Source organism: Neoroseomonas lacus, assembly GCF_014644535.1.
Taxonomy (GTDB): domain Bacteria; phylum Pseudomonadota; class Alphaproteobacteria; order Acetobacterales; family Acetobacteraceae; genus Neoroseomonas; species Neoroseomonas lacus.
Genome location: NZ_BMKW01000007.1, coordinates 171,376 through 379,484, shown reverse-complemented (window position 1 = coordinate 379,484; position 208,109 = coordinate 171,376). Strand labels below are relative to the sequence as shown.

Below are 208,109 nucleotides of genomic sequence, written 5' to 3'. Positions count from 1 at the left end.
GCACCAAAGCCGTCCAACATTACCGTTCCCAGGTCGCTACCACGCCTCCATTACCCGATCAGGCCCGTTTCGCAGGGGTCTCCACCGGAAACGGCTCCATCAACCCCGGCAGAGTCATCCCCTCCGGCTGCCGCCCGTCTCCATCGTGCAACGACGCTAACAAGCTAGGGCAGCCCCAGATACCCTTTCGCGGCACCCTTTGCTGCCTCCGTCGCAACGCCGACGCCCGCGTTCCAGAACGCGCCGCCTGCCTCGCCCGCCTTCTTCGCCATCCATGCCCGCGCACGCGTGCCGAATGGCTTGTCCGCGCTCTCAGGCTTCTCCTCCATCACGATGGTAGCGAGTTCTTTGGCGTCGCTCTCCGGCATGCCCTTGGCCGTGAGCGCGCGCACCAGACCATCCATGTCGCCTTGCGCCACATTCACCGAGACGTCGCCCGAACCGGAGTTGGTGACCTGCGTGTAGCTGCCATAGACGGTTATCTGCGTGATCTGGCCGGCGCGGGTGGCTTCTGCAGCCGGCAGTGCACTGACCGGCTCATTCAGCGTGATGTCCTTGGCCGCCGGGACCTCGCGTTCAAGCTTGACGGTCAGGTCGAGCACTTTCGCGCGGACGGTGCCTTGTACGCTGACCAGTGCGCTGGCGTCGAAGAATCCGTTCACCACGATACAGTGCATCCCACTGAACACCTTATCGTCGAGTAGCAGCACGAGGTCGGCGCAGTTGGTCGAAAACTGAGACCCCGTCTCGGCGCGCGCAATCATGTCATCCACGACTGCCATCCCGAAGCGGAGTTCTTCCGTCAGCCAGCGTTCACCGGCGAGCTTCGAGATTAGGTGGGGAGGGATAGGCGCGTTCTGCATGTTCTGGAAGCCGCCCGCGAAGCTACCCCGGTAGAACACAGCGATCTTCCGATAGTCCGGGACTTGCACCGCTTTCGGGTAGCCTTCCACTTCGTGCTGCACCCAGCCTTCCAGTACATCGCTGCCAATGCGGCTCGCAAGGAAGCGCAGCTTCAGCAGCGCATGCGCGATGCTCGATCCATCCGTGAGCAGCGTTTCTTGAATCTCTTTGAGCAATCCCATGGCCGACTCCGTTCGGCACAGAATACACGGATTCCCGAATGATTACAGAATAGCAATGAAACCCGCCGAGTTGCGCGAACGGAAGTGCTACGCCTTCCGCCGCGCCCCATCACGCAAGAACGCCAAATTCCATTCGCTGACGCCGTGTAGCCGGGGGGGGGAGCCCCGCGACCTGCGCAGCATACCCCACAGTCACGCATGAAGGCGCTCACACTTGAGCGCCAAAGACATCGCGTCTCCCGTGGCGTCGTACGAGGCAACCGGGGGCGATGGTGATCGTAGTCAGGCGCCGTGCTCCTGCGCCAGTATCGAGAGGCGCGCCATTATACGCTCGGCCGTAGGCGGCGATTCCTTCGCGATCTCCTCGATGATGCGCTTGTGGAAGGCCTCCAGCTCGCCGATGTTTCGCATTGTCTCGCTGATCCGAGCGGATGTCTCGAGGCATCGGCGCAGGTGTTCCGAGGCAGCGAGCATCGTTTTCGCCATACGGACGCCGCCGCCAGGCGCCTGGGCGTGCTCGATGACGCGCAGCGCGACGTGGATGCAATGGCGGATGTAGCCAATTGCGTCGATGACGCCGCCATGGCATGCGATGTCGCTTGGCGAGACCAGCACCGGCAGCGCCGCGCGCACATCGTCGGCGAGGGACGCCGCCGGGTCGGGCAGGGCGGCGCGCGTATCGGCCGCTGCCCTGGCCTTCAAGGCAAGGTGCTGTCCGGCGCGGCCGGATTTCAGCACCACGTCGATCCATCGGGTGACGGTCTTTTCGCTCGTGCCCCGCCCCGCGAACCGTCGCGCCAGTCCGCGCACGCTGATCCCGTCCAGGCCGGCGCGCTCGACCTCGGCAAGGACATTGCCCTCCACCTCTCGGCGAAGTGCGTCCCGTTCCGGCGAATTCGGAGTTCGGGCCATATCAGACGAACCTGCGAGTTGGATCTGCGCGCCGGAGCTTGAGCATTCGAGCCGCGGTTGGCTTCCACGTGTAGCTTATCGGGCCGACGCGCCGGCCGATGCCCCTCGCAGCGTGGATTTCGATAGCGCTCATCGGCTCCGCGCCGGTGTCGAGCACCTCGGATTCATGCTGGCTGCTGCAACTGATCGAGCAGCCACTGACCGGCTCGCACAGCGTCTTGCGGGTGCAGGTGCCGCCGCTCTCACAAATTAGCGGGGTCAAGTCGATCTCGCACTCGGGCGCGGCGTAGCGTTTGGACGAGCCCTTGTGCCACTCCATCGTCCTCAATCGCATCACCGCGACCTTGGGCTGATAGACGTTCGCGCGTTCGCTGCCGCCGCTCGGGCCGCCGAGGATCCCGTTCACGACCGCGCTCACGGCGTCAACTCGCCGAGCATGCCGCCTGTGGCGGGTATCGGGTCGACGCTGCGGGGCGGTGGCTCGTGCATGCAGGTGGGCGTCGCGGCCGTCGCGCTGAGCAGGAGGCGGGCGCAGCCGCGATCGAGGTCGGGTAGCGCGGCCAGCAACGCGCGCCGCGCGCCCTCGACATTGCCGCCTGCCCTTGCGACGGACCGGAGGTCTGCCATGGCGCGTTGGACGGCTGCCCGCACGCCAATCAGCGATGCGGCGAAGGCCGCCTCCGACCAAGCCGTGGCTTCGGCGTTCTTCATTGTTCCTATGCCTCCTTCGTGCTGGACGGCACCGGGATAGACAATACGCCTTTGCGATTAAGCAACGTCGCGCCTGAGGAAGCGGCGATGTTGCAGGCAGCGCTATCGAGCGCGCCGTCGCGCTCTGCCTTGCCGCGGGCGAGCACGGCGCGGAGGCTGGCCTGCTGGGCGCGGATCGTGTCGTGCGCGCCTTCCAACTTGGCTCGCGTCCGCGGAGGGAAGGAGTACTCCTCGATCGTCATCGCGAGCAGGAGCCGAACAGCCTCTGCCTTAGCTTCCAATTCGACGAAAGACGCCAGGATCTCGTCGGGGGTCACAGACTCTCGGTTCCGAAACAAACGCCGACCTCTGCGACCAGCCGACTAACTTCCGAAAACATAGCGAATCCCCATTTCACGCCTCGAAGCCCACGGCTCGATCATTGGGCCATCACGACCTTCGCTTTGGGTCAAGATTGTCGCGTGCCGGTCAATTGTCCCCCGCTTGGGGCGCCCGAAGAAGTCCACGGGGATGACGCAGTAGGTGCGGACGTGATGCTCGGGACAGTAAGATCTAGCTACCTGCCGGACGAGCTCGCAGGTTCAATATCGGGACGCGCGAAATTGCCCGATGAGCCAGCAGCAGCGGTGACCGTCGGGAATCACATCACGCACAGTGCCCCGCAGTTCTGGTGGAGGAGTTGCTCGCGCCATTCCTCGGAGCCCGGGTCCAAAAGCGCATGCAGGCGGTGATCCAGGACTCCAATGTATCTCTGTCATGCCGAGACGCGCGCATAGGCCCGGCGGAGGCGATCTGCTTCAGCCGGCGCAGCATGTCGGTGGTGCCCGATTTGGCTACCACCCCGTGGGGGAACCCCAACCGGTGCTGCGCCTACGCTGCAGCGCCAAACAGCTCCCCCTGCCGCTCCTTCGCGAGACGTCGCCGTATGTTGCTCACGGTGGACGGGCTGACGCCGGCGCGGCGGGCCAACTCTCGATTGGGGAGCGCGGCCGTGTCGGGATCGGAAAGCATGACAACCACCGCCTCGCGGCGCTGGGTTGCGGTCTGTCCAAATTGGACAGTCTCGCTAACGCGTTGCCCCCCCGCTTCCGGCTGTTCAGATTGATTCCCCTGGGCGGCGAAGCGCTCGAGGTCGGCCAGCACCGCTGCGTTGATCTTTTCGTCGTGCCAGTCGCGGTCCATGCCATGGCGCTGGCGGTGGATGAGGTCGCGTATATCGGCGGCGGGGATGTCGTATGCCAGTGCGTCATCAATCATGTTCCGGCGGGCATAACAGGCCAGCGACAGGTAGCTGTCTCCGCGCACATCGCCCCAGGCCGCGCCGATCTCCCGGTCTCGATGCTCCCACCACGCCAGCTCATCGGCGGCCTCGGCCAATGTCTTCGGCCAGGGCAATGCGGTTTCCAGCGCCGCGCGAACATGGGCGGGCATCTCGCCTTTACTGAGCCCGAAAGGGTCCCATCCGTCGAGTGTCCAATTTGGAAACGTGCCGTTGGAATAGGTCTTCATCTCCCGACAGACGAAGGGGGCCGCGGCGCTGTCCAGCGCCCTCTCGCGCGCTGTGGGCGCCTTGGCGGATTCCTCCGATCCATACTTGCGGATGACGGTCTGGCGGAACTCCTCGCGCCCGCAGGCCTTCTCGGCGCGCGCGGCTGCGGCCTCGGCCTTGTACCCGGGCTGCTTCGCCTCCATCCAATCGTCGAAGCCATCGAAGATGTCGCGCGGGTGCGCTGGCTCCGTTTCGGCGAGGATGCAGGGCGCGTCGGCCATGCTGAGGCCGGCTGAGGCCAGCATCGCCTCGGCGCGCGCCATGGCGGCATCCCGCTCCCCGGCAGATGGCGATTCCTTCGCGAGGTTCCAAACCTTGCGGAAGCGATCGCGGTTGATGTGCTCGATGCTCATTTCGCAATGTCCAATTTGAACGGCGCCAGTTGACGCCTACCGCGCAATTGCACGATCGGCTCCTGTCTGGGGCGCGCTACTGCATCGGCTTCAGGTGGGCGGTCGGAATCATCCGCGCGTGCTTGTCGGCGCCGCATTCGCGCATGGACGCCATAGCCTCCTCCGGCGTCATGCCGAGGGCGCGGGAGATGGCTTCCAGGTCCATGACCAGCTCGCCAGTGCGGTCGTCCACCATCGGCGTGACGTCGAGTTCGCCGAGGAAGCGGAGTAGGCCGGCGCGGAGGGTGGCACGCACCTCCGGCGGCAGCGCGTCGATATCGTCCAGGGCGGCGGCGAGGATCTTCTGCGTGCGGCTCATTTTGAGGATCTTTCAGATCGGTGCGAAATTCGAAGGCTCGGTATCGCTGTTGGGCAGCGGGTTCGAACGGGCGCTGCCCGCGTCGAAAGCGGGATTGACGTGGGCAGATGGTGGAGGCGCCCGGGCGCGGCCGTGCAGCTTCTTCATGCTGGTCCTCGTTCCCGTTGACGGCCGCGGACGATGCTCGCCAAGTAGGCCGGTGATCTCATCGTCTCGACGCCGCGCCGGCCGATGGCGATGGCCGCACCGTAGATCGCGTCCGGCTCGAAGCCCTCGCGCAGCAGCGCGACGATCGCGCGGGGCAGGTCGGGGAAACGCAGGTCGCCGACGCCGAGGTCGTCCAGCGTGCGGTCGATGACGGCCGCGACGATGAAGCCGTTCACCTCCTTCGGGATGGCTTCGGTCTGCGGCGCTTCTGCGCGGAGGTTATTGCGCAGTGCGGCAAAGAGCCATGGTACCAGGTCCGCGGGGCGGGCTTCCTTTGCCTGCTTGATGGCGGCAAGCACCCTTCGCGCATCGCCACCGGCCGTCTTGCGGAGCTTTGCGATCAGGCTGCGCGCATGCGCGTTGGGTATCCCCGACAGATCGATGAGGTCGGCGACGCCATGTCGGAACAACACCGCATCGGGGTCGGTGTCTTCAACGGAGGCGGCGTTATCGATGACCGGATCAGCGGCGAATGGTTCCTTCCCGGTTTCTTCCTGATTGAGTCCTGCAACCGTTTCAGGGGTCCCCTGCAATGGCTTCAGGGGTCCCCTGCGGGAACTGCACCCCTGCGATACCTGCACCCCTGCAATGGCTTCAGAGGTCATCGTGGTGGAGAGCTGGAAGTTCGAGCGCCGACCGTCGCGACGTTGGATTCCTATGAATCCCATTGAGGCGAGCATCCCGAGCGAGCTGCGGACCGTCCGCTCCGAGAGACCAGTGAGCGTCGCAATTCGGCAGGCGCCGGGATCGCACCGGCCTGTCTCGGCGTTGTGATGCTCGGCCAGCGCCAGCAGCACGAGCTTCAGAGAGGGCGGCAGGCCCACCCGCTCCCACGCCCATTTCAACGCGGCGAAGCTCATGGCTGGCACCAGCCTTCGGCATCGGCGATGTGGCAGCGGGCCGCGTCGAAGCGGAGCTGCAGCGTGCCGGTGGGGCCGCGACGCTGCTTCGCGACGATGAGCTCGGCGCGGCCCTTGGACGCTGCTAGAGCGGCCGCATAGCTGGACTGGCGCTCTGCGAACTTTGCCTCGCTTTCGTCCGGCTTACGCGACGGCGCGTGGTTGCTGAGATGGATGTCGTCGCGGTGGATGAACGCCACCACATCCGCATCCTGCTCGATTGAGCCGGACCAGCGCAGGTCGGCAAGGCCTGGACGCTTCTCCTCACGCCCTTCAAGACCGCGATTCAGCTGCGAGAGCGCAAGGACCGGGATGCGAAGCTCCTTCGCCAACGCCTTCGTCGCTTTCGAGTTCGATTCGGTCCACACCGCCGGCCCGGCCTTCGCCATGCCAGGAGGCGGGGCGAGGAGGCCTATGTGATCGATGACGATCAGCCCGATCGGACGCTTCCGCGACATGGTGCGCGCACGGAGGCGCACCTGCTCCATAGTCAGGGCCACGGCGTCATCGATGCGGATGTCGAGCTGGTGCAGCTCATTCCGCGCCGCGACCAGGTGGTCCCACTGCTTCTGCCCGAGGCGGCCGTCGCGGATCAGCGTCCCGGAGATGCCGGCGATGTTGGCCAGCATGCGCTCGGCGAGCTCGGCCGCGGCCATCTCGAGGGAGAAGATCAGCACGCCGACGCCGCTCTGTGCCGCCGCGAGCGCGATTGAGATGGCGAGCGCGGTCTTGCCGACGCCCGGGCGCGCGCCGATCACGATCATCTGGGAGGCCGAGAGGCCGCCGATCAAACGGTCAAGGCTGGAGATGCCTGTCGGGAGGCCCGGCGCCCGTCCACCGTTCCGCGATGCGTCCTCCGCCGCCTTCAGCGCCGCATCAGCCGCAGTGCCGATATCGGTGGTCCGTTCCTGAGTGCCGGTCTCCGCCAGCGAGAGCATCTCGCTCGCCACGGCGCTCGCGATGGCCGCGGCGGGGTCTTCGCTAGTGACGTATTGTGCGCGGGCAATCGCCTCCTGCGCCTGCACCATGATCTGGCGCCGACGCCAGCGGTCGACGATGGCTTCTGCGTAGCTTTGCAAGGAGAGCGGTGATGCCATCGCTGAGATGAGCTGCGGCAGATAGCTCGGCCCGCCGACCTCGTGCAGCGCGCCATCGGCTTCGTAGGTTCCCCGCAAGGTGATGGCGTCGGCGAGCTGGCCGGACTGGATGCAGCGCGTAGCATCGCTGAAGATGCGTGCCAGGATCGGGTCCGCAAAGTGTTCAGGCCGGAGGATATCTGCCACCAGCTCGTAGTTGCGGTTGTTCGCAAGGATCGAGCCAAGGACTGCCTGCTCGGCCTCGATCACAACCGGCGGATTCGCGGGCAGGCAGAAGCTCACTGGCGGCTCTTCTGCTGGCGAACAACCGCCGCGATGCTGCGCATGGCGTTAGCGGTGCCGTCGGCCTCCAGCTGGAAGAGGTCCGGGGCGAGCAACGCCATGCGCAAGGAGGCGCGCAGCAACTCCTTGCGAGCGCGGTCGAATTCGTCCGCGGCGGCCTTCAGTTGAACTTCATTCGCGATGTGCATGTTGCCCTCGATCTTGCGAGGGCCGAACGCTTAGGAAACGTGGTCTCGGACTCGGGGCGAAGTAGTCGAGAGAACGATATACTCTTCGCTTCTGATTCTTGGGCCGGTCGCTTCCTGTAGGCGGCCGGCCTTATTTCGTGTTGGCGGAGCCGATGGCGGCGGCCTCATGGGCTGCCTCCGCGGCGGCGCTCACCGAACCGGCGGTGCCGGTCTTCAGCAGCGCGCGCAGGCTATCGCCGTCGACCAGCGTGCGCCCGGCGACTTTCACCTTCTTCAGCGCTCCGGACTTGAGCAGCGCGTAGCAGGTCGTGCGGCCGAAGCCGCCGAGGCGACAGGCGTCGTTGACGCGGAAGCCCAGCGCCGTGTTCGGCTGGATGTTCTGGGCGGAGGGGTCGAAGTACATGGGAAATCCTCGCTGGATCGCCGCCGTTCGGCGATGTGCGAGAACCCAATAGGAACAAGCCGGTCGGTCAGTCTGAGGCAGGGTAGTTAGCTTCTAACCACTCTAACTGTCTCAGCCGCACCCTGTTGCGCCGTGTCGTGGCGCGGCAGCCGATTGGCGCCAAGCTATCGGGGCTGCCGTCCGATCTCTTTCAGGCGGGATTGAATCCTCAGCGTCAGCCGGTCCACCTTCGATTCACCCTTGCTGTCGCCTTTTGCCCGGTCGGCAACGGCGCGCGCGGCATTCTGCGCCCCTGTCGCCTTTCCCTGAATGAGTAACGCGACGGCTTCCTCTACAAGAGGAGCATCAGCCTCCGCGTAGCTGCGCCCTCGGCCGCGGCTGGCGGCGCTCTTCAGCTTTCCAGGAGCGCCCTCCATCGCTTCCGGCCTGGGGCTGACGATGATGCCCCGGACCTCGACCCCATGCACTGCGATGACACTTTCCCACCAATCGACGGTGACATCCCGCCAGGCCTCCGGCGGGATCACCTCATACTGGATGCGGCCGTCAGGGATGCCGCGAGCAATCAATTCCCCGCCGCGAAGCCGCCGTGTGATCGACGCGCGAATAGCCTGCTCGCCGGCATCGTGCTCCGCTTGCTCGTCAGGTGAGAGCGGTGCGCAGTCTGATTCGCCGGCCCACCGCTGCCGCACCCCCAGCATGGCTACGCGGTCTGCCAGCGCCGGATCATCCGCGAAGGTCATGCGGGCGGTCCACAGGGGTGAGCCTTCGGCCGGATCAGAGGAAATGTGGAACTCGCGGGCTGGACCCGGGAACTTCACGCTGTTTGCTCCACGGTCTCCCCCGCCGCCGGCATTATCGCCGTGACGGTCGCTGGCCTCTTCGCACAGAAGGCGGCCCAATCATCCATGAGCCGCCGGCGCTTCGTGAAAAGGTCGCCGCGGGCATAGGCTTGCTCGACCTTGTCGCCGGTCCTGTGTGCCAGCGCGGCCTCGACCACTTCGCGGGGATGGGCCGTTGTCTCGCCGGCCCAATCGCGGAAGGCGGAGCGGAAGCCATGCACGGTCAGGTGCCCACGCTCCATGCGGCGCAGGACCATCGCCATGGCCATGATGGATAGCGGCCGGCCATCCTTCTGGCCCGGGAACACCAATGCGTCGGCCGCATCGCGCTCGCGCACCTTCGCCATGCGGTGAAGCACCGCCAGGGAAGGGGACGACAGCGGGACCCGGTGCTCCTTGCCGGCCTTCATGCGCTCCGCTGGGATGGTCCACACCGCGGCGGTCAGGTCGAGCTCGGACCACCGCGCACCGAGCACTTCGCCCGACCGCGCCGCCGTCAGGATGCAGAAGGCGAGAGCATCGACCGACACGCCCTCGCGCTTCGCCAGCAGCGCCATGAAACCGCTCATGTCCTGCCAGGGGAGGGCGGCATGATGCTTCACGGCGCGCACTTTCGTGCGGCGGGGGAACACCTTGTCCAGATGCCCGCGCCACCGCGCAGGATTCGCCCCGTCGCGCCAGCCGTGGACGGCGGCGAAGTCCAGCACCGCCTCGATGCGGCCGCGCAGTCGAGAGGCCGTTTCCGGCTTCGTGGTCCAAATCGGCGTGAGCGCCGCGGTGATGTGCTCGGTGCCGATATTGCCGACCACCAGCTCGCCCATGTGCCGCCCGGCATATTCCGTGAGCGTCATTTTCCATTGCGCTCGGTGCTTCGCATTCCGCCAGCCGACCTCATGCGCGCCGAGGAATAGGTCCGTCACCTCGCTGAAGGTCTTCGCACGCGCCACCGCCGCCTGCTCCGCGGCCTTCGCCGCGGCAGCATCGGCGTCCCGCTTCGCCAGGGGATCGACCCCGGTATCCACCATGCGGCGCAGCTCGCCCACCTTCACGCGGGCGTCAGCAAGGGAAAGGGAGCCGGTGCCCCGCGCCGGGCCCAGCCCCATGTCGCGGCGGGTGCCGTTCACGCTGTAGCGGAACACCCAGGCGGGCGTGCCGCTGGCCTTCACATAGAAGATGAGCCCGCCGCCATCGCTGTAGCGACCTGGGCGCTTCTCCTTAGCAACCTGTGCGGCTGAAAGGCCCGCTGCGCGCTTCGGCACCCAAGATCTCCGCCATTGTGGGAACAGGGGTTGTTCCCTCATCCGTTCCCACATCATATGCCCGAACAAGGGCGAACGGAAGCGAGCATCGCTGGCCGGGATGATGAAAGAAATGGCGTAATTTCCGTTTGTTATCGGGGTGCCTGCACTCAATTTGGACGGCGGTGAACGATAGTATGACGGACATCCCCTCCGCCAGTTTCGCCGTGGCGCGCGCCGCTACGCCGCTTTTCGCATTAGCTCGCGCATCTCCTTCGGGCGCCATCGAGGCGGCACGAAATGCTGCGAGGGACCGTTTGTAACCGGTCGCACCTCTTCCGCCAGTTTCGCTCCGGTTCGCACCGCGACGCTGCTTTTTGCTCTGGCTCGCGCATTCACCCGGCGAAACCATCGACGTCGCGCGAAATCGAGCGGTAAGCGTATCGACGATCCGGCGACATAGGCAACCGCGATGGCATCTGGATGACGCCTGCGTCGCTTATGGTCCCGCGCACCGCAGCGCGGATCTCCTGCAGGATGCCGATGGCATTAGTGACGGCCAGACCGGCCACCAAGCTGTCATCAGCGGCGCACTGATGGTCTTCGACATGGACACTGGCGATGCGCTGCTGAAGGCGATCCGGCGCACCCTGCCGTCCGCGGCGAGCGCGAAAACATCGGCCAGTTCGAGCAGGAAGACGGGCCAAGCCTTAGTTGAGAGCATCTGAAATTTTTGACGGATCCACGCTCTGCGCCTCCGTCATCGTGGTTATCTCTGTGGCTGTCTGCCTTGCCAAAGTTCATGTGCTGTCCCCCGACGCTGAACTGGTTGGGTCACGGTGCTGACCGGCTGCAGTGGTCTGGGGAAGCAAGCCTCCGGACGACCCATTCACCCACAGCGATGGTGAGCAGCCACATGCCGACAACCACAATGTCAGTGGTCAGCCCCGTGGGCGGTTCTCCACTGATCAGGTAGACGGGGAACATCACCAGCGCGACGGTTCCCGATCCCATGCCGATGGCATATGCGCGGATCATCCAAGCGCGGTGTCGAACCATGGCGTGCGCCCGCGCCGCCCACACCCCCAGCACGAGCACTGCGATCAGCGCCAGGCCAAAGACTCCGCGGACGGCGTCCAGAAGCCCGGTTGCGATGCTCCCGACCCGCAGCAGCAGCGCCAGCCCCGACAGCGCCAACCCCATCCCCGCAAGCACAAAAACTCGCCCGCTCAGGCGGTGCAGAGTCCCGAATCGGCGGCGAAGGGCGCGAACAAACTGCAGAGGCCCGAGCACGCCGAACAGCACGCCCGCGAGCGAGTGAAGGAAGTATGCGACAGGAACGGAGGCCAGCCGCAGGCCGTCCTCGGGCAATGCGCCAAGCGGGATCTGCACCACGCGGACAGCGGCCATCATCACTGGAATGAAGGTGCAAAACGCCAGAGCCACAACAAGCGGAATCGGTCGGGTGAAAGCTCGAATCATGGCAACTTCGCTTCAGGGATGACGGATCAGCACCGCCCGGCTGCCCGCAACAACGCATTGCAATTGCTGCCAGCGCTTCGACCACGTTGGCCTGTGGCCGCGGGCCCCCCATTGCCGGTCCCTCTCTGGCCACTCGCCAAGGCGGTGCAGATGGCATCGGAATGCGGCGTCTGCCCAAAGGTCACGGCATTCTGGAGGCCGGTGGCCCCGTAAAGGTAGCAGCGGTAAGCCGCCCCGTCGCGCGTGTTGGCGGTGTAATTGATACGGCCTCCGGCCTCTTCGCTGCGGTCGGTGATGTCGAACTGGCCGATGGTTCGCCCGATGGCCTGAGCGGTGCGTTGCTCCAGGCCGTCCTGACTGATGGTGGCCGCACATCCGGCCAGGAGGGCAAGCGCGGCAGCGAGGGGTGCGATCGGTCGAATGTACATGATTGTCTCTGCTCCGGCGTTATGAAGCTGCTCACCTACCCATGCAGCAGTACGCGTGGAACTGGCGAAATCCGGTCATGACCCATACAAGGATGCATGGATTGGACCGCCTCACAGCTCGATTGGAATCGCATCCGCGCCTTCCTCGCCACCGCCGAGGCGGGTTCGCTCTCCGCCGCGGCGCGGGCACTCGGCCTCACCCAGCCTACGCTCGGCCGCCAGATCGCAGCGCTGGAGCGTGAACTTGGTGTTGCCCTGTTCGAGCGGGCCGGTCGCGGCCTCGTGCTCACACCCACCGCCGGGGCGTTGCTGGACCACGTGCGCACGATGGGCGAGGCCGCCGGCCGCTTGGCCCTGGCCGCCACCGGCCAATCGCAGCGGATCGAAGGCCCGATCCGGATTACCGCCACCGAAGCCTGTGCGGCGCACGTCCTGCCCCCCATCATTGCCAGGCTGCGCGCGGCACATCCGGGCATCACGGTGGAAATCCGCGCGACCAATCGCACGGCTGATCTGCTGCGCCGCGAGGCCGACATCGCTGTCCGCAACTTCGACCCGCGTGAGCCGGAACTCATCGCACGCAAGGTGGGGGAGGACCGGGGCCGTCCCTACGCGACCCCGGGCTATCTCAGCAAGCTGGGCCATCCTCGGGGCTGGGATGATCTGACGCGGGCCGAGTTCGTGGCGTTTGGCGAAACCTCAGACTTCATCGAGGGCATGCGCGCCTTAGGCCTGCAGGTGACGGCGCAGCAAGTGCCGGTTCAGGTGGACAGCCACTTGGTGCATTGGGAACTGGTGAAGCAGGGCGCGGGCATCGGCTTCAACACGGAAGCGGTGGGCGATGCAGAGCCACGGGTTCGCCGTGTGCTGCCCGAGGCGGCGCCCATCGTCTTCCCCATCTGGCTCGTCACACATCGGGAACTACACACCAGCCGGCGCGTGCGGGTGGTCTTTGACCTGCTGGCCGATGCGCTGTCGTTGCAGCGCTGATCCAGTTGCCTGAGGTGGTTTGTATCTGCTTGTACGAAGCCGCCAGTTCCGCCCTGAATCGGCGGGCGAAGCTGCTTTTCGCCTTGGCTCGCGCGGCCCGCTTTAGACGTCATCGAGGCTCTGCGAAAACCTGCGAGAGACCGCCTGTACCGGGTCGCACCTCCTCCGCCAGTTCCCATGCGTGCCATGCTCTCCTCCCGGTCGCTCGCCGCGCTGAGTGGCAGGTTCCCTGGGGTTTCCGGGGAGCACCTGTTGGCTCGCCGGATGCGGACACGGCGGAAATTCGCTCTTCGGAGGCCAATTCTCTCCGGATCTCCTAACCTGGGCATTTTTGTACGGAACACAAAAACACAGCTTGAAGGCCGGTTTCAGCGCGGTAAGCACCTGTCGTGGTTCGAGTACCACTTGCCCGAAATCCGTACGTCGGGAGCGAACACTCAGTACAACGCATCCCCAACGCGGGTTCGGCACCGAGCATCACCGTGATCTGGATGCAGCATTGATGACCTCCTAAACGAGGTCACCCAGCGGGGCACCTCCAGCAACCCAGCGCTTCGGCTGACGCGCCGGCAGTGGGGACGGTTCAGGAGTGACCATGACGAAGCGAACCCGCCGGACGCATTCGAGCCTGGGAGCGGACGCCGGAACAGGCCTGTCTCGACCATCCGCCGCAGCGAAGGGCAGCACGGCATTGCCGTCGGTGCTGCGGTCTCACTCCGTTCGGATTAACCCCGCACTGCGTCAAGCCGCGGCATCAGCAAGACGCGCGTATCAACCGGCGGTGAAGACACTTATCGGGACCGAAACGCTATAGCGAGAAGCCTAACCACCTCTCTTGCCCGTTCTGTGGATCGGCCCGGAAAAGGACCCCTGTTGTGGGGGTGATCAGCGTCTAAACGGGAGCCCTCTGATGGATGGGTTCACGTTGGCTTCTGGTGATGCCCGGGGGCATGATTCGGAAGCTGGTGGCGGAGACGATCGGGAAAATCCGTCGACTGCATCACGTCGATGGACGGTCGATCGGGGCGATCTGCCGTCGGCTTGGCCTGTCGCGGAAGCTGGTGCGGAAGGTCCTGCACTCGGGGACGACGGAATCCCGCTACGAACGTGCCGAGTAGCCAAGGCCGGAGCGTGGCGCGGAGAGCTTGATCGCCTGCTTACGGAGAATGCGTCGCGGGTGAGCAGGGAATGGCTGACGCTGATGCGCGTGTCGGTCGTCGAGGCTGGCCGTCGAATTCTATGTAGTCGAGACAGCCGCCGCACAAGCCAGCCCGGCACCCATGGCGAAACTGCGGCGGTCAGGCACCAGCGCGTGGCGGCCGGGATCGTCGCGGGGCAGCGCACCAGCGCAATCCGCTTTGCGCCAATCGCGGCAAGACGATCGTGAGGCACATCGTCAGGAATGCTACCCATGCATAGGGCCAGAGAAGCGGCATGCCGAGCAGGATGAGGCCGTCATTCCCGCCCGGGACCAGCAGTGCGCCCGAGGCCATGACGGCACCACCGGCGAAGCAGCGCAGCAGTGCAGGCAGCGCGATCCGTGTGCTGCCGCGTCGGCCCGCGATCGAACCGCCGAGGATCGCACCCGCCAGCAGCGCAAGGAACAGCAGCCCCCGCATCACCACGCTGCCCGCCATGCCGCGCGACAACTCCGCCAGCGCATCGGTGTAGCTCCATGCACCGACGAGCAGCAGCGTGACGAAGAAGGTGATGCCGATCACGGTGGTGGCGGCATGCGGTGTCCAACTGCCTCGTGCATGTCGGACAAGCCGCCACGCCATGGCCGCGATGACCGGCAGCGCGACCCATGCCGGTGCCCGCAATATCGGGGACCCTTCCGTGAGTGGCGTCGGCGCGGACTGTACGCCCAGGAGCGTGAAGGCCAGGCACCCTGCAAAATAGCCGATCGGCGTTGCCAGATAGGCCCATTCGCCGTTGCCCAGCCGGGCGATCGAACCGAACGCGCAGGCCCGGTTGAGCCATGCGCCGAGCCCGAGCAGCATGGCTCCCACGATCGTCCAATCGTGCAAGGGATAGCCCACCGGCATCATTCCGAGCACCCCAAGCCCCTGTGCGACGAGGAGTCCGGCGGCAACCCAGGCCGAAGCCTCGACCATCGCAACAAGACGCCGGGCGGAGCCTTTGTCGAGGATCTCGTCCACGGCCGCGACGGTGCAGGTGGCCCCACGCTGGATGGCGAAGCCCATCAGCCCCGCGCAGGCGGCGGCGATCAGGAAGGCGGGGCTGAGCAGGTGCATGTCCATGTCACGCCGCCACGCTCCGTCCGGAAACGTCGCGGTCGGGCTCCGCGGCTCGGGGCACGTCCTCGTGCTCGACGCTGCGCGTGAAGCGGATATGCGTGATGTCGGTCGCGAAGAACATCCCCCACGTCCATTCGACGAAGATGCGCAGCTTCCGCCCTGGTGTTGGCATCTGGGATAGGTAGTAGGCACGCCACAAAAACCAGGCGGGCAGGCCGGTGAGGCGGACGCCGAACACCTCTGCCACGCCGTTCATGTGGCCGATCGCGGCCATCGCCCCGCGCGGCCGATAGTGGAACGGGCGGGCATCCTGCCCGCGCAGCGCGGCAAGCAGGTTGCGGGCGAGTTGCGTCGCCTGGCGCACGGCGAACTGGGCGGTCGGCGGCGAGGCCGCGCCATCGCGCGCATTGACCACGCAGGCACAATCACCGATCGCCCATACGTCGGACCGACCGGCCACCTGCATGCCCGGATCGACCCGGATCCGCCCCCGCTCCATCGGCAGGCCAAGCGCTACGGTCAGCGCATTGGGTTGCGTTCCGATCGTGCCGATCACCGTGGCAGCCTCGATCAGCTCCCCGTCGGAGAGGACGACGCCATCGCCCCGTATGGCCTCGGCCGTGGCGCCGAGCCGGACATCCACCCCGTCGGCAACGAGCATCCGCTGCGCCGCCGCCCCGAGGGAGTCCGGCAGTTCCGGCAGCAGGCGCGGCAAGTTCTGCACGAGGGCAACCTCAAGCGCCTGCGCCGCCGCACCGGGATAGTAGCGGGCGATGCCCTTCAGGCAGTCGGCCAGCGCACCGGCGACCTCGACGCCCGAGAAACCGCCGCCGATCACGACGAAGCGGCCAAGGCGCCGCCGGATCGCGACATCGGTCTCGAGTTCCATCTGTGCGAGGCGCCGCAGCACGAAGTTGCGGATGTGCAGCGCGTCGCCCACGGTCTTCAGCGGCAGGGCATGCTCGGCCATGCCGGGGATGAGGTCGCGCCGCGCACGATTGCCGAGCGCCAGGACCAGATGGTCATAGGCGAAGCTCCGTTCTCCCGCGAGGGTTGCGCAGGTCACCTGCCGATGCGCGAGGTCGATGGCGGAGACGCGCCCCATCACGAACCGCCCGCGCCGCCCGATGCCGAGAACCTGGCGCAGCGGCGCCACCACCTGCTCAGGGAAGATCGAGGCGCCGACCACTTCCGAGAGCATCGGGTTGTAGGTGGTGTAGCTTTCCTCGCTGATCAGCAGGACTTCCCAGCCCGGCGGCAGTCGCCGGGCCAGGATGCTCGCCGTGGTGGAGCCGGCGAAGCCACCGCCGATGATCACGATCCGCTGCATTGGCGTCGTCCTCACCCTTCGCTGATGATGGTGCCGGCTTCCGTCTCGTGCAGGATGAAGCCCTCGATCGGATCGAATTGATGCGTCCAGGGCTGCTGGTCGAGCACCCGGATCGTGTCGGCGTAGCCGGCCTCCCAGCGCTCGCGGATGCCGCGCGCGCTGAAGTCGATGTCCTTGGTCTGGTCCTCTCCCAGCACCGCGGGCGCCTGCAGCCGCACCACATGCATCCGCGTCAGGCAGCCATAAGCGGCAAGGCGCCTGACCTCGGGATTGCGCTGATCCGCCTCCGGCAAGCGGCCGGCCAGCTCGGCGATGATGTGGCGCAGGCGATGGATCTGCTTCTGGCGCTGGATCTGCGAGGCGGCGCGGCTGGCGTACTGCACGTCCTTCTGCCGCGCCATGACCGTGGCCATGTCGTTGGGCTCGGCCCCTTCCGCATGCCAGATGTTGACGGTGAAGACGAGGCCGCTGCGGCGCGGGTTGTCGTCGAACACCGCCTCCACCGGGGTATTCGAGAGGATGCCGCCATCCCAGTAGAGCTCACCGTCGATGCGCACCGCCGGGAAGGCCGGCGGCAGCGCGCCCGATGCCATGATGTGGCGGATCGAGACCGGCGCCTCGCGGCTGTCGAAGTAGCGCATCTCGGCGGTGCGGACGCTGGCCGCGCCGACCGTCAGCCGGGTCGCGCCGGCGGCGAGGACCTCGCCGTCGATGAGGTCCGCCAACGTCTTCTCGAGCGGGGCCGTCGAGTAGTAGCCCGCTGCCTCGGGCGCCAGCTTTAGGCCGAGGGCAGCCAGGGGATTGGGTTTGAAGAACGCCGGCAGGCCACCCAGGACGGTCATCGCATTCGCCGCCATGACGCCCCACCCGGGCACTTGGCAGAACAGCTCGGCGACCGGGTCGCGCTGCATCCGCGACCAGAATTCCCGCAGCCGGGGCAGCCGCTGGCCAGGCCGATTGCCGGCGATGATGCCGGCATTGATGGCGCCGATCGACGTGCCGATCACCCAGTCCGGCTCGATGCCCGCTTCGTCGAGCGCCTGATAGACGCCGGCCTGGTAGGCCCCGAGCGCGCCGCCGCCCTGCAACACCAGGACGATCTGGCCCAGATTGGTGCGATCGATCACCGCATGTGTCGTGGTGCTGGGCGTCGTGAACATGCGCTGAGCATCCTTCGTTCGGGGCGGATCACCACGACCAACGGGTCCGGCGACGTCGCGGAAATTGTGATCATGACGTTCTATTCGACAGCCGCGCCGCGATGGTTTCGCAGGTGTGCCGGATGAGACCAGTCGTGCAGGTGCGTGACTATGCCGCTTCATCAAGCTGCTGGCGCAGCGTGCGCACGCCGCGCCAGCAGGCGACCTTCAGCGAGCCTACCGAGAGGCCCGAAAGCCTGCTCGCCTCTGCCAGCGAAAGCTCCTTGAAGCGCGTCAACGTCAATGCCACGCGCTGCGCGGTGGGCAGGGCGTCGATCAGGGTGCGCAGTTGCACGCTCATCACCCGGTCCGGACCCGCATCGTGCAGGGATGGCGCGGCGATGCACTCCTCCGCGTCCGAGATCGGCAGCTCGCCACGCGCGTGGCGCTGGCGCCAGCGAATACGATCGACGCAGCGGCGCTCGCAGATCACCCGGAGCCAGGGGCGCAGGGGACGGCCCGGCTCATAGGTGTGGCGCAATTCGTGGACCGTCAGGAGTGTGTCCTGCACCGCCTCATCGACATCGGCCGCATTGCTGAGCCGTCGCCGCGCGACGCTGCGCAGCAGCGGCAGCATCTCCCGCAGCAGGCGCTGGTAGGCGCGGGCGTCGCCATTCTGCGCTGCCGCCATCATGGCCTCCCAATCGCCGCACGACGCGTCCCCGAGGCTCTGATGGGCGCTTTCGGACTGATGGCGCATGACACCCTCCTCAACCTGGTCCGGCGCGACGCCGGAACGTGAAGGAAGTCTCGTCGGTGCAGGCCCATCCTGGCCAAGGCCGGTGTGGCATTGGTTCGATGCGGATCACCTATCGTCGTTCATCCACCGGCAGTCGCGTCGGGCGCGTCTTCGATGTCGTCGCTCGTCGGCCAGGAATAGCGGCGGATCGCCTGCACGAAGCTCGCCACCGCAGGCGACCAGCGCCGCCCGGCAACGGTGACGAGGCATATACTGCGCACGACCTCCGGTTCCTCAACGCGACGCAGCACCAGGCCCGGATGCGTTGCCGAGAATTCCGGGATGAAGCAGACCCCCATGCCGGCAGCGATCATGGTCTGGATCCAATCCTCCCGCTCGCTGCGGTACGAGCGGTTGATGTAGGCACCAGCGGATTCGCAGCGTTCGCGCAGCACGTCGCGGAACTCGCAGTTGGCTCGTTGCAGGTAGGTCTGCCCATCCATGTCCTTCATGGTGATGGCGTTGCGGCGCTCGAACGGATGGCCGATCGGACAGGCGACGACGAAGCGTTCGCGATAGAGCGGCTCGGCGCGGAGCCGCTCGTCGAAGTCGTCCGGCTGAGCCATCACGGCAACGTCGATCTCGCCTGCCACCAGTGCGGCCGACAGACGTGAGGCGACCGCCTCGCTCAGCGTCAGCTCGACACCGCCGTGATCGGCGCGGAAGCGGTTGAGGAACCCGACGAAGCGCATCGGCCCGATGGTGCTCATGACGCCGACGCGCAAATGTGCGCTCTCGAGCCGCAGGAAGCGCAGCGCGCTGTCCTTCGCTGCCGCTGTCCGCGCGAGCACCTCCTCGAAATGCGGATGCATCAATCGCCCGAGCTCGGTGAGGTGCGTGTTGCCGCGCTCACGCGAAAAGAGCAGCCCTCCGAGCTCGCCCTCCATTTTCTGGATGGCGCGCGTCAGGGCCGGCTGGCTGACGTTGCAGTTCTCTGCGGCCTTGGTGAAGTTGAGCGTCTGGCAAACCGCCAGGAAATAGCGGATCTCGTGGATCTCCATCGCGGACGCCCTTCAGCCTGTGGCCCCCATCGGCCAGGAGCCGGCGGGCCGCATCGTTCAGACCAGCCACAATAAGCGTGCCGGTACCGGGTCCGCCATAGCGAACGGCCATCGAAACGCTGTCCGGTCGGCATTGGCGTGCGATGGTGGCCGTGACTCATCCTGCGGCCGCCGAAGCAGGCATGTATCCAGGGCGGACCGCCGCGCGAATGACCTGCTGCGAGGAGGATAGCCGATGAGCAGCATGATCATGACGCCGGGCGGCCTGCCCGGGACAGGCGACAGTCCACGTGAGCTGGAAGGTCGCGTCGCGATTGTCACCGGCTCGACGAGCGGCATTGGCCTTGGCATTGCCGAGGCGCTTGCGGCGCGCGGCGCCGCCGTTGTGCTCAATGGCTTCGGCCCCATCGCCGAAGTCGAGGAGACGGCGCGGCGCATCAGCGACGCGCATGCCGTGCCCGTGCGCCATGACGGGGCAGACATGTCTGACGCGGCTCAGGTCGAGGCGCTGGTCGAGCGCACGCGTCGCGCCTTTGGCCCAACGGACATCCTGGTGAACAACGCCGGCATCCAGCATGTCGCGCCGATCGAGGATTTCCCGCCGGAGAAATGGGATGCCATCACGGCGATCAACCTCTCCGCGGCCTTTCACGCGACGCGCGCGGCGCTCGGCGCGATGAAGGAACGTGGTTGGGGGCGCATCTTGAATATCGCCTCGGCGCACGGACTGATCGCCTCGCCCTTCAAGAGTGCCTATGTCGCCGCCAAGCACGGGGTCATTGGGCTGACAAAGGTCACGGCTCTCGAGGCCGCGGAATTTGGCGTCACCTGCAACGCCGTCTGCCCGGGCTATGTCTGGACGCCTCTGGTCGCCGGCCAGGTTGCGGCGCAGGCGCGCGCGCACGGGCTGAGTGAGACAGAGGTGATTCGCACGATATTCCTGGCAGAGCAGCCGACGCGGCGCTTCGCGACCGTTGAGGAGATCGCTGCCACCGTCGCGTTTCTTTGTTCGGATGGGGCGGCGTCGATTACCGGCGTGGCCCTGCCGGTTGACGGTGGCTGGACTGCGCATTGAGGTGGAGCGGGTGGCCTTCTGTCACGGCCTGCCAGACGTTCCCTGTCTGCCGGGGCGCACGATGTCCCGGCGAGGCCAGCGTCCGGGCGCTTGCCTTGCGGGGATTGGGCGGCCCGACATGTTGCGTAGCCCCGAGTCACCAAATTGCGGTTCACTGGGAACGCCCGGCGAATTTGCTTGCTGGTTCCCACCGCTGCAATGGGGGGCTGAGAACGGAGACGGTTCGAATCCGGGCACGGCCCCTCCGCCGGTTCTCCTGCCTCCCGGCAATCGTCGCCACCCATCCGGCCGAAAGCCACGGACCCGGCACTTGGTCCGCCCCACTACTTCCCGGTTGCGCCGCGCCCACTGGCGATCGCGTCCAGCCGCGCCACCCAGCCCGGCCGCGTGCCGCGCCAGGACCCGCTGACCGCCGACCACAGCGTCACCTCTTCCAACTCCTTGAGCAGCACCGCGACATCGGCGGGCGAGCGCGCGCGTTGCGCCTCGGCCAGCCAACTGTCGCGACGGCCGCGCCAACTCCCCTGAACAGCTTCCCAGCCCATGTTGGTCTCCAACTGCACCATCAGCGCGGCGGTCTGCGCGGGTGAGGCCGCGTTCGAGACCTGCTGCACCCAGCCCGGGCGAAGCCGGCGCCAATCGGGCGTCATCGCCTCCCAGGTCAACGCTTCCTCGAATTGCAGCAGCGCTGCGGCGACCGGTCCACGCTGCGCATGCGCCGGCGCCGTCAGGCCCAGGAGGAGTGCGACGGCCAGCAGGCTGCGACGGAAGCTACTCACGGGCGTCCTCCAATGTTTCTGAGCTTCAACAAAGCCTTCCAGGGATATCGGTCGCGGTCAACGTGACGCGATGAGCATGCAGTTTGCCGCCCACCGGCCGGCGCCGAACGGCCGCCCTATGCGTGCGCCACCCGGGCGCCCCGTCGCTGCGGAACTGTGAGGCACGTTACCCGCAACTGCAGGTTCTCGTTCCACCGAAGCACTGAACGCATTATCGTCCCGTAGCCGCAGCGCTTCTCGCTGCGCGTCGAATGAGGGCGCCGTCATGTCCAATGTCGCCGGCAAGGCGTACGGGATGAACGTGGTCACCCCGATGCGGCCGTGGAAGACTTGGATCAACACGTTGATCTTCAAGATCGCCCGCACCCAGCCACAGCAACTCGGCGGGTTGCTGGGCCTGTCGATCATCCATTTCGCCCGATGGGTGATGATCCGGCGCGACCAGTGGCCCGACCTCGGCCAGGGCCGCCCGACGATGCGCAACGACTACATGCTGTTCATCAGCAACTTCAACGGCACCTGGGACCAGTACATCGATGCCTTCTCGGACGGGATCCCGAACGGGCTCGACCTGTTCTGGTACTCGAGCACGAAATACCCTGGCTCGATCCCGATCTCGCCCTTCAAGGCCTATATCCGCGCCAACCAGGTCGACAACGACTACTACTACAACGCCACACCCGGAGCCGCGCAGCGCGACATCAAGGCGGCCCTGCGCGTGTGGGCGGTGATCGACGACCTCACCGACAAACACGCGACGCTGTCGCCCGAGGCGTTCTCGGCCGAATATCGCCGGGCGCTGGCAACCGTGCAGAACGACCTGCCATCCCCCGGCTACGCGCCCGTCGCGAGCAACGACACGCGCAACGCCGACAATCATCGCCGCACCATCGTCCAGGGCACCTGGAGCTGATCCGCCACAGCCGAGCCAAGGGGCCAGACCGATGCCGAATTTCGATGGCGGCCACTATTTCCTTACCGTGCTCATCCCGGTACGGACCGACCCGGTGCAGGACGCGCGCAGCACCTCCAGCGTGACTTCCCACGCCCATGCGCTGCGCGAGGCGCTGGTCGCCCTGCCAACCGCGCTGCAGACGCCTGCCACCGAACATATCGGCCTCAACAGCCCCTTCGCGCGCGATGGGCGCACGCATTTCGCGCGTTTCGCGGTCATCGACGACGCCGCCTACAATGGCCGCGACAAGCGCGACCCGATCCGCGTTGCGCTGGTCGGGCCCGACCCGGTGACGGCCGATCCGGTCGACCACCTGCCGCATCCCTACCTGCTGTTCGCCGCCGACTTCGACGCGGCCAGCGGCGACGCCGCCGAACTCAACGCCTATCTGCGCGGCCTGTGGTCGGTGATGCAGCCGGAATGGCGCAGCATCCTCGAACACTGCCATGGCTATGACCGCGTCGACGGGCCGGACGGCTTCGCCGCGCTGATCACCGCCTGCCAGGTCGAGACGACCATGCCCTTCAACGACTACTGGACCGGCGGGCCGAAGCTGACGGCAATGCCGCTCGGTCCCTTGCTGGCGCCGCTGGCTGTCGCCGCCGGCGCGCTACTGCTGGGTCTGGTCGGCGCCCTGCTGGCCGCGATGATGGGCGGCGGCGCGCGGTTCTGGTTGATCTTGGCGCTGCTCGGGCTGATAGCGCTGCCGATCACCGCGGCCATCGTTCTGCGGCGATTGTCGTCGAAGGCGCGCGAAGCCTTCCCGACCGCACCGCGCTCCGACCTGCCCGGCGTGCTGAAGGCGTTGTACTTGCAACAGGCCTTCACGCGCTTCGCCATCGACCAGCAAGGCAGGGACCCCGCGGCGCTGCACGTCGCCTTCGGCGCCTTCCTGCGCACCCACCGGCCCGAGGACACGACCGCGCCAACCCAGCCGCGCGGCGTGGTCCGGTCATGAAAGGAACGGCGTCATGAGCCCGCAGCTCGAACTCGCCGACATCCAGGGCAATGTCCTGTCGGCCTATGGCCGGCTAGGCTTCCCGAAGGGACGCTTCCTGCTGCTGAACATCGCCGATGCCGATGCGGGGCGGAACGTCATCGAATTGCTGCGCCGTCGCGTCACCACCGCGCTGCGCTGGCCCTCGGACCGCAAGCCCTATCCGGCGGGCACGATCTACCAGAAGCGGCCCGAGGTGACGCTGAACCTTGCCTTCACCTTCCGCGGCCTGCTGGCGCTCGACGTGCCGATCCGCACGCTGCGCGGCATGCCCGACGAGTTCATCGACGGCATGGCCGCCCGCGCCGACATCCTGTGCGACAACTTCCCCAAGGCCATCGGCAAGAGCTGGGACCCGGTCTGGCTGGACGAGAAGGATCCGCAGCGCCGCGTCCATGTGCTGGTCACGCTGAACACCGACATGGACCCGGCGACCGGCGCGCCGTCCGAGCGTCTCGACGAGGTCACGCGCGAGATCGCCGGCCTGTGCAGCGCGACCAAGGGCGGTGTCGCGCTGCTGTCGGGCCATCGCGGCGACAATCCTGATTGGCAGGACCTCTCGGCGATCCTGGCGCGCCAGGAGGACGGCACCTTCACCCCATTGCCGGTCGAGCATTTCGGCTTCGTCGACGCGATCGGCGATCCGCTGTTCGACGGCCAGGTTCCGCCCGACCTGGTGGCCGAGCGCGTCATCGGCCAGGGCAAGCTGCTGCCCGACCAGAGCTGGGCGCCGATCGCCACCGGCGAGTTCCTGCTCGGCTACCCCGATGAATCGCAGGAGATCGCCGGCGCGGCCATGCCGCTCGACTTCAGCCGCAACGGGACCTTCTACGCCTATCGGAAGCTGCACCAGAACGTCGCCGGCTGGCGGCGCTACCTCGCTTCCCAAGCGGATGCCTTCGCCGCAGTGATGGACATCCCGCATGACCACGCGGTGCCGACGCTGATGGCGAAATTCGCCGGCCGCTGGTCCGATGGCGTGCCGCTGATGGTGGCACCGACCTTCGAGGAATGGCAGGCGGTACGACGGCGGCGCGAGACTGCCGAGCGCACCGGCGACAAGGCAACCATCGCCGCGCTCGACCGCGCGCTGGTGGACTTCACCTTCCGCGGCGACCCGACAGGGGCGACATGCCCCTTCTCCTCGCATCTGCGCCGCGCCAATACGCGCGACATGCTCGACCCGCTGTTCGGCGCGACGGACCCCAAGCGCTGGGGCGGGTCCATCCTCAACAACCGCCGGCGCATCCTGCGCCGCGGGCTGCCCTACGGCCGTGGCCCGCAGGGCGAGGACGACAGCGGCGAGCACGGCATCGTCATGCTCGCCTGCTGCGCCAGCCTGTTCCGTCAGTTCGAGTTCGTGCAGCAGCAATGGATGCAGTACGGGCTCGATTTCGGCTCCGGCAACGACACCTGCCCGATCATCGGCAATCACGGGAAGGAGGCGAAATTCGTCATCGCCACCGACCCGGCCTCCGGCAAGCCGCCCTTCATCTGCGACAGCCTGCCGCAATTCATCGAGACGCGCGGCGGCGACTATTTCTTCGTCCCCAGCATGACCGCACTTCGCATGATCGCCTCCGGCACCATCGATCCGACATGACGCCATGCTGAGAAGCCTCTTCGCCGCGCTGCGCATTCGCCTGGTCATGCTGGGCGAAGCCGGGTCGGCGCTGGGCGTGCTCGTGCCGCGCGGCTTGCGGGCGTGGCGCGGCGGCGACCTCGCGGCGCTGTTCGCCACCGCCGAGACGCAGCGGCACGTCTTCGCCCTGCTGCGCGCCATCTGGCCAAACCTCGTGCTCAGCCGCCGCCTGATCGCCGCCTATGACAATACCGGCACGGCGATCGTCACCCGCCAGACCGACGTGACCGAGGTGCTGGAACGCGAGGCGGATTTCGCCGTGGTCTATGAACCGCGCATGCGCGCCATCACCGATGGCGAGAGCTTCTTCCTCGGCATGCAGGACAGCGCGGCCTATGCGCGCGACGTCTCGCTCATGCGCCTCGCTGTGCGGCGCGACGATGTGGCGCAGCGCGTGGTGCCGACCGTCGCGGCGCGCGCCGGCACCATCGTCGTGGCAGCACCTGGCCGGCTCGACGTGCCGGCGGAACTGGCCCTGCCGGTGCTCGCGCATCTCGTCGCCACGTATTTCGGCACGCCCGGCCCGACGCAACGCGACCTCGCCGAGGGCACCACGCTGATGTTCTGGTGGCTCTTCGCCGACCTCGGGGCGGACAAGGCGGTGACGCGGCGTGCGCTCGCGGCCGCCTCGGCGACGCGCAGCTGGCTCGACGCCGCGATCGCCGACCGCAAGGCTACGCCGACCGAGGCCGACGACGTGCTGAACCGCTGCCTTGCCCTGCAACGCGCGGGCACACCGGGGATGGACGACCTCGGCATCCGCAACAACCTGATCGGCCTGCTGATCGGCCTGGTGCCAACGCTGTCCAAGGCGTCGGTGCTCGCCCTGGCGCAATTGCTCGACCGGCCGGAGGCATTGGCCGGCGCCCACGCGGCGGCCCGCAAGGGCGATGACGCGGTGCTCGCCGCCCATCTCTTCGAGGCGCTGCGCTTCGACCCGGTGAACCCGATCATCTATCGCCGCGCGGTGAACGATACCGAGATTGCCCGCGGCACGCTGCGCGCCCGGCGCATCCCGGCCGGCACCATGGTGCTCGCGGCCAACCTGTCCGCCATGTTCGACCCGCTGGCGGTCGAGGCGCCCGAGCGATTCCGCTCAGACCGCCCGTGGCGCGACTACATGCTGTGGGGCTACGGCATGCACGCCTGCTTCGGCGCGCATATCAACCGCGCCGTCATCCCGCAGATGCTCAAGCCGCTGCTCGCGCTGCCCGGCCTGCGACGCGCGGAGGGCGCGGCGGGGCAGGTGGATGGCGGCGGCTCACCCTTCCCGCAGCACTTCACCGTCACCTGGGACGTCTAGCTAGATCGCGCCTGGCCGGAACGTAAGCCGCTCTGAAGGCCCGACGTCTTGAGGGCGGCGCGCAACGCGGCGGCATCGGCCTGATCAACCGGCGGCTGCGGCAGGCGCACCATGGCGTCGGGAATGACGCCCATCGCGCGCGGGCACCATTTCGATCGCGCGGTCAGCGGGCGAGCGCTGTCGGTTGGCGATGCCGAGTTCCATGCGCGAAGGACAGGCAGGGCGCGTGCAGGCGCGGCGCCCGGCCCGGCCTTGGCAAGCCGCCGCGCATCGGTGAACCTCATGACAGGCCCCACCGCGGAATGAGGGCTTCGCGGGGGAGGGCGGCCGGGTTACCGCGACCACCCCCGGCGCTGCCCGCCCATGGCAGCGCCCCCCACGCAGCGATGAAGGCACGACCCCGACCATGAGCAGCCCGAAGCAGATCGCCCTCGGCCTTTCGATGCGCTACCTCGGCTATCACGCGGCGGCTTGGCGGCATCCTTTGGCCAACCCCGATGCGGCGTCGCGCTTCGACCACTACCGCTACCTCGCCCAGACCGCCGAGGCGGCGAAGCTGGACATGGTCTTCCTCGCCGACGGCATCGGGCTCCGCACCAAGGACGAGCCGGCCGGCGCCCTGCGCCGTTCGCACCAGACGCTGGAACTGGAACCGCTCACGCTGCTCTCGGCGCTGGCGGCGGTCACTTCGCGCATCGGCCTCGTGGCGACCGCCTCGACCACCTACAACGAGCCCTTCCACATCGCGCGCAAATGGGCCTCGCTCGACCATCTGAGCCGCGGGCGCGCCGGGTGGAACATCGTCACCTCCTGGTCCGATGCCGAGGCGCGCAACTTCAACCGCGACAAGCACATGGACTATGACGAGCGCTACGAACGCGCGACCGAATTCGTCGAGGTCGTCAAAGGCCTTTGGGACAGCTGGGAAGAAGACGCGCCGCTGTTCGACAAGGCGAGCGGCATCTTCTTCGATCAGTCCAAGCTGCATTGGCTCAACCACGAGGGCAAGCACTTCAAGGTGCAGGGCCCGCTGACCATCAAGCGCACGCCGCAGGGCCGCCCGATCCTGGTGCAGGCTGGCGCCGCGGAGCAGGGCCTCGAGATCGCCGCGCGCAGCGCCGATGTCGTCTATGCCGCGCCGCACGACCTCGGCTCGGCCCAGGTCTACTACGCCAATCTCAAGGGCCGGCTGGCGAAGTACGGCCGCGAGCGCGACAGCCTGAAGATCATGCCCGGCGTGACGCTGTTCGTCGGCCGCACCCGCGCCGAGGCGCAGGAGAAATACGACCTGCTGAACGCGTTGGTCGAACCGGAACTCGGCCTGTCCTACCTCTATGCGCAGATGGGCGACCTGTCCGCATATCCGCTTGACGGGCCGGTGCCCGAGCCGACCAACCCGATGGTGCGCAGCCTGGCCAAGGGCCTGCTCGCCATGTCCCGGCGCGACAACCTGACGATCCGCCAGCTCTATTCCACCATCGCCGCGGGCTTCGGCGGCCGGGTACTGATCGGCACGCCGAAGGACATCGTCGACGACATGCAGGCCTGGGTCGAAGGTGACGCGGCGGACGGCTTCAACCTCTGCCCGCCGGTGCTGCCGTTGGCGCTCGATGAATTCATCGAATTGGTGCTGCCGGAACTGCGCGCGCGCGGGATGTTCCGCACCGAGTATGCCGGGCCGACCCTGCGCGAGAATCTCGGCCTGGTGCCGCCGCGCAACCGCTACGCCGGCTGAGTGGCGCCGATGCAGCGGCAGTGGACAGAGGCGCATAACTCTGAGTAGAAATTAGGCGTAACAAAATACATTAAGGATTGTGCGTGGTCTGGGGCTTTTGGCGTGACCGGCAGCGCGGCGAGAAGGGGCCCAAAGCTCTCCCCGATGTGCCGCCGCATCAGCCCGGCGGCTTCGCCGACAGTCTCGCCGCCGCCCCACTGCCGTTGCCCGGGGCCAGCATGCGCGCCGAGCCGCGGTCCTCCGCCCGCTACGCCTCGCCGACGGAATATGCGCCTGAAGTCCCCTTCGCCTCGACCGGCCCGCACGGCCACCGTTCGCGGATGCGCGAGAAACTGCTGGCGCGCGGCCCGGACTCCCTGGCGGATTACGAACTGCTCGAAATGCTGCTGTTCTTCGCCATGCCAAAGGGCGACACCAAGCCGCTCGCCAAGGCGCTGATCAACCGCTTCGGCAGCTTCGCCAATGTGTTGGCGGCCCCGCAGCAGACGCTGATGGATACGCGAGGCCTCGGCGTGCATTCCGTCTCGGCGCTCAAGCTGGTCCAGGCCTCGGCGCTGCGCCTGGCCCGCGCGGAGGTGATGGAACGCCCCGTCCTCAACAACTGGACGGTGCTGATCGATTACCTCACCGCGGTCATGGCGCGCGAGAAGATCGAACAGTTCCGCGTGCTGTTCCTCGACACCCGCAACCGCCTGCTTGCCGACGAAGCGCAGGCCCGCGGCACCGTCAACCACACCCCGGTCTATCCGCGCGAGGTAGTGAAACGCGCGCTCGACCTGCAGGCCACCGCGCTGATCCTGGTGCACAACCACCCCTCCGGCGACCCGACGCCATCACGCGCCGACATCGAGATGACGCAGGAGGTGAAGGCCGCCGCGCATGTGCTCGGCATCGTGCTGCATGACCACGTCATCATCGGCAACGGCCGGCACTTGTCCTTCCGCCGCGAAGGGCTGCTCTGACCTATTCCGGCAGCCGGTACCGCACGAACACCCCGGCGCGCGCCTCGTTCCAATCCGCCGCGCGGTCGTAACGCAGCATGGCACCGAGGGCGAGGTCGTGCGTCAGCGCGTATTCGAGATCGGCGCGCAGGCTGCCGATCACCCCGCTTTGGCTCTGCGACGGGTTGGTCACGACGAGCAGCGGATTGCTCGCTCCCTGAGCGGCCAACTGCGCCTGAAGGCCCGAGTCATTCGGGAAGACCGGCGACTGGTCCTCCGACCACACCGCATAGCCAATCGACCCGCCGAGCCGCCACGACCAATCCCCCGACCGGGCGCGCCAATCCACCGGAATGTTCAGCGCGGTGTAGCTCTGCGGGCTGAAGTACCCGCCCTGGCCGAGTGTGAAGAAACGCAGGTTCTTGTCATAGGCGAAATAGACCAGGTCGAGCCCGACATTCACCGTCTCATCCGGCCGCCGCACCACCGCATAGGACCCGCCGGCCCCGGCCTCGATGCGCGAATTGTCGGCCACGCCCGTGCCGTCGAACACGGCATAGCCGCCACCGGCATAAAGGCTGCCATTGCCCCGCGCATATTCGACCTGCGCGCGCCCACCGGTGCGCACCACGCCACCCCACGCCTGGCCGGTCAGGGCGTCGCGCTGCCCGGCCCAGGACAACAGGCTGTCCGTCACCGCCCGTCGCTCGCCCGCCACACGCACGCGCCAGCCACCACCCAGCCCGGGCGACACCTCGACCCCGCCCACAACATTGTTGAAGCGGAAGCCGAGCGGCGTGCTGCCGACATCGGCGCGGAACCAGTCGCGCTGATAGGCGAGGTTGAGCGCTACACCACCCGCCGTATCGCTGCTCGGCGGCACCATCCCGCCCGGATAGGCGATCGGGTTGGCGCCGAAGGATTGCAGCGAGACCAGATCCGCCGGCAACGAGCCAGACGTTACCGAAACCGGCGTCACCGTCCCGGTCAGCCGCCCGCCAATGCCCGGTGCCGCGACCGAGGCCTCGATCGGCATCGCCACCTCGTTCAGCCGGTCCAGCCCCGCCGTGCCGGAGCGCGAGCGCACATAGGGCGAGGCAGTGAAGCGCGTCGCCGTCGCTTCCCGCGCGGCGGCCAGTTCGCGCGCGATATCGGCCGAGAGCGGGTCGGTGGCGATCGGCGCGCCCACCGTCACCCCGGTCGTCTGGAACGGGTTCGACCCGCCCATCTCGCCCGGCAGGAAGGCCATCGGCACCACCTCGCCGATCTGCGACCGGCGTTGTTCCTCCGCCAGTCGCGCCGCGCGCAAGGCGCCGCGATTGTCGCCCTGCGCCCGGTACAGCCGCGCCTGCATCAGCGAAACCCGCGCTTCATTGGGCGCCAGCGCGCGGCCTTCATCGACCAGGGTCTGCGCCTGCCGCCAATTGCGCGCCGCGATTGCTGCATCCACCGCACCGGCGCGCGCGGTCATGTTGCGCGGGTCACGCGCCAGCACCGCCTCGGCGATGCGCTGCGCCTCCGCCGGCCGGCTCGCACCTTCATACAGCCGCGCAAGGGCGAGGTTCGCCGCCGGGTCGTCCGGCGAGCGTGCCAGCACCGGCCGCAGCCGGTCGAAACCCGCCGCCTGATTGCCTTCCTCATTCGCCCGGTCGGACGCGCGCACCGCAATGCCCGCCAGCACGGCTTCCGCCTGGCGCCGGTTCTCGGCGGTCAGGCGCGGGTCGCTCTCCAGCCCGCGCACCATCGCCGCGGCCTGCTGCTCCAGCCCGGCGCCGAGCAACGCCCCGCCGATCGCGAGCCGCGCCGTGGCCGAGGGCGAGCGGTTCACCGCCATCGCCACCCGCGCGGCTTCCTCGGCCCCGCGCGCATTGCCCATCTGCCCGAAGGCGCGGATGACGGCGGCGGCGGTCGCACCCGTGGCATCCTGCCGCGCGGCGATCGCCAGCAACCGTTGCCGGCCATCGAAGCCGCCGGTCGCCGCGGCGATCGCCGCATCCTCGACTTCCGCGGCGATACGCGTGCGCTGCGCCAGCCGCGCCATGTCGGGCGATCGCCGCCCCGGCGGTACGCGGGCGATCAGCGCCGCGGCGTCGCTCATCCGCCCCTGTTCCTCGGCGAACAGCGCGGCGGCGAACAGCGCATCCGACCCGGCCTGCGCGCCCGCCAGCGGTGCCTCGATGACGGCGCGCGCCTCCGCCCCATCTCCCTGCCGGGCGAGGGCGCGCGCAAGGTCGAGCCGGATCCACGGATCGTTCGGCGCCTCTGCCAGCGCCGCGCGCAACAACGTGGAGGCGGTGCCCGCATCCGGCGCGCGCGCCGCTTCCGCCCGCAGCCGGGCGGCATTGCCGGAAACGCCACCACCCGTCGCCGGCGAGGCGACGCGGATGCGTCGCGCCAGGTCGTCCGCCTCGGCGGTCCGGCCCTGCTGGCGCAGCGCGCGTTCGAGCCCCTGCATGGCCGGCTGGAAATTCGGCCGCCGCGCCAGCGCGGTGCGGAAGCGCTGTTCGGCCGCCGCCGCATCATTGCGACGTAGTGCGATGTCGCCGAGCAGCGCCTCGGCATCCGTCGGGTCGGTCGGGTTGCGCGCGACCGCACGCCGCAGCGTGGCCTCCGCCGCATCGATCTCGCCACGGCGGAACTGCGCGCGGCCCTCGGCGAGTTCGGCGCTGTAGGAGGCGCCATCCAGCGCCGCCTGCCAATTCGCCGCCCGCGCGGGGTTCGCCGCGATCGCCCGTTCCAGCAAGCCGCGCGCTTCTGCCACGCGGCCCTGGCGCAACCGCACCACGCCAAGGCCGCCGAGCGCGTCCGCGTCGTCAGGATTGCGCGCCAGCGCCGCCTCGAAGGCTTGCGCGGCCGGCAGCAGCTGGTTGGCCTCGAGCCGTTCAAACCCGGACTGGCGCGTCTCGGCGCCAGCCTCGGCGGCGCGGCGCGTCGGGTCGCGCACCTCGGCGAGGCGACGTTCGATCGCCGCATCGCCCGGCCGCACCGCCAGGAAGGCCTCGAGCGGGCCTTCCGCAGATGGCCCGGTACCGAGCCACAGCAGCGCCTGCCGCCAGGCCTGGATCGCCTGCGGCGCTGTGGCCGGGTCGCGCGCAAGCTGCGCCAGTTCGGTGATGCCCTGGGCCCGCGTCGGCTCGCGCCAGGTCAGCACCTGGGCGGCGGCGATGCGCGCGCGGCTGTCATCCGGCCGGCGTGCGGCCAGGGCGGCGAGCTGGCGCCGCCCTTCCTCCCACCCGCCGGGGGTGCCGGCCAGGGTCAGCCAGTATTCGACGGCATAGGCGTCCGGCGGCGGCCCGCCCGCGAAGGCATCGCGGTAGAGCGTCAACGCCTCGGGCACCCGGCCGTCACGCGACAGGCGCCGCGCCTCGGTGATGGTGTCGCGGCTCACCGCCGCGCCGCGCAAGGCCTCCTGGGCATTGGTGATGCCCGCTGATCCCGGCGCGACGGCGCGCAGCCGGGCAAGCAACGCTTCGGCCGCCTGGCGATTGCCCATCGCGGCCTGGGCCTGCGCCGCGCCGGCCAGCGCCTCCGCATTGCGCGGGTCGGCCGCCAGGGCACGGTCGAAGGACAGTAATGCCAGGTCGGGACGGTTCTGTTCCTGCCAGTGGCGCGCCTGCTGCAGCAGCACGGTGAGTGCCCCCGTCGCCGGCGCCTGTGCCAATGCCGGCCCGACCAGCCCGGCGGCAGCGACCGCGCCGAGCAGGCTGGCGCGCAGCCCGCGCCGGGTGCGTGGCGCCATCATCGGGCCAGCCCCCGCAGCCGCCGCACCGACCGTCGTCGCAGCGCCACCAGCACCGGAAATCCGATCAGGACACTCGCGCCGATCATCATCATCAGCAGCATCCATGGCTGCCCCCCCAGGTAATAGTTGGGCCACAGCCAGAACGGCAGCGACCCGACGCCGTAGGACTGCGTGGTGCGGAAGGATTGGATCCCGTCAGGCGTCAGCAGCACGAGGTCGCCCTGGATGCGCGGGATGCGGGCGGGGTCGCGCAGCGCCTCGGCCATCGCTTCCACCGCCGCGGGTGTCGGTGCGGCAATCGCCACCACCGACCGCCCCGCCTGCAGCGGCGACTGCGCGCCGGCGACGAAGCCAAGCCCTTCGGCTGGCGAGGACAGCAGCGCCGCCGCACGAATGCGTTCCTCCGGTGGCGGGCCATCCCAGATCAGCCGCGCGAAACCTTCGAGGCGGTCGGGCAAGGTCATCGAGATCCGCCCCGACTCGTCGATCCGCAGCGGTGCCTCGCTCAGCAACGTGCCGAGCGCGGGCTGGCGCTGCAGCGTGCCGACCACGAGCAGGTCGCGGTCAGCCATCTGCTGCACCTGCCCCGGCCGCACCACTGCGAGCCCCGTCGCCGGCACGCCCACCATGTTCGACAGGCCGCCCACGATGCCAAGGAAGGCGCTGATCTCGACGGAGGAGGGCCGGTCCGGCATCACCACCGTCGTCTCCGAGAGGTCCGCCATCCGGGTGAAGGGAAAGCCCGCCGAGGCGAAATAGGCGAGGTTCGGCAGCATCGCGAACCGATGCGCGCGCGACAGGTCGATGGTGCTGCCCGGGTCTACCGAGGCCTGCACATCGGCGGGCACGGCGACGCAGTCGCCACGGTTCATCGGCCGCATGTCGAAGCGGAGCTGCAGCTCGTTGCGACCGGAGACGAGCCAGGGCGGCACCGCGGCCGAGGCCTCGCGCGGCAACTGGTTGATGCCGACCTGGCTCAGCATCCAGCTCCACGGCCAGCTCTCCCGCTCGCGCAACGGGATGGCGCGCAGGAAGCTGCCGCTGACCGAGACATCGAGCCGCGACACCTCGACATCCAGGATCGGCCCCGGCGGCGCACGGAAGCGCAGGTCGAGCGGGAAGCCATGCTGCCGCCAGGTGGCGAGATCCGGCGCGGTGCGCAGCGGTATGGTGATCGGCCCGGGCGCATAGCCCGAGACCTGCAGCTCGCTGCGTTCGACGAGTTCGCCCAGGCTGACGGGCCGGTCCGTCGGCAGCCACCGCGGCGCGTCATAGGGCCGGCGCTGCGGCGGGCGCGGCGCCGAGACATTAGCGCTGACCCCCGACAGCAGCTGCGGTGCCAGTGACATCGCCATGGCGGCGGTCGCCGCCTCGCCGGGGTTGCGGCCGATCAGCAGCAACAAAAGTCCTGCCGGGTCGCGCGGGTTGGGCACCACCGCGACGGTCGGCCCGTTCATCGCGGGCAGGGTCAGACCCTCCGGCGCATCCTGCGGCGTCGCGACGATCACGGCATTGCCGCTGTCGGGCAGCGTCGCCGAGACCGGGAAGCGGGCGCCGCGATACTCCGCCTGCACCGCGAACCAGGAGGCGGCAACCGCCGCGCCGCGCAGCAATTCGTTGCCCGGGGCCTCGGGCAGGACGAAGGGCAGCACCAGTGTCTGGCGCAACTGGCGTGGATCGAAGAAGGGTTCGGGCAGCCGCGCCAGGTCGGGCGGCAGCGGCAGATGCGCCAGCGTCATCTCCAGGGTGGAACCATCGGCGACGGTCATCCACAGCAGGTCGGAGAGCGGGTCGTTGCACTCGGCCCGGTAGCGGCCGCTGAAGGCGAAGTTCAGCCGGTTCATCTCGGTGAAGAACACCGGGCTGATCGGGTATTCCACCGGGCCGAAGGCTGGCCGCGCCGGGTCGGGCTGCACGGCGCCGAGCAACTGGTCGTTCAGCGTGACCGTGAGCTGGCTCAGCTCCGGCACCAAAGCGGGCGAGGTCGCGCCGGACATCACGAAGCGCGCCTCGGTCACCACCTCGTCGCTGCGGATGCCGAATTGCACGCCCTGCAACGGCGAGACGCCGCGCAGCCGCATCGGCCCGCTCAGGCCGAGCTGGCGCAGCGTGCGCACCACGCGGCGCGAGGGTGGTGGCGCGGGCGCGGCCGCCGGGCGTGGTGCCACCGTGGCCGCGGTGGAGGCGCCCGGGTCGAGGCCCAGTACCGACGGCGGCGGTAACACGAAGGGCGGTGGGTCCTCGGCCGCCGGCGCCGTCGGGGCCGCGGGTGGTGGCGCTGCGTTGCGCGCGGCCGGCCGCTGCGCCCATGCCGGCGCGGCGGCGACCAGCAGGGCGAATACCGCCAAACCGCCACGCGTGGGCAGGCTGCTGCGCGGCGCCAGTACCTCGGTGCGCCGTTCATTGGCGACCGGGGCAACGGGGGTGCGCAGTTCCTCGCGCCGTTGCCGCCGCGCGCGCCACCAGGCGAAGGAGAGCTGCGAGCGGCCGGTGAACACCGCGCCCACCGTCGCCACCACTTCCAGCAAGGAGCGCATCGGCCGGTCGCGCCGGTTGCGGTCCCAGTCGAGCCAGGCATCGGCGCGGCCGAACACGGCACGCACGATGGTCGCTTCCGCCTCTACCGTCTTCGGTTGGAACAACAGCTGCGCCTCGCCCCCGTCCAGGCGGACCACTGTGGCGGGAATGGCCAGTGTCTCGTGGCCCATCGGCAGTTCCAGCACCACGGCGGAATCCGCCGCGAGCTTCGCGCGTTCGGCAAGGATCAGCCCGGCACCGCCGAGCGAGAGGTCCTGCGTGCGCGCATCGATCCGGCTGCCATCCGGCATCAGCAGCACGGCGGGCAGGGCGACATCGACGCGCGCGCGCTGGCGCAGCTGCCGCCGCTCCCGCCCCGCCGCGACGGAGGCGAGCGTTGGCACCAGGCACAGCAGTGCCCAGATGCCGTTCAGCAGGAAGGCCTGCCCTTCGAGGCTGCCCCACGGATTGGTGGCGACGCCATGCGCCCCGGCGGCGACACCGGCCATGAGCAGCCCCGCCAGCACCGCGCTCGGCCACACCGCGCGCCAATCGAAATAGCCTTCCGGCAGCAGGCCGCCCTTTTCAGTCACGTTGAACTTTCCCTTTCTGGGATCAAGTATCGTCGCGACGGTGACCGGCAGCAGCCACAGCGCGAGCACGGTCTCATAGATCTCGCTCCAGAAGGAATGGCGGACGCTGCCGGCGACACGGCTGCCGGTCGCCACCGCATGGAACATGTGCGGCCCGGCATAGGCGACGATGGCCAGTGGCGAGGCGGCGATGACGCTGTGCCCCAGCAGCAGGAAGGCGAGCGGTGCCGAGAGAAAGACCACGCGCGGCAGCGCAAACAGGAAGTGGAACATGGCGCTGAAGTAGCAAAGCCGCTGCGGCAGGCTGAGGCCGGGTCCGAACAGCGGATTGTCCACCCGCATGATCTGCAGCATGCCGCGCGCCCAGCGCATGCGCTGGCCGATATGGATCATCAGCCGTTCGGTCGCGAGGCCGGCGGCCAGCGGCACGCGCAGATAGGCGGTGTTCCAGCCGAGCCGCTGCATGCGCAGCGAGGCGTGGCAATCCTCGGTCACCGTCTCGGTCGGCACGCCGCCGGCCTCGAGGATGGCCGTGCGCCGCAGCACCGCGCAGGAGCCGCAGAAGAAGGTGGCGTTCCACAGGTCATTGCCCGGCTGCACCAGGCCGTAGAACATCAGCCCTTCATTGGGCACGTCGCGCCCGTTCGACAGGTTCCGCTCGAACGGGTCGAGCGAATAGAAGTGATGCGGCGTCTGCAGCATGCCGAGCTTCGGGTCGCGGAGCATCCAGCCCAGGGTCATCTGCAGGAAGGCGCGCGTGGGCACGTGGTCGCAGTCGAAGATGGCGATGAATTCGCCATCGGTGTGGCGCATGGCGTGGTTGAGGTTGCCGGCCTTGGCCCCCTTGTTGTCAGGGCGGATCATGTAGCCGGCGCCGCAGGCCTCGGCGAATTCGCGGAAGGCCGGCCGCCTGCCGTCATCGAGGATCCAGACGCGCATCTTCTCCGGGGGCCAGTCCATCGCCAGCGCGGCGAGCACGGTCGGCCGCACGATCTCCAGATCCTCGTTGTAGGTGGGAATATAGATGTCGACGGTCGGCCAGCTCTCCAACTCGTCCGGCATCGGCACCGGCCGGCGTTGCAGCGGCCACAGCGTCTGGAAATACCCCAGCAGCAATGACAGCACGGCATAGCCCTCGGCGAGCGCCAGGCCGATCATGAAGAAGCCCTGCCAGAAGGTGTCGGGCTCCAGCGTGTCGGCAATGCGCCAATGCAGGTAGCGCAGCGAGACGACGCAGGAGAGCATCGCCAGCACTACCGTCACTCGCCGACTGGTGAAGCGATTCAGCACCATGAAGGCGACGATGCCGCCGATCGCGAGCATCGCCTGGTTGCCGGCATCGAGCGGCGTGACGATGACCACCAGGGCGAGCGTCAGCCCGGCCAGCGCGACCCCGCCGCGGATCATCCCCGACGCCAGGCTCATGACCGCACCCAGGGGAATAGCGGTGAGGAGAGCGGCGCCGGGGCCGGTGCCGCGACGCTGGGCGGCGGCATCTCGCGCAACACCGTCGCCGCGATGTCGGCGACATCCCGCGCGGCGGTGCTCGATGGTGCATGCAGGCCAATCGGCTTCTGGCAGGCCAGCGCCTCGGCGACCTGCTCATCGCGGCAGACCGCGCCGGCGAGACGCGGGCCGAGATGCGCCGCGACGCCCTCGGCGGCCGCGATCGACAGCCGCGAATGGCGGTCCACCTGGTTCAGCACGACGAGCAGCTTGGGCCCCAGCAGGGAACCGAGCGTGCCACGGCCGAGGAAACGCCCGCTCTCGATGTCCGGGATCAGCGCCGTGCTCGCCGCATCGGCCAGCAGCACGGCCAGCACCACGCCAGCCAGCGGAGCGAGCACCGACAGCGCACCGGAGGCACCGGGCGGCGTATCGGCGACGATGATCAGCGACGGGTCCGCCAGCATCGCCCGCAGCGGAGCGGCCAGCAGTTCCGGGTCGCGCTCGAGCTGCGCGGCGGTTGCCAGCGCGCCGCGCATGTCCGTCTCGCCATAAGGCAGCAGCGCGATGCCCGCCGGGGTCTGCCGGATGCCGGCGCGCCAGTCGGGCCGGTCCTGCAGCCGGACAAAGAAGCCGGCGCTGTCGGCGATCGGCAGCCCGAGATGCAGCCGCACGGCGTTCTGGGGATCGCAGTCGAGCACCAGCACCTGCCGACCGGCGCGCTGCAGCGCGTAGGCCAGCCCGGCGGCAAGTGATGTCTTCCCGACGCCGCCCTTGGGGGAGGTGAGGCAAAGCAGGGGCATTGGCGTCAGTACTCGGCCTGGTGCGACGTCTCGGCGATGACGTGGCGCAGGGTCAGGAAGGGTTGGGCGGATCCCGGCGCGTTCGCCTGCGGCGGCGCCGCGCGGTGAGACAGGGCCTGGACCAGGAGCGGGAACTGCATCGGCGGCGCCATGGCGACCATCGGCATCGGCGCTGTGACTATGGGCGGCGCCATGGCGACCATCGGCATCGGTGCTGTGACCATGGGCGGCGGCATGACGGGCTGCGGCGGCCGAACGGGCATGGCCGGTTCCGGTTCCGCGTCCATGATCGCCGCTGGTGGCGCTTCAACAGGGTCGTCCGGGGCGGCCGCGACGGACTCGGGGAACGTGGGACGCTCGAAGGTGCGGTAGTTCAGCTGCCGCAGGCCCAGCCGGGTGGCAAGAACGGCGATATCCGGATCGCGCTCGGTCACTTCTCATCCTCTTGGACCATCCTGGTCCACCATGCTGAACGTTTTGGCTCGAAACCATGTGGGGCCCCGCATCCTTCACCGGGGGCACATCAGGCAATCGGCGTACCAGTCGCGACGCAGCCCACGTGTGTCAGCAGCGTGAGCGACGCCGAATAATAATCATGCGATTCGTTGACGGATGGTATCGTGGCAGCGTTGCCGCGGCCGGCGATGCGTGCGGCGACGAAGCTCGCGATCGCCCGCATGCCGGGCGGCGCAGCGTACTCCGCCGTCTGTCCCGTCACCAGATCGACCCAGGCCGGCGGCACCGCCCAGCGCGGATCGGTCCAGAAGGCATGCGCGCCCAGCAGCGCCGGATGCGTGACCTCGCCGGCCCAGGCGAGGGTCAGCGGCACGCGCACCGCATCGAAGGAGAAACGCGGCGGCCAGGTTGCGGGCATCCGCAGCTCGGTGCCGCCGCGGGGTGGCACCAGCACCCAGTCCGGGCTCAGCCCCCAGGCGCCGAAGCGGGCGCGGCGCAGCAAGGCGAGCCCTTCCTCGGCCAGGAGGGGCCATGTCTCGCCGGGCATGGCCTGGGCCAGCGCCGCATAGGCGGGCAGCACGATGTAGGACGGGTTGAGGACCATGCCCGCCGCCGATTCGAACCCCGCCGCGCCGGGCAGCAGCAGCGGCCTCCCGTCCCACCGGCGTAGCGTGAGGCGCAGCAGGTCGCGCCCGATCGCGATGGCGAGGTCCCGATACGGCGCGTGCTGCCAGCGCGCATGCGCCATCAGCAGTCCCTGGGCGATGTAGAGGTCGCCATCCGTGGCGTTGTTCGGGTCATCGACCGCGACCGGCGCGGCGGGACGAAACCGCCAGGCATGTAGGTGGTCGGTCCGGCGCTTCAGGACGCGCTGCGTCCAGGACAGGATTCGGTCGAAACTTGCACGGTCGTCGAAGGCGGCTGAGAACATCAGCCCCCAGCCCTGGCCCTCGCTGTGCGAAACGCCGTTGTTCCCGGTATCCACCAGGCGACCTTCGGGCGCGACGAATCGGCGACGGAACAAGGACCACTGGTCGGCCGCCGCGGCTTGCGCGCCAAAGGCGGTGAGCACAGCGGGCAACGCGGCCAGCAGGGGCCTGCGTCCCGGTCCTGGCGCCCGGGCGGATGTCGGTTGTCTCAGCCGTATCACAATCGATCCCCACCGGGTGTTCGCGCTCGCTTCTAGACGCCGACACCATCCAGTACGAGCATGAAAGTATCATGCTTCTATTATAACGCGATCAAATGCCTTGTGATTCGCGCGGACCTCGCGCCGCGGTCGAAGCCGGCGATTGTCTGCGCGTCCGCGGAATGCGGGCCGTGCCGACCGGTTGACCGCGCAAACGCTGATGGCCCGCTTTGTTCAACGGCGCGTCGCCATCCGGCAACCACGATCAACACGCGCGGCCACGGTCAATTGCTGTTGCTGATTCGAACCAAAAGAGCTTAACGTTTCGAGTGGATATCAACTTGGGGTTTTCGAGGACCGTAGGGAGAATTCTCGTGAACAAGTCCATTGTTAATGCCCGGCGTGACGAAGCGCCTCTCACAAAGCCCGGGGCCACGACGACGACGCAGGATCGCCTCGGCATGGCGGGTGCGGCGCTGGATGAAGTCATGGCCGAGGCGCATGAAGCCGGCGACTGGTACACGCTGCGCGTCCTGCATTCCCTGACGGCGCTGCTGGCCGCGACCAGGCACTAGGCCGCCTTCCGAGCCGTTGCGGCGCCGTCTGATCCGACCATGCTGCGGGTCATACCAGCGGCACGAGGTTCCGACTCGTGCCCGCGAATTCGGCAGGCCGGCACGACGGCCGCGCCGCACCTCGGATCGTCGCGACTCGCGGCCGGCCGCGGTTCCGGCCAGATCCACCGCCTCAATCGGCATAGGGCACCGGGGTGCAGAAGGCGTCATCCTCGTGGCGGCGCCAGTACAGCTCGGTGATGCGCGCGGTGAGCGGACCGGGCCTGCCATCGCCGACCGGGCGGCCTTCATAGGACGTCACGGGCGTGACGCCACCGGCCGTGCTGGTGACGAAAATCTCGTCGGCCGCGACAACTTCCTCGGCGCGCACCGGGCGGACTTCGCAGCGCAGTTGCAGGTCGGCGGCGATCTCGAAGACGGTGCGACGCGTGATGCCCTCGAACATCCCGCGTTCCGGCGTCGCCAGCGCGCCGTCCTTGACGACGAAGATGTTGAAGCCCGGCCCTTCGGTGATGGTCCCATCGGCCGCCGGCATGGCGCAGACCGTGGCATCGCGGTCATAGGCCTCGAAAATTCCCATGGTCAGGTCGAGCCAGTGGAAATTCTTGATCCGCTGATCGAGCGATTCCGGCGGGATGCGCTGCGTCGTCGACAGGATCATGCGCAGCCCGTCGCGGCGCTGCTGCTCGTCGGCGATCCAGACGAAGGGCTGGGCGAAGACATACAGCCGATTGCGGCACAGCCGCGGGTCGCGCGTGCCCGCCGGCGGCATGCCGCGCGTGCAGGTGACCTGCACATACGCGTCGCGCAGCCCCGATCGGGCGGTGCATTCCACCATGATCCCGGCAATCTGCTCGGCCGAATAGGGCAGGGACATCCGCAGCCCGGCCATCGAGGCCTGGAAGCGTTCGACGTGATCCATCAGCCGGAAGAAGCGCCCCTTCCAGACATGGGCGACGTCATAGGTCGCATCCGAACGGACGAAGCCGCGATCGAGGATTGGCACCGAGGCCTCGGCCAGCGGCATCCACCGCCCATCCATGAAGGCGGTGCCCCTGACGGCCGCCATCTCGTCAACCACATCCATGCCGCATTCTCCCTGTTCCCGAAGCCGGCCGGCGATCACCGGGCGGCCGCCAGCAGCCGGCGGAAATCCGCGTCCAGCCCCCTAAGGGCGCCATCGATGCGCGCCTGCCGCTCATTGATCCACTGCTCCTGCGCGACCATCGCCGCCTGCGCGGCGGCGATCATGCGCGCCATCTCCGCCGGCTGCGGCCCGCCCGCCGTCGCGCGGTTGCGCACGATCGAGACCGGATCGAGCGCCGCGCGAAATGCGGCCTCGCTCATCGGCAGCACGCCATCGGCGACATTCATCTCGTGGCGCAGCGTCTCGGCATAGATCCGCTGCGCCTCGGCATAGGGAAAGTCGCTCGGCGCGATGTCGTGCGCCCGCGCATGACCGACGATCTCCGAGGCGAAGTGATGCCCGACGCGGAAGGGCAGCCGATGCTCGCGCATCAGCACATCGGCCACCTCCTGCGACGCCGTCCAGTCGAGGTTCAATTCCTCCAGCGCGCGCGCGGGGTTGATCACCAGCGCCTTCAGCACGCGGTCGAAGGAGGCCAGCATGCGTGTCGCGCCGACGATGACCTCCGTATTGTCGCCGATGCCCTTCGCGTCGCTCATCCCCGGCGGGATGTTGTGCGCCTGGATCAGCCGCCCGAAACCGAGCGCGATCACGCGCGACGCATCCGCCCGGGTGTTGTTCAGCAGACCCGGATTGCGCTTCTGCGGCATGGCGCTGGAGACATAGGTGTTGCCATCGCCTTCGCGCAGCAGGATCCACGGACGCGGCTGGGCGTACTGCGTCATCACGTCCTCGATGAAGCTGCCGACATGCAGCGCGACGCCGCTGATCACCGCGCCGATCTCGACCGGCATTTCCGTGGCGAGGATCTGTGCCGCGTCATAGGCATTGTCGACCGTGCCCGGGAAGCCGAGGTAATGCGCCATCCGCTCCCGGTTCAGCGGCCAGCTCGTGCCGTTCAGCACGGTCGTGCCCATTGGCGAGAGGTCGAGCCGCGCCATGGTCTGCCGCAGCCGCTCCGCATCGCGCTCGAAGCCGGCGATATGGCCGAGCAGGTAATGGCCATAGCTGTTGGGCTGCGCCGCCACGCCATTGGTGTAGTTCGGCACGATGGTCGCGCTGTGCTGCTCGGCCAGCCGCAGCAGCGTCGCGGTGACGCGCTGCAGCTGCGCCGCCATGCGCAGCAACTCGTCGCGCAATATCGCGGCGCGCACGGTCGCCAGCATGTCCTGGCTCGACCGCCCGGCATGCAGCAGCGTCGCCTCGACGCCAGCCGCCTCGATCAGCAGCGGCTCGAAGGTGATGACCAGGGAAGGTCGCGCCGCGCCGGGCCGGGCCGCCGCCTCCAGCACGCTCTGCAGCCCGGCGGCGATGCGCGGCGCCATGGCGCGGTCGAGCAGCCCCTCATCGGTGTTGATGACCGCGCTGGCCTTGTTGATCTCGCCCAACCAGAAGAACGCGTCGCGGCGGGCGGGGGTCTCGCACAGACCGGGCAGGGCGCAGGCGCACATGAACAACACTCCGAGGCAGAGCCGAATGACCGACATGGTGTCCTCCCGTCCTTCGCACGCCGCCAGGACTCGGCACGAGGCGCCCGCGGATGGCGCCGCCGGGCGGCCATCCAAGGCTGTCGCGGCGCCCGGTTCAAGCCCGGCCCGCTTGCCGCATGGCCACCATGCCGGCGCGGCGGCTGGCCTGATCGGTCAATACCCGGCAAGATCATATCGCATTGTTGCAGGGTGAAATGTCCATGACAGCCGAAGGTTCCGCACAGTCTCGCGCTCCCGTTGCCGCGCAGGCGCTGTCGAAAAAGCGCGCCGCGCCGCCGGTGCCGCCGAACCTTGCCGGCTTCCTGTCGCTGCATGATTTCGAGGCCGCCGCCCAGAAGCATCTGCCGAAGATGCTGCACGGCTACATGGCTGGTGGCGTCGAGACCGACTGGTCGCTCGACGACAATCGCCGCGCCTTCGCCGAATGGGGATTCATCCCGCGCTGCCTGATCGACGCGCGGGCGCGCCACACCAGGGCAACGCTGTTCGGCAAGGAATACGCCGCCCCCTTCGGCATACCGCCGATGGGCTCCTCGGCGTTGATGGCCTATCGCGGCGACCTCGTGCTGACCCAGGCGGCGCGGGCCAAGAACATCCCGATGATCATGTCGGCCTCCTCCCTCATCAAGCTGGAGGAAATCGCCAAGGCCAACCCGGATGCCTGGTACCAGGCCTATCTGCCGGGCGAAGCCGAGCGCATCGAGCCGCTGGTCGACCGCGTCATCGCGGCCGGCTTCAAGACCTTCGTGCTGACCGTGGACGTGCAGGTCTCGTCGAACCGCGAGAACAACATCCGCAATGGCTACACCATCCCGCTGAAGCCGACCTTCAAGCTGTTCTGGCAAGGGGCGACGCATCCGCGCTGGGCCTTCGGCACCTGGTTCAGGACGCTGAAGAACCACGGCATGCCGTATTTCGAGAACATGGATGCCGGCCGCGGCCCGCCCATCCTCTCGCGCGACCTGGAACGTGCCTTCGGCGCGCGCGACGGGCTGTCCTGGCCGCATCTCGAACTGATCCGCAAACGCTTCCCCGGCAAGCTCCTGATCAAGGGCGTGCTGCACCCGGACGACATCGTGCGGGCAAAGGAGATCGGCGTGGACGGCTTCATGGTCTCGAACCATGGCGGCCGGCAGCTCGACGGCGCGGTCTCCGGGCTGCGCATGCTCGAAGCCGCGGTGAAGGTCGCCGGCGGGCTGCCGGTCATCTATGACGGCGGCATCCGGCGTGGCACGGATGTGCTCAAGGCCTATGCGCTCGGCGCCGCCTTCGTCTTCGTCGGGCGGCCGATGCTCTGCGCCGCGGCGGTGCGCGGGCAGCCGGGCGTCGAACGCGCGATCGACCTGCTGCAGGAGGAGATCCACCGCGACCTCGCCCTGATCGGCGCGAACACAATGGCCGAGGTCGGGCCGCAATTCCTGATGCGGGTGTGACGCGGCGGGGCTTCAGCCCCCCGCCTTCAGCGCCACCGCATTGTCCGCCCCGAGCCGCGGTGCGCCACCCCGCATGCGCGGCCGATCCCCGTCGAAGGACAGCGGCATCGCGACGAGGGAGAAATCCTCCCCCGGTACCGGCTGCACCATGCCGAGCGCCTCCACCTGCGGTTCCGCCAGCACTTCCGGGATGGAATTGACCGGCGCGCAGGGCACGCCGATGCGCTGCAGCCGGTCGAGCCATTCGGCGCGTGGCCGGCGGCCCATCACCTCGGCGATCATCGGCAGCAACCGGCCCTGGTTCACCAGCCGCGCCCGGTTCGTCACGAACAGCGGGTCGGCAACCCATTCGGGGTGCCCCAGCTCGCCGGCGAAGCGCGCGAACAGCCGGTCATTGCCGCAGCACACCAGGATCGGCCCGTCCGAGGCCTCGAAGGCTTGGTAGGGCACCAGGTTCGGATGGCCGGAGGCGTGGCGCTCGCCGACCTTGCCGGTATTGACGTAGCCGCTGATCTTCTGCCCCGCCCACAGCAGCGCGGTCTCCAGAAGCGACGTGTTTACCACCCCGCCGCGGCCGGTGCGGTGGCGCTTCTCCAGCATCGCCAGCGCGCCGAGCACCGTCCACAGCCCGGTCCCCTGGTCCACCACCGAGGCCCCCATGCGTACCGGCGGCCCACCCGGTTCCCCGGTGATGGAGGACAGCCCCCCAAAGGCCTGCAACAGCGGCTCATAGCCGGGACGCAAGCTTTCCGGCCCGACATGCCCGAAGGCTGACATGGCGCAATAGATCAGCCGCGGATGCCGCGCCGTCACCTCGGCCGGGCCGATGCCGAGCGTCTCCGCCACGCCTGGGCGGAGATTGTGCAGCATGATATCGGCATCCTCGAGCAGCCCATGCAGCGCGGTGACGCCCTCCGGCGACTTCAGGTCGAGCGTGACCGACCGCTTGCCGCGATTGAACTCGTGGAAGTTCAGCGCGTCGCCATGGCGAAACGCCGGGCCCATCTGCCGCGCATCATCGCCGCCATCGGGCTTCTCGACCTTGATCACCTCGGCGCCCAGGTCGGCGAAGATCGCCCCCGCGAAGGGGCCGGACAGCACTTGGCCCAGTTCGATCACGCGCAGTCCGGCGAGGACGTCCTCGTTCATTGCAACTCGATCCCCGCCGCGGTGACCAGGCGTTTCCATTTCTCGATCTCGGCCGCCTGGAAGGTGGCGAGGTCGTCCGGCGAACCGGGGCGCAGCACCATGCCATTGCCGGTCAAGCGTTCCGCCACCTGCGGGCGGCCCATGATGTCGTTGAACAGGTGGTTCATGCGCAAGACGATCGGCGCCGGTGTCCCGGCCGGGGCATAGACGGCATTCCAGGACAGCATTTCGTAGCCCGGGAACCCCTGTTCCTCGACCGTTGGCACATCGGGCAGCATCGAGACACGCTGGCGGCTGGTGACGCCGATCGCGCGCACCCGCCCCTCGCGCGCATGCGGCGCGGAGGTCGTCGCATCGACGAACATCACCTGCGCGACGCCGCTCATCACATCGGTGATGCCGAGAGGGTTCGACCGGTAGGTCACATTCACCATGTCGAGATTCGCCATGGATTTGAACATCTCCCCCGCCACGCGGGAGGAGGCGGACCCGGATGCGAAGTTCAGCCGCCCCGGATGGGCGCGCGCATAGGCAGCGAGATCCTGCATGGAATGGATCGGCAGATCGTTGTTGACCACCACCAGCAGCACGCCCACGCCGATCAGCGCGACCGGGGCGAAGTCCCCCACCGGGTCATAGGGCAGCCGGCGGAACAGCGCCGGGTTCGACCCATGCGTCGTATTGGCGGTGAACAGGAAGGTGTAGCCATCCGGCCTGGCGCGGGCGACCGCCTCGGTGGCGATGAAGCCGTTGGCGCCGCCGCGATTGTCCACCACCACCGGCTGGCCGAGTTCGGCCGCGAGCGGGTCGGCAAAGAGCCTCGTCGTGATGTCGGTACCGCTGCCCGCGGGAAAGGCGACGATGAAGCGGATCGGGCGGTCCGGCCAGGCGCCTTGGGCCGAGGCGAGCCGGGGCAGGGCAGGGGTGGCGGCGAGAGCGGCTAGGGCCGCGCGCCGACCGATCGGTCGGGTCATGGGGTGGTTCCTCCGGTTCGGCACCCTCTGGCGGGGGCGATTGGGCGATCGCATAGTGCACGCGAAGCAACAGCGTCCATGCAGGCACCGCGCGCGTCAATCGCCGCCGCCCGCATGGCAGGGGAAACGCCATGACGAACCTGCCGAAGCACGTCCATTTCCACGAGGAAGGCCCGCGCGAGGGCTTCCAGATCGAACGCGGCGCCTTCCCGCTCGCCGACCGTGCCGCGCTGGTCGATGCGCTCTCCGAGACAGGGCTCGAGGAAATCCAGGTCTCCTCCTTCGTCTCGCCCAAGGCCGTGCCGCAGATGGCCGATGCCGAGGCATTGTTCGCCACCATCCGGCGCAAGCCGGGCGTGCGCTACGACGCCGTCTGGCTGAATGAGCGCGGCTATGACCGCGCCCGCGCGACGCCTGGCGTGCACATCACCGGCCGCATCGCGCTCTATGCCTCCGACGCCTTCGCCATGCGCAACAACAACTGCACCGCGGCCGAGATGCGTGGCCGGGTGAATGATTGGCTCGACCGCTATGCCGCCGACGGCGTGCCGATGGAGCGCGCCCTGGTCATGGCCGCCTTTGGCTGCAACTTTGAGGGCGAGGTAGCGCCCTCGCGCGCGGTCGGCGAACTCGTCTGGGCCTGGAATACCTGCCAGGCGCGCGGCATGGCGCCGCCGCGGCTCTATCTGGCGGATACCATGGGCTGGGCGAACCCGCAGGCGATCCGCGGCGCCATCGGCATGCTGCGCGACGCGCTGCCGGAAGCCGAGGTTGGCCTGCACCTGCACGACACACGCGGCCTTGGCCCGGCGAATGTCCTGGCGGCGCTGGAGATGGGGGTCTCCCATTTCGACAGTTCAGTCGCCGGCCTCGGTGGCTGCCCCTTCGCCGGCCATGGCGACGCTCGGGGCGCGGGCAACATCTGCACGGAGGACATGGTCTTCCTGTGCCATGAGATGGGGATCGAAACCGGCATCGACCTCGAAGCCCTGATCGAGGCCGCGCGGCTGGCCGAACGCATCATCGGCCGGCCGCTGTCCGGCCGGTTGATGCATGCGGGGTCGCTGAAGGCCTACCGGCAGCGCCGCGCGGCCGCCTGACGTCAGCTCTTCAGCGACCCGAGATAAGCCATCAGGTCGTTGATCTGCGTCTCGTTGCGCAGGCCGGGGAAGGACATGCTGCCGCGCGGCACCACTGCCTTGGGGTTGGCGACATAGGCGCGCAGGCGTTCCTCGGTCCAGACCAGGCCGCCGGTGCCGAGCTCACGCATATTCGCCGAATAGCGAAAGCCTTCGATGCTGGCCGCCGGGCGGCCGACAATGCCGAACAGGTTCGGGCCGACCCCGTTGCGCCCGCCCTGGTCCGCCGTATGGCAGGCGCGGCACTGGTTGAACACGCGCTGGCCCGCGGCCGCGTCGCCTTCCTCCGCCATGGCCACGCCCGACACGGACGCCATTGCAGCGAGGGCCGCCACCACCATCATCCGTCGCATGCGAAACTCCTTCCCACCCGATCGCCCGCGATGTCGTTCGCGCGCCATATCCTGCGTGGAATTAATCCCGTTTGACGATCTGGCAAGCGGGTGGCTTGAGCATCATGTCCAAGGCGCCTAGAGCAGTTCGCCCCTGCTGGGATCGGTCAGGGGCGTGATGAAGCTCAATCAGACCAAGGTCATGGCGATTCGCGTGGGCGCGGTCGAACGCCAATCGCGCTGACGGCGGAGCGGGCGAAGGCCCGCACGGCGTGCGTTTCCGGCCGGCGGCATGATCTGCGTCAAGGCGCCGATCCGCCGCCCATTGCATCTGGCAGGGCACGGCGCCGGCACGATACGATGCGGCGTGCGGTCCTGGGAGGTCAGGGATGGACTACGAGGACTATTTCCGCACCCAGCTCGACGGCCTGCGCCGCGAGGGCCGCTACCGTGTCTTCGCCGATATCGAACGCCAGGCCGGCCAATATCCCCGCGCCATCCGCCACGATGCCGGCACCGCGCGTGACGTCACCGTGTGGTGCTCCAACGACTATCTCGGCATGGGCCAGCACCCCAAGGTGCTCGCCGCGATGCATGCCGCGCTCGACCGCTACGGCGCCGGGGCGGGGGGAACGCGCAACATCTCCGGCACCAACCACGAACACATCCTGCTGGAACGGGCCCTAGCTGCGCTGCACGGCACCGAGGCCGCGCTGCTGTTCAACTCCGGCTACATGTCGAACTGGGCCTCGCTGTCGACGCTCGCCTCCCGCCTGCCAGGTTGCGTGATCGTCTCCGACGAGATGAACCACGCCTCGATGATCGAGGGCATGCGCCACTCCCGCGCCGAGCGTCGCGTGTTCCGCCACAACGACGTCGCCGACCTGCGCCGGGTGCTGGCCGAACTCGACCCCGGCGCGCCGAAGCTGGTCGCCTTCGAGAGCGTCTATTCGATGGACGGCGACATCGCCCCGATCGCCGCGATCTGCGACATCGCAGATGAATTCGGCGCGATGACCTATTGCGACGAGGTCCATGGCGTCGGCCTCTATGGCCCGACAGGCGGCGGCGTGACCGAACGCGACGGCGTCTCGCACCGCCTGACCGTCATCGAGGGCACGCTGGCCAAGGCCTTCGGCGTGATCGGCGGCTATATCGCCGGCTCCCATGCGATGGTCGATTTCGTGCGGTCCTTCGCCTCCGGCTTCATCTTCTCGACCGCCCTGCCGCCGGCCGTCGCCGCCGGCGCCCGCGCGGCGATCGAGCATTTGCGCGCCAGCAGCATCGAACGCGAGCGGCTGCACGAACGCGCCGCGACGCTGCGCCGCCGGCTCGACGCGGTGGGCGTGCCGCACCTGCCCAATGTCAGCCACATCGTGCCGGTGATGGTGCATGACCCGGTGCTGTGCCGGGCCATCAGTGACATCCTGCTCGACGAGCACGGCATCTATGTGCAGCCGATCAACTACCCGACCGTGCCGCGCGGCACGGAGCGCCTGCGCATCACCCCATCCCCGGTCCACAGCGATGCCGATATGGACCGGCTGGTCGCGGCGCTGGAGGATGTCTGGGCGCGCTTCAGCCTGCGGCGCGCCGCCTGATCACGCCGCGAGCGGCGCCCGCCCGCGGATGAAGTCGCTGCCGCGCTCGGCGATCATCATCGTCGTCGCATAGGTATTCGCCGATGTCATCGACGGCATCACCGAGGCATCGATCACCCGCAACGCCTCCAGCCCATGCACCTGCAGCCGGTCGTTGACGACGCTGGTGGTGTCCGTTTCCGGCCCCATCCGGCAGGTACCGATCAGGTGATAGGTTGTCGAGCCGTTCTTGTAGGCGAAATCAAGCAATTCATCGTCGCGCTCGACATTCACGCCCGGCAGCACCTCCTTCTCCAGCAGCTCTTGCATTGAAGGCGTGTTCAGCAATCGGCGGATCAGCCGGATGCCGCCCAGATGCACGCGACGGTCCATCTCGTCGGACAAATAGTTGGGCTGGATCTCGGGGTCGTCGAACACATCCGCGGTCTTCGCGCGCACCCAGCCAGTGCTCTCCGGCCGATGCTGCCAAGCACCCGCGGTACAGCCCGGATAGTCGTCGAGCACATAGACCTTGCCCTCGGCATAGGAGCCGGGAGTGAAGACGCCCTGCAGATCGGGCTCGTCCAGCCCCTCGAAGGACTTCCAGAAGATATGCACATGCGAGGGCGCCGTTGCCAGGATCGACGGCTTGCCCATCGCCCAGCGCGCCACCTGCTTCACGAGGTTGAAGCCCGTCGCCAACTGGTTCAGCGTCTCCACCCCATCCTTCGCCCGCATCACGATGCGCGAGGCGTAATGGTCGCGGAAATTCTCCCCCACCGGCAATTCGTGAAATACCGGCACGCCGATCCGCGCCAGGGTCGAAGCCGGCCCGATCCCCGAGACCTGCAACAGCCGCGCCGTATTCGCCGTGCCGGCCGAGATGATCACCTCGCGCCGCGCCCGCACCTCGGTCCGCGCACCGCCGCGCTCGGTGACGTAGCGGACGCCAACCGCCCGCTTGCCCTCGAAGACGATGCCGCAGGCGCGCGCATTGGTGCGCACCTCCAGCGCCGGCCGTGACATGGCCGGCTTCAGGAAGGCCCGCGCCGCCGAAACCCGCCAGCCTTTGCGGATGCCGCGCTGGAAATACCCGACCCCCGCCTGGTCGCCGCTGTTGTAGTCGGGGTTGCGCGGCAGCCCGGCCTCGACGCACCCCTGCAGGAAGGCTTCCGAGAGCGGGTGGATCCAGTCCATGTCGGTGACCGGCAGCCCGCCCTGCTTGCCGCGCCGATCGTCGCGGCCGAAGCCGATGCGCTGCTCGGTGCGCATGTAGTAGGGCAGGCAGTCCTCATAGCCCCAGCCGCGATTGCCGCGCTGCGCCCAGGAATTCAGATCCCCCGGCTGCCCACGGTTGTAGATCATGCCATTGACCGACGAAGACCCGCCCAGCGTGCGCCCCTGCGTCGTCGATATCTGCCGCCCACCCGTCCGTTCGGTCGGCTCGGTCTTGAACTGCCAGGTGACCGACGGGTCCACCAGCGTCTTGATGAAGCCCGCCGGCAGGTGGATGAAGAAGTTGCGGTCCGGCGGCCCCGCTTCCAGCACACAGACGGTCACGCCCGGATCCTCGGTCAGCCGCGCGGCGAGGATCGACCCGGCGGCGCCGGCGCCGACGATGACATAGTCGAAGGTGTCGGGCGTGCTGGCCATGGCGGGGTGGCGGCTCCTGTGATTTGCTCCCGCCCAGCCTAGGCGGGTGTGTCGCCTGCCGCCAGACTGCCATGCCTGATCCTACGCCTTCGGAGGAAGCCCATGTCAAAGACAGCCCTTGTCGTCAGCGCCCATTCCGCCGATTTCGTCTGGCGCTGCGGCGGCGCCATCGCGCTGCATGCCGAGAAGGGCTTCAAGGTCACGGTGGTTTGCCTGTCCTATGGCGAGCGCGGCGAATCGGCCAAACTGTGGCGCGTGCCCGGCATGACGCTCGACCGCGTGAAGGCGTCGCGCGAGGTCGAGGCGAAGAAGGCGGCCGAGGCGCTCGGCGTGCACGACATCCAGTTCTGGGACCTCGGCGACTACCCGATCACGCTGAGCAATGACTCGCTGTTCCGTCTCGTCGACGTCTACCGCGACATCCACCCCGCCTTCGTGCTGACCCACAGCAAGGAGGACATCTACAACCGCGACCACCCCGCGGTGACCGACTTCGCCCAGCACGCCCGCATCACCGCCCAGGCGCATGGCCACAATCCGGGGCAGAAGGTGCTCGGCGCCCCGCCGGTCTTCCTGTTCGAACCGCATCAGCCGGAACAATGCGGCTGGAAGCCCGATGTGCTGCTCGACATCGGCAGCGTGTGGGAGAAGAAGCGCGCCGCCATCGAATGCATGGAAGGGCAGGAGCACCTGTGGGAATACTACACCCGCGTCGCCCTGCAGCGCGGTGCCCAGGCCGCCCGCAATTCCGACAAGACCATCAAATGGGGCGAGGGCTTCCAATCCGTCTTCCCGCATGTGGTGGAAAGCCTGGCATGAGCTTCACCGCGCCCCCCCGCCGCGCCGGCTGGATCGACCGGCCGGATGCGCGCATCCGCTATGAGGTGACCGGCTCCGGCCCGGCCATCGTCTTCGCCCATGGCCTTGGCGGTTGCCTGTTCTCCTGGTGGCAGCAGGTGGCGCATTTCGCGCCGCGCTACACTTGCGTGGCATTCTCCCATCGCGGCTTCTTCCCCTCCACCGCGCCGGCCGGTGGCCCCGACCCGGCCGAATACGCCGGCGATGTCGCCGCCCTGGTGGACACGCTGAAGCTCGGCGACATCCGCATGGTGTGCCAGTCGATGGGCGGCTGGTCCGGCGTCGAATACGCGTTGCTGCGCCCCGGCCGGGTGAAGGCGCTGGTGCTGGCGGCGACGACCGGCTCGCTCGACCCACGCCAGATGCGCGAGCCGGAACGCTCGAAACTCGCCGCCTGGAGTAAGGCCAGCGCCGAGGCCCGCTCCGACCTGCTGGCGCGCAACATGCTGCCGGCCTCCGGCGCCCGCATGGCCGAGGAACAGCCCGCCCTCGCGCAGATCTACGCGCACATCAATGGCCTCTCGCAGGGCTTCGACCGCGAGACCGTGCGCGCCAGGCTGCACGCCGCGCGCAACCGCCCACCCGAAGCCTTCGCCGCCGCCAACACGCCAGTGATGTTCGTCCCCTGCGAGGAGGACGTGGTGATCCCGCCCTTCGCCCCTTCCGGCATGGCGCCGTCCATCCCCGGCGCCCGCGTCTCGCCGCTGCCCAAGGCAGGGCATTCGGGCCATTTCGAACACGCTGACGCCTTCAACGCCAAGGTCGATGCCTTCTTTGCCGAGGTTGGCGCATGACCCAGCGCGTCCTAACCGCGGCTTTTGGCGATTACCCGCACACCGCCGAGCTGCCGCCCTCCGACCTGCTGCGCTTCGATCGCGCTTCGGTGAAGCCGATCAGCAAGGCCTTCGCGCCGATGGTGCGCGAGCTGCGCTACGACGTCTCCGAAATGGCCATCGCCACCTTCCTGATGGCCAAGGAAGCCGGCGTGCCGATCTCGCTGCTGCCGGTGGTGATGGCGTCGCGCTTCCAGGAAGGCGCGCTGCTGTGCCGCACCGACAGCGCCATCGCCGGCCCGGCGGACCTCGCTGGCAAGCGTGTCGGCGTGCGCGCCTATAGCCAGACCACGGGCATGTGGCTGCGCGGAGTACTGGCCGAACGCCACGGCGTCGCCGCCGACGCCATCGCCTGGACGACCTTCGAGGACGCCCACGTCCCCACCTTCCGCGACCCGCCCTTCTGCACCCGCGCGGCACCCGGCGCCGACATGACGGCAATGCTGCGCGACGGCGCGCTGGACGCGGCGATCTTCGGCGCCGAACTGCCGGACGGCTTCCGCCCTGTCTTCCCCGACGTCGCTGCCGCCGGCCGCGAATTCCAGGCGAGCTTCGGCTTCGAGCCGGTGAACCACCTGGTCGTGGTGAAGTCGGAACTGATGCGCGAACCCGCGCTGGTCGCGGAATTGCAGCGCATCTTCGGTGCGGCGGCAACCACGCGGGCAGCGCTGGCCCCGGCCATAACCCTGGCCGGGCGTTGGTGCGTGGCGCAAGGCCTGCTGTCGCGGCCCCTGACGCCGGATCAGGTCTGGTCCTGACCGCGCCGCAGGAAATCCAATAACACAGGGTTGAATACCTCCGGCCGCTCCACGGTGAAGGCATGCCCGCCTTCCGGCGTCAGCCAGAACACGGCGTCCGGCAAGCCATCGGCCAGAGCCTGAGAGACCGTCCAGGGCACCAGCAGATCGTCGCGCGACGCCGCCACCAGCACCGGCGCGGTGATGCGCGACAAATCCCCCCGCACGTCGAAGGCGCGCAACGCGCCGATGCGCTTCAGCAGGTTCCCGGCACCCTGGAAATGCGCCGTGCCATGCGCGACCTCGGCGAGGATCCTCTCATGATGCGCCGACATATACGGCGCGGTATGCAGGAACAGCGGCTGCGCCGCGACATAGGCCGCTGGCCCCTGCGCGTGCAGGATACCGAGCCGGATGTCGAAGCAACGCTCCGAATGCCGGTCCACCCTCGCCCAGGCATTCACCGCCACCAGGCGGCCGAGCCGTGCTGGATGCCGCCGCGCAATCTCCAGCCCGACCAGCCCGCCCAGCGCATGCCCGAGCAGATGCGCGCTCTCAATGCCGGCGGCATCCAGCACCGCGACCACGTCATCGGCCATATGCCCGATGCTGTAGCCATCTGGCAGCACTTCGGTATTGCGCCCGGTGCCACGTTGATCGAAGGCGACGACGCGGAAGTGCTTTTCCAATGCCGCCCGTTGCGGCGCCCAGAATGCCGCCGCGCCGCCGAGCCCGGCCGACAGCACCACCGCTTCGCGGCCCGTCCCGGTGACCTCGAACTTCATGTCGCGATATGCGCCACGGAGGCGATCTCGACCAGCGCATCCGGCTTCACCAGACCGCATTGGATGCAGTAGCGCGCCGGTTTGTCGCCCGGGAAATACTCGGCATAGACGGCGTTCAGTGGGGCGTAATGCGCCCAATCGGTCAGGAAGATGTGGTTCATCACCACATCGGCCATGGTGCCGCCGGCCGCCTCGACGACGCCCTTGATCGTCTCCAGTACATGGCGCGTCTGCGCGCCGGCATCGCCGACATGCACGACATGGTTCTGCGCATCGAGCGGCAGCGTGCCCGATACATACAGCACGCCATCGGCAACCGCGCCGGGCGAGTAGGGGGCAAGCGGTTTGCCGGACCCGGCGGGGATGACAGGGGTGAAGGGCATGGCGGCGTCCTTTTCAACGCCGCCAGCCAAGCAAACCCCAGGCCAGGGCGTTACCGGGCCCCGCGCACGAGCCGCCCCGGCAACGCCCCGGTCGCCTCGCCCTCGCGATAGGTGACGACGCCGGACAGCACCGTCGCGACATACCCCTCCGCCCGCTGCACCAGCCGCTTGCCGCCGGCAGGCAAGTCGTAGTGCATCTCCGGCGCGCGCATCTGCAGCCGCGCGAAGTCGATGACGTTCAGGTCCGCCTTGCGCCCCGCCGCCACCACGCCGCGATCCGCCAGCCCCATCGCCGCCGCATTGTCGCGGCTGATCCGCTTCACCGCCTGTTCGACCGGCAGCTTCGGCCCGCGCACGCGGTCGCGCGCCCAATGCACCAGCATATGCGTCATGCAGGAGGCATCGCAGATATACCCCACATGCGCCCCGCCATCGCCGAGCCCCATCAGCGTATGCGGATGCGTCATCATCTCGCGGATCGCGGCGAGGTCCCCATCCGCATAATTCAGCAGCGGCCGGTTCAGGATCGCGCGGCCGTCGCGTTCCAGCATCAGGTCGTAGCATAGCGCCTCGGCCGTCATGCCGCGCGCGGCGGCCATGGCGGCGACGGAACGCTCGGGCGGCGGCTCGTATTCCGGCGGGTCGCCGAGCGGGAAGATCTTATCCCAATTGTTCAGCCGCACCTTTAGCGCCGCATCATCCGTCTGTTCGGACAGGATGCGCGCCCGCCGCGCCGGGTCGCGCAACGCGGCGATCCGATCGGCAAACGTCAGCCCCGCGACCTCGACATAGGAAGGTCGCGTCAGGAACGGATGCTGCGACAATTCGAAGCCGAACATCAGCCCAACCGGCCGCCCCATCACCTGGCCGAACATCGGCACGCCGGCCTCATTCGCCTCGGTGGTGCGCTCAAGGAGCCAGCGCCAGAAGCCCGGCTTCGACTCCCGCTGCAACAGAGAGAAGGTAAGGGGCCGTCCAGCCACCGCCGCCACGCGCCGCAGCCGCGCGAATTCCTCCTCGGCCGGGTCATCGAAGTCGGAGATCACCTGCAACCACCCGCTGCCATGCGCGCGCAGCGCACCCGCCAGCGCCTCCAACTCCGCCTCCGGCGCGCCGAGCGTCGGGATGTGCCGCCCATCCAACGTGCGATGCGCCAGCGCCCGCGACGTCGAAATCCCCACCGCACCCGCCGCCAGCCCTTCCGCCGCCAGCCGCGCCATCTCGGCACATTCGGCCGGCGTCGCCTCGGCATGAGCTTCGGCGCGTTCGCCCATCACATGCACGCGCAGCGGCGCATGGGTGACCATCGCCGCGATGTCGGTGTCGTAGCGGCGGCCGGCGAGGAAATCCATGTAGTCGGGGAAGGATTCCCAACTCCACGGCAGTCCCTCCGTCAGCACGACTTCGGGCAGGTCCTCCACGCCTTCCATCAGCTTGACCAGCATTTCGCGCCGCTCCGGCCGGCACGGCGCGAAACCCACGCCGCAATTGCCGATCAGCGCCGTGGTGACACCGTTGATGGAGGACGAGATCAGCCGCTCGGACCAGGATGCCTGCGCATCGTAATGCGTGTGGATATCGACGAAGCCAGGCGTGACCAGCAACCCCTTGGCGTCGATCTCCTCCGCGCCACGCCCGGCGACGCGCCCAACCTCGACGATGCGCCCCGCCTGCACGGCAACATCGGCCTCAAACGGCGCGGCCCCGGTGCCGTCCACCACCGTGCCGCCACGGATCACCAAGTCATGCATGGCCGTTCTCCCGTTCAAACCGACAGCACGATCTTGCCGAAATGCTTGTTGGCTTTCATGTGGGCCAGCGCCTCCACCACCTCGTCGAGCGGAAACACCTTGTCGATCGGAATGCTGAACCGCCCCTGCTCGACGGCGTCCCAGAGATCGCGCCGCATCGCCGCATACTCGGCGCGGATTTCCTCGCGCGACCGCGTCCGGTGCGTCACGCCGATATAGGCAATGCGCCGCGTCGCATGCAGGTCGAAGTCGAACTCCCCCTTGCTGCCGCCCAGCCGCCCGACATTGACGATGCGCCCCAGCACCGCCGTGCAGCGCATCGCCGCATTGATCGTCGCCGCACTCACCTGGTCCACCACGAGATCGACACCCCGCCCACCCGTCGCGGCGAGCACCTGCTCGGCCCAATCCGCATCGCGCGTGTTCACCGCGACATCGGCGCCGAATTCGGTCAGCCGGGCGCGCCGCGCCGCATCGGTCGAGGTGCCGATGACCAGCCCCGCGCCCATGAACTTCGCGATCTGCATCCCCATGATGCCGACACCAGACGACGCGCCGAGGATCATCACGCTCTCGCCGCGGGCGAGCCGCCCATTCACCACGACTGCGTCATGCATCGTTGCCAGCGCCACCGGCAGCGTCGCCGCTTCCTCCCAGGAAAGGTTGCGGTCCGGCACCTTCTGGACGCGGTGGCTGTCGGCGATGGCGTATTCCGCATAGCCGCCGGCACCCGAGCAGGTGACGCGATCGCCCCGCTTCACCCCCGTCACCGCGCTGCCGACCGCGGCAACCTCGCCGGCGAAATCGAGGCCGAGGATCGTCCCGGCCCCGCCCATCGACCCATGCGACCCGCCCGCCGCCACGCCGAGATCAGCCCGGTTCAGCGTCGCCGCGCGCACGCGCACCAACACTTCCTCCGGCCCCGGGGTCGGGCGGGGCACGTCCTGCACCCGCACGCCCTCCGGCGTGACGACAGCCGCGCGCATGGTTTCCGTCATGGTCGTTTCATCCCCTGGTGTTCTGCAAACCTTGCACCCGGATGATGCCGTCCGCCACCGGGCGCAAGCCCTGGATCGTCGCGCCCACGCCATGCAGCGTCAGCGGCTGCCACAGATTGATGTAGGGACGGTCGGCGAGGTACTGCCGCGCCGCCCGGTCATAGGCCGCCGCCCGCACCGCCGGGTCCACGCTGCGCCGCGCCTCGACCAGCGCCGCCTCGACAGCGCGGTTGCAATACTGCCCGCCATTCAGCGGCACGCCGCAGGCATAGAAGGCGAACAGATTGCCATCGAGATCGACGCGCCCCGACCATTGGATGATCAGCGCCTCGAAATCCCCGGCCGACCATTGCCGCAACAGCGTCGCCGTCTCGATCACCTGGATCTGGATGTCGATGCCGGCCTCGGCCGCCATCGCCTGGATCACCTCGGACGCCTGCAGGTAATCCGTGGTGTTCGGCACCGAGAGCTTCACCGTCAACCGCTCATGCCCCGCCGCGCGCAGCAATGCCCGGGCCCGCGCCACGTCGCGCTGCGGCATCGGCACCGAGCGCGCATAGAAAGGATGGTCCGGCGGCACCGCCTGGTTGGCCGGCACCCACAGCCCCTCGAAGGCGACATTCACCAGCGCCTGGCGGTCGATGGCGAGTTCCAGCGCCTCGCGCACCCGTGGGTCCTGGCCGAGCGGCGTCCGCGACCGCGCGCCATTCGCCACATTGATCGCGAGATAGAAGGTCGCCAGCGAGGGCGCCTGCACCACGCGCACCCGCTGGTCGCGCCGCATCTCCGGCACGTCGGAGGGGCTGACGCGCTCGATGACGTCGAGCGCCCCGGCGCGCAGATTGGCCAGCCGGACCGTCGCATCCGGGATCGGGCGATAGGTGACGCGGTCGAAGTGGATCGCCGCACGGTCCCAATAGCTGTCGAAGCGTTCCAGCTCCATGCGGTCCTGGGCGATGCGCTGCGTCAGGCGAAATGGCCCCGCGCAGGCGGGGGCGCGCTGAAAATCGGCGCCGGTGACGGTTGCCTGGCGCGGCGAGACCAGCATCCCGGCGCGATCCGACAGCGCCGCCAGCAGCGGGGCAAAGGGCTCCGAGAGGTGGATGGTCACTTCCAGCGGCCCGGTCGCGACCACCTCGGTCACCGGCCCCATCTCCGCCTTGCGGGTGGAACCGGGGGTTTCCAGATGGCGGCGCAGCCCGATCGCCGCGGCCTCGCCGGTCAGCGGCTCGCCATCATGGAAGCGGACGCCATCGCGCAGGGTGAAGACCAGCGTCTTGCCATCATCCGCCCAGCGCCAGGCGGTGGCGAGCTGCGGGACGATCTCCAGCCTCTCGTTGATGTCCACCAGCTTGTCGCACATCGCCGCGAAGACCTGGCGGCCCGCCACGGTACGCGACAGCGTCGGATCAAGTACATCCGGATCGGAGTTTAACCCGATCCGCAGTTGTTGCGCGGCGGCAGGCTGCGCGAGGCTTGTGAGCAGCATCAAAGCGGCGAGGCGACGCATGGTGCAGGATCCCGTTCATCGTTTCCGGGGCTTCGAGCGTGGTGCGTTCACCTTCGTTCACGCATCGCGCTCTAACCTCATGGTTGATCGCGTGATTCAGACCTCCGGTGCATTCGCACCTGCGGCCATCACACCGAGTGTCACCCTGGGGACTGGAAGCGCGCAATGGAGCTTGGCTGATACGCGAGATCCGTACCGGACCGCGGTTGTTGACGATGCTTGCCGTGTCGCTGGTCTCGGCCTGTGCGTCGCGGCCGCCACCGGCACCGCTCGACGCGGCGGGGCGGGAGGCGCTGCGCCTGCGCACCGCCATGCTGGCCGAGGTCCCCGGCGCCGCGGTACCGGCGACGCCCTTGGCGGTGCAATGGGTGGCGCTGGCGCGCGACGCGATAGCCCAGGCCGGCCGGCGGCCGGAGGGCGCGGAACTCGCCGTGCTGACCGATCGTACGCCCTCGGTGCAGCGGGTCGCCTTGCTGCTGATGCGCGCCGATGGCCCGTGGGAGGTGGTGGCGAGTGCGCCGGCCTCCACCGGTATCAGCGGTGTGCCCGACCACTTCATCACCCCGCTCGGCGTCTATGCGCAGGATGGCGGCATCCGCGGCTATCGCGCGCTGGGCACCTATAACCGCGAGGGCATCAGGGGCCTGGGCGAACGCGGCATGCGCGTATGGGATTTCGGCTGGTATCAGGCGCCGCGTGGCTGGCCGATGATGGCAGCGAGGCACGCATCCGCTTCGCCATGCATGCGACCGACCCCGATCTGTTCGAACCCATGCTGGGCGAACCTTCCTCGGAGGGCTGCGTGCGCGTCGGCGGCACGATGAACCGCTTCCTCGACGTGAATGGCGTGCTCGATGCCGATGTCGCGCGCCTGGCCGAGACGGATCGTCGCTTTGCCTCGCTGCTGCTGGCCGAGCGCGAGGTCACCTCCCTCGCTGGCCGCCTGTTGATCGTGGTGGACAGTTCAGAGCAACCCCCGGCGTCAACACGCCCGCCCAACGGATAAAGAAACGGACGGGGTACGGACGCATGCTCACTGGTGCCGAATATGCCTCGATCCGTCGGACTCGCGGACCCTCCTCGGCGTGACGGCCGTCCGATCGCTGGTTCACACTGGGGGACACGCAATCAAGCATTCCGATGCGGGACGGTCTCAATCTGAACGTCGCCACATGCGCGGCGCGCATGCGTACCGGGGAGTCAAGAATACGGACCCTCCATGCGATTTCAGTGGCAGCAGGACCAACAGATCTTGTGGGCGAGGGCCGCGGGTCAATCTGCGCCGCTCAGCGCGCCGCGGCCGCAGCGCCGCAGAGCTACCAGTCGAGGTCCGTTACCGGGGCCGCGACTTATGCCAAAGGGCCGGCGCCGAGTCATCGTTTCCCTGGCCGGCTGCATTCTCTAAGGTTCCGGCCACGGAAGGCTCACACGCGGCTTCCGGGGAGGCACGGTGCGACAGGACCGATGGCCGGGCCGGCGACGGCTCCTCGCGACGGCATCATGTCTCGCGGGAAGCACTCCCCTGCGCGCGCGTGCGGATGCTCCGGCAATCCGCTTCGGGCTCACGCCGGTCTTTCTCGATTCCGATCTCGAATTGCTGCGCGACCTCGAGGAATACCTGAGCACGTCGACCGGGGCGCAGGTTCAACTGCTCAAGCGCCGGACCTATCAGGAGGTCACCTCACTATTGCTCTCCGGCCAGATCGATGCGGCCTGGATCTGTGGTTATCCTTACGTTCAGAATCTCGGGCGCCTTGCGCTGCTCTCCGTGCCACTCCACCACGGGCGACCCCTCTACCAGAGCTACGTCATCACCGAGGCCGCGGCACCGGCGGCGTCGCTGTCAGAGCTTCGTGGCATGACGCACGCATTCTCGGATCCGGACAGCAATTCAGGCTTTCTGGTGACGCGCTGGCTGCTGGCACGCCAGGGGGAACGGCCGGAGACGTTCTTCGCCCGCAGCTTCTTCGCCTATGGCCACCGCAACGTGATCCGCGCCGTCGGTTCCGGGCTCGCGCAATCCGGCAGCGTGGATGGCTATGTCTGGGAAGTGATGGCGCAGCGCGAGCCGCAACTGACGCGCGAGACCCGCATCCTGAACAGGTCGGATTGGCATGGCTTCCCGCCCGTCTGCTGCCTCAGCGCAGCGCGGGGTAGTCCGGCGGTGCGCGCACTTGCCACCGCGCTGGAGGCGATGCCGAGCACACCGCCCGGCCGGCGCATCCTCGCGACGCTGCAACTCGACGGCTGGGTGCCCGGGGATCCGGCCTGGTTCGACGGCATAGCGCGGATGAGCGCCGAGGTCGGCGGGAGTGCATCATGAACCGTGACGCGTCTCCGTTTCGACCGGGCCGCTGGCCGCTCGCCCTTCGGGTGCCCGTTCTCGTCTCCCTCCTCATGATCGCCGCCGCGGCCGTGCTCAGCCATGGCGTGCTGCAGCGCCTCTCTCGCGATCAGGAGCGGCATCTCGGCGAGCTTTCCGCGGCCTATCTGGACGGCCTCGCCACGGCGCTGCAGCCCGCCGCTATCCGCCGCGACGTGTGGGAGACGTTCGACGCCCTTGACCGCGCGCAAGGCCGCTACACCGCCTTGCACCCGGGGGTCGCCATGCTGGTACTGCCGGATGGCAGCATCCTGGCGTCGTCCGAGCCGCGGCGCTTCGTCCTGGGAACCGCGCTTCCCGAGGGTCTCGCCACCCGCTCCGCGGAGGCGGCGGGCCGCGGCGCGCCGGTGATGGACGAGGCCACCGCGCGCGCAACGCTCGGCCGAGACCTCGCCGAGGGCGGCATGGGGCTCGGCCGCATCGTCGCCGAGGTGGACATCGCGCCGCTGCTCGCCGAGCGTGCGGCGGTGCGCCGGACCTTGCTGCTGGCGAATGGCGCGCTGACGCTGCTGTTCGCCATACTAGGCTTCGTGCTGGTGCGCCGGCTGCTGCAGCCGCTCGAGATACTGCGCGCGCAGGTCGCGGCGGGCGGCGAGACGGGCCGCGTGAAGCCGCTTCCCGCGGCGGCGATCGCGCGCGCCGGTCCCGAATTCGCCGCGCTGTTCGGCGCCTGGAACCGCACCGCAGCGGCGATCGGGGAGCGCGAGGCGATGGCCGCGCGGCTCGCCGAGGAGGAACGCTATGCTCAGCTCGGCAAGCTCGCGTCCGGTATGGCGCACGAGGTCAACAACCCGCTCGGCGGATTGTTGACCGCCGTTGATACCATTGCGACGCATGGCGACGACCAGCAGGTGCGCGAGGCCTCGGTCGCCTTCCTGCGACGCGGCCTGGACGACATCCGGAACGTCGTCCGCGCCAGCCTCGTGACCTACAAGGGACGACCGGGAGACGGACCGCTGCATCGCGAGGACCTGGACGACCTGCGCGTCCTGGTGCGCCACGAGGTCGAACGCCGCGGCCTGCACCTGCAGTGGGAGAACGCCCTGTCCGCGGAGAGTCCGGCCGACCGGACGCTGACTCGCCAGATCGTGCTGAACCTCCTGCTGAATGCCTGCGCCGCGTCACCGGACGGCGCCACGGTGCGTGTGGTCGCTATTACCGGTCCGGATGGTGGTGTCGTGATCGACGTGTCTGACGAGGGACCAGGCCTGCCGGCGCCAGCCCTCGCGCTGCTGGCCGACCCGGAGGCCTCGCCTCCCGAAGGCGGCGGCCTTGGACTCTGGATCGCGGTTCGTCTGGCGCACCGGCTCGGCGGCCGCATCAGCTTGTGCGCGGCGGCGCAGGGGACGCGGATCCGTCTCGAGGTGCCAGGAGTCGGTCGCGTCGCAGGCCCAAGGGAGGCGCTTGCCCATGTTGCATGAGACGCGGGGCGCCATAGTCCTCATCGAAGACGACCAGACCCTTGGCGCCGCCCTCGCGCATCGCCTTGGCATTGAAGGCTATGCCGTGTCCTGGGCGCGCACGGCGGCGGCGGGCGAGGCGCTGCTCCAACGCACCCCGCCGGCCGACCTGCTGCTCTGCGACATCCGCTTGCCGGATGGTTCCGGCGAGGAGCTGTTCCTGCGTCTGCGTGCCCGGATTGGCGACCTGCCGGTCCTGTTCATGACCGCCTTCGGCGAAATCGACCAGGCGGTGCGGCTGGTGCGCGCCGGCGCCGACGATTTCCTGGCCAAGCCTTTCGAGGTGCCGGACCTACTTGCCCGCATCGAACGCCTGGTCGCCCGCCGGCTTCCTTCGGCGGAGGACGCGGTCCTTGGGCGCTCGGCCGCGATGCGTCGCGTGGAGGCGACGCTGCGGCGGGCGGCCTTGGTGGACAGTTCCGTCCTGCTGTTGGGCGAGAGCGGCGTCGGTAAGGAGGTCGCGGCGCGGTTGCTGCATACGCTCTCGCCGGCTGCGGATGGACCCTTCATCGCCGTGAATTGCGCCGCCATCCCGGCCGAGCTGATGGAGAGCGAGATCTTCGGCCATGAGCGCGGCGCCTTCACCGGCGCCCAGGCGCGGCATGCGGGTTACGCGGAACGCGCGCTCGGCGGAGTGCTGCTGCTGGACGAGATCGCCGAGCTTCCCCCGGCGCTGCAGCCAAAGCTGCTGCGGCTGCTGGAGGCGCGCGAGTTCACCCGCATCGGCGGGAAGGAAGCGCTACCCTTCGCGGCCCGCATCGTCGCCGCGACCAATGCCGACCTCGTCACGCTGGTCCGGGAGCGGCGGTTCCGTGAGGATCTGCTCTATCGCCTGGACGTCATCCGGGTGGAAATCCCGCCGCTGCGCGCGCGATCCGAGGACATCATGCCCTTGGCCCGCCGCTTCCTGGCAGACTGCGCGGAGCGCTTCGGCCGGGCGCTGCGCGGCTTCGACGAGGAGGCAGAGGCAGCTCTCCTCGCGCATCCCTGGCCGGGCAATGCGCGCGAGCTGCGCAATCGTGTCGAGCGCGCCGCCGCACTGGCCGACGGACCACGGGTCGAGGCGACCGACATCTTCCCGGAGCTTGCCGCCCCGCCCGGCACCGCCATGCAGGCCACGCTGGCGCAAGCAGTCGCGGCGACGGAACGGCGAACCATCCAGGCCGCGCTGGAGGCCACCGCCGGGGACGTCTCGATGGCGGCGGAGCGGCTCGGGGTCGGGCGGTCCACCTTGTTCGAGAAGATCCGCCGGCTGGGCCTCGGCCGGTCGGTGGTCCAGAAGGCCGGACCGTAGGCGCACGACGAATCTGGATGTCTGGACTCCGGCGCGGTCGGCATAGGCCGATCCGCGCCTGCAAGGCGTTGCGCTGCATCGCGATCCACGTCGCAGCGCCCGGCCGCGTCGTGCCGGCCAGGGCTGGCATGTGCTTCGCAATGCGAGCGCTCACCTTAAGCAGGTGGGGAGGGTTCAAGATGTCACACTGTGATCGACTGGCCGATGGCGGCCGTCGCTTCTTCCTGATGCGCGGTGCGGTTGCCGCCGCGGGCGCCGCCGCTGTCGCAGGCGTGGCGAGCGCGCCGGCCGAAGCAGCACCTTCGCTTGCCCGCGTCACCTACCCGGTAACCCGCCTCGCGAACCTGCGCGACCTCAAGGTCAACGAGCCGGTTCAGGTCGCTTATCCCGATGCCGATAGTCCCGGTGTCATCGTCAAGCTCGGCACGCGCGTCGAGGGCGGCGCCGGGCCGGATGGCGACGTCGTCGCCTTCTCCACCCTTTGCCCGCACAAGGGCTTCCCGCTTTTCTACCGGACCGACGACCGCTCGCTGAACTGCCCGGGCCATTACAGCCGCTTTGACTGCGAGAAAGGTGGCCTGCAGATCTGGGGCCAGGCGACGGCGAACCTCGCGCAGTTCCGCCTGCGTGTGGACCGGAACGGCGACATCCAGGCTGAGGGCGTGGACGAGCTGATCTACGGCCGTCTGTCCAACGTGCTCAGTTGAGGGAGGACGCAGCGATGGCCTACAAGCGCAACATCGACCGCCTGCCGATCCCGCCGCGGGACGCCAGGGTCCAGAACGTCACCTGCCACTTCTGCATCGTCGGCTGCGGCTACAAGGCCTATTCCTGGCCAGTGGACCGCCAGGGCGGCAACGCCGCGGCGCAGAACGCCTTCAACGCCAACCTCGCCGAACAGCAGCCTGCCGAGACGGCCAACTGGTACAGCCCGGCGATGTACAACATCGTGCGGCAGAACGGGAAGGACGTGCATCTGGTGATCAAGCCGGATGTTGAATGCTCGGTGAATGCCGGCCTCGGCTCGATCCGCGGCGCGCGGATGGCCGAGATGTCCTATTCTCGGACAACGGGGACGCAGGCGCAGCGCCTGACCGACCCGCTCGTCTGGCGCTATGGCGGGATGTCGCCGACCTCCTGGGACGATGCCGTCGCGCTGGTGGCCGAGGTGACGCGCCGCGTTGTCGAGGAGCAGGGCGAGGACGGCCTCATCGTCTCCGCCTTCGATCATGGCGGCGCCGGGGGCGGCTACGAGAACACCTGGGCGACCGGCAAGCTCTACTTCGAGAGCATGAAGGTCAAGAACATCCGCATCCACAACCGCCCAGCCTACAACAGCGAAGTCCATGGCTCTCGCGACATGGGCGTCGGCGAGCTGAACAACTGCTACGAGGACGCGGAACTCGCCGATACCATCATGGTGGTCGGCGCCAATCCGCTCGAGACCCAGACCAATTACTTTCTGAACCACTGGGTGCCCAATCTGCGTGGCACCTCGCTCGACAAGAAGCGGCGCGAGATGCCGAATGAGCCACACGCGGCCGGTCGCATCATTATCGTCGATCCACGACGTACCGTGACGGTCGCCGCCTGCGAGACGGAGGCGGGCAAGGAGAACGTCCTGCACCTCGCGATCAACTCGGGCACAGATCTCGCATTGTTCAACGCGCTGCTCACCGAGGTCGCGGCACGCGGCTGGGTGGATCGGCCCTTCATCGCCGCGTCCACCAGCGGCTATGACGCCGCGGCTGCGGCGAACCGCACGACGATCGAGGAAGCGGCGCGCATCACCGGCCTGTCGGCCGACGACATTCGCAAAGCCGCCGCATGGATTGCCGAACCGAAGCAGGGCGGCGCCCGGCGGCGAACCATGTTCGCGTATGAGAAGGGCCTGATCTGGGGCAATGACAATTATCGCACCAACCAGTCCCTGGTGAATCTGGCGCTCGCCACCGGCAATGTCGGCCGTCCCGGCGGCGGTTGCGTGCGCCTCGGCGGCCATCAGGAAGGCTATTCGCGCCCATCCGACGCGCATGTCGGGCGGCCGGCGGCCTATGTGGACCAGTTGCTGATCGGCGGCCGCGGCGGTGTCCACCACATCTGGGCCTGTGACCACTTCAAGACGACACTGAACGCCAGTGAGTTCAAGCGCGCCTACAAGCGGCGGACGGATCTGGTGAAAGCGGCGATGGATGGCGTACCGGCGGGTGACCGCGCGGCGCAGGTGGACGCCATCATGGGTGCCATCCGCCAGGGCGGGCTGTTCAGCGTCGACATGGACATCGTGCCAACGCAAATCGGCACCTGCGCGCATGTCGTGCTGCCGGCGGCGACGGCGGGGGAGATGAACCTCACCTCGATGAACGGCGAACGACGGATGCGCCTGACCGAGCGCTACATGGACCCGCCCGGCCAATCACTGCCGGACTGCCTGATCGTGGTGAAGCTGGCCCAGGCGCTCGAACGCTCCTGGCGCGCAGCGGGCAAGGGCGACATCGCCGACAAGTTCAAGGGCTATGACTGGATCAGCGAAGAGGACGCCTTCAACGACGGCTACCGCAAGCACGAGCGCGGCGGAGAGCACGTCACCTACGCCCGGCTGCGCGCCATGGGCACCAACGGCTTCCAGGAACCCGCCACGGGCTACCAGGAGGCCGGCGGCCAGGGCGGCCGCGGCAACCTGCCGGCGGGCAGCACAGCGGCTCCGGGCGTGATCGTCGGCACCAAACGGCTATATTCCGACGGACGCTTCGGCAAGCCGGACGGCAAGGCGACCTTCGCCAGCACCCAGTGGCGTGGCTTCCAGGCAGAAGGCAAGCAGGCCGAGAAGGACAAGTTCCGCTTCCTGGTGAACAACGGCCGTGCCAACCACATCTGGCAGTCCGCCTATCTGGACCAGCAGAACGACTTCGTGCGCGACCGCTTCCCGCTGCCCTATATCGAGATGAACCCCGCCGACATGGCCGAACTCCGGCTCACCCAGGGCGACCTCGTCGAAGTGTTCAACGACAATGGCGCGACGCAGGCGATGGCTTGGCCGACACCCTCCGCGCGCCGCGGCGAGACCTTCATGCTCTTCGCCTACCCAACGGGCGTGCAGGGCAACGTGGTATCCAAGGGGGTGAACGAGTTCATCATCCCCAACTACAAGCAGACCTGGGGCAACATCCGGAAGATCGCCGATGCGCCAGAGAGCGTACGGCATCTCACCTTCAAGCCGCAGGAATATCGTCAGGCCTGAGGCCGGACGGGGGAAGCCGGATGCGCGCCGGCTTCCCTCGGCGGTAGCGTGTGTCGCCGCCGTATCAGGCGGTCGTGGCGGACTCTCGCTGCATCGGCAGGCGAAGCGTGATCGCCCGGCACAGCGCCGGCGCAGCGGATGCCCTGCGCAGGCTGCGGTGCGCAACAGCCAGCGGCTGTGGCAGCGGAGCGATCAGTCGACCAGGCACTGATGTCCGGCAGCGCCAGGACGATGCCGGGCATCTCATCACGCATGTCGGTTCGGATCCGTGTGGTCGCCCGCGCCGAGCGACCGTTGCAGCAGGACGGTGTCAAGCCACCGGCCATGCTTGTGCCCGACCGAGCGCAGCGTCCCGGCCAGGCGAAACCCGAAGGCCTCGTGCAGCCGCACCGAGGCCAGGTTAGCGCTGTCGCCGACGACCGCTATCATCTGACGATATCCGAGCGCCTCGCAACGCTCGATCAACGCCTGCAGGAGAGCGCGGCCAATACCCAGCCCCATGCAGTCGTGCCGGACATAGACAGAGTTCTCGACCGTGTTCACATAGGCGATGCGGGGGCGGTACGCGCCGGCATAGGCGTAGCCGAGCACCGCGCCGTGGGCATCCGCCGCGACGAGATAGGGCAGACCGCGCTCGATGATCACGGCTCGCCGCTGCCGCATCTCATCGACGCTAGGCGCTTCCGTCTCGAAGGATCCCGTTCCGTGCAGGACGTGATGTCCGTAAATCGCCGCGATGGCGACCATGTCGTCGTCGCCCGATGGCCGGATGTGGAAGTGCGGATGCCGCGTGGCGGCATCGGTGGCGTGCTGCGTGTCCATGTCCGCGAAGGTGCGGCACGGCGGCCCGCGCCAAAAGGAATTCTTTCTAATATGCACCATAAGTATAAGTTTTATGCATGCGCGAACCGACCCTCCGCCAGCTGCGGACCTTCCTCTCCGTCGTCGAGACGGGCGGTGTCACGACCGCCGCGCAATCGCTCGGCCTGACGCAACCGGCGGCCAGCCAACAGCTGAGGGAACTCGAGCGCGCCATGGGCGTCCGGCTGCTCGAACGCGTGTCCGGCCGGGCGGTGCCGACCGCCGCCGGTCGGGCACTCATGGAGCCGGCGCGCCGTGCCCGCGCGGCTGTGGACGATGCCAGGTCGGTTACAGCGGCATACAGGTCGGGTGACGCGGGGCGGGTCCGTGTCGGCACCGGGGCGACGGCCTCCATCCATCTGCTGCCGCCGGTGCTGGCGGAATTGAATGAACGGATGCCGGGGCTGGAGGTGATCGTTGCCACCGGCAACACGCCCGATATGCTCAGGCGCGTCGAAGAGGGCGACCTCGACGCCGCGTTGGTGACCCTGCCCGCAGCCTTGGGTTCTTCACTGACGGCACTGCCGGTCGTAACCGATCCGTTGGTCGCGTTCCTGCCGGAGGCGATGCTGCCCGGCCGGCGCCGCGCCCTCTCAGCCGCCGATCTGGAGCGGCTTCCGCTGATCCTGTACGAGGCGGGGGCAAATACGCGCACCATCATCGACGCCTGGTTCCGCCGGGCCGGGCGGGTTCCGCGGCCGATCATGGAACTCGGCAGCGTCGAGGCGATCAAGGTGCTCGTGACGGGCGGCCGCGGATGCTCGGTGCTGCCGGCGTTGGCGCTTGGCGGTGACGCCCAAGGGGCCGTGATACGCCCACTGCGCCCGCCATTGTCGCGGCAGCTCGCGGTGGTCTTGCGCAAGGAGAAGGTCATCGACCGCGGCCTCGGGCGACTGCTCGACGCCCTGAATGCGCGCAAAGGCCGAAAAACCTGAGGGAAGCAGGCGATGGCAGAGGGCGAACCTTGCCCCGCCGACCAGAACCACCGCCCCTCCGTCAACGCGCATCCGCAGCAGCTTCGCGAGTTACGTGCCGCGCGATGCCGAGGACGCGCGCGCCTGTCCTGATTCGGTCATGCAGGGCACGCGTGGCGGCGCGTGAGCCGAGGCAGTGCCGCACCAGTTCCGCGCCTGCCGGATAGGCATCGGCATCGGGTGGACTCCGTCCTTCGGCATCCGGCGGCGCATGCGATCCACGCTTAGCCGATCTCAGGAAGGCGCGGACCGCGATGAAGCACGACCAAGCAAGCCGGCCGCAGACAATCTGCGGCTGATCCACAGCAAGGCGCGGCGTGCTTGGTCGGCGTATCTATCCACAGGATTGGGGAGCGTGATGCGTGCAATCCTACACGATGACTGCGACCAGGCTGGACGGCTATGGCACGCGCATGCACTGCAAGGCTGCGGAACTGCTGGCAGACACCGACCCCGCCGGCCGCGCCGATGCGTTCAACCCGGCCGAACTCCTGCTGGCCTCAATTGCGGCCTGCATGATGAAGGGCATCGAACGGGTGACGCCGATGCTGGGCTTCTCGCTCCGCGGCGTGACCATCCACCTGACCGGGGAACGCCAGGACGCCCCGCCGCGCATGACGCGCATCGACTACGAGATCCTGGTGGACACCGATGAGACCGACCGGCGGCTGGAGTTGTTGCACCAGAACGTCCGGAAGTACGGCACGATTTCCAACACCATCGCCCTTGCCGTGCCCCTGAACGGCACGCTGATGCGTTTACCATCCCCGGTAGCCTGACCGCCCGCCGGCGAACCGATTAAGGAAAACCCCATGGCCCAGCGCGACATCGTTCTCTGCACCCCGGCTCGTACCGCCATCGGCACCTTCAACGGCGCGCTGAAGGACGTGCCTGCCGTCGACCTCGGCGCCACGGTGGTCCGCGCCGCGATGGAGCGCGCCGGCCTCGATCCGGCACGGGTTGATGGCGTGGTGATGGGCAACGTCATCCAGGCCGGCAACAAGATGAATCCGGCCCGCCAGGCGGCGATCGCCGGTGGCGTGCCGGTCTCCGCGCCTGCCATGACGGTCAACCGCGTCTGCGGCTCCGGCGCCCAGGCCATCGCCTCGGCGGCGCAGGAAATCCGCCTCGGCGAGGCCGACGTGATGATCGCCGGCGGCATGGAGAACATGGATCGCGCGCCCTACCTGCTGCCCAACGGCCGTTGGGGCATGCGAATGGGCGATGGGCAGATCCTCGACAGCATGCTGCTGGACGGGCTGAACGATGCCTTCTCCGGCGAGCATTCGGGCTGGCACACCGAGGACCTGGTCACCAAGCTGCAGATCTCCCGCGCGGATCAGGACGCATGGGCATTGCGGTCGCAGACCCGGTTCTCGGCGGCCCAGGCCGCCGGGCTGTTCGACGCCGAGATCACGCCGGTGCAGGTGCCGGGCCGCAAGGGACCGGTGTCCTTTGCCCGAGACGAGCACAACCGCCCCGACACCACGGCCGAGACGCTGGCCAAGTTGCGCCCGGCCTTCCGTAAGGACGGCAGCATCACGGCCGGCAACGCGCCGGGGCTCAACACCGGCGCGGCGGCCATGGTGGTCGCCGAGCGGGGCGCGGCCGAGCGACTGGGCCTGAAGCCCGTGGCGCGGCTGGTGTCGGCCGGCCTCGGCGCGGTGGAGCCCGGGATGTTCGGCCTGGGCCCGGTGCCCGCCGTGAAGCGCGCGTTGGAGCGGGCGGGGTGGACGGCCGCCGAGATCGAGCGCGCCGAGATCAACGAGGCCTTCGCCGCCATCGCCCTTGCGGTGATGCGCGAGACGGGGCTGCGCGAGGAAGCGGTGAACCCCGAGGGCGGCGCCATCGCCCATGGCCACCCGATCGGTGCCTCCGGCGCGGTGCTGACCACGCGGCTGTTGCACGGCATGGCCCGCGCAGGCCAGACGCGCGGCCTGGTTACGCTATGCATCGGTGGCGGCCAGGGCATCGCGCTGTGTCTTGAGCGGCTGCACTAGGCGCGACCGGAAGGACACCCGCCACGAGTAAGGATCTTGTGGCTCTGGCCGACGCGGTGGCGCAGGGTGTGGGCCTGTTTCGCGAGGCCACCCTTTAGGCCCTGAAGGGAGTGGCAGTCTCAGCATGGATCTGATGTGAGCCATGGCCGCGGAGGTGCCGGCCGCATCTTTCCTGCACCTCAACCTCGCCCAGGGCTATGCCGATCGGGTGGCGGAAGTGCGCCGCGTAGACGCGATGCCGATGACGGTGTCGAGGCGCTGGGAGCCGTCCGCGGCCTGATCGACACGGTTGTCGTCTCGCCGCCCGGCGATCCGCCGAAGATCGACCTGACCGGCAACGTCATCGCCATGCTGAATGCCGGCGGGGCCAACCGAACCGTGGATGACGCCACGATGGGCGCGTGCCTTACCGCCTTGCTCTCACCTTCGGAAGACGGAGGAGTGCGGGAGAGTTTGCTCCCCCGCCCAATCCTTCTTCACGCCCCCCGATGAATCGGATCGACCCACAACACCGATTCAGGCTTCTCGACCGGCTCGATATCGAGATTGATCGCGATGGCCTCGTTGTCGGACCGTACCAGCACGCATTCCAGCGTCTCGTCGGCCGAGGCGTTGATCTCCTGATGCGGCACGTAGGGCGGCACGTAGATGAAGTCGCCCGGCCCGGCCTCGGCGACGAATTCCAGCTTCTCGCCCCAGCGCATCCGGGCACGCCCTTTCACTACATAGATCACGCTCTCCAGATGCCCATGGTGATGGGCGCCGGTCTTGGCGTCGGCATGGATATGGACGGTGCCGGCCCAGATGCGCTGCGCACCCACGCGGGCGGCGTTGATCGCCGCGGCGCGGTTCATGCCGGGGGTCTGGGCGGTGTTGGCGTCGAGACTGTCGGCCGGGATGACGCGGACGCCGCTGTGCTTCCAGCCGTCATCGGGGATGGAGGGGTGGTCGTGGCCGTCATGCGGCATGGCGAGGCTCCTTGCGTTTTGCGCAGGGGAACGCCATCGCGTCCGGTGCCGCAAGTACCTGAAACAAATAACGAATACAGCCTCCGGCGAGCACCGGATGGAGGATGGGATCGCGGCCGCGTAAGCAACGCTGGAAGGGTTTTCCCCGCGCCGTCAGGCGGCGGAATGCCCCGCCAGCCAAAGCCGCGTGCGGTGGCAGCCCCACAGCAACAGCGCCTGGCCGGCAAACCAGATGCCTGGCCCGGGCATGGTCCCGTGCAGCACGATCATCCCCAAAACGCCGGCGGCGGTCAGCACCAGCGCCAGATGTACCACATGGTCGAAGACCGAGAGCGCAGCATCCTTCACGATGCCCGAAAGGGGCATCATCGGCGTGGCGACGGCGACGCCCACCAGCAGCGCCATCAGCACCATCAGCAGGGCCAACCCTCCGAGGCACCCCCACAGCGTGACCAGTCGGGCGACCTCCTGCGGCAGCGCGCTGCCCGGTAGGGTCCATCGCAGCAGCAGAAACAGCACCGCGAGCCCCGAGACGGCGGCGAAGGCAGCCTGGGCCGGTTCGTCGGCCGGCCGATCACCGCCCCCGCTGGATGCGCGAGGCAGCAGCGGCCAAGCATCGAAACGCGCATTCGGGCGGGCCATCGGGATCTCCGGTCTGGGGCAGAACCATAACCACTGTCACCCCAGCCCGGTTTCCTAGAGCCTAACGTGAACCGTCCGCGTCAGAGGCTGTCTGGAAGGTCCGCCCGGTGCCGGACCCGGAAACACGCCGGTGGCGTGTTTCCAAACGGACTCTCAGCCCTGGCGCGGCAGCAGCCGCTCGGCCAGCGACGCCCACCACGACGCACCGACCGGCAGGATCTCGTCATTGAAGTCGTATTTCGGATGATGGACCATGGCGTCGGTCGGGCTGCGCCCGCCACCCAGCATCAGATAGGCGCCGTCCTTCGCATTCAGCATGAAGGAGAAATCCTCCCCGCCCATGGTCGGCTTGGCCATCGGGACCACGCGCGCCTCGCCCTGCACCGCGCGGGCGGCGTCGGCGGCGAGGCCCGTGCTGACCGGCTCATTGATCGTGGCCGGGTACAGGCGGATGAACTTCGCCTCCGCGCTCGCGCCGAAGGCCGCGGCGATGCCGGTGACAGTCTCGATGAAGCGCTTCTCCAGCAGGTCGCCGACCTCGGGGGCAAACCAGCGCGCGGTGCCGAGCATCGTCACCTGTTCCGGGATCACATTGTAGGTGTGCCCGCCATTGATGTGGCCGATGGTGATGACGCTGCCTTCCACCGGCTCGACATTGCGGCTGACGATGGATTGCAGCGCCTGCACGATGGCCGCCGCGATCACGATCGGGTCGTTGCCGTTCTGTGGAATGGCGCCATGCGCACCCTTGCCCGTGATGGTGACTTCAAGATTGCCGACAGCGGCCATTACCGGGCCTTCGCGCCAAGCGAAGGTGCCGGCCGGGAGGGACGGCCAATTGTGCAACCCGAACACGCGCTCCATCGGGAAACGCTCGAACAGGCCCTCCTTCACCATCACCTCGCCGCCGCCGAAATTCTCCTCGGCCGGCTGGAAAATCACATAGACGGTGCCGTCGAAGTTGCGCGTCTCGGCCAGGTACTTCGCCGCCCCCAGCAGCATGGTGGTGTGCCCGTCATGGCCGCAAGCATGCATCTTCCCCGGCGTCTTGGAGGCATAGGCGAGGCCGGTGTCCTCCAGGATCGGCAGCGCATCCATGTCCGCCCGCAGCCCGATGGCGCGGCCATTGCCGGAATTGCGGCCGCGAATCACGCCGACCACGCCGGTCTTGGCGATGCCCGTCACCACCTCGTCGCAGCCGAATTCATGCAGCTTGTCGGCAACGATGCCGGCGGTGCGCACTTCCTCGAAGGCGAGTTCGGGATGTTCATGCAGGTCGCGCCGCCAGGCGGTCATCTCGGCATGGAAATCGGCGATGCGGTTGTTCACGGGCATGGGTCGGCTCCGGTCAGGTCAAGCGGAGATGTGCGGCGCGGCGAAGGTGAGGGCAAGCCCCCGGTCGAGCGGCATGGGATCGACGCCCAGAACGTTCCGCATCGCACCAATGTCGAAGGCCTTGTCCTCGGTCAGGCGACGCACCTCATCGCCGCCGATGCGCGGCAGCCCCGGAACGATGCGCGTCAGCGGCGCCAGAAGACGCAACAGCAGCGCGGAGATCGGCAGGATCGGCGGCGTGCGCAGCCCGGCCGCGCCGGCCACCGCGCGCAGGAAGTCACGATAAGGCAGGGGCTTCGGCCCGGCGATGACGATGGTCTCGGCCGCATGCCAATCCCGCATCGCCGCCGCCATCAGGCACCGCGTGACGTCGTCCTGATGGATCGGCTGCACCAAGGCGCGCCCGCCACCGGGCAGCGGTGCCACCGGCAGCCGCGCGACCAGCGCCGCCAGCCGCCGCACATTGTCCTCCCCCTGCGCACCATAGATCATCGTCGGATGCAGCATGACGCCCGGCCGTCCGGAGGCGCGGAAGGCGGCCTCGCCGGCACGCACGCCGTCGCCATGCGCATCCGGCCATTGCGAAAACCGCCGCGTCGAGCCCATCAGCACGAAGGAAGCACCCGGTTCGGCCGCGGCCAATAGCGCCGGTGCCCAGCGGGCATGAACGGTGCTGACGACCCGATCCGCCCCCGCCAGGGCCCGCTTCAACGCCGCCGGATCGCGCAGATCAGCGACCCGCAACGCCCCTGGCAGGCCGAGCGCCGCCCACGCCGCCGCATTCCGCGCGACCGGGATGAACGCGACCCCGGCCGCCGCCAGGGCACGGGCCAGGGCGGCGCCCGACCGCCCCGTCGCGCCGACCAGTGCAATCAAGGATTGGCGCGCAGGAAGGCGAGGTCCGCCCCAAGTGGCGCCTGCGTCACCTGCTCATGCACCAGCCGGTCCCAGCCGCGCTTCGGTGCCGGCTCCGGCGCCCAGGCGGCGCGGCGCTTGGCCAGCACCGCCTCATCCACCAGCAGGTCGAGCGACCGGTTCTTCACCGAAAGCCGGATGCGGTCGCCCGTCTCCACCAGCGCCAGCGGCCCACCGACGGACGCCTCCGGCGCGATATGCAGCACGATGGTGCCGAAGGCGGTGCCGGACATGCGGCAATCGCTCATCCGCACCATGTCCTTCACCCCCTGGCGCGCGAGCTTCTTCGGGATCGGCAGATACCCCGCCTCCGGCATGCCGGCCGGCGAGCGCGGCCCCGCATTCTTCAGCACCAGGATATCCTGCGGCGTCACGTCCAGCTCTGGGTCGTCGATCCGGTTCGACAGATCGGCCAGCCCATCGAACACCAGGCAGCGCGCCTCGGTCTCGAACAGGGAAGGGGTGGCCGCGCTGCGCTTCAGGATCGCCCCATCGGGCGCCAGCGAACCGAACAGCGCCACCAGCCCGCCGACCGGCGAGACCGGCTCGCCCCGCGCACGGATGATGCGGCGATCGACGAAATGCGTGCCGTGGCCGATGCGGTCCGCCAGCGAGACGCCATCGAGATCCTTCGTGCTCAGATCAAGCAGATCACGCAATTCCCACAACAGCGCGCGCATGCCACCCGCACTGTGGAAGTCCTCCATGTACCCCTCGCCGGTCGGCTTGAGGTCCACCAGCACCGGCGTCGTCTCGGACAGCGCATCGAGCCGCTTCAGGTCCAGATCCAACCCCGACCGCCCGGCGATCGCCGCCAGGTGCACGATGGCATTGGTCGACCCTCCGAGCGACAGCAACACCCGCACGGCATTGTCCAGATTGCCCTGTGTCATCAGCGACAGCGGGGAGACGGGGTTGCGGATCAGCCGCACTGCCTGCGCACCCGCTTCCTCGGCAATCCGCAGCCGGTCAGCATGAACGGCGGGCGCCGACGCCGCGTCCAGGGGCATGAAGCCGAGCGTGGACGCCAGACAGGCCATGGTGGACGCCGTGCCCATCACGCCGCAAGTCCCTGCCGTGGTGGCGAGCTTGCCCTCCAAGGTCGCGATCTTCTCGTCCGTCACCTCGCCGGCCCGATAGCGCGCCCAATACCGCCGGCAATCGGTGCAGGCGGAAAGCCGCTCGCCTTCGAAGGACTGCGCCAGCATCGGCCCGACCACGAGCATGACCGACGGCGTGCCGGAGCTGATCGCGCCCATCAGTTGCGCCGGCACCGTTTTGTCGCAGCCACCCACCAGCACCGCGGCATCCATCGGCTGGTTCGCCAGCATGGTCTCGGTGTCGAGCGCCATCAGGTTGCGGTAATGCATCGAGCACGGCGAGAGCGACGGCTCGCAGATGCTGATGGTCGGGAAGGCCAACGGCAGCCCGCCCGCGGCGAGCACGCCGCGCTTCACCGCCTCGATCAGCTCGGGGATGGTGCGGTGGCAGTTGTTGTAGTCGCTGGCGGTATCCGCGATGCCGACCACCGGCTTGTCGAGCATCGCCTGCGAATAGCCCATGGACTTGGCGAAGGACCGCCGCAGATACAGCGCGAAGGCCGGGTCGCCGTAATTGGAGGCGTTGCGGCCAAGGCCATGGGGCTTATCGTTCATGCGCGTCCTCTCCGCCCCGCTGGCGGCGCCACGCCCGCTACGCGGGGCGGTGGCAGACGCAGCAGAGCTTGTTGCCGTCCGGGTCGCGCAGATAAGCACCGTAATAGTCGGCGTGGTAGTGAGGGCGCAGGCCCGGCGCGCCCTCATCCGTCCCGCCCTGGGCGAGGGCGGTGGCGTGGAAACGGTCCACGCTGGCGCGGTCCGGCGCCTCGAAGGCGATGGTCACGCCATTGCCGATGCTGGCGGCCTGCCCGTTAATCGGTAGCAGGATCCAGAATTGCGGCGTCGTCTCCGGCGCGGCGGCATAGCCGGCATAGCCCTTCTCCAGGTCGGCTTCCTGTCGCTTGATGCCGAGCCCGGCCAGGATCGGGTCATAGAAGGCGACGGCCCGGCGGATATCCGCGGTGCCGAGCGTGACGTGGCTGTACATGGCGTTTCATCCCTGTGCTGCGGCACGGCCCTGGCGAGGCCGTGCGGCGGCAGGTTGCCCCAGCGGGCCGCGGGCATCAATTCGCGTTTTGTTCTTATTTGGCGGCACGTGCCGGCGCCCGTGACCATTCGCCGTGGGGGCGGCGCCGTTGCGCCGGTTGTTCGCGCGTGGCAGCAAGCCCCGGACGTGCAGAAGGGGTTCGGTATCATGTTACCGCATGGCAAAACCCCGCTTCCCGCTTGACTTTGCCGCCCCCGACGGCGATAAGCCGCGCCACTTCCTTCGTCAGACCTCTGGAACACCGATGCTCACGAGACAGACCACCTCGCTGAAGCCGGCGGATGTGAACAAGGCCTGGGTGTTGATCGATGCGGACGGGCTCGTGCTCGGCCGTCTCGCCACCCTCGTCGCCAATCACCTCCGCGGCAAGCACAAGGCGCAGTTCACCCCGCATGTCGATTGCGGTGACCACGTCGTCATCATCAATGCCGAGAAGATCCGCGTGACCGGCGCCAAGGCCGAGCAGAAGGTGTTCTACTGGCACACCGGCTACGCCGGCGGCATCAAGCAGCGCACCGTGCGGGAGCGCCTCGAGAGCAAGTATCCCGAGCGCGTCATCGAAAAGGCCGTCGAGCGCATGATCACGCGCGGCCCGCTCGGTCGCGAGCAGATGCGCAACCTGCATGTCTATGCCGGTGCCGAGCATCCGCATGCCGGCCAGCAGCCCGCCAAGCTCGACGTGGCCGCGCTGAACCGCAAGAACTCCGTCCTCGTGAAGAAGGTTGCCTGAGGTCATGAGCGAGACCCGTACCCTCGCGGACCTCAAGGACATCGTCGCCGGTACCCCGGCGGCGCCTGAGGCCGCGATCAAGCGTGAACCCAAGCGTGACGCGCAGGGCCGCGCCTATGCCACCGGCCGCCGCAAGGACGCCGTGGCCCGCGTGTGGGTGAAGCCCGGCAAGGGCCAGATCCTGATCAACGACAAGCCGGCGGCGCGCTACTTCGCCCGTCCCGTGCTGCGCATGCTGATCACCCAGCCCTTCCTGGTCGCCGACCGCTACCAGCAGTTCGACGTGAACTGCACGGTCGTCGGCGGCGGGCTGTCGGGCCAGGCCGGCGCGGTGCGCCACGGCATCTCCCGCGCGCTCACCAACTACGAGCCGGAACTGCGCGCCATCCTGAAGAAGGCCGGCTTCCTGACCCGCGACCCCCGCGTCGTGGAGCGCAAGAAGTACGGCAAGGCGAAGGCGCGACGCTCCTTCCAGTTCAGCAAGCGCTGACGCCGGCGGATCGGCGCGCAGCGCCGGTCCTTCGACGCAGGACTGTCATGCAAATGGGGGTGGATCCGCGAGGATCTGCCCCTATTGCATTTCAGGCCGTACATCACGGCAAACTACCCACGAAACGGAGGTCCATTCCCATGGCCAAGACCCCCTCGGTATTCATCGACGGCGAAGCTGGCACGACCGGCCTGCAGATCCGCGAGCGGCTGGCGGCGAACCCGCATGTCGCCCTGCGTTCGATCGCCCCCGACCGCCGAAAGGATGCCGGGGCGCGCCGTGAGATGATGGAGGAGGTGGACCTCGTCATCCTCTGCCTGCCGGATGACGCCGCGAAGGAAAGCGCGGCCCTCGCCGCCTCCCTCGGCGACAAGGCGCCGAAGGTGCTCGACGCCTCCACCGCGCATCGCGTCGACTCCGCCTGGGCCTATGGCCTGCCGGAGCTGACGCCGGCCCAGCCGGCGCTGATCGCCGACGCGCAGCAGGTCTCGAATCCCGGCTGCTACCCGACCGGGGCGATTCTGATGCTGCGCCCGCTGGTCGAGGCCGGCATCCTCGCCACCGACTACCCGGTCACGGTCAACGCCGTCTCCGGCTACACCGGTGGCGGCAAGGCGATGGTCAATGCCTACGAGGCCCGCACCGCGCCGGACTTCGAAATGTACGGCCTTGGCCTGCATCACAAGCATGTGCCGGAGCTGCAGCAATACTCGCTGCTGACGCGCCGGCCGATCTTCGTCCCCGCCGTCGCCGACTACGCGCAAGGCATGCTGGATGCGGTCCCGCTGCATCTCGACATGCTGAAGGGCAACGTCACGCCCGCCGACATCGAGGCGCTGCTGGCCGCCCGCTACGCCGGCAGCGACTACGTCCGCGTCGTTCCGGCCGAAGCCGGCGGCAAGATCGAGCCGCAGGCGCTCAACGGCACCAACGGGCTCGAGATCCGCGTCTATGGCGATGCGGCGCTCGGCCAGGCGGTGCTGGTCGCGCGCTTCGACAACCTGGGCAAGGGCGCGTCGGGTGCGGCGGTGCAGAATCTCGGCCTGATGCTCGGCATCCCGGTGAATGCCGACCTTCCCGTGGCACACCCGCACGCGGCGGAATAACGTCGCGCCGACCGAGCCACGCCCGGCACGATGATCCGCATCGTGCCGGGCGCATCCCGACGATGCGTCGACCGTCAGGCGCCCCTGAACGTAGACAGCGCCACGAGAGCCGGTCGCCAACGGATGGCATCATCCGAACGCGTGACGATGCTCGTCATTGAATGCCTGGAGCAGGCGGCGTGAAGGCAGCATGCTTCAGCCCGCACGCCGCTGGCGCCGCCGTGGCGCGCGCCGGAAGCTGAACGCCGTACGCCGCTCACATCCGCATCCGCCCGGTTGACCCCGACGAAGTCCAGCACGCATGGTCGGACGGCGGTGCCCTCGGGCGCCGGGGCACAGGCATCGTGAGGCTTATGGACGAGGATCTTCTGGCCCAGGGCCTCCCCGGCGATTCGCACGGCGAAGCGCGTCACGTGGCCATCGCCGTGCTCGCGGGGGTCCTGGCCGGCCTTGTCGGCTCCCTGTTCCACCTGCTGATCAATGTGCTGATCGCCTGGCCGCGCTGGCTGGAACGGGTCCTCGACGGCTGGCTCCTGGTTGCCGCCGCGGCGATGGTCACGCTCGCCTGCACCATCCTCGCCGTCTTCATGGTGCGCCGCTTCGCCCCCGAAGCCGGCGGCAGCGGTGTGCAGGAAATCGAAGGCGCCATGGAAGGCCTGCGCGTGGTGCGCTGGCGCCGCGTGCTGCCGGTGAAGTTCTTCGCCGGCGTGACCGCCATCTCCTCCGGCCTAGTGCTCGGCCGCGAAGGCCCGACCATCCATATCGGCGCCTCCATCGCCGCCGCCCTGTCGGAACGCTTCCGGGTGAGCGAACTCGAACGGCGCGGCCTTCTCGCCGCCGGCGCCGCCGCCGGTCTCGCCAGCGCCTTCAACGCGCCGGTCGCCGCGGTGCTCTTCATCGTCGAGGAGACCCACCGCGAATTCCCCTACACCTTCCGCACCTATCTCGGCGTCGCCGCTGCCGCCATTGCCTCCACCGTGATGACGCAAGCCATCCTCGGCGACGGCCCGGACCTGCCTCTGCTCGCCACCAGCACGCCGCTGGCCTGGCTGCCGGCCTTCCTGCTGCTCGGCGCCGTGCTCGGTGTGGTCGGCATGGTATTCAACGCGGCCATCCTGCGGGCCGTCGCCTTCAGCGCCCACAGCCAGCAGCGCGTGCCCTACCTCTACCCGGCGGCGGTCGGCTTGGTCACCGGTGCGCTCCTCATCCTGCTGCCCGACACGGTGACCGGCGGCGAGGATGTCATCCTGTCCCTCGCCACCGCGAATCCTGGCCTCGGCGTGCTGCTGCTGCTCGCCCTCATCCGCTTCGTCACCACCGTCGCCTGCTATTCGAGCGGCGTGCCCGGCGGCATCTTCGCCCCCATGCTCACCCTCGCCATCTGCATCGGCCTTGCCTTCGGGGAGGCGCTGCGATCGCTGCTGCCCGATGCCGGCATTGCTCCACTCGCCTTCGCCATCGCGGCGATGGGCGGGTTGTTCACCGCCTCCGTCCGCGCGCCGATCGTCGGCGTCGCGCTGACACTGGAACTCACCGGCTCCTACGCCCTGGTCCTGCCGCTGATGGTCACCTGCGTCGCGGCGGATCTCGTCGCCCAATGGGTCGGCGGGCGGCCGATCTACAGCCAGCTGCTCGACCGCACCCTGGCCCAGGCCGGCATCAAGCGACCCGCCGAGGCGTCCGAGCCGACCGGCCTCGGCTGACCGGCCACCACAGCCTATGGCACCCTTCTTGCGAGCCCCGGTGAGGAAATATCCGGCCAGGGAGCGCAGGGCATGCAGTCTGATAGCGGCGGTGGGACCATGGACCCCGTCATGCGTTTTGCCGGGCCGGTGGTCCGTTTCGCCTCGATCCTGTGTGGCTGGTGGCTGCTCGGCTACTGCTTTCTCGTGGTGCTCGACATCGTCGGCCGCGCGCAATTCGGCCTGTCGCTGCAGGGCACCGACGAACTCGGCGGCTACACCCTCGCCGTGACCTCCGCCTTCGGCTTCGCGCAGACCTTGCTGTCACGCCGCCACACCCGCATCGAACTCGTCATCCAGCGCCTGCCGCGCATTCCCGCCGCGGCTCTGAACCTGCTCGCCGCGCTGACCATCGCCGGCCTGGCGGTCCTCCTGTTGGAACGCGGCTGGTCGGTGCTCGACGAGAGCATCGAATTCATGGCGGTCTCCAACTCGCCCCTGCAGGTGCCGCTATGGATCCCGCAGGGGCTGTGGGTCGGTGGGCTCGGCCTCTTCGCCGCCGTCGCCGTCGCACTTGCCGTCCAGGCAAGCTGGGTGCTGTTCCGCAACCCGCAGCGGCTGAACGCCCTCTATGGCCCACCCACCATCGAGGAGGAGATCGAGGAAAGCCTCGAAGCCACCCACGTCGGCGGCATGCGGTCATGAGCGCCTTCGGCCTCGCCGATGCCGGCATCGGCTTCGGCCTGATGCTGGTCATGCTCGCCCTCGGCCTGCATGTCGCGACCACCATTATGCTGCTCGGCATCATCGGCGCGGTCTTGTTCCTGGGCCCGCCGATCGTCGCCGCCGTCGGCACCCAGGTCTGGGGCGCGACCGAGAGCTTCGTGCTGCTCGCCGTCCCGCTCTTTGTGCTGCTCGGCGAGTTGCTCGTGCGCGGCGGCGCGACGGATCGGATGTACCGTGCGCTCGCCGCCTGGCTCGGCGTGTTCCCCGGCGGGCTGCTGCACACCAATATCGGCGCCTGCGCGCTGTTCGCCGCGGTGTCCGGTTCCTCGGTCGCTACCGCGGCCACCATCGGCACGGTGGCGCTGCCCACCTTCCGCCAGCGCGGCTACGACGAGCGCCTGGTGGTGGGCAGCATCGCCGCCGGGGCGACGCTCGGCATCCTCATCCCGCCCTCGGTCAACATGATCATCTACGGCGCGATGACGAACACCTCTGTCGGGCGGCTATACGCGGCCGGCGTCATCCCCGGCCTGCTGCTGACCGGGCTGTTCATGGCGGTGGTGCTGGTGATGTGCCGCTGGCGGCCCTCGCTCGCCGGCACGCCGGAACCGCGCCTGCCGATGGTCGAGCGACTCCGCCTTCTGCTCGGCCTCGCGCCCGCGGTCGGCATTTTCGTCGTGGTCATGGGCAGCATCTATGCCGGTTGGGCGACGCCCACCGAATCTGCCGCAGTGGGCGTGGTGGCGGCGTTCTTCCTCTCGACGCTCTACGGTCGCTTCTCGATCCGTATGCTGCATGAATGCTTCGTTTCGACCGTCGCCATCACGGCGATGATCGTGTTGATCGTCGCCGGCGCCTTCTACCTCAACTTCGTGCTCGGCATCCTCGGCGTGCCGCAGGCGTTGTCACGCTTCGTCGTCTCGCTCGACGCCTCGCCCATCATGATCCTCTGGATCCTGCTGATCTTCTACCTGATCCTGGGCTGCTTCCTGGAAACACTCTCCATGATGGTCGGGACCATCCCGGTCGTCGTGCCCATCGTCACCGCGCTCGGCATCGACCCGGTCTTCTTCGGCATCTTCCTGGTCATCATGTGCGAGATGGCGCTGATCACGCCTCCGGTCGGGATGAACCTCTACGTGGTCCAGGGCGTGCGCGGCCGTGGCAGCGTGGTCGACGTCATCACCGGCTCGCTGCCCTTCCTGGCGATGATGTTCGTGTTGACGGTGCTGCTGATGTATGCGCCCGGGATCGCGCTTTGGTTACCACGCCTGGCGTTTGATTGAGCCAATTGCCCAATCAGAGTGCAGCGGCCCGCCGGATCGTCCCGGCGGGCCGTCGCCATTACTGGATAGTGTAGCCGCGCGCCGCGCCCACCGTCTGGTTCCAAGTCGTCGAGCACTGGTTCCACACCCGGTTGCAGGTGTCGCGGAAGGCCGGCAGCACCGTCTGCGGCACGATCTCGCGCAGCCGTGCCTCATCCGCCGGCGTCACTGTCGCGATGGTCACGTTGCCGCGCGGCGTCGTCGTGCATTCCGGCCGCCCGGCCATGCAGGCCAGCGCCACCTCGTTGTTCACCCGCGCCAGTTCCCAGAACTGATCCTCCATCCCCTGGAAGGCACGGGTCAGCGCCGCCTGCTGTTCCGGGGTGAAGCGCCGCCAGGTCGCCAGCGACATGAAATGCCCCTGCACGCCACCGGCCAAGGACAACGGCAGGATATGCGTCGTCACCTCGGCCCAATTGGCCACATGCGCCGATGTCGGCGAGGTGATGCCGCAGGTCACCACGCCACGCTGCAAGGCCGGATAGACCTCGCTGAACTGCAGCGTCACCGGCGTGCCGCCCAGCGACTGGATCAACGCCGACATCGACGGCGTGTAGGAGCGGATCTTCAGCCCCCGCAGATCCGCCATCGAACTGACCGGGTGGTTGCAGAAGAACACCTGCGGCCCGAACGGCCACAGCGTCATCACCTTGGCGCCGAAGCGCGACTGCAACCGCTGGTCAAAGGATTCGCGCCCGGCATTCACCGCCTGGCGCAACTCGGTGAGATTCGTGCTGACGCCGATCAGGTCCAGCCCGTCGAAGAACGGCTCGTCGCGCGCGACATTGCCGATCGTGACCGACATCATGTCGAAGGCGCCCGAGCGCAGCAGCCGCAGCGCATCCGCCGCCTGCACGCCGACCTGGTCCATCGGGCTGTAGGAGACGCTCAGGCCCGGCATGCCGAGTGTCTGCGGCAACCCTTCGTAGAACGGCCGTTCCACCGCGATGTGGTGGGTATTGGCGCTGAAATGCCCGGCAACGCGCAGCGACGTCGGCGCCTGGGCCAAGGCAGGCGCAGCCCAGGCGGCGGTGAGCGCCAGCAGGGCGGCGCAGGGGCGTAACATTCTCATGCGATCCACTCTCTCCCGTCCGGCGGGATGGCGCTGCCGAGGGGCAGGGTCCCGGATCCGGTTGTGCAAGGGGGCGAGCAAGATCGGTGCCGCCATGGCGGGCTTCCGCTCACCCGCGCGCCGACGCATCCTGCCGGCCAACCCGCCGGAGGATACCGCCATGGACAACAATCAGCCCCTGACCACCCCGCCGCTCTATGCCTTCGAAGGCCACCGCCCCACCATCCACCCCGCCGCCTGGGTGGCGCCGACCGCCGCCGTGATCGGCCAGGTGACGATCGGGGAGGGGTCCAACGTTTGGTATCACTGCGTCCTGCGTGGCGACACCAACACCATCACCATCGGCGCGCGGACCAACATCCAGGACGGCACCATCGTGCATGTGAATGCCGGCCGCCAATGCACCACGATCGGCGATGACGTGACGGTCGGCCACGCCGCCATCATCCACGCCTGCACGCTGGAAAACCGCGCCTTCGTCGGCATGGGTGCGACGGTGCTCGACGATGCGGTGATCGAGGAAGGCGGTATGCTCGCCGCCGGCTCCGTGCTGCCGCCGGGCAAGCGCATCGGCCGCAATGAAATGTGGATGGGCAACCCCGCCAAGCTGACCAAGGTGATGACGGACGAACAACGCGCCCGCTTCGACACCACGGCGCCGCATTACGTCGAACTCTCCGGCCGCCATCGGCGCACGCTTGGCGGTTGACCTGAACTAGGCCTCGATCGGGCGGGCGTGCCCGATCGGCGGCAGCCGCGCGCATCGCCAAGGGCCGATGGCGGTTCGTGGAAGCACAGGCGAACAGCCGCCTCCTACCGCGCCGCGCTCCGCCGCCGCTCGGGAAGAACGACGCGGTCGCCGACGGCATAGAGCAGGCAGGGGCCCTCGCGGTTGGCCCGCGTGCTCGCCTGCGTGCAGGCCTGCAGCGCGGCCTCCTCTGCATCGGCCGCGCTGGCGGCGCCGGTGCGCCAGTAGAGCCGGCCGCTGCCGTGGATCGCCATCGCCTTGTGATCCCGCCCGGCGACATAGCGCGCGAGGTCGGATCCCGGCTGCCGGCGGCTCGGTGCCTGGCCCGGCACCTGCGCCGGGTCGAAGCTGCCGGCATAGACCACCCGGGGCATCGCCTCGGCCCGCCGCCCCGGCGTCAGCCGGCCATCGACCGCCACCAACAGGCAGGGCGTCGCGAAGAAGATCTGGCAACGCTCCAGAACCATCTCGCCGGCTTCGCTGTCCTCCGGCAGGCTGGTGAAACGCAAGCTGCGCCGACGGATCGGGTTGACCGCGACGGCCTTCGAGCCGCGTTCCGCCATGTAGGCGGAAGCGATCCGGCGTGCCTCGCCGATCGGCAACTGCGCCGCGAGCGCGGCGGCGAGGCTGTCTTCCGTCAGCGCGGCGGCCGGTTCGCTGGCGGTCCGCGCCGCGGCATCGTCGAAGGCGTGCAGACGCTCGCGGGCCGGTTCCGCGAAGCTTCCCTGCGGATAGCGCGCCAGATACGCCTCGACGTCGCGCCGATCGGCGCTGTTGCGCACGCTCTCCCAGAACAGCAACTCGCTGCCCGCCGGGCTGGAGGCGGGGCCGCCGGCGAAATAGAACGCGCCCTCCAGGGCCGAATGCTCCCACGGTATCTGGCGGCCGCCGGTGGCTTCGCGCACCTCCCGCCGCACCTCGGCCAGCATCTGGCGCAGTTCGAGCCCTGGCGTCTCGAGCCGGTGCAGCAAGGCCGCGGTGAAGGGGCTGTTGCGTCCGGCGCCATCGGCGGCGACCGTCCCCGGCGCGGTGGCGAAAGCGACCAGCGTGCCGACCGCGGCATGGACCTGCCCCAGCCCGGCCCCGCCGGCCGCGCTGCGTGTGCCGCTGGCGAGGCGCAGCCGGAACGGGTTGTCCCGGCAGGCATCGAGCAGCAGCAGTGTCAGCCTGGCAACGCCGTCGAGCTGTTCGGTCAGGATGTCCATGTCGAAGGCTTCGAACCGCAGGTCGCGCTCATTGTTGATATCGGCGGTGACCGGCAGCAGCCAATTGCGCCCGCCGGCCTCCAGCGCGTGGCCGGCGAAGAAGAACAGCGCCGCCTCGGCCCCACGCGCGGCCTGGCCGAGCCGGCGGACAGCCTGTTCGAGCTGCCCGCGATCCGGGTCGAGCACTAGGTCGGTCTGGAAGCCAAGGCGGCGCAGGGTGGCGGCGAGGTCCTGGGCGTCGTTCAGCGTGTTCGTCAGGGCCGGGACGTTGCGGTAGGCGGAGGCGCCGACCACGAGCGCCACGCGCTGCGCCAGCGCGTCGGCCAGTGGCATCAGGGCCAGGACAAGGCCAAGGATCAGGCGGCGCATCGGCAGGGTGTTCCGGATGCTCGCGACGGGCCTCATGGTGCCACGGCGAGCCATGCCGGGGGAAGTGCGCTGCCTCGCCAGGCGGGTGGGGGGGCTGACGCGGATGGCACGCGACGCCTAGTCTGCCCGTACTGCGGAGGGACATGTACGTATGACCGAGACCATCGCCCGCCTGCTTGCCACCGGCGCCGACGGGGCACCCGCCCTGCGCGGCATCAATGAACGACCCCCGCTGAGCTTCGCCGCCCTGCGCGCGCTGTGCGAGCGCACCATCGGCACGCTGAACGGCCTCGGCATCGGCCGCGGCGACCGTGTCGCCATCGTGCTGCCGAACGGCCCGGACATGGCCGCCGCCTTCCTCGCCATCGGGACGGGGGCAACCACCGCGCCGCTCAACCCGTCCTATCGGGCCGAGGAATTCACCTTCTACCTGACCGACCTACGCGCGAAGGCGCTGGTCGTGCTGCAGGGCATGGCATCGGACGCGCGGGAGGTCGCAGCGAGGCTCTCCATCCCGGTGCTCGACCTGGTGCCCGGCGAGGCCGCCGGCGACTTCACCCTTGAAGGCGGCACGCCCGGCCATGCGGCGAAACCCGGCCTGGCCACGCCCGAGGACGAGGCGCTGGTGCTGCACACCTCCGGCACCACGGCGCGGCCCAAGATCGTGCCGCTGACCCAGGCGAACATCTGCGCCTCGGCGCGCAACATCGGGCGCACCCTGGCCCTCGAGCCGGATGATGCCTGCCTCAACATCATGCCGCTGTTCCACATCCATGGGCTGATGGCCGCGGTGCTCGCCTCGGTCGGCGCCGGGGCGTCGGTGGTCTGCACGCCGGGCTTCGACGCGCTGCGCTTCTTCCGTTGGCTCGACGAGGAACGGCCGACCTGGTTCACCGCCGTGCCGACCATGCACCAGGCGATCCTCGGCCGCGCCGAGCGCAATGCCGAGATCATCGCCCGCGCCAGGCTGCGCTTCCTGCGCTCCTCCTCCGCCTCGCTGCCGGGGCCGGTGATGCGGCAACTCGAACAGGTCTTCTCCGCCCCGCTGGTCGAGAGCTACGGCATGACCGAGGCCTCGCACCAGATGTGCTCCAACCCGCTCTCCGGCCCGCGCAAACCGGGCTCGGTCGGCCAGCCGGCCGGCCCCGACGTCGCCGTGATGGACGATGACGGCACCATCCTGCCGCCGGGCGAGATCGGCGAGGTCGTGATCCGCGGCCCCAACGTCACAGCCGGCTACGAAGCCAACCCCGAGGCCAATGCCAAGGCCTACACCCATGGCTGGTTCCGCACCGGTGACCAGGGCGCGTTCGACGCGGACGGCTTCCTGACCCTGACCGGCCGGCTGAAGGAACTGATCAACCGCGGCGGCGAGAAGGTCAGCCCGCTGGAAGTGGACGGCGTGCTGTCGGGCCACCCGGCGGTGGCACAGGCGCTGTGCTTCGCCATCCCGCACCCGAAGCTCGGCGAGGACGTCGGCGCCGCCATCGTCCTCCGCGACGGCATGACCTGCGGCGAGCGCGAGTTGCGCGAATTCGCCGCCCTGCACCTGGCGGATTTCAAGGTGCCGCGGAAAGTGGTGTTCCTCGACGAAATCCCGAAGGGGGCGACGGGCAAGCTGATGCGGATCGGGCTGGCGGAAAAGCTCGGGCTGACTACGGCGTAGGCTGTCCCAGCAGGGCCGGGGGAGGCGGTGCCGGCAAGGCCAGGGGCGGCCCGTTGTCGCGGCTCGCCGCAAGGATGATCGCATCGGGCGGCGGCGGCAGGTCGAGCCCGATCGCCACGACGCGACGTTCGATCTCCAGCAACTTGCGGTCAGGCTGGGACGGCAGCATCGCCCGGATGGCCTGCAGTTCCCGGTCCACCTGGTCGATCTTCTCGAGCGCCGCGGTCGCGGCGTCGCGCTTCTTCGCGAAGGCGCCGGTGAAGGTGGCGAGGCCGGCCAAGGCGGCAAGCGTGCCTGCGATCGGCGTCAGGATCGCGACATCGATTCCGAGCAAGGCCGCGGCCGGCAGGCTGGAGAGCAGGCCGGTCACGATGCTGCCGAGCGGCGCCACGAGGCCGCAAGTCTTCTCCGCGCGTCCGATGAAGCGGGCTATCGCGGCATAGGACGGTCGATGCATCCGGCAATATTCCGCTAGTTGCTCGCCGTGTTTCGAAATGGCGTCTCGTCGCGTCAGGTGGTTGCTCATTGGTCCACTTCCGCGGCGTCAGGTGCGAAGACCGGTGTCTGTGACGGCATCGGCCTGCCTGATCTCAGCGCGTCGCGCTGGGCGAGCAGCCATTGATAGGTCGCCCAGAGTTGCGCCTCCTGGCCTTCGCCGGCGGCGCGCCGCTGCTGCCGCGCCTGCCGCGTCAGGTCTGTCCAGATCGCCCCCCGTTGCCGTGCCGCCTGGGCGGCCTGGCTGGGGTTCGTCGTGCTCCAGACGATCAACAGCGAGGCCGCGCCTATCGATGCCACGAGCAGCCCGCTCGCCGAGCGTCCCGGCAGGATGGCGACCACCCAGAAGGCGCCGAGCGCCAGCAGCCCCAGCACCAGCAGCAGGGTCGCGAGGCGCGACCACCAGGCAGTGTCGACCGCTGCCGCAGCGGCCTCGCCGGCGGCCTCGACCTCGAGGTCGATAAGTCGGTCCGACAGGTCCGATTTGACCGACAGGGCGTATGCGCCTGGCATCACAAGCCTCCCCTAGGCTGAGGCTTGGCGGTCGTGGGTCGGCTGCCAGGCCGTCGCATAACCGTTCGGCCCGCGGTCGCGGCCTGGCGGTCCTGGTCGATGGAGGAGTGTAATGAAATAGATGGTGCACGGCCACGGGCATACGGCCATATGGCGCGACTTTGATCGATGGAACCGGCTTCCCGGCGGCCGTGGACCGGTTCGTTCCCGCTGCTTCTGGCGATGGCCTGGCGGGCTGGCCGAAAGGCTGGATTTGGCTGGAATGTTCGTGCTATGTTCACTCACTGAGCGCGGCCCAGCGTTCAGCGGGGATATCGAATAAAGTCCTAAAACCTTAAAATCTTAAAGTCTGCTTTTTCAGTTATTTAGAGCAGGAACGGGTCCGGCAGGGCCGTGGCGGTCACCTTCGACTGGCGGCCAATGGGGCGTCATGCGGCAGGGCAGGCCGACGCCGCCCTTGTTGCCGCGCCGCCCGCCGCCATACTGCAGTCCGGACAGGAGACGTTATTCGGCCCATGAAACTCTGCATTTTCGGTGCTGGCGCGATCGGTGGCCTGATGGCGGCGAAGCTTGCCCTCAAGGGCGATGCCGAGGTCACCGTCATCGCCCGCGGCCCGCACCTCGCCGCCATGCAGGCGAATGGCCTGCGCCTGCGCAGCGGCGGCGAGGAGATCACCGCCACGCTGCGTTGCGTCGCCACCGCCGAGGAAGCCGGCCCGCAGGACTACGTGCTGGTCACGCTGAAGGCGCATTCCCTCGCTGGCGCGGCGGCGCAGATGCAACCGCTTCTGGGGCCGGAAACCACCATCGTCAGCGCCGTGAACGGCGTTCCCTGGTGGTATTTCCACGGCATCGGCGGCACGCATGAAGGCCGCATTGTCGAGAGCGTCGACCCGGGCGGTGCCGTCTCCCGCCTGCTCGCGCCCTCGCGCACCCTCGGCTGCATCATTTACCCGGCGGCCGAGGTCATCGAACCCGGGATCATTGACCACACCTACGGCGACCGCTTCTCGCTGGGCGAACCCGATGGTAGCCGCAGCCCGCGGGCCCAACGCCTGTCGGAGGCGCTGATCGCCGCCGGCTTCAAGGCCCCGGTGCGCCCACGCATCCGCGACGAACTCTGGGTCAAGCTGTGGGGCAACCTCGCCTTCAACCCGATCTCTGCACTCACCACTGCGACGCTCGACGTGCTGATCAACGACGACGAACAGCGCGGCGTCGCGCGGGCGATGATGCTGGAAGGCCAGCGCGTCGCCGAGGCGCTCGGCATCCGCTTCGCCATCGATGTCGACAAGCGCATCGCCGGCGCGGCCGAGGTCGGCGCGCACAAGACCTCGATGCTGCAGGACCTCGAACGCGGCCGGCCGATGGAAGTCGAGGCCCTGCTCGGCGCCGTGGTCGAACTCGCCGACTTGGTGGGGGAAGCCGCACCGACCTGCCGCACCGTGCTGGCCCTGACCCGCGCCCGCGCCCGCGCGGCGGGCTGCCTGTGATGATCGCCCGCCGCGTCGCGCTGCTGGTCGGGCTCGGCGTGCTGGCCGGTTGCGTGACAGCGCCATACCCGACGGCGGTACTGCCCTCCTATGGCGCGTCGGTCACGCTCGACCCGGCGCGCCAGTCGATCATCCAGACGGCCTATGTCTTCGCCTCGCCGGGCAGCATGGCGGGCCGGCCCTGGGAAGCGGCGCAGGCGATCTCCGAAGCGGAATTCCTCGCCGTCGAACTCAACTACGGCCAGCGCTGGATCGAGATGTCGCCGTTGGTGAAACAGGCCTTCGTGCAGGCGCGGCCGGAATGGCGTGGCGCGCTCGGCATCGACCTGGCTGCCCCGCCGCAGGCGGTGATCGACGCCTTCACGTTGCTCCGCCTGGCTTATGGCGCGCAGGATGCGGCGGCGGCCGCGGCGGCGCTGCAACCGCCGCTGTTCACGCCGGGCGGTGCCGCGACCATCGCACGCCTGGCCGACTTGCCGCCGCTGCCCCGCACCGCCTGGGCCGCTTCGATGGCGCAGGACGAGATGTGGCGTATGCAGAATCAAGGCTCCCGAGGGGATGACTGGGAATGAGAATGCGTCTTGGCGTGGTGCTGCTGCCGCTGGTTTTCGCGGCCTGCGAGGAATTGCGCACGCCCCAGGCGCTGCCGCCCGCCGTGTTGACCACCGAGGCCTCGCACGGCCCGCCGCTGCGCGCGGCGGTCGCCGCGACCACGGCGGATTTCGCCAATCAGGGCGCCAACCTGGCCGGCCAACCGGCCAAGGCCGCCCTGGCGCTGGCCCGCTTCGAGGCGCTTGAGCTGGAAGTCGCCAACCGGCGTGCCTGGCCGTCGATCTCACCTACTATCGGCTATGCGATGCGTACCGCGCGCAACGAGAATCGCGCGGCGATCGGCGCGGCGCAGGAGGCCTCCTCGGCCGATGTCATCCACGCGCTCGGCCTGGTGTCGGCGCGGCTGCGGGCGAATGACCGGGCTGGCGCGGCCGCCGCGTTGACCACCCCGACCTTCGAGCCGGGCGGCGAGGTGACGCTCGGCCGGCTCGGCGAGATCGGCCCGCTGCCTGCCGCCGAACAGGCCATGGCCGCGCTCGACCGCGACGTCCGGCATCTCGACCTCGACGCCGGCTGGTCCGGCGGCGGGAATTGGTGGCAGTCCGGCGCGCCCGGGGCGATCACCGACGGGCTCGGCCGCGGCTACTGACGCCGCGGCGCGCGGGTCAGTCGGTCGCGATCACCTTCACATAGGCGCCGGGGGCATCCTCGATCGCAGGCAGCCCGCCCTCGCCGGGGATGCGGGCCGGGACCGTCGTCTTGTCGAGGCCGGCGACCCAGCGATGCCAATCCGGCCACCAGGAACCCGCCAGTTCGGTCGAGTTCTTGAACCAGGCCTCCGGGTCGGGCGGCAGGTCGTCGCTGACCCAATGGCTGTACTTGCCGGCATCCGGCGGGTTGGCGACGCCGGCGATATGCCCCGAGGCCGCCAGCACGAATCGGGTCGGCCCCTTGTAGAGCTGCGTCGCGCGATAGGTGGATTTCCACGGCGCGATGTGGTCCTCGCGCGTGCTCAGGATGTAGGTCGGCACCTTGATCTTGCGCAGGTCGAGCTTGACGCCGAGCAGTTCCACCCCGCCCGGCTTCACCAGGTCGTTCTCCTGGTACATGCGGCGCAGGTAGAAGCTGTGCATCTTCGCCGGCATGCGCGTGGAATCGTCGTTCCAGTAGAGCAGGTCGAAGGGGAAGGGCTCCTGGCCCATCAGGTAGTTGTTCACCACGAAGGACCAGATCAGGTCGTTCGCGCGCAGCATGTTGAAGGTTACCGCCATCTCGCGGCCTTCGAGGTAGCCGACCTTGTTCATCTTCTCCTCGAGCGAGGAGAGCTGTTCCTCGTCGATGAAGACGCCGAGTTCGCCGGCCTCCTCGAAATCCACCATGGTGGTGAAGAAGGTCGCCGATTTCACCCGCGCGTCGCGCTTGCTGGCCATATGCGCGAGCGTGGAAGCGAGCAGCGTCCCACCAAGGCAGTACCCGATGACGTTCGCACCCTTCTCGCCGGTCGCCTTCTCCATCGCGTCGAGCGCGGCATAGGGGCCTTCGAGCATGTAGTCCTCGAAGCCCTTCTCCGCGAGTTCCTCGCCGGGGTTCACCCACGAGATGACGAAGACGGTGTGTCCCTGTTCCACCGCCCAGCGGATGAAGGAGTTCTTCGGACGCAGGTCGAGGATGTAGAACTTGTTGATCCAGGGCGGGATGATCAGCAGCGGCCGCTTGAGCACCGTCTCGGTGGTCGGCGCATACTGGATCAGCTGCATCAGGTCGTTCTGGAACACCACCTTGCCCGGCGTGACCGCGATATTCTCGCCGATCTGGAACTTGGTGTCGTCCGTCATGCGGATCTTGAGCTTGCCGCGGCCACGCTCGAGGTCGCTCAGCAGATTCGACAGGCCGCGCAGCAGGTTCTCGCCGCCGGTCTCGGCGGTGCGGCGCAACACCTCGGGGTTGGTCATCAGGAAATTCGTCGGGCTCATCGCGTCGACGAACTGGCGCGTGTAGAAATCCACCTTCTGCGCGGTCTTGGGCTCCAGCCCCTCCGCACCCTCGACCACGGACCGGAAATAGCGGGCGGACAGCAGGTAGGACTGGCGGATGAAGTCGAACACCTCATGGTCGCGCCAGGCATCGTCCTTGAAGCGGCGGTCCTTGTCGTCCTCGGCGATCACCGGGTTCGGCTCGTCGCCGAGCATGCGCCGCGCCGTGTTCTGCCAAAGGGTCAGGTAGTCATGCCAGAAGCCGAGCTGCGCCTGCACCAGGCTGGCCGGGTTGGCCATCAGCCGCGTCGTCATTTCGAGGAAGGCATGGCCGATCTTGAGCGGGTCCGGGTCCGCCGCGGACCCCGACTGGCGCTTGAGGAAATCCGACACGATGCGCTGTCCGCGTTCCGCCACATCGGCCATGGTGCGGCTGACGATGGCGGGATCCGGGAGGCGAAACTGCGCGGCGTTCGGGTTCTCTTTTTCGGCCATCAGGGGTTCCGGTGCATGAACTGGCGCGATGCCCTTCGCGTGCCGGCCGATTCGGGTTACCGCTTCGCCGCAATGGCGACAGTGGCGGCATGACCGGTCGGATGGACCGCGGGGCGACGCCCCAGCACGGTAGGGGCCGGGGACCGGCCAATCAAGCGCGGCCGCTGGTGCTGGCCGCGTTGCTGATAACCGCTGGCTGCACGGCGGGGCAGGGCGGAGAGGCGCTGGGCCCGCTTTGGGACCACCTGACCGGCCCCGCCTTCGAAGGGCGCGATACGCCGCCGGGGGTCGATGCGCCACCGCCGAACCTCGGCACCGTCCCCGCGCGGCCAACGGTGCCCGATCTTGCCGTGCGCGACGCCCTGACCGCCGCCCTGGCCGAGGAACGCCAGCGCAGCCGCAATCCGCTTGATGCCGAGATGCGGCCCGTGGCGCCACGCCCCTCCGGCACCGAAGGCAACGCCAGCATGCCGTTGCAGGCCCCCGGGCCGCCGCCGCTGGCCGCCGCGCCGCGCGTCAGCTGGGACCCGGTGGACGTTGCCCCGGCCGCGCCGGCGACGGTGCCGGTCCCCCGGGGCGTTCCGGCCGCGCGCCCGGCGCCGGCCGCGCAACCCACCCCCGCCGCCCCGCCAGCGGTGCTTCAGCCTGCTGCGCCCCAGCCTGCCGCGCCGACGATCGGTGGCGGCCCGCCCCCGCCGCCGCCGGCCGAGTTGTTGGCGCCGACCGGCCCGCCGCCCTTGCCGTCGTCGGACCTGCTCGCGCCGCGCAGCCGTTGATGGAAGTTTTGGAAAGTCCGGTGCCCGCTCGCACTGGGCCGCTCATTCCAGGATAATGACGAGGGCGGCCGGGAGTGGGCCGCTGCCAGACACGGAAATGCGCCGGATCGCGCCCTTCCAGCCGGGCGCAGAGGGCGCGCGGCTCCGCGGTGCCTGCTTGGCGATACACAGCGCGCGGGGCTTGCTCTATAGGTCGCGGCCCTTCCACACGGAAACGCTGCCATGACCGAGGACTTCCACCGCATCCGCCGCCTGCCGCCTTACGTCTTCGCCGAGGTCAATGCCGCGAAGGCCCATGCGCGTGCGGCCGCGGAGGACATTGTCGACCTCGGCATGGGCAACCCCGACAGCCCGACGCCGCCGCACATCGTCGCGAAGATGATCGAGGCGGTGCAGGACCCGCGCACGCATCGCTATTCGACCTCGAAGGGCATCCCCGGCCTGCGCCGGGCGCTGGCGGGGTATTACGACCGCCGCTTCGGCGTGAAGCTCGACCCGGAGACCGAGGTGGTGGCGACACTGGGCTCGAAGGAGGGCCTGGCGAACCTGGCGCAGGCCATCTCCAGCCCCGGCGACACCATCCTGGTGCCGAACCCGTCCTACCCGATCCATCAGTTCGGCTTCATCATCGCCGGCGCCTCGGTGCGCTCGATCCCGTACACGCCCGATGACGCGATGCTGGAGGCGATCGACCGCGCGGTGCGCCACTCGGTTCCCGCGCCGACCGCGCTGATCGTGAATTTCCCGTCCAACCCGACGGCGCTGGTCGCCAGCATCGAATTCTACCGCGAACTGGTCGCGCTGTGCCGCAGGCACGGCCTCTTCATCCTCTCCGACCTCGCCTATGCCGAGCTGTATTTCGGCGACACGCCGCCACCTTCGGTGCTGGAAGTGGAAGGGGCGAAGGACATCACGGTGGAATTCACCTCGATGTCCAAGACCTACAACATGCCGGGCTGGCGGATGGGCTTCGCGGCGGGCAATCCGCGGCTGATCGCGGCGTTGGCGCGGGTGAAGTCCTATCTAGACTACGGCGCCTTCACGCCGATCCAGGTGGCGGCGACCGCGGCGCTGAACGGCCCGCAGGACTGCATCGCGGAGATGCGCGCGCTCTACAAGGACCGTCGCGAGGTGCTGGTGAAGGGACTCAAGGCGGCGGGCTGGGAGGTGCCGGCGCCTGAGGCCTCGATGTTCCTTTGGGCGCCGATCCCGGAACGCTTCCGTCACCTCGGTTCTGTCGGATTCTCCAAGCTGCTGCTGGAGAAGGCGAAGGTCGCGGTCGCCCCGGGCCTCGGCTTCGGCGAGCATGGCGACGAGCATGTCCGCATCGCGCTGGTCGAGAACAACCACCGCATCCGCCAGGCGCTGCGCGGCATCAAGACCTTCCTCGCCGGCGACAATGCCGCGCCGACCGAGCACGACGTGCCGGCCGGCGCCGTCTGACGGGCAGGGAGGGCGCGGCGATGGAGATCGGCATCAACGGCATGGCGCATGTCGTGCTGACGGTCAGCCGCTTCGCCGAGTGCCGTGCCTTCTATGCCCGGCTGCTGCCGAAGCTCGGCATGAAGCCGGTCTTCGACGGGCCGAAATTCTTCTATTGCGTCGGCGCGCGCACCGCGCTCGGCATCGAACCCTGCGACCCGGCCCATGCCGGCGAGCGCTTCGACCAGGTCCGCGTCGGGCTGCACCATCTGTGCCTGCGGGCGCGCACGCGCGAGGATGTCGACCGCGCCGCCGCGCTGCTCCGCGAATTGGGCGCGACCATCATCCGCGAGCCTGGCGATGGGCGCTGGGCGCCGGGATACTATTCGGTGCTGTTCGAGGACCCGGACGGCATCAGGCTTGAGATCAACCATGTGCCCGGCGCCGGCGTGCTGGCCGAGGGCACCGAGTTCAATGCTTCCGATGGCTACGAGGACAAGTGATGGGCGCGATGGCGATGAGGCTGACCAGCAGCGGCGCGGCACGGAGGATCGGGGCATGACGCGTCCGCTCGCCATCGCCATTGCCGGCCTCGGCACGGTGGGTGCCGGCACGGTGAACCTGCTGCGCGCCAATGCGGACATCATTGCCGCGCGCGCCGGGCGGCCGATCGCCGTAACCGCCGTGTCCGCGCGCGACCGCGCGCGCGACCGCGGCATCCCGCTCGCCGGGCTGCGCTGGTATGAGGACCCGGTGGCGCTCGCCGCCGATCCGCAAGTCGATGTCATCGTCGAGTGCATCGGCGGTTCGGACGGCGCGGCGAAGGCGCTGGTCGAAGCCGCCATCGCCGCCGGTAAGCATGTGGTCACCGCCAACAAGGCGCTGCTCGCGGTGCATGGCGCGGCGCTCGCGCAGGCTGCCGAGGCCAAGGGCATCGCGCTCGCCTTCGAGGCCTCCGTTGCCGGTGGCATCCCGGCGATCAAGGCGCTGCGCGAGGGGCTCGCGGCCAACCGCATCCAGCGCGTCGCCGGCATCCTGAACGGCACCTGCAACTACATCCTGACGACGATGCGCAATGAGCGGCGCGAATTCGCCGAGGTGCTGAACGAGGCGCAGAAGCTCGGCTATGCCGAGGCCGACCCGTCCTTCGACATCGACGGCATCGATGCCGCGCACAAGCTCGCCATCCTCGCCGCCATGGCGTTCGGCCGGCCGGTGGATTTCGGCGCGGTGCATGTGGAAGGGATTCGCGAAGTCTCGGCGCTCGACATCGCGCTGGCGGAGGAACTCGGCTACCGCATCAAGCTGCTCGGCATCGCCAGGCGCGAGGAGGGCGGCATCTCGACGCGCGTGCATCCGTGCATGGTGCCGGCGAACGCGCCCATCGCCCGCGTCGATGGCGTGTTCAACGCGGTGGTGGCGGAGGGTGACTTCGTCGGCCGCGTGATGATGGAAGGGCGTGGGGCAGGGGCCGGGCCGACCGCCTCGGCCGTGGTCGCTGATTTGATCGACATCGCGCGCGGGCGCTTCACCCCGGTCTGGGGCGCGGCCTCGGCGGCGTTGAAGCCTGAGGCCTCAGTGCCGATGGAGAAGCACATCGGTGCCTATTACCTGCGCCTGATGGTGGTCGACCGGCCCGGCGTGATCGCCGATGTGACCGGCGTGCTGCGCGACAGCGACATCAGCCTCGAATCCATGCTCCAGCGCGGCCGCGCGCCGGGTGAGGCGGTGCCGGTGGTGCTGACCACGCATGAAACCAGCGAGGCCTCGGTGCGCGCGGCGCTGGCGCGGATCGCGGCGCTGGATGCGGTGGTTGAGAAGCCGGCACTGATCCGGATCGAGGCGCTGTGACGCTCGCCGAGGGCAAGCATCACAGCTTCTGGTGAGCCCTCGGGCGGCGAGCGCCGGCCGGCTTGCCTGCGCGCCTTGCGCTGTCGCGTTGGCGAAGCCTGTTGATCTGGTCGCGGTCGCGCTTCGCGTTCGCGACCTAGGGTTGGGATATCGGGGCATGCGGCAAGGCCGATTCGGGGCGCGGCGGGCACCAGGCCGGCCCGCGACCGAGGCTTGCCGGTCCGGGGCGCCGCTGCTCGCCGAGGCTGTTTGGTAAGATCGGCAACGGCTCGCAGTCCGACTTGACCACCCATTCCAGGCTGCTGACAGGGGTGCCGGTTGGGGGGCGGAGGTGGAGATGCGTCGGATGGCGCGCCGGCGAACCGACTCTCACCGCGCTGACGCGGGACGCGATTCCGGCTATGGGCTAACGGAAGGGCAGGCTGGCCTGTCCACGATGTCTCGATTCGGAGGATTCCCCATGGCCGCTGCGACCCCTGAGCCGGGTGCTGTCGTCGACCGCAACCTGGCACTGGAACTGGTCCGTGTGACGGAAGCAGCGGCGCTCGCCGCCTCCCGCTGGATCGGGCGTGGCGACAAGAACGCCGCCGATGGCGCGGCCGTCGAGGCGATGCGCAAGGCCTTCGACACCGTCGCCATTACCGGCACCGTGGTGATCGGCGAGGGCGAGATGGACGAGGCGCCGATGCTCTACATCGGCGAGAAGGTCGGGCTGTACGCGCGTGCCGGCGGCGGGCCAGAGGTCGATATCGCCGTTGATCCGCTCGAGGGCACCTCGATCACCGCCAAGGGCGGTCCGAACGCGATCGCCACCGTCGCGCTGGCGGAGAAGGGCGGCTTCCTGCACGCGCCCGACATCTACATGGACAAGATCGCGGTCGGGCCCGGCCTGCCTGATGGCGTGGTGAACATCGATGCCTCGCCGGAGGAGAATCTGCGCGAGCTCGCCAAGGCGAAGAAGTGCAGCATTACCGACCTGATGGTCTGCACGCTCGACCGCGACCGCCACAAGGAGATGATCAAGGCCTGCCGCGCCGCCGGCGCGCGCATCACCCTGATCGGCGATGGCGATGTCGCCGGCGTCATCAATGTCAGCCAGCGCGAGGCCGGCATCGACATCTACATGGGCTCGGGCGGCGCGCCGGAAGGCGTGCTGGCGGCCGCCGCGCTGCGCTGCATCGGCGGCCAGATGCAGGGAAGGCTGATGTTCGAGAATGACGAGCAGATCGCCCGCGCCGCCACCATGGGCGTGACCGACCCCAGCCGCATCTACAGCATCGAGGACATGGCGAAAGGCGACGTGATGTTCGCCGCCACCGGCGTGACCTCGGGCGCGATGCTGCGCGGCGTGCGGCGCTTCGCCGGCGGGGCCTATACGCATTCGATCATCATGCGGTCGAAGTCCGGCACCGTGCGGTACGTGGAAGGGCATCACAACTTCGACCGCAAGCCTTCCGCCTTCGTGGCCTGAGGCCCGCATGGACGGGACGGCCACGGACGCCCCGGTCCTCGGTGTCGCGCGCAGCGTGACGGGCCGCCGCTGGGTCTGGCGGCCTTCGGATGCCCGCACGGGCCTGGGCATCGCCCAGCGCCTCGGCGTGCCGGAAATGGTGGGCCGGTTGCTCGCGGCGCGCGGTGTCGGGTTGGATGCGGCGGCGGAGTATCTCGACCCGACGCTGCGGGCGCTGATGCCCAATCCCTCCTCGCTGATCGACATGGATGCGGCGGCGGACCGCATCGCCGCCGCGGTGCGCAGCGGGGAGCATGTCGCCGTCTTCGGCGATTACGACGTGGATGGCGCCTGTTCCGGCGCGCTGATGTCGCGCCTGCTTCGCGACCTTGGCTGCGAGGTGACGCCCTATGTCCCTGACCGGCTGAAGGAAGGTTACGGGCCGAATGCAGCGGCGATCGCGGCGCTGTGCGATCGCGGCGCCTCGCTGATCGTCTGTGTCGACTGCGGCATCGCGGCGGCCGAGGCCTTGGCTGCGGCCGAGGGGCGCGCGGATGTGGTGGTGCTCGACCATCACAAGGCGGAAGGGCCGGCGCCGCGCATTCTCGCGGCCGTCAATCCGAATCGGCTCGATTGCGGGTCGGGGCTGCATCATGTCTGCGCGGCGGCGGTTGCCTTCCTCGCCGGGGCGGCGACGGTGCGCGTGCTGCGCCGCGCCGGATGGTTCGAGCGGCGAACGGAGCCGGACCTGCTGGGGTTGCTCGACCTGGTGGCGCTGGCGACGGTGTGCGACGTGATGCCGCTGACCGGCTTCAACCGCGCCCTGGTGACGCAGGGGCTGAAGGTGATGGCGCGGCGGGGCAGGGCGGGCATCGCTGCGCTGCTGGATGTCACCGGCGCACGCGATGCACCGACCGCGCACACGCTGGGCTTCCTGCTTGGACCGCGGATCAACGCCTCTGGTCGCATTGGCGAGCCTGACCTCGGCCTGCGGCTGCTGCTGTGCGAGGACGCGGTCGAGGCGCGCGCCATGGCCGAGAAACTCGATTCGGTGAACAAGCGCCGGCAGGAGGTCGAGGGCGAGGTCCTCGCCGCCGCCCATGCGATGGCCGAGCGCCAGGCCGATGAGGGCCGCGCCGTGCTGCTGCTGGTGGCCGAGGGCTGGCATCCGGGCGTGGTCGGCATCGTCGCCGGCCGCATGAAGGAACGCTTCAACCGACCGGTCTGCGTGGCGGGTGTGACGGACGGGCTGGCCAAGGGGTCGGGGCGGTCGGTGGCCGGGGTGGATCTGGGCTCGGCGGTGATCGCGGCGCGCCAGGCCGGGCTGCTCGAGACCGGCGGTGGGCATGCCATGGCGGCGGGCTTTTCCTTCCGTGCCGGGCGGGAGGCCGAGGTGCATGCCTTCTTCGAGGAGCGGCTGCGCCACGCCGCGCTGCTGCCCACGGCGGCGGACCTGATGGTGGAAGGCGCGATCAACGTCGTCGCCGCGCAGCCGGCGCTGGCCCATGAGGTGGGGCGGCTCGCACCCTTTGGGCCGGGCAATGAGGAGCCCATCTTCGTCGTCCAGCGCGCCCGTGTCGTGAAGGCCGACCGAGTCGGCAAGGAAGGGGCGACGATCCGCGCCATCGTCGAGGGCGAGGACGGCGGGCGGCTCAAGACCATCTGCTTCCGTGCCAAGGATGGGCCGCTGGCGCAGGCGTTGCTGGCGCAGGACCGCCTGCCGATGCATCTGTGCGGGTATCTGCGGGCGGAACAATGGAACGGCCATACCAGCGCATCGCTGCAGGTTGTGGACGCCGCGCCGGCCTGATGACGTTTGGCCTATTGACCGTTGGAGTGACGCGCTTTAACCCCGCGCCCACGGCCGGTCCCCTTCGTCTAGAGGCCTAGGACACCGCCCTTTCACGGCGGCGACACGGGTTCGAATCCCGTAGGGGACGCCATTCTCAGTGGCATCTTGTTGATATCTATGAAGGCGGTGCTTACGCACCCCTCCAACCGCCCCTCTACGCCTGAGCGGAGGGGTGAGGGGCCGTCTGCGACCCCTCCGGCGCCGGGCGCCGACCCTCTTCCCAGAGCGAGGCAGTCACCGAGCGGCCCGATAGACCGCTCGGCGACTAGCCGGCTCTAGTCTTCTACGGGCATGTTCAGCAGGTAAAGCGCAAGACTGCCCAGATCGTCGTTGAGCGACCAGCCGTTTCCTTCCCAAATCAGAGTTAGGCCGAGGCCTGTGCCGAATGGCAAGGCGCGTGCGTAAGCCAACGCGGACAGCACCCGGAAAGAGTCGGGAAGCGCGAAGTCATCGTGTTCGCTTAGATATCCGACTTGGCGCCCTGTTTGGCCTTCGACCTGTTTGTTGCTCATCTGTCTCATCTTCTCGAAGCGCACCGCCGGACTGGCGGCCCCCGAGACCTAGCGACCCCGAACCTGCCCTTGGGCCGCGAATAATTCCTCGCCCTCGCTGACGCTGCACCGACTCCGACCAACGGCGGGCCGCCCCGACCAACGCTCGAATTAAACGCGGCCCCTCCTGCCCCCAAACTGGCCGAGAACTCCTCCCGTCCAATCCTGACGACGGAGAAGAAGGTGAGCAGCACCAACATCACGCCGCGCTACGTCACCGTGCCGCAGGCCACCAAGATGTTCAGCATCTCGAAGTTCACGATCTACACGCTGCACAAGCGCGGCTCGATCCGCATGGCGAAGACCGGCCGGCGCACGCTTGTCGAGGTCGCCTCGGTCGAGGAGCACCTGCGCTCGAACCCGGTCGTCCGCCAGGGCGGCATCGAGGCGCACTGATGCACATCACACGCGCCTCCGGCGGCACCGCCATCGTGGAATGGATCGGCAGCATCTGTGTGCGCGGCAATCCGAACGCCGATCCGCTCAAGATCGAGATCGCGCCGAAGGACGGCTTCCTCCTGAATGTGAATGGTCAGGGCGGCATCTCCTTGCTGGAGATGACGGTGCCGGCGAGCGAGGTGCATCGCATGCGCCGCGCGGCTCCGCACCTGTTCCCTGATCCGGAGCCTGTGTCACCGCTGCCGCACCAGAAGCCGACCCTGCGCCAGCTGTGCGAGCTCGAAGCAGAGTTCGAGCGCCGCAACACCCCACACCTCCTCCGCACCTTGGAGAACCAGAAGTGACCAAGCATTTCCGCACCGACAGCGCCTCGGCGCGCGAGCTCCGCACCACCATGATCCGCGACATGAGCACCGGCTGGCGGGCGTCGCCCGTACGGCTCGCACCGCCGCGCGCGCAGCGCGAGGATCGCGGCGGCTGTGCCGGGGAGGGCCAGCGGTTCGACTTCGTCTCGCTGGAAAGCGCGCAGGTGACGCCCGAGGGCTGGATCATGGACTCGCCCATCGTCAGCCGCTCCGGCGTGTTCGCCTATACGCAGCTCGACGGCACCGTGCGGCGCGAATACCGCCCGCCGGAGGAAGTGTTCAGCGCCGAGGCTCTGCGCTCCATGCGCGGCGTCCCGGTGACGGACGGGCATCGCGGCCGGGTGACGAAGGACGCATACACCCACGCCATCATCGGCACGGTGATGTCCGAGGGCCGGCGCGATGGCGAAGGGGTCGTGGCGGATGTCGTGATTCATGCGCCGAACCGTATAGGAACAAAACGAGAACTATCACTCGGCTACGCCGTCGAGATGGACATGACGCCCGGCCTCACGCCCGACGGTCAGCACTACGACGCCATCCAGCGCAACATCCGCATCAACACCTCGCTGTGGTCGAGCGGGGCCGCGCGGGCATTGCGCGGCTGCGGCTCGATGGCAGTGATTCGCGGCCCGAGCCGGGTTCCGCGCGCGACCTGCGCTCGCGCCAGTACGGCCGGGAGCCGGTCAGCATCTCCGCGCGCGACGCCCGGCGGCACATGGTCAGCGCGCTGCGCGACGACAGCCTGGGCAGCTTCCGCGAGGACGGCATCAACATCTGGGAGGACGAGAAGCCGCTGCCGCCGCGAGGGCTGACGCGCCCGTATGAGGCGCCCAAGCCGCTCGCGCTGCGCGAACACCATGATGGGCGCGAGACGTTCCGCAGCCCGGAGGAGGTTCTCAAGCATTGGGAGCGCCTCAAGGCGGAAGAAGTGCGGGACAAGGCGGCTCGGGATTTTGCCCTGACCCCGCAGGGCATCGCCGCCGCAGTGCAGGCCGAGGAGCGGCGCCAAGCCGCAGCGCAGGCCGCCGAGGCCGCACGCGCGGCGGCCGTCGCTTCCATTGTCGCCGCCTATGGCGAGTTGGCCGTAGCGCCGCTGACGGCTCGGGCAGAGGCCGAGAAGGCTGAGGAGGCGCGTCGCCAAGCTGAGCAGAAGGCGGCCGCAGCCGCGCAGGCCCGGCAGCGCGAGGCCCGGTCCAAGGCCAGCGAGGAGGCGCGCACCCTGACCAGCATGCGCACGCTGCTGAAGCGTCGCCGGCTGGAATTCCCCGATGTGCCGGTCCTGCTGGATGGCGAGCGCGTCCCGCTCGACATGCTGGATGATTGCCTGCCCTTCCTGCGGCTGGAAGTCGATCCGATCGCGCGCCTCGCGGAACTTCTGACGTGCGGCGTGGTGGCCGAGGCGTGGCGGGCGGACCCCGACCGGGCACAGCGCCACGATCATCGGCGCCCCAGCAGGGACAGCAACCTCGCCCTCGATATCGCGGACGATGTCGCCACCTTCGGCATCCACTTCCGGACGCTGGCGGCGCCTCTTCTGCTCACATCAGCGGGGGCCTGACGATGCAGCACGAGCACCCATTCAGCCCCCTCGCGGCGACGGTGAAGGCTCTGGGCACCTTCCGCGAAGACTCCGCCGCTCCCGCGCGCCAGCCGCGCGGCAACGTAGCGCGCAGGACCGGCGCCGATGCGTGGCGCAGCGATAGTTCCGGCGGCTTCGTCCCGCGCACCGAAGGCTGGCAACGGAAGGACGGCGTCATGTTCTTCCAGTCGCCCGAGGCCATGATGGAATACTGGCGCTGTCTCTCGGACAGCCAGCAGGTGACGGAAGCGCAGCGCACAGCCCGATTGATGCGCCGGCTGCTCATGCGCCCATCGCGCCTCGAATTCCCGCACGTGCCCGTGCTGCTCGACAGCCAGCGGCTGAAGGGCGCGATGGTGGACGACGCGTTCCTCTATCTCCGCGTGGAGCGGATGAGCCGGGCGCGGGCCGGGGCCTTGGAGGGCTTCGATCCGCTCGCCTTTCTCGCGCACGCGCTGAACAACGTGGTCGCGCAGATCTGGAAGGCCGACCCGATGCGCGCTTCGCGCTGGCCGGTCAGCGAACGGCGCTGGCAGCAGAACCTCGAAAGCGACGAAAGCGAGGATATCCGGCTGCTCGGCATCAGCTTCCGAACCTTGGCAGCGCCGCTGCTGCTCACTTCGGACATGGCCTGAGGAGGGCGGCACCGTGCACCCGTTCAACTCTAGCCCGAGGCCTGACGTGCAGGATTCCGAGCCGGCCGCCATCGGGCTGGCCGCGATGATGGTGAAGGCTGGGGACGGACGACCGCTGGCCTCGCTCACCCCTCTACCCGCCCCTCCGCTGGCGCCCGTCACCCACACCACACCGAGGAGATGAAGCCGTGAGCAGCATGCACTATGCCGCGATGGACGAGGAGATCGTTCTCGCGGTGCTGGACTTCCTGAAGGCTGTGCCGTTCCGTCAGGACGCGCCGTTCGTCGCCGCACCCCGCGATCTCCAAAGGGCGCTCATGCTCGGGGGCTTCCTGCCCGCGAAGCAAAGCGCCACCATTCACCTCACCGGGCGGGTCATGGCGGCTGCACTGATGCGCGTCGCGCACGAGCTCCGGCGTCGTGGCGTGCATGTCGAACAGGCCCGACGCATACCCGGCTGCCCGCTCCCATCGGGATCGCCCCCAGCCAATGCCTTCCGCATCTGGTGCGATCCCGATGCGCTGCTGGACGTGGTGTGGCGCAGCCGGCCAGCGCCGACTGTCGTTCCGCCGGAGCCCGACCCCGTCACCATCGAGCCTTTGGGCATCGATCCTCCGCGCAGGGCAGGTCAGCGCGCGGCGGTCGTCGCCGACTGACCTCATGCGCTGACGGTAGAAAGAACGGGCGGCTCCTCCTCGCGGAAGGGCCGCCCGAAGTTTGTCAGGTGAAGAAGAAGTCGCGTGCGATGCGCTGAGTATGCCGTGCCGCACTGTGGCGTCGAAAGTGACGCAATCCTTGATGGGGTTGATGCCGTGCAGGTCGCGGTGCGGATGCAGGTCGATTTGCATGATGACGATGGCACGTCGGCGCTATCCCGTTGGTTCCAGCATATCGCGCAAACGCACGGCCCGCGTGCGGTGCAGTCACACAAATTCGTCAGTCAAATTCAAACAGTTTTCTGATGTGGGGTGATGGCGCTTTCTCCGTCCACCGGACCAAGTCGGTGAAGGAGAAAGGACCTTGTGCAACATGACTCGGCGCCAGCGCCAGGACACCGTCGTTCGCACGATGGTGGCATTTGCGAAGACGTTGAAGGCGCCAACCGAGATCAACATGGGCGAATTGCGCAAGCGCCTGATCGCCACCGGGGCAGTGCCGCTGGAGCGGATGCCGGATTTCCATGTGCCGGCACTGACGGCGACGATTGCGCGGATGCGGGACGAGCTCGCGCGGCGCGGCATCATCATCGACCGGCGCGGTCGCGTTCTGCTCGAAAACGGTGTCGCCGGCACCGTCTATCACATCAGCCGTCACCCGAAGATCGCGAGCGAGGTCTTCGACGTCCCCAATGAGGTGATCCCGCCGGGGGCGATGCTTCCCAAGGCCGGTGGCCTCCGCACTCGCAAAGCGTCGGCGTGAGGGTGGGCGAGATGGCCGAGGCAATGGCGGCAAATAATAGCGGCCCGCGCACCGCGCAGGAAGCGTCATCCTGACGCAGTTGCGCCGACCCCGTGAGCAGCGGGATCGGCGCGGAAGAATTGCTATTCAAGGAGTGCGCCAAGGGGATCAGCGCAGGCGGATTTTCCCTTGGGTCTCCTGAGTTTGGCAAATGATCGAATTGCTAATCATGAGGAGAGTTTCCGAACATGGATCGTGTTGATCCCAAGGGGGCCGCGCTCGATGAGAAAGATCAGAACGGCGCTGTCGGTGACAGCGGCAGCGGTGTCCCGCGTGCTGATGGTGATCGCCATGGTGGGGCGGATGCCGTGCACCTGGCTGATGCGCAGGACGCGGCGCCGGGCGATGCGGCGGGCGGTGCAGGTGGTGATGCGGGGGGCCGCGACGACGGGGTGAAGGTCGCCTTCCATCTGGATCAGCTGCCGTCTGTCCGCGCGTATCTCGACCGTATCGGTGCGCGGATGAAGTCCTTCCGCAATGCCGTCGTGTCGGAGCCGGACGGCAAGGGCTACTTCCGCGACGTGGCCTACATCACCTTCAACCGCAATGGTGAGGTGAAGGCGCCCGAGCCCCTGGCTCCAACTGAGGCCGAGGCGAGCGTGCTGGCTCAGGAACTTGCTTCGGCACCGTGGCCGGAGTTGCAGCCGGTCTATGGCCTAAGGGGCGACGCACCCGTCGCAATGGAGATTGCGCGACGTGAAGGCCGGCTCTTCGAGTTTCGGGAAGCAGCGCATCAGGTACCGCAGGGTATCGCGAAGCCCCGGATCATCATGTTCCAAGAACGCGCTCGCGCAGAGGACGAGGGGTGGAAGTATCGCGCTTGGACCTTCTGGAGCGATCAGCAGTGGCGCATTGCGGAGCCCGATGGGCTGCTGCCGCTGTGGGGCATGGAGCAACTCGCCGACAACTCCACCGTCTTCCTCCATGAAGGCGCCAAGGCTGCGCGAGCCGTCCGCGAGATGATCGAGGCGAAGACGCCGGCCATGATGGAGAAGCTCGCCGAACATCCATGGGCGCGCGACCTTCAGCACGCGGCACACTTGGGGTGGGTCGGCGGCGCCCCGAACCCGCAGCGCACCGATTGGTCGGTTCTCAAGAAGGCAGGCATCAAGTTCGTGTACGTTGTCGCCGACTGCGATCCGTTGGGCCAGGCGGCGGTCGAAGAGATCAGCAAGCACCTTGCTGGTGTAGCGGTCATCCATGTGAAGTTTGCCAGCGGCGATTGGCCGCCTGCGTTCGATCTGGCCGAGGACTTCCCCGCGACCATGTTCAAGTCGGTGAAAGGCAAGCAGCCCGGCGAAGGGGACCGGCGCATCTACATTGGGCCGAAGTTCTCGCAACTGCTGGAACCGGCAACGTGGGCAACGGAGATGATCATGACCGGCGCGCGCGGCCGTCCGAAGTTCGTCTTGCGGAAGGAGTTCGCGCAGCAGTGGGTCTATGTCCGGAACCTGCGGCGCTTCGTGTACCGAGCGAACACGACAATAAACTATGACGCGGATACCGCGAACGGTGCACTAAGGAAGTTCTCCGAGGTGGAGAACGTGGCAGCCCTGATGATGAAAAGGTGCGAGGGCGTCGCGACGATGACGTACTCTCCGAATAGGGCGCCGTCGGATGTGATCAGCATGGACAACGGCACCGCCATCAACACCTTCCGGCACTCTCGCCACTACGAAGAGGGGGTGAAGCGCCTACGCAGCGGTGGCGCGCCATTGGATGCATCGATGTGGTTGGGGTTCCTCGAATACCTGATCACGACTGAGCATGACCGCAGGCAGGTGGCGCGGTGGTGCGCGACGCTCATCGCGCGGCCGGACATTCGCATGGCATACGCAATGTTGTTGATCAGCGTGAAGCCTGGCACCGGCAAGACAACGCTCGCGATGCACATCTTGGACCCTCTGGTTGGCTCGCACAACGTCACCGTGCCGAACGCGAATCAGATCACCGCCAACTTCAACCCCTGGGTCGCGAATGGGCGGCTCGCAATCATCAACGAGGTCTATCACGGACACAACTGGACGACTCAGAATGGGCTCAAGTCGACCATCACGGAATCAACAGCCACAGTGAACGAGAAGTTCGAGAAGGAGTACAAAGTCGAGAACTGGATACATATCATCGCGTCGTCGAACGCGATGCGTGCACTTCGGCTGGACGACGATGATCGGCGGTGGCTCGCGCCCGAGGTGACCGAGACGCCTTGGTCGCTGGCGAAGTTCCGCGCGCTGCGGGAATGGCTCGCGTGTGATGGGCTCGCCGCCATCATGGATTGGGCGCTGCGGTTCGGCGACGGCAAGGCAGAGGGCGAAGGCTACGTGCAGCCGGGTGCCCATGCGCCGATGACGACGCGCAAGATGGAAGTGACGAGGGCTGGGCGTCCGGACGAGGTGAAGGACGTGGTGAACCTCGTCGAATTCGTCGAGAGGGATCGGAAGGGCAAGCCCTTCGCGCTGTCGTCGCGCATCGCCCGCGATCACTTCCAGATGCAGCGGGGCGAGGGCGCCACACTCGGAAGTCACCTTAGGTATGAAGAGTTCGATGGGGGGCTTGGCGATGTCGGCTTGAAGAGCGCGGGCGATCTCGATCCGAGATTGGGTGGGGTGAAGTTCGGCAGCATCGTTCATCGCCCGCGCCTGGACGCATCTGCGATGGAGGTGCTGGCGGCCTTGGAGCCCAGCGAGGTCTACGTCGAAATGCATGGCGTTGACGCGTTGCTGGCGGAGCGGAGGGATTTGATTCGCTCATGGCTGCGGGAAGGGCCTGGCCTCCTGGCGGCAGCGCAGGAGGCCGCAAAGAAGGAGGTCGGTGGGCGGCCCATGTGAGGGGCAGGGGCGGGGGGCGGAGGTGAACTGCGTCCGCCCTGCGGCGCGCCACGGCAACCTGCCGAGAGCTATTGCGCGCCGCAGCGTCCATGGGTTTGGGTCCGCCGATCACCCGCCTTTCCACTTAGGCCTAGAATTAATTCGAAGGAAGAAGGAGGGAATTTATAGAAGGAGGGGTAGGGGAGTGGGGGTCAACCCAAACCCAAACCCATGGACGCGACGGCGCGCCTCCGCCAGCCTTCGGTCGCGGTCGGCCGTCGCGGGCGGACGGACGCCGGGGCACCACACCAGACGCCGCGCTTGCTGGTGCTGCCGCCAGCCTCGCCCCCACTTCGACCACAGACACTCGCCGCGTCTCCCGTGGTCGCCCGTCCGCCTCAGCCCCATTCGCTGTAGGGTTGTACCAGCCCGACCCCGGCGAGCCGACGCCCGACCACGGCTGCCCAGCCGCGCAGGGGCCTGTGCCCCGAGGCCCGTCCCACCACCCGGCCGCCTCGTGCCGGACTCGGTCGCGCCCGCCGCCGGGCACGGAGCCTGCCTCGGACGCCATCCATCTGGCGCAATCCGGGTCCGGGCCTGGGCATCATGCTCCGGCCGCGCAGGTCACCCTCCCACCGGCCCCTCTATCGACGGCGCGCGGACCTTTCGGCGCACGGGCTACCGGCCCTCTCAGCCGGCAAGGCGGCGCGCGTCGGCATCGTCCTGCTGGCTGATCTCCAAGCCAGAGCGCACCACGCCGATCCGCCGCGCCCGGCGACGCGCCGCTGCGATCTGGATGGTCCCGCTCTCCCCGTTCAGGTTTGTCCGAATTGGCTTGGCGGGGCGTTGGCGCGGCGGCGCCCCTGGTCAGTGCCCGCTCGCCGCGACGCCCCGGCGCGATCCCCCGAGTTCGGCAGCGCGCCACCGCGATCTGGATGGTTCCGATCTCCCTTTTAAGGATTGACCGAATTGGCTTGACCCGAAATGTCGACGGCCGAGAGTGACCTCCAAGCGGACTTGCGCTGAGCTTACGGGAGCCTGGCTGGGGATCGAGGAGCTGGCCGCGTTGCGGCGCCAATCGTTAATTCCCAGGCACAGGTCAAGATTTCAAGAGACCTAAGCTCTGGATGCGGATCCCTATGCGTCGATAATCTCAATTGAAATTTATCCCTATTCTCTGGGATAGTTTGCCAGATTGCCCAATAAAAACTATTTCGCTGTTGGCCGTAGAAATGCCCCTCCTCGCGGACTGGTTGCCAATTCTGAGCTTCTGCCACGCGAAGGAATCGATCTCGGATTATTTCGGGCTGTGAGCCAATGCACCAATTTAATTCATTCTGATGCCGAGAATAATTGTAGATATCTGTGACTTGATAGCTGAATGAGATGCCGCTAACGCGCGCGGTTTGAATTGGTCCATCGAAGTTTATATTGAAGATGCCCTCGCAGGGGCGATAGCCAATACACCTATTCGGCGGCTCATGGTACAGTGCATATCCTTGTGGGATTTGACGCCTCCGTAATGGACGCTGCGAGCTCCCGATCGCCTCTCCTTCTGTCATTCCGAGACGTACACCAAGAACATCAGCTCCTGATGCGGTTGGTGGTGGTGATACACACTCACCTTCTCGGGGCACAAAAATCCCGAAATTCTGCAAGCCAGAGCGCACTCTAGACATCGGCACAATTTGAAGAAAGCCAGGGTTGCCAGCTAAACCGGCACTAATTACACCGACGACACGACCTCCGGCATCGAGGGCGGGCCCGCCGCTAAAGCCTCCCGCAGCATTACCATCCACCTGGAGGCCGCCTGCTGCTCCGAAATTACTAGAGACCGTTGCCTGGCGCGAATCGAAATCTCGCCCAAAAGGAAATCCCGCAAATCGGAGTGTCGTTTCTCGTGCAACAGTTTCCGGGCAGCCCAACGGCAGCAAGGGGTAAGGAGTCGGCCGCTCCGGCGCCTTCAAGAGAGCTAAGTCGTGCCCTAACGCTTGCGTGCCGATTGGACTGAAGTCAATCCAGGGACCGCCAGTGCCTTCCAGGCTAAACTGGACGCGTCGTGCGCGTTGTACGACATGCGCCGCCGTGACGAAAAATCCACTTCCAGACACGAAGAAGCCTGTGCCTACTTCCGGTCTTCCCGAGGCATTCTGATCCTCGAATGCTCGAACCGCTACAACGGCTTGGCGACGTTCCGTGTTCCAGAAGACCTGCGCCTCGACTGTAGCGTGCGCACCAGCAAGAATTCCAAGTGCGAGGAGCATGATCCGAATCATGGCTGCCTCCTGCCGTAGAGATATTGAATTGTCAATATGTCAAGCCGACTCAATGTTGGGGGCCGTGACAGTCGATATATATTGTTGCAGTAGTTCATTATTGAGTCTGGATCGTAATCTGTGACGGATTGAGGGCGAGCTCCACGGAAGTCTCGTTGCTCAGAATGCCCAGAGCGACACGGCTCTGGGGCATCAGGTCGAATATGCTCATGGAGAACTCCGACCGCATGCATAAATTCGTGTCTAGCTACTGCAACTATACAATGCTCTCGATCAGTATAGCATGGCCACTGCGCTAGCTCAAAGTTCAAGAGCATTTGGGTTCGGCGTGGAGGCTGAAGGAATTCGCCAACCTGCGGTCCTACTTGTGACCAAGCGCGCTCATCAGCAATTGTAATGGCAATTCCGTCATTGCCATCATCGCAAGTCCGCCAGCCAACAAACCGCAATGCGGAGTGCTGTTCGAATGGGCTATCCGGGCCGGACACTGCGCGTTGCACAATGGCTTTCGCTGCGCTGAACTGCCCAGCTGGCGAGGCCCAACACACCGGAATTGTTGGCGTGAGCCACCGGGCCGCAAGGTCTACATGACCGTAAGGTTCAATGATCCTCGCCAATTCGTCCGAATTGCCACCAAAAGGAACAAATTCCGCGCCTTCTGAATTCTGAGCGCACGCATGCTCTGGCCAAGCCAGAAAGAAGGCGAGTAGCGCCGCGGCGGTGGCTGCTAACTGAATAGCCAACCAGCTTTTCTTGGGCTTCGTCATCACACCTTCCCGGCCGTCCAGCAACAACATACTACCTTGGAAACGAGAGTGCATGTCAACGCAACGAAACGCTCCAAGACCAAATCGCCCCGTTCCGAAGCGCTAGGCCTCTTCAGCACGGTGCCGAGCTACTGCTGCGGCTTGCGGAGCCGTTCGGCCAGTTTGATGCCCTGCGCGATTACCGCGCGCTGATGTGCCTGTCGCTTTGGGTGCGCGAGACCGAACGCCGAGGCGCATCGCCGCGGATCACGTACACGCTCCTCAATCTGTCAGAGGATCCAGACGGCGGTAGCGCATGCCGATGACGATCCAGGCGATCAGCAGCCCGGCGGTGCGTGATAGGCCGGCAGTCAACCTCCAACGATGGTGACCTCGCCGCTCCCATCCACCAACGCGATCTCGATGCCGGCCGCCGCCGCGCGCTCCTGCATGCGCTGCGCCAGCGCCATCGTCGTGCGGGTGTGCGGCACCACCGCGAATTGCCGCTGGCCGTTGCGCATGGGTGTGGCGAGGCATTGGCCGATGGCCTCGCACAGCCCGCTCCGCAGCCGCGATGTTTGGCCGGGATGGGTCGTATTGATGATGCCGCCCTTGCACTCAGCGACGAAGCTGGCGTCGCCGAGGTCAGCGATCACGTCGCCCATGCCCGGCTTCGGGTTGATCAGCGCGGAGCGGCCGTCCGCCGCCCCATAGAGTCCGCCGTAGTCTGTGGAGCCCATCGGCTTCGTCAGCTTGAAGCCCCTGGCGCCCATTCTGTCCAGGAAAGGGAACCGCTTTCCGTGCTCCCCGTCCGGATGCATCGCGACGTGCCCAAGTCTGGGCTCGGTGCGGAACAGATAGAAGGCGAAGGCGAGCATGACCGCGCCTTCTGACAGATGGTGTTCCGCGCCGCCCGTGCATTTACCGACGCGGTTCGGCGGCGGCGGTAGGACAGTGATCAGGTCGCTCGGCAGTTGGGTGCCGTCAGCCATTCGTGGCGTTCCTCCAGAGAGCAGCGCTGCTGCCGAATCGCGTCCATCGCGAATTGCGGCGGGGCTTTCTCGCCTCACTATTGCGCGATGAGGAATGATCGTCCAATCATCTCGGCATGGAAACCGCCGCATCCACCAGCCCAGCGTGGCCACAGTTTCTGCCTTGGTTCTTAGCCTTCGTAGATTTGGCGAAGGGAACCGCGCTGCCCCTCTTCGCATTTCTTGGCGGGGCAACCTTCCTCTTCTTGTTCAGGTCAGAGCTCCGTGACCTGATCAATCGCCTTCGTAAGCTGCCCACCGGCATCGAACTCGATCCTGCGACGCCAAAGGTTGAGCAAAGGAAGGTCGAGCGCGCCGCAAGCAAATTCTGGCCCAAATTCTTCGGAATGCCGGGGGCAGTCATATTTGACGCAGCTGCCGCCTTTGCCGGCCCCATGGCTGCCGCTGCGGTGGGCGCCATCGCTCGAACTGCCTCTTCGAATTCCTCCGGCCCTACTGAGCCCGGTGAGGTGAAACTCAAAGACTTGCCCGGCTTGGACCGCTCGCAGGCAATAGGTGATCTTGAACGGCTCCTTCATGTTGCCCTTGAGAAGGAAGGCGTCCCGCAGGAGGATCGCGTCGACCGCCTGATCAGGCTGCTTTCCGAGGCCCGTATTGAGGCCGACTTCGAGCGCATCTACCGCGTGATCTATGGCAGCCAGATTCGCGGCCTCCGCATGCTCGGAAGCGAAGGACGAATATCTCTCGCGGATGCTCGGAAGCGGTTTGATGCAGTCATCAGCGACTACCCAGGCTTCTATAAGGAAGGCTCGTTCGATGAATGGTTGGCCTTCCTAACCCGCATGGCGCTGGTGGCCAAAACCGAGGAAGACATGCTGGCGCTGACCCCGCTTGGCCAGGACTTCCTGGTGTTTCTCGCGCGGCGTGGTTACTCGGATGCCAAGCCTTACTAGGCGCAGCCGAAGGTGAGTGCCGCCACCTAACTTCATCGCTCGAAGCTGCAATGGCTGGCTACGGTAGGCCCAGAAACCCCTTCACAACGCCCTTCGCCGCCTCCGTCGCGGCGCTGAGGCCGGCATTCCAGAAGGCGCCGCCAGCCTCGCCCGCCTTCTTCGCCATCCAGGTGCGAGCGCGCGCACCGAATGGCTTGTCCGCGCTCTCGGGTTTCTCGTCCTTCACGATTACGGCGAGTTCCTTGGCGTCGCTCTCAGGCATGCCTTTCGCCGCCAGCGCGCGAACAAGGCCGTCCAAATCGCCCTGCGCCACGTTCACTGAGACGTCGCCCGAGCCGGAACTCGTGACCTGGTTGAAGGTGCCATAGACAGTGATCTGCGTGATCTGGCCCGCGCGGGTAGCGTCCGCAGCGGGCAGTGCGCTGACCGGTTCCTTCAGCGTGATGCTTTTGGCTGCGGGGACCGCGCGTTCGAGCTTGACCGTTAGATCGAGCACCTTCGCGCGGACGGTTCCTTGCACACTGACCAGTGCGCTGGCGTCGAAGAAGCCGTTCACCGCGATGCAGTGCATCCCATTGAACACCTTATCGTCGAGTAGCAGCACAAGGTCGGCACAGTTGGTCGAAAACTGAGACCCCTTCTCGGCGCGCGCAATCATGTCATCCACGACTGCCATCCCGAAGCGGAGTTCTTCCGTCAGCCAGCGTTCACCGGCGAGCTGCGAGATGAGGTGGGGAGGGATAGGCGCGTTCTGCATGCTCTGGAAGCCGCCCGCGAAGCTACCCCGATAGAACACCGCGATCTTCCGATAGTCGGGGACGGGCACCTCCTTCGGGTAGCCTTCCACTTCGTGTTGCACCCAACCTTCCAGCACATCGCTGCCGATGCGGCTCGCGAGGAAGCGCAGCTTCAACAGTGCATGCGCGATGCTCGACCCATCAGTGAGCAGGGCTTCCTGAATTTCTGTGAGCAATCCCATGGCCGACTCCGTAAGGCGCCACATTACACCGCGCCCGAATTTCTCTCTAAAGAGAACGATTTCCTTATGTGGGTATTGACTACGATCGCTTCCTCTCGCTCGCTAATCGGCACGGCGCGAGCCAATTGTCTGCCCGCTGGTCGGGCTAGCAGAAACTGCTTTGGAAGGTTGCGACAAATCATGGCTCGCAGGTCAATCACTGACGAGGAGATCGCACTCATTAAGGCGATGCTCGCGCGTCACATGGCGGGCCGCGACATTCAGTTCTTCTTCAACCGCCCTGACCGCCCTGTAAACAGCGGGCGCATCTCAGATATCGCTTCGGGGAAGTATGGCGACTCCTCCAGCATCTCGCCTGCGCCCGATGCCGACCTTGATGCATTTCTCGCGACGCGCTCCCCTTCGGTTGCGGTGCCCGCCGTGGTGCTTGCTGCCGCCGACCGCGACACCGGTCCCATGGCAGAGCCAACACTTCGCCAAATGTTCAGTGAGAACGCACGCGGCGTGTGGTGCCTAACCAGCGGCGAGACCGATCAGGTGGAGTGCAAGACCAGCTTCGGGTTGAGGCACCCGTCGGCGTGGCTGCGGGCAGTGGCCGCCCTCGCGAACAATCGGGGCGGATATGTTCTCTTCGGCGTCGGCGACGCGGCTTCGACAGACCCCCACACCGTGCTCGGCTTATCGAGCGACGAGTTCGCAACGATAGACACATCAGAGATCGCTAAGCGCCTCCGAGCGACCTTCGACCCGACGCCGAGTTTTCGGCGAGCAGTCGTGAGCATCGCCGGCAAGCGCGTCGGCGTTCTGCATGTCGAACTGCACCCAAGCCGGCCCATCATTGCTACACGAGCGGAGGGCGGCAACGACATTCGTGAAGGAGACATCTTCTTCCGCTACTCGGGTCAGTCTCGGCGCATTTCGTATGCCGACCTTCGTGCCATGCTCGACCAGCGCGACGCTCAGGCACGCGCCGACATCATGCCCATGATCGGTAGGCTGCTCAGTCTAGGCCCTGACCGAGCGATGATCGCGGATCTCAGCGCCGGACAACTCATGGACGGCAAACAGGTGATCCAACTCGACGAGTCCATCATCCAACGCCTCTCCTTCATCAAGGAAGGCGAGTTTGATGAGCGCACTGGTGCGCCCGCCCTGCGCCTGGTTGGCGATGTGCAGCCGACCACCACTCTTGTTACGAAGAAGGGCCTGGTAACGCGCGAAGAGATGCGACGGGACTTCCTGGCCGATAAGCTGACCGCGGACGCCACCGACTACCTCCGTTGCGCCGTCGAGGTTTCAGGAAGCGATTGGCTGCCGATTCGCTACTTCGCCAAAGCTGCTGGGCTGTCACACCCTCAACTCATCGCCTTCATCGACGGGAACCCGTCCGCACCAGGGAAGCAGAAGCAGCTTTGTAGAGAACGGCTCTCATCTTCGGACAGGGCGCACGTCGCAGCGCCAGGAAGGGCAGTTCAGGGCAAGTTGAAGCGGCTCCTGGCAGGGGAGAGGCTTGAGCCCAAGGACGTCACGGAAGCTCGCGATGTGGCGCTCGCGGTCCAGGCGCTCCCCCGTCCTATATCCCTCGACGGTGGGAAACTCCGCGCACTCCTGTCGAACTGCGACGCACTGATCCAGAAGGGGAACGACCCCAATGCGAAGACCGCACTCCGCAAGGCGATAGCGCGGCTGGATGAATTGCTGTGCCCACTGCAGGACGCGCCCTAGCGCGCGCCCCGCAGAAACGCCACCTCCCACTCGCCAATACCGCGCATCGGATGCGGCGGCGCGCCTGCCAGCATCGCGTTCACACGGCGCCTGAGCGCGTCGCGCAACTGACCACCAAGCTGGACCTTCGCGAGTTTCTTGCGATCTGCCGTGAGCAGCAGCCTGCCGAGTGCGGCGAAGGCGGCGTCCACTTCGTCCACGTCGATCGCTGCGCCATCTTCGGCCAGGGCCACCGGCGCGGCCAGCATCTCCGGCACTAACTCGCCATCGGCGAGCGCCCTGAGAGCGGCGTCGCGCGCGTCCCGATCTTCCTCGCTACATCGTTTCACATTGGCCGCGAGTGCGCGTTCGGCGCGAACGTCGCGCGCTGCCGAAAACATCCCATCCACGTCGCTCTCGGCAACACGCGGCACGGGCTCGGCGAAGGCCTCCTCGGCGGCGTGGAGGCGGCGATGCTCATGCCCGTCCTGGTAGTGTCTAAGCGCCGTGCGGATGTCGGCCTCGTGCTGCATTGCGTGAAGCGTACGGACCAGCGTCTCGAAGTCCGCAGGCGTCGGAGGGGCGAGGTTGCTCATCATGCAGGCGCCGCACGCCGCAAGGATGAGTATCTGGTGCGACCAAGCCAAGGTGGCAGAGCCGTCCGTGCGACGGCGCCCTCGTTCCGCGAAGGTCACGCCGCTCTCTTCGGACCGCTTGATCGTGAGGTTGTGCGGAACGGGCACCGTGCCGCCATGTTCAAGAACCTGCTCGGTCGTCATGAAGGCGTCGCCATCACCAGGCGGCGCGCCATGCTGGTATGCCTTCGGCCCCCACCGCCCTCCACCCAACTCGATGAAGCGATGCAGCGCCATGATGCGGATGGCCTCGCCATCCGGCCCGGCCAGTGCCTCCTTCAGCGTCGGCGGCCCCGCTTCCTTCTTCTTGCGCCCCGTCATGCCACCACCTTCAGCTGCGCGCGGCCGGCGCAGTGCCGCGACCAAGCTTCCATCAGCCCCTGCCGCTGATCGAACAGGTCGCTGCGGTGATAGGCGCGGGTGACGGCGGTGCCGACCTCGTGCGCCAGGGCCTTCTCCGCCGCCTCGCCATCTGCCGGGCGGGTGTCTGCGACCCACGTCCTGAAGCTGGCGCGGAAGCCGTGCGGCACGACGGCCCGGCCCATTGCGTCCACCCAGGTCGGCGGGGTGTCGGGAGCATCGGCCGGCGCGGCATTCATGCGGCGGATCACGGCCGACAGTGCCATGTCGGAGAGCGCCGTGTCCTCCTTCGCGGAGGGGAAGATCAGCGTCCGGCCGAGCTTCACCGCGACCTCGGCCAGCTCGTCGCGCGTCACGTCTTCATGGAGCGCCGCCTGCGCGGCGAGCCGCAGCGCCTCGATGGCGCCGGCGGGGAGCGGCACGCGGTGCGGCGACCGCTGCACCGACTTCTTCCCCTTCATGCGGTCGGGCGGCACGGTCCAAGTCGGCACATCGCCATGGAAGGCGATCTCGGACCATCGGGCGCCGCGAGCCTCGCCAGAGCGCACGGCAGTCAGGATGGTGAAGCGGAGCGCCAGCGCCGCAATGCCCTCGGCGGCGACCAAGGCCTTCATGAAGTCGGCCATGCGGATGTGGGGCAGGGAAGGGAAGGACGTGCCGGCCGGCAGGGCGGGCAGGCCGAGCATGCGGAGCATCTTCGCATCAGCGGGATTGTCATTGGGCCGCCAGCCCTTCGCCGCCGCGTACCGCAGCACAGAACCGATGCGGCGCAGGACCTTGCGCGCTGTCGCGGGGCGCGAAGTCCAAACCGGCTGGATCGCTCGCAGCACCGCCTCACGATCGATCTCGGCCACCTGCATGATGCCGAGCACCGGGTGGGCATAGTTCTTCAGCGAGGTGCGCCACAGCGCCGCCGTCCGGGCGTGCTTGAAGCCGGGGGCCGCCATCGTGACGTACTCCTCCGCCACGATGGCGAAGGTCCGCTGCACCTCCACAGCCTTTGCGGCGCGGGCGGCAACTGCCCCATTCCGCTCTTTGATTGGGTCGGCGCCTGTCCTGGCCGCCAGGACAGCCGCGCGGGCTAGCTCGCGCGCCTTCGCCAGTCCCACATCGGGATAGCTCCCCAGGCCCATGTCACGGCGCTTGCCGTCCACTCGGATGCGCGCGAACCAGGCCAGTGTGCCGGTCGGCCGCACCTCAAGCAGCAAATTATCCCCATCGTGGATGCGGTACTTCTTCGGCTTCGGCTTCAGCGTCTCTAGGCGGCGCTGGGTCAGCGGCTGGGCGTAACGGGGCATTCAAGGCCTCCTCGGTCTGGCTCGCGGGGAGGGGTGGGGCTAGCTGCCCCTCTACCGCCCCTCTACGGAGGATGCGCCAGCCCCAGGCCATAGAAAACCGTAGCGACCATAAAATCGTGCAATATCCAAGTGTTATAACTCTATGGCAGGCCACCGCAGGCTACGACGAACTCCGAACAGGCGTCCGTAGGGGACGCCAATCCTTTCAATGGGTTGGCTGTGGTTAAAGCGGCAGGGTCCAATATCGCTCTGCGCTGACGGCGGTTCCGCCGAACTCCTTCATCGTGGCGATGACGCGCAGCCTCGATCCAGCGAACTTCGCGACCTCCATGCCGCCCATCTGGAATGCCACGTGGGCAGGCAGCGCAGGGATCGCCGCGGGGGGATGGGCTTCGCCGCGCGGCGGACGTCCGGCGCCAGAGGATAGCTCAACCTGCAATCCAATGCCGATGACCGCCGTTGCTCGGCCATGGCACAGCGTCCGAGTTGGGAGGGCCATCTGCGCCTCTCCCTCCTCTCCTGCCCCGTCGCTCTCTACGGAGCAACGTCGCGCGCTGGAGACGTGAGTTTTCGGCTGATCAACCCGGAGACTGGCAATCGAATCTGCCAGGTAGCGATGGATGCGGAGACCGGGGTGGAGGTCGAACGCCGCGACCTGGTGCGCGGCTTCGAGATTGAGAAAGACCGCTACGTCCTGCTGACGGATGAGAGATCAAGAGCGTTCGCCTTGAGAGCACCAAGATCATCGACATTGAGCAATTCGTGAAGGTCGATGACATTGACCGTATCTGGTGGGAGGACCCGTACTACCTCGCACCGTCAGAGAAGGCGGGAATTGAGGCCTTCGTGGTGATCCGGGAGGCCCTGCGACGGAGCGGGCGGATCGCCATTGGCCGCGTTGTAATCCACACCCGGGAACGCATGGTAGCGCTGGAACCGCGTGGCGAGGGTATCATTGTGACCACCCTGCGAAGCCACGACGAAATCCGCCCAGAAGCGGAGGTCTTCGACAGCATCCCCGTCCGCAAGGCCGATCCGAAGATGGTGCACATCGCCGAGCAGATCATCTCCCAGCAGCAAGGTCCCTTCGATCCCTCGGGCTTCGTGGAGCACTACGAGGAGGCGCTGCGCGAACTCATCCGGAGCAAGCAGGACGGGGATGATGCTGGCGTTTCCGCGCCCCCGCCGCCAAAGGGCAAGGTCATCGATCTGATGGAGGCGCTGAAGCGCAGTCTGTCTGGGGGCAAGACGAAGGCGCCGGCGCGCGCAGCATCCGCTCGGGCCAAGGCACCGGCGACGAAAGCCACGAAGGCGACCAAGGGCAAGTCGACGGCCAGCCGCGCGAAGCCTACCCGGCGCCGCACTGGCTGACATGGCGCGGGCGCTGGAGGCTTACCGAGCCAAGCGCGACTTCGCCCGCACGCCGGAACCCGGCGCAGCGACAAGGCGAAGCGGCAAGCAGCTTACCTTTGTTGTGCAGAAGCATGCCGCGCGGCGGCTGCACTACGACCTGCGCCTGGAATGGCGCGGTGTCCTGAAAAGCTGGGCGGTCACCAGTGAGCCTTTGCAGGACCCCGCCATCAAGCGCCTGGCGGTTGAGGTGGAAGACCATCCCTTCCGCTATGGCACCTTCGCCGGAACTATTCCGCAGGGCCAATACGGCGCGGGGACCGTTGAGATTTGGGACCATGGCGTGTGGGCGCCAGTCAATCGACAGACGGTGGACGAGGACTTGGCGGCCGGCCATCTGAAATTCGTGCTCCTTGGCCAGCGCATGCGGGGTGGCTTTGCGCTGATCCGCATGAAGCCCAAGCCGAATGAACGGAACCCCGGACGCAACTGGCTACCGCTCAAGGAAGGTGATGCCGAGGCGGTGGGCGGCGCAGCAACATCTCCGAAGCCACGGCCGGAGGCCGCATCGCCACCCTCGTCGCGGCGACGGGGAGGCGCGTCATGCCGGTGCGGGCAGTGCGCCGAAGGTCACGCCAGCGGCAGGCCCGCATCTCAACCTGCACGTTGTGGGCCTCGCGTGCCGCAGCGATCCCGCCGTCCGGCGGCGCCAATTCCGGCGAAGCGGGCCAGCAAACCCCCACCGACAGCAGCTCAATTTACCGCGGTGGTCCCGCTCGGTTGGCGATGCGCGCGAAGTCCACGATGCCCGGGGCCACCAGGCTCCGCCAATAGGTAATGCCGCAAGACAGCACCACAGGGACGTTCGGCCATGCTGATCGCATTGAGACGGAGGCAAAGTAGCCGGTGGCCATCTCGTTGATCACGGCGGCCGTCATGTCGTTCATCATGACGCTATACGGACCTGCCCTTGGCTCGCGGCGACGCTCCGCGTTCGCCGCCATGTTCAAGCGAAGGGCACGCTTCTCCGATGCGACGCACGGGCTACCCGCTGACTCGATTGCCATCGGGACCCCCGCGGAAAGCAGGAGCACTAGCGCGGCACCGCCGCTGAGGATCATCCACCAGGGAATGGGACGCGCAAACTCTCGGTGCTGTGGACGATCTGCAAGTGCTGAAAGGGGAGGATGCTGTGGTGGCGCTCTCGGTCTGGGCCGGGATCGACGAGCCGGCGCGGTTCCGGCAATCGACGAGTGTGGGCGCCTGTTTCGGCCTGACGCCCAGGCGCTACGCCTCGGGCGAGGTGGACCGCACGGGGCGCGTGTCGAAGTGCGGCGACCGGAGCGTACGCACCCATCTCTACGAGGCGGCGAATGTGATCCTGACCCGGATCCGCCGCCCCCTCGGCCCTGCAGGCCTCGGGCCTTGCCATCGCGAAGCGGTCGGGGTTCACGAAGGCGAAGGTCGCAGTCGCTCGGAAGCTGTCCGTCATTCTCCACCGCATGTGGCGTGATGGCGCCGACTTCCGCTGCACCGGCGCCGCACCGGCCTTGGCCTGAAGCTTTACCGGCCATCGTCGGCCGAACGAGTTCGTCCCCGCCGGGACGAGGGCGAGGGTTGAGGCCGATCCCATCGCTGCCCGCCTCCGTGAACGCGGAGGCGATGGCGAACACCACATTGGCCCACCCGAACCCACCCAAGGCCATGGTGTGGCGGCGCTCGCCGACCACGAAGAGAACCATGAGCCCGGCGGTGCCGACCATCGATCCGCTTGGCGACCGCGATTAGAGAACCTCTCGGGACGCGACCTGCGTTGAGCGCCCAATGAGGACCGCGCGCGGCATGCGTCCGTATGGCGATCACGTCAGCCAGCGCCGCAAGCTCGATCCCGCGACCGCCGTTGCTGGCATTGCACGCCGACATGCCTGCAACGGCCAGCCCTCGCTCCTTGCCGTCCATAGCGCCGGTTCAGCTGGCGCCGTCGATGGCATGCCCGACGCAGGGTCGACGCACCAACCGTCCGCGCCCTCAAGGCGCCAGCACGAGCACCCGCACCTGGCTCGGCACAATCCGCGCGCCGACCATGTTCGTGCTGTTCTGCAGCGACATGGAGGTGAGCCGCGTCACCGGCATCCCGCCCACCAGCGTGGTGAAGGATCCGAGCAGGTGGCGCGACGGCCCCATCACCGTGCCGGAAGCGACGCCCGTCGCGACACCCGCATTGTCGCCATTGGTCAGCGGCGTGGTGGTCGCCATGTTGTGGACCGGCGCACCCATGATGAGGGTGGTGAACTGGCTCGGGATCGCCGTCGGGCCCATGGCGATGTTCGGATACGGGATCGGGATCGGCGCCGGCACCGCCGGGGTCAGGCAGACATCGGGGAAGGCGAGGTCCATCCCCATCATCTGTGTATTGGCGAACATCCTTGCCCCCTCAGCCGAGATGGATCTGATTGGCGTCGACCTTCACCACGGCGCCGGCCTGGATGCTCGCCGTGTCGCCCTTGAGGTGAAGATGCCCGCTGGCCCGCTGGTCGATGTCGCGCGCGCGCAGTTGCTCGCTCTCCTCGACGAAGCGGTAGCTGCGCCCGAAGCGGCCGATCACGCGCCGCGCCAGCGTCTCGATCGCCTCGGCGATCAGCGTCACCGTGCCCACGCGCAGGGTGGCCGTGCCGCCGCTGACGGCCAGCGCATCGACCACCACTTCGCCCTGCCGGGCCCGCAGCACCAGCGTGCCGGCCGCGAGATCAAGCCTGCCGCCCTCGGCCTCGATGGAGCAGCCATCGGGCAGGGCGACGCGCATGGGCGCCGCGCCAGGCCGCTCGAGCACGGCGAGCACATAGGCGGCGCCGCCGCTGCGCGCCACCAGTACACGATCCCCCGGCTCGGGCTCGACGAGGCAGGAAAAGGCGCGCCGCGCGGCCAGCCGCTGGCCCTCGGCCAGCAGCGTGAGGGCGGTACCGTCCCGGGCGGACACCTCGGCCACCACCTGCATCGTCCCGTCTGCCATGGTGACGGTGGTCATCGCGTTCATCGGCTGTTCCTGTCGCTATCCTGGTCGGCCCGCATCGTTCAGCCCGGCTGCCAGCGCCGCTGCCACAGATCGGCCTCGGCGCGCTCGGCATCGGGCTTCAGCGCCCGGCCGCGATCGGGGATGCGCCCGCCAACGTCGCTGACCTGGTGCAGGTTCGCCCGCACCAGCGTAGCGCCGGCGAGGTCGGCGCCGTCAAGCACGGCATGGCTGAGGTCGGCATAGGTCATGTCGCAGCCGCCGAAGCGCGCGCGCGGCGCCTTCATCCCGACGCAGATCGCCTGGTAGAGCCGCGCGCCGGTCGCATCCGCCTCGGTGAGGTCGGCGCCCGAGAGGATGGCGTTGGACAGATCCGCCCCGCGCAGCACGGCGCCGCTCAGATCCGCCCCCATCAGGATCGCCTTCGCCATCACCGCGCGTTCGAACCACGCTCCGGCCGCCTTGGCCGTCTGCATGCCCGCCTGGGTGAGATCGGCGCCCGAGAAGTTGCAGCCGGTGAGGTTGCTGCCGTTGAATTGGCAGCCGACGAGGCTCAGCCCCTCCATCGAACGGCCGGCGAAGGTGGAGTCGAGGAACAGGGTGCGCATAAGCCGCGTGCCGACGAGCCCCGCATGAACGAGGTCGGCCTCGATGAAGACGGTGTCCTCGCAGATGGCGCGGGAGAGATCGATGCCCTCCGTGCGGCTCTTGATGAAGCGCGCCTTGGTCAGGTTCGCGCCCACGAAGGAGGTGCGCGACATCCGCGACTGCGCGAGGTTCGCCGTCCGCAGGTCGGCCCCGGCGAAGGAGGCGCCGCGCAGCCCGCAGGACACCGCGTTCCACATCGACGCCTTGGCGCCATCCAGCCGCACATGCGACATCGCGCATTCGACGAAGCTGGCCTGGGCGAGGTCGGCGCCCGACAGGTCGGCATTGTTGAGATGCGTGCGGGTCAGGATGGATTCGCGGATATTCGCCCCGCGCAGATTGGCGTTGGTGAAATTCGCCTCCTCGATGATGGCGCCTGAGATGTCGGCGCCGGACAGGTCCATCCCGGCGAAATTGTGCTGTCGTCCGAGCACCTCGCCGTCGCGCACCAGCGCCTCGATCATCGCGCGGCTCATGGGGGCGGGCTCCGTCGCGGGTTGAGCCGCACGCGCGCTCGCTGCACCCGATCGAGCCGGGTTTCGGTGTCGCCATGGATGCGCGCGAGGTCGGCTTCGTAGAGGCTGGTGTCGCTGAGGTCGGTGCCGCGGATATCGGCGCGCGCGAGCGATGCGCCCATCAGGTCCGCGCGGGTCAGGCGCGCGTGCCGCAGATCGGCGGTGATGAAGCGCGCCTCGCGCGCCCGCGCCAGGTCGAAGGAGGCGCCCTGCAGGTTGCAGTCGGAGAAATCCGCCCCGTCCATCATGGCGCCGTCGAACACCGCCCCTTCGAGATTGCTGCCGCGGAAATTCGCCCCCTTGCCCTTCGCGCCGGCAAAGCGCGCGCCGCGCAGGTCGCAACTGTCGACGAACATGGTGGCGCGCAGCTCGGCGCCGACGAACAGCGTGCCGGCGCCGCGTACGCCGATCAGGCTCGCCTTGGCGAGAAAGGCGCCCGACAGGTCGGCGCCCTGCAGGTTCGTCTTCACCATGACCGCGGCATCGAAGCGCGTTCCATGCGCGATGACGCCGGCGAGGCTCGCCTCATGCAGCACGATGTTGGCGGCGAGCGCCCCGCTGAGATCGGCGCCTTCGAACATTGCTTCGCTGACCAGGGCATTGGTGAGGTCGGCACGTTGCAGCCGCGTCTGGCGCAGGTCGGCGCCGCGCAGCACCGCGTCGCGCAGCACGGTATCGGACAGGTCCGCCTGGCGCAGCATGGCACGGCCCAGATTGGCGTCCTCGAGATCGGCGCCGCTGAAACGCGCGCCCTCAAGCCGCGCATGGGCCAGCACGGCGCGCTTTAGCATGGCGTTGGACAGATTCGCCCCGCTGAGATTGGCCCCGTCGAGCCACGCCTCCGTCAGGTCGAAGCGGGTGAGGTCGAGGCCAGACAGGTCGGCACCGCACAGGTTGAGCCGACGTCCGTCGCGCTTGCCATTCATCAGCCGCGCGCGCAGCGCCGCATTCGCGACAGCATCGAGCGGCGGCGCCGGCGCCTGGCCGTCGGCGCTGAGCAGATAGCCCTTGCGCTCGCCTTCCTCCGCTTCGCGCCACATCTGCATCGTCGCCGGGTCGGCGAGCAAGCCGCGCAGCATCGTGGCGTCGTCGCCACGGGCTTCGATGTCTGCCGCCGCCGCCTCCAGTTCCGCGCGCTTGCGCTCGGCGGAGAAAGGGGGCGGGCCGGAGAGCTTCTTGCGCGGATCGGGCGGCGTCATGCCGGCGGCCCGCGCGGCCTCGCCGGCCTCCGCCTCGCGCGCGGCCATGAAGGCCTCGCCCTGTTCCTTCATGCGTTCGGCCTCGGCGCGGATGCGCTCGATGACCGCGGGAAGTTGTTCGAGGCTGGGCAGCGGTTCCTCGGCGCGCGGCGGCGGCGGCCCGTGGATGGCGGGATCGAAGCCGAGAGCGGTCAGGCGCTGGCGCTCGCGCTCGTATTCGCGCAGCTCCCGGGCGCGGCCGCGCTTGCGCAGCAGGCCCTGCTCCTCGTTCATCTGCCGCTCCGCCTCCATGTCCGGGTCGGGGACGATGAGGTCGGCGGGCACCAGGGCGCTGTCGCGCAGGGCTTCCAGCGTGCCGTATTCCGGATGCATCCGGGCGGTCACCACCTCCTGGAAGGCTGCGGCCGGCCGCGGCGCGCCGAGCATGTCGGCACCGAGCACCAGGCGCGCAACGTCGCGGGCATCTTCCTCCTGCACGCGCACACGGCCGTGGTGGATCATCACCAGGCGCTTGCGGGCGGGAAAGAACCACACCGTGGTGAGCGAGAGCGGGACTTCCTCGAGCCGCTCCGCCCCGCGGCGCTGGATCAGGATGCGCGGCTGGATGCCCGGCAGGCGGCCGGTGAGCGCCGGCTCCTCGGGGTGCAGGTTGGTTAGGGCGTAGTCCTCGTCGCCCTTGAGGAAACCCGCGAAGCGCTGGTCCGGCTGGGCGGTCATCAGGATGCGCCAGTCGATGTCGCTGGCGAAGCCCGGGAACTCCTGCTCGAGCCAGCGCTGGCCATGGGTGCCCGCGAGGCTGCTGCGCTGCGGCCAGGCGATGTCGATCGGCCCGAAATTGACCGGCGCCAGCGTATCGGGCTTCGCGACACCCTGCGGCAGGACCACATTGGGCAGCCGGACGCGCATGCCCACACCCTGGATCGGCATTTCCTCGATGCCGCGGCCGAGCGGATTCTGCGCGAATTTGGGGCCGCCATAGGCGCGATCCCAACCCAGCGGCATCTCGACGAAGGGCAGCGGCTGGGTGGCCACGCCGTCCTGGATCCAGCGGTCGCCGACCGCCGCGAGTTGCTTCGTCACGCTGCCCAGCGTCACCGTGGCGGTGACCGTGCGGGCCGGCACGCCGCCCGGCACGAAGGCGCTGCCGGTGACGAGAAACTCCGCCGCGGTCTTGGGCAGGGCTGTGTCGAGCGCCGTCCCCGGCGGCAGCGCATCGGCGAGGAATTTCCACATGGCGACTTCGCCGAGCAGCGCGGGGCGGTGGCCGATCGGGCAGAAGCTGATGGCGGAGACGCCGAGGAAGAAACGACGCTGGAACTCGATCGGGCGCGACATCGTCGCCAGCGCCAGGGGCTTGAAGGTCTTCATCGCGGCGCAGCCGTCACGGGGCCAGCGCGACGCTGTCGGGGTGCCGTGGGTCGTAGCGCACTGCGATCTCCCGTCCCGGCGTGAAGGCCGGTGCCTCGGCGACCGACAGGATGCGGCGCACCGAGGCGCGCCAGGGCGGCCGTCCCTCGGCGTGAATTTCCAGGCGCACGATGATCTCGGGCGTGTCGTTGAAGCGCTTGCCGGTATCCTCGAGCCCGAGGATCACCGCCCGCGCCGGCGTTCCTTCGGCGCGGACGCGCATCTCCTCGCGATAGCGAAGATAGCCCGGTCCCCAGATCAGCGCCGGCACGCCGAGGACCACGGCACCGAGGACGCCGATCAACAATGCCAGTTGCCATGCGCCGCGCATCGCCTTTCCCGGTCCTCACGAAACGATCGTGAAGCCGGTCTTGATCGCGAAGGCATAGGTCTTTGCCTTCAGCGTCTTGTTTTTCAGTTCCAGGCCGCCGGTTTTGATGGCGATGCCGAAATTGTCCATTTTGATGCCGGCGACATCGAACTTGAGCACCGGCACGATGCCGATCGAGATCGTGGCGATGTCGATCTTCAGCCCGGCGATGCCCATCTTGAAGCCATAGGCGTCGCCGGCCGCGCTGCCCGACTTGAACCAGGACGGCGCGACCTGATTCACCGTGGGCGCCACCACGTTGATGATCGCGGAGCTGTTCGCCAGGATCGGGCCGGTGGAAATGAAGCTGATCGACGTGGTGGCGGTGAGCGAGTAGGTCGACGGCGTCGAGATGGTGTAGGCGTTGGTGACGGTCTCGCTGAAGGGTCCGGTGATAGTGCGGGTCTCGGTCGAGTGGAAGGTCTCGTCCACGGCGCCAGTCACGTCCCAGGTCATGGAGCCGTGGACGGTCTCCCCCAGATTGCCGCCGACATCGATGATGTCGTTACGCTTGATGCCGGTGTGGCGGTCGCCCGTGCCGAGAGCGGAAGATTGCGGCACCGTCGCCATCCCGACGGAGCGCGTCTCGAAATTCTCGACCTCGGTGATGAGGTCGCGCTCGGCATGGACGAAGATGTGCTCCGCGCCTTTCTTGTCCTCGAAGCGGATCTCGTTGAAGTTCGCCGCCGAGCCGTTCTGCGAGGAGCGCGACTTGATGCCGGCCTGGGTCTTGTTGGCCGGCAGATCGTAGGGCACCTCATTCTGCTGGTTGTAGACGCGCCCTGTCACGATCGGGCGGTCAGGGTCGCCTTCCAGGAAGTCGATGATGACCTCCTGCCCGACGCGCGGCAGGTGCATCTGTCCCCATTTGGTGCCGGCCCAGCCCTGCGAGACACGGATCCAGCACGACGATCCGTCATCGTCGGGCCCGTGCCGGTCCCAGGCGAACTTCACCTTCACCCGGCCGAATTTGTCGGTGTGGATTTCCTGACCCGAGGCGCCGGTGACGACGGCAGTCTGCGGTCCATGAACGAAGGGGTGCGGCGTCGCGCGTTCGGGCCGGAACGGAGTTTCGAACGGGATGCAGACGAAGTCATTTTCATAAAAGGGCGCGGAGACCTCGCGCTTGCCGCCGACTTCCATGGTCCAGTGGCTATAGTCCTCGGCCTTGTGTCTGACTTCGATGATCAGCAGCTTCGGATTCTCGTCCACATCCAGCGTTATCCGTGCGCCGGCGTCGAAGGCGGCGAAACTGCTCTCGCCGACCTGCCGATTGAAACGCGATTCCTCAGCGCCGATCAGCAGATCCGCCATCCTGGTCGCGTCGCTTGACCTGACCTCGGGCAGGGTGTCGGTCGCGCCATGATACTTCGCAAGATAGCGGCCGGGATACTCGATGCGCTCATGGTCGCTCATCTTCGCGACGCTTCGGTCCGAACCGGCGCGGGACGCGGCAGAAACTGCATCGACCGGGTTGAGCATGCTGTGGTCGCGAACCTGCCAGCGGCCGGTCCGGAATTCGAAATGCTCGTCGATCCGCCTGATCGTCCTTTCCCTATGGGTGGCGCGGACCGTGATCTCTGGCGTGTTCATGTCCCGGCACTGGCTATTGTTGTCGCAGAGCACCAGCGTGTGCGCCGTCTCCGAGTGGTCATGCCAGTAGAAGATGCCGGCCTGTTCCATGAGGCGTGTGATGAAGTCGAGGGCGGATTCACGATACTGGACGCAGAATTCGAGCTTCGGATAATCATCGTCAACGATGCTCGACGTGTAGGTCACGTCGTGGCGATCCAGGACATCCTTCACGATCTCGGGAATGCTGACGTTCTGGTAGATGCGGCAATCGGAGGTGAGCGAGAGAAACCAGACCGCGGGCACGACCTCGGCGCGCCATTCGAATTCGCCCTCATGCGTTGGCCGCCCGCGCGCGAGGTTGCGGATGATCCCGTGGAATGGGCGCCGGGCGGGAAATGTCGGCGTGTCGCTGCCCGGCGCATCCGATGAGCCGAATTCGAGAGACGAGCCGAATTCGAGCGACACGGCCTCGCCGAGCATTGATTTCACGTCAGCGACAGGCTCTGCCGTCACGAAGGCGATCTGCATCTCGAAAGGCCGGCAGAGCTGGTCCTTTCCCTGCAGCTTCGTCATCATCGCCTTGTTCGACCCGAGCTTCGCCGACTGGATTGCGAGCAAGCGGTGAGCCTGATCGTATGTCGTCATGCCATCCACCTGCTGCATCCGTGCCAGTCCACAGCGAAAGCCATGTTTCACTCCGCTCCCTGCTGGTTGACCCTGCGATCCGTCAGATGCCCGACCCACCCGAGCGTCGGGCGAGAAGCGAACCACGGCTTGGCGATCCTCACAACGCGGCGCCGTGAGGCGTTTTCGTGAAGTCTCCGACTTTGGCTGCTTCCGCGCGTCGTCAGTTGCCTGCAGCCAAGGATCGGGATAGGCCCTGTCTCGCCGCCAGCCGGTCGGGCTCGTGTGTTCGCAAGGCTCGCCATCCCGCGGGAGATCTGGGCTGTGGCGCGATCATGGGCGCCAGAACCTTCCACATCAGTCGCGAAGGGCGCGTTCTCTTTGCGTCTCCTGACCTCATTCGGCAGCGCGCCGAAACGTACGCAACCGCCGCGGCATTCGAGCCTGTGGCACTGGTCGAAGTGCACCCGCAGGGCGGCATCATCCGGTTCACCCACCGAGGGGGTCATGACGTCGCTACCAGGCAAGCCTCAACTCATTGAAACGACGTCGGAGCTTGGCCGATGTGTGCCAGAGGAATGAAGGGTCATGCGCAAGATCCAGGTTGCGTTTGCGTGGTCATTCGGCAGTCGGGCGGAACACGAACCAGCGCAACCCCAGCGGCATCTGCCACCTCGCGGCGCCTCGAACCTTCCCAAGCATCGGCGCCCCGGCAGGGACCTCCGATGCAGGGCAGCATCATACATGAGCCTCGGTACTGCAACGAAATTGGACGACCGCCCCGCGCATCGTGACGAATCGGCCGCCGGATGAGCGTTCGGAGTCCAAGGACCTGCGAGGTGCGCGAGGCGTGAAGCGCGCCAACAGGCGTCACTCGATGGTGCCGCAGCAGTGTGCCAATGATGCTGACGCGGCGGTCATCGTCATTGACAATCAGCCTGCGGCCGACGATCGGCAGCAGCTCCGAGCGGCGACGGCTCGCGCGGTTAGGGGAGCCGGAGGCCCGCCTCCGCGGCATCTCCGTGCGGGGCGAACGACCCGGCGCCGGGGGCGTGCCTCCGGCACGTCACGTTTACGGACACGAAAATGTGGATACTAACGTTCGCGTACGGCGAGCGTTGGTATCAGGCGTGACGCCAGCCTGAATTCAGGCCGATGCGCGCATGCGACGGGCCAGGTTCTCGCCGATCATCACGCAGGTGAAGTGGAGGTTGGCGCGGCAATCCGTCGGCATGATCGACGCATCGGCCACGCGCAGTCCGGTCACGCCGCGCACCTTGAGGTCGGGGTCGACCACGCCGCGCGGGTCCTCATGCGCGGTCATGCGGCAGGTGCCGGCGGCGTGCTGGATGTCGCCCGCCTCGCGCAGCATGATGGCGTCCAGCGCGTCATCCTCCAGGGCCGCGGTATCATGCATGGACAGGCCGCTTTCGCCGAACTGGATGGCCTCGGCGATCGCCGAGATTGGCGTGAGCGCGGTCAGAGTCGCCAAGCGTCGCACACCGTCGCGCAGCCGCAGCCGGTCGCGCGGGTCGTCGAGCATGTTCTCGTCGACAACGGGTTGCGCTTCCGGATCGGCCGAGGTCAGGCGCAGTTCCCCGCGCGAGAAGGCGTCATAGAGCGCGACGCCGATGGCGCCGACCGGCGCCGGTTCGCCATCTTCCGTCAGGCTGCGATGATTGTAGGCGATCATGATCATGTCGCGCTCGCCGCCGCCGGCGAGGCCACTGCTGTAGGTCAGGCAGCAATTGGTGTGGCGCGCATCGGCGCCGCGCGCGCGGAAGCCGGGCCTGAGGTCGATGCTCGCGCGCAGAATCGGATGATCCATCAGATGCTGGCCAACCGCCGGGAGGTCATGCAGGACGGCGATGCCGAGCGCGCGCAGCGCCGCCGCCGGGCCGATCCCAGAGCGCATGAGGATGGTCGGGCTATGGATCGCGCCGGCGCAGAGCACGATCTCACGGCCTTCGATCTCTTCCCATGCATCGCCGAATCGCACGCGCACGCCGCGCGCGCGGTTGCCGTCGAACAGCACGCGATCGACCAGCGCCCCGCCACGGATGGTGAGGTTGGCGCGGCCACGCGCGGGCTCCAGATAGCCGTCATTGGTCGTCACCCGCACCCCGTCGCGGAGGTTGATCGGGTTGCAGGAAATGCCTTCGCCTTCGGGCGCGTTGAGGTCCGGCTTCCAGCGATAACCCGCTGCCAGCGCCGCGTCGCGCAGCCCGAGATCGACCGCGCCCCATTGTTCGGCCGGCATGCGAAAGACGGGCAGGGGGCCACCCTGGCGGATGCCGGGTGCGATGCCGGTGTCGGCGTCATCCTCGATGGCATCGAACAACGGCAGCACGTCGCTGGCTGCCCATCCTTCGCACCCTGCCTCGGCCCAGGAATCGAAGGCGGCGGGTACGCCACGGATGGCGATCTGCGCGTTCACCGTCGAGGATCCGCCCATCGCCTTGCCGCGCCAGTAGAAGCGCGGTTCCTGCGCGGCGGTGCGGCGCGTCATCAGGCCCGGCCACTGCCATTCGGCCTGGTTCCTCGGGTCGTGCATGAAGGGGATGATATTGGCGCTGCGCAGCGCGTGCGGCGCATCGGCGGAACGCCAGTCGCGGCCGGCTTCGAGCAACAACACGCGACGATGGCCATCCTCGGACAGCCGCGCGGCAACCGGGGCGCCGGCGGAACCGGCGCCCACAACGATCACGTCATACATGGTGGTCAACGCTTTCCGACATTCCAAAACAGGGGGATGGCCGAGGGGATCAGGTTTTCCAGTTGCACGCGATGCACGGCGGGCTGGGCGAACTGGCCCCACGGCACGGCCATGCCCTGGCCGTAGATGATCTCCTGCATCTGCGCGGCGAGCGCCTGGCGCGCTTCCAGTGTCGGCGCCGCGGCAAATTGCGCGAAGAGCGGGGTCAGCGCTTCCTGGCAATGGAAGCCGCCGGTCAGCGCATTGGTGCAGTTGAAGCCGACGACGGAATTGGTCAGCGGGTTGTGCAGATCCACGCCCAGCGCATGCACGCCGAACACGCTCCAGCCGTCGCGGCGCGTGCGGCGGGCGAGCACCGAGGCCCAGTCCATCACCTGCATGTCCACCGTGAAGCCGGCGCGGCGGAGCCGGTCGGCGAGGATCTCGCTGGAGATCTTCGGCGCTTCGAGATCGTTGGCGACAAGCACGATCACCGGTTCGCCGGCGTAGCGCGTCTGCCGCAGCGCCTCGCGCGCCGCCTCGATGGAGGGGCGCTGCATCGGCTCGGTACCGACCGCGGATTCATAGGGTGAGCCGCAGATGAAGAACGCATTGCAGGTGCGAGAGTAGCGGTCCGACAGGCCCATGCCCGCCATCACCTCGCTCTGGTCCACCAGATGCAGTAGCACGCGGCGAATGGCGGGATCGGCGAAGGGGCCGGAGGCCGCATTGGTGCGGTAATGACCGGTGAATTGTTCGAGGCCGGTGAAGGATTGCACGCGCACGCGGCGGTCGCGCTCCAACTGCCCGAGCAGGTCGAAGGGCGCGTACTGGATGTAGTCGATCTCGCCGGTACGCATCGCCGAGACCGCGGTCGCACCATCGGGGATCACGCGGATGTCGAGCGCTTCGATGCGTGCCACTTTGCCGCCGGCCAGATGGTCGGCGGGTTCGGCGCGCGGCACATAGGCCGCGTTGCGGCGCAGCAGCATGCGGTCGCCGGTGCGATGGTCGGCACGGCTATAGGTGAAGGGGCCGGAGCCGATGATCTCGGTGATGCGTTCCGTCCCCGGCGTGCGGGCCAGGCGCTCCGGCATCATGAACGGCACGGGCGAGGAGGTGGTGCCGAGCGTCTCCAGCACCAGGCCGAAGGGTTCCTTCAGCGTCAGGGTGAAGCTGCGCGCGTCCTTGGTCTCGATCGAGCCGATCGCCGCCAGCATGCGGCTGCCAAGGGCGCTGCGCGTGCCCCAGCGCTGGATGGAGGCGACGCAATCGGCGGCCGTCACCGGCGTGCCGTCATGCCAGGCAAGGCCCTCTCGCAGTGTGAAGGTCCAGGTCAGCCCGTCGGGCGAGGCCGTCCAGGATTGCACCATCTGCGGCTGCACCCGACCCTGGCTGTCCATGGCGAACAACGTGTCGAACACCATGTAGCCGAAGGTGCGGGTGATGTAGGCCGGGGTGAAATGCGGGTCGAGGGTAACGATCTCGGCCTCGAGCACTGCGGTGAGGGTCTGCGCCCGCGGCGCGCTGATGGGCAGGAGAAGCGCGCCCAGCATCAACAGGGCGATGAGCCTTCGCAAAGGGCGACGTGGCATGACGAACTCCGGCTGGATCACAAAGTTCAGCACAGGTGACTTTACAAGCCGGCACCGCGTCAATGCCCGGGCTGGGGCATTATGGCTGCGGCGGCCAGCGCCCAGCGATGATTGAGGAAAGGGTAGGCAAGCCCTGTTCATTCTGCGCGCTGCCTGAAGCAACGCTTGTAATCGCCCTTGATGCGCCTATGTTCACTGCGTCAGCCTTGTTTGGTTCGGCCTGCTCTCCTAGCTCGTGATCGAGCGCCGAGCCCGCTGCCCGCTCCCTACAGAAGTTTGATCCGCCGTGCGGGTTCGTGCGTGCGGTACATCTTGTTTGATCGGAATACTTCCATGTCCAACGGCACCATCAAGTGGTTCAACGCGACCAAGGGCTTTGGCTTCATCCAGCCGGATGACGGCACCAATGACGTGTTCGTCCACATCTCCGACGTGGAGCGTGCCGGCATCTCGGCGCTGCGCGAAGGCGACAAGCTCACCTATGACGTGCAGCGCGGCCAGCAGGGCAAGATGTCGGCCTGCAACCTGAAGCTCGCCTGAACACCACGCCTGCGATGGGTGGGCGCATCAGCGCCCACCTGTCTGCTTTGTCCTCCGCTCCATCAGGGCGTTCTTGAGGACGGTTCGGCCAGCGTGCCATGCAACGCCAATGGCGTCGCGCCGCGGCCGACCACGTAGTCACCAATCTTCCTCTTTCTGACTTCAAGGATCTTGGCACCGTGTCCGCATGGACCCGGCGGCCGAACATGCACATGCACACACTGACTACCCTCAACGCCACACCCTGGCATCCGAAGCATCCCTCCGGTTCCAATCTACAGCACCCCGCCCATGACGTGGCGACGGCGCCCCAACCGACGGGTCTCACCAAGGCCGAAATCCGCAGGATCATTCTCGACCTCATCGGCTGAGGACCATATCGCCATCCTTGCCGGCGGCTTTCGGGCGTCCGGGCATCGCGCGGCAGGTGACGCCGGTCCGCGGGCGGCGCCATGGCGCGCATGCCCATTCACCTCGGCGAGCCGGGCAGGCGAGCAACGCTGCCCGGCTTGCCTGCGCCCCGGGGCGCGGCAATCGTCCCACAAGCGCTGCGCCTAGCATGAACCTGCTGTCGCCGATCCGGGCTCCACGAGTGGATGGTGGGCAGGACGCGAGCGTCCCATCGAGGCGCGAGCGCCAAAATCCTGCGACGCTGTTGGTACGGTTCCGTCCCCGACGCCGATTCGAAAAGCCCTGCCCGGCAAGTATCCGTTGGAGAACAAAACAAGAATCTGCTATAGCGCCGCCATCAACAGGAGAATGGTCATGGCGGCAAGGCGGCCGGCGGCACTGCGTCCCCTCGATGCGGCATTGATGCGGCTGCAGGCCATGGCGGCGCGCGGAGTCCAGCCGGCGCGGATGGGACGGGAGGTCGGCATCATCGTTGCGGAATGGCTCGATGCGCCGGATGCGGATCCCGATGACGTCCGGTCGCGACTCGACGAATTGCGGGAACAACTGGCCGCGGGCGTCCTCGATGCCGAGGAGCAGGTGTCCTATGTCGATCCGGAAGAAACCGGCGCGGTGAAGCAGGCAGGCACTACCCTCGCGGCCTTGGTCGCGACTCGTGATGCGGTGGAGCAGGCGCGCGATGCCCTGTAGGGTCGTTGCTGGCGCAATGCCCGCATGCGAGACATGCCGCTGACAAGTTTCGCCGGCTCGGCTATGGAATCGCCATTCGCAACGGAGATCCTGCCTGTGTCGAAGAAGTTCCTGACCGAGGTCATCGCCGGCTCCACCGATCTGTCCGGCGTTGCCGCGACGAAGCTGGCCGGCGATATCATTGAGGCGATCAAGACCGAGATCGTGCAGAGCGGCCGATTCACCATCCCCGATTTCGGCGCCTTCATCGTTCGCGAGACCCCGAAGCGTACCGGCCTGAACCCGAAGACCGGCGAGAAGGTCCAGATCAAGGCCGGTGCGACGGTTCGCTTCAAGGCCAGCCCGTCGCTCAAGACCGCGGCCCTGGGCGGCGTCAAGAAGGCCAAGCGCAAGGCTGCGAAGGGCTGAGGCCCGCGACGGTGGGGGAGCGAACGGCTCGCATGAAAACAGTCCTGACGCCGCTGCTGTGCCGCGAGGCCCGCGCGCTGTTGGACCTCGACACGGCAGAGGTTGCCTTCGTGGCCCGCATTCCAGTCGCAGTGCTGGAGACTTTCGAGGCCGGTCACGCCACACCGTCCGAAACGGTCCTCGCCACGCTCAGGCGGGTGTTCGAACTCGGCGGCGTCGCCTTCACGCCGGAGCGCAGCAAGCGGGGCGTCGAGCTCCGGGTCTGCGCCTGACGCATCCGGGCCAACGCCCGGATGCCCGCCGACCGACCCTTGACGTGACGCCATGAGGCGGCGCGCGGCAATGCGCGCGCCGCCTCATGGTCGTCGCCGGCAACCTGATCTCCATACCCCATCGGCATCGCGCCGCCCGCCATCGCAAGGACCGAACCTCGTAGTATTGCGAGGTTTTGGAGTGCCGCCCTCCCGCGATACCCGCCTCCAGACAAGAACGGTTCCGTACTGCCTCGGCTGCCGATGTTGCTGCTGGCTGGCGTCCTGCTGCTGGATGTGCGGATGCGCCCGGCATGGCTGGGCTCGCCCCGCCGGCCGCCATGTCCGAGCGTGGCCTGCGCTTCCCCATCGTTGTCGTCACGGCGCATGGCGATGTGGCGTTGGCCGTCAGCGCCATGATGGCCGGCGCCTGCGACTTCATCGAGAAGCCCTATACTAGGCAAGCATCCTTGGCGCCGCCGAGAGCGCGCTGAAGCGGTGCGATGAGCCACACGCCCGTGCTGACGGCGCCAAGGATGCCGCGGCAAGCATCGGCGCGCGCTCTCCGCGTGAAACTGAGGTGTTGCCGGGTCTCGTTGCCGAACAGGCCAACAAGATGATCGCCTTCGACCTGAAGGTCGGCACGCGCACCGTGGAGTTCCATCGCGCCAACCTGATGCAGAAATTTCAGGTCGGCAGCTTTACGGAGGCCGTGCGGCTGGCGGTGGCGGCCGGCTTGTGGCCTCGCCCCGGCATGGAGAAATGACGCGGCCTGGTCCCGGGGCCTGTCACGACAATGTCGCCGCGCCTCGTCATGTCTTCATGGCGGCGTCGGCGAGCAAGCCTGTTATGAGAAGGATCAAAGCGCACCGCCAACCGGCGTGCGAGAATGCGCTTTGTCCGATGGCGCCCGCGCGCCGCGACCGGAGAGATATCATGACGCCTGACCTCGGCCCGTTCCCCTGGGGCGCCTATGCGCTGGACGCCTGGCAGCGATCGGTCATCTTCCTCGATGTCCTGCGGGCGCGCGGCAATGCCTTCCTCGAACACGAGGACGACCCGATGCGCAACGTCCTCGATTTCGGCTTCGAAGTCGTGATGGATGGGCGCGACCTGCCGCGGCCGGTGAATTACTGGGTCGCGCGTGTCACCCCGCCCGCTGGCACACTGCCCGCCGACCCGCTCAACCGCGCCTTCATCGTCATCGACCCGCGCGCCGGCCACGGCCCGGGCATTGGCGGCTTCAAGGCCGACAGCGAGATCGGCGTGGCCATGGCCGCCGGACATCCCTGCTATTTCGTCGGCTTCCGCCCCGAGCCCGAACCCGGCCAGACCATCGAGGACGTGGTCCGCGCCATCGCCGCCTTCGCCGAGGAAGTCGGCCACCGCCACCAGGTCGCGGATGGCAAGCCGGTGGCGATCGGCAATTGCCAGGCCGGTTGGGCACTGCTGATGGCCGCCGCCATCCGCCCCGAGGCCTTCGGCCCACTGCTGATTGCCGGCGCGCCGGTTTCCTATTGGGCCGGCGTGCCGGGCAAGGCGCCGATGCGCTATCTCGGCGGCCTGCTCGGCGGGTCCTGGCTGACCGCGATGACCGGCGATCTCGGCGGCGGCATATTCGACGGCGCATGGCTGGTGTCGAATTTCGAGAGCGGCAACCCGGCGAATACCTATTGGACCAAGCAGTACGAGGTCTGGGCGGATGTCGACAGTGCCGCCGATCGCTATCTCGGCTTCGAGAAATGGTGGGGCGGCCACGTCAAGCTGAATGCCGCCGAGATGCAATTCATCGTCGACGAACTCTTCGTCGGCAACAGGCTCGCGACCGGCGAACTCACCTTCTCCGACGGAACGCGGGTCGACCTGCGGGCCGTCACCTCGCCGATCATCGTCTTCTGCTCGGAAGGCGACGATATCACGCCGCCCGCGCAGGCGCTGTCCTGGATCACCGATCTCTACCCGGACCTGAACGACCTGCGCACCCACGGGCAGACCATCGTCTATTCCGTGCATGGCAGCATCGGGCATCTCGGCATCTTCGTCTCGGGCGGCGTGGCGCGGAAGGAACACGCCGAGTTCGCATCGAACATGGACATGATCGACGTGCTGCCGCCGGGCCTCTACGAAGCCGTGCTGCATCCCGACAACGATGCGCCGAAGGATCATGGCGCCTGGCTTGCGACCTTCGAGGCGCGCGACATGTCCGACCTGGCCGTTCATGGCGGCACCAGCCCCGAGGATGAGAAGCGCTTCGCCGCCATGCGTCGCGTGTCGGAAACGAACCTCGCCCTGTATCGGGAATTCGCCCAACCGGCTCTCCAGAAACTGGCGACCCCCGCGGTGACGACGGTCTCGGCACAGCTGCATCCGGCACGCCTCACCTACACGATGTTCTCCGATCGTAATCCCTGGATGGGCTGGGTGCGCTGGGCCGCGGAGATGGCCCGCAGCAACCGCACCCCGGTCGCCGAGGACAATCCGGGCCGCGCTGCCGAACGCCAGGTCTCGCAACTCGTCACGCAGACGCTCGAGGCCTATGGCCGCCAACGTGACGCGTTCAGCGAGCAATTCTTCCAGAAATTCTATGCGTCACCGCTCGTGCAGGCCGCGACGGGCGTGGCAGCCGCGAGCGCGCCGCCGCGCCTGCGTCCTGGCGATTCCCCTGACCACCAGCAGTTCATCGCCCTCGCCACAGAGCGTCTGCGTGCCGGCATGACGGAAGGTGGGCTGCGGGAGGCGGTGCTGCGGGCGCTGCTCTGGGTTCGCCTGCCCTTGGCCTTGGCCGATGAGCGCAGCTTCGGCGTGATCCGCCGCCTGCGCCGTGAATACGGGGTGCAGTCCCTGCCGCTGCCCGAGTTCAAGCGAATCGTCCGCCAGCAATTCTTCATGCTGATGATCGATGAGGCCCGCGCCATCGAGACGCTGCCGGCCTTGTTGCCGGACAATGCCGAAGAGCGTGCCGGGGCCTTCGCCATGCTGCAGGCCGTCGTGAATTCCGCGGGTGCGCCGCCGGAAGAGGTGCGCGCACGCCTGCTGGCGATGGAACAGGTCTTCCTGGTCGAGGAAGCGCCGGCACCGGTCGCGCCCGAGCCGCGCCGCCCAGTCGTCGAAGCCGTGGCCGCTCGGGTGAGCCGTCCGGCCAAAATGGTCGCGACGGCGCGACGCCGGGTCCGGCCGACCCCCGAGACCGGCGGCTGACCGACGGCGCCGCCAGCCTTCGCCGGCATGCTGACGCGACCTGCGTGCGCAGGCGGCCTGCGCCATCGCAATATGGTCGCGATGCGCGTCAATATAGATGTCGCGGCTACGAACCCGGGCTGGGTGCGTGGATGCCGTGAGCGCTTCGTCGCGGGACGATCGATCCGCGACCGCGACGGGAGGCCAGGGGATGAACGTCACCGCGTTGCCCGAGGAGTTCGAGGCGGCAATCAGCCTCGCGGCATCCTGGTTGAAGTTGGGCATCGAGGGTGTGAGCATCGCCATCATCCTGGTCGGCGCGCTGGTCGCGCTGACGCGGCTGGTCGGACGGCAACGGGCACAGGCGGTGCGCATGGGCCTCGCGCGCAACCTTTCGCTGGCGCTTGAATTTCAACTGGCGGCCGACATTGTCGGCACTGCCGTCTCCCCGGATTGGGACCAGATCGGCAAGCTTGCCGCGGTCGCGGGGATCCGGACGTTCCTCAACCATTTCCTGCAGCGGGAACTCGCCACCGATGACGGTGCGCCGCCCGACGCCGGCGGCCGCCGCGACGAGGCCGATCGATCGCCTCGTGACCCCGCCACCATGCCGGCGAAGCCCATCGAATCGCCATGAGCACCGCCCTGACGAGCCGCCTGCAAGCGTTGTTGCCGCCATTCGGTTGGCTAAAAGGGTATCAGCGCGCCTGGTTCGGGTCGGATCTGATGGCAGGCATCACGCTCGCCGCCTATGCCGTGCCGGTGGCCTTGGCTTACGCGACGCTGGCCGGCCTGCCCGCGCAAGTCGGTGTCTATGGCTACATGCTCGGCGGGCTCGGCTATGCACTGCTGGGCTCCTCCCGGCATCTCGCGATCGGGCCCACATCGGCCATCTCCCTCATGGTCGCGGGCGCGGTCGGCGGCATGGCGGCGGGTGATCCGGTGCGCTACGCCGCCATCGCCAGCCTGGCAGCCTTCACCGTCGCACTGCTCTGCCTGATCGCCTGGGCGCTGCGGCTCAGCGTGCTGGTCAAGCTCATCAGCGACAGCATCCTCGTCGGCTTCAAGGCCGGCGCCGGCATCACCATCGCCATCACGCAGTTGCCCGCCCTGTTTGGCGTCCCCGGCGGCGGGCAGAACGTGATCGAACGCGTGGTGATGCTGGCCGGACAATTGCCCGGCCTTAACCCAGTCACGCTGGCGGTGGGGCTCGCGGCTCTCATCCTGCTGGTCCTCGGGGGGCGGATAATGCCGGGGCGGCCGGTGGCACTTGGCGTGGTGGTGCTGTCGATCGCCGCCGCCGGGCTGCTCGGCCTCCAGGCGCATGGCGTGGCGGTGACGGGCCTGATCCCCTCGGGATTGCCGGATCTCGGCCTGCCCACCTTGCGACTGACCGACGTGGAAGGTGTCTTCCCGCTCGCCGCCGGCTGTCTGCTGCTCGCCTATATCGAGGGCGTCTCGGCGGCGCGCAGCTTCGCCGAGAAGCATGGCTACGTGCTCGACCCACGGCAGGAATTCCTTGGAATCGGTGCGGCGAACCTGCTGGCCGGGCTGGGGCATGGCTATCCGGTCGCCGGCGGCCTGTCGCAATCCGCGGTCGCCGAGAAGGCGGGTTCGCGCACGCCGCTGACACTGCTTTTCGCCGCCGCGACCCTCGCCCTGTGCCTGTTGTTCCTGACCGGATTGCTGGCCAACCTGCCGAAGGCAACGCTCGCGGCGGTGGTGCTGACGGCCGTCGCCGGGCTGATCGATCTGCGCGAGCTGCGCCGCCTCTGGTGCGTCAACCGCACCGACTTCGCCGCCGCGGCGGTGGCACTGGCGGGCGTCCTGCTGCTCGGCATCCTGCAGGGTATATTGCTGGCGGCGCTGGCCTCGGTGCTCATGATGCTGCTGCAGACGAGCCGGCCGCATGTCGCCTTCCTCGGGCGCATTCCCGGCACGACGCGGTACGGCGACATGCTCCGCCATCCGGAGAACGCGCCGATCCCGGGCGTGATCGCCTTCCGCCCCGAGGGCTCGATGCTCTACGTGAATGCCGAGACCGTGCTCCAGGCGGTGCTGGCGCGACTTGCCGCGCAGCCGGCCGGATCGGTGCGGCTGGTCGTCTGCGATCTTTCGGCCGCGCCGCATCTCGACCTGGCCGCGGTCGCCATGCTGCGGAAGCTGCATGCGACGCTGGGCGGACAGGGCATTCGGCTGGCCGTCACCGGGCCGCACGGCGAGGTGCGCGACCTATTGCGCCGCGACGGATTCTCCGACCTCGTCGGCGGGATCAACCGCGACGTCACGCTCGACGCCGTGCTGGCCGAGGCGGAGCAGCGCCGCGGCTGACGAGGCTCCGGAGACCCGTCGATGCCGGCCGCCATGCCGCTGCGCCGCTTTGAGGAACGACCCATGCCAGCGGTACGAAGCTCTGCCTCGTGCCGAGGCCGCGGCCCGTCGGCGGTCTGGCGAAAGCCAATCAAGCCGAAGGTGTGCGCGTCACGCCCAAGGGCTGCCTTCGGCATGAGGCGTCCGGGGGCCTGATAAGGCGGATACCTGCGGCCGAAGCGTTCGGCCGTTGGTGTCAGCCGATGCCCTCCATCCCCGCCAGCGCGAGAATCGCCGCGAGCGTCGTGCGCATGCCGCGCAGGCTCTCCTTGGGCTCGACATCGAGCCATTCCTCAAGCGAATGCGCCCGTCCGCCGCGCCCGCCGGCGCCAACCTTCAATGCAGGAATGCCGAGGCTCATCGGCACATTCGCGTCGGTCGAGGAGAATTCGAATTGCGGCGCGTATCCCTCCGCCGCGACGGCCGCCGCGGCGATGTCACGGATCGGCGACCCGGCTGGGGTTTCGCCGGCCGGGCGGTCGCCGACGCGGGCGATCTCGGCAGTGATCACGCCGGAGGCGGTCGAGCGCGCGGCATTCTCGGTCGCCACCGCGTCATCGACGATCGCGAGGAAGCGTTGATCCAGCCGTTCAAGTTCGACAGCCGAGGCCGAACGCAGATCGACCTCGATCGTCACCGCATTGGCGATGGCATTGATCGAGGTGCCGCCCGAGACGACGCTGACGCAATGCGTCGTCGGCGGGAATTTCGGCACCTCCACGGCGGCGAGGCCGCGCGCGGCTTCGGCCATCGCATACATCGGGTTGACCAGGCCGAAGGCGGCATAGGAATGCCCGCCAGGCCCGCGGAAGGTCACGCGATAGCGCCGCGAACCGACGCCGCCCGACACGATGTGCTCGACCTGCGGGCTGTCCACCGTCAGGAAGGCCTGGATGCGCGGGCGATGGCGCGACTGCGCGAACAGATGCCGCACGCCGCGCAGATCGCCGAGACCTTCCTCGCCGACGTCACCAACGAACAACAGATCCTGCCGCGTGCGAATGCCGGCGGCGTCGAGCGCGCGGATGAAAGCGAGGTTGACCGCGAGCGACCATGTGTCGTCGCTCACCCCTGGGGCGAACAGCTTTGTCCCTTCGCGGCGTACGCGCACATCGGTGCCGGCAGGAAACACCGTGTCGAGATGGGCGGCCACCACAAGGATCTCGCCATTGCCGAAGCCGCGGCGGATGCCCATCACATTGCCGATCTCGTCCTGCTCCACCTCCTCCAGCCCATGGGCGCGCAGCATGGCGAGATAGGCCCCCGCGCGCTGCTCCTCGCCGAAGGGCGGCGAGGGGATTTCGGTCAGGGTAATGACGTCGGCGACGGTGCGGTCATGTTCGGCGGCCAGGGTCTCGGCGGCCTTGGCGAAGCGGGCATCGGCACGGATGGCGGCGATGGTCTCGGAAGCATTCATGTGGCGGTATCCAATTCTGCGCGGAGCCGGTCATACTCCGCGGCGAAGGTGGCGGCGAGGCCGCGCTTGTCGTCCTCGGGAATGAAGGCGCCGAGGATGCCGTTCAGCATAAAGCGACGCAGATCGTCGAGGTCGAAGCCGAAATCCTCGACCATCATGCGCCAGCAGCGTTCCGGGTCGATGCGATGCAGCGGCGGGTCGTCGGTATTCGGGTGGATCAATAACCCCGCGCCCGGCATGCGCCGGATCGGGTGGTCGAGCGCCCAGCGATCCGGCGGCAGCGTGCGCAGGTAGTATGAATTGGTCGGCACCACGGTGAAGACGATGCCGCGCTCGACGCAGCGCTGCACCAGCGCCGGATTGTCGAGCACCGTATAGCCATGGTCGATGCGCTCGACCTCCAGCAGGTCGATCGCGGTCTCGATGTTGCGCCAGTGGCAGCCGAATTCGCCGGCATGTGCGGTCAGCCGGAAGCCGGCGCGCTTCGCCGCGCGATACGCCTTCCAGAAGGCCTCGGGCGGGCCGTCATTCTCGCGGTAGTCGATGCCGAGGCCGATGATGCGGTCGCGCCGATGCGCCGCCATCCACCCGACCATCTCGGCGGCTTCCTCGGGCGTCGCCTCGCGGTCGATGGACGGAATCAGTAGGGCCGAGATCCCGTGGTCATGCTTGGCATCGTCGAAGGCGGCGAGGATCGCATCCGCCCCGGCGGCATAGGGGATGCCGGTGTCGCGCGTCGCACCGGTCGGGTTCCAGAAGATCTCGGCATGGCGGACGCCCTGCGACGCCGCATCCTCCAGATACTCATAGGCGATGCGATGCAGATCCTCCGGCCCGCGCATGATGCGCTGCTCCAGCGCGCGCAGGATGTGCAGCACGCCCTTGGGTTCGGCATCGCGCCTGGCGAGTTCAGCGACTTCGTCGGCGCTGTATCCAGCGCCCTGCCGCCCGGCCATCTCGGCCAGCGTGTTGAGCCGGATAGCGCCGAGCAGATGCACATGCAGTTCCACCTTCGGCAGGCGGCGGCAGAATTCCGACAGGTCCATCACGCAATCCCCGCCGGATAGCCATCACGCTGCGGATCGGCGGCCCCTTCGAGCGCGCCGTCCCACATAGCGATGCCATGCACGCCAGCGAAGGCATAGGTGGTCGGCACGCGCTTCACGCTGTAGCCATCGGCGACCAAGGCGGCTTCCGTCGCGCGCGGGATGCGCAGCGAGAGGTCCAGCGTCGCGCTCGTGGCGCTGACGCGCGGCGCCAGCACCGCTTCCTGAATCTCCATGCCGAAATCCAGCAGGTTCACCAGCACCTGCGCCAGCGCGACACCGATCCACGCGCCGCCCGGCGCACCGAGCGTCGCGACGGGCGTTGCACCCTCCATCACGATCAACGGCGACATCGACGAATACCGCCGCTTGCCCGGCGCATAGGAGGTCGGGCGCCCGGGCCGTGGGTCGTACCAGTTCATCGCCCCGTTCAGCATGAAGCCGAGCCCCGGCACCAACACGCCGGAGGGCACGCCGAGCGTATGCGTCACCGACACCACCAGCCCCTCGGCATCGACGCAGGAAATCGTCGTGGTGCCTTTCGGTTCCGCACCGACGCGCGCCAGGTCGGCGCGCTCCCCGCGCCGGATGCGGGCTGCTGCCTCGGCCGTGTTGGCGTCGCCCAGCAGCAGGTAGAGTGGCACCGGCACGAAATCCGGATCGCCGACATGGGTGTCCTTGTCGATCCCGGCGATCTTCATCGCCTCGGCCAGCACGGCGATCATCGCCGCGCTGTTGTGCCCCATCGCCGGCAGGTCGAAGTGCTCGAGAATGCGCAGCATCTCACCGATGAACACGCCCCCAGCCGGTGGCGGCGGCAGCAGCAGTGTCCGGCCGCGATAGGGCACGCGCAGCGGCGCGACCCGCCGGCTGCGCACGGCGGCGAGGTCCGCCTCCGTGATCAGCCCGCCATGGGCGGCCATGTCGGCCGCTATGCGCCGCGCGATCTCGCCCTTGTAGAACGCATCGACCCCCTCGCGCGCGATGATGCCAAGCGTTGCGGCGAGTTCCGCATTCACGATGCGCTCGCCCGGCCACTTCGGCGTGCCGTCGGCGCGCAGATACAGCCGCGCGCCTTCCTCGGTCAGTGCCAACTTCTTCGCGGTGTTGACGCGACCATAGGCGGTCTCGTCCATGGCCATCATGGTGTGGACGTGCGGGCGCACCATCCAGCCGCCCCGCGCGCAGTCGATCGCACCATCGAACAACCCCGACCACGGCATCCGCCCGAAGGCGGCATGGGCATCCGCGAATGTCCGCAGGATCGACGGCACGGTCACCGCCGTGCGCCCCATCTCGTTCACCGCGCCGCGCAGCACGAAGCCGTAGCCATCCGAACATTCGCGTTCGAACAGGTTCGACCACATGGCGGCATGCGCGCCCGCCGGGCAGGGGGAAAGTCCGTCGAAGACGATCTGCTCGCCGGTCTTCGGGTCATGCACGGTCATCACGCCCAACCCGCCGATGCCGCACATCATCGGGTCGACCACGCCCTGGGTGAAGGCGCAGGCAAGCGCGGCATCCATCGCATTGCCGCCGGCGGCGAGCACGGCCGCGCCGGCCTCCACCGCCTCTGGCTGCGGGGCGACGATCATCGCGCGTGGCGTCGGGATGCGGCGGGCCGGGCGCGCCATGGCTATCTGCGCCCCCAGGCGATCACGCCGTCAGCGTCGGGCAGGCGTTCGACGCGACCAGTCTCCTCCAGCCGCCGCAAATGCGCGAGCGCCTCACCCAGCCCGAAGCCGAGGCTGCGATCGTCGAGCGGCCGGCGGAACAACGCGGGCAGCAGAGCATGGGTGGTGGACGGGTTGCGGCAGGCTTCCGCCAGCGCGTCGAGCCGCTCCGCATGGTGGGCGGCCAGCGCATCGAGCCGCGCATGCAGCGGCGTGAAGGGTTCGCCGTGGGATGGCAGCACCAACGTATCGTCGGGCAGCGCGCGGAAGCGTTCCAGCGTGGCGAGAAAGGCGCCGAGCGGGTCGGCCATCGGCTCCCCCGCGTGCAGGCCGATATAGGGGGTGATCCGCGGCAGGATCTGGTCGGCGGCGATCAGCACCTTCAGTTCCGCGCAGTACAGGCAGGCCATGTCCGGCGCGTGGCCCTGCCCGGTCATCACCCGCCAGTCGCGTCCGCCGATCGTCACCGTGCCGCCATCGGCGATGGCGCGGAAGGCGCGCGGCAACGGCGCCACTGCCTTGGCGTAGAGCGCCCCCCGCCGCAGCAGATAGGCGCTGTAGGCCTCCGGCGCCCCGGCAATGCGCGCGAATTCCGCCTGCTGCTGCAGCATGTCCGTGCCGGTGTCGTACCAGACCGCGCGCGCCTGCAGCCATTCGATGCGCGTCATCATCGGCGTGAGCCCGTGCTCGGCCGAGAGCCAGCCCATCAGCCCGGCATGGTCGGGGTGGAAATGGGTGACCAGCAGCCCGGTCAGCGGCCGGTTGCCGAAGGCCTCGCCCGCCATGGCCGTGCGCCAATGGCTGCGCGTCTCGTCATCGGCGATGCCGGCATCGATGGCGAGCCAGCCATCGCCATCCTCCAGCAACCAGACATTCACATTGGACGGCGGGAAGGGCAGCGGGAAGCGCATCCAGCGCAGGCCCGGCAGGATGGTGCGGGCCTCGCCCGGAAGGGGGATGTCGGTGTTCATGTGGGCCCAGCGTGGCCCGGCCGGGCCGGGGGCTCAATCCCCGATGCGGACACGGCTGCCGCCGGACCGCCATGCACGCCACGGTAGCATTGCGGCTCCTGATGATTATCTCTGATGCCGAGCGGCGGTACTTGCAAAATTTCGATACATTTTCTGTATTATTCTTCGCCTTGGGCTACTTGCCGGCGGCCTGCTGCAGTGCATCAATAGGGGTCAATGTCCGGCTGAAGGCTGATGACGATGACCCGATCCGGGCGCGTGGTGTTCTTCCTCGCCGTGGCTGCGGCCGGCGCCGGCGGTTGGTACTGGTACCAGCATCGCGCAGAAATGACGGCGGCGGCGACGCCCGCACGCCCCGTGGGCGCCCCGGTTGTCGCCGTCAGCACAGAGCCGGCTCAGCGTGGCCCGCTGCCGATCGAGATCATCGCCAACGGCCTCGTGGTGCCCGAAGCCGTGGTCACCGTCCGCCCCCGCGTCGATGGCCAGATCGAGCGCGTGCTGGTCGAGGAAGGCCAGATGGTCCAGCAGGGCGACCCGCTGTTCATCCTCGACTCCCGGCTGAACGAGGCGATCCTCGCCCAGCAGGAAGCCCAGCTCGCCCGTGACCGCGCGCTGCTCGCCCGCGCCCAGGCGGATCTTGTACGCTACCAGTCGCTGCGCGGTGAAGGCTACACGGCGGCGCAGCGTTTCGAGCAGGCCCAGGCCGATGCCGCTTCCGCCCAGGCCGTGGTGCGCGCCGACGAAGCGCTGACCAGCCAGACCCGCCTCGCCATCGAATTCGCCTCGATCCGAGCCGAGATGGCCGGCCGGCTCGGCTCGCTGCCGCTGCGTCCGGGCAATTTCGTCCGCCAGGCAGAGAATGTCGGCATGGCGACCATCACCCGCATCGATCCGATCCTGGTGCAGTTCTCGGTGCCCGAGCGCTGGCTTGGCGAAATCCGCGCCGCCATGGCCGCCGGCGGCGAGGGGCCGCTGGTGAGCGTGGTGCCCGGCGATTCCACCGCGCCGCCGACCGAAGGCCGGCTGATCTTCGTCGACAGCACGGTCGACACCCAGACCGGCACCATCATGCTCAAGGCACGCTTCGCCAACCCCGAGCGCCTCCTGTGGCCGGGCCAATACGTGCGCGTGACGCTGGTGCCGCGCATCGAGGCCGATGCGCTTTCGGTGCCCGCCGCCGCGCTGCAGGTGGGGCAGCAGGGGCGCTTCGTCTTCCTGATGGAGGACGGCAAGGCCAAGCGCCAGCCGGTCGAGCTGGTGCGCATGAATGCCGGCCGCGCCGTGCTGAGCGGGGAGCTGCGTGCCGGTGACCGGGTGATCGTCGAGGGCGCCCAGCGGGTCGCCAACGGCATGCGGGTCATGGAACGCCGCCAGGGCGAGGCCCCCGCGCCGCAACGCGTCTCCCAGGCGACGCCGTAGGGAGCCGCGGCGATGAACATCTCCGAACTCTGCATCCGCCGGCCCGTCATGACGGGGCTGCTCGCGGCCGCTGCCATCATCGCCGGCATCGTCGGCTATATGAAGCTGCCGGTCGCCGCCGTGCCGCGCGTCGACTTCCCGGTCATCACCGTCTACGCCAACCTGCCGGGGGCGAGCCCGGAGACCATGGCGACCTCGGTTGCGCTGCCGCTGGAACGCGAATTCTCGACCATCGCGGGCATCGACCAGATCTCCTCGCTGAACGGGCAGGACACGACGCAGATCACCCTGCAATTCGTGCTGAACCGCAACATCGACGCCGCCGCGCAGGATGTGCAGGCGGCCCTCACCCGCGCGCAGCGCCGGCTGCCCAGCGAAATGACGACGCCGCCGTCATACCGGAAGGTCAATCCGGCCGATGCGCCGGTGCTGCTGCTGACGCTCGAGACCAATGGCGACGTGCCGCTGTACCGGCTGAACGACATCGCCAGCACCATCGTCGGCCCGGCGCTCTCGCGCGTGCCGGGCGTAGCGCAGGTACAGGTCTTTGGCGAACAGCTCTATTCGGTTCGGGTGCGCCTTGACCCGGACCGCATCGCCTCGATGGGGCTCAGCTTCGACCAGGTGCAGCAGGCGGTGGCGGCGGCGAATTCCAACACGCCGATCGGCCTGCTGCAGGGTCAGCACCAGCAGCTTTCGCTGCGCGCCAATGATCAGCCGCAGGATGCCGCGGCCTTCGGGCAACTCGTCGTCGGCGGGCGCAACAATGCGCCGGTGCGGCTCGCCGATATCGCCCGCGTCGATGACGGGGTGCAGAACCAGCGCGTCGCCTCCTGGCGCGACGGGCGCCGAGCGCTGGTGCTCGCCGTGATGCGCCAACCGGACGCCAACACCGTCGATGTCGTCGATGGCGTGCGGGCCTCGCTGCCGGCCCTGCGCGCGGCGCTGCCGCCGGGTGGCGAGATCGGCGTCATGCTCGACCGCTCCGCTTCGATCCGCGCCGCGGTGCATGACGTGCAGGAAAGCCTGCTGATCGCCATCGGCCTGGTGGTGCTGGTCTGCTTCCTGTTCCTGCGCCGGGTGAGTGCGACGCTGATCCCGACCGTCGCCGTGCCGATCAGCCTCTGCATCACCTTCGGGCTGATGTATGCGCTGGGCTATGGCATCGACAACGTCACGCTGCTTGGCCTGACCATCGCCGTCGGGCTGGTCGTGGACGACGCTATCGTCGTGCTCGAAGCCGCGGTGCGGCACATGGAGAACGGCATCGCGCCGATGCAGGCGGCAATCCGCGGGGCGAAGGAGATCGGCTTCACCGTCATCTCCATCACCCTGTCGCTGATCGCCGTCTTCCTGCCGATCCTGCTGATGGGCGGCGTGGTCGGGCGCGTGTTCAATGCCTTCGCGGCGACCGTCTCGCTCGCCGTCGTCGCCTCCTGCGTGGTGTCGCTGACGATCACACCGCTGATGGCCTCGCGCCTGCCGGCGCATGCGAAGCCGTCGCGGCTCGATGCCTTCCTGGAGAAGGGCTTCGTCGCGGTGGAGCGCGGCTATGCGCGGATGCTCGATGCGGCGCTGCGCTGGCGGTCGCTTGTCTGGCTCGCCTTCATTGGCTCGGTGGCCGCGGCGGTGTGGCTCGCCGTGATCATTCCCAAGGGCTTCTTCCCGGTCGAGGATACCGGCCTGCTGACGGTCAGCACCGAAGGGCCGCGCGGCGCCTCGATCGATGCCATGGCCGAGATGCAGGGGCGCGCCAGCCAGATCCTGCTGGCATCGCCCGATGTCGTCTCGGTGGTGTCGAATGTCGGCGCGGTGGGCGGTTCCGCCTCGATCAACCAGGGCCGGTTGTTCGTCGAGCTGAAGCCGCTCGGCGAACGCCCGCCGATGCCCGAGGTGGTGCAGCAGCTGCGCCGGCAACTCAACGTGATCCCGGGGCTGCGCGTCTTCGTCAACCCGATCCAGAACATCAGCTTCGGCGCGCGCGCCTCGCGCACACTGTATCTCTATACGCTGCAAGGGCTGCGGCTCGATGAGCTGTATGATTGGGCGCAACGCATCGAGACGCGGCTGCAGCAGCTGCCCGATCTGCAAGACGTCAACACCGACCTGCAGCTCGACAGTCCGGTGGTGCAGGTGACGGTGGACCGCGACCGCGCCGTGCTGCTCGGCGTCAGCCAGGACCAGGTGCGCCAGGCGCTCTATTCAGCCTTCGGCAGCCGACAGATCTCGACCATCTTCGGCCAGGCCAATGCCTATCCGGTGATCCTCGAGGCCCTGCCGGAGGACCAGCGCGACGAGAGCGGCCTCGCCAAGCTCTATCTGCGGTCCAATACGGGACGGTTGGTGCCGCTCTCGGCGGTGTCGCGGCTCGACCGCGGCTCGGGTCCGCTGACGGTCGGACACCAGGGGCAGTTGCCGGCGGTCACCATCGGCTTCAACACCGCGCCGGGCGTCTCGCTCGGCCAGGCGGTGGCGGCGATCCAGGCGGTCGAGCAGGATCTTGGCATCCCGCCCACCATCGTCACCGGCTATACCGGCACGGCGCAGATCTTCCAGCAGGCGGCGGCCGGGCAGGGGATGCTGGTGCTCGCGGCCATCCTGATCATGTATCTCGTGCTCGGCGTGCTCTATGAAAGCCTCATCCATCCGCTGACCATCCTGTCGGGCCTGCCGGCGGCGGCGCTTGGTGCCTTTGCCACGCTGCAACTATTCGGGCTCGACCTGTCCGTGATTGCGGTGATCGGCACGCTGTTGCTGGTGGGGCTGGTCAAGAAGAACGCCATCATGATCGTCGATGTGGCGCTGACCCGACAACGTGCCGGCGTGCCGGTGTTCGAAGCGGTGCGCGATGCCTGCCTGTTGCGCTTCCGCCCGATCATGATGACCACGCTCGCCGCCGGCGCCGGCGCCATCCCGATCGCCGCCGGCTGGGGCGCGGCGGCGGAATTGCGCCAGCCGCTGGGCCTTGCGGTGGTCGGCGGGCTGGTGGTCAGCCAGGCGCTGACGCTGTTCGTCACGCCGGTGCTGTACCTGGCCTTTGACGGGCTGGCGCGGCGCTTCTCGGTCGGCCACGGCGCACCGATGCCGGCCGAGTAACGCGCCCGGGGCTTGCGGCGCGCGCCGCGAAGCGGGAGGCTGCAACCAGGCGCCCCGATAGCGGGCGCGTGGAGGAGCCGTGACGACCGCCGCCATTGATTGCGACCTGCATCCCGGCGTGCCCGGCATCGCTGCCCTGATGCCCTATATGGATGAATACTGGCGCCACACGCTGGTGGAACGCGGAATCCAGGTGTTGGAAAGCGCCTCCTATCCGCCCAACGCGCCGTCCTCCGTGCGCGGCGATTGGCGCGGGGCGAATGGCGCGGCGCCGTCGACGGTCGGGCAGTTGCAGACGCAGGCGCTGGATCGCTGGGGGGCGTCGATCGGCATCCTGAATCCGTTGTTTCCGGTGCAGTTGCCGTTCAGCCGTGACATGTCGGCGGCGATGGCGCGCGCGGTGAATGATTGGGTGCGGGCCGAATGGCTCGATCGCGATGACCGGCTGCGCGCCGCCATCCTACTGCCCAATGGCATCGAGGAAGCGCTGGCGGAGATCGAACGCCTCGCCCCCGACCGCCGCTTCGTGCAGGCGATGGTGCTGTGCATGGGGGAGGTGCCGCTCGGCCGGCGCGAATGGTGGCCGGTGCATGCGGCGCTGGAGAAGGCCGGGCTGCCGCTCGCCATCCATGCCGGGAGCGCTTGGCGGCATCCGCCGACCTCGGTCGGCTGGCCGTCCTGGCATGTCGAGGAATATGTCTCGAATGCCTATGGGTTCCAGGCGTCCCTGGCCTCGCTGCTGACCGAGGGCGTGTTCGGCAAGTTCCCCGGCCTGAAGGTGGTGCTGGTCGAGTCCGGCGTTACCTGGCTGCCGGCCTTCCTGTGGCGGCTGACCAAGTCGTGGAAGGGCGTGCGCTTCGAAGTGCCCTGGGTGGACCGCCCGCCGGCCGAGATCATCCGCGACCATGTCCGGCTGACGGTGCGTCCCTTCGATGCGCCGGAGGATGCCGACACCATCGCCCGGCTGCTCGACCACATGCGGTCCGACGAGATGCTGCTATGGGCGACCGACTGGCCGCATGCGCATTTCGAGGGTGATGCCACCGTCCCGCAAGGCCTGCCCGCCGGGCTGCTGCCGAAGATCATGGTGGATAATCCGCTCGCGACCTATGCTCGGCTCAGGGAAGGAGGCACCACATGAACCTCGTCCGTCCGATTGCCGCCCCGGGGAAGCCGGCGGCGGCCACGCTGGGGCTGGTGGATGTCGATATCCATCCGCGCGTGCGCGACCTGTCCGAGTTCCGGCCGTTCCTGACCGAGGCCGTGTGGCACCGGCTGGTGACCTACGGCATCCATGCGCGGCATGGTTTCGCCAAGGGGTATCCGTTTCCGAAGGCGGCGCCGCTCGCCTGCCGTCGTGATGCCTGGCCGCCGGGCGGCGGGCCGCCGGCCTCGGACCTGCCCTTCCTGCAGGAACAATTGCTGGACCGGTATGGGCTGGATGTCGGGGTGCTGAACCCGTTGCAGCCCTCGGGGCAGGGCGATGTGAATGACGCGTTTTCCGTCGCCATGGCGCGCGCGGTGAATGAATGGCAGGTCGAGCACTGGCTGCGCCATGAGCCAAGGCTGCGCGGGTCGATCGTCGTGCCCTATGAGGACGGCCCCGCTTCGGCCGCCGAGATCCGGCATTGGGCCGGTGACCCGCGTTTCTGCCAGGTGCTGCTGATGAGCCGGACCTCGGAACCGCTCGGCCGGCAGCGTTATTGGCCGATCTATCAGGCCGCCGCCGAGGCCGGATTGCCCGTTGGCATCCATGCTTTTGGCTATTCCGGCCATGCCATGACCAATGGCGGCTGGCCTTCCTTCTACATCGAGGAAGTGCAGGAACATGCGACCTCGGCCCAGGCGCAAGTCGCTTCGATGGTCGTGGAAGGCATTTTCGAGCGCTTCCCCGGGCTCCGCGTCGTGATGATCGAATGTGGCTTCGGTTGGATGCCCGCACTGGGGTGGCGGCTCGATGCGTCGTGGAAGCGGCTGCGCGATGAGGTGCCGCATCTCAAGCGCGCGCCATCGGAGTACCTGCGCGAGCACGTCTTCGTCTCGACCCAGCCGATCGAGGAGCCGGAACGGCCGGAACACCTGCTCGACACCATGGAATGGATCGGCTGGGACCGCATCCTGTTCGCCTCGGACTACCCGCATTGGGATTTCGACGATCCCCGCCTCGCCATCCCCGGTTTCATCCCGGAGGAGAAGCGAGCGACGATCTATGGCGGCAATGCGAACCGGATCTACCGCTTCCGATGACGCGGCATGTCGTGGCGCCGGTCGCCGAGATTCCGCCCGGGGCGCGCCGCGTGGTCGAGGCCGCGGGTAAGCGCATCGTGGTGTTCAACCTTGAGGGCGACTTCTTTGCGCTGCTCGACCGCTGCCCGCATCAGGGCGGGGCGCTGTCGGGCGGCATCCAGTGCGGGTTGACGCTGTCGGATGAGCCGGGGTGGTATCACTTCTCCCGCGCCGGCGAGTTCATCCGCTGCCCCTGGCATCAATGGGAATTCGACATCCGCACCGGCAAATCCTGGTTCGACCCGCGCCGGATCAAGGTGCGGCCGTTTCCGGCCGGGGTGGCGGCGGGGGCCGAACTGGTCGAGGGGCCGTACCAGGCGGAGACGGTGCCGGTCCGGGTCGAGGAATCCTACGTCGTGATCGAGGCGTGACGGGCGGCGTCTCGGCTGCCGGAATGGCTAAGCTGTTGAAGCGCCACACTTCAAGATTTTAGGATTTTAAGTGCCTGGCGGCGTTTCGCGGCAGCAGGCGCAGTTCGCCGCCTGATGGGTGAACATAGCAGGAACAGGACGCAGGAATCCAGCATACTGATGCGCCCCCGGCGCCCCCGGCGCCCCCGGCGTCACCGGGGTCAGTGCACGAGCGCGAAGCGCATCGCCATGTTGATCGCCTGCGGGAGCATTGACATGTGGGTCTCGTGCGGGATTTCCTCGACGGTGACGGCCACGCCGAGCGGTCGCAGCCGGTCGGCCGTCTCGCGCACATTCTCGAAATGCCGGGTCGCCTGCAGCCGCGCGAGCCGCGCCGCGGCATCCGGCTGGTCGCGCTGGAAGGGCGCGAGATGGCGTTCATATTCGCCCACCGCCATCAGCAGCCGGGGCGTGCCGCGCTGTTCGGCGGGCATCGCGGCGAAACGGCGCTCGGCGGCCAGCACCGCATGGTCTTCCCAGTAGATCGAGGGACTCATGGCGATCCAATGGGTAAAGGCGCGCGGGGTAGTGAACAGCGCGGTCAGTACGAAGAGGCCACCGAAGGAATGGCCGAAGATCGCCTGTAGCGCCGGGTCGAGCGCCACGCGCGCGGCGAGGAAGGGCTTCAGTTCGGTCTCGATGAAGCGCAGAAAATCGAGCGCACCGCCGGTGCGTACCGGCGGGCCGTCGGGGCGGTGCGGCGGGTAGCTGCGGCCCGGCGGCGGCGAATAGTCCCAGGAGCGGCGAACGCTGTCATAGGCCGCCTCAGTGGGGTAGCCGATGCCGACCAGCACCGCGTCGCGGATGCCTGTGCCGGCGGGCCAGGCGGCCTGCACGCGCAGCGCATCGGTGGCGGTGCCCATGACGGCGTTGGCGTCGAGCAGGAAGAGCGCCGGCCAGCCGGCGGCGGGCGGCGCGCCCGGCGGGATGCGCAGGAAGATGCGCCAGGCGGGGCCCCCGGCGCGCGGTGCGAGATCGATGGCGCGCAGGCCTGCGATGGGGACGGGGTTGCCGTCCTCGGCGTGTGCGAGGATGGGCGGGAGGAGCCCCAGCAGACCGAGGGCGGCACGGCGCGATGTGGGGAGGGAGTGGGTCACCTGAGGATTTTTTATTGAGAGTAAGTTGCAGTCGCATAAACTAAGGGGGGCGGCAAGGGCGAGGGGGAGGCAGTTTGCGCGGTCGCGGTGGTATCGGGGTCATTCCGCCGGGGCGTGCAGTCGATTACCTTGCACGCATGACGCACACCGCCTCGCTTGCAGCCATCCTGGCGCTGCTTGCCGCCAGTTCCTTCGCCGCCGGTCGCGCCCAGGCGCAGCCCAGCATCGGGGCCGCCCCGCCGGGCAATCCGGTGACCATCGCGCAGCGGGTGATCCATGCGAATTTCGAGCGCGTGGTGTGCGGGCATGTAACCGAGGCGCAGCGGCTGCCAAACGGGTCGATCCACAGCATCTGCAATACCGGGGAGGTGTTCCGGGTGTTCGAGATTGGCGGCCAAGTGGTGGCGATGCGCTGCGCGGCGGCGGCGCGGTATGGGGTCGAGGGCTGCTAGGGCGTGATTGGTTTGCCATCATTCACCAATCCCGCTCTGACCGATTGTCTGGTCGCGTGATTCAGACCTTCGGCGCATCCGAACCAGCGGTCACCACGCGCCAGATGGCGTGGACACCCGACTCAGCCACAGGATGGTTGCGGCGAGTGTGATGCCGCCGAGGGCCTTCCTGGCGGGTTTCTCGTCGAGGATTGCGACCCGTCGAAACGGCTTGAGCCTGCCGGTTCGGCATTCGATCAGGTGACGCTGTGCGGCTAGGTGCCTATCGGCATGGTATCCGCGAGCGCGGGATCGGTTGATCGGCATGGCGGCGATGGCGCCCCTCTCCGCAAGGGCCGGACGGAGAGAGGGTCGCGGTCCATGCCTCATTGGCCGTGAGGACCTCTGCTGGAGGCCCGTCGAACATCTCATGGGCCAGGCCACGCTGCGGGGCGGTCAAGACAGAAGGCATCCGGCAGGTCGCGCCATGGACGCCGACGTCGTGTCGGCCTGGGCGGTCAGTCCGGTGTCGCGGGTGACGGTGCAGCCGGCAGGTTCGGTATGGCGGGCGCGCCGGAGGGGGGCTGGTGATGCGTAGAAATTCGAGTAAATAAACAAATTGTTTAAACACAATAGCTTAATCTATCTAACTTAAATTTCTACTTAAAGAAGGCGATGTGGTGCGTCTTGCTCGGGTGGCGTGATCCGCAGGGCGGCTGATTGTCGCGAAAACGATGATCTGCCGCGGATTCCGCGGTCCCGGCAATTGGCGGCCGCGCTGGAGCAGATCCCGATCAGTGGAATCACCTGATCGGGCGAAGATTATCGAAAGAACAGCAGGTTAGAGAGATTTCGTGGGCGAGGGCGAACGGAAGCCGCGCTAGCACCCATGCAGGCGGCGGCAGGACAGGTATTGCTGGAAGCAGCGCTGCATGCAGCCCGCCCGATCGGTCGGGGTGAAGGCGGGGGCGCTCGGGTTCATGCTCCACATCGGCGGGCAGGCCACCTGGCAGGCGCCCTGCTGCGACAGGCAGGCATTGGCGAGTGGCGCCGCGCAGCGTGACGCCGGCGCGGCCTGAGCGGTCCCCGGCGGCTGGCTGAGGGGCGCGCCCAGCGGCGGTGGTTTCGTCGTGGGCAAGCCCTGCGCCAGCGCCGGTGCGGCGAGCAGCAAGAGCAGCGGCAGGATGCGGCGCATCGCGTCAACCTCGTTCAGGCGGCGGGACGGGCGACCCTCGCCGCCCCGACGGAGCGTCGTCAATCACGGCCGACGCGCCGGATGAAGTGCTTCATGACACATCCCGGTTGCGCCACCGCAAGGTCGCCTTCGCCATGGCGAAGCCATTCTCCGTTGAGAACATGCCACGTACTATCATCACAACCGGCGCGGGATTCGGACGCGCCGCCACAATGTCCGGTTCGGAGCCGACCACAGCATGGCGAGTCCGCGCTTCATCCTGAAGACCGAGCTCTCGGGGCTCGAACCGGTCGCCGTGGGCGGCGCCGCGGTGCTCGACGCCGATGCGCGGCTGCGCGCGCTGCTCGGGCCCGACCGTGCGAGGCTGTTCGCCGAACCGGTGATCACCTGGGGCAATGGGCGCAATCCGGGCTCGGTATCCTGGTATGCGGTGGCCGGAGGTGACCCGGTGCCGCTCGCCGCGCTGCCGCCGGCGCGCCGCGCCGCGGTGGAACAGCGGCTGGCGGGGGAATTGGCCGCGCTGGCGCCGCTGATGGGCGACCCGCTGCTGCGCGGGGCGCTGGTGCTGGCGGGGCCGGATTCCATTCTGGCCGTCGATGACCGGCCGCTGATCACCGGCTGGGGGTTGGCGCCGCCGGATGCGTTGCGCGACCCGGCAAGCCGGCAGGCGCATTTGCGCGCGATCTACGGCGCCGCGCTGCCACCTGCATTGTTGGCGGAGGGTGCGCCGGCGCCGGAGACCCCGCGCGCCGCGCCGCCGCCGCCGCGCCCGGCCCCGGCCGCGATGGCGCCGCCGGTCGCGCCGATGGCTGCCGTCGCCGCCGTGCCGGTGGCCACGCGCGCGGTCTCCTCGGCGTGGAACTGGTGGCTGTTGCCGGTCGGCGTGCTGGTGGCGCTGGTGTTTCTTGGGCTGGGCTTCTGGCTGGGTTGGCAATTGATCTCGGAACGCATCGCCGCGCAGCGGCTGGTCGCCCATGTCGCGGATTCATCGCGCATCGATGACCAGGTGACGCGCCAGCGCGCCACCAATGATGCCTTGCGCGTCGAGATCGAGCAGGCGCGCCAGCAATTGCAGGGCGATGTCTGCCGGCCGGAGGGTTTCGGGCAGTCGCCGCTGACGCCGCCGCAGATCACGCCGATGCAGCCTTCCTCGCTGCCGCCGACGCCGGCCGGGCAGCAGGCCTTCCAGGGCACGCTGATCGAGATGCTCGACCAGGCGACGGTGCTGGTGCTCGGGCCGCTGGCCAATGGGCAGGGGGTGGGCACCGGGACTGGCTTCGTCGTCGCGCCGGGGCTGGTGGTGACCAATGCGCATGTGGTCGCGCCGCTCGACCCGGCGCGGATCTATGTGGTGAACCGGCGGCTTGGGCGGCCGGTGACGATGTCGGTGGTGGCGCAGACGCCCGACCCGGCGCCCGGCAAGCCGGATTTCGCGCTGCTGCGGCTGCCGGCCGATGCGCCGGCGCTCGCCCCGCTGGGGCTGACGCGGGTGGCGAGCCGGCTTGATCCGGTGATCGCCGCCGGCTTCCCGCAGGCGATCATGCAGACGGATGCGAATTTCACCGCGCTGCTGGATGGCAATATCCGCTCGATCCCGGAACTCGCAGTGACGGATGGGCTGGTGAGCGCGGTGCAGAACCTGCCCTCGGGGTTGGTGGTGATGCCACATACGGCGGCGATCAGCCGGGGCAATTCGGGCGGGCCGCTCGTAGATCGCTGCGGGCGCGTCGTCGGCATCAACACCTTCGGCTTCTTCAATGCGGAGCAGGGGGAGCGGGTCTCCTACGCGCAGAAGGAGGATTCGCTGGTCGCCTTCGTGACGGCGAATGGCGTGGCGGTGACGGAACTGACTGGGGCGTGCCAGCCGGCCGCGGTGGCGCCGGGGCCAGCGCCCGCGGCGCCCGCGCCGACGCCGGATGCGGCGCCGGCCGCTGTCGCGCCGGCACCCGGTGCGCCCGCCGTGCCGCCCGCGGCGGCCCCCGCGACGCCGGCACCCGCGCCGGAGCCCACCGCGCCGCCGGCCGCGCCGGCCGCGCCGCGCTGAGCGGGAAAGGCGGGATCCCACGTGGACGAGAGCCTGATTGCCACCACGCTGAACCGGGACCTGCTGGCGCAGGGCGTCGGTGGGCAGCTGGCGGTGCAGCATTGGGAACAGCTTACCCAATATCTGAGGCGCGCGCTGACGGCGCGGCATGCCGCGCTGTTCGCCGAGCCCAATCCGGACCCGGAGAAGGGCAGCATCGACTGGTATGCGCCGGGCGCGGGCCCGGCGGTGGCGCTGACCGACCTCGACCCCGCCGCGCAGGAAGCCGCGCGCGGGCTGCTGATGCCGATGGTGGCCGAGATCCAGGCGGCGGCCGGGCGGTTGCGCGAGTCGGGCAGCGAGGGCGAGCGCTTCCTGGGCGAATTGCTGCGCCTGGCGCTGGAGATACCGGACCCTTCGGCGATCCGCGTGCGGGATGGCGTGCCCGTGCTGGCACCCTGGGGGCATACCCTGGCGGGGCCGGGCGGGATGCGCGAGCTGCTGGTGAAGATGATGCCGGTGCCGGTGGCGCCGATGAGCATTGTCGGCCCGCCGGCGGCGGTGGCCGTGGCGTCGCGACGGGTTTGGCCGTGGCTGCTCGCCTTCCTGCTGACGTTGTTGATGCTGTTGCTGGCGCTGTGGCTGTTGTGGCGCGATCCGTTCGGGTGGTTCGCGACCCCGCAGGCGCAATGCGTGGCGCCTGAGGGCGAGGTGGCGCGGCTCGACACGCTGCGCGAGGAGGAGGCACGCGAGGGGGCGCTGCGCGCCGAGCTGGCGCGCATCGTCGCCGAGGCCGGGGAGCGGCGGCTGCTGTGCCGCCCGCCGCCACCGGCGCCGCGCCCGCCCGAGCCGCCGCGGCCACCGGAACCGCCGCCCCAGCCACAGCCACCGCAGCCACAGCCACCGCAGCCGCCGCCCCAGCAGCCGCCGCCGGAGCCGCCGCGAAATACGGACCTTGACCGGGCCGACCGGCAGGGTGCCAGGCGGGGGCGGACACAGGTGATCCTGGCCTGGGATGACCGCAACGACCTCGACCTCGCGGTGATCTGCCCGAGCGGGCAGCGGATCGACTTCCGCAACCGGGCGGCCTGTGGCGGGGCGCTCGACATCGACCGCAACGCGGCGGGCGGGCCGACCACGCGCACGCCGGTGGAGAATGTGGTGTTCGACCAGAACCCGGCGCCGGGGCGGTATCGGATCGTGGTGGATTACTTCGACCGGGCGGATGGGCCGACCACGCCGTATCGCGTGACGGTGCGCCAGGAGGGGCAGCCGGACCGGGTTATCGCCGGCACGGCGCGGCAGGGGCAGCGCGACCAGGTGGTTGGGGAGTTCACCGTGCCATGACCCGCGCCCCGTCACCGCGGAGCCGGCCCGCATGATGCGCCTCGCCGCCACCCGCGCGCAGGATTTGCGCTCCTTGTTGCCGATCCCGCCGGGCGAGGCGTTTGCTGCGCTGCAGGCGGAGGCCGGGCGGCTCTCACCCGCCCATACCGCGCTGTTCGCGGCGCCGGTGGTCGAGGAGACCGGCATAGGCTGGGGCGCGCCCGGGGCGCGGATGCTGCCCTATGCCGACCTCGATGCCGCATCCCGCGCGGCGTTGATGGCCGAGGCGGGGCGGTTGCTGTCGGACCTGCGGCGGGAGGCGGAGCGCCAGGGGGCCGAGGGTGGGGGTGCGCTGGCGCGGCTTTGGCCGGCGATCGGCGAGATCCCGTCCTTCGACTTGGTGTTTGCCGTGGATGGGCGGCCGGTGCTGGCGGGGTGGGGGCATGTCGGCGCGGCCTCGCCCGGGCCACTCGGGTTGCTGGGACGCTTCGACGACGGGCGGCATTGGCAGGCGCCGGCGCGGCGGCCCTGGGGGGTCTGGGCGGCGACGCTGATCGCCCTGGCGGTGCTGGCGTTGCTGGCCGGGTTGTTGGGGCCGTTGCTGGCTTGGCGATTCCTGGTGCCGCCGGAATCGGCCTGCGTCGCGGCGCAGGGGGATCTCGAGGCACTGGCCCGGCTGGTCGAGGCGGAGCGGGGCGAGCGGGATCTGCGGACCGATCTCGCGCGGTTGGAGGAACAACTCGGTCGTCGGCGGTTGGCCTGCCCGATCCCGCGCGCGCCGGAACCGCCGCCACCACAGCCGCCGCCGCAGCCCGAACCGCAGCGGCCGCCGGAACCGGCGCCCGAACCGCCACGGCAGGACCCGTTGCCGGAACCGCCGCCGGCGCCGCCGCCACCGCCGCCCGAGCCGCCGCCGCCACCGCCGCGCGCCTCTGGCCCTCCGCCGGGGACGCAGCCCTGCAATGTGGACACGCAGTCAGGCGGGGCGGGGGAGACGCGGACGCGGCATTATGTGGGGCCGACGCCGGGACCGGTGACGATTGACTATGACACCCAGACAGTGCCGGACAGCATCGAGGTCCGTTATCGCGGGCGGGTGCTGGCGCGCACGCCGGGGATGGTCAGCGGGCGCGGGCGGATCGGCTTCGACTGGCGGCCGCAGGGTGGTGATGATGTGGTCGAGGTGGTGGTGATCGGGCCCTTCGCGAATACGCGGTGGCGGTATCGTCTGAATTGTCCGGCGAATTGATGCTGGCCGGCCGTTTCACCGCCACGTTGGCGCGGGGGCTCGGCCTGCTGCACACTCGCCGGCGCGAGATGGGGTGTTCATGAGTAGTTCGACCACGGCCGGCCTGATCAGCCTGGTGCCGTCTTCCGGCATCCAGTTCGTCGATATCGACTTCGATATCGACCGGCTGCCGCGTGGCTCCCGCAACTACTGGGAGGAGACGCTGCGCGAGCAGGTGGACCATGAGGGCAAATCTCCCACCATCCTGCGCGTGCTGGAACCGGATGAGGACGGCAACCTGGCCGACCCGGTGACGCGGCAGGTGCCGGACCCGGCGGAGACCTATGCGATCTCGCGCGCGCAGGCACTGGAGCCGTTCCTGAACAAGTGGGTGCCGCTGCCGTTCTTCCGCGTTCATGCGCGCGGGGCGGATGGCAAGGAAGTGTATGATCGCGGGCCGTCGAACTGGGCGCGCGCCTACATCGCCGAGTTTCCGCAGCGGGATGCGGAGGGGCGGTCGCACCGATTGGTGCTCGCCTTCGATACGGCCTTGATGGTGCGGGTGCCGGAGCGGCCCTATGTGGCGCCGGCGCCGGAGGATTCAGCGCGGCAGCAGGAATTCGCGCCGGTCTGCGGTCATGCGGAGAACGCCTGGTTCCTCAATGAATCCTGGGTCGGACAGTGGCTGGAGGAAGGCTTCCGCGAATTGCGGCAGGCGCAGCGTGGTGGGCGCTCGCTTCGCCCGGAGGACTTTCCGCATGTCTGCGAGCATTGGGCGCGGTATCTGAGCTTCCTCGGGCTGCTGGAGGGGATCGGCATCCTGCCGCGCATCCGTCTGGTCGATGTGGTGTCGGACAATCGGGGCTATGCACCGATCAATGTCGACCTAGTGCTCGATGTCGGCAATTCGCGCACCTGCGGACTGCTGGTGGAGGAAAGCCAGGACGCGCCGTCGCTGAACAATTCATCGGTGCTGGCGCTGCGGGATCTGTCGCGGCCGGAGCAGATCTATGCGCGCCCGTTCGAGAGCCGGGTGGAGTTCGCCGTCGGGTCCTTCGGGCGGGATGCGATTTCGCGACGCTCGGGGCGGGCGAGCGCGTTTCGCTGGCCGTCGCCGGTGCGGGTCGGGCCGGAGGCGATGCGCCTCGCCGCGGCGACGCAGGGCAATGAAGGCGCGACGGGAATTTCGAGCCCGAAGCGGTATCTGTGGGACCGGCGGCCGAATGTGCAGGGGTGGCGGTTCAACGGGCGTGCGTCGGATGGCGTGACGACGGAGCCGCCGGTCTCGGGGCCGTTCATGGCGCATGTGACGGAAACGGGCGAGGCGCTGCGCATGCTGCGCGGGCGGGGGCAGCCAGCGGTGCGCGCGCGGTTCTCGCGGTCCTCGATGTTCACCTTCCTGCTGACCGAATTGCTGATGCAGGCGGTGAGCCAGATCAACGCGCCGGCGACGCGCTCGGCGCGGCGGTTCGCGGATGTGCCCAGGCGGTTGCGGCGGGTGATATTGACGCTGCCGCCGGCCATGCCGCTGGCCGAGCAGAAGATTCTGCGTGAGCGGGCGGAGGGGGCGATCAAGCTCGCCTGGGACCTGCTGGGGTGGACCGAGGCGGGGGCGACGGCGCCGCCGGAACCGCGCGTGTTGCTAAACCTCGACGAGGCGACGGCGACGCAGGTGGTTTGGCTCTACACGGAGATCACCCAGCGGCTGCAGGGCGATGCGCAGGGGATGTTCGAACTGGCCGGGCGGGTGCGGCCGGAACGTGGGCCGAACCCCTGCCTGCGGGTGGCGTCGATCGACATCGGTGGCGGGACCACCGATCTGATGGTGGTGACCTGGAGCGTGGAGAACCGCGACACCATCGTGCCACGCCAGGAGTTTCGCGAAGGCTTCAAGATCGCCGGCGACGAGGTGCTGGAAGGGCTGATCACGCATCTGGTGCTGCCGCAGGTGGCGGAGGCGTTGCGCGGGGCCGGCATGTCGGACCCGCAGGCCTTCTTGCGCCAGACCTTAGGCGGCGATCGCGGTGGGCAATCCGAAGTGGAGCGGCATCTGCGGCGGCAATTCGTCGCACAGGTGCTGGAACCGACCGGGCTCGCCGTGTTGCACGCCTATGAGCGGATCGAGGGGCGGCAGATGGGGGAGGTGTTCCGCGCCGCCATCCGCGCCGTGCTGGAGGGCGAGGCGCAGCCGGCCAATCCACGCGCCGTCGCCTTTTTCGAGACGGCGGCGCGGCAGGCGGGGGCGCGGGACTTCGCCATCGCCGATGTCGAGATCGCCGCCGATGTGCGGCGGGTCGAGGCGGTGATCCAGGCGACGCTCGGCCCGGTGCTGGCGGACCTGTGCGAGGTGGTCTGGCATTACGATTGCGACGTGTTGTTGCTGTCCGGGCGCCCGTCGCGGCTGCGCGCGATCACCGACATCGTGCTGGCGAAATCGCCGGTGCCGCCGCATCGGATGATCGGCATGCATCGCTATGCGGTGGGTGGGTGGTATCCGTTCCGCGATGCCAATGCGCGGATCGAGGACCCCAAGACCAGCGCGGCGGTGGGGGCGATGCTCTGTGCGCTGGCGGAAGGGCGTTTGGAATCCTTCCTGATGCGGACATCGCAATTGTCGATGAAATCCACCGCGCGATTCATCGGGCGGATGGAGATTTCGGGGCAGATTCGCGAGCAGGGGGTGTTGCTGTCCGAGGTGGATCTGGAGAAACGGCCGGCCAGCGCCGATGGGGTCGAATTCACCATGACCTTCGCGGCGCCGACCTTTCTCGGTTTCCGGCAATTGCCGATCGAACGCTGGCCGGCGACGCCGTTATACGCGCTGGAATTCGCGAACCCTGAAAGCGTTCCTCGCCTGGCGCTGCCGCTGCGGGTGAAGATACGCCGGGCCGACATGGACCCCGACGCACCGGGCCAGGAAGAGAAGCGCGAGGATTTCCGCGTCGAGGAAATCGAGGATTCCGAGGGCACCGCGCTCAGGCGCACCGATGTGGAGATACGGCTGCAGACGATGAAATCCGAAGCGGGCTATTGGCGCGATACCGGTGTGGTGGGGTTGGCATGAGGCTCGATACCTCCACTGACGCCGCGCTGGCCGCAGCCGCGCGCGGGACCGCCGAGGCGGCCTCCGAGGCGATCGGCTGGCTCGCCGACAACCGCACCAAGGTGCGCGAGGAAGCGCCGGCCGTGGCGCGCGATTTCCGGAAGTTCGCGCGGCGGGCCCGGAAGTTGGAGGCTGCTGCCGAACGGCCGATGTGCGTCGCGGTGTTCGGGCCGTCGCAATCGGGCAAGTCGTACCTGATCTCGGCGCTGGCGCGGCGTGGGCAGGAATCGGTCACCGCGATGTTCGACGGCGCGGCGCTGGATTTCGTGCGCGACATCAACCCCGAGGGCGGGCAGGAGGCGACGGGGCTCGTCACGCGCTTCACGCTGCGGCCGCCGGCGGCGCTGCCGGGGCATCCCGTGGCGCTGCGGCTGTTGTCGCAGACCGATGTCATCAAGATTCTCGGCAATACCTTCCTGGAGGATTTCGACCCGGCGGAGGTGGATATTCCCTCGCCGGAATTCGTGCAGTCGCATTGCGCGCGCTTCGCCGCGCGGGCCGGCGCGGAGCCGGTGGACCGGCTGACCGATGATGATGTCGATGATCTGCGCGAGTATTTCGAGGGGCTGTTTCGCGGGCATCCGCTGATCCCGGGGCTGGGGTCGGCGTTCTGGGCGCAGGCGGCGAATATCGCGCCACGGCTGCCGGTAGCGGAACGCGCGGCCTTCTTCTCGATCCTGTGGAACGGTCATGAGGCGGTGACGAGTGCGGCGCGGGAGTTGCTCGCCGCGCTGGCCGCGCTGGATTTTCCGGATGAGGCTTTTGCGCCGCTCGATGCGCTTTCGCCGCGCGAGACCTCGATCATCGATGTGCGGACGCTGTCGGGGCTGGGCGATCCGGCGGATGGCAAGCTGGCGCTGCGCACGCGGGCGGGGCGGCAGGCGGTGTTGCCGCGCGCGGCGGTCGCGGCGCTGGTCGCCGAGCTGACCATCGCGCTGCGCGACAAGCCTTGGGACTTCTTCGACGTCACCGACCTGCTCGACTTCCCCGGCGCGCGGTCGCGCGAGAAGCTGACGCAGCCGGGGCGGTTCCTCGCCGAGAAGGGCAAGCTGCCGGGGTTGTTCCTGCGCGGCAAGGTTGCCTACCTGTACCAGCGCTACTGCGCGGAGCAGGAAATCACCTCGATGCTGCTGTGCATCGGGCCGTCCAACCAGGAAGTCCGCACCCTGCCGCGGATGATCAAGGATTGGGTGGATGGCACGCTCGGCGTGACGCCGGAAGAACGCGTGCGGCATCGCAATGCGCTGTTCCTGGTGCTGACGAAGTTCGACACCGAGTTCGAGGAGAAGAAGGGCGCGACGGAAGGGACGGGCAGTCGTTGGACCATTCGGCTGAACGCGTCGCTGCTTGATTTTTTCGGCAAGGAATATGACTGGCCGCGCAACTGGGCGGCCGGGCAGCCCTTCGCGAATACCTATTGGCTGCGCAACCCGAATGTCGCGGCGAAGCACATCCTCGACTATGACGAGCACGGGCGCGAGGCGGCGCCGCGGGCGTCTGAGGCCGCGCGCATCGCCAGGCTGCGCGAGGAATTCGTCACCAATGACGATGCGCGGCGCCACTTCGCCGACCCCGAGCGCGCCTGGGATGCGGCGATGACGCTGAATGATGGCGGCATCTCGCATCTCGCTGAAAGCCTGCGGCCGGTCTGCGACCCGGCGATCAAGCGCGGGCAGATCGCGGCGCGGCTGGAGGCGTTGCGGCTCGATATGGCGGGGCGGCTGTCGCCCTATTGGCATTCGGGGGATCTGACGCAGGAATTGGCGAAGCGGCGGGAGGAAGCGCGGGTGGTCAGCCGGGCGCTGGTCGCTTGTGCCTCGGCCCAGGCCTTCGGGCGGTTGATCCGCAGCCTGCAGGTGACGCCGGAGGAGCTGACCTCTGCCTGGTGGCGGATGCAGATGGAACCGGAGGAGGAAGCGCCGGTCGGTGCGCGGGCGGGGGAGGAGGATTACCTCGCCGAGTTGGGCGACCTGGTGGCGCCGGCGGCGCAGGGCGAGCACAAGGCGCGTGACGCCTTCGAACGCTATGCCGACCTCGCCGTCGCCGAATGGATGGAGAAGATGCATCGCGCGGCGGCCGAGCCGGAGATGACCGAGCAGTTGAAGTTGCCGCGCGATGCGGCGACGGCGCTGGTCGCGCAGATCGGCGCGGGGGCGCGGCGGACGGCGTTGTCCTCGCGGATTGCACAGCGGCTGCGCGAGGCGGCGTCCTATCGGCAGAAATTGAGCGAGAGCGCGTCCAAGCCGGTGATGGTCGCGGAGGGCGTGGTCAATCGCTACGTCCATACGTTGGGCTACAGCGAAGTGCCGACGGACCAGCGGCCGCGGGCCGGGCGAACCGATCGGCCGGTGTTCGCGCCGCGCCCGCCGGTCAACGGCATGCCGCATCTCGGGCCGCAGCCGGAATCCTACGACAAGCAGTATCACGTCGATTGGATCAGCGCGTTTTCGCGCCTGGCGGAGGAGAACGTCACGGCGTCGGGCGGGCTTGAGATCGACGTGGTGGAGAATGCGCGCCTTGGGAAGATCCTGGGCGTGCTCGGCCGGGCGGCATGAGTGCGGTGCTCGCCGCCGCCGATCCGGCCCATCCCGAGGGCGGGCATGCCATCATCCTGTTGCAGGGGGTGATGGATGTGCCGGTCGACCCGCGCTTTCGCATCCTGCGCGAGGGATGGGGCAAGGGGACGCTCGGGCCGGATGGTTGGCAGGTGAGCGACGCGTTGCTCAGCCCCGATCGGGTCGAGATGTCGCCGCAGGGGGTGCGGCTGTATCTCGGGCCGCAGGTGGTGGATTGGCTGGAAGCGGGACCGGTGCAGTTCCGCCTGCCGGCGGCGCGGGTCGAGGCGCCGCTGTTCTGGCCGGATGTGCCGCCGCTGCATGGCGGGTCGGGGCATACCATCGCGGTGCCGGCGCCGGCCGTGCGACCCGCGCCACCGCCCTTGCCGGGGTTGCCGATCGAGGACCCGGACGCGACCATCACGGTGGCGCCGCCGCGGCCCGTCGCGGCGCCGGCGCTTTCGGTGCCGCAGGCGGCGCCGGTGGTGGCGTCGCGGGCGGTCTGGCCCTGGGTGTTTCTGGTGCTGCTGTTGCTGGCGGCGGCCGGTGGCGGGGCCTGGTGGTGGTTCAAGATCCGCGAGCAGCCGGTGCCGGAGGCGCCGCCGCCGGAAGACCCGGTCATCATCGCGCCCGACCCCTTGCCGCGCGCCGACCCGCCGCGCCCGGAGGCGCCGGCGCTGCCGCCGGTCCAGCCCCGGATTGAACCGCAGGCGCCGGTCAGCCTCGATGGGTTGACGGTGCCCGAGGTTGTCGCGCGTGCGACCTCGCCGGCCGCGATCGCCGATGAGGCCGCGCGGCGCTATGATGCCGGGCGGTATGATGATGCGCTGTTGTTGTGGGAAGCGGCGGCGCGGGCGGGCCATGCGGCGGCGCTGACGCGGTTGGCGCGGTTGTATGATCCGGTGGGCTTTGAGCCGGGCCGGCCGTTCCGCGACCCGGATCCGCGCCAGGCCGCACGGCAGTATCGCGATGCGGTGGCGGCCGGCGATGCGGCGGCCGCCGAGCCGCGCGCGCGGCTGCGGCAATGGCTCGACGACCGGGCGCGCGAGGGTGATTTGAACGCGCCGCTGACCATCAGGGATTTCTGGCAATGACGCCGCGCCGCCTGCTTCTCCTTGGCTCTGTCGCGCTGCTGCCATTCGCCGCGCAGGCGCAAAGCGGTGGCCGCGCCCTGCGCGCCGGCGCCCGCGCGCCCCTGCTGATCCCAGGCAAGACGACGTTGTTCCAGCGCGTCATCCTGAGGCCCGGCGCGACGCTGCATGCGCAGCTTGGCGCGGCGCAGGGGCGGCCGTTGCCGGGCTTCAGCGTGATGCATGTCTATGCGCGGCGTGAGGGCTGGCTGGAGATCGGCCGCGAGGCCGATGGGCGTGTCGAGGGCTGGGTGCGCGAGGACCGCGCGGTCGATTGGCGCCACACCATGATCGGCGCCTTCACCAACCCGGCGGGGCGGGAACGCACCATGTTCCTGCGCGATGCGGATGCGTTGCGCGGGCTGCTGGCCTCGCCCTCCATGACGCAGAATGCGGTGGCGATGCGCGCGACGGCGGGGCAGGCGGGCAGCCCGGTGCTCGCGCTGGAACCCGAGACCTTCGTCGACATCCAGCGCAATTTCTACCTGCTGCCGATCCTGGAGGCGGAGACCATCCAGCGGCGCGACGGCACGCAGTTGCGCATGCTGGAGGTGATCTCCGCCCCGGCCGAGTTGCGGCAGGCGCCGGCCCAGGCCGACCCGGCGCGGCTGCGGGATTTCCGCGGCGGCGTGGTCTTCGTCATCGACACGACGATTTCGATGCAGGCCTCGATCGACCAGACGCGCGAGGCGATCCGCCGTATCATCGCGCGCATCGGCGATACCGCGGTGCGCGACAATTTCCGCTTCGGCATGGTGGCCTATCGGGCGGATATCTCGGCCCGGCCGCAGCTGGAATATGTGACGCGGCTGGTCGCCGCACCGGATCTGTCGCAGCCGCCGGATGCGATCCTGCCGGCGCTCGCGCAGGTGCGCGCGGCGACGGTGCCGACCGAGCGCTTCGACGAGGATGCGATCGCCGGGTTGCGTGTGGCGATCGACCAGGTGGATTGGCAGGCCTTTGGCGGGCGGTATGTGGTGTTGATCACCGATGCCGGGGCGTTGGATGCCACCGATCCGAAGTCGCAGACGCGGTTGGGCATTGCCGAGATCAAGGCGCTGGCGGAGGCGCGCGGCATCGCGTTGTTCGCGATTCATCTGCAGACGCCCGAGGGGCGCGCGAACCACGCGCATGCGCGGGCGCAATATCAGGAATTGACGCGGTACGGGGCGGCGGGGTCGCTGTATTTCCCGGTGGAAGGTGGTTCTCCGCCGGCGTTCGAGCGAGTGGTGAATGGGCTGACCAATGCGCTGTTCCGGCAGGTGGCGGATACCGTCGGGCGGCCAATCGGCGGGGTGGAGCCGGCGCGCACGCCCGAGGCTGAGCGCATGGCGCAGCAGGTGGAAATTGTCGCGACGGCGATGCGGCTCGCCTATCTCGGGCGCGAGGGCGGGACGACGGCGCCGGATGTGGTGCGGTCCTTCACCACGGATCGCGACCTGCGCGACCCGACGGTGGCGGCGCTGGACATTCGCGTGCTGCTGACGCGCAACCAGCTTTCCGATTTGTCGCAGGCGCTGACACGGATTCTTGACGCCGGACTGGCGGGGCGGACCGATCCGACGTCGTTTTTCGGGCAGTTGCGGGCGGCCTTTGCGGCGACGGCGCGTGACCCGGCGCGGCTGGGCAATCTCGCGCGGGTCGGGCAGGCCTTGGGGGAGTATCTCGATGGGCTGCCCTATCAATCCCAGGTGATGGAATTGAGCGAGCAGGAATGGCTCGCCATGGGGGCGGCGGCGCAGCGCGAGTTGATTAACGGCATCGAGACCAAGTTGCGGCTGTATCAGGAATTCGCCGCGCGGCCGGATTTGTGGGTGACGCTCGATGGCCGGCCGGGGGGCGAGGCGTTCTTCCCCGTGCCGCTTGAAGCGCTGCCGTGAGTAGCCTGCTGTCCCTGCGGGAGGTGGCGAAGGCCTATCGCGGGGATGCGGCGCCATTCGCGCTGGAGGTGCCGGCATTCGAGTTGGCGGAGGGCGAGGCGCTGGCGTTGGCCGGGCCGTCGGGCAGCGGCAAGTCGACCTTGTTGATGATGCTGGCGCTGGCGCTGCCGCCGGATGTTGGCCGCTTCACCTTCGCGGGCAGCGATATCGCGCGGCTGTGGCGCGAGGGGCGGCGCGATGCCTTGGCGGCGCTGCGCGCGCGGCGCATCGGCGTGGTGCCGCAGACCGGCGGGCTGCTGCCCTATCTGACCGTGGCGGGGAATATCGGGCTGACGCAGCGCATCGCGGGGTGCGAGGACGCGGCGCGGGTGCGGATGCTCGCGGAGGAACTCGGTATCGGGGCGCAGCTGCGCAAGCGGCCGGCGGAACTGTCCGTTGGGCAGCGGCAGCGCGTGGCGATCGCCCGCGCGCTGGCGCATCGGCCGGCGCTGGTATTGGCGGATGAGCCGACGGCGTCGGTGCATCCCGAACTCGCCGATGCGGTGTTGGCGTTGCTGAAGCGGGAGTGTGACCAGGCCGGTGCGGCGTTGCTGGTGGCGACGCATGACCCGGAGCGGGCGGCGCGCGCCGGGTATCCGGTGTTGGCCTGCGAGACGCATGCGCCTGGCGCCGATGGCATCGCGCGGTCGGTGTTCGCGCGCGCGTCGCTGGTCGAGGCGGCCTGACCATGCTGCGCCTCGCGCTGGCGGATCTCTGGCATGAACGGGTGTTGTTCCTGTGCTCGGCGCTGGGGTGCGCGGCGGTGTTGGCACCGTTGATCGTGCTGTTCGGCCTGCGGCAGGGCGTCGTCGCCGGGCTGCGGGCGGAATTGCTGGAGGATCCGCGGGCACGCGAGGTGGTCTCCATCGTCAATCGGACGCTGGAACCGGCGTTGTTCGCGCGGCTCGCCGCCGACCCGCGCGTGGCCTTCCTGGTGCCGCGCACGCGGGCGCTCTCAGCGACCATCGTGTTGGAGAACCAGGCGAGGCCCGGCCGTGGCGTGCGGATGGAATTGCTGCCGACCGGGCCGGGCGACCCGCTGCTGCCGGGGCTCGCGGCTGGAGAGGGGTTGGTGCTGTCGCCGACGGCGGCCGAGCGGCTGGGGCTTCGGCCGGGCGATACGGCGCTGGCCTCGGTCGCGCGCAGCGTCGGTTCGGCGCGGGAGGTGTTGACCCTGTCGCTGCCGGTCGCGAGCATTGCGCCGGCCTCGGCGGCGACGCGCGATGCCGCCTTCGCCGGCGTGCCGGTGCTGTTGCTGGCGGAGGATTTCCTCGATGGCAATGCGCCCGTCGATGCGCGGCCGGGTACGGTCGAGGCGTCGCGCGCGCGGCCCTTCGCCGGCTTCCGGCTGCATGCGGCACGGCTTGAGGATGTGCCGGCGCTCGACCGCGAATTGCGGCTGGCGGGGATCGAGGTCGCGTCGCGCGCCGGGTCGGTCGCCGGGTTGCTGCGGCTCGACCACAATCTGGCGCTGCTGTTCCTTGCTATCGCGGGGGCGGGGGGTGCGGGGTATCTGGTCAGCCTCGGCGTCGGGCTCTGGGCGCAAGTGGAACGCAAGCGGCGGGATCTCGCGCTGCTCTCGCTGCTGGGGATGAAGCGGCGGGCGTTGCTGATGCTGCCACTGGTGCAGGCGGCGGCGGTGGCGCTGGCCGGCGCGCTGCTGGCCTTCGGTGTCGCGGCGGCGGTGGCAGGCGTGTTGAACCGCGCTTTTGCCGGGACCGTCGCCGGGGATCGGCCAGTGTGTTTGCTGACGGCCGGGATGGGGGTGGCGGCGGCGGGCGTGACGCTGGCGGGGGCGCTGCTGGCCTCGGTGCTGGCGGGGGCGCGGGCGGCGGCGGTCGCACCGGCGGAAGGGCTGGCGGAGGGATGATGGACGGCCGGCCCGTGGATGCGGAGAGGGGCTTTGCCCCCCTCCGGACCTCCCCCCACCAAAGGCCTAAAGGCCTCTGGACACCTCGATTGGGTGCCCGGCAGGGCGCGTGGGTCGACCAGCTCAGTGACCGCCGGGCGCGGGAGCGCAGTTCGGTCCATAGTCTGACAGCGGCGCCAAATGCCCATGGATGGCGTTCCAAGGTGCCCGGCACCTTGGCGGGGTGGTTTGGAGGGGCGGCGCCCCTCCATGTCTCGCGCGCACTGGCCCTGGCGATGCTGCTGGCTGGCCCGGTCGCCGCGCAAACCCCCTGGGCGGTTGATTTCACCAACCCGCAACCGGCCCAGGGCGACCTGATGCTGCCGATGCCCTGCGGCGGCGCCATGGCCTTCCGCCCCGTCGAGACCCCCACCGGCCCCGGCGCGCTGCAGGACCGGCCGGTGACGCTCGGCACGCTCGACCCAGCCGGGGGGGTCGCCGAGTTCGCCCGGCGCGACGCGGTGGCCGGCCCCTTCACCGCGGCGGGGCGCGACGTGGCGCTGTTTTGGCTCGGCAAATACGAGGTGACGCGCGACCAATATGCCGCGGTGATGGAGGAACGTTGCCCGACGGCCTCCGCGGCCGGGCGGCTGCCGGCGGCGACGCTGTCCTGGTTCGACGCGGTCGCCTTCAGCCAGCGCTACACCACCTGGCTGCTGCGCAACGCGGCGGCGCGGTTGCCGCAGGCCGATGGCACCCCTGCCTTCGTGCGCCTGCCGACCGAGGAGGAATGGGAATACGCGGCGCGCGGTGGCGCCGCGGTGAGCGAGCTGGATTTTCTCGGCCGCACCTTCCCGATGCCGGAAGGGACCTCGCGCTATGCCTGGTTCCAGGGGCCGCGCTCGGCGGCGGGCCGGGCGCAGCCGGTGGGGATGCTGGAGGCCAACCCGCTCGGGCTGCATGACATGCTCGGCAATGTCGGGGAACTGGTGCTGGAACCGTTCCGCGCCGTACGCGTCGGGCGGTTGCATGGCCAGGCCGGCGGGGTGGTGGTGAAGGGGGGTGACTTCCGCACGCCGGAGACGGCGCTGCGGTCCTCCCTGCGCATCGAGATGCCGCCCTACAACCCGACGGATGGGCAGCCGACGCGGCTGGCCTCGGTCGGGTTTCGCGTGGCGCTGGCGGCGCATGTGACGACGAGCCTGCATCGGGCCGAGGCGCTCAACCGCGCCTTCGAGGCTGAGAGCCGCGCCTCCGGCACCGAGGCGGAGAATGCGCGGCGGCAAATCGCGGCGATGCGCGCGGGCGCGGATGCGCCGATGCGGCAGAATCTCGACCGGCTGGAGGCGGGGCTGATGGCAGCCGAACGCCAGCGGCTGGAACAGGAACGTGCCGGCATTCGCGCGCAGTTGGAGGGGGCCGCCGTGCTGGCGCGTGCGGTCGGTCAGTCGCAGCGGCGGATGGATGGGATCCAGCCGCTGCTGTCGGGTGCGGATGTGGTGCAGTCGAGCCCGGAGATGCGCCACCAGTGGGCGACGGCGCTGGAACAGCTTCGCATCGAACGCGAATTGTCGCTGGATGGTTATGCGCGGATGGTGGCGGACCTCGGGCGGACCGCCGATCGGGCGACGCTGGCCACCGAGGCCGGGGTGGTGGCGCGCGAGGCCGAGGCGCGCAACGTGCCGGATTTGCGGCCGTATCTGGATGTCGCCGCGCGGCATGCGGCGGATTCGCGCGACAATGGGCTGCCGCCGCGTGACCGGTTGCGCGAGGAGGTGCTGGCGGCCAGCCGGGCTGCCGGGCCGCCGCGGCCGGTGAGCGTGCCGGACCCGCCCCGCACGCCGGAGCCGCGCCAGGCCGCGCCAGCGCCGCCCCCGACCGTCGCGGTGCCTCCGCCGCCCGCACCGCCACCGCCGCCGGGCGAGCCTTCAACCGCGGCGCGGCCGTCCCAGGCGGCGCAACCGCCGCGCCAGCCGGCACCGCCACCGCGCCAGCCCATCGTTCCGGGGCCCGGGATCAGCGTGAAGCCGCCGATCAATCGGAGCGGGCAGCGGCAGAGCTTCGACCCGAGCGGCAAGCCGCCCGGGTATCGATGATGAGAGCGTGATGTGTTCACCTTCGTTTACGCATCACGCTCTAACCCGTTGTTTGATCGCGTGACTCAGACCTTCGGTGCCTGCGCACCAGCGGCCATGACGCTCTATTCCTCGTCGTCGGAGCGCGAGGGCGGGCCGGCGAGGACGCCGCCATCAATGACGATAGTCTGGCCGGTCATGAACGACCCGGCCGGGGAGGCGAGGAAGATGGCCGCGCCGGCAATCTCGTCCGGTTCGCCGATGCGCTTGAGCGGGGTGTCCTTGGTGCGCTTCTTGTAGATGCCGGGGTCCTCCCACAGGGCGCGGGCGAAGTCGGTGCGGATCAGGCCCGGCGCGATCGCGTTGGCGCGGACGTTCCGGGGGCCCCATTCGACGGCCAGGTTGCGCACCAGCTGCATGTCGGCGGCCTTGGAGATGGCATAGGCGCCGAGTACCGGCGAGCCGCGGAAGCCACCGATCGAAGAGATGATGACGATCGACCCGCCGCCGCGTTCGGCCATGCCCGGCGCGGTCATGTGCGACAGCCAGATATTGGACTTGATGTTCGACGCCATGATCTTGTCGAAGATCTCGTCCGGCATCGTGATGGCCGGGCCGAAATGCGGGTTGATCGCGGCGTTGCACACCATGACGTCGACCTGACCCCACGCGGCGATGGCAGCGTCCACCAGAGCTTGGCATTCGTTCTTGCGGCCGATATTGCAGGCGACCGCCATGGCGGTGCCGCCCTTCGCCTTGATGGCGTCCACCACCTCCTGGCAGGCGTCGATCTTGCGCGAGGAGACGACGACCTTCGCCCCCTGTTCGGCCATGCGTTCGCAGATGGCGCGGCCGATGCCGCGGCTGCCGCCGGTGACGATGGCGACCTTGCCGGTCAGGTCAAACAAGGACATGGCGTTTGCTCCCCTAGGGTTGATGCGGCAGGGCAGCATGGCGCGGCCCGCGCGGCAACCGGGGTGGCCGGGGCGCTTGCCGCCGCGCGCATCCTGCAAGCCTTGCCGCCGCGCGCATCCTGCAAGCCTTGCCGCCGCGCGCATCCTGCACGACACTCCGGCCCGACCGATCGGTCGAGTTGCAGACCGGCAATTTCGAGGGAGAAACGCCAGTGGCCCAGGACGCGGACTTCGTCCAGCACGACAAGCAGGGCGAGGTGCACGTGCTGCGCCTTGCCAACCCGCCGGTGAACACGCTGCGGACCGAGATCCGCGCCGGGCTGCTGGCCGGGCTGAACGCGGCCAAGGCCGCTGGCGCGAAGGCGGTGGTGCTGATCGGCACCGGGCGCCTGTTCTGCGCCGGCGCCGAGATGACGGAATTTGGCAAGCCGCGGCAGCCACCCTCGCTCAATGAGGTGTTCGACGCCATCGAAGCCTATCCGGGCATCGTGGTCTCGGCGATCCATGGCTCGGCATTGGGTGGTGGGCTGGAATTGGCGCTGGCCTGTCATGCACGGGTGGCGGTGGCCTCGGCGCAACTTGGGCTGCCGGAGGTCAAGCGCGGCTTTGTCCCCGGCGCGGGTGGCACGCAGCGCCTGCCGCGCATGATCGGGCCGGAGGAAGCGGCGAAGATCATCGTCTCGGGCGAGCCGGTCTCGGCGGGCAAGGCGCAGAAGCTGGGTTTCGTCGATGCCGTGATCGAGGGTGACCTTGAGGCCGGCGCGGTGGCCTGGGCGCGGGCCAATATCGGCAAGACTTTTACCCTGGCGCGCAACCGCACCGACAAGATCAGCGGGCAGGATGCGGCGGCATATGACGCTGTGGTGGCCGGGCTGTTGAAGCGCTCGCGTGGGCAACAGAGCCCGAAGGGATGTGCCGAGGCGGTGCGGGCCTCCTTCACCATGCCGTTCGAGCAGGGGTTGGAGAAGGAGCGTGAACTGTTCCAGTCGCTGGTGGCTGGCGAGCAGTCCAAGGCGCTGCGCCACATCTTCTTCGGTGAGCGCGAGGTTCTGCGCATCCCGGGCCAGCCGGCCGATGCGAAATCCCTGCCGATCGAACGCCTGGTGGTGATCGGCGGCGGGACGATGGGTGGCGGCATCGCCATGTCCGCGGCCAACAACGGCGTGCCGGTGACCATCGTGGAGATGACCGAGGAGGCGCTGCAGAAGGGCCTCGCGCGCTGCCATGCGAATTGGGAGCGGACGGTCTCGACCGGGCGGCTGTCGCAGGCGGATTACGAGAAGCGGCGCGCATTGCTGACCGGCAGCACCGATTTTGAGGGAACCGTCGGCAAGGCGGACCTGGTGATCGAGGCGGTGTTCGAGAACATGGAGGTGAAGAAGCAGGTCTTCGCCCGGCTCGACAAGGCGGCGCGGCCGGGGGTGATGCTGGCGTCCAACACCTCGACGCTTTCGATCGATGAGATCGCTTCGGCGACGTCGCGGCCGGAGCTGGTGGTGGGGATGCACTTCTTCTCGCCGGCCAATGTGATGCGGCTGCTGGAGAATGTGCGCGGGGCGAAGTCGTCCTGGGCCGCGATCGCGACGGCGACGGAATTCGGCAAGCGGATCGGCAAGCTGCCGGTGCTGGTCGGCAATTGCGACGGCTTCGTCGGCAACCGCATGACGGGAAAGCGCGGCCCGCAGGTCGAGAAGCTGCTGCTGGAAGGCTGCCTGCCCACCGATATCGACAAGGTGATGGAAGGCTACGGCATGGCGATGGGGCCGCTAGCCGTGGGTGACCTCGCCGGGCTCGATATCGGTGCCGCGGTGCGCAAGGCGCGTGGGACCGTGGCGCCGGTGGCGGATGCCATCGTGGCGCTCGGGCGCTTCGGGCAGAAGACCGGCAAGGGCTGGTACATGTATGACGAGAAGCGCACCCGCATGCCGGACCCGGAGGTGGAGCGCATCATCCTCGACGTGGCCGAGAAGATGCAGGTGCGGCGGCGCAAGATCGAGGATCAGGAAATCCTGGAGCGGCTGATGCTGCCGATGGTCAATGAGGGTGCGCGCATCTTGGAGGAAGGTGTCGCGTATCGGCCGATCGATATCGACGTCATCTTCGTCAACGGCTTTGGCTGGCCAGCCTGGCGCGGCGGGCCGATGTTCTGGGCTGATACGCAGGGGCTGAAGAACGTGCGCGACAAGTTGGCGCATTATGCCGAGGTGACGGGGGATGCGAACCTGAAGCCCACGGCGCTGATCGAGAAGCTGGCGGCCGAGGGCGGGTCTTTCGCCTCAATGGGCGCCTGACGGAAACACACGGGAGCAACGATCATGGAACTCCGGTTCACCGATGAGGAGCGCGCCTTCCGTCAGGAAGTGCGCGAGTGGATCGACGCCAACCTGCCGGCCGATACGCGTGAGCGCATGGCGTCGGGCCGCACGCCGACGAAGGCGATGCAGGTCGATTGGCAGAAGCGTCTGTATGCGAAGGGCTGGGCGGTGCCGCATTGGGCGGTGGAATGGGGCGGGCAGCCCTGGACCGCGATCAAGCGCTTCATCCTGTCCGAGGAAATCCAGTCGACGCCGGCGCCGAGCCCGCTGGGCTTCAACTGCAACATGCTCGGGCCTGTGCTGATCGCCTTTGGCACGGAGGAGCAGAAGAAGTTCTTCCTGCCCAAGCTCGCCAGCCTCGACCTGTGGTTCTGCCAGGGGTTTTCGGAGCCGGGGGCGGGGTCGGACCTCGCCTCCCTGAAGACGCGGGCGGTGAAGGAAGGCGACCACTATATCGTCAATGGCCAGAAGACCTGGACGACGCTGGCGCAGCATGCGGATTGGATCTTCCTGCTGGTGCGCACCGATCCGGGCGCGGCCAAGCAGCAGGAAGGCATCTCCTTCCTGCTGGTGGACATGAACACGCCAGGCATCACGGTGCGGCCGATCATCACCATCGATGGCGCGCATGAGGTGAACGAAGTCTTCTTCGACGATGTCAAGGTGCCGGTTGCCAATCTCGTCGGCACGGAGAACCGTGGCTGGGATTGCGCGAAGTTCCTGCTGTCGAATGAGCGGACCGGGCAGGCGCGCGTGGGGGCGTCCAAGGAGCGCATCCGCCGGCTGAAGCTCATCGCCAAGGAAGCGCCGGGTGGTGCGCGGCCGGTCATGGAAGACCCGCGTTTCCGGTCGCGGCTGACCGATGTCGAGGTGCAGCTCAAGGCGCTGGAGATGACGACGCTGCGCGTGCTGGCGGACGAGAACCGGCAGCTCAGCCGCGGCAAGCCGAACCCGGCGTCTTCCGTGCTGAAGATTCGTGGGACGGAGTTGCAGCAGGCGATTTCGGAACTCTACGTCATGGCGGCAGGGCCATATGGCCTGGCGGCACCGAATGATCCGGAAGCGGATGGGCGGAACGAGCCGGACGTCGCGCAGGATTGGCAGACGCTGGCGCAGGCGACCTACTTCAACTGGCGCAAGCAGACGATCTACGGCGGATCCACCGAGATCCAGAAGAACATCATGGCCAAAGCGTTCTTGGGGCTCTGAACAGACATGGATTTCGATCTTTCCGAAGACCAGCGGCTTCTGCAGGACAGCCTGGCGAAGCTACTGAAGGACAAGTACGGCTTCGAGCAGCGCAAGGGCTACATGGCCTCCGCGACCGGGTGGTCGCGCGAGGTCTGGGCCGCCTATGCCGATCTCGGGCTGCTGGCGATGCCGTTTGCCGAGGATGATGGTGGGCTCGGCTACGGTGCCGTCGAGACCATGATCGTCGCCGAGCAGATGGGGCGTTCGCTGACGCTGGAACCCTTCATGTCCACGGTGGTGATGGGGGGTGGTTTCCTGCGTCATGGCGCCACCGCCGAGCAGCGCGGTGCGATGGTGCCGAAGATTGCCGAGGGCAAGATGCTGCTTGCCTTCGCGCATACCGAGGTGCAGTCGCGCTTCGACCTGCATGACGTCGCCACCTCCGCGAAGAAGGAGGGCGATGGCTGGGTGATCGAAGGGCGCAAGGGCGTTGTCGTGCACGGCGACACGGCGGACGAGCTGATCGTCACCGCGCGCGTTGCGGGTGCACGGCGCGATCGCGATGGGATCGAGGTGTTCCTCATCCCCGCCGATGCGACCGGCGTGTCACGGCGCGGGTTCAAGACCTCGGACGGGCAGCGCGCCGCGGACATCACCTTCGACCATGTGAAGGTGGGTGCCGAGGCGAAGCTGGCCGGTGGCCTGGCGCTGGTCGAGCGTGTGGCGGATGAGACCATCGCGGCGCTCTCGGCCGAGGCGATCGGCTGCATGGAGGCGGCGAAGGACCTGACCGTCGATTACCTGAAGACGCGCAAGCAGTTCGGGCGGGCGATCGGGACGTTCCAGTCGTTGCAGCATCGTGCGGCGGAGATGATGGTCTGCCTGGAGCAGGCACGCTCGATGGCGATGCTGGCGGCGATGACGGCGAGCGAGAAGGACGACGCCGAACGGCGCCGCCTGATGCGCGCGGTGAAGGTCGAGATCGGCCGCAACGCGCGCTTCGTCGGGCAGCAGACGGTGCAGATGCATGGCGGCATCGCCATGACGATGGAGTATGCCGGCGGGCATTATCTCAAGCGGCTGACCGTCATTGAGAACATGTTTGGGGATATGGACCACCACCTTGCGGCGCTGAGCGAGGAAGGTGGGGTGTTTGTGGCGGCTTAGGTAGAAGGAAGGTCGGGGAAGAGAACTCCCCCGATCCCCCTCCTTTTTCTATCGATTGGCGCCGAACTCCGACGTCAGTTTCCAACAGACAAGAAACGATGGGGGATTCGGGGGAGGTGTTCCTCCCCCGACCTTTCTCATGCGTGCAGCGCCGCCCAAACCTTCTCCGGCGTCGCCGGCATGTTGATGTGCTTGCCGCCCAGCGCATCCGAGATCGCGTTCATCACCGCCGGCAGCGACCCGGCGCAGCCGGCCTCGCCGCAGCCCTTCGCGCCGAGCGGGTTGGTCTTGCACGGGTCGGGCGCGCTTTCGAAGCCGAAGCTCGGCAGGTCGTCGGCGCGCGGCAGGCCATAATCCATGTAGGAGCCGGTCAGGGGCTGGCCGTCCTCGGAATAGACGACGTGCTCGAGCAGCGCCTGGCCGATGCCCTGGACGATGCCGCCATGCGCCTGGCCCTCGACCAGCAGCGGATTCACGATCACGCCGAAGTCGTTGACCGAGAGATAGCGGTCGATCTTCACGATGCCGGTGTCGGGGTCGATTTCGACCTCGCAGATGTGGCAGCCATTCGGATAGGCCATCGGCGCTTCGTTGAAGACCGTGCGGCTGTCGAGCGCGTTGGGTACGTCCTGGGGCAGGGGGCCGATGGTGCGCAGCTTGGCGGCCAGTTCCATGATGCCGATGCCGCGATCGGTGCCGGCGATGGCGAAGCGGCCATCGGCGAATTCGATGTCCTCGGCGGCGGCTTCAAGGACGTAGCCGGCGGCCTTGCGGCCCTTCTCGATGACCATGTCGGCGGCTTCGAGGATGGCGGCGCCCGAGGCCATCAGCGACTTCGACCCGCCGGTGCCACCGCCGGCGATCAGCCGGTCGGAATCGCCCTGCACCAGCTTGATGCTGTCGAAGGGCACGCCGAGCTTCGCGTGCAGCACCTGGGCGAAGGGCGTCCAGTGGCCCTGGCCGTAGTCGAGCGTGCCGGTGACGATGGTGACGGAGCCATCCTCCTCGAAGACCAGCTCGCCCTGTTCCTTCATCGGCGGCGCGGTGCATTCGAGGAAATTGCCGATGCCGCGGCCGCGCACCATGCCGCGTGATTCGCTCGCGGCCTTGCGGGCGGCGTAGCCATTCCAGTCGGCCGCGGCGAGCGCCTTGTCGAACAGCGCGGAAAAGTCGCCGGAATCGTAGACGGAGCCGGAGGGCGCGCTGAAGGGGAACTGCGCCGGCTTGATGTGGTTCAGCTTGCGCAGCGCGATGGGGTCGCGGCCCATCTCGCGGGCGGCGGTCTCGATCAGCCGCTCCATGAAGTAGTTGCCCTCGGGACGGCCGGCGCCGCGATAGGCGGAGACCGGCGTGGTGTTGGTGACGACGTTCTTCGTCTCGACCAGCAGCAGCGGCGTCGCGTAGTTCGACTGGATGTTCTTCGAGAAGTTGCCGGTGCCCATCAGGTTGCCGACGGTCGAGAGGTAGCCGCCCATGTTGCCGTAGGAGACCAGCTTCACCGCCAGGAACTTGCCCTCCGCATCGAGCGCGAGGGAGGCTTCCACCTCGTGGTCGCGGCCGTGACAGTCGGAGAGGAAGGCGCCGGAGCGGTCATCGGTCCACTTCACCGGGCGGCCGAGCAGCTTCGCCGCATGCAGGACGCAGGTGTATTCCGGATAGGCGCTGGCCTTCATGCCGAAGGAGCCGCCAACATTGCCGGTGAGGATGCGGAGCTTTTCGACCGGCACCTTCAGGATGTCGTTGGCCATCTGGTTGCGCAGGCCGAAGACGCCCTGGCTGCCGACATGCAGCACGTAGCGGCCGTCGGCGGCGTCCCATTCGCCGATCGCCGAGCGCGGCTCCATCGAGCAGACGACGATGCGGTTGTTGCGGATCGGCAGGGTGGTGACATGCGCCGCCTTGGCGAAGGCTTCGGCGACCTTGTCGGCGTCGCCGAAGCGGAAGTCGAGCACGACGTTGCCGGGGATGTGGTCGTAGAGTTGGGGCGCGCCTGGGGCGGCGGCGGCGGAGGCCTCGGTCACGGCATCGAGCGCGTCGATCTCCATCTCGACCGCCTCGGCGGCGTCGCGGGCCTGCAACTTGGTCTCGGCGACAACGAAGGCGACCGGGTCGCCGACGAAGCGCACCTTGTCGGCGGCGAGCGGCCCGCGCAGGACGTTGATCAGCGGGCTGCCATCCTTGTTCTTGAGCGGCAGCACGCTGCGCATCGGGCCGTATTCGGCCATGTCGGCGGCGGTGTAGACGCCGAGCACGCCGGGCATAGCCTTCGCCGCCTCAGTGCCGATGGCCTTGATCACGCCATGGGCGTAGGGGCTGCGCACCATGACGCACCAGGCCTGACCGGCGACGGAGAGGTCATCGGTGTAGCGGCCGCGGCCCTGCAGCAGGGTCGGGTCCTCCTGCCGGGGCACGGGCTGCCCGATCCCGAACTTCATCGTGGTGGGATCGGCCAGGTTGATGTCGGGCATGGAGGGCCTCAGCGGCTGTGAACGTTCACTCCCTAGGTTAGGCGCTGTTTGCTGCACTGCAACCCGGTAGCGGCCTCAACCGAGCGCCTGGCGGGTCCAGTCGAGGATCCGGCTGGTCGGGATGGCGCCGGCCTGGCGGGCGACCTCCCGCCCCTGGCGGAACACGGCGAGTGTCGGGATGCTCTGGATGGAGAGTTCCTGCGCCAGGGTGGGCGCTTCCTCAGTGGAGACCTTCACCAGCCGGACTTGCGGTTCGAGCGTCGGTGCCGCCGCCGCGAAGGCCGGCGACATCGCCCGGCAGGGGCCGCACCAGGAGGCCCAGAAATCCACCAGCAGTGGGATGGAGGAGGCACGCAGATGCTTGCGGAAGCGTGGCTCGTCCAGTGCCACGGGTTCGGCGGTGAACAGGGGGCGGTGACAGGCGCCGCAGGTGGGGTGGTCGGCGAGGCGGGCGGCCGGGACTCGGTTCACCGCGTCGCAATGCGGGCAGACGATCTGCAAGGGGTCGGTCATGCGGGGGGCTCCAGGCGCGTGATGATTATTGTCGCGCGGTTGGTGACGGGCTGCCTTGCGCCGGCGCAAGCGGCGGCTTGACCCCCGCGCGGGCCTTGCCGAGTGTCGCCACGGCTTGGGAGGGCAGCATGGGGCGGATCACCGTCGTCGGTTCTTATAATCGCGACACCGTGTTGGCGGTCCCGCGCTTTCCGCAACCCGGGGAGACGCTGGCGGCGACGGGCATGACGCGGTTCCATGGTGGCAAGGGCAGCAACCAGGCTGTTGCGGCGGCGCGGGCCGGGGCCACCGTGACGATGGTGGCCGCGATCGGGCGGGATGCGGCCGGGCAGGGGGCGCTCGCGCTTTGGGCCGAGGAAGACATCGATGCCCGTGCCGTCATGTCCCTGGATGGAGTGCCGACCGGCGAGGCGTTGATCCTGGTCGATGAGCAGGGGGAGAATGAGATCGTCCTGGTCGCCGGGGCCAATGGGGTGTTGGCGGCGGAGGGGGCGGCCGGTGCCGTGGCGGGGGCGGCGTTGGTGGTGGCGCAGCTTGAAACGCCGCTCGGTGTCACGGAGGCGGCCTTCCGCGCCGCTCGGGCGCGGGGCATCGCAACTTTGCTTAATGCAGCGCCGGCGCGCGACTTGCCGGACGGGTTGCTGGCGCTGACCGACATCCTGGTGGTGAACGAGACGGAGGCGGCGCTGATGCTCGCCCGCACGGCGGCGCCGGGGGCGTTGGCGGCTGCGCTGGCGCCGCGGCATGCGCGGGGGGTGGTGCTGACGGCCGGGGCCGGCGGGGCCTATTGGGCCGGGCGGGACGGCGTGGTTGTCCATGTGCCGGCGCTGCCGGTCGAGGTCGTCGACAGCACGGGCGCCGGGGATGCCTTCATCGGCGCTTTCGCCGCGGCGCTGGTGGAGAGGGCGCGTGAATCGGAGGCCTTGCGCCGGGGCGTGGTGGCCGGGGCCTTGGCCTGCGGCGTGGCGGGGGCGGTGCCGTCGCTGCCGCGGCTGGCGGCGATCGAGGCGGCGGCCGCTCAGTACCGGTAGGCGGCGTAGGGGTCCGGCGGCGCGACGTAGGGCTGCGGCTGCCAATAGGAGCCCGGCGGCGCCTGGTAACTCTGCGGCGGCGGTCCCTGATAGGGGACGGGCGCAGTGACGTAGCCCTGGTTCGGCGGCGGGTAGTAGGTCTGCGCGCCGACCGGTGCCTGGGAGTAGGCGGGCGGGTACGGCGCCTGGGTATAGCCGGGCTGTGGTGCGTAGCCTTGCTGGCCATAGCCCTGGGGCGGATAGCCGCCCTGGTATTGCGGCTGCTGCGGCGTGGTGGCGGCACCAAGGGCCGCGCCACCCAGCCCGCCGGCAAGGGCACCGATGGCCAGGCCGCGGGGCCCGCCGGCGATGCCACCGATCGCGGCGCCGGTGCCGGCGCCGATCAACGCACCGCCGGCGGCCCGCTGGCCGGGGTCGTAGGGGTTGCTGCAGGCCGCGAGCAGGGCGATCAGCCCCAGCGGCAGGAGACGTATCGACAGCGCCATGGCGCGATCCTTTATGCGGGAATGCCCGTCAGTCTGGTCCAAGGTGGTTCAGCATGGTGGCAGGGGTGTGGCGGCCTCAGCGGGGTGAAAGGCTACCGGCACAACTGGGCCGGGCGCTGATTGAGTGGCGGGACGAGAGGGCGACCGGGCGGCAAGGGGCGTTCGACGCAGCCGTTGATGGTCGGGGTGGGGGGAACCCCCAGGCGGTCGCGCCTGGCGGCATCGGCCGGTGCGGGCCGGGCGGACGATACCAGACTGGCGGACCGACCGGGACCCAGCCATAGGTCAGCGAGGTCTCCGAGGGTGGCTGCGGCCGCGGCGGGGCCTGCGGTGTAGCGACCGGCCGGACGGCGTGTTCGGGTGGCGTCGAGGCAGGACCATAGATCACCCGTGGTTCGGCCTCGCCATAGATGACGCGTGGCAGGGCCGGTTCCGGCGCCTGCACGGCGGCGGGGCCGCCGAGGGTCAGCAGGGCGAGCAACGCGGCGGCAGGGCGATCGCGACGGGCCATGGGGTCGGCCCCATGCTAGAGCAGATCGCGATCAGGCGGAATCACCAGATCGAGTGAAAATTCTTGTAAAAACAATAGGCTAGAGAGGGTTCTGTTGGCTGGAGCGTCCAGATGCCGCTCCAGCACGCCGACGCCGCTCCCGGCGCTGCGAAGCACTTCAACTCCATACGAGGCGGTGCCTCAGACCGGGCGATCGCCCTTCTCCACGCGCAGGGTTCGGTTGTCGGTGCCCGGCAGCATCCGCGCGGGGTCGCGGGTGACATGGACGTCGAGGACGGTCGGGCTGTCGGTATTGGCGAGGCCTTCGCGGATGGCGGCGGCGAGCTTGCCCGGGTCTTCCACGCGAATGCCGTGGCAGCCGAAGGCGCGGGCGGCGGCGGCGTAGTCGGTTTCGGCGAGTTCGGAGGACTGGTAGTTGCCCGGGCCGTAGACCGCGTGCTGGAGCGCCTTCACATAGCCCGAGGCGCCATTGTTGAAGACGCAGAGCACGTAGTTGGCGCCGACGCGGCGGGCGGTCTCGATCTCGCCGATCGTCATGTTGAAGCCACCATCGCCGGTCAGGCCGACGACGCGGCGCTTCGGGCCGGCGGCCATCTGCGCGCCCATCGCACCCGGCGCGCCGTAGCCGATGGAGGCGAAGCCCCGATCGGCGATGAAGTGGCGGCCCGCGCGCTTGGTGTCGAACAGCAGGCCGCCCCAATGGCCGGCGAACCCTCCATCGGCGACGAGGATGTCGTCCTCGGCCATGGCCATGTTCAATTCGTTGATCAGGCGGCCGACATTGATCGGGGTCTCGTTGGATTCGAGGCGGTCGGCGGCGCCGACGCGCCAGGCGGCCATGCGCGGGGCGACGGCGTCGGCGAAGTCGGCGCGGCCGTCGGGGAGCGGGGCTTGCGGCATAGCGGCGAGCAGGTCTTCGAGCGCCAGCTTAGCGTCGGAGGCGAGGGCGACGTCGGCGCGGGTGGTGCGGCCAATTTCCTCCGGCACGATCTCGATATGCACGATGGGGATGCCGGCCGGCATCAGGGCGAAGCGTTTGGTGGCGATCTCACCGAGCTTACAGCCGACCACGATGAGCAGGTCGGCCTCCGCCACGAAGTCGTTGGCGATGCGCGAGTAGCGGCCGAAGACGCCGGCCGAGAGCGGATGGGTGCAGGCGATCGCGCCCTTGCCGGACATGGTGTGGGCGACGGGGATCTTCTGCGATTCCGCGAGAGCGAGCAGGGCGTCATGCGCGCCGCTGATATGGATGCCGCCGCCGACCAGCAACAGCGGGCGCTTCGCCTTCGCAAGCAATGCGGCGGCGCGGTCGAGTTCTGTAGGGTCGGGGCGGGTGCGGCGCGCCTGGGCCTGGAGGGTGCCGGGGTCGGCCCAGATCTCGTCGGCGGCGAAGCTGTGTTCGCCGTGGCAGACATCTTCCGGCACGTCGAGCACGACAGGGCCGGGGCGGCCGGAGGTGGCGACGGCGAAGGCACGGCGCACCATTTCCGGGATGCGCTTGGTGCTCTCGACGCGGATGAGTTCCTTGCAGGCGGGGCGGAGGATTTCCACCTGGCGCGCTTCCTGAGTCATGTTCTTCCAGGCGTGGTCGCGATTGGCGTCGCCCGTGATCGCGACCAGCGGGATGCCGGCATTGAGCGATTCCACCAGGCCGGTGACGAGGTTCGTCGCCCCCGGGCCAAGCGTTGCGTCCACCACCCCGGGGCGGTTGGTCACCCGCGCCCAGGCATCGGCGGCGAAGGTGCCGCAGCGTTCGTCGTTGATCAGGTAGTGCTTGAGGCCGAGGCTGCGCACCGCTTCGTAGAAGGGCAGCAGCTGGAAGCCGCCCATGCCGAACATCGGCCCGACCTGATGGGCCTGGAGCATGCGCGCGAGTGCCTCGCCACCCGTGATGGTCAGCGTCGTGTTGGAATTGGTCACGCGGGGCGGTCCTTCGTGCTGGCTTCGGCGAGCAGGGTGATGGCGTCGCGGACCGTGCCGCCGGGCTTGAGCCCGAGGAAGGCGGCGCGGGCATTGACGCTGGAGACGATGCCGGTCTCGACAGCCGAACGGCCATCGCCGATGCGCGCGGTCCAGACGGAGTAGGTGGCGGCGGCGATGCCGCGCGCATCGAGCGCGGGCAGCCGCGTGAAGCCGGCGCCGTCGATGCCGCCATCGGCATCGTTGTAGAGCGCGGCGAAGACGGCGGCGCGCGCCGCGGTTTCGGGCCGGCCGCCGAGCAGCCCGCCATGGCTGCCGGTGACGACGACGGTGCCGTCATCGTCGGGCGTCATCAGCGAGTTGGAATCCATCGCGGAAGCACGGGCGCGGCCGGGGACCTCGATGGGGAAGCGGGATTCGACGCTGTCGGGAGCATCGGCCGGGTAGAGCGGTGCGGCGGCGAGGCGGCGCGCGGCTTCGCGGCACCACATGCCTGGTTCGATGCCGAGCGCGGCGGCGGCGCTATTCACATGGCTGACGAGGCCGCGGCCGAGAAGGTCGAAACCGTCCCCGATGCGCGCGCTGCGATGCGAACAGCAGGCGGCGGGAATGCCGAGGGGCTGCAGGTAATCCAGCCCGGCAATACCGGCGGCACCGAGGCCAAGGCCGGCATCGTTAAGCAGCACGCCGGCGACGCGCGCCTTGGCCGCGAGATAGGCGGCATAGACCCCGCCATGGGAGCCACCGACGATCACCCGCCCTTGCGCCTCCGGCCCCAGCCGGGTGACGCTGTCCACGACAATGAGTCGGTCCAGCATGTCCACGTTTCCTTCTCCCTCCTCGGGAGTAGAGCGCGGCGGCAGGGCTGGCAACAGGGGAGAAAACGGCATGCCTGGCAGGTCCAACGAGACGGCTCGGCGCATCGCGATGCTGCGCGACATGGCGCGCATCCGGGCCTTCGAGCAGGAGGCCGTCGCCGCGATGCGTTCGGGCGAGGCGCCGGGGGTGGTGCATCCCTCGATCGGGCAGGAAGGCGTGGCGGTTGGGGTCTGTTCAAATCTGAAGCGGGCGGACCGGATCACCTCGACGCATCGCGGGCATGGGCATGCCATCGCCAAGGGGGCGGATGCGCGAGCGATGATGCTGGAACTGCATGGCCGCGCCGGCGGGTCCTGCGGCGGCAAAGGCGGGTCGATGCATATCGCCGATTTCGCGGTGGGGATGCTGGGCGCGAACGGCGTGGTGGGGGCGGGCATTCCGATCGCCTGCGGCGCCGCGCAGGCGATCCGACTGACCAAGGAAGACGCGATCGTGGCGTGTTTCTTCGGCGATGGTGCGGTCAATCGCGGGCCGTTTCTCGAAGGGATGAATTGGGCGGCGCTGTATCGGCTGCCGGTGCTGTTCGTTTGCGAGGATAATGGCTTCGCCGCCTTCACGCGCAACAGCGCGGTGACGGCGGGTGGCGGGCCGGCGGTGCGCGCGGAAGCCTGCGGCGTGCCGGCGACAGCGGTGAATGGCGAGGATGCGTTGGCGGTGGATGCCGCCGCATCGGAACTGGTGGCGCGCATCCGCGGTGGTGCGGGGCCGCAATTCCTGCATGCCAAATGCTATCGCTGGGAGGGGCATACCGGCACAGACGTCGCGGCGTATCGACCGGCGGAGGAAGCGGCCGCCGCGCGCGAGCGCGACTGCATCCGGCGGCTCGCCGCGGTGCTGGAGGCGGAGGGCGTCCCGGGCGCCGAGATCGCCTCCATCGAGGCGCAGGCGGTGGCGGAGATGCAGGGGCATCGCGGCGCGGCGATGGTCGCGCCCTGGCCCGATCCGGGGGCGGCCTTCAGCGATGTGCAGGATGCGGGAGCGCCGGCATGACCCGCATGACCTTCGCCGAAGCGGCGCGCCGCGCGCTGGCCGAGGAGATGCGGCGCGACCCGTTGGTCTGGGCGCTGGGGGAGGATCTCGTCCAGGGTGGCATCTTCGGTCAGTACAAAGGGTTGGTGGAGGAGTTCGGCACGGAGCGCATCGTCTCCACGCCGATTTCGGAGAGCACCATCATGGGGGCCGGGCTCGGCGCGGCGCTGTGCGGCACGCGGCCGATCGTCGAGATGCGGATCGCCGATTTCACGCTGTGCGCGATGGATGAGCTGGTCAGCCAGATCGCCAAGGTGCGCTACATGTTCGGCGGGCAGGGGCGCGCCTCGCTGGTGGTGCGCATGCCGCAGGGGATGTGGCGCAATTCCGCAGCGCAGCACAGCCAGTGTCTGGAAGCCTGGCTGACGCATATTCCGGGGCTGGTGGTGGTGGCACCCGGCACGCCGGCGGATGCGGCGGGGCTGTTGAAATCGGCGATCCGGTCGGATGATCCGGTGGTGCTGATGGAGCCGAAGAATCTGTGGACCGCGGAGGGCGAGGTGGCGGATGACGCCGCGCCGATCCCGTTCGGTGTTGCGCGCCACGCGGCTTCCGGCGACGCGGCGACGGTGGTGACCTGGTCGGCCTGCGTGCCGGTGGTCGAGCAGGGCGCGCGGGAGTGTGGCATCGCCTGCGACGTATTCGACCTGCGCAGCCTGTGGCCGTGGGATGAGGCGGCGGTGGTCACCTCCGTCCGGCGCACCGGGCGACTGCTGGTGGTGCATGAAGCGGTCACGGTGTCGGGCTTCGGGGCGGAGGTGGTGGCGCGCGTCGTCGAGGCGGTCGGGACCGGTGGGCTGCGGGCGGTGGAGCGGCTGGGCGCGGCGCGGGCGCCGGTGCCGTTCAGCCCGCCGCTCGAGAATGCGATGCGGATCACCCCCGCCCGCGTCGCGGAGGCGATTCGGCGCGTGGCCGGCGCCTGACGCGAGGCAGGGCTTTTCACGAGCGGGTCTGTGCGCGCATGCTGATCGTCGCGTCGCCGGCGGGCGGAGCAAGGCGTGCTCGCGCTTGCGGGGCGCCGTTGCTTGTGCACATTTCGGCACCATGACCTTGAAGGAGGCAGTCGCATGAGCATTCAGATCGGCCAGACCGCACCGAATTTCGACGCCGAGACCACCCAGGGGCGCATCAATTTCCATGAATGGATCGGCGACGGCTGGGCCATCCTGTTCAGCCATCCGAAGGACTTCACGCCGGTCTGCACCACCGAGCTCGGCACCATGGCGGGGCTGAAGCCGGAATTCGACAAGCGCAACACCAAGATCATCGGCCTGTCGGTCGATCCGGTGGGCGAGCACAGCCGTTGGGCGGACGATATCCGCGAGGTGACCGGCCATGCGGTGACCTATCCGATGATCGGCGATACGACGCTGGAAGTCTCGAAGCTGTACGGGATGTTGCCGGCGGATGCGGGCACCAGTTCTGAAGGGCGCACGGCAGCGACAAACCAGACGGTGCGTGTCGTCGTCTTCATCGGACCGGACAAGATAGTGAAGGCCTATCTCGCCTATCCGATGACGGCAGGGCGCAATTTCGACGAGGTGCTGCGGCTGCTCGACAGCCTCCAGCTCACCGCGAAGCACAAGGTGGCGACGCCGGCGAACTGGAAGCATGGCGAAGACGTGATCATCGCCGGCTCGGTCAACAATGAGGATGCGAAAAAGCTGTTCCCGCTCGGCTGGAAGGAACCTAAGCCGTATATCCGCATCGTCCCGCAGCCGTGATCGCTGCGCGCGGATAATCCTCGCAACCGACCGATCGGTCGGTGCATGCTTCCTCCCAATGAGACGTTGGGAGGAACGGCATGGACGGTTCGACGGGCCGGCGTTTGATGCTGGCCATCTCCGGGGCGGCGATGCTCGCACGGCCGGCCTTGGCGCAGTCACGCTATCCTGACCGGTCCATCCGGGTGCTGGTGCCGTGGACGCCGGGCGGTGCGACCGACATCCAGATGCGGTCGATCTGCGACCAGGCGTCCAGGCGGCTTGGCCAACCCGTCGTTGTCGAGAACAAGCCGGGTGCCTCCGGCACGCTCGGCGCGCTGTACATGGCGCGGGAAGGGCGGCCGGATGGCTACACCATCGGGCAGATGCCCAACGGGACCTTCCGCATGCCGGCGATGACCGAGCGGCCGCAATGGGACCCGATGCGGGACTTTTCCTGGATCATCCGGCTGGTCGGTTATATGGGGGGGGTGGTGGTGCGGCCCGATTCCCCGTGGCGCGACATGCGCGACGTGGTCGCCTATGCGCGGGCTAATCCGGGCAAGATCAGCTACGGCACGCCGGGGGCGAACACCACCGATGTCCAGATGACGCGCTTCGCGCGGCTGGCCGGGATCGACTGGGTGCCGGTGCCGTTCCGCGGTGCGGCGCCCAATTTGCAGGCGCTGCTGTCCGGCGACATCCATTTCTCTGCCGAGACCAGCGCCTGGGCCGACATGGCGCTGGAGGGTCAGGTGCGCGTGCTCGGCGTTTGGATGAGCGAACGCGCAGCGCGATTCCCCGAGGTGCTGACCTTCCGCGAGCAGGGCTTCGATGTGCTGGGTGAGAGCACCTACGGCGTCGCCGGTCCGCGTGGCATGGACCCCGGCGTGGTGCGCATCCTGCACGACGCCTTCAAGGAGGCGCTGTACGACCCGGCGCATCTGGCGACCATCGCGCGCTTCGACATGCCGGTGCGCTATCTCGGCACCGAGGACTACGCCACGGCGGCGATGCTGCAGAATGAGGAGGAGAAGCGCACCGTCCAGGAACTCGGGCTGCGCGCTTCCTGACGGCTACATCAACCCCATCGCTCGCGGCAGACCGAGGGCGAGTTCCGGCATGGCCATGACGGCCGCGGCGGCGATCGTCATGGCGAGCACCAGCCAGGTCACCCAGGGGATGGTGCTTTCCATCGACACCCCGGCGATCCGGCAGGACACCATGAGGTTCACCGCCATGGGTGGGGTGAACTGGCCGATGGCGATCATCATGGTGAGCACCACGCCGAACCAGGTCAGGTCCCACTGGAAGGTGTTGGCGATGGGCAGCAGCACCGGCAGCAGGATCAGGAAGATCGAGATGCCGTCGAGGAACATGCCGACGATGATGAGGAACAGCGTCAGCATCACCAGCGTTCCGGACGAGCCGTAACCGAGCCCGACGACCCAATCGGCGATCGGCTGCACGATGCCGAGCGTGCTGGTGGACCAGGCGAAGACCGTGGCGAGCGCCACGACGATCAGGATCACCGCAGAGACCTCGCCGGCCTCGACCAGCATTTCATAGACGTCGCGCAGGGTGAGCGTGCGGTAGATCACGAAGCCGACGAACAGGCCGTAGAAGACGGCCATCACCGCGGCCTCGGTCGGCGTGAAGACGCCGATGCGCATGCCGCCCAGGATCACCACCGGCGCGAGCAGGCCCCAGAAGGCTTCCTTGAAGGTGGCCCAGACCTGCAACACCTCGCGCTGGCGCGCCTTGCCGCCGAGATCGTTCAGGATCGAGAGGATGACGACGGCGACGATGATCGACAGGCCGGCGAGGATGCCGGGGATCATTCCCGCCGCGAAGATCGCCGGCACCGAGACGCCGGGCACCAGCACCGCATAGACGATGAAGGCGACCGAGGGCGGGATCAGGATGTCGGTCGCGGCCGCGGCGCCGACGGTGCTGGCGATGAAGGCGCGCGGGTAGCCGTCCTCGACCATGCTGCGGGTGACGACCTGGCCGACGGCGGCGGAGGTCGCCGGGCCGGAGCCGGAGATGCCGCCCATGACCATGGCCACCAGCACGGCGACGGAGGCGAGAGCGCCGCGCCCCGCGCCGACCAGCGCGGTGGCGAAGCGGACCAGGCGCAGGGCGACGCCGGTGCGGTCGAAGACGCTGCCGACGAGGACGAACATCGGAATGGCGATCAGCGGGTATTTCGCGATACCGGCGTAGACATTGGTGGGCATCGCCATGATGGACTGGTCGGCGAGCCAGATGGCGAAGGCGCCGGCGAGGCCGAGGCAGACGCCGATCGGCACGCCGATGATCATCAGCAGCGCGAAGCCGGCGAAGAGCGTGACGGGGATCATGGCTCAGCCATCCTCGCCACGCGCGAGACGGACCAGGCGACCGGCGGCGCGCGCGATCACCAGCAACGAGAGCAACGGCATCATGCCGGTGTAGATCCATTGCGGATTGCCCAGGCCGTTGGAGAGCACCTCGAAGCGGTACTCGTCGCGGGCGAGGGAGGCGCCGAAGACGGCGAGCAGGCCGAAGCAGGCGATGCTCAGCAGCAGTGCCAGGATTTCGGCGCGGCGCCGGGTGGCGGGCGAGAGCAGGTCGGTGAAATACGCGATGCGGATGTGACGGCCGCAGGCGATGGCGAGCGCCGTGCCGACCATCGCCACCACCACCATGAGCACCACCGAGTATTCCTCGGTGAAGGCAAGCGAGACGTTGCTGAGGTACCGCGTCGCGACATTCGCCGCGGTGATCAGCGCCATGGCGCCCATGGCGAGCGCCAGCAGCACCCGCTCGAAGGACAGTGGCACGAGCGTACGCGGTTCCGGCAGCGCGGCCGCCGGGTCGAGTTCGGCACTCACCGCCGCGTCAGGCCGTGGCGCGGCTGATCGCCGCCTGGGCTTTCTGCACCAGCGGCATGCCCACGGTCTGCGCCCATTTGTCGAAGACCGGGCGGGTGGCGTTGGCGAAGGCGGTCTTTTCGTCGGGCGTCAGTTCCGTCACTTCGACGCCGCGGCGGGCGCATTCCTCGAAGGCGGAGCGGTCGCCGCCGATGCCGGTGCCCTTGCGGGTGTCGGCGATCTGCTTGAGGGCGGCTTCGCGGGCGCAGGCGATGACCAGGTCGCGGTCGGCCGGGGCGAAGGATTCCATCACCTGCTTGGAGACCACGAAGATGCCGGCATCGGCGACGTAGTTCCAGATGGTCAGGTACTTTTGCGCCAGCGTGTCCATGCGGAAGGCGAGGAAGAGGTTGACCGGGTTTTCCTGCCCATCGACGGCGCCGGTCGAGAGGGCCGGCTGCAGGTCGGCGAAGGACATCTGCAGCGGGTTGGCGCCGAGGCCGGTGAAGATCTCGCTGAAGATGGCGCCGGCGGCGAAGCGGATCTTCAGACCGCGAAGGTCTTCCGGCTTGCGGACGACATGCTTGGAATTGGAGAGCTCGCGGAAGCCGTTCTCGCCCCATGCGACCGGGACGACATCGCGCGTCGCGAGCACGCGGAACAGGTCCTGGCCGACCTCGCCATTGATGATGGCGTCGAAGCCGCGATGGTCGCGCAGCAGGAAGGGCAGGGAGAACAGGTTCATCTCGCGCACCTGGGGCGAGATATTGATGGTGCTGAACACCGCCATGTCGATGATGCCCTGGCGCATCGCGACGAGTTCGCGGGTCTGGTCGCCGCCGACGAGCTGGCTGCCCGGATAGACCTTCACCTTGATGCGGCCGTCCGAGCGCTGGGTGACCAGGTCCGCCCAGTCAAAGGCACCGGCGGAGAGCGGGATGGGGCGGTTGCCGACCACGGAAAGCTTGTATTCGGCGCGATACTGGCCCTGGCCGAAGGCCGTGTAGGGCAACGCGAGGCCGGCCCCGGCGGCGCCCAGCAACAGCGTGCGGCGCGAGGCGCCGGGCATGGTCTTGGTCATCTGGCGTTGGCTCCCTTCGGTTGCGCCGCTGGCCGGCGCTTGCAGCGTAGAGTGACCCGGTCGGGCGTGCCGGGGCAAGCGCTTGCGGCGGACGCCACGGCGAGGCAGACCGGGGGCGGGAGGACACGCCACATGATCCCGACATCGAACCTGGCCAGCCTGTTGGTGCAGACGGCGCGGCGGCTGCCGGACAAGCCAGCTTTGATCTGGCGCGAGCAGTGCTGGAGTTGGTCGGAGCTGGCGGCGCGGGTGGCCGCGGCGGCCGGGGCGTTGCGTGCGCGGGGGATCGGCGCGGGCGACCGGGTGCTGGTGCATGCCCGCAATGGCAATGCCATTTTCGAATCCTGCTGGTCCTGCTGGCTGATCGGCGCGGTGTGGGTACCGACGAATTTCCGGTTGAGCCCGCCGGAGGCGGCGTATCTCGCGGCCAATGCGGGCTGCCGGGTGCATGTGTTCGACACGGCCTTTCCCGACCATCGCGCGGCGGCGCGGGCGGAGAATCCCGCCTGCGCGTTGGAGGTGGCGATCGGGGAGGGGGCTGGAATTTCCTGGGAGGATCTGGTCGCCGAGGGGGCCGCCGCGCCGGTGACGGAGACTGCTGCGGTCGATCGCGATCACCCAGCCTGGTTGTTCTATACCTCGGGCACGACGGGGCGGCCGAAGGGCGGGACGCTGACGCATGGGCAGCTTGCCTTCGTTGTGGTGAACCACATCGCCGACCTGATGCCGGGGCTGTCCGACCGCGATGCATCGCTGGTGGTGGCGCCGTTGTCGCATGGCGCCGGCATTCATGCGCTGGCTCAGGTGGCGCGGGGAGCGGTGTCGGTGCTGATGCCGGGGGAAAGGCTGGATGTGCCGGAGGCCTGGCGGCTTGTCGCGCAGCATCGGGTGACGAACATGTTCACCGTGCCGACCATCCTGAATGCGTTGTGTCGTGACGCCAGCGTGGATGCTCTCGATCACAGCAGCTTACGGCATGTGATCTATGCTGGGGCACCGATGTATCGGGAGGACCAGAAGCATGCCTTGCGCAAGCTGGGTTCGTGCCTGGTGCAGTATTTCGGGCTGGGGGAGGTGACGGGGAACATCACGGTGCTGCCGCCTGAATGGCACAGCGTGGAGGATGATTCGGCGTTTCCGATCGGGTCTTGCGGGTATCCGCGGACGGGGATCGAGGTGGCGATCCTCGACACGGCGTGCCAGCGGCTTGGCGCCGGGGAGACGGGGGAGATCTGCGTGCGAGGGCCGGCGGTGATGGCGGGGTATTTCGAGAATCCATCAGCCAATGAAAAGGCCTTTGCTGGCGGGTGGTTCCACACCGGGGATCTGGGGCATCTCGATGCGCGGGGGTTCCTGCACATCACCGGGCGGCAGTCGGACATGTATATTTCGGGCGGGTCGAATGTGTATCCGCGCGAGGTGGAGGAAGCGTTGCTGACGCATCCCGCCGTGGCAGAGGCCTGCGTGGTCGGTGTGCCGCATGAAAAGTGGGGCGAGACGGGCGTGGCCGTGTTGGTGGCGGCCGAGGGTGCCGTGGTGGATGTGGGGGCGGTGATGGCGCATCTGGATGGGCGGTTGGGACGGTACAAATGGCCGTCGCGCATTGTGGTGTGGAATGCGTTGCCGCGGTCGGGCTATGGCAAGGTGCCGAAGAACGAGGTGAAGCGCCTGCTGGCGGAGCGCGGCGAGGTGTCGTGATGACCCCTGCGGCCCGATGCCGTGCATCGGGCCGCAAGCGCACAGCGCGATCGCGCCCAGACCAACTGCTATCTCCTATTCGCCGGTCCAGGGCGCGAAAGCCGGACCGGCGCCCGAGGGCGTCAGGAGACGTCAACCGCGCCCTTCGAACGGCATCTTCGATGCTTTGATGGTCATCGTCAGGATGTTCGATTCCAGCGGCAGATTGGCCATGTGCAGGATGGCCTGGCCGACATGGTTCACATCCATGGTTGGCTCGACGGCGATGGAGCCGTCGCCCTGCTTCACGCCCTTCGCCATGCGCGCGGTCATGGGCGTCGCGGCGTTGCCGATGTCGATCTGACCGGCGCAGATGTCGTATTTGCGGCCGTCCAGCATCAGCGATTTCGTCAGGCCGGTGATGGCGTGCTTGGTCGCGGTGTAGGGCGCGCTGTCGGGGCGCGGGGTGTGGGCGCTGATCGAGCCGTTGTTGATGATGCGCCCGCCCTGCGGGGATTGGTCCTTCATGATGCGGAAGGCGGCCTGCGCGCAGAGGAAGGAGCCGGTCAGGTTGACCGCGACGACGCGGGTCCAGTCGGCGTAGGTGAGGTCCTCGAACAGCGTGCCGGGGACGTTCTGGCCAGCGTTGTTGAACAGCATGTCGAGCCGGCCGAACTTGTCCTTCACCGCTGCAAACAGTGCACCGACCGAGGCCGGGTCGGCGACGTCCGCGGGGACGGCGAGGGCGCGCGGAGCGGCGTCGCCGGCCAGGGCAATGGTCTCGTCGAGTGCGTCCTTGCGGCGGCCGGTGAGGACGACCGACCAGCCGCCGCCCAGCAGGGCAAGGGCCGCGGCTCGGCCGACGCCGGTGCCCGCGCCGGTGACGACGGCGACTTTCGTGGTGCTCATGGGTGTTTCCTCATGGTCATGGATGGCGGCACTCTGCGCGGGGGCGGCGGGTCAGTAAACCGCGCGGCCGCCGGAGATGTCGAAGACAGCGCCGGTCGAGAAGGAGCAATCCTCCGAGGCCAGCCAGCAGGCCATGGCGGCGATTTCCTCGACCTCGACGAAGCGGTCCATCGGGATCTTGGAGCGCATCCAGGCGATCTGCTGCTCGGTCATCTGCTTGAAGATGTCGGTCGCGGCGGCGGCGGGCGTGATGCAGTTGGCGAGCACGCCGGACTTCGCCAGTTCCTTGCCGAGCGACTTGGTGAAGCCGATCAGCCCGGCCTTCGACGCGCTGTAGTGGGACGCGTTGGGGTTGCCTTCCTTGCCGGCGATGGAGGCGATGTTGACCACGCGGCCGTAACTCGCCGCGATCATCGTGGGTACCACGGCGCGCGCGACCATGTAGGGGGCAACCAGGTTTACCTCGATCACGCGGCGCCATTCGGCGATGGGCAATTCCCAGGACGGCGCGTTGCCGCCGGTGATGCCGGCATTGTTGACCAGGATGTCGATGCGGCCATGGGCGGCAAGCGTCGCGGCGTGGGCGGCGGCGATAGCGGATCCGTCGGTCAGGTCCAACGCATGGGCGGAGGCACGGCCGAGGGCGGCGGCGGCCTCCGCGCCGGCCTTGGCGTCCATGTCCCAGATCGCGACGGTCGCGCCCGATTCCACGGCGCGGCGGGCTATGGCGAGGCCGATGCCACGCGCCGCACCGGTGACGATCGCCACGCGGCCTGAAAGGTCCAGTCGGTTCATCTCGTTTCCCCCAACGACCGGCGCAGTGTCCGTCACAGTCCCGAGGACGGGAAGGGGGTAACCGGGCGGTTCCCATGACCGTGTTTTCGTCTCTATAGTCACTGCACAGCCGGCACGAAGCCGGCGGCAAATGGGAGATTACGTTCATGAACCGTAGGCAATTGCTGGCCGGCGCCGCTGCCGGTGCGTCCGCGCTGGCACTTCCCTGGGCGGCGCGCGCCCAGCAGGCGATCACCCTGAACGGCGCCGTCCAGTTCAATGATGACCACGTCTTCACGCGAGCCCTGGTGCGGTTCGAGGAGCTGGTGAAGCAGTACTACACTGCCGCGCCGGTGAACTTCATCCTGCACAAGAACTCGAGCCTGGGGCTCGAGAAGCAGTATTTCGAGTACATGTCGGCCGGGCGTGGCGCGGTGGACTACGGCATCGTCTCCCCGGCGCACATGTCCACCTTCAGTCGCGCGGCGCCCTTCGTGGACGCACCGTTCCTGTTCACCGGCCTGCCGCAGTGGAACATGGTGCTGGACCAGGACCTGTTCGCCCCGGTGGCGACCGAGATCGAGCGCCGCGCCCGCGTCGCGCTGATCGGCTATGCCGGCGGCGGCGTGCGCAACATCTTCGCCAACAAGCGGATCACCGACATGGCGGGATTGCGCGGGTTGAAGGTGCGCGTACAGGGCGCGCCGATCTGGTCGCGCACCTTCCAGGCGGCGGGAATGTCGCCCTCGGTCATCGCCTATAACGAGGTCTACAACGGCATCCAGAACAACGTCATCGAGGCGGGCGAGAACGAGGCCGCGGGTGTCGAGGCGATGCGCTTCTACGAAGTCGCGCCGAACCTCATCATGACGCAGCACGCCATCACGATTCGGCCGATCTGCTTTTCGTCGCAGACGCTGGCGCGGCTGCCGGCGCCGCTGCAGGAGGCGGTTCGCCGGGCGGGCAAGGAAGCCGGCACCTTCGGCCGCCAGGCCGAAAGCACCGAGGATGGGCAGAAGATCGCCGAGCTGGAACGCGTCGGCCGGCTGAGGCAGATCGAGTTCACGGAGCGTGCCGAGCTGAAGCGCGCGGTCGACCCAGTGATGGTCGCCTATGCTCGGGAAGTGGATGCGGAGACCATCTTCAACCGCATCAACGCGATCACCGTGTGAGCCCCGGCAGGCCGGCGGCGAGCCCGTCGCCGGCCGCCATTTCCTGAACCCATCGGAGCTACCCATGCCCCAGCCCGGCCTGCGCGGCCTGGTGCGGCGGGCGGCCGCGTTCTACGCCCGGCTGCTCACAGCACTGCTTGCGATCCTCGTGCTTATCCTTGTGTTGCCGGTGACGCTGCAGGTCGTCTCGCGCCAAACGCATCTGCTGCCGCATTACATCTGGACCGAGGAGATGGCACGCTTCCTCCTGGTCTGGACGATCATGATCGGCGCCATCGTCGGCCAGAAGGAAGGCATTCACTTCATCGTCGACCTGTGGCCCGAGTTCAAGGGGCGGATGCGCGCCTTCATGGACATTGTCTCGGGGCTATTCGTGCTGACCTTCGGCGCGATCTTCCTGTGGTTTGGCATCGAGTTCGTAGACTTCGCCTGGTTCCGCATCAGCGAACTTGCCGAATTGCCGCTGTGGCTGATCCACCTGCCCTGGCCGATTCTTGGCGCCTCCTGGCTGTTGTTCGGGGGCGAGAAATTCGTCGATGACATTCGTGTTCTGATTCACGGGGAGCGGGCCTGATGGGCGGCAATGTACTCGACGCCTCGCAGGCAGCGTGGATCCTGTTCGGCGTCTTCTTCACCCTGCTGGTGCTGCGGGTGCCGGTGGCGGTGGCGCTCGGCCTTGCCTGCCTGCCGATCCTGGTGATCGAGGACCGCCTCGGCCCGATGGTGCTGATGCAGGAGACGTTCAACGCCTACAATTCCTTCATCCTGCTCGCGGTGCCGTTCTTCCTGCTGACCGCCAATCTGATGAATGTGGGTGGCATCACCGATCGGTTGATGACGCTGTCGCGCACCATGGTCGGGCATTTCCCTGGCGGGCTCGCGCAGATCAATGTCGTGCTTTCCTTCTTCTTCGCCGGCATCTCGGGGTCGTCGACCGCCGATGCGGCGTCGCAGTCGAAGATCTTCATCGAGGCGCAGCGCAAGGAGGGCTATGACGACAGCTTCTCGGTCGCGATCACCGCGGTCTCGGCGGTGCTCGCGGTCATCATCCCGCCATCGATCCTGATGATCGTATGGGGCGGCGTGCTGACGGTATCGATCGGGGCGCTGTTCCTCGCCGGCATCATCCCCGGGGTGCTGATCGCCGTGGTGCAGATGGCGACGGTGCATGGCTATGCGAAGGCGCGCGGCTACCCGACCTATCCGCGGTCGACGCTGATGCAGTTCCTGCGCGCCTTCATGGTCGCGGGGCCGGCGTTGATGACGCCGGCGATCATCATCGGCGGCAAGGTCTTCGGCTGGTTTACCGCGACCGAGAGCGCCTGCATCGCAGTGTTGTATGCCGGCGCGCTGTCGCTGCTCTACTACCGCGAGATGGGCCTCAAGCAATTGTGGGAGGCGCTGGGCGAGACCGGGCGATTGGCCGGTGTCACGCTGTTCTGTGTCGGCACCGCATCGGCCTTTGGCTGGCTGCTTGCCTACTACAACATTCCCGAGGCGATCCTGGCCGGGGTCAGCTCGTGGGGGATGAACCGTGTCCAGACCGGGTTCTTTGTCGCCGCGGTATTCCTGATGGTGGGCTGCTTTCTCGATGCGATTCCGGCCATCATCATCGTCGGCGCCATCCTGTTGCCGCTGACGACAGGTGTCGGCATGGACCCTGTGCATTTCGCCATGGTCGGCATTATCAGCCTGGCCTTCGGGTTGGTGACGCCGCCCTATGGGCTGTGCCTGATGATCGCCTGCCATGTGGCGGGGATGCGCATGGCCGATGCGCTGAAGGACACAATGATCATGCTGTTGCCGATGCTGGGGGTGCTGGTTCTGGTGATCGTGTGGCCGGATGTCGTGCTGCTGCTGCCGCGGCTCGTTTCGCCGGAATTCCTCGACTGACGGCAGGCGGTGGCGCCCCGCCTCGCTTGACCTTCGCCGGGCGGCGCCTCAGCCTGACAGTTCAACTCGGACCAGGGCCGCTCCGGCGGGGCGGCCCTGGTCCGAGCCTTAACTGCTGCGAGTGGACCGCCTGCCGATGACCACCCAAGACCCGCCGCGCGTCTTCATTGATGGGTACAACCTCTCCCTGACCCAGGGGACGGGCGTCGCGACCTATGCAAGGAACCTGTCGTTCGCCCTGCGCGACCTCGGTGCGGAGGTCGGTGTGCTTTATGGCACAAGAAGCTCGACCCTCAGCAGGAATGCGCTGCTGCGGGAGATCGCCTTCTTCGACCCGATGGCCGCTCCCTCCTCCAAGCTTGCGGACATCGTCAAGGGCGTCCGCCGCGTCTTTTCCACGCCGATCGGCGAGATCGCGTCCGAGGTGCCGGTCTCGGATCGCGTAGTGCGGGAGACCTTCCGCAGCCGTCTGCCGTTTTTCAATCACGTCTGGAACGTGCAGAACCTGTTCGACCTGCAGCGCCTGCACTTCGGTCTCTACAAGCACCGCATGACGGTGCATTTCCGCCAGCCGCCGGCGCTGATGCACTGGACCTACCCGCTCGCGCTGAAGGTGCGCGGGGCGAAGAACATCTACACCATGCACGACCTGGTGCCGCTGCGGCTGCCCTACACGACGCTCGACAACAAGCGGAAGTACTTCCGGCTGTCACGCCTGCTGGCGCGCCGCAGCGACCACATCGTGACTGTGAGCGAGGCGTCCAAGCGCGACATCGTCAGCCTGCTTGGCATCCCCGAGGAGAGGGTCACCAACACCTACCAGGCGGTCGACATCCCCGCCCGCTATGCGCAGAAGCCGATCGAGGACGTCAAGACCGAGATCCAGGGCACCTATGGCCTCGGCTACCAGAAGTACTTCTTGTTCTTCGGCGCCATCGAGCCGAAGAAGAATGTCGGGCGGATGATCGAGGCCTATCTCGCCTCCGGCGTGACGGACCCGCTCATCATCGTCGGCAAGAAGGCCTGGAAATCCGATGAGGAACTGCGACTGCTGTTCGAGAACGAGCATGTCCGCTACCTGCTGACGCAGAATGGCATCACGCAGACGCGCCATCGGGTGCAACTCGTCGACTACGCCTCCTTTCCGCTGCTGGTCAGCCTGATCCGCGGGGCCAAGGCAGTGCTGTTCCCGTCCCTTTATGAAGGCTTCGGCTTGCCGGCCCTGGAGGCGATGCTGCTGGGCACGCCGGTGATGACGTCGAACACTTCCTCGATGCCCGAGGTGGTGGGCGATGCGGCGGTGCAGATCGACCCCTATGATGTCCGCGCCATGGTCGACGCCATCCGAGCCCTCGATGCCGATGCGGACCTACGGGGCCGGCTGGCCGAAGCGGGGCCGTTGCAGGCGGCGCTGTATTCGCCGGAGCGCTATCAGGTGCGGTTGCGCGACACCTATGCCAAGCTGGGGGTCCGGTTGGGCGGCTGAGGCGGTCTGTGGCATACCGCCTGTCGTCTGGATGAAGCGGGGATTGCGATGGATCAGCCTGGCCACGGCAACGGGAGCGTCACGTCTGGGGAAGCCCTGCATCAGGCCGATTCGTTGCGCGACCAAGGCATGTGGGATGCCGCCGCGCTCGCCTATCGCGGGTTTCTGGAGCAACGACCTGAAGATTGGCGCGTCCGCGTGCAGATGGGCCATTGCCTGAAGGAAGCCGGCGACATCGCCGCGGCCCTTGCCGCCTATCGCGAGGCGGCGGACGCGGCGCCGAACAGTGCGGATGCGCATCTGCATATCGGCCACGCGCTGAAGATGATGGGCGAGGGGGAGGGCGCCTGGCGCGCCTATGCCCGTGCGCTGGAGCTTGAGCCGGACAATGTCGAGGCGTCGCGCGGGGCGAAGTCGCTCGCCTTCCTGGCGTCGTCGGTATTGCGTCATGCCCGCGCGCCCGGCCAGGCGCTGCAACTGGTCTTCGACAGTTCCGACCTCGTTGCCTATGTGGCACATAACCGGACGCCGACCGGCATCCAGCGCGTCCAGCTGAACGTCACGGCGCGCGCCCTGCTCGACCCGATCGAAGGCGTCGCCACGGCAGCGGTTGCGTTCGACGAGGCCTCGGGCTTCTGGCGCGAGATCAGTCGCGACCTGTTCCTGCGGCTGTGGCGGCTATCGCGTACCGGGGGCGAGGTGGATGCGCCGGCCTGGGTCGAGGTTGTCGAGGAACTGCGCGAGACATTGCGCGACGGGTCGGACTTCGTCTTCGCGGCGGGCTCGACGCTGGTCAATCTCGGCACATCCTGGTGGATCAAGGACTACTTCCTGCGGGTGCGGCATGTCATGCGCCGTTACGGCGTGCGCTATGTGCCGTTGATCTACGATTGCATTCCGCTGGTGGCGCCGGAGCACTGCCAGCCGCTGCTGTCGGAGGAATTCGCGCAATGGTTCTCCTCGATGGCGGCGCAGGCGGAGTCGGCGCTGGCGATTTCCGAATGGTCGGCGGCGGATGCGCAGCGTATTGCCGGCGAGATCCTGCCTGAGCGCGCCTTGTCGGTGGCGGTGGTGCGGCTCGATGCCGATCTGCGGCAGGAGCTCGGCGTCTCGGCCTCGGAGGGCTGGCCCTCGCGGCCTGACCTGCCGGAGCCGCAGGAGAAATTCGTGCTGTGCGTCGGCACGATCGAGAGCCGTAAGAACCACCTGATGCTGTTCCATGCCTGGCTGGCGCTGATCCGCCGGCACGGCGCGGCGCGCGTGCCACGGCTTGTGTGCATCGGCAAGGCGGGCTGGCTCGCCGACGCGGCGATGACGCTGTGGCGCAATTCGCCGGTGCTGCAGGAACGCGTGTCGATCGCCCATGGCGTGCCCGATGTCGCACTGGCGGGCCTCTATGGCCAGGCGATGTTCACCGTCACCAACAGCTTCTACGAAGGCTGGGGCCTGCCGGTGACGGAGAGCCTTTCCTTCGGGCGCATTCCGCTGGTCGCGCGCAACACCTCGCTGACCGAGGCGGGTGGCGAGGCGGCGGTGTATTTCGAGCCGGAGAATCTCCCCGACCTCGTCGCCAAGCTAGAGCAGCTGATTTTTGACGAGGCGGAGCGCACCCGGCTGGAGGCGGTGATCCGCGACACCGTTTCGCTGCGTAGCTGGGGCGCGATCGCCGACCAGGTGATGCGGGTGATCGCCGGCCGTCATGGCGATGCCGAAGCGGTCGCCGCGCCGCCGGTGCGGTTGGAGTTGTCGACCATCTATCCGCTGCGGCTGACCGGGGGCGGCGACGCCGAGCGCAGCAAGGCGATGGCGGATATCATCCGCGACGGGCTTGCCTGGCATCCACTTGAATCTTGGGGCTGCTGGACGCGGCATGGCCTCGCCAAGCTGCGCCTGCCGATCGACCCGGCGATGGCGGGCGGACCGATGCGCCTTTATCTCAGCTGTCTTGCGCCGGCGGGGGGCAGTTGGGTGCGGGTGCGGGCATTCGGCGCCAACGCCGTACCCGAACCGTATCGGCGCATCGTGCTGGAGGCGGAAGGCGGCGGCCGCTTCGCCTGTGTGCTCGACTTCGATTCGGCTGGTGACGAGGTCATTGTCGAGATCGACGGGTGCGAGGGCACCGCGATCGACGTCAGGGACGGCTCGGCCGGGCGGCTGGTCGGGCTCGGCGTCAGCGCGCTGATGCTGTGCCGGCCGGATGACCTGCGGGCACGCATCGATTTCCTGGAACGCCATGCCTACCGGGCGCTGCGCCCGGACCGGTAGCGGCGCGCCTTGAGACGGGCCGATCCAGGCCCCAGTAACCAAGCCAGGGCCGCGCACCGAACGTCGCGGACCGGAACACGGAGGACGAGCAATGACCGGTTTCAGAATGGGACGTCGTGGCTTGGCACTGGCTTCGGCCGGCGTGCTGGCCGCGCCGGGGTTGGCGCGGGCGCAGGCGCCGGTGGTGAAGCTCGGCATCCTGCAGCCCGTGACCGGGGCGCTGTCACAGGATGGCGAATATGGTCGTCTCGGCGCCGAGCTGGCGATCAATGAGATCAACGCCGGCGGCGGCATCCGCGCGCTCGGCGGGGCGCGCATCGAAACGGTGTTCGGCGATGCGCGGTCCAACCCGGAAGGCGGGGTCGCCGAGGTCGAGAAGATGCAGGCCGAGGGCGTGCTCGCCGTGGTCGGCGGATTCGCCAGCCCGATCTGCCTGGCGGCGTCGCAGGCGGCCTCGCGATACGAACTGCCTTATGTCGTCGATGTTGGCGTGTCGGACCAGATCGTCTCGCGCGGGCTGACCAATACCTTCCGCTTCGGACCGGGCTTCGGCGTGGTGACGCAGACGGCGCTGGACAATCTGGTCGCGTTGAACGACGCCGCGGGCAAGCCGTCGCGCACCGTGGTGATCGTGCATGAGGACGGGCTGTTCGGCTCGGGCATGGCGCGGCTGCTGAACGCGGAACTGCCCAAGCGCGGCTTCGAGGTGCTGGAGACGCTGGCGCATCCGACGCCGGCGCGCGACATGAACAACGTCGCGCTGCGTATCCGCGCGCTGCGGCCGGACCTCGTGATCCCGTCATCCTATTATGCGGAGTTCGTGTTGCTGTCGCGCACGATGCAGCAGCAACGCATCCGCCCGAAGGGCGTGTACTGCATCCTGAACGGCGCAGCGTCCAACTATCGCTTCGTGCGGGAATTTCCGGATGCGGCGAATTTGGTGATGGACTGCAACCACTGGCCGGACCCTCGCAAGCCGAAGACCGCGGAGCTGCGCCGCGCGGTGGAGGCGCAGAATCGTTTCTGGCTGTACAACGTGCCACTCAACTACTCGGCGATGATGCTGGTGGCCGATGCGCTGGAACGCGCCGGGCGGGCCGATCGCGCCGCGCTGACGACGGCGCTGGCGGCAACCGATGGCGCCTTCACGAAGCACATCATGCCTTATGGGCCCACGCGTTTTGTGAATGGCCAGAATCAGGCCGGCGCGCCGGTGAACACGCAGGTGCAGGGCGGCGACATCAAGGTGATCTTCCCGCGCGACTTCGCCGACGCGCAGCCTGTCTATCCCGTCACCGGCTGAGATGGGCTTGCCGCCGGAGATCATCCTGGAGGCCGTGTTGAACGGCCTCCTGACCGGCGCGGTCTATGGGCTGGTGGCGTTGGGTCTGACGCTCGTTTATGGCGTGCTGCACATCATCAACTTCGCCCATGGCGCGCTGCTGACGGCGGCGATGTATGCGGCCTATCTGGCCTGGGCGGCGCTCGGCATCGATCCCTATGTCGCGGCGCTGCCGTTGGCGGTGCTGTTCTTCGGCATCGGGTATCTGGTGCAGCGCCTGGTGATCGGGCCAGCGAGCCAGGGCAAGGATGAGAACATCCTGCTGGTGACGCTCGGCCTGTCCATCATCATCGAGAACCTGATGCTGGCGGTGTTCCATTCCGACACGCGCAGCATCGACGTGCCCTATGCGATGGACGTGATCGAGGCCGGGCCGGCGCTGCTGTCCTGGCCGCGTGTGGTGGGCTTCGGCGCGACCATGGTCGTTGCGGCGGCGCTGTATGTTCTGATGCACTTCAGCGCGACGGGAAAGGCGATCCGGGCTGTGGCGAAGGAACGCACCGGCGCGGCGCTGGTCGGCATCGATGTCGCGCATATCTATGCGGTGACCTTCGGCATCGGCACCGCATGCCTGGCCATCGCGGCGGCGCTGCTGTTGCCCTCCTTCTATGTCTCGCCGCGGGTCGGCAATGCCTTCGTGCTGGTCGCCTTCACCATCGTCGTGCTGGGCGGGATGGGCAGCGTGGTTGGCGCGCTGGTCGGCGGGTTGGTGATCGGCGTGGTGGAGAGCCTGTCGGGGTTGTTCCTCGGTGAAAGCCTTGGTCAGATCGGTATCTTCCTGATCTTCATTCTGGTGTTACTGGTGCGTCCGACAGGGTTGTTCGGGGCGCGGGCGTGAGGGCGATCCTGGCCTTCGCCGCGGTGGTAGCCGTGGTGCCACTGCTGGTGTCGAGTAACGTCGCGCTGAATTTCCTCGTCTTCACGATGATCATCGCGCTGGCGGCGCAGGGATGGAATCTGCTAGGCGGGTATGGTGGGCAGTATTCCTTCGGGCATGCGGCCTTCTTCGGGACCGGCGCCTATCTGACCGCGATCCTGCAGGTGCGCTTCGGGCTGAATTCCTATCCGGCCTTCGCAGCCGGCATCGCACTGGCGGCGCTGGTCGGGCTGGCCATTGGCAGCCTTGCCTTCCGGTCGGGGCTGAAGGGATCGTATTTCGCGCTGGTGACGCTCGCCTTCGCCGAGGTGTTCCGCGTTCTCGCCAATGCCGCGCAGGTGACCGGCGGGGCGGCCGGCATCCTGATCCGCCTGCAGCAGGACCCGGCGAATTTCCAGTTCGCGGAGCGTGGCACCTTCCTGTGGGTGGCTGGCACGATGGTGACGCTGGCGTTGATGGCGACGCTCGCGCTGGAACGATCGCGGCTTGGTGCGCAGCTCGTGGCGGTGCGGGAGAATGAGGCGGCCGCGCAGGCGCTCGGCGTCGATGTGTTGGCGGTGAAGCTGCGGACCATCACGCTCTCCGCGGCGATGACGGGGGCGGCGGGGGGGCTTTATGCACAGTACTTCCTCTACCTCGATGCGAACATTGCTTACGGCACCTGGATCTCCGTCGAGGCGTTGCTGGCGCCGATCGTCGGGGGCGCGGGGACGGTGTTCGGGCCGGTGCTCGGCGCCGTGCTGCTGCATGCGATTGCCGAGGCGACGCGCATGATCGCGGGGCGCATTCCGGGCATCGATCTTGTCGCCTTCGGCATCGTGCTGATCCTGGTGGTGCGCTTTCCGCCGCGCGACATTCCCGGCCTGCTGCGTCGGTGGCGGCGATGACGGGCACCGGACCAGATCCCGCCTTCCTCGCGGTGCGCGGCGTGACCAAGCGCTTCGGCGGATTGATCGCGGTGAATGACGCGACGCTAAATGTGGCGGAAGGGTCGATCACCGGGCTGATCGGGCCGAATGGCGCGGGCAAGACGACACTGTTCGCGGTCATTGCCGGTTTCGAGAAGCCGACGGCGGGCCTGGTGCTGCTGGAGGGCGAGGACATCACAGGGCGGCGCCCGCACGAACTCGCGCGCATGGGGTTGGCGCGCACCTTCCAGATCGTGCAGCCCTTCGCCGGGCTGACGGTGCGCGAGAACATCGCAGTCGGCGCCTTCCTGCGCGAGACGAAGCGCGGGGCGGCGCTCGCCGCGGCGGAACGGGTCGCGGAGCGGGTCGGGCTCGCGGACCAGCTCGACAAGCCGGCTGCCGCGCTGACCGTTGCCGGGCGCAAGCGGCTGGAGGTGGCGCGCGCGCTGGCGACGCGGCCGAAGTTGCTGTTGCTGGATGAGGTGCTGGCCGGGCTCAACCCGTCCGAGATCCGCGATATCGTGCCGGTGATCCGCGCTATCCGCGATGGTGGCGTGACGGTGCTGATGATCGAACACGTCATGCAGGCGGTGATGGATCTGTGCGAGGCAGTGCATGTGCTCGCGCAAGGGCGCATCATCTGTTCCGGCTCGCCGGCCGAGGTGGTCGCGGCGCCGGCGGTGGTCGAGGCCTATCTCGGCCATGGCGCGGCGAAGC

The 208,109-nt window shown here is 68.3% G+C and carries 185 protein-coding genes, 1 tRNA gene and 1 pseudogene (1 of these 187 running past the window's edge); 104 read left to right on the top strand and 83 right to left on the bottom strand.

Going from position 1 to position 208,109, the window contains the following annotated elements; all coding sequences use genetic code 11:
* Positions 1-164: 164 nt before the first annotated feature.
* The 14 genes from IEY36_RS16045 to IEY36_RS15985 all read right to left on the bottom strand — a co-directional run bounded on the left by IEY36_RS16045 (position 165) and on the right by IEY36_RS15985 (position 10,145).
* Positions 165-1,085 carry an AbiTii domain-containing protein gene (locus IEY36_RS16045; RefSeq protein WP_188968369.1) on the bottom strand — a complete coding sequence of 307 codons (921 nt, stop codon included), beginning with the start codon at positions 1,083-1,085 and terminating at the stop codon, positions 165-167.
* Between the two features lie 282 nt (positions 1,086-1,367).
* On the bottom strand, positions 1,368-1,997 hold the full coding sequence (locus IEY36_RS16040) for a hypothetical protein (protein WP_188968366.1): 630 nt from the start codon (positions 1,995-1,997) through the stop codon (positions 1,368-1,370).
* A gap of 1 nt (position 1,998) precedes the next feature.
* A complete protein-coding gene (locus IEY36_RS16035; protein WP_188968364.1) occupies positions 1,999-2,403 on the bottom strand; it encodes a hypothetical protein in 405 nt (134 codons plus the stop codon).
* A gap of 8 nt (positions 2,404-2,411) precedes the next feature.
* On the bottom strand, positions 2,412-2,708 hold the full coding sequence (locus IEY36_RS16030; RefSeq protein ID WP_188968362.1) for a hypothetical protein: 297 nt from the start codon (positions 2,706-2,708) through the stop codon (positions 2,412-2,414).
* 5 nt (positions 2,709-2,713) lie between these two features.
* Entirely contained in the window at positions 2,714-3,025 is a 312-nt protein-coding gene (locus IEY36_RS16025; protein ID WP_188968360.1) for a hypothetical protein, read from the bottom strand.
* Positions 3,026-3,578: 553 nt separating this feature from the next.
* Positions 3,579-4,610 carry an Lrp/AsnC family transcriptional regulator gene (locus IEY36_RS16020; RefSeq protein WP_188968358.1) on the bottom strand — a complete coding sequence of 344 codons (1,032 nt, stop codon included), beginning with the start codon at positions 4,608-4,610 and terminating at the stop codon, positions 3,579-3,581.
* A 76-nt stretch (positions 4,611-4,686) separates the two neighbouring features.
* Positions 4,687-4,968, bottom strand: coding sequence for a hypothetical protein (locus tag IEY36_RS16015; protein ID WP_188968356.1), 282 nt, complete (start codon positions 4,966-4,968; stop codon positions 4,687-4,689).
* Between the two features lie 12 nt (positions 4,969-4,980).
* Complete coding sequence (locus tag IEY36_RS31115; protein ID WP_268238137.1) at positions 4,981-5,115, bottom strand: hypothetical protein; 135 nt, start codon at positions 5,113-5,115, stop codon at positions 4,981-4,983.
* Positions 5,112-6,035: a helix-turn-helix domain-containing protein gene (locus IEY36_RS16010; RefSeq protein WP_188968354.1), complete on the bottom strand. Its 924-nt coding sequence runs from the start codon at positions 6,033-6,035 to the stop codon at positions 5,112-5,114. Before IEY36_RS16010 ends, IEY36_RS31115 begins: the two co-directional genes overlap by 4 nt.
* Positions 6,032-7,453 carry a replicative DNA helicase gene (locus tag IEY36_RS16005; RefSeq protein WP_188968352.1) on the bottom strand — a complete coding sequence of 474 codons (1,422 nt, stop codon included), beginning with the start codon at positions 7,451-7,453 and terminating at the stop codon, positions 6,032-6,034. Before IEY36_RS16005 ends, IEY36_RS16010 begins: the two co-directional genes overlap by 4 nt.
* Positions 7,450-7,641 carry a hypothetical protein gene (locus IEY36_RS16000; protein ID WP_188968350.1) on the bottom strand — a complete coding sequence of 64 codons (192 nt, stop codon included), beginning with the start codon at positions 7,639-7,641 and terminating at the stop codon, positions 7,450-7,452. Before IEY36_RS16000 ends, IEY36_RS16005 begins: the two co-directional genes overlap by 4 nt.
* 130 nt (positions 7,642-7,771) lie before the next feature.
* On the bottom strand, positions 7,772-8,044 hold the full coding sequence (locus IEY36_RS15995) for a helix-turn-helix domain-containing protein (RefSeq protein ID WP_188968348.1): 273 nt from the start codon (positions 8,042-8,044) through the stop codon (positions 7,772-7,774).
* Positions 8,045-8,208: 164 nt separating this feature from the next.
* On the bottom strand, positions 8,209-8,787 hold the full coding sequence (locus IEY36_RS15990; protein ID WP_188968346.1) for a hypothetical protein: 579 nt from the start codon (positions 8,785-8,787) through the stop codon (positions 8,209-8,211).
* Between the two features lie 74 nt (positions 8,788-8,861).
* Complete coding sequence (locus IEY36_RS15985) at positions 8,862-10,145, bottom strand: tyrosine-type recombinase/integrase (protein ID WP_229681356.1); 1,284 nt, start codon at positions 10,143-10,145, stop codon at positions 8,862-8,864.
* A 356-nt stretch (positions 10,146-10,501) separates the two neighbouring features.
* On the opposite strand from IEY36_RS15985, the gene IEY36_RS15980 reads away from it, so the two are divergent.
* A complete protein-coding gene (locus IEY36_RS15980; RefSeq protein ID WP_188968342.1) occupies positions 10,502-10,852 on the top strand; it encodes a hypothetical protein in 351 nt (116 codons plus the stop codon).
* 106 nt (positions 10,853-10,958) lie between these two features.
* Here IEY36_RS15980 and IEY36_RS15975 read toward each other — a convergent pair whose 3' ends face one another.
* Together IEY36_RS15975 and IEY36_RS15970 are read right to left on the bottom strand one after the other, a co-directional pair.
* A complete protein-coding gene (locus IEY36_RS15975; protein ID WP_188968340.1) occupies positions 10,959-11,606 on the bottom strand; it encodes a DUF2306 domain-containing protein in 648 nt (215 codons plus the stop codon).
* A gap of 26 nt (positions 11,607-11,632) precedes the next feature.
* On the bottom strand, positions 11,633-12,034 hold the full coding sequence (locus tag IEY36_RS15970) for a hypothetical protein (protein ID WP_188968338.1): 402 nt from the start codon (positions 12,032-12,034) through the stop codon (positions 11,633-11,635).
* A gap of 96 nt (positions 12,035-12,130) precedes the next feature.
* On the opposite strand from IEY36_RS15970, the gene IEY36_RS15965 reads away from it, so the two are divergent.
* Together IEY36_RS15965 and IEY36_RS15960 are read left to right on the top strand one after the other, a co-directional pair.
* Positions 12,131-13,024, top strand: coding sequence for a LysR family transcriptional regulator (locus IEY36_RS15965; RefSeq protein ID WP_188968336.1), 894 nt, complete (start codon positions 12,131-12,133; stop codon positions 13,022-13,024).
* Positions 13,025-13,974: 950 nt separating this feature from the next.
* A complete protein-coding gene (locus tag IEY36_RS15960; RefSeq protein ID WP_188968334.1) occupies positions 13,975-14,142 on the top strand; it encodes a hypothetical protein in 168 nt (55 codons plus the stop codon).
* A 180-nt stretch (positions 14,143-14,322) separates the two neighbouring features.
* Here the strand turns inward: IEY36_RS15960 and IEY36_RS15955 are convergent, their stop codons facing one another.
* From IEY36_RS15955 to IEY36_RS15935, 5 genes are all read right to left on the bottom strand, one after another.
* Positions 14,323-15,231: a YeeE/YedE thiosulfate transporter family protein gene (locus tag IEY36_RS15955; protein ID WP_229681355.1), complete on the bottom strand. Its 909-nt coding sequence runs from the start codon at positions 15,229-15,231 to the stop codon at positions 14,323-14,325.
* Positions 15,232-15,289: 58 nt separating this feature from the next.
* Positions 15,290-16,615: an NAD(P)/FAD-dependent oxidoreductase gene (locus IEY36_RS15950; protein WP_188968330.1), complete on the bottom strand. Its 1,326-nt coding sequence runs from the start codon at positions 16,613-16,615 to the stop codon at positions 15,290-15,292.
* 11 nt (positions 16,616-16,626) lie between these two features.
* Entirely contained in the window at positions 16,627-17,775 is a 1,149-nt protein-coding gene (locus IEY36_RS15945) for a patatin-like phospholipase family protein (protein WP_188968328.1), read from the bottom strand.
* A 148-nt stretch (positions 17,776-17,923) separates the two neighbouring features.
* On the bottom strand, positions 17,924-18,514 hold the full coding sequence (locus IEY36_RS15940) for an RNA polymerase sigma factor (RefSeq protein WP_188968327.1): 591 nt from the start codon (positions 18,512-18,514) through the stop codon (positions 17,924-17,926).
* 119 nt (positions 18,515-18,633) lie between these two features.
* Positions 18,634-19,554, bottom strand: a complete 921-nt coding sequence (locus IEY36_RS15935; protein ID WP_188968324.1) for a LysR family transcriptional regulator — start codon at positions 19,552-19,554, stop codon at positions 18,634-18,636.
* A 250-nt stretch (positions 19,555-19,804) separates the two neighbouring features.
* Between IEY36_RS15935 and IEY36_RS15930 the strand changes: the two genes are divergently transcribed.
* Entirely contained in the window at positions 19,805-20,629 is an 825-nt protein-coding gene (locus IEY36_RS15930; protein ID WP_188968323.1) for a 3-hydroxybutyrate dehydrogenase, read from the top strand.
* A 323-nt stretch (positions 20,630-20,952) separates the two neighbouring features.
* Here IEY36_RS15930 and IEY36_RS15925 read toward each other — a convergent pair whose 3' ends face one another.
* Positions 20,953-21,408 (bottom strand): hypothetical protein, encoded by a 456-nt coding sequence (locus IEY36_RS15925; protein WP_188968320.1) that lies wholly within the window; start codon positions 21,406-21,408, stop codon positions 20,953-20,955.
* Positions 21,409-21,673: 265 nt separating this feature from the next.
* Here IEY36_RS15925 and IEY36_RS15920 point away from each other — a divergent pair, with 265 nt between their 5' ends.
* The 6 genes from IEY36_RS15920 to radC all read left to right on the top strand — a co-directional run bounded on the left by IEY36_RS15920 (position 21,674) and on the right by radC (position 29,002).
* Positions 21,674-22,321, top strand: coding sequence for a hypothetical protein (locus IEY36_RS15920; protein ID WP_188968318.1), 648 nt, complete (start codon positions 21,674-21,676; stop codon positions 22,319-22,321).
* Between the two features lie 31 nt (positions 22,322-22,352).
* Positions 22,353-23,321, top strand: coding sequence for a hypothetical protein (locus tag IEY36_RS15915; protein ID WP_188968316.1), 969 nt, complete (start codon positions 22,353-22,355; stop codon positions 23,319-23,321).
* 13 nt (positions 23,322-23,334) lie between these two features.
* Complete coding sequence (locus tag IEY36_RS15910; protein ID WP_188968314.1) at positions 23,335-24,963, top strand: Dyp-type peroxidase; 1,629 nt, start codon at positions 23,335-23,337, stop codon at positions 24,961-24,963.
* A 4-nt stretch (positions 24,964-24,967) separates the two neighbouring features.
* Positions 24,968-26,305: a cytochrome P450 gene (locus IEY36_RS15905; protein ID WP_188968312.1), complete on the top strand. Its 1,338-nt coding sequence runs from the start codon at positions 24,968-24,970 to the stop codon at positions 26,303-26,305.
* A gap of 406 nt (positions 26,306-26,711) precedes the next feature.
* Entirely contained in the window at positions 26,712-28,040 is a 1,329-nt protein-coding gene (locus tag IEY36_RS15900) for an LLM class flavin-dependent oxidoreductase (RefSeq protein ID WP_188968310.1), read from the top strand.
* A gap of 218 nt (positions 28,041-28,258) precedes the next feature.
* A complete protein-coding gene (radC, locus tag IEY36_RS15895; protein WP_188968417.1) occupies positions 28,259-29,002 on the top strand; it encodes a RadC family protein in 744 nt (247 codons plus the stop codon).
* 1 nt (position 29,003) lies between these two features.
* Here the strand turns inward: radC and IEY36_RS15890 are convergent, their stop codons facing one another.
* From IEY36_RS15890 to IEY36_RS15870, 5 genes are all read right to left on the bottom strand, one after another.
* Positions 29,004-32,723 carry a cellulose biosynthesis protein BcsC gene (locus IEY36_RS15890; protein ID WP_188968308.1) on the bottom strand — a complete coding sequence of 1,240 codons (3,720 nt, stop codon included), beginning with the start codon at positions 32,721-32,723 and terminating at the stop codon, positions 29,004-29,006.
* The gene (gene bcsA, locus IEY36_RS15885) at positions 32,720-37,258 is read right to left on the bottom strand and encodes a UDP-forming cellulose synthase catalytic subunit (protein ID WP_188968306.1); all 4,539 of its coding nucleotides are present in this window, start codon (positions 37,256-37,258) and stop codon (positions 32,720-32,722) included. The genes IEY36_RS15890 and bcsA overlap by 4 nt, the downstream gene beginning before the upstream one ends.
* Positions 37,255-38,082: a cellulose synthase operon protein YhjQ/BcsQ gene (locus tag IEY36_RS15880; RefSeq protein WP_188968304.1), complete on the bottom strand. Its 828-nt coding sequence runs from the start codon at positions 38,080-38,082 to the stop codon at positions 37,255-37,257. The genes bcsA and IEY36_RS15880 overlap by 4 nt, the downstream gene beginning before the upstream one ends.
* 5 nt (positions 38,083-38,087) lie before the next feature.
* Positions 38,088-38,516: a hypothetical protein gene (locus tag IEY36_RS15875; RefSeq protein ID WP_188968302.1), complete on the bottom strand. Its 429-nt coding sequence runs from the start codon at positions 38,514-38,516 to the stop codon at positions 38,088-38,090.
* 89 nt (positions 38,517-38,605) lie between these two features.
* On the bottom strand, positions 38,606-39,610 hold the full coding sequence (locus IEY36_RS15870) for a glycosyl hydrolase family 8 (RefSeq protein WP_229681359.1): 1,005 nt from the start codon (positions 39,608-39,610) through the stop codon (positions 38,606-38,608).
* Positions 39,611-40,041: 431 nt separating this feature from the next.
* Here IEY36_RS15870 and IEY36_RS15865 point away from each other — a divergent pair, with 431 nt between their 5' ends.
* The gene (locus IEY36_RS15865) at positions 40,042-40,242 is read left to right on the top strand and encodes a hypothetical protein (protein WP_188968300.1); all 201 of its coding nucleotides are present in this window, start codon (positions 40,042-40,044) and stop codon (positions 40,240-40,242) included.
* Between the two features lie 172 nt (positions 40,243-40,414).
* Here IEY36_RS15865 and IEY36_RS15860 read toward each other — a convergent pair whose 3' ends face one another.
* A complete protein-coding gene (locus IEY36_RS15860) occupies positions 40,415-41,329 on the bottom strand; it encodes an aminotransferase class IV (RefSeq protein ID WP_229681354.1) in 915 nt (304 codons plus the stop codon).
* Between the two features lie 35 nt (positions 41,330-41,364).
* Positions 41,365-42,876, bottom strand: coding sequence for a lyase family protein (locus IEY36_RS15855; RefSeq protein ID WP_188968298.1), 1,512 nt, complete (start codon positions 42,874-42,876; stop codon positions 41,365-41,367).
* Between the two features lie 203 nt (positions 42,877-43,079).
* On the opposite strand from IEY36_RS15855, the gene IEY36_RS15850 reads away from it, so the two are divergent.
* Positions 43,080-44,312: an alpha-hydroxy acid oxidase gene (locus IEY36_RS15850; protein ID WP_229681353.1), complete on the top strand. Its 1,233-nt coding sequence runs from the start codon at positions 43,080-43,082 to the stop codon at positions 44,310-44,312.
* Positions 44,313-44,324: 12 nt separating this feature from the next.
* Here the strand turns inward: IEY36_RS15850 and IEY36_RS15845 are convergent, their stop codons facing one another.
* Positions 44,325-45,461, bottom strand: a complete 1,137-nt coding sequence (locus tag IEY36_RS15845; protein WP_188968294.1) for a CaiB/BaiF CoA transferase family protein — start codon at positions 45,459-45,461, stop codon at positions 44,325-44,327.
* Positions 45,458-46,435 carry a Bug family tripartite tricarboxylate transporter substrate binding protein gene (locus tag IEY36_RS15840; protein ID WP_188968292.1) on the bottom strand — a complete coding sequence of 326 codons (978 nt, stop codon included), beginning with the start codon at positions 46,433-46,435 and terminating at the stop codon, positions 45,458-45,460. The genes IEY36_RS15845 and IEY36_RS15840 overlap by 4 nt, the downstream gene beginning before the upstream one ends.
* Before the next feature lie 131 nt (positions 46,436-46,566).
* Between IEY36_RS15840 and IEY36_RS15835 the strand changes: the two genes are divergently transcribed.
* Entirely contained in the window at positions 46,567-47,535 is a 969-nt protein-coding gene (locus IEY36_RS15835; protein ID WP_188968290.1) for a hydroxymethylglutaryl-CoA lyase, read from the top strand.
* A 2-nt stretch (positions 47,536-47,537) separates the two neighbouring features.
* Here the strand turns inward: IEY36_RS15835 and IEY36_RS15830 are convergent, their stop codons facing one another.
* Positions 47,538-47,927 carry a c-type cytochrome gene (locus IEY36_RS15830; RefSeq protein ID WP_188968288.1) on the bottom strand — a complete coding sequence of 130 codons (390 nt, stop codon included), beginning with the start codon at positions 47,925-47,927 and terminating at the stop codon, positions 47,538-47,540.
* A gap of 368 nt (positions 47,928-48,295) precedes the next feature.
* Between IEY36_RS15830 and hemA the strand changes: the two genes are divergently transcribed.
* Complete coding sequence (hemA, locus tag IEY36_RS15825; protein WP_188968286.1) at positions 48,296-49,507, top strand: 5-aminolevulinate synthase; 1,212 nt, start codon at positions 48,296-48,298, stop codon at positions 49,505-49,507.
* On the opposite strand, the gene IEY36_RS15820 is transcribed toward hemA, so the two are convergent.
* Positions 49,508-51,139 (bottom strand): GMC family oxidoreductase, encoded by a 1,632-nt coding sequence (locus IEY36_RS15820; protein WP_188968284.1) that lies wholly within the window; start codon positions 51,137-51,139, stop codon positions 49,508-49,510.
* 102 nt (positions 51,140-51,241) lie between these two features.
* Between IEY36_RS15820 and IEY36_RS15815 the strand changes: the two genes are divergently transcribed.
* Genes IEY36_RS15815 through IEY36_RS15805 form a run of 3 tightly spaced genes read left to right on the top strand, consistent with a single transcriptional unit; the run spans position 51,242 to position 53,588 of the window.
* Positions 51,242-51,958, top strand: coding sequence for a PIG-L deacetylase family protein (locus tag IEY36_RS15815; RefSeq protein ID WP_188968282.1), 717 nt, complete (start codon positions 51,242-51,244; stop codon positions 51,956-51,958).
* Positions 51,955-52,791, top strand: a complete 837-nt coding sequence (locus IEY36_RS15810; RefSeq protein ID WP_188968280.1) for an alpha/beta fold hydrolase — start codon at positions 51,955-51,957, stop codon at positions 52,789-52,791. Before IEY36_RS15815 ends, IEY36_RS15810 begins: the two co-directional genes overlap by 4 nt.
* The gene (locus IEY36_RS15805) at positions 52,788-53,588 is read left to right on the top strand and encodes an ABC transporter substrate-binding protein (RefSeq protein WP_188968278.1); all 801 of its coding nucleotides are present in this window, start codon (positions 52,788-52,790) and stop codon (positions 53,586-53,588) included. The genes IEY36_RS15810 and IEY36_RS15805 overlap by 4 nt, the downstream gene beginning before the upstream one ends.
* Here IEY36_RS15805 and rutD read toward each other — a convergent pair.
* Genes rutD through IEY36_RS15780 form a run of 5 tightly spaced genes read right to left on the bottom strand, consistent with a single transcriptional unit; the run spans position 53,573 to position 58,994 of the window.
* A complete protein-coding gene (gene rutD, locus IEY36_RS15800) occupies positions 53,573-54,352 on the bottom strand; it encodes a pyrimidine utilization protein D (RefSeq protein WP_188968276.1) in 780 nt (259 codons plus the stop codon). The genes IEY36_RS15805 and rutD overlap by 16 nt on opposite strands.
* Complete coding sequence (rutC, locus tag IEY36_RS15795) at positions 54,349-54,735, bottom strand: pyrimidine utilization protein C (RefSeq protein ID WP_188968274.1); 387 nt, start codon at positions 54,733-54,735, stop codon at positions 54,349-54,351. Before rutC ends, rutD begins: the two co-directional genes overlap by 4 nt.
* Positions 54,736-54,785: 50 nt before the next feature.
* The gene (locus tag IEY36_RS15790; protein ID WP_188968272.1) at positions 54,786-56,486 is read right to left on the bottom strand and encodes an N-acyl-D-amino-acid deacylase family protein; all 1,701 of its coding nucleotides are present in this window, start codon (positions 56,484-56,486) and stop codon (positions 54,786-54,788) included.
* Positions 56,487-56,500: 14 nt separating this feature from the next.
* Positions 56,501-57,484 carry a zinc-binding dehydrogenase gene (locus IEY36_RS15785; RefSeq protein ID WP_229681352.1) on the bottom strand — a complete coding sequence of 328 codons (984 nt, stop codon included), beginning with the start codon at positions 57,482-57,484 and terminating at the stop codon, positions 56,501-56,503.
* Between the two features lie 7 nt (positions 57,485-57,491).
* On the bottom strand, positions 57,492-58,994 hold the full coding sequence (locus IEY36_RS15780; RefSeq protein ID WP_188968270.1) for an ABC transporter substrate-binding protein: 1,503 nt from the start codon (positions 58,992-58,994) through the stop codon (positions 57,492-57,494).
* 209 nt (positions 58,995-59,203) lie between these two features.
* Between IEY36_RS15780 and IEY36_RS15775 the strand changes: the two genes are divergently transcribed.
* From IEY36_RS15775 to IEY36_RS15750, 7 genes are all read left to right on the top strand, one after another.
* A complete protein-coding gene (locus IEY36_RS15775; protein WP_229681351.1) occupies positions 59,204-59,818 on the top strand; it encodes a hypothetical protein in 615 nt (204 codons plus the stop codon).
* Positions 59,797-60,000, top strand: a complete 204-nt coding sequence (locus IEY36_RS30650; protein WP_229681350.1) for a hypothetical protein — start codon at positions 59,797-59,799, stop codon at positions 59,998-60,000. The genes IEY36_RS15775 and IEY36_RS30650 overlap by 22 nt, the downstream gene beginning before the upstream one ends.
* 444 nt (positions 60,001-60,444) lie before the next feature.
* Positions 60,445-61,317 carry a substrate-binding domain-containing protein gene (locus IEY36_RS15770; protein WP_188968268.1) on the top strand — a complete coding sequence of 291 codons (873 nt, stop codon included), beginning with the start codon at positions 60,445-60,447 and terminating at the stop codon, positions 61,315-61,317.
* Positions 61,314-62,798 carry a sensor histidine kinase gene (locus IEY36_RS15765; RefSeq protein WP_188968265.1) on the top strand — a complete coding sequence of 495 codons (1,485 nt, stop codon included), beginning with the start codon at positions 61,314-61,316 and terminating at the stop codon, positions 62,796-62,798. The genes IEY36_RS15770 and IEY36_RS15765 overlap by 4 nt, the downstream gene beginning before the upstream one ends.
* Positions 62,788-64,131 carry a sigma-54-dependent transcriptional regulator gene (locus IEY36_RS15760; protein WP_188968264.1) on the top strand — a complete coding sequence of 448 codons (1,344 nt, stop codon included), beginning with the start codon at positions 62,788-62,790 and terminating at the stop codon, positions 64,129-64,131. Before IEY36_RS15765 ends, IEY36_RS15760 begins: the two co-directional genes overlap by 11 nt.
* Positions 64,132-64,271: 140 nt before the next feature.
* Positions 64,272-64,838, top strand: coding sequence for an arsenate reductase (azurin) small subunit (locus tag IEY36_RS15755; protein WP_229681349.1), 567 nt, complete (start codon positions 64,272-64,274; stop codon positions 64,836-64,838).
* A 14-nt stretch (positions 64,839-64,852) separates the two neighbouring features.
* Positions 64,853-67,372, top strand: coding sequence for an arsenate reductase (azurin) large subunit (locus tag IEY36_RS15750; protein ID WP_188968262.1), 2,520 nt, complete (start codon positions 64,853-64,855; stop codon positions 67,370-67,372).
* A 246-nt stretch (positions 67,373-67,618) separates the two neighbouring features.
* Here the strand turns inward: IEY36_RS15750 and IEY36_RS15745 are convergent, their stop codons facing one another.
* Positions 67,619-68,119, bottom strand: coding sequence for a GNAT family N-acetyltransferase (locus IEY36_RS15745; protein ID WP_229681348.1), 501 nt, complete (start codon positions 68,117-68,119; stop codon positions 67,619-67,621).
* 152 nt (positions 68,120-68,271) lie between these two features.
* Here IEY36_RS15745 and IEY36_RS15740 point away from each other — a divergent pair, with 152 nt between their 5' ends.
* From IEY36_RS15740 to IEY36_RS15725, 4 genes are all read left to right on the top strand, one after another.
* The gene (locus IEY36_RS15740) at positions 68,272-69,168 is read left to right on the top strand and encodes a LysR family transcriptional regulator (RefSeq protein ID WP_188968258.1); all 897 of its coding nucleotides are present in this window, start codon (positions 68,272-68,274) and stop codon (positions 69,166-69,168) included.
* A gap of 401 nt (positions 69,169-69,569) precedes the next feature.
* Complete coding sequence (locus IEY36_RS15735; protein ID WP_229681347.1) at positions 69,570-69,986, top strand: OsmC family protein; 417 nt, start codon at positions 69,570-69,572, stop codon at positions 69,984-69,986.
* A gap of 33 nt (positions 69,987-70,019) precedes the next feature.
* Positions 70,020-71,207, top strand: a complete 1,188-nt coding sequence (locus IEY36_RS15730) for a thiolase family protein (protein WP_188968256.1) — start codon at positions 70,020-70,022, stop codon at positions 71,205-71,207.
* 142 nt (positions 71,208-71,349) lie between these two features.
* Positions 71,350-71,487 carry a hypothetical protein gene (locus tag IEY36_RS15725; RefSeq protein WP_188968254.1) on the top strand — a complete coding sequence of 46 codons (138 nt, stop codon included), beginning with the start codon at positions 71,350-71,352 and terminating at the stop codon, positions 71,485-71,487.
* Positions 71,488-71,683: 196 nt separating this feature from the next.
* On the opposite strand, the gene IEY36_RS15720 is transcribed toward IEY36_RS15725, so the two are convergent.
* The 6 genes from IEY36_RS15720 to IEY36_RS15695 form a co-directional block, all read right to left on the bottom strand.
* A complete protein-coding gene (locus IEY36_RS15720; RefSeq protein WP_188968252.1) occupies positions 71,684-72,175 on the bottom strand; it encodes a cupin domain-containing protein in 492 nt (163 codons plus the stop codon).
* 153 nt (positions 72,176-72,328) lie between these two features.
* Positions 72,329-72,817 (bottom strand): hypothetical protein, encoded by a 489-nt coding sequence (locus IEY36_RS15715; RefSeq protein ID WP_188968250.1) that lies wholly within the window; start codon positions 72,815-72,817, stop codon positions 72,329-72,331.
* A gap of 153 nt (positions 72,818-72,970) precedes the next feature.
* Positions 72,971-74,152, bottom strand: a complete 1,182-nt coding sequence (locus tag IEY36_RS15710; RefSeq protein ID WP_188968248.1) for a M20 aminoacylase family protein — start codon at positions 74,150-74,152, stop codon at positions 72,971-72,973.
* 18 nt (positions 74,153-74,170) lie between these two features.
* Entirely contained in the window at positions 74,171-75,028 is an 858-nt protein-coding gene (locus tag IEY36_RS15705) for an SDR family oxidoreductase (RefSeq protein ID WP_188968246.1), read from the bottom strand.
* The gene (locus IEY36_RS15700; RefSeq protein ID WP_188968244.1) at positions 75,025-76,722 is read right to left on the bottom strand and encodes a dihydroxy-acid dehydratase; all 1,698 of its coding nucleotides are present in this window, start codon (positions 76,720-76,722) and stop codon (positions 75,025-75,027) included. The genes IEY36_RS15705 and IEY36_RS15700 overlap by 4 nt, the downstream gene beginning before the upstream one ends.
* Before the next feature lie 37 nt (positions 76,723-76,759).
* Complete coding sequence (locus IEY36_RS15695; protein WP_188968242.1) at positions 76,760-77,152, bottom strand: VOC family protein; 393 nt, start codon at positions 77,150-77,152, stop codon at positions 76,760-76,762.
* Between the two features lie 304 nt (positions 77,153-77,456).
* Here IEY36_RS15695 and rplM point away from each other — a divergent pair, with 304 nt between their 5' ends.
* The 6 genes from rplM to IEY36_RS15665 all read left to right on the top strand — a co-directional run bounded on the left by rplM (position 77,457) and on the right by IEY36_RS15665 (position 83,232).
* Entirely contained in the window at positions 77,457-77,942 is a 486-nt protein-coding gene (rplM, locus tag IEY36_RS15690) for a 50S ribosomal protein L13 (protein ID WP_188968240.1), read from the top strand.
* A 4-nt stretch (positions 77,943-77,946) separates the two neighbouring features.
* Entirely contained in the window at positions 77,947-78,432 is a 486-nt protein-coding gene (gene rpsI / locus IEY36_RS15685) for a 30S ribosomal protein S9 (protein ID WP_188968238.1), read from the top strand.
* Positions 78,433-78,572: 140 nt separating this feature from the next.
* Complete coding sequence (argC, locus tag IEY36_RS15680) at positions 78,573-79,538, top strand: N-acetyl-gamma-glutamyl-phosphate reductase (RefSeq protein WP_188968236.1); 966 nt, start codon at positions 78,573-78,575, stop codon at positions 79,536-79,538.
* Positions 79,539-79,951: 413 nt separating this feature from the next.
* On the top strand, positions 79,952-81,241 hold the full coding sequence (gene clcA, locus IEY36_RS15675) for a H(+)/Cl(-) exchange transporter ClcA (RefSeq protein ID WP_229681346.1): 1,290 nt from the start codon (positions 79,952-79,954) through the stop codon (positions 81,239-81,241).
* Between the two features lie 72 nt (positions 81,242-81,313).
* On the top strand, positions 81,314-81,925 hold the full coding sequence (locus tag IEY36_RS15670; protein WP_188968232.1) for a TRAP transporter small permease subunit: 612 nt from the start codon (positions 81,314-81,316) through the stop codon (positions 81,923-81,925).
* A complete protein-coding gene (locus IEY36_RS15665) occupies positions 81,922-83,232 on the top strand; it encodes a TRAP transporter large permease (protein WP_188968230.1) in 1,311 nt (436 codons plus the stop codon). The genes IEY36_RS15670 and IEY36_RS15665 overlap by 4 nt, the downstream gene beginning before the upstream one ends.
* A 58-nt stretch (positions 83,233-83,290) precedes the next feature.
* On the opposite strand, the gene IEY36_RS15660 is transcribed toward IEY36_RS15665, so the two are convergent.
* Positions 83,291-84,337 carry a TRAP transporter substrate-binding protein gene (locus tag IEY36_RS15660; protein WP_229681345.1) on the bottom strand — a complete coding sequence of 349 codons (1,047 nt, stop codon included), beginning with the start codon at positions 84,335-84,337 and terminating at the stop codon, positions 83,291-83,293.
* Between the two features lie 166 nt (positions 84,338-84,503).
* Here IEY36_RS15660 and IEY36_RS15655 point away from each other — a divergent pair, with 166 nt between their 5' ends.
* Complete coding sequence (locus IEY36_RS15655) at positions 84,504-85,052, top strand: gamma carbonic anhydrase family protein (protein WP_188968226.1); 549 nt, start codon at positions 84,504-84,506, stop codon at positions 85,050-85,052.
* A 104-nt stretch (positions 85,053-85,156) separates the two neighbouring features.
* Here the strand turns inward: IEY36_RS15655 and IEY36_RS15650 are convergent, their stop codons facing one another.
* Positions 85,157-86,665 (bottom strand): caspase family protein, encoded by a 1,509-nt coding sequence (locus tag IEY36_RS15650; protein ID WP_188968224.1) that lies wholly within the window; start codon positions 86,663-86,665, stop codon positions 85,157-85,159.
* A 151-nt stretch (positions 86,666-86,816) separates the two neighbouring features.
* On the opposite strand from IEY36_RS15650, the gene IEY36_RS15645 reads away from it, so the two are divergent.
* Positions 86,817-88,331, top strand: a complete 1,515-nt coding sequence (locus tag IEY36_RS15645; RefSeq protein WP_188968222.1) for an acyl--CoA ligase — start codon at positions 86,817-86,819, stop codon at positions 88,329-88,331.
* Here the strand turns inward: IEY36_RS15645 and IEY36_RS15640 are convergent.
* Together IEY36_RS15640 and IEY36_RS15635 are read right to left on the bottom strand one after the other, a co-directional pair.
* Positions 88,321-88,788, bottom strand: a complete 468-nt coding sequence (locus tag IEY36_RS15640) for a hypothetical protein (RefSeq protein WP_188968220.1) — start codon at positions 88,786-88,788, stop codon at positions 88,321-88,323. The genes IEY36_RS15645 and IEY36_RS15640 overlap by 11 nt on opposite strands.
* Before the next feature lie 65 nt (positions 88,789-88,853).
* A complete protein-coding gene (locus IEY36_RS15635; RefSeq protein WP_188968218.1) occupies positions 88,854-89,339 on the bottom strand; it encodes a hypothetical protein in 486 nt (161 codons plus the stop codon).
* A 515-nt stretch (positions 89,340-89,854) separates the two neighbouring features.
* Between IEY36_RS15635 and IEY36_RS15630 the strand changes: the two genes are divergently transcribed.
* Genes IEY36_RS15630 through IEY36_RS15620 form a run of 3 tightly spaced genes read left to right on the top strand, consistent with a single transcriptional unit; the run spans position 89,855 to position 92,033 of the window.
* Positions 89,855-90,832, top strand: a complete 978-nt coding sequence (locus tag IEY36_RS15630; RefSeq protein WP_188968216.1) for a 2-dehydropantoate 2-reductase — start codon at positions 89,855-89,857, stop codon at positions 90,830-90,832.
* A complete protein-coding gene (locus IEY36_RS15625; RefSeq protein ID WP_188968214.1) occupies positions 90,832-91,404 on the top strand; it encodes a hypothetical protein in 573 nt (190 codons plus the stop codon). The genes IEY36_RS15630 and IEY36_RS15625 overlap by 1 nt, the downstream gene beginning before the upstream one ends.
* Positions 91,401-92,033 carry a hypothetical protein gene (locus tag IEY36_RS15620; protein ID WP_188968212.1) on the top strand — a complete coding sequence of 211 codons (633 nt, stop codon included), beginning with the start codon at positions 91,401-91,403 and terminating at the stop codon, positions 92,031-92,033. Before IEY36_RS15625 ends, IEY36_RS15620 begins: the two co-directional genes overlap by 4 nt.
* A gap of 16 nt (positions 92,034-92,049) precedes the next feature.
* Here the strand turns inward: IEY36_RS15620 and IEY36_RS15615 are convergent, their stop codons facing one another.
* On the bottom strand, positions 92,050-93,852 hold the full coding sequence (locus tag IEY36_RS15615) for a PHA/PHB synthase family protein (RefSeq protein WP_188968210.1): 1,803 nt from the start codon (positions 93,850-93,852) through the stop codon (positions 92,050-92,052).
* 89 nt (positions 93,853-93,941) lie between these two features.
* Between IEY36_RS15615 and IEY36_RS15610 the strand changes: the two genes are divergently transcribed.
* From IEY36_RS15610 to IEY36_RS15580, 7 genes are all read left to right on the top strand, one after another.
* Positions 93,942-94,628, top strand: a complete 687-nt coding sequence (locus IEY36_RS15610) for a hypothetical protein (protein WP_188968208.1) — start codon at positions 93,942-93,944, stop codon at positions 94,626-94,628.
* Between the two features lie 222 nt (positions 94,629-94,850).
* On the top strand, positions 94,851-96,071 hold the full coding sequence (locus IEY36_RS15605; protein WP_188968206.1) for an LL-diaminopimelate aminotransferase: 1,221 nt from the start codon (positions 94,851-94,853) through the stop codon (positions 96,069-96,071).
* A gap of 20 nt (positions 96,072-96,091) precedes the next feature.
* A complete protein-coding gene (locus IEY36_RS15600; protein ID WP_188968204.1) occupies positions 96,092-96,553 on the top strand; it encodes a VOC family protein in 462 nt (153 codons plus the stop codon).
* A gap of 55 nt (positions 96,554-96,608) precedes the next feature.
* A complete protein-coding gene (locus IEY36_RS15595) occupies positions 96,609-97,901 on the top strand; it encodes a homoserine dehydrogenase (protein WP_188968202.1) in 1,293 nt (430 codons plus the stop codon).
* A 460-nt stretch (positions 97,902-98,361) separates the two neighbouring features.
* Positions 98,362-99,372, top strand: a complete 1,011-nt coding sequence (gene glpX / locus IEY36_RS15590; RefSeq protein ID WP_188968200.1) for a class II fructose-bisphosphatase — start codon at positions 98,362-98,364, stop codon at positions 99,370-99,372.
* 7 nt (positions 99,373-99,379) lie between these two features.
* Positions 99,380-101,161, top strand: a complete 1,782-nt coding sequence (recJ, locus tag IEY36_RS15585; protein WP_188968198.1) for a single-stranded-DNA-specific exonuclease RecJ — start codon at positions 99,380-99,382, stop codon at positions 101,159-101,161.
* Between the two features lie 57 nt (positions 101,162-101,218).
* Positions 101,219-101,294, top strand: a tRNA-Glu gene (locus IEY36_RS15580).
* A 184-nt stretch (positions 101,295-101,478) separates the two neighbouring features.
* Here IEY36_RS15580 and IEY36_RS15575 read toward each other — a convergent pair.
* Complete coding sequence (locus IEY36_RS15575; protein ID WP_188968197.1) at positions 101,479-101,715, bottom strand: hypothetical protein; 237 nt, start codon at positions 101,713-101,715, stop codon at positions 101,479-101,481.
* 222 nt (positions 101,716-101,937) lie between these two features.
* On the opposite strand from IEY36_RS15575, the gene IEY36_RS15570 reads away from it, so the two are divergent.
* The 9 genes from IEY36_RS15570 (at position 101,938) to IEY36_RS15530 (ending at position 109,021) form a co-directional block, all read left to right on the top strand.
* A complete protein-coding gene (locus IEY36_RS15570) occupies positions 101,938-102,150 on the top strand; it encodes a helix-turn-helix domain-containing protein (RefSeq protein WP_188968195.1) in 213 nt (70 codons plus the stop codon).
* A 35-nt stretch (positions 102,151-102,185) separates the two neighbouring features.
* Complete coding sequence (locus IEY36_RS15565) at positions 102,186-102,497, top strand: hypothetical protein (protein WP_188968193.1); 312 nt, start codon at positions 102,186-102,188, stop codon at positions 102,495-102,497.
* Between the two features lie 50 nt (positions 102,498-102,547).
* Complete coding sequence (locus tag IEY36_RS15560; protein ID WP_229681344.1) at positions 102,548-103,333, top strand: DUF2213 domain-containing protein; 786 nt, start codon at positions 102,548-102,550, stop codon at positions 103,331-103,333.
* Positions 103,237-104,079, top strand: a complete 843-nt coding sequence (locus IEY36_RS15555) for a hypothetical protein (protein ID WP_188968189.1) — start codon at positions 103,237-103,239, stop codon at positions 104,077-104,079. Before IEY36_RS15560 ends, IEY36_RS15555 begins: the two co-directional genes overlap by 97 nt.
* Positions 104,080-104,081: 2 nt before the next feature.
* On the top strand, positions 104,082-104,735 hold the full coding sequence (locus IEY36_RS15550) for a hypothetical protein (protein ID WP_188968187.1): 654 nt from the start codon (positions 104,082-104,084) through the stop codon (positions 104,733-104,735).
* Positions 104,736-104,923: 188 nt separating this feature from the next.
* On the top strand, positions 104,924-105,391 hold the full coding sequence (locus IEY36_RS15545; protein WP_188968185.1) for a hypothetical protein: 468 nt from the start codon (positions 104,924-104,926) through the stop codon (positions 105,389-105,391).
* An 84-nt stretch (positions 105,392-105,475) separates the two neighbouring features.
* On the top strand, positions 105,476-105,697 hold the full coding sequence (locus IEY36_RS15540) for a hypothetical protein (protein WP_188968184.1): 222 nt from the start codon (positions 105,476-105,478) through the stop codon (positions 105,695-105,697).
* A gap of 151 nt (positions 105,698-105,848) precedes the next feature.
* Entirely contained in the window at positions 105,849-106,154 is a 306-nt protein-coding gene (locus IEY36_RS15535; RefSeq protein ID WP_188968182.1) for a hypothetical protein, read from the top strand.
* Between the two features lie 227 nt (positions 106,155-106,381).
* Entirely contained in the window at positions 106,382-109,021 is a 2,640-nt protein-coding gene (locus IEY36_RS15530) for a DUF5906 domain-containing protein (RefSeq protein WP_188968180.1), read from the top strand.
* Positions 109,022-110,028: 1,007 nt separating this feature from the next.
* Here the strand turns inward: IEY36_RS15530 and IEY36_RS15525 are convergent.
* The 3 genes from IEY36_RS15525 to IEY36_RS15515 form a co-directional block, all read right to left on the bottom strand.
* Positions 110,029-111,276 (bottom strand): S1 family peptidase, encoded by a 1,248-nt coding sequence (locus tag IEY36_RS15525; protein WP_188968178.1) that lies wholly within the window; start codon positions 111,274-111,276, stop codon positions 110,029-110,031.
* Positions 111,273-111,593, bottom strand: a complete 321-nt coding sequence (locus IEY36_RS31350; protein ID WP_373290327.1) for a M12 family metallopeptidase — start codon at positions 111,591-111,593, stop codon at positions 111,273-111,275. The genes IEY36_RS15525 and IEY36_RS31350 overlap by 4 nt, the downstream gene beginning before the upstream one ends.
* Positions 111,594-112,393: 800 nt before the next feature.
* Positions 112,394-113,014 carry a hypothetical protein gene (locus IEY36_RS15515; RefSeq protein ID WP_188968174.1) on the bottom strand — a complete coding sequence of 207 codons (621 nt, stop codon included), beginning with the start codon at positions 113,012-113,014 and terminating at the stop codon, positions 112,394-112,396.
* 116 nt (positions 113,015-113,130) lie between these two features.
* Here IEY36_RS15515 and IEY36_RS15510 point away from each other — a divergent pair, with 116 nt between their 5' ends.
* Positions 113,131-113,967, top strand: coding sequence for a hypothetical protein (locus IEY36_RS15510; RefSeq protein WP_188968172.1), 837 nt, complete (start codon positions 113,131-113,133; stop codon positions 113,965-113,967).
* 58 nt (positions 113,968-114,025) lie between these two features.
* On the opposite strand, the gene IEY36_RS15505 is transcribed toward IEY36_RS15510, so the two are convergent.
* Positions 114,026-114,946, bottom strand: coding sequence for an AbiTii domain-containing protein (locus IEY36_RS15505; protein WP_188968170.1), 921 nt, complete (start codon positions 114,944-114,946; stop codon positions 114,026-114,028).
* A gap of 180 nt (positions 114,947-115,126) precedes the next feature.
* On the opposite strand from IEY36_RS15505, the gene IEY36_RS15500 reads away from it, so the two are divergent.
* Entirely contained in the window at positions 115,127-116,671 is a 1,545-nt protein-coding gene (locus IEY36_RS15500) for an ATP-binding protein (protein ID WP_188968168.1), read from the top strand.
* Here the strand turns inward: IEY36_RS15500 and IEY36_RS15495 are convergent.
* Together IEY36_RS15495 and IEY36_RS15490 are read right to left on the bottom strand one after the other, a co-directional pair.
* Positions 116,668-117,606, bottom strand: a complete 939-nt coding sequence (locus IEY36_RS15495; protein WP_188968166.1) for a hypothetical protein — start codon at positions 117,604-117,606, stop codon at positions 116,668-116,670. The genes IEY36_RS15500 and IEY36_RS15495 overlap by 4 nt on opposite strands.
* Positions 117,603-118,943: a tyrosine-type recombinase/integrase gene (locus IEY36_RS15490; RefSeq protein ID WP_188968164.1), complete on the bottom strand. Its 1,341-nt coding sequence runs from the start codon at positions 118,941-118,943 to the stop codon at positions 117,603-117,605. Before IEY36_RS15490 ends, IEY36_RS15495 begins: the two co-directional genes overlap by 4 nt.
* A gap of 469 nt (positions 118,944-119,412) precedes the next feature.
* On the opposite strand from IEY36_RS15490, the pseudogene ku reads away from it, so the two are divergent.
* Positions 119,413-120,314 (top strand): annotated as a pseudogene (gene ku, locus IEY36_RS15485) (non-homologous end joining protein Ku).
* Position 120,315: 1 nt separating this feature from the next.
* The gene (locus IEY36_RS15480; protein WP_188968162.1) at positions 120,316-121,131 is read left to right on the top strand and encodes a DNA polymerase ligase N-terminal domain-containing protein; all 816 of its coding nucleotides are present in this window, start codon (positions 120,316-120,318) and stop codon (positions 121,129-121,131) included.
* On the opposite strand, the gene IEY36_RS15475 is transcribed toward IEY36_RS15480, so the two are convergent.
* Entirely contained in the window at positions 121,052-121,231 is a 180-nt protein-coding gene (locus IEY36_RS15475) for a hypothetical protein (RefSeq protein WP_229681360.1), read from the bottom strand. The genes IEY36_RS15480 and IEY36_RS15475 overlap by 80 nt on opposite strands.
* Before the next feature lie 218 nt (positions 121,232-121,449).
* On the opposite strand from IEY36_RS15475, the gene IEY36_RS15470 reads away from it, so the two are divergent.
* Positions 121,450-121,806 carry a transposase gene (locus IEY36_RS15470; protein WP_188968159.1) on the top strand — a complete coding sequence of 119 codons (357 nt, stop codon included), beginning with the start codon at positions 121,450-121,452 and terminating at the stop codon, positions 121,804-121,806.
* Positions 121,807-122,321: 515 nt separating this feature from the next.
* Here IEY36_RS15470 and IEY36_RS15465 read toward each other — a convergent pair.
* From IEY36_RS15465 to IEY36_RS15430, 8 genes are all read right to left on the bottom strand, one after another.
* On the bottom strand, positions 122,322-122,717 hold the full coding sequence (locus IEY36_RS15465; RefSeq protein WP_188968158.1) for a DUF4150 domain-containing protein: 396 nt from the start codon (positions 122,715-122,717) through the stop codon (positions 122,322-122,324).
* Positions 122,718-122,727: 10 nt separating this feature from the next.
* A complete protein-coding gene (locus IEY36_RS15460) occupies positions 122,728-123,327 on the bottom strand; it encodes a DUF3540 domain-containing protein (RefSeq protein WP_188968156.1) in 600 nt (199 codons plus the stop codon).
* Positions 123,328-123,365: 38 nt separating this feature from the next.
* Positions 123,366-124,427 (bottom strand): pentapeptide repeat-containing protein, encoded by a 1,062-nt coding sequence (locus IEY36_RS15455; protein ID WP_188968154.1) that lies wholly within the window; start codon positions 124,425-124,427, stop codon positions 123,366-123,368.
* On the bottom strand, positions 124,424-127,033 hold the full coding sequence (locus tag IEY36_RS15450) for a DUF2169 family type VI secretion system accessory protein (protein WP_188968153.1): 2,610 nt from the start codon (positions 127,031-127,033) through the stop codon (positions 124,424-124,426). The genes IEY36_RS15455 and IEY36_RS15450 overlap by 4 nt, the downstream gene beginning before the upstream one ends.
* Before the next feature lie 13 nt (positions 127,034-127,046).
* Complete coding sequence (locus tag IEY36_RS15445; RefSeq protein ID WP_188968152.1) at positions 127,047-127,403, bottom strand: DUF3592 domain-containing protein; 357 nt, start codon at positions 127,401-127,403, stop codon at positions 127,047-127,049.
* A 15-nt stretch (positions 127,404-127,418) separates the two neighbouring features.
* Positions 127,419-129,788, bottom strand: coding sequence for a type VI secretion system Vgr family protein (locus tag IEY36_RS15440; protein WP_188968151.1), 2,370 nt, complete (start codon positions 129,786-129,788; stop codon positions 127,419-127,421).
* Between the two features lie 1,000 nt (positions 129,789-130,788).
* On the bottom strand, positions 130,789-132,357 hold the full coding sequence (locus tag IEY36_RS15435; RefSeq protein WP_188968150.1) for a GMC family oxidoreductase: 1,569 nt from the start codon (positions 132,355-132,357) through the stop codon (positions 130,789-130,791).
* A gap of 5 nt (positions 132,358-132,362) precedes the next feature.
* Positions 132,363-133,931, bottom strand: coding sequence for an ABC transporter substrate-binding protein (locus IEY36_RS15430; protein ID WP_229681343.1), 1,569 nt, complete (start codon positions 133,929-133,931; stop codon positions 132,363-132,365).
* Between the two features lie 333 nt (positions 133,932-134,264).
* Here IEY36_RS15430 and IEY36_RS15425 point away from each other — a divergent pair, with 333 nt between their 5' ends.
* From IEY36_RS15425 to IEY36_RS15380, 10 genes are all read left to right on the top strand, one after another.
* A complete protein-coding gene (locus IEY36_RS15425; RefSeq protein WP_188968149.1) occupies positions 134,265-134,471 on the top strand; it encodes a cold-shock protein in 207 nt (68 codons plus the stop codon).
* Between the two features lie 98 nt (positions 134,472-134,569).
* Positions 134,570-134,842, top strand: coding sequence for a hypothetical protein (locus IEY36_RS15420; protein WP_188968148.1), 273 nt, complete (start codon positions 134,570-134,572; stop codon positions 134,840-134,842).
* 340 nt (positions 134,843-135,182) lie between these two features.
* Positions 135,183-135,572, top strand: coding sequence for a hypothetical protein (locus IEY36_RS15415; protein WP_188968147.1), 390 nt, complete (start codon positions 135,183-135,185; stop codon positions 135,570-135,572).
* A 96-nt stretch (positions 135,573-135,668) separates the two neighbouring features.
* On the top strand, positions 135,669-135,980 hold the full coding sequence (locus tag IEY36_RS15410; protein ID WP_188968146.1) for an HU family DNA-binding protein: 312 nt from the start codon (positions 135,669-135,671) through the stop codon (positions 135,978-135,980).
* 32 nt (positions 135,981-136,012) lie between these two features.
* Positions 136,013-136,252, top strand: coding sequence for a helix-turn-helix domain-containing protein (locus IEY36_RS15405; RefSeq protein ID WP_188968145.1), 240 nt, complete (start codon positions 136,013-136,015; stop codon positions 136,250-136,252).
* 293 nt (positions 136,253-136,545) lie between these two features.
* Positions 136,546-136,725, top strand: a complete 180-nt coding sequence (locus IEY36_RS15400; protein WP_188968144.1) for a response regulator — start codon at positions 136,546-136,548, stop codon at positions 136,723-136,725.
* A complete protein-coding gene (locus tag IEY36_RS15395) occupies positions 136,698-136,997 on the top strand; it encodes a LuxR C-terminal-related transcriptional regulator (RefSeq protein ID WP_308423171.1) in 300 nt (99 codons plus the stop codon). The genes IEY36_RS15400 and IEY36_RS15395 overlap by 28 nt, the downstream gene beginning before the upstream one ends.
* 170 nt (positions 136,998-137,167) lie before the next feature.
* Complete coding sequence (locus IEY36_RS15390) at positions 137,168-139,429, top strand: DUF3141 domain-containing protein (RefSeq protein WP_188968142.1); 2,262 nt, start codon at positions 137,168-137,170, stop codon at positions 139,427-139,429.
* Positions 139,430-139,619: 190 nt separating this feature from the next.
* Entirely contained in the window at positions 139,620-140,045 is a 426-nt protein-coding gene (locus tag IEY36_RS15385; protein ID WP_188968141.1) for a DUF1622 domain-containing protein, read from the top strand.
* On the top strand, positions 140,042-141,739 hold the full coding sequence (locus IEY36_RS15380) for a SulP family inorganic anion transporter (protein ID WP_188968140.1): 1,698 nt from the start codon (positions 140,042-140,044) through the stop codon (positions 141,737-141,739). The genes IEY36_RS15385 and IEY36_RS15380 overlap by 4 nt, the downstream gene beginning before the upstream one ends.
* A 235-nt stretch (positions 141,740-141,974) precedes the next feature.
* Here the strand turns inward: IEY36_RS15380 and IEY36_RS15375 are convergent, their stop codons facing one another.
* From IEY36_RS15375 to IEY36_RS15360, 4 genes are read right to left on the bottom strand one after another with little or no spacing between them, the layout of a single operon-like run.
* Positions 141,975-143,195 (bottom strand): M20/M25/M40 family metallo-hydrolase, encoded by a 1,221-nt coding sequence (locus tag IEY36_RS15375; protein WP_188968139.1) that lies wholly within the window; start codon positions 143,193-143,195, stop codon positions 141,975-141,977.
* Positions 143,192-144,241 (bottom strand): adenosine deaminase, encoded by a 1,050-nt coding sequence (add, locus tag IEY36_RS15370; protein ID WP_188968138.1) that lies wholly within the window; start codon positions 144,239-144,241, stop codon positions 143,192-143,194. Before add ends, IEY36_RS15375 begins: the two co-directional genes overlap by 4 nt.
* On the bottom strand, positions 144,241-145,875 hold the full coding sequence (locus IEY36_RS15365; protein WP_188968137.1) for a gamma-glutamyltransferase family protein: 1,635 nt from the start codon (positions 145,873-145,875) through the stop codon (positions 144,241-144,243). Before IEY36_RS15365 ends, add begins: the two co-directional genes overlap by 1 nt.
* A 2-nt stretch (positions 145,876-145,877) precedes the next feature.
* A complete protein-coding gene (locus tag IEY36_RS15360; RefSeq protein ID WP_188968136.1) occupies positions 145,878-146,885 on the bottom strand; it encodes an MBL fold metallo-hydrolase in 1,008 nt (335 codons plus the stop codon).
* A gap of 234 nt (positions 146,886-147,119) precedes the next feature.
* On the opposite strand from IEY36_RS15360, the gene IEY36_RS15355 reads away from it, so the two are divergent.
* The 5 genes from IEY36_RS15355 to IEY36_RS15335 all read left to right on the top strand — a co-directional run bounded on the left by IEY36_RS15355 (position 147,120) and on the right by IEY36_RS15335 (position 154,057).
* Positions 147,120-148,304 carry an efflux RND transporter periplasmic adaptor subunit gene (locus IEY36_RS15355; RefSeq protein ID WP_229681341.1) on the top strand — a complete coding sequence of 395 codons (1,185 nt, stop codon included), beginning with the start codon at positions 147,120-147,122 and terminating at the stop codon, positions 148,302-148,304.
* A 12-nt stretch (positions 148,305-148,316) separates the two neighbouring features.
* Entirely contained in the window at positions 148,317-151,400 is a 3,084-nt protein-coding gene (locus IEY36_RS15350; protein ID WP_188968135.1) for an efflux RND transporter permease subunit, read from the top strand.
* A 79-nt stretch (positions 151,401-151,479) separates the two neighbouring features.
* Positions 151,480-152,541: an amidohydrolase family protein gene (locus tag IEY36_RS15345; protein WP_229681340.1), complete on the top strand. Its 1,062-nt coding sequence runs from the start codon at positions 151,480-151,482 to the stop codon at positions 152,539-152,541.
* Positions 152,538-153,647: an amidohydrolase family protein gene (locus tag IEY36_RS15340; protein ID WP_188968133.1), complete on the top strand. Its 1,110-nt coding sequence runs from the start codon at positions 152,538-152,540 to the stop codon at positions 153,645-153,647. The genes IEY36_RS15345 and IEY36_RS15340 overlap by 4 nt, the downstream gene beginning before the upstream one ends.
* Positions 153,644-154,057, top strand: a complete 414-nt coding sequence (locus IEY36_RS15335; RefSeq protein ID WP_188968131.1) for a Rieske (2Fe-2S) protein — start codon at positions 153,644-153,646, stop codon at positions 154,055-154,057. Before IEY36_RS15340 ends, IEY36_RS15335 begins: the two co-directional genes overlap by 4 nt.
* Positions 154,058-154,257: 200 nt before the next feature.
* Here IEY36_RS15335 and IEY36_RS15330 read toward each other — a convergent pair whose 3' ends face one another.
* Positions 154,258-155,193, bottom strand: coding sequence for an alpha/beta hydrolase (locus IEY36_RS15330; protein WP_229681339.1), 936 nt, complete (start codon positions 155,191-155,193; stop codon positions 154,258-154,260).
* 137 nt (positions 155,194-155,330) lie between these two features.
* Between IEY36_RS15330 and IEY36_RS15325 the strand changes: the two genes are divergently transcribed.
* Positions 155,331-155,645 carry a hypothetical protein gene (locus IEY36_RS15325; protein ID WP_188968129.1) on the top strand — a complete coding sequence of 105 codons (315 nt, stop codon included), beginning with the start codon at positions 155,331-155,333 and terminating at the stop codon, positions 155,643-155,645.
* Positions 155,646-156,504: 859 nt separating this feature from the next.
* Here IEY36_RS15325 and IEY36_RS15320 read toward each other — a convergent pair.
* Positions 156,505-156,819, bottom strand: coding sequence for a hypothetical protein (locus IEY36_RS15320; RefSeq protein ID WP_188968127.1), 315 nt, complete (start codon positions 156,817-156,819; stop codon positions 156,505-156,507).
* A gap of 238 nt (positions 156,820-157,057) precedes the next feature.
* Between IEY36_RS15320 and IEY36_RS15315 the strand changes: the two genes are divergently transcribed.
* The 10 genes from IEY36_RS15315 (at position 157,058) to IEY36_RS15270 (ending at position 174,048) form a co-directional block, all read left to right on the top strand.
* Positions 157,058-158,863 (top strand): S1 family peptidase, encoded by a 1,806-nt coding sequence (locus tag IEY36_RS15315; RefSeq protein WP_188968125.1) that lies wholly within the window; start codon positions 157,058-157,060, stop codon positions 158,861-158,863.
* 21 nt (positions 158,864-158,884) lie between these two features.
* Positions 158,885-160,189, top strand: a complete 1,305-nt coding sequence (locus IEY36_RS15310) for a hypothetical protein (RefSeq protein WP_188968123.1) — start codon at positions 158,885-158,887, stop codon at positions 160,187-160,189.
* Positions 160,190-160,220: 31 nt separating this feature from the next.
* Complete coding sequence (locus IEY36_RS15305; RefSeq protein ID WP_188968121.1) at positions 160,221-161,417, top strand: hypothetical protein; 1,197 nt, start codon at positions 160,221-160,223, stop codon at positions 161,415-161,417.
* 79 nt (positions 161,418-161,496) lie between these two features.
* Entirely contained in the window at positions 161,497-164,460 is a 2,964-nt protein-coding gene (locus IEY36_RS15300) for a virulence factor SrfB (protein WP_188968119.1), read from the top strand.
* Positions 164,457-167,054, top strand: coding sequence for a virulence factor SrfC family protein (locus IEY36_RS15295; RefSeq protein ID WP_188968117.1), 2,598 nt, complete (start codon positions 164,457-164,459; stop codon positions 167,052-167,054). Before IEY36_RS15300 ends, IEY36_RS15295 begins: the two co-directional genes overlap by 4 nt.
* Entirely contained in the window at positions 167,051-168,148 is a 1,098-nt protein-coding gene (locus IEY36_RS15290) for a hypothetical protein (RefSeq protein WP_188968115.1), read from the top strand. Before IEY36_RS15295 ends, IEY36_RS15290 begins: the two co-directional genes overlap by 4 nt.
* Positions 168,145-170,064, top strand: coding sequence for a vWA domain-containing protein (locus tag IEY36_RS15285; protein WP_188968113.1), 1,920 nt, complete (start codon positions 168,145-168,147; stop codon positions 170,062-170,064). The genes IEY36_RS15290 and IEY36_RS15285 overlap by 4 nt, the downstream gene beginning before the upstream one ends.
* On the top strand, positions 170,061-170,789 hold the full coding sequence (locus IEY36_RS15280; RefSeq protein ID WP_229681338.1) for an ABC transporter ATP-binding protein: 729 nt from the start codon (positions 170,061-170,063) through the stop codon (positions 170,787-170,789). The genes IEY36_RS15285 and IEY36_RS15280 overlap by 4 nt, the downstream gene beginning before the upstream one ends.
* 2 nt (positions 170,790-170,791) lie before the next feature.
* Positions 170,792-171,973 carry an ABC transporter permease family protein gene (locus IEY36_RS15275; RefSeq protein WP_188968111.1) on the top strand — a complete coding sequence of 394 codons (1,182 nt, stop codon included), beginning with the start codon at positions 170,792-170,794 and terminating at the stop codon, positions 171,971-171,973.
* A gap of 203 nt (positions 171,974-172,176) precedes the next feature.
* The gene (locus tag IEY36_RS15270) at positions 172,177-174,048 is read left to right on the top strand and encodes a formylglycine-generating enzyme family protein (protein WP_188968109.1); all 1,872 of its coding nucleotides are present in this window, start codon (positions 172,177-172,179) and stop codon (positions 174,046-174,048) included.
* Between the two features lie 104 nt (positions 174,049-174,152).
* Here the strand turns inward: IEY36_RS15270 and IEY36_RS15265 are convergent, their stop codons facing one another.
* Complete coding sequence (locus IEY36_RS15265; protein WP_188968101.1) at positions 174,153-174,941, bottom strand: SDR family NAD(P)-dependent oxidoreductase; 789 nt, start codon at positions 174,939-174,941, stop codon at positions 174,153-174,155.
* Positions 174,942-175,153: 212 nt separating this feature from the next.
* Here IEY36_RS15265 and IEY36_RS15260 point away from each other — a divergent pair, with 212 nt between their 5' ends.
* The 3 genes from IEY36_RS15260 to IEY36_RS15250 are packed head-to-tail and all read left to right on the top strand — an operon-like array spanning position 175,154 to position 179,614.
* Positions 175,154-177,232 carry a 3-hydroxyacyl-CoA dehydrogenase NAD-binding domain-containing protein gene (locus IEY36_RS15260; protein WP_188968099.1) on the top strand — a complete coding sequence of 693 codons (2,079 nt, stop codon included), beginning with the start codon at positions 175,154-175,156 and terminating at the stop codon, positions 177,230-177,232.
* A 24-nt stretch (positions 177,233-177,256) separates the two neighbouring features.
* Positions 177,257-178,465: an acyl-CoA dehydrogenase family protein gene (locus IEY36_RS15255; RefSeq protein WP_188968097.1), complete on the top strand. Its 1,209-nt coding sequence runs from the start codon at positions 177,257-177,259 to the stop codon at positions 178,463-178,465.
* Between the two features lie 6 nt (positions 178,466-178,471).
* The gene (locus tag IEY36_RS15250) at positions 178,472-179,614 is read left to right on the top strand and encodes an acyl-CoA dehydrogenase family protein (RefSeq protein ID WP_188968095.1); all 1,143 of its coding nucleotides are present in this window, start codon (positions 178,472-178,474) and stop codon (positions 179,612-179,614) included.
* A 137-nt stretch (positions 179,615-179,751) separates the two neighbouring features.
* Here the strand turns inward: IEY36_RS15250 and IEY36_RS15245 are convergent, their stop codons facing one another.
* Both IEY36_RS15245 and trxC read right to left on the bottom strand, forming a co-directional pair.
* Complete coding sequence (locus IEY36_RS15245) at positions 179,752-182,082, bottom strand: xanthine dehydrogenase family protein molybdopterin-binding subunit (protein WP_188968093.1); 2,331 nt, start codon at positions 182,080-182,082, stop codon at positions 179,752-179,754.
* Positions 182,083-182,157: 75 nt separating this feature from the next.
* A complete protein-coding gene (gene trxC / locus IEY36_RS15240) occupies positions 182,158-182,595 on the bottom strand; it encodes a thioredoxin TrxC (protein WP_188968091.1) in 438 nt (145 codons plus the stop codon).
* A 128-nt stretch (positions 182,596-182,723) separates the two neighbouring features.
* On the opposite strand from trxC, the gene IEY36_RS15235 reads away from it, so the two are divergent.
* Positions 182,724-183,626 carry a ribokinase gene (locus IEY36_RS15235; RefSeq protein ID WP_188968089.1) on the top strand — a complete coding sequence of 301 codons (903 nt, stop codon included), beginning with the start codon at positions 182,724-182,726 and terminating at the stop codon, positions 183,624-183,626.
* Here the strand turns inward: IEY36_RS15235 and IEY36_RS30645 are convergent.
* The 3 genes from IEY36_RS30645 to IEY36_RS15220 all read right to left on the bottom strand — a co-directional run bounded on the left by IEY36_RS30645 (position 183,614) and on the right by IEY36_RS15220 (position 187,360).
* Positions 183,614-184,111, bottom strand: coding sequence for a hypothetical protein (locus tag IEY36_RS30645; RefSeq protein ID WP_229681337.1), 498 nt, complete (start codon positions 184,109-184,111; stop codon positions 183,614-183,616). The two genes, IEY36_RS15235 and IEY36_RS30645, sit on opposite strands and share 13 nt — an antisense overlap.
* Before the next feature lie 691 nt (positions 184,112-184,802).
* Positions 184,803-186,542 carry a thiamine pyrophosphate-binding protein gene (locus IEY36_RS15225; RefSeq protein WP_229681336.1) on the bottom strand — a complete coding sequence of 580 codons (1,740 nt, stop codon included), beginning with the start codon at positions 186,540-186,542 and terminating at the stop codon, positions 184,803-184,805.
* On the bottom strand, positions 186,539-187,360 hold the full coding sequence (locus tag IEY36_RS15220; protein WP_188968087.1) for a hypothetical protein: 822 nt from the start codon (positions 187,358-187,360) through the stop codon (positions 186,539-186,541). The genes IEY36_RS15225 and IEY36_RS15220 overlap by 4 nt, the downstream gene beginning before the upstream one ends.
* Before the next feature lie 70 nt (positions 187,361-187,430).
* Here IEY36_RS15220 and IEY36_RS15215 point away from each other — a divergent pair, with 70 nt between their 5' ends.
* The 4 genes from IEY36_RS15215 to IEY36_RS15200 all read left to right on the top strand — a co-directional run bounded on the left by IEY36_RS15215 (position 187,431) and on the right by IEY36_RS15200 (position 191,226).
* Positions 187,431-188,411: a thiamine pyrophosphate-dependent dehydrogenase E1 component subunit alpha gene (locus tag IEY36_RS15215; RefSeq protein ID WP_188968085.1), complete on the top strand. Its 981-nt coding sequence runs from the start codon at positions 187,431-187,433 to the stop codon at positions 188,409-188,411.
* Entirely contained in the window at positions 188,408-189,373 is a 966-nt protein-coding gene (locus tag IEY36_RS15210) for an alpha-ketoacid dehydrogenase subunit beta (RefSeq protein ID WP_188968083.1), read from the top strand. The genes IEY36_RS15215 and IEY36_RS15210 overlap by 4 nt, the downstream gene beginning before the upstream one ends.
* Before the next feature lie 144 nt (positions 189,374-189,517).
* On the top strand, positions 189,518-190,174 hold the full coding sequence (locus IEY36_RS15205) for a peroxiredoxin (RefSeq protein WP_188968081.1): 657 nt from the start codon (positions 189,518-189,520) through the stop codon (positions 190,172-190,174).
* 80 nt (positions 190,175-190,254) lie between these two features.
* Positions 190,255-191,226, top strand: a complete 972-nt coding sequence (locus IEY36_RS15200; protein ID WP_188968079.1) for a tripartite tricarboxylate transporter substrate binding protein — start codon at positions 190,255-190,257, stop codon at positions 191,224-191,226.
* Positions 191,227-191,229: 3 nt separating this feature from the next.
* Here the strand turns inward: IEY36_RS15200 and IEY36_RS15195 are convergent, their stop codons facing one another.
* From IEY36_RS15195 to dctP, 3 genes are read right to left on the bottom strand one after another with little or no spacing between them, the layout of a single operon-like run.
* Positions 191,230-192,516, bottom strand: a complete 1,287-nt coding sequence (locus IEY36_RS15195; protein WP_188968077.1) for a TRAP transporter large permease — start codon at positions 192,514-192,516, stop codon at positions 191,230-191,232.
* A gap of 3 nt (positions 192,517-192,519) precedes the next feature.
* A complete protein-coding gene (locus tag IEY36_RS15190) occupies positions 192,520-193,029 on the bottom strand; it encodes a TRAP transporter small permease (protein ID WP_229681335.1) in 510 nt (169 codons plus the stop codon).
* 7 nt (positions 193,030-193,036) lie between these two features.
* A complete protein-coding gene (gene dctP / locus IEY36_RS15185; protein ID WP_229681334.1) occupies positions 193,037-194,089 on the bottom strand; it encodes a TRAP transporter substrate-binding protein DctP in 1,053 nt (350 codons plus the stop codon).
* A 51-nt stretch (positions 194,090-194,140) separates the two neighbouring features.
* On the opposite strand from dctP, the gene IEY36_RS15180 reads away from it, so the two are divergent.
* On the top strand, positions 194,141-195,787 hold the full coding sequence (locus tag IEY36_RS15180) for an acyl-CoA synthetase (RefSeq protein WP_268238129.1): 1,647 nt from the start codon (positions 194,141-194,143) through the stop codon (positions 195,785-195,787).
* A 132-nt stretch (positions 195,788-195,919) separates the two neighbouring features.
* Here IEY36_RS15180 and IEY36_RS15175 read toward each other — a convergent pair whose 3' ends face one another.
* A complete protein-coding gene (locus tag IEY36_RS15175; RefSeq protein WP_188968073.1) occupies positions 195,920-196,675 on the bottom strand; it encodes an SDR family oxidoreductase in 756 nt (251 codons plus the stop codon).
* Positions 196,676-196,726: 51 nt separating this feature from the next.
* The gene (locus tag IEY36_RS15170) at positions 196,727-197,470 is read right to left on the bottom strand and encodes an SDR family NAD(P)-dependent oxidoreductase (RefSeq protein ID WP_188968071.1); all 744 of its coding nucleotides are present in this window, start codon (positions 197,468-197,470) and stop codon (positions 196,727-196,729) included.
* Positions 197,471-197,616: 146 nt separating this feature from the next.
* On the opposite strand from IEY36_RS15170, the gene IEY36_RS15165 reads away from it, so the two are divergent.
* The 9 genes from IEY36_RS15165 to IEY36_RS15125 form a co-directional block, all read left to right on the top strand.
* Positions 197,617-198,621: a TRAP transporter substrate-binding protein gene (locus IEY36_RS15165; protein ID WP_188968069.1), complete on the top strand. Its 1,005-nt coding sequence runs from the start codon at positions 197,617-197,619 to the stop codon at positions 198,619-198,621.
* Between the two features lie 64 nt (positions 198,622-198,685).
* A complete protein-coding gene (locus IEY36_RS15160; RefSeq protein ID WP_188968067.1) occupies positions 198,686-199,195 on the top strand; it encodes a TRAP transporter small permease in 510 nt (169 codons plus the stop codon).
* Positions 199,195-200,514: a TRAP transporter large permease gene (locus IEY36_RS15155; RefSeq protein ID WP_188968065.1), complete on the top strand. Its 1,320-nt coding sequence runs from the start codon at positions 199,195-199,197 to the stop codon at positions 200,512-200,514. Before IEY36_RS15160 ends, IEY36_RS15155 begins: the two co-directional genes overlap by 1 nt.
* 136 nt (positions 200,515-200,650) lie before the next feature.
* Positions 200,651-202,000 (top strand): glycosyltransferase family 4 protein, encoded by a 1,350-nt coding sequence (locus IEY36_RS15150; protein WP_188968063.1) that lies wholly within the window; start codon positions 200,651-200,653, stop codon positions 201,998-202,000.
* Between the two features lie 48 nt (positions 202,001-202,048).
* Positions 202,049-204,265 (top strand): glycosyltransferase family 4 protein, encoded by a 2,217-nt coding sequence (locus IEY36_RS15145; RefSeq protein ID WP_188968061.1) that lies wholly within the window; start codon positions 202,049-202,051, stop codon positions 204,263-204,265.
* Between the two features lie 91 nt (positions 204,266-204,356).
* Positions 204,357-205,568 (top strand): ABC transporter substrate-binding protein, encoded by a 1,212-nt coding sequence (locus IEY36_RS15140; RefSeq protein WP_188968059.1) that lies wholly within the window; start codon positions 204,357-204,359, stop codon positions 205,566-205,568.
* 7 nt (positions 205,569-205,575) lie between these two features.
* Entirely contained in the window at positions 205,576-206,445 is an 870-nt protein-coding gene (locus IEY36_RS15135; protein ID WP_229681333.1) for a branched-chain amino acid ABC transporter permease, read from the top strand.
* The gene (locus tag IEY36_RS15130; RefSeq protein WP_229681332.1) at positions 206,442-207,371 is read left to right on the top strand and encodes a branched-chain amino acid ABC transporter permease; all 930 of its coding nucleotides are present in this window, start codon (positions 206,442-206,444) and stop codon (positions 207,369-207,371) included. Before IEY36_RS15135 ends, IEY36_RS15130 begins: the two co-directional genes overlap by 4 nt.
* On the top strand, positions 207,368-208,109 hold the 5' portion of the coding sequence (locus IEY36_RS15125) for an ABC transporter ATP-binding protein (RefSeq protein WP_188968055.1). 26 nt of this gene lie beyond the right edge of the window; 742 of the gene's 768 nt are visible here — the first part of the coding sequence; its start codon is at positions 207,368-207,370; its stop codon lies off the right edge, out of view. Before IEY36_RS15130 ends, IEY36_RS15125 begins: the two co-directional genes overlap by 4 nt.

What these genes read in the sequence shown, in the direction of transcription:
- IEY36_RS15995 (WP_188968348.1), bottom strand. Translation starts at nt 8,044, where the DNA reads ATGTACTTCGACCCCTCCGCCCAGAACATCCAGCCGAACACGGCGCTG.
- IEY36_RS15915 (WP_188968316.1), top strand. Translation starts at nt 22,353, where the DNA reads ATGCCGAATTTCGATGGCGGCCACTATTTCCTTACCGTGCTCATCCCG.
- IEY36_RS15700 (WP_188968244.1), bottom strand. Translation starts at nt 76,722, where the DNA reads ATGAACGATAAGCCCCATGGCCTTGGCCGCAACGCCTCCAATTACGGC.
- IEY36_RS15360 (WP_188968136.1), bottom strand. Translation starts at nt 146,885, where the DNA reads ATGAACACCGACATCCCCCTTCCGGGCGAGGCCCGCACCATCCTGCCG.
- IEY36_RS31115 (WP_268238137.1), bottom strand. Translation starts at nt 5,115, where the DNA reads ATGAAGAAGCTGCACGGCCGCGCCCGGGCGCCTCCACCATCTGCCCAC.
- IEY36_RS15295 (WP_188968117.1), top strand. Translation starts at nt 164,457, where the DNA reads ATGAGGCTCGATACCTCCACTGACGCCGCGCTGGCCGCAGCCGCGCGC.
- IEY36_RS15160 (WP_188968067.1), top strand. Translation starts at nt 198,686, where the DNA reads ATGCCCCAGCCCGGCCTGCGCGGCCTGGTGCGGCGGGCGGCCGCGTTC.
- IEY36_RS15250 (WP_188968095.1), top strand. Translation starts at nt 178,472, where the DNA reads ATGGATTTCGATCTTTCCGAAGACCAGCGGCTTCTGCAGGACAGCCTG.
- IEY36_RS15695 (WP_188968242.1), bottom strand. Translation starts at nt 77,152, where the DNA reads ATGTACAGCCACGTCACGCTCGGCACCGCGGATATCCGCCGGGCCGTC.
- IEY36_RS15620 (WP_188968212.1), top strand. Translation starts at nt 91,401, where the DNA reads ATGAGAATGCGTCTTGGCGTGGTGCTGCTGCCGCTGGTTTTCGCGGCC.
- IEY36_RS15305 (WP_188968121.1), top strand. Translation starts at nt 160,221, where the DNA reads ATGATGCGCCTCGCCGCCACCCGCGCGCAGGATTTGCGCTCCTTGTTG.
- IEY36_RS15630 (WP_188968216.1), top strand. Translation starts at nt 89,855, where the DNA reads ATGAAACTCTGCATTTTCGGTGCTGGCGCGATCGGTGGCCTGATGGCG.
- IEY36_RS15350 (WP_188968135.1), top strand. Translation starts at nt 148,317, where the DNA reads ATGAACATCTCCGAACTCTGCATCCGCCGGCCCGTCATGACGGGGCTG.
- IEY36_RS15435 (WP_188968150.1), bottom strand. Translation starts at nt 132,357, where the DNA reads ATGTATGACGTGATCGTTGTGGGCGCCGGTTCCGCCGGCGCCCCGGTT.
- IEY36_RS15495 (WP_188968166.1), bottom strand. Translation starts at nt 117,606, where the DNA reads ATGACGGGGCGCAAGAAGAAGGAAGCGGGGCCGCCGACGCTGAAGGAG.
- IEY36_RS15450 (WP_188968153.1), bottom strand. Translation starts at nt 127,033, where the DNA reads ATGAAGACCTTCAAGCCCCTGGCGCTGGCGACGATGTCGCGCCCGATC.
- IEY36_RS15910 (WP_188968314.1), top strand. Translation starts at nt 23,335, where the DNA reads ATGAGCCCGCAGCTCGAACTCGCCGACATCCAGGGCAATGTCCTGTCG.
- IEY36_RS15955 (WP_229681355.1), bottom strand. Translation starts at nt 15,231, where the DNA reads ATGGGCTTCGCCATCCAGCGTGGGGCCACCTGCACCGTCGCGGCCGTG.
- IEY36_RS15300 (WP_188968119.1), top strand. Translation starts at nt 161,497, where the DNA reads ATGAGTAGTTCGACCACGGCCGGCCTGATCAGCCTGGTGCCGTCTTCC.
- bcsA (WP_188968306.1), bottom strand. Translation starts at nt 37,258, where the DNA reads ATGAGCCTGGCGTCGGGGATGATCCGCGGCGGGGTCGCGCTGGCCGGG.
- IEY36_RS15315 (WP_188968125.1), top strand. Translation starts at nt 157,058, where the DNA reads ATGGCGAGTCCGCGCTTCATCCTGAAGACCGAGCTCTCGGGGCTCGAA.
- trxC (WP_188968091.1), bottom strand. Translation starts at nt 182,595, where the DNA reads ATGACCGACCCCTTGCAGATCGTCTGCCCGCATTGCGACGCGGTGAAC.
- IEY36_RS15975 (WP_188968340.1), bottom strand. Translation starts at nt 11,606, where the DNA reads ATGATTCGAGCTTTCACCCGACCGATTCCGCTTGTTGTGGCTCTGGCG.
- IEY36_RS15550 (WP_188968187.1), top strand. Translation starts at nt 104,082, where the DNA reads ATGCAGCACGAGCACCCATTCAGCCCCCTCGCGGCGACGGTGAAGGCT.
- IEY36_RS15930 (WP_188968323.1), top strand. Translation starts at nt 19,805, where the DNA reads ATGACGCCGGGCGGCCTGCCCGGGACAGGCGACAGTCCACGTGAGCTG.
- IEY36_RS15725 (WP_188968254.1), top strand. Translation starts at nt 71,350, where the DNA reads ATGGCCGCGGAGGTGCCGGCCGCATCTTTCCTGCACCTCAACCTCGCC.
- IEY36_RS15740 (WP_188968258.1), top strand. Translation starts at nt 68,272, where the DNA reads ATGCGCGAACCGACCCTCCGCCAGCTGCGGACCTTCCTCTCCGTCGTC.
- IEY36_RS15475 (WP_229681360.1), bottom strand. Translation starts at nt 121,231, where the DNA reads ATGACGGCCGCCGTGATCAACGAGATGGCCACCGGCTACTTTGCCTCC.
- add (WP_188968138.1), bottom strand. Translation starts at nt 144,241, where the DNA reads ATGGACCTGTCGGAATTCTGCCGCCGCCTGCCGAAGGTGGAACTGCAT.
- IEY36_RS15145 (WP_188968061.1), top strand. Translation starts at nt 202,049, where the DNA reads ATGGATCAGCCTGGCCACGGCAACGGGAGCGTCACGTCTGGGGAAGCC.
- IEY36_RS15830 (WP_188968288.1), bottom strand. Translation starts at nt 47,927, where the DNA reads ATGCGACGGATGATGGTGGTGGCGGCCCTCGCTGCAATGGCGTCCGTG.
- IEY36_RS15760 (WP_188968264.1), top strand. Translation starts at nt 62,788, where the DNA reads ATGTTGCATGAGACGCGGGGCGCCATAGTCCTCATCGAAGACGACCAG.
- IEY36_RS15275 (WP_188968111.1), top strand. Translation starts at nt 170,792, where the DNA reads ATGCTGCGCCTCGCGCTGGCGGATCTCTGGCATGAACGGGTGTTGTTC.
- IEY36_RS15150 (WP_188968063.1), top strand. Translation starts at nt 200,651, where the DNA reads ATGACCACCCAAGACCCGCCGCGCGTCTTCATTGATGGGTACAACCTC.
- IEY36_RS15445 (WP_188968152.1), bottom strand. Translation starts at nt 127,403, where the DNA reads ATGCGCGGCGCATGGCAACTGGCATTGTTGATCGGCGTCCTCGGTGCC.
- IEY36_RS15905 (WP_188968312.1), top strand. Translation starts at nt 24,968, where the DNA reads ATGCTGAGAAGCCTCTTCGCCGCGCTGCGCATTCGCCTGGTCATGCTG.
- IEY36_RS15320 (WP_188968127.1), bottom strand. Translation starts at nt 156,819, where the DNA reads ATGCGCCGCATCCTGCCGCTGCTCTTGCTGCTCGCCGCACCGGCGCTG.
- IEY36_RS15340 (WP_188968133.1), top strand. Translation starts at nt 152,538, where the DNA reads ATGAACCTCGTCCGTCCGATTGCCGCCCCGGGGAAGCCGGCGGCGGCC.
- IEY36_RS16000 (WP_188968350.1), bottom strand. Translation starts at nt 7,641, where the DNA reads ATGCACATCGCGAATGAAGTTCAACTGAAGGCCGCCGCGGACGAATTC.
- IEY36_RS15425 (WP_188968149.1), top strand. Translation starts at nt 134,265, where the DNA reads ATGTCCAACGGCACCATCAAGTGGTTCAACGCGACCAAGGGCTTTGGC.
- IEY36_RS15785 (WP_229681352.1), bottom strand. Translation starts at nt 57,484, where the DNA reads ATGACGGAAACCATGCGCGCGGCTGTCGTCACGCCGGAGGGCGTGCGG.
- IEY36_RS15790 (WP_188968272.1), bottom strand. Translation starts at nt 56,486, where the DNA reads ATGCATGACTTGGTGATCCGTGGCGGCACGGTGGTGGACGGCACCGGG.
- IEY36_RS31350 (WP_373290327.1), bottom strand. Translation starts at nt 111,593, where the DNA reads ATGCTCTTGAACTTTGAGCTAGCGCAGTGGCCATGCTATACTGATCGA.
- IEY36_RS15490 (WP_188968164.1), bottom strand. Translation starts at nt 118,943, where the DNA reads ATGCCCCGTTACGCCCAGCCGCTGACCCAGCGCCGCCTAGAGACGCTG.
- IEY36_RS15215 (WP_188968085.1), top strand. Translation starts at nt 187,431, where the DNA reads ATGCCTGGCAGGTCCAACGAGACGGCTCGGCGCATCGCGATGCTGCGC.
- IEY36_RS15480 (WP_188968162.1), top strand. Translation starts at nt 120,316, where the DNA reads ATGGCGCGGGCGCTGGAGGCTTACCGAGCCAAGCGCGACTTCGCCCGC.
- IEY36_RS15195 (WP_188968077.1), bottom strand. Translation starts at nt 192,516, where the DNA reads ATGATCCCCGTCACGCTCTTCGCCGGCTTCGCGCTGCTGATGATCATC.
- IEY36_RS15640 (WP_188968220.1), bottom strand. Translation starts at nt 88,788, where the DNA reads ATGCATCGACCGTCCTATGCCGCGATAGCCCGCTTCATCGGACGCGCG.
- IEY36_RS15405 (WP_188968145.1), top strand. Translation starts at nt 136,013, where the DNA reads ATGAAAACAGTCCTGACGCCGCTGCTGTGCCGCGAGGCCCGCGCGCTG.
- IEY36_RS15880 (WP_188968304.1), bottom strand. Translation starts at nt 38,082, where the DNA reads ATGCCCCTGCTTTGCCTCACCTCCCCCAAGGGCGGCGTCGGGAAGACA.
- IEY36_RS15525 (WP_188968178.1), bottom strand. Translation starts at nt 111,276, where the DNA reads ATGATTCGGATCATGCTCCTCGCACTTGGAATTCTTGCTGGTGCGCAC.
- IEY36_RS15950 (WP_188968330.1), bottom strand. Translation starts at nt 16,615, where the DNA reads ATGCAGCGGATCGTGATCATCGGCGGTGGCTTCGCCGGCTCCACCACG.
- IEY36_RS15365 (WP_188968137.1), bottom strand. Translation starts at nt 145,875, where the DNA reads ATGGCGCGCCCGGCCCGCCGCATCCCGACGCCACGCGCGATGATCGTC.
- IEY36_RS15555 (WP_188968189.1), top strand. Translation starts at nt 103,237, where the DNA reads ATGGTCAGCGCGCTGCGCGACGACAGCCTGGGCAGCTTCCGCGAGGAC.
- IEY36_RS15850 (WP_229681353.1), top strand. Translation starts at nt 43,080, where the DNA reads ATGACAGCCGAAGGTTCCGCACAGTCTCGCGCTCCCGTTGCCGCGCAG.
- IEY36_RS15920 (WP_188968318.1), top strand. Translation starts at nt 21,674, where the DNA reads ATGTCCAATGTCGCCGGCAAGGCGTACGGGATGAACGTGGTCACCCCG.
- IEY36_RS15750 (WP_188968262.1), top strand. Translation starts at nt 64,853, where the DNA reads ATGGCCTACAAGCGCAACATCGACCGCCTGCCGATCCCGCCGCGGGAC.
- IEY36_RS15205 (WP_188968081.1), top strand. Translation starts at nt 189,518, where the DNA reads ATGAGCATTCAGATCGGCCAGACCGCACCGAATTTCGACGCCGAGACC.
- IEY36_RS16045 (WP_188968369.1), bottom strand. Translation starts at nt 1,085, where the DNA reads ATGGGATTGCTCAAAGAGATTCAAGAAACGCTGCTCACGGATGGATCG.
- IEY36_RS15385 (WP_188968141.1), top strand. Translation starts at nt 139,620, where the DNA reads ATGAACGTCACCGCGTTGCCCGAGGAGTTCGAGGCGGCAATCAGCCTC.
- IEY36_RS15285 (WP_188968113.1), top strand. Translation starts at nt 168,145, where the DNA reads ATGACGCCGCGCCGCCTGCTTCTCCTTGGCTCTGTCGCGCTGCTGCCA.
- rutD (WP_188968276.1), bottom strand. Translation starts at nt 54,352, where the DNA reads ATGAAGTTCGAGGTCACCGGGACGGGCCGCGAAGCGGTGGTGCTGTCG.
- glpX (WP_188968200.1), top strand. Translation starts at nt 98,362, where the DNA reads ATGGCCGCTGCGACCCCTGAGCCGGGTGCTGTCGTCGACCGCAACCTG.
- IEY36_RS15900 (WP_188968310.1), top strand. Translation starts at nt 26,712, where the DNA reads ATGAGCAGCCCGAAGCAGATCGCCCTCGGCCTTTCGATGCGCTACCTC.
- IEY36_RS16010 (WP_188968354.1), bottom strand. Translation starts at nt 6,035, where the DNA reads ATGAGCTTCGCCGCGTTGAAATGGGCGTGGGAGCGGGTGGGCCTGCCG.
- IEY36_RS15625 (WP_188968214.1), top strand. Translation starts at nt 90,832, where the DNA reads ATGATCGCCCGCCGCGTCGCGCTGCTGGTCGGGCTCGGCGTGCTGGCC.
- IEY36_RS15720 (WP_188968252.1), bottom strand. Translation starts at nt 72,175, where the DNA reads ATGCCGCATGACGGCCACGACCACCCCTCCATCCCCGATGACGGCTGG.
- IEY36_RS15390 (WP_188968142.1), top strand. Translation starts at nt 137,168, where the DNA reads ATGACGCCTGACCTCGGCCCGTTCCCCTGGGGCGCCTATGCGCTGGAC.
- IEY36_RS15650 (WP_188968224.1), bottom strand. Translation starts at nt 86,665, where the DNA reads ATGCGCCGCCTGATCCTTGGCCTTGTCCTGGCCCTGATGCCACTGGCC.
- IEY36_RS15840 (WP_188968292.1), bottom strand. Translation starts at nt 46,435, where the DNA reads ATGACCCGACCGATCGGTCGGCGCGCGGCCCTAGCCGCTCTCGCCGCC.
- IEY36_RS15940 (WP_188968327.1), bottom strand. Translation starts at nt 18,514, where the DNA reads ATGCGCCATCAGTCCGAAAGCGCCCATCAGAGCCTCGGGGACGCGTCG.
- IEY36_RS15595 (WP_188968202.1), top strand. Translation starts at nt 96,609, where the DNA reads ATGACGCGTCCGCTCGCCATCGCCATTGCCGGCCTCGGCACGGTGGGT.
- IEY36_RS15835 (WP_188968290.1), top strand. Translation starts at nt 46,567, where the DNA reads ATGACGAACCTGCCGAAGCACGTCCATTTCCACGAGGAAGGCCCGCGC.
- IEY36_RS15845 (WP_188968294.1), bottom strand. Translation starts at nt 45,461, where the DNA reads ATGAACGAGGACGTCCTCGCCGGACTGCGCGTGATCGAACTGGGCCAA.
- IEY36_RS15820 (WP_188968284.1), bottom strand. Translation starts at nt 51,139, where the DNA reads ATGGCCAGCACGCCCGACACCTTCGACTATGTCATCGTCGGCGCCGGC.
- IEY36_RS15335 (WP_188968131.1), top strand. Translation starts at nt 153,644, where the DNA reads ATGACGCGGCATGTCGTGGCGCCGGTCGCCGAGATTCCGCCCGGGGCG.
- IEY36_RS15140 (WP_188968059.1), top strand. Translation starts at nt 204,357, where the DNA reads ATGACCGGTTTCAGAATGGGACGTCGTGGCTTGGCACTGGCTTCGGCC.
- IEY36_RS15505 (WP_188968170.1), bottom strand. Translation starts at nt 114,946, where the DNA reads ATGGGATTGCTCACAGAAATTCAGGAAGCCCTGCTCACTGATGGGTCG.
- IEY36_RS16020 (WP_188968358.1), bottom strand. Translation starts at nt 4,610, where the DNA reads ATGAGCATCGAGCACATCAACCGCGATCGCTTCCGCAAGGTTTGGAAC.
- IEY36_RS15655 (WP_188968226.1), top strand. Translation starts at nt 84,504, where the DNA reads ATGGACAACAATCAGCCCCTGACCACCCCGCCGCTCTATGCCTTCGAA.
- IEY36_RS15530 (WP_188968180.1), top strand. Translation starts at nt 106,382, where the DNA reads ATGGATCGTGTTGATCCCAAGGGGGCCGCGCTCGATGAGAAAGATCAG.
- IEY36_RS15265 (WP_188968101.1), bottom strand. Translation starts at nt 174,941, where the DNA reads ATGTCCTTGTTTGACCTGACCGGCAAGGTCGCCATCGTCACCGGCGGC.
- IEY36_RS15745 (WP_229681348.1), bottom strand. Translation starts at nt 68,119, where the DNA reads ATGGTCGCCATCGCGGCGATTTACGGACATCACGTCCTGCACGGAACG.
- IEY36_RS15805 (WP_188968278.1), top strand. Translation starts at nt 52,788, where the DNA reads ATGACCCAGCGCGTCCTAACCGCGGCTTTTGGCGATTACCCGCACACC.
- IEY36_RS15255 (WP_188968097.1), top strand. Translation starts at nt 177,257, where the DNA reads ATGGAACTCCGGTTCACCGATGAGGAGCGCGCCTTCCGTCAGGAAGTG.
- IEY36_RS15165 (WP_188968069.1), top strand. Translation starts at nt 197,617, where the DNA reads ATGAACCGTAGGCAATTGCTGGCCGGCGCCGCTGCCGGTGCGTCCGCG.
- IEY36_RS15430 (WP_229681343.1), bottom strand. Translation starts at nt 133,931, where the DNA reads ATGCCACGTCGCCCTTTGCGAAGGCTCATCGCCCTGTTGATGCTGGGC.
- IEY36_RS16040 (WP_188968366.1), bottom strand. Translation starts at nt 1,997, where the DNA reads ATGGCCCGAACTCCGAATTCGCCGGAACGGGACGCACTTCGCCGAGAG.
- IEY36_RS15600 (WP_188968204.1), top strand. Translation starts at nt 96,092, where the DNA reads ATGGAGATCGGCATCAACGGCATGGCGCATGTCGTGCTGACGGTCAGC.
- IEY36_RS15645 (WP_188968222.1), top strand. Translation starts at nt 86,817, where the DNA reads ATGACCGAGACCATCGCCCGCCTGCTTGCCACCGGCGCCGACGGGGCA.
- IEY36_RS15535 (WP_188968182.1), top strand. Translation starts at nt 105,849, where the DNA reads ATGGGCGAATTGCGCAAGCGCCTGATCGCCACCGGGGCAGTGCCGCTG.
- IEY36_RS15420 (WP_188968148.1), top strand. Translation starts at nt 134,570, where the DNA reads ATGCAACGCCAATGGCGTCGCGCCGCGGCCGACCACGTAGTCACCAAT.
- IEY36_RS15245 (WP_188968093.1), bottom strand. Translation starts at nt 182,082, where the DNA reads ATGCCCGACATCAACCTGGCCGATCCCACCACGATGAAGTTCGGGATC.
- IEY36_RS15670 (WP_188968232.1), top strand. Translation starts at nt 81,314, where the DNA reads ATGCAGTCTGATAGCGGCGGTGGGACCATGGACCCCGTCATGCGTTTT.
- IEY36_RS15765 (WP_188968265.1), top strand. Translation starts at nt 61,314, where the DNA reads ATGAACCGTGACGCGTCTCCGTTTCGACCGGGCCGCTGGCCGCTCGCC.
- hemA (WP_188968286.1), top strand. Translation starts at nt 48,296, where the DNA reads ATGGACTACGAGGACTATTTCCGCACCCAGCTCGACGGCCTGCGCCGC.
- IEY36_RS15710 (WP_188968248.1), bottom strand. Translation starts at nt 74,152, where the DNA reads ATGCCCGTGAACAACCGCATCGCCGATTTCCATGCCGAGATGACCGCC.
- IEY36_RS16015 (WP_188968356.1), bottom strand. Translation starts at nt 4,968, where the DNA reads ATGAGCCGCACGCAGAAGATCCTCGCCGCCGCCCTGGACGATATCGAC.
- IEY36_RS15755 (WP_229681349.1), top strand. Translation starts at nt 64,272, where the DNA reads ATGCGAGCGCTCACCTTAAGCAGGTGGGGAGGGTTCAAGATGTCACAC.
- IEY36_RS15890 (WP_188968308.1), bottom strand. Translation starts at nt 32,723, where the DNA reads ATGATGGCGCCACGCACCCGGCGCGGGCTGCGCGCCAGCCTGCTCGGC.
- IEY36_RS15355 (WP_229681341.1), top strand. Translation starts at nt 147,120, where the DNA reads ATGACGATGACCCGATCCGGGCGCGTGGTGTTCTTCCTCGCCGTGGCT.
- IEY36_RS15460 (WP_188968156.1), bottom strand. Translation starts at nt 123,327, where the DNA reads ATGAACGCGATGACCACCGTCACCATGGCAGACGGGACGATGCAGGTG.
- IEY36_RS15200 (WP_188968079.1), top strand. Translation starts at nt 190,255, where the DNA reads ATGGACGGTTCGACGGGCCGGCGTTTGATGCTGGCCATCTCCGGGGCG.
- IEY36_RS15615 (WP_188968210.1), bottom strand. Translation starts at nt 93,852, where the DNA reads ATGGCCGAAAAAGAGAACCCGAACGCCGCGCAGTTTCGCCTCCCGGAT.
- argC (WP_188968236.1), top strand. Translation starts at nt 78,573, where the DNA reads ATGGCCAAGACCCCCTCGGTATTCATCGACGGCGAAGCTGGCACGACC.
- IEY36_RS15575 (WP_188968197.1), bottom strand. Translation starts at nt 101,715, where the DNA reads ATGAGCAACAAACAGGTCGAAGGCCAAACAGGGCGCCAAGTCGGATAT.
- IEY36_RS15500 (WP_188968168.1), top strand. Translation starts at nt 115,127, where the DNA reads ATGGCTCGCAGGTCAATCACTGACGAGGAGATCGCACTCATTAAGGCG.
- IEY36_RS15780 (WP_188968270.1), bottom strand. Translation starts at nt 58,994, where the DNA reads ATGCGTCGCCTCGCCGCTTTGATGCTGCTCACAAGCCTCGCGCAGCCT.
- IEY36_RS15510 (WP_188968172.1), top strand. Translation starts at nt 113,131, where the DNA reads ATGGAAACCGCCGCATCCACCAGCCCAGCGTGGCCACAGTTTCTGCCT.
- IEY36_RS15860 (WP_229681354.1), bottom strand. Translation starts at nt 41,329, where the DNA reads ATGGATGTGGTTGACGAGATGGCGGCCGTCAGGGGCACCGCCTTCATG.
- rplM (WP_188968240.1), top strand. Translation starts at nt 77,457, where the DNA reads ATGCTCACGAGACAGACCACCTCGCTGAAGCCGGCGGATGTGAACAAG.
- IEY36_RS15935 (WP_188968324.1), bottom strand. Translation starts at nt 19,554, where the DNA reads ATGGAGATCCACGAGATCCGCTATTTCCTGGCGGTTTGCCAGACGCTC.
- IEY36_RS15660 (WP_229681345.1), bottom strand. Translation starts at nt 84,337, where the DNA reads ATGTTACGCCCCTGCGCCGCCCTGCTGGCGCTCACCGCCGCCTGGGCT.
- rpsI (WP_188968238.1), top strand. Translation starts at nt 77,947, where the DNA reads ATGAGCGAGACCCGTACCCTCGCGGACCTCAAGGACATCGTCGCCGGT.
- IEY36_RS15945 (WP_188968328.1), bottom strand. Translation starts at nt 17,775, where the DNA reads ATGTTCACGACGCCCAGCACCACGACACATGCGGTGATCGATCGCACC.
- recJ (WP_188968198.1), top strand. Translation starts at nt 99,380, where the DNA reads ATGGACGGGACGGCCACGGACGCCCCGGTCCTCGGTGTCGCGCGCAGC.
- IEY36_RS15455 (WP_188968154.1), bottom strand. Translation starts at nt 124,427, where the DNA reads ATGAGCCGCGCGATGATCGAGGCGCTGGTGCGCGACGGCGAGGTGCTC.
- IEY36_RS15855 (WP_188968298.1), bottom strand. Translation starts at nt 42,876, where the DNA reads ATGTCGGTCATTCGGCTCTGCCTCGGAGTGTTGTTCATGTGCGCCTGC.
- rutC (WP_188968274.1), bottom strand. Translation starts at nt 54,735, where the DNA reads ATGCCCTTCACCCCTGTCATCCCCGCCGGGTCCGGCAAACCGCTTGCC.
- dctP (WP_229681334.1), bottom strand. Translation starts at nt 194,089, where the DNA reads ATGACCAAGACCATGCCCGGCGCCTCGCGCCGCACGCTGTTGCTGGGC.
- IEY36_RS15400 (WP_188968144.1), top strand. Translation starts at nt 136,546, where the DNA reads ATGGCTGGGCTCGCCCCGCCGGCCGCCATGTCCGAGCGTGGCCTGCGC.
- IEY36_RS15730 (WP_188968256.1), top strand. Translation starts at nt 70,020, where the DNA reads ATGGCCCAGCGCGACATCGTTCTCTGCACCCCGGCTCGTACCGCCATC.
- IEY36_RS15560 (WP_229681344.1), top strand. Translation starts at nt 102,548, where the DNA reads ATGATCCGCGACATGAGCACCGGCTGGCGGGCGTCGCCCGTACGGCTC.
- IEY36_RS16030 (WP_188968362.1), bottom strand. Translation starts at nt 2,708, where the DNA reads ATGAAGAACGCCGAAGCCACGGCTTGGTCGGAGGCGGCCTTCGCCGCA.
- IEY36_RS15635 (WP_188968218.1), bottom strand. Translation starts at nt 89,339, where the DNA reads ATGCCAGGCGCATACGCCCTGTCGGTCAAATCGGACCTGTCGGACCGA.
- IEY36_RS15290 (WP_188968115.1), top strand. Translation starts at nt 167,051, where the DNA reads ATGAGTGCGGTGCTCGCCGCCGCCGATCCGGCCCATCCCGAGGGCGGG.
- IEY36_RS30645 (WP_229681337.1), bottom strand. Translation starts at nt 184,111, where the DNA reads ATGGCGCTGTCGATACGTCTCCTGCCGCTGGGGCTGATCGCCCTGCTC.
- IEY36_RS15155 (WP_188968065.1), top strand. Translation starts at nt 199,195, where the DNA reads ATGGGCGGCAATGTACTCGACGCCTCGCAGGCAGCGTGGATCCTGTTC.
- IEY36_RS15605 (WP_188968206.1), top strand. Translation starts at nt 94,851, where the DNA reads ATGACCGAGGACTTCCACCGCATCCGCCGCCTGCCGCCTTACGTCTTC.
- IEY36_RS15970 (WP_188968338.1), bottom strand. Translation starts at nt 12,034, where the DNA reads ATGTACATTCGACCGATCGCACCCCTCGCTGCCGCGCTTGCCCTCCTG.
- IEY36_RS15515 (WP_188968174.1), bottom strand. Translation starts at nt 113,014, where the DNA reads ATGGCTGACGGCACCCAACTGCCGAGCGACCTGATCACTGTCCTACCG.
- IEY36_RS15375 (WP_188968139.1), bottom strand. Translation starts at nt 143,195, where the DNA reads ATGAATGCTTCCGAGACCATCGCCGCCATCCGTGCCGATGCCCGCTTC.
- IEY36_RS15990 (WP_188968346.1), bottom strand. Translation starts at nt 8,787, where the DNA reads ATGACCTTCGCGGATGATCCGGCGCTGGCAGACCGCGTAGCCATGCTG.
- IEY36_RS15965 (WP_188968336.1), top strand. Translation starts at nt 12,131, where the DNA reads ATGGATTGGACCGCCTCACAGCTCGATTGGAATCGCATCCGCGCCTTC.
- IEY36_RS15465 (WP_188968158.1), bottom strand. Translation starts at nt 122,717, where the DNA reads ATGTTCGCCAATACACAGATGATGGGGATGGACCTCGCCTTCCCCGAT.
- IEY36_RS15175 (WP_188968073.1), bottom strand. Translation starts at nt 196,675, where the DNA reads ATGAGCACCACGAAAGTCGCCGTCGTCACCGGCGCGGGCACCGGCGTC.
- radC (WP_188968417.1), top strand. Translation starts at nt 28,259, where the DNA reads ATGCGCGCCGAGCCGCGGTCCTCCGCCCGCTACGCCTCGCCGACGGAA.
- IEY36_RS15170 (WP_188968071.1), bottom strand. Translation starts at nt 197,470, where the DNA reads ATGAACCGACTGGACCTTTCAGGCCGCGTGGCGATCGTCACCGGTGCG.
- IEY36_RS15715 (WP_188968250.1), bottom strand. Translation starts at nt 72,817, where the DNA reads ATGGCCCGCCCGAATGCGCGTTTCGATGCTTGGCCGCTGCTGCCTCGC.
- IEY36_RS15610 (WP_188968208.1), top strand. Translation starts at nt 93,942, where the DNA reads ATGACCGGTCGGATGGACCGCGGGGCGACGCCCCAGCACGGTAGGGGC.
- IEY36_RS15235 (WP_188968089.1), top strand. Translation starts at nt 182,724, where the DNA reads ATGGGGCGGATCACCGTCGTCGGTTCTTATAATCGCGACACCGTGTTG.
- IEY36_RS15810 (WP_188968280.1), top strand. Translation starts at nt 51,955, where the DNA reads ATGAGCTTCACCGCGCCCCCCCGCCGCGCCGGCTGGATCGACCGGCCG.
- IEY36_RS15665 (WP_188968230.1), top strand. Translation starts at nt 81,922, where the DNA reads ATGAGCGCCTTCGGCCTCGCCGATGCCGGCATCGGCTTCGGCCTGATG.
- IEY36_RS15325 (WP_188968129.1), top strand. Translation starts at nt 155,331, where the DNA reads ATGACGCACACCGCCTCGCTTGCAGCCATCCTGGCGCTGCTTGCCGCC.
- IEY36_RS15210 (WP_188968083.1), top strand. Translation starts at nt 188,408, where the DNA reads ATGACCCGCATGACCTTCGCCGAAGCGGCGCGCCGCGCGCTGGCCGAG.
- IEY36_RS15815 (WP_188968282.1), top strand. Translation starts at nt 51,242, where the DNA reads ATGTCAAAGACAGCCCTTGTCGTCAGCGCCCATTCCGCCGATTTCGTC.
- IEY36_RS15380 (WP_188968140.1), top strand. Translation starts at nt 140,042, where the DNA reads ATGAGCACCGCCCTGACGAGCCGCCTGCAAGCGTTGTTGCCGCCATTC.
- IEY36_RS15960 (WP_188968334.1), top strand. Translation starts at nt 13,975, where the DNA reads ATGATTCGGAAGCTGGTGGCGGAGACGATCGGGAAAATCCGTCGACTG.
- IEY36_RS15220 (WP_188968087.1), bottom strand. Translation starts at nt 187,360, where the DNA reads ATGCTGGACCGACTCATTGTCGTGGACAGCGTCACCCGGCTGGGGCCG.